The sequence below is a fragment of the Dyadobacter sp. OTU695 genome (genome assembly GCF_038440355.1).
In the GTDB taxonomy this organism is placed as follows: Bacteria; Bacteroidota; Bacteroidia; order Cytophagales; family Spirosomataceae; genus Dyadobacter.
In genome coordinates, this window is record NZ_JASATN010000013.1 from 57672 (window position 1) to 234596 (window position 176925).

The window sequence follows — 176925 nt, forward strand, 5'->3', positions numbered from 1 at the left end:
TTTGGTCGCTACCTGCAATTTTCCCTGCGCATAGGCGGGCAGGTTCCCCCACGCAAGGAGCGCGACCAGGAGAGGTTTTCGGATGATACTAAAAAGTATTTTCATTATTAGGTGCTTAAATCATCTTGGCCATTGCATTCAGAATGTCCGTCTTTTGTCTTTCTATTTCATTATACTGCCTCAGCAGCTCCGGTTCCGTATTGTAGTGGCCGATCGCCTGAACCAGCAGCTCCGAAGCCGAACTGAGCCGCTCGTATTCCTGCCGCAGCGATTGGTATTCACTGCTGTTGCACACCACGGTTTCTGTTTCACAATAGGTTTTCAATAGCTGGTACTGCTGGTCGGTCTTTACATCGGCCTCCATTTGCAGCCGCCCGTCTACCGGCTCCTGCGTATAGGCAACGGGTGGCAGACCCGCCGGCCGCATTAGCCAGGCTATTCCGGCAGCCATCAGGATCATTGCCGCTGCAAAACCCCATTTCCACCGTTGCCGCTGCACGCTTTTCCGGTCGATCAGGTCCCAAAGCTTGTCATCAGGCTCATAGGAAGGCATTTCCGAAAGTGCCTGCCGGAGCGGTTGGGCCAGAACATGATCATTTATGGCGCCCCACACCTCGTCTCCCGGCTCGTAGAGAGGGAAGCGCCGTACAGCATTTTGAAGGGTTATATGGTTTTTTTCCATTACAGTCATTGTGAATTGGCCGAAAGCATCGCGCGGAGCTTTCTTTTGGCATGAAATAATTGCGACTTTGAAGTGCCTTCCGAAATGTTGAGGATCACGGCTATTTCGCGATGCGTGTAACCTTCTACTTCGGCAAGCACGAAAATGGTCCGGAAACCATCGGGAAGTGATAAAACCGCCGTTTCAAGATGCGCCGCATTGATTTCCGACTCGCCCCAGTCAATTCCTTCTCCCGCATAATCGTCTACATTCTGCCAGATCACGAGCCGTTTCTTCTTTGTCGATTTCCGCACGACGATCTGTTTCACCCACGCACCGAGCGTCGACTCCCCGCGGAACTGGTTCAGGTGCTTGAATACCTCCAGAAACGCGTCCTGCAAAACGTCGTTGGCATCGTCGAAATCACCGGTAATGCGGTAGGCTAGCGTGTACATCGCTTTCTTATAGCGGTCGTACAGCTGGCGCTGGGCAATGCGGTCATTTAAAAGGCAACCAGTGATTAAATCGGCTTCCGAAGTCATGCAGTGATTTTTAACGTATTCGTGTCAAAGAGGCCGCAAGTTCAGAAAATGGTTGTATGGATTGAAAAAAATGTAACCGGTGGGGTTTAATTGGGAAAATAGGAGGAAGGGGAGGAAAGGGAGGAGAGGGAGGAAGGGTGGGAGATTGGGTTGTTGAGATTTTGCTGCGCGTTTTTTAGTCTGTATATGTACCAGTGGCGTGCTGCGTGTCCATTGCGTCGCTGGGTGATTGTTCCGGCTTTTTCGAACCGTTCGAACTGACCGGCGAATTGTACGGCGGGGTCGGTGAAGTTGTTGGACGGGGTAATGTACCAGGCGTCCGAACCGGCCGCGACCTGCCCGTAGATCGCGTTCAGCCATGCGAATTGATGCAGGTCTTCCAACTTCCCGACGCCCACCGTGCGCATTCCGAGCGGGTAGGCGACGTGGTAGTAAATATGTGAGCCTGGAAACCATTTATGTACGACCATAGGGGCATTGCGTTGCATTCTGCCGTTGGCCACATCGTCGTTGCGAAGCTTTTCGAATGCAGGCAACAACTGCTCCCAACCCGTGATGTCCAAAGTGGCGTCGCCCGCTCCTGTGCGTGGGAAAGGTGCAGAACTCATTGTGCCTGGATAGCAGCGGATAAGGATGGGGCCAACGGTGAAGACAAACAGGATCAGTCCAACTGAACCGATAAGTAGTTTTCGCGGCAGATTACTGATGGTTGGCAAAATCACGCCGTCAGCCCAGGCCGCGCCGATGAGCATCAGCCCGATAAAACCAGGCCCGCTCCAATGGGGCAGCGTATCGCGGAAGAGCGAAACGAGCATCGTGCACCCTATGATGGGCAGGCTGCACCAGAGCAGCAATGCTACCGAAGCGGCGTCGGCAAAAACCTTTTTTCGTACAAGTTCCCTGCCCGCCAGTATAAAAATCGCAACCTGGAAGGGGTTGGCGTACAGGATCTGACCTATGGTTGTTCCGAAAAATGATTTGAGGTTAATGCCGGCCCCGGTTACGGTGACACGCTCGCTGTGAAACCGCCAGGTAATAAAGTCGTTGCCGATGTTCCAAAAGAGAATGGGGGAGACCAGCAAAGCCGTGATGGCGAGCGATACATACAAATAGGGACTTTTGAAAAGCCCGCGGTGATCGACCGCGATAAAGCCAAGAAATCCAGCCCAAAGAAACACGCCGTGTACTTTGCTCATCGTAGCAAGCCCAATCAGCAGTCCCGTGAGTAACAAATAGCGACGAATACCGGCCAGGCCGGTGGCCTTGATACAGCGCAGCATCGCATACAATGCGGCCAGCCAGAAGGTAAGCTGCACAGAATCGGGAAGAATGAAAATCCCGGAAAGAATGCTGGTGTAAACCGAGCTATTGTAAAGTACGGCAGCAATGATGCCGGTATTGCGGTTCTTGACCAGGCTGCCGCAATATGCTATCAGCCAGGTGTTAACGGCTGCCGCGACAATGCCGGGCATTCTGACAAACACTTCCGAGTTGCTATGGAGATTAAAGGTAAATAGGCGAATGAAGATCCCCACGAGCGGCGGATGGTCGAAGTGGTTCCAGTCGGGCAGGACGGCGTAGGTGAAATAGTAGACTTCGTCGTTGCCGAGGTTGATAAGGCTGGCGATCAGCAGGCGGATGATCGTGAATACGACCACCAGCGCAGCGATGGGATATTTTACGGTATCTTGTTCTAGCGCCATGAGAGCCTGCGTCCATAATGTTGCGGGGGCTGCCCGGTCAGGAGCCATACGAATAGCAGCAGCCAGACTCCCAGAATACAGGTACCTATGCTTCGGAAGAACATCGTTTCATTGAAATTCTCGTAAACCGGTACGGCCCGGTAACCGTTCCGCGGTGTAAAAAATACCGGGTTCAGCAAAATCTCCGTCCCGTTCGCATACCTGAACGTCGCCCGCGCGTAACGGTCTTCGGGAGCAATGCGGTGGCTGATGCGGTCGGTATTGCCGGCCACAGTAAGTACTTTCCCGTTCTGGCCTGTGATAGTCACGTGGCTGGCACGTTGCGTCATCACGGCAACCATTGTGTGATTCCTGACGGTGAGGCTTTTCAGCTGTGGAATGGAATCATGGCGCTGGTTTTTCCCGATAATTACGCCATAACTCTGCCCGGTTTTAAGCGCACCGATCACCTCGCGGGCCGAATTGTACCTGACATTCACAAAAGTACACCGTGCACCGAGCCGTTTTTGGGACACTACATCGTGGATATCGTCGTCGCCCACGATAAATACCCGCTTGCCTGCCGACAATGCCGCGTCCCATTGTGCAGTGGATGTTACCGAAGGGTTTAATACCTCCATACAGTCGTAATGCGTGAGTTGGGCGAGATCTTCTGCCGTGTAGCCGTTTCGGAGCGCCGGATGGTTCAGGATCACAACATGGTCGGGGCCGGCCAGATGGCTCAGCACATGCTGTTTATTGTGGGTGGTTTGCGGGAAAAGATAATCCAGCCACTGGACTTCGTTACTACCCAGTACGAGCTGATGCGTTTTGAGGATATTATAGCCATGCTCGTACGCCGGGAGATAATTGACGGAGGTAGAAAACGTCGTATCTATATGATGGTAGTTCGATACGCAATGCACCCCATAATGTAATGCGGTATAGGCCCTGTGAATGTCATATGCGGTGCCGTGGCCGTTCGTTACGCCCTCCCACGCCCGGCTATGGGCGTGAAAGTTGCATTTCACCCATTGCGCCGGAAGCGCCGACTCGTAGGGATTGTACAGGACAGGTCCTTCGAACGGAATGGGATCATTGAGCTGGTAGCGGGGGCAAAAGAAGAACTGGGACACCAGTAGCCAGATTACCCAAGAGGAAAAAGCGAGCAGTGCTATGCGGAGTATCTTCATAAGTGCAGCAAAGATGCCCGCCGGGTGTTAAGTCATTATTAGGGGAATGATAAGTTTCATTTGTTCTCAAATACTTAACACTCCACTGGCGAGGTGAAGGGTAGTCTGTAACCATTGGGCGAAGAGGGCTCAAAGTTTTAAAAGTTAAATATTAATTAACATTGAGATAAATAGTTTATAAAAAAGGTCTGATACCTTTGTCTCGCAAGATCAGAATATCGAGTATTTGTAAACTTCCTTGAATGTGGTCGAGCACAATGCGCCAAATTTTGACATAAATATTGCGAAATGCTTTTAGATTGTTTAATTATACTTTACTTTTAGGTTCCGGCCGTAGAATATTCCGAAGTAGTGCTAATCCAAGATTGTTTAGTATTTGTTCACAAGCCTGATCTTACATGAAATAATCGCAACTCTTTGTTTTCGAAGCAACCGGCCGTCGTGCCGGTGATTGAACGATCCGGTGGTCTGGCGACTGGCGTCGCTGTCCTATGTCATGGCCCGTGCGGTTGCGCGGATGCTTGCTAGAAGGCTCCTGGCCTTTGATGAATCCCTTTTGACTTTGAATTACCAGCTAATTTTCAACCACTTATGAAAAGAAAGACTACATTTTTAGAACGAATGTGCCCTGGCGGATACTGGCCCGTCCGGACCGTGCTTTGCCTGGGGCTTTCGATGGCGCTTCCAGGCGCAGTGCAAGCAGGCGAGACTGTGCCGATGGCGGGAAGCGAGCTTTCCAAAGTAGCTACGTATAAACTTGTGCGTTCGACAATTAATGCGATTGTGAATGAAAGGACCGTCAGCGGAAAGGTGACCGAGGGGACGGGCAAAGAAGGGCTCGTGGGAGTGAATATCCTCATCAAAGGAACTTCTCGGGGAACCGTTACCGATGCAACCGGTAATTATGTGCTGAGGGTTGACACTGAGAAAGATACCCTGGTCTTTTCATTTCTCGGCTTCCTTTCGCAGGAAATGGCCGTGGGAAACAGGACGGTGATCGACATCGCAATGACTGCCGACCAGCGGCAACTCAACGAGGTGGTAGTGACGGCATTAGGTATCAAAAAAGAGAAAAAAGCTGTTGGCTATTCCGTTTCAGAAGTGAAGGGCGCCAGCATGGTGAAAGCGCGCGAGCCGAATGCGATCAGTTCGCTGACTGGTAAGGTGGCCGGCCTTACCATTGCACAGAGTCCGGATCTCCTTTCCAGCCCGCAGGTGTCGTTGCGCGGTCGCGACAGGGTGCTGTATGTGGTTGATGGTGTGCCTGTTAATACCGATTCGTGGAACCTGAGCCCGGACGATATCGAAACCTATTCGGTATTGAAAGGTGCCAGCGCGGCTGCATTATATGGTAACCGCGGCCAGAACGGGGCAATCATTATCACTACCAAAAAAGGCAGCGGGGCGAAAAAGGGCTTTACGGTCGATTTCAATTCCAGTACCCAGTTACAGACCGGTTTTAACGCCATCCCGAAATACCAGACCGAATACGGCCCGGGCAGCGATTACGAATATGCATTCAAGGACGGCCGGGGCGGCGGGATTAACGACAACGATTACAACATCTGGGGACCGCGTTTCGAAGGGCAGCTCATCACCCAGTACAACAGTCCGAAAGACCCGAAAACCGGCGAGCTGGTGCCCATTCCCTGGCTTGCCAGAGGGAAAAATAACCTCAAAAACTTTCTTCGGAACGGCTTGCTGAGCACCAATAACCTGGCGATTTCCAGCAAAAGCGAGTTCGGCGATTTTCGTCTCTCGCTTTCGCAGACATTCCAGCGCGGCCAGATGCCCAATACAAAGCTGGGCGGAACGAACGTAAATATTTCCGGGGGGATCAATGCAGGTAAAAAAGTGCGTTTTGACGCGAGTATCAACTATAATCGCCAGTACTCGCCCAACTACCCGACGCTGGATTACGGCCCTGCAAGCCCCATTTACATTTTTACCGTTTGGGGCGGTGTGGATTACGACGTGAACGACCTGCGCAACTACTGGCAGCCCGGTAAGGAGAATGCGCAGCAGTTCAACCGGGAATATACCATTTACGATAACCCCTGGCTGACGGCCTATGAGGCATTGAAAACCTACTATAAAAATGACGTGTACGGCTTTGCGCAGATGAATTACAAGATCAACGACAAGCTGACTTTTAACGCGCGCACCAATGTGAGCACCTGGAACCGCACCCGGAGCACACGCGCCCCGATTTCGTCGAACCTTTACAACTTCGGCTTCCCGAACCAGGCAGGCGGCTATTCCGAAACCTACGATACTTTCTGGGAAAACAATACAGAAACTTCGTTGAAATACCAGGATCGTTTCGGCCCGGATTTCGGTTTGAATGCGTCGCTTTACGGTAACCTCCGTTCTGTCAAAGTGACGTCGCTCACCGGCAAAACGACAAAAGGCCTGCTGGTGCCCGGTGTTTACGATCTTTCCAATTCGGTACAGCCCGCAACCTCGGCCAACGACTTTGCAAAGCGCTGGGTAGGAAGTGTTTATGGTTTTGTGGATATGGATTACAAAGATTTCCTATTCCTGAGCCTTACAGGCCGCGTAGACCGTTCGAGTACGATGCCGAAGAAGAACAATACCTATTTTTATCCGTCGGCTTCGTTGAGCGCTGTGCTTTCGGAGGTCATCGACCTGCCCGAAGCGATCTCATTTGCCAAACTCCGCGGTGCCTATGCCAACGTGGCGAGCGATTTCGTGGATGAGAACTCCCAATACGATATTTATAAACTCCTCCCGACCTACACGAGCTCGGCACCCTGGAACAACTCCTACACCGGCGTGAGCTACACCGGCACGCTTTACAGCGATAACCTGGAAGCGGCACGCGTGAAAACGCTGGAACTCGGGCTTGAAATGCGCTTTTTTCATAATAGGCTGGGTTTTGATGCATCGGTGTTCCGCAACATCGAAGGGCCGGGCATCGTGAGCGTGCCGACATCGGTCACTTCGGGCGTGTCGGGTGTGCAGCGCAATGCATTCACATACGTACGCAAGGGAATCGAGTTGGGTATCGATGGAACAGTTGTGAAGAACGAGCAGCTAACCTGGAATGTCTCCGCCAACTGGTCGACGAACCACAAATGGCTCGACAAGATCGACGGCGTGCAGCAGCGCGATGGTAATATCCACGTCGGCGAACGTGCGGATGCCTATTATATCAAGGATTTCCAGCGCGACGAGACCGGCGGCATCATCGTTGGCTCGAATGGTATGCCTGCGTACAATCCTTACAACTCGAAAATCGGGTACTACGACAACAATTTCACGGCGGGAATCAACAACACATTCACGCACAAGTCGTTCACGCTGAGCTTCCAGGTGGATGGTCGATTTGGCGGGAAGGTTAATAACTACATGTATACCAAGCAGTTCGGTAGCGGAACGGCGCCGGAATCTGCGAATGAATTCCGTTTGAAAGACTGGCAGAACCGCGACAATCCGGATTATAAAGGCTCCGTCATGACCGACGGTAAGCGGATCGTGAAAGGCCAGTTGAGTACGGATCAGGACGGGAACGTGATTGCCGATACCCGTGAATTTACGACGAACAACGTGCCCGTGCTGTGGCAGGCCTGGGCGACGAATTACTATCAGTCTAATTACATCGCAGCCAAGAACCGTACTTATGTAAAGCTCCGGGAAGTTGTTCTGACGTATAATTTTTCCGCGAAACTGCTTTCAAAAACCCGCTTCGCATCCGCGGCCAGCCTCTCGCTCGTGGGGCGTAACCTGCTGTATTTTACAGGAAAATATACGAAAAACATCGATCTTGATCAGTTTACGGGCAATATCACGAGTTTCCAGACGCCATCTGTCAAAAGTTTTGGAGCAAACCTGAATGTGACTTTCTAACCGGAATTAACGATGAAAAAAATCAAATACATGCTGTTGGCGCTGGCGCTCGGTTTCGGAAGCTGCCAGGATATCGACACCCTGCAAAAGGATCCCGGGGCGATTACCAATCCGTCGGCGGACCTTATCCTTACAGGCATTCTCACCAATACCTGGGACTCGCCCTGGAGTACCGATCATCGCCATAACCAGTTTATGACGCAGAATGAAGCCTACTACGATGGCCAGGCTTACGGCTGGACCACCGGCTCGTACGACATTTTCTACAACTCGCTCCGGAATGTGAGCCGTATGGAAATCGAGGCGACCAAAACCGGGGACGTGGGCGCGCATTACCTCACGCTAGCGAAGTTTTTCAAAGCGTATTTTTACAGCCGGGCCACTGAAATGTTTGGCGATGTGCCGATGTCGGAGGCAATCAAAGGAGTGAGCGACGAGAATTTCAAACCCAAATACGACAGTCAGAAGGATATTTATATCCAGGTTTTGAAATGGCTGGAAGAAGCCAATGCGGAAATGCCGGCGCTGATCGCGAAGAAACCGGCGATTTCAGGGGATTATCTGTACGGCGGGGACCTTACCAAATGGCAGAAACTGATCAATTCGTACCGTCTGCGCGTGCTGATCAGCCTTAGCAAACGTGCCGATGATACGCCTGACCTCTCCGTAAAGCAGCAGTTCGCAGCGATTGTGAATGACCCCGTCAAATACCCGCTCATTACAACCAATGCGGATAATTTTCAGGTCGTTTACAACACGATCAACACCTATCCGCTCTGGCCGAGCAATGGGGTAGTGGTGAAAAATGATAAGCGAAATACCCTGGGAGCCACTTTTGTGGATATCGCTAAGACCACCCGCGATCCACGCCTGCTCGTGGTGGCATTGCCTGCCGAGGCTCTCAAAGGTAACCAGGACCCGTACCAGCGCTATGGCGGCGGGAAAACCGGCGCCCTGCAATCGACATTGCTCGAAGAAGCCGGGAAAGGACTGCTCTCGATGATCAATTTCGATTATTGGGAAGCTTCGGCCGCAGGCGTACCTGCAATCCAGCTCGGGGCGCATGAGGTAAATTTCAGTATCGCTGAGGCTATCAACCGTGGTTGGCTCGCGGGCAATGCAGCCGATTACTATAACAAAGGCATTACCGAATCGATGAAGTTTTACAACATTGCACAAACGGAAATCGATAAATTCCTGACGGCGAATCCCTATCCGGGCAATACTGACAAAGGTTTGCAGAAAATACTCGAACAGAAGTATATGGCATTCTTCGAAAATTCGGGACGGCAGGCCTATTACAACTACCGTCGCACGGGCGTTCCCGTGTTCGACATCGGGCAATCCAATGCGAACAACAACCAGATCCCGGTCCGCTGGGCATATCCGACTTCCGAATACACGACGAATGAAGTGAATGTAAAGACCTCGCTAAAAACGCAGTTTAACGGCGCCGATACGCAGAATGGCCTGATTTGGCTGATCAAATAAATCTTTTCTTTCCCCTGGGCCATGTGTCCGGGGGAAGTTTTTACTTTTCCGGACTCTTAACCTTAACATTATGAAAACCACCCTGCTAACCTGGCTACTGACCGCCCTGAGCATAGCGGCCATCGCCCAAACCAAGACCAAAAATGTTGTTATGATTTCCGTCGACGGCTGTCGCTGGCAGGAGATCTTTCGTGGAGCGGACTCTGTTTTGTTTTATACCAAAAAATACCGCCAGCAGGATTCGGCAGCGCTGAGTGAGAAGTACTGGGGCAAAACCATCGCCGAACGGCGCAACAAGCTGATGCCTTTCTTTTGGAATACCATTTCGAAACAAGGCCAGCTTTATGGTAACCGTGATTTGGGCAATCTGGTGAATGTGCGTAACAAATATTGGTTCTCCTATCCGGGCCGGAGCGAAACGCTTTGCGGTTATTATGATGAGAAGGTCAACAGCAACGATTACCCGAACAATCCGAACGAGAACGTGCTGGAATTCTTTCATAAACAAAAAGGAATGGAGGGTAAAGTGGTCACATTTGCTTCCTGGGATGCGCTTTCCCGCATTCTCAACCGTGATCGCAATGGCATGCTTGTCAACATTCCCGGTGAAAAGGTGAAAGGCAACAACCTCACCGAAGCCCAGAAATTGGCCAACGAGCTGCAAAACTACCTGCCCGAGTATTTCGGAAAATCGGTCAGGTTCGACGCGCATACCTACGCGCTCACCCGCTCGTACATAGAAGCGAACCACCCGCGCGTGGTGCATATCGATTTCGCGGATATGGATGAGTTCGGCCACCACGGCCAATACGATTCATTCCTGGACAGTGCACATTACGTCGACGCCATGGTAGCGAGTCTGTGGAATTACATGCAGGCCGACCCGTTTTACAAAGACAAAACGACCATCATCGTCTATCCTGACCACGGCCGCGGTACCGGTGACCGCTGGACCAGTCATGGTACCTCAGCACCCGGCTCCAATGAAACCTGGATGGCGATCATCGGCCCGGACACCCCGGGTAGCGGCGAAATGAAAAGCCGGTCACAGGTTTATCAGGATCAGTTCGCACAGACTGTCGCTCAATTAATGGGTTTCAAATTTACAGCCAATCATCCTGTCGGCGAGCCGGTCAAAACTGTTTTTAAATAATGCAGCGGAGAGATTTTCTTAGAAATATGGGCATAGCGGCGGGGAGCGTCGGTATTTACCAGAACTCGTATTCGATTCCGGCTTTTAGCGGTGGTCGTGCGCAGAAACTCCGCTTTGGCATGATCTCCGACCTGCACCATTTGCAGTTCGGGCGGGAAGAGGTGCAGCGGCTGAGCGGGTTTATGGACGACGTGGCAGAGACAAAGCCGGATTTTATCATTCAATGTGGTGACTTTTGCCGACATACGCGCTCCGAAGGCATCATGGAGCAATGGAATCGTTTTACGGGGCCGAAATACCACGTGCTCGGTAATCATGATATGGATTATTGCAGCAAGGAAACCATCATGCAGTTTTGGGGAATGCCCAGGCGCTATTACTCGTTCGATCAGGGCGGTTTTCATTTCGTGGTCATGGACCGTAACTTCCTGAAAGAAGACGACGGGCGCCTCACGCATTACGAATCCTCCAACTGGGGGAAGCTTCCCTCCCCGAAACGCAGCTTTACCGACCAGGAGCAGCTCGATTGGCTTCGTAGCGATCTTGCCGGGGCCAAATTTCCGGTAATCGTATTCATGCACCAGCCCGTATACCTGAGCGACTTCCACGACGAACTCGGCAATGCCGACGAAATATTGAAGATTTTCGACGATGTAAATTTCAGGGCTGTGAAAAGCAATAGTCCGGTAAAGGTAGCCGCTGTTTTCATGGGCCACGATCACGACGACCGTTATGGCCAACGCAACGGCGTCCATTACTTTATCGTCAACAGCGCCACGTACGTATACACCAAAAACGGCGCCTACTATTACAAGGATCCGCTTTACGCGTTTGTGACCCTGGAAACCACCGGCAAGATGACCATCGAAGGCCGCAGCACCATTTACGCCCCCGCCGCCCCCGACCCGGTAACATCACAATTCCCAACGCGGATCAGTAATCATCAAATCAAGTTCTGATTGTGGTATTCCAAGTTTTGGTTTTATTGAGGCGGATAATCTGATCTGGTGGTATTCTTAAACCAAAATTAATGCTAAGTTTACAATGTCCGGCGGCGTTTTTGCTAGCTTGTGCTAAACAAAAGCGCCCGCCATGGACATAGTGAGTACCGAAAAGGCTGACCACCAGCAGCCAGTTACAATGAAATCCAGTTACCCGCAGAAATTCTCCAAACCCGTTTTTAAAAGAGACGTTCCCGACGATAGCTTCAAGTACCAGCCTGCACCGAAACCGTCCGGAAAATTCCCTTATCATTTAGACCTCGAATCCATTGATCCGGTACCGGACCAGAACAAGCTGGCGTTTCATATGGTGGGCGATACGGGCAGTATCCGCACACCTGATTTTCAGAAATTGGTCGTGGGCGAGATGGTGAAGCAGTTTGAAGCAGCCGAGAAAACCGGTTACGAGCCGCAATTTTTGTTTCACCTCGGGGATGTAGTGTACAACTTTGGCGAAGCGAGTCAATACCAGCGGCAGTTTTTTGAGCCTTACCAGAAATATCCCGGCCCCATTTTTGCGATTCCGGGCAATCACGACAGCGACATTAACCCCGACAGCCGCGTCAACTACCATAGCCTGGATGCGTTTACGGCAGTATTTTGCGATACCGGACGAAGAACCGTGCCGTTTAGCGGTAATGCGGAGCGCAAAAGTATGGTGCAACCCAACGTGTACTGGACGCTCATTACGCCACTCGCGAATATCATCGGGATGTACAGCAACGTGCCGAAATTCGGTGTAGTAACCGACGAACAGCGCCAATGGCTGATTCACGAGCTCAAAAGGGCCGACAGCGAACGTCCCGGCAAAGCCGTGATCCTTTGTCTGCACCATTCGCCGTATTCGGCAGATATCAACCACGGTTCGAGTATGCCGATGATCGAATTGCTGGAAGGCGTTTTTGAAGAAACCGGCATTTATCCCGATATCGTTTTCAGCGGGCACGTGCATAATTACCAACGTTTCAGCCGGCATTACCGCCACGACGGTCGTATTTTGCCGTTTATCGTAGCAGGTAGCGGCGGGTACGACGAGCTGCACCCGGTGGCCTACACGAGCGATTACCGTTTCAACAGCGATCTGCCCGAATTCGATGGCGTCAATCTTGAAGCCAGTTGCGATACGAAACATGGCTTTCTGAAAGTACTGTTGGAAAGAACTGTGGACGGCATTACGCTTACGGTGGAATTCTACACGCTCCCGCACGAGCGACGTGTGGAAGCAGGTGAGAATGCGGTGCTGGAAGACAGGTTGGTGCTCAAAGTTTGAGTGCTACTGGTAAAAGTACTCTTGTTCGAGCAGTTTCTTGTTGTTGGCCAACAGCTGATATTTCCTGACGGGCCACGGGCCTTCATAATCGTAAGCGTACCGGATTTCGGAATTGACCGATTCGCCGTTCCGAAAGAGCGTCCTCATCACGGTCACATTGCGTTGTGAACGAAACATGGGAAGACCAGCCTTACCGGTTAATGCGAAGTAGGGATTGGGACGTTCGTCGTACTCGAATTCGGTTTCTTCTTTGACCCGATCGGTAAACGGGTCGAGTATTTTTGTCCTGACAACATTGCCATTTTCTGTATAAAGGTAGATGTGCTGCTCATTTTTTGTAAGCATGTCTTTTTCCACTATTCGTACGACATGATCACCGGGATATGAAAAGGTCCGTGTGAAATGTTGAGGTTTCGCCGCAAAATCCCTGTATTCTGCAAAAATCAGTGTATCTCCCCGGTATTGATAGTTGAATCCGGCGATTTCAGGATCGACACCCATTTGCTGTTCTACAAGCCGGTAATTGTCGTATTTGTAGGTCGTTGCCGTCAGCGGTTCGCCGTTTTCTTTAAGGTGGATTTCCTTTTCAAGCAAGTCGGCGCTATTGTACTTGTATTCCACCCTGTAATGCGACTGGTCGATGAAGTAAAAGTGGGCAGCTTTAATCAGCGGTTCTTCTGCCGGGTCGATAATGATGATCGGATCCTCGGATTTGTCAGAACACGCAGTGCAGTATATTGCCAGCAATAATAACAGATAGATCTTTTTCATTTTTCATTAACTGGTTTCCTTCCTGATGTCACCTGTGGCTTAAAGGTTGTAACCGATCGATATATTATTCAAAATAGCGGTTTCGTTCACGCTATTTGCCCATCCATGTCTTAAAATCACCTACTTTTTCCCGGCTTACAAGCACTTCCTTGTTATGTGCGGGGCGCAATGTAAGCGCGAGGCGGTTTCCGAAATAAGGGTCGATCTTGTCGACAGAGCGGTGGGTAACCATCATTCCGCGGTTAATCCTGAAAAAACGGGCAGGGTCGAGCGACTCGGCCAGTTCGTCGAGGGTGTAGTCGACGAGCATTTTCTGGCTGGAATCGGTCATGAAGAAACTATAACGGTCGTCGGTAAAGAAGTACGCGATCTCGCCGACTTCGATCGAAAGCATTTTTTGCCCCTGTTTCACGAGAAAACGCTGGCGGTACTCTACCGACGACGCTTTTTTAAAATCTTCCAACAGTTTCCGAATGCCTGCCAGCGAATGGTCGGCTGCCGGCTGCCCCTTCATTTTGTCGAACTTCTGCAAAGCCCGCTGGAGATCGTCGCGATGCACCGGTTTCAGAAGGTAATCGATGCTGTTGTGTTTGAATGCCTGTAATGCGTATTCATCGTAAGAAGTAGTGAAGATAATCGCACTCGAAACCTCGATCCGGTTGAAAATCTCGAAGCTCTGGCCGTCGGAAAGCTCTATATCCAGGAAGATCAGGTCCGGGTCGGCTTGCCCGGATGCGCGGTTCTCGTGTACCCATTCCACGGTCTGCTCGATGCTGTCGGTAACCCCCGCGACAACCAGCGACGGCGCTACTTCGCCGATCATTTTTTTCAGGCGGCGGACCGACAAATCTTCATCTTCAACGATTAGCGCATTCATACTTTCAGGAAATCAGTGGTAAAGTTACAGTAAAAAACTCGTGGTTACTTTCGATCAAGGGCTGGGGTAGCCCGGGCCGGTATTCGCTTAATAGCTTGTATTTGGTGATGATATTGGCCAGCCCGACGTGGGTAGATTCAATGTTTTCCGCGCCGGCGGTCAGGTTTTTCTTTTGCAGGTTGTTGCGCACCATTAGTTGGCCTTCCACCGTGCTCAAAATAAAAATAGTAAGCGGCCTGCTCGCGCGGATCACATTGTGCTTAACCGCGTTTTCAACCAGTAATTGCAATGTCAATGGCGGAATGCGTCTGTCCAGAAAGCACTCTTCCACGTGAATGTACAATTTCATGCCTTCTCCGTAACGGGTTTTCAAAAGGTGCCCGTAGGATTCTATAAACGATAGTTCTTTTTTTAACGATGTTAGCTGCCCCGAATCGCCCTGATCGACGGACGAATGGTTGGTCTGCAAAAGATAGCGGTAAACGCGCGCCATCTCGTCGACAAACTGCTCGGCTTTCTCCTGATCTTCGCCGATCAGCGCGGAAAGTGAATTTAATGTATTGAAAAGAAAATGCGGGCTGATCTGCGCTTTGAGGCTTTCGAGCTGGCCATTAACATTTTCCTTCATGAGCCGCTCGGTATTGATTTCATGCTGCCGCCACCGGCCGAGGGCACTGAAAGTTTCCCACATTCCGGTAATCAGCACGATAGCTGTCAGATTTACCGCATATAAAACGACCAGCGTGTGGACGGTCAGGGTGGAGCCGAAGAGCTTTTTGTCGGTATACAACCAGGCGATCAGCAGCACGAAACCGCCGGATGCCACGGCGTGGGCAGAAATCGAGAGTGCCACGCGTACGAGCGTTTGTTGCAAATCGCAGTAATGTATGGCAATGTACCCTGCCAACCGCGATTGTACCCAATATCCGGCTCCCAGAATTCCCGCATTCACCAGCGTGGCTTTCAGAAACAGGAGCGGATCGCCGAATACGTGTGCGCCGACGGTGATATAATTGAAAAACAATAGCAACGCAACCGCAGCCAGGACATAAACCAAAGGGCTTCCCGACGGCGCTTTTTCCGGAAGTTTTTCAAACAATGCTTTCTTCTTCATGGTTAGGCAGCCGCCGGCCTGGCATATGGCTTCACGGCTGGCTCAAAAATAGGGTAATGCTTGAAAACGCAAGCGGATAAGTTGCATCAATTGCACTTTTATAGGCATGAATTGTCATTGCGCGGGAGCTGTTACTGCGTCGGGCAGCAGAGGGATCGTAACCGAGAAAGTGTTGTTGGTTTCCTCAATCTCCAATTGGCGCGGCGTAAATGTGAGGAGTTTTGCTGACAGCCCGCGCAGGCCGGTTCCTGTCACGCCGAGAGTTCTGTGGCGCATTTGAACATTATTACTAACCCGGATAGCCCGATCGCCTGTGAGGCTGATCGTCACCCTGAGCGGGCGGCTGGTCGATAGCACATTGTATTGAACAGCATTATCGAGCAGTATTTGCAATACAAGCGGCGGGATTGTCAGATCGGGCGGGCAGCGCTCGGGAAGCTGCACGAGGAGTGCATCGTGGTACCGTACTTTTAATAAACGGACATATACTTCCAGAAAAGCAAGCTCCGACTGGAGCGGCACCAGCTCGGTCCGGCCGCCTTGGAGCATATAGCGGTAAATGCGTGCGAGATCTTCCACAAAATCCTCCGCTTGCGTGGGGTCGGCATTGATGAGCGAGGACAGGGTATTGAGGCTGTTGAAAAGAAAATGCGGGTTAACCTGGCCTTTCAGTGCGTCAAATTCTACTTCCAATGACTGCCGGGCCAGTTTTTCGTCATCGGCCTTGTCATTTTTCCACTGTTGCAATGCATAGAACAGGCCAAGTAAAGCACAAATGAAGGCATCGCACAGCAGCCCAACCAGTGCCGCGGGCCAGATTTCCGACCAGGTGAAATCTACTTCAAGGCCGGGTACCAGGCTGTAAATCCAGATATCGAAAAGCATCAGGAGGATCGTGACCGCTGCCAGCTTCCAGAACATTTTCAGCATTTGTTCGAGGATCTGACCCTCCGCCGAACTGCCGGCCGTCCTGCGAATGACGATCGTTAGTATCACCACTGAAAACCAGTAAAGCACCCATGCGAGCGCTGTTGCACTAACGAAAGTGGACGGATCGACGAAATACCTTTCGCCCACCAGATAATAGTTGCCCAGCGCAAAGCAGACCGGCATCATCGCGAGATGATATCCCCATTCGTACTTCGAAAAAAAGGCGGGTTTCATGGTTTGGCGTTTGGTAACTGGCTGAACAGGCGGTAAAAGTAAAACAATTCCCGAAGCGGTTGGTAATACCGGTATTGCCTGCTACTTTCCGGCAAACATTTTTATGGTCTGACAAATGGCAGCACGTAGCGCGGGAATTTTGATGTTTCGGAAAATAGAAAGGTTGGAAGTGTTGCTGGTGCATCCGGGAGGGCCGTTTTTTGCACGTAAGGATCTCGGCGCGTGGTCGATCCCGAAAGGGGAATACGGCGATTCCGAAGATCCTCTCTTGGCGGCCCGACGTGAATTTTCGGAGGAAACCGGGGTGACTGTCGAAGGAACATTCCTTCCGCTCACCGCCATTAAGCAGAAGGGTGGCAAGGAAGTACTGGCCTGGGCGGTCGAAGGGAATATCGATGCGTCGAAGGTCTCAAGCAACACATTCGAACTGGAATGGCCGCCGCATTCGGGCCGGATACAGGCGTTTCCAGAAGTAGACCGGGCGGAATGGTTTGATATCGTCACGGCCCACGCCAAAATCAATGAACGGCAGCAAAGCCTGCTCGACGAACTGGAGACATTAGTGCGCTGAGATTCCTCTATTTTTATTTTGAATGAAAATAATCAGCATTGCCCGGTTTAATAATTTGTAATTAAACTAAATAGGGCATTTCTTTGCTGCAAAAGCGTCCGGATACGTTTTTGAGCTATCAGGCGCCGTTTCCTGCCGCTATCAACGCAAATACATTCATGTCTCAGAAAAAGACAGCCCTTGGCAAGCTTATCGGAACACTACACCTCTGGCTGGGGCTGGCGTCGGGGATTGTGATCATCGTGCTGGGACTTACCGGTGCCATATATGTTTTTACCGACGAGATCAAGCCGTTGGTTTACAAAGACCGCCTTTTTATACAACCTGAAAACAAACCGAAATTGCCCTTGAGCGAGCTGCTGGCCGTCGCGCAGAAAGCGGTAGGAGAGAAGCGGCCCGTGACGAGGGTCGAAATATCTTCCCAGCCCGACAGGACTTATATTTTCAGGGCATTGAAGGTCGATAAGGAGGGCTTTTCGCATTGGGATTACTACAAATATTATACACGGGCCTATGTGAACCCGTACAATGGCAAGGTTGTAAAACTCGAAGATTCGAAAAACGAGTTTTTTACCATTGTGCTTGGCCTGCATATGCGGATGCTTTTCGGCGAAAAGATCGGGCATACGGTAGTGAGCTATTCAGTACTGGCCTTTGTGCTGATCCTCATTTCCGGGCTGGTGCTGTGGTGGCCCGTCAAATGGAACAGGTCGAATACGGATAAGAGTTTTAAAATCAAATGGAATGCCAAATGGAAGCGCGTCAATTACGACCTGCACAATGTGCTGGGTTTCTATGCCTGCGTGATCCTGTTCGTGTGCGCGATCACCGGCTTGGTATGGGCGTTCGACTGGTTTGAGAAAGGGGTGAAAACCATTGCCGACGGCGGAAAGCTGGCAGACGTACCCGCTGTTTTTTCCGATACCACACAAAGCAAGGACGGCAAGGCAGTGGACAGGGTGTTTGCAGCATTGCAGCACGACCAGCCCAGGGCATACGGATACCTCATTAATTTTCCTGCAACAGGTAAATTGCCCATCAATGCATCCACTTATTTGACTGCCGGCAATCGCTATGACCGCATTCAGGGCCAGTATGATCAGTTCACGGGGGCACGATTGCGTTCACGATCATTTGGCGAGTTAACCAACGGCGAGAAAGCCTATGCTATGAATTTCGACCTGCACGTGGGTGCGTGGGCAGGATTGCCGAGCAAGATCCTTACCTTTTTTGCCGGCTTAATTTGCGCCAGCCTGCCGGTGACCGGCTTCGTGATCTGGTGGGGACGCCGTAAAAAGGCAGAGAAATCCAGAAGTGCCCATCACCGCAAAACAACCCGGCCGATTGGTGCAGCACGGCCAATTACCCCAAAACTATCCCGCTTGTCCGAGGAAGAAAAATAGGCCGATCACCGCCGAAGAAAACACAAGCCAACCCCAGAATAACCTTGCAGGCGGCATGCTACCATGGGCCAGTACGCGCACACCCAGCGGTACCAAAGCGATGCACAGGCAGGCCGTCGCGATCACGGACATGACCGTTCCGCCCTTCAACACTCCGATCATCAGTGCCGACATCATGGCCAGCGCCACTACGCCGACCGGTCTTAACGTGCCTGAAAGCCAGGCGCCCAATGCAAGTACGGCCCAGCCAAAGAGAATGGCACCCGAGAGGGTTGAGACAATGTGAAATGCACTGTACGATTGCGCCACTGCTTCCGTTGCTTTTGGTAAACTCAGGATATTAACCAGCTGGAACGCCAGATGATTGATCCCGGAATGGAAGGTCCTCGCAAAAAGCCCGAACAGCACCAGGCTACCGCCCCAAACAGCCCACAATGGCTTTGTACGGCCAATCAGGTTTGCCAGGGTGATAATGGCCGGCCATAGCAGGATGTTACCGGCAAGAAACAGGCTGTAAGCCGTAAACATCAGCGTCGGATGATCCTGATATGCCCGCAATTGTTCCGGGAAAAAGAAATCGAACCTGAGTTTCAGGATTTCGCCCGTTAGCAAAAGGATAGGCGCCAGCACGAGCGAAATCCCGCCCAGCCAGCGCCCGGGGAACGGCAAATGATCGAATTTTTCTTCAAAAGTTTTCATGGCTAATAGTTTCCACAAAGCTATGTAATGATAGGTACTATGCATTACATACTACATGATTGGCAGAATAAATGTTTGTACGGCTGGACGCTTGCCGGCGGTGGTACATCCGGTGAGACAAAACAATGCGATCAGGTCATTGTTACCAAATATGGTAGATCAGCGGCATAAATAGTAGACAACCGCTCACAGCCGGCGTAACCGCACTACATAACCGCCGCCCGGTGCCATACTGATCTTTAACTTGTCGCCCGGCGTCAACGTCGCTTCGGAAAGCCGGTAGTCGGCCGGATAGCGGTCGGCATTGATGCCGTCCTCGCAAATGGTGGCGTGGTAATTTCCGGGCGGGAGAAAATCGAGCGGAACATTGAGTCCCCGGGCCGTCGAATCGTTCAGGGCGCCGATATACCAGTCGGAGCCCTTTTTTCTTGAGGTGACGACGTAGTCGCCCAGGCGCGCGTCGAGGATGCGGGTGGTATCCCAAACGGTCGGGATGCCGCCGAGCAGTTCCATAAACGCGGGTTCCTTCATGCCCTGTGAAGGGTTCCCGGCGAAAAACTGGATAGGGCTTTCGTAGACTACGAACATGGCCAGCTGCTGGGTCCGGGTGGTGAGCGACATCACATTTTCGGGCATCGCATGAAAACCCTTTGGCGTCGCGTTGTTAAGCATGCCGGGCTCGTAATCGAGCGGGCCGCCGAGCATCCGGATGAACGCCAGCAGCACATTGTGCTCGGGTGTCGCTTTGGCGCTCCACATATTGTATTCCGACCCCAGCACTGCCTCGCGGGCGACCGCGTGCGGGAAGGTGCGATTAAACCCGGCCGGTTTGAAGGCCCCGTGAAACATCAGCATGATCTTATGCCTTGCGCACGCCTCTGCCACTTTATAAAAGAACTGCACGGCCTTCTGATCGTCGCGATTGATGAAATCCGTCATAATGAAATCGACTCCCCATTTACTGAACTGTTCCAGGGCTGGTTCAAGCTGTTTGTCGAGCGTAAGGGCGAGCGTCCACATGCTGATCCCGACGCCCCTGCTCTTCGCATAGGCGACAATCTCCTCCATATTGATATCGGGATTGATTTTGAACAAATCGTTATTGTCGCTCCAACCCGCATCCATCATAATGCGTTCGAAGCCAAATCGTTTGGCAAAATCAATATAGTATTTGTAGGTAGCGGTATTAATGCCGCTTTTGAAAGGCACATTGAAAACATTGGAAGTGATAATCCATTCGTCCGTCGCCTTTCCGGGTTTTATCCACGATACGTCCTGCACGCGCGATGGGCTGGCAAGCCTGTAAACCAGATCATTACCGGGCAAGTCCCTGTCTTCCGGAGCGATGATCAGCACCCTCCAGGGAAACACCCGCGTTCCTTTTGTTTTTGCCAGGAAATCGGCCCGTTTGGAAACATATCGGGTGGAATACAGCTCCTTCGTTTCGGTTTCTTCGGCAGGGTAGGGCGCAAAATGGCCCATTAATGCCTTTTGGGCAGTTCCACTCAGGAACATGCCGGGGTAATCTTCCAGGTCGGATTCGGTGATGCCTATCTTGGGTGAATCGGCCGGCGCGACCAGGACGGGCGAGAAAAAAAGGCTTTTAGACGAAATATTTTCAAGCGGTTTGATCGTATAAGGTTCTTCGAAACCGGTATGGTAAATATCCATATTCGACGGCGGGGCTACTTCCGGAAAGTACACCGGATGATTGGCCGGAAAACGGAATGCGGCAGTTTCCGAACGAACCGTGATTTCACCGGGGAAGAAAGTCGCGATGCGGTACGCGACGCCATCGTCGTACACCCTGAAAGTGACAGCAAACGCATTGCGCAGGGTTATTTTAAGCTCTTTGTAGCGATCAGGAATGCGGATGCGTTTTTCTGGCACCGGCGAAATGATTGTCTCGCTGACGGTCCTTTCAGCGAACTGGGGCTTGGCCAGACCGCCCGAAAGTTTCTTGCCGTCCGCGAGGACCATGTCGATCTCCGATGGCGAAACGATCAGCCGATTTTTGAAATACACGCTGTACCGCAGTTGGTCGTGCACATAAGTTACCAGCCGTATGGAGCCGTTCGGGGAAGTGATTTCCCGCGTCGCTTGTGCGCGCGCCTGTGTGAGGAAGAGTAGCAGAAGGTTGAGGAGTAGCAGTTTTTTCATAGGGGCCGGGGTTGTTTCCTTACCAATGCAATGTACGCGATTAATGCGCTCTGGAAAAAGTTTACAAAGGCTGAAAATGGTTGGCACGACATTTATGCTGTGATAGATATTACTACAAGTAACTGTCGGAATACTCGATGGTGGGTTTGAATAAAATTTAAAAAGCGGGAAACAGGTTCGCTATTTCAGTCGTCTTTAGTCACTGATTGAGAGTTAGTTTTAATTTTTAAGTGGCAAAGCGAGTAAGAGTTTCGTGCGAAACGCATTTAATATAACTTAAATCTTAGGTGAGATTTGGTTTGCCTAACTACTTCTACGGTCCAAATTCCGATTTCCGGGAATTTTACTTCCGGTTATTACCGGTTCCAAAAAATAGTTTCAGGTTCGAACAACAAAGCCGGGTTTAAACGCGATGAAGACCGGGCCGTATTTCTAAAATACCGAATTGAAATTTTGTAACCGTATGAGACATATTTGTTCGCAAAGTATTGCTGTCTTTACAATGAGCAAAAGGATAACTCTTCATGCCGGAAGCGACGGTCCGATCCGAAGCACACGCCAGGAGTTTTGGACCTGTAATGGAAATCGGCTGCATTTAGACGGATGATAATAAGCGTTGTTCCGGCGGTTCTATTTAAAAACGATTTAGAAAACGGGAGCGAAAAAACGTTTAATAAAAATGCGGGCAGGGGCGTTAACCGACTAATTTTTTTCGCCAGTTTTGGAATATTATTTATTACAAAAAGTATTTTTAATAAAATGTTAACTTCATTACTTTTGCGAAAGTAATAATCCACCAGCAACCCGTAATTTATTTATGAAAGCAAGAGCAATTAAATTCTTTTCTCCCGAGGATAATGTTTCGGTAACGAAAAAACCCCAGGAGAAACCAAAGCCTACCGGCTATGTTTCCTCCTCCGGCAAGCTTGTTCTTCCTCCTAAAACTTTGGAAGAATTAGGTATCGAACCAGAAACGGCTCGCTTTAAAATCGGAGCACAGCAGGGTAAAAGAACCTTGAAACACCTGTACCTGATTCCGAGCTCAGACGAAAACGGAACATTTGTCCTTACCAGAAGCGGCCGCGGATATTCGATCCCGCTGGAACTGATTCTCCGTAAAGGCGGTGTGGATTTTGAAAGTACCAAGTATATTTTTGAGGTAACCCTTTTTAATTATGAAGAAGGCGTTGTCGGTTATGAACTCACCCTGGGAACGGAAGAACCCAAGCCGGCATACACCGGTAAACCACGAGGTCGTAAGCCAAAGAATGCGGTGGTTGCTTAATAGATATGAAAAAAGGGTCCGGAAACGGACCCTTTTTTGTTAAGTGCTGGTAAACAGGAATCCTGCCTCAGTTGCCTAGCCCATTCCTGACAAGCTCGGGTATCCCAAAAAGATTTTTGCGGCTGTCGGTCGCGAAACGCCGCTCCGCAAACCCTGCACTTACCAGCCAGTTGAGCGATTCATAAACGGTGGCCGGACTGATTTTAATACCGCGGCTGCGCATGTCGCGCCATAATGTATCACCATCCATAAATTCGTTGGCTACCAGCAATTGATCGGCCACAACGACCCGTTTTTCAGCGAGTCTTATTTTGTGCCGGACGCAATAGGCACTGATTTGTTCGTACAGGGACATGCGGATGAATAAGTTTTGAAAAATTATTTTCCAACTTCTACCAGCAAAGTGGCACTGCGCCAAAATGCTTTGTATTCCTTTCCATTAAGGTTGCCGGTTTCTTTCCAGCTTTTGGATGCTTCGATGAAATAAGTGCCCGGCCAAAGCGGAATAAATTCGGCCAAACCCTTTTCATCGGTACTGATCTGTTTGCTCCAACCGGATGGCGATGCCACCGTCACGGAAAGCTTTTCATTTCCGTTATTCTTGAAAAGTCCATGCAAGTTCAGCGGGCTATTTACTTTATACGCTTTCGCAGGATCGGCAAAAACATTCAACTCGTTGGCATTCGCACCCGGATTGTTCCCCGCATCGGCTTTTCCAACGACCACTAATGCGCTGGCATTGAACTGATAAACAGTCGTTCCACCCAGGTCTTTCGAAGTGTGGCCCACCGATAACGTGTATACGCCCTGCTGGTCGGGGGTGAACTCCGCAGTGAAATGATCATCCGCTGCAACGGTCGCCAGTTTGGTGCGTTTCTGATCGGGCGCAGTGAGCCAAAGCTCGAAGTCTTTCACATCCGAATACCATTCACCCAGTTTTTCAGGTTTGTCTCCCGGCTCCGCGTAGATGATTTTAACGGATTGTTTCTGACCTGATTTCCCTTTCGGGGCCGTCTGGATCCATAGGGCATGCGCCAGCAATTGTGCCGAGCAGCAAAGCATGAGAACGGCAGTTAGAAGTTGTTTTTTGAACATGATTTTGAGAAAAATGAGTAGTAAAAAGCGAAGGGATAACCAGGCATCCACTTCGACTGTGGAGCCGCAAATATAGTTTATTTGTAATAAGTCCAAATAATAATTTCTCTTTAATTACATAAAAAAGCCCCCGGATGATTCCGGAGGCTGTGCTTTGCCAGGTTAGTCGCGGTCAATATACAATTCCGAGGCGTAATGCACGCAGGCCGCTGAGGCCCTGTAAATCTTCGAGTTCGAGCTCTTCGGTGGCAGGATCCAGCGCATGGGTTTCCTGCAGATAATGGATAAAAGGAAGATAATCCTCGATATCCCGCTGGTGCAGATAAATAAGGGCAATTTTGTCGGGCTGGGTAAGGCGCTCCTGCGAATGCTTGACCCGGACCTTGTCGATACGCTTCTTGATCATCTGGTAACGGATGTTATAAGCGCCTTCGACGTCGAATTTCCGTTCGTCGGTGCGGAAACTGATGTCGATCATGTGGTTATGGACAAAAATCAGCTGGGTAGTGTGCAACTCCTTCGGCATTTCGCTCAGTAACCCGCGCGTGAGCTTCGCCACTTCGATCATGGAAGAGAGTTGCCACAACCGCAGGTTTTTGAGATGGAAATGGTTGAAAGGCCGATCGGGTGAAATCGACTGGCCGATGTAAATGTCATATTCGATGCCGTCTGTCCTGAATTTCTCGAAATAGCAAGGGTACGACTCTTGCAGGGCTTCTTTCTGATCTTCGAAATACCGGTTCACGGCTGTGTTGATCAGCTCCATCGACTGGTCGAGCTCCTGCCGGTGCCGGTGCACTTCACCCTGCGCCGGATGTGTAATCCCCAGGTATTCGTCGATGAGCTGCGTCGTGCGGGAGTCCTGCTGCGACAAATGGATGAGGTAGTTCCTGGCCTCTTCATTCAGAAAGGTATTCAGATTGTTCTCTGAGGTGCCGGTCAGTTCGCCCTGGGAAATGGCTTGTTGCCACCTGGTACAATGAAAACGCAGTTCTTGCATCAATGAAGACCGGTCGAGTCCCGCCAGTGCATTCAGCAGTTCATGGAGTAGATCGAGGTAATGTCCCAGGTCCGCGCGGATAGCGGTATTGCGTTCGTTGGTTGAATTGCGAATATCGATCGCCCCATACAAAGGGTAAACGTCGAAGAAAGCGATGTTTTCATTGACCTCGGGCAGGCCTTTCTTCCGGCGATGGAGGTAATGCCAGGCCGATTCGTTGAATTTCCATTGCACCGCGGGCTGAATCGACGTAAACTTTTCCTTGATAATGCTTTCCAGTTCTGTATTGAACTCTTCTATATAGGTATTCAGCAACTGCGCCACCGGGGCGAACGCCATTTCCAGCGACGCCAGCTTCTTCTCGTCGAAGCGTTCGTCCTCCCAGGTGTGCATGCAAAGGACGCCCACCAGTTTCTGTTCTACAAAAAGCGGTACCAATGCGAGTGAACGCACATTCAGATCACGGAAAGGCGCCAACCAGCCGATCTGGCGCTCGTCTTCCCCTTGAATATCGGGCGAAAAGAACGAATTGGGCTTGGCGGCGTAGCCCTCAGCCTGCCGCCGGAACTCTTCGGGTGTCAGCCGGTTTTCACCCCAGATCTGAAAAAGTACGCCCGTGCCCGCCTGCCCGTACCCGTACACGGCCTGCCCGTTCACGCGCACGAAGGGGAAGAGGTCGAACTCGATGCGGTTATTCTGCACCAGGGTTTTCAACGACTGGATAATACGGAGGTAACGGTTCGGGCTATCGCCGGGTATCCGGTTGAACTGAACTTTTTTGATATTCTCAACGGCCATTTTGGCAGTGACGTCGGAGACGGTAACCACCGCAAAACCCCGGAAACGGAACATGTCCAGCGGCAAAACCTTTTGTAATTGCAAATGCCCGTCCTTTTCGCTGAAATGTGCGTATATCTCAACGAAATTGAGCTCCGGCAACTCTTGTTTGGCAGTCACTTCCACAAACTCGGGGCTTACGAGTACTTCGTAGTACCGGTAGAGGCCGGTTTGGGTGTCCGTCCAGGCGTGGTATTGCTGTATTTTCACGGGAACCTGGAAATTGTAAAGCCTTTGGAGGATCAGCGTATAAATCAGGTGCAGGCGCTCGCGCTGGTAGTCTTCCGGGCTCTTCTGAAGTTCAAACTGCGTTTCGAGTGGCTTCATGTTCAGCATTTCGAAAAGCAGGTTAGTACCGTAAAAAATATGCGGGTACAGCGGCATACACATTCCCCAGGCGAGCTTGTGTTCCGACACGAGCGGCGCCGAGAGGCTACTGTAAACGTATTCGAAGAAATCGCTGTACCGGTGTGCTTCGTCGAGCTCCACGTCACCTTCGGGCAGCTGGTTTTCGCGGAAATAGGTTAGTATGTTCTTATAAAACGCAGATTTCAGCGTTTTTTCTTCCGCGACGCGTTGTTCGAGGAAACGGATGTAAGGCATGAAGGAAATGGCTGAGTCGAGGTCGAGCGGGAGCGCCCTCTTTCCGGAAACGTCGAATACTTCGTTTTTCATGGTGTTATGGCTGGCAATGCGAGCCTAAATATACGATACACCACTCGAAAAAAACGCGCTCCGGCGTTCCGGCGCTCCGGCGTTCCGGCGCTCCGGCGTTCCGGCGTTCCGGCGTTCCGGCGTTCCGGCATTGTGGCCGAAGCGCGTCTGTACGGTATGCTTCCTCAGGCCTTTCAGGATTATGCGTGGTCTTCGCGGAAGATACCCGGCTCCATTTTGATATTCAGCCTTTTCAGGAATTCCGCGCGGTCGAAACCTTGTCTGTCGTTTTCTGTCTGCACCAGCTCTCTCGCGTTGTTCAAAGCCTCGTCATTCGTCCAGGTGGCGACGGTGATATATTCGGTATCCCCGTTTTCGGTAATGCGTTCGTAGGCGTAGTCGCGTATGAAGCCTGCGAGGGTGTGGATGTAGGCGCGGGCGATATTCTGCCGTTCGAGAAATTTTTCTTTGGAAGTTGCCGGGATCAGATATTTACCAATGTATACGACTTCCCTGTTTGCTTGTGATTCCATGATTTTTAATTTGAATAGCCTTTTTGCTTGTTTTTTCTCATACAAAATTCCAAAGCGGCAGGCTGTCATTCTTGTAAAAAATCATTGATTTACCAGAATATGGGAGATTTGAAAAACTCGGTAGGCGTGAGGCCGGTGAAGAGTTTGAAATCCTTATTGAAATGCGGCTGGTCGAAATAGCCGGCATCGAGCGCTATCTGTGCCAGTGTCTGGCCCGAGCGGCCCTTTTCCACCACCGACTTCATTTTAACAATGTAGGCGAATTGTTTCGCGGAAAGTCCGGCTACCCGCCTGAAACGTTTCTCGAACACATCCTGGCTGACATTCAACGACACTGCCAGGTCACGCATTCGCAACTGACCGCCTGCGAATTGAATTTCTCTTATCGCTGCAATGACCATATTGTCAGGCTTTTTATCGAGGATCCTGCCGAGCAAAAAACGTTCGATGAGCTCAATACGCGCCTCGTGTGATGGCTGTTCTGCAAGTTGTTCCTGCATTTGGGCAATGTCGTTGAAGCCGTCAAGGTAATTCATGGAAATGCTTGCGTCGCTGAGCTCATGCAGCGGCTCGCGGATAAAGGAAGCCATGGCGGCTTCCCGGAAATTGACGAGTATGTTGATGGTACCGGACCCATACTGCATGGCCCGTCCTGATTTTCGCAAACCTGAAACCACAATCGGTTCCAGTGCATTCGAGCTGCCGTTATGATTGACGATAACCTGGCCGCTCAGCCTGAACACCATTACCGGTGAAGTTTCGGGCAGCACCTGGTTGACCACGTGCACCGGTGTTTCTATCACCTTGTAGGTCTTGATAAACGGACTAAGCTCCGGCGTCGGGAAATAGGTCTGGATGTTCATTAATCCCGGAACCGCAATGAGGCTTCAACGGTTCCCGCAGTCTGCAAAACCGCGTAAGCGGCCGTAGGTAAAACCGCTCTTTCGCTAAACCCGGGTTTCGTAAAACTGTATCGCATTTCCGGATTTTTGTATAAGCCGCCGCCGGAAGCGACCCGGTAAATTTGTATCAACAAAACACCAAAACAATTGTCAATCATGTCAAAAACAATTTTTATCACCGGCGCTTCCAAGGGATTCGGCCGTATATGGGCAGAGGCTTTTTTGAAAAGAGGGGACAAAGTAGCGGCTACCGCCCGCAATACCGAAACGCTGAAAGACCTCGCGGCGCAATATCCTGATACATTGTTAACCATTCAGCTGGACGTGAACGACCGGGCGGCAGCGTTTGCCGCCATCGAACAGACCAGCAAACATTTCGGCAGTGTCGATGTCGTGATCAACAATGCGGGTTACGGCTTGTTCGGTGCCATCGAGGAAACGAGCGAAAAAGAAGCCCGCGACCAGATCGAAACCAATGTTTTCGGCCTTCTGTGGGTTACGCAAGCTGCCATTCCGGTAATGCGCGCACAAGGCGGCGGCCACATCATCCAGGTTTCCAGCGTGCTTGGGGTTGCCACGCTACCGGTACTTGGTCTTTACAATGCTTCCAAATGGGCAGTCGAAGGGCTTAGCGAAACGCTGGCTTCGGAAGTGAAAGACTTCGGCATTAAAGTGACGATCGTCGAGCCAAATGGCTTCTCTACCGACTGGGGCGGCGCTTCGGCTTTCCACAGCGAGCCTATTGCATTGTACGACGGTATTAAGGAAGCACTCTACGCCGGATTAACGCCCGACACGATCGGCGATCCGCAGGCTACGCCTGACGCCATCCTGAAAGTAGTCGACGAAGAAAATCCGCCATTGAGAATTTTCCTCGGTAAAGTTGGGTTCCCCTGGTTAAGCCAGGTATACGCCGACCGCCTTGCAACCTGGGAAGAATGGAAAGAAGTGGCAGATGCTGCACACGGTGAGACCGTCGAGGCCAGGTAACTGCCTGATTTTATATAAATTTGATTAAAATCTTCAAATCTGCACCTTTTACGGGTGCAGATTTAACCGTTTCAAAACCATGGACCATTACAAAAGCATCAGCGAACTCCACCGCGCCAGCAATATGTCGGCCCCGGAGCACCCTATGATCAGCATGTTCACCTGCGACGAGCTGAGAAACTGTACGCTGGGCCGCCGGGAATTCACGACGGATTTTTACCTGATCGCATTCAAAAAGATTAAGGCCGGACATATCCTTTACGGACGTACGAAATACGACCATGAAAATGGTTCGATGCTTTTCGCGAAGCCCCGGCAAGTCATTGAAATCAATAATGTAGAACTGGAAGAAAAGGGGTTTATGCTTTATGTCCACGAAGATTTTCTGAATGGCCATGCATTGCATTCCGAAATCCGCAAGTATGGTTTTTTCGACTATGAAGCCAATGAGGCATTGCATTTGTCGGAGCGAGAGGAACAGATCATCTGGGATCTTTTTTCACGTATTCAAAACGAATATCTCAACAATACCGACGAATACAGCCGCGACATCATGCTCACGCACCTGGATTCGATGCTGAAATATTCGCAGCGTTTTTACAAGCGGCAGTTCATCAACCGCACGCAGCTTTCGGGTACTACCGTTTCACGTTTCAACGAAAGCCTCGCTACCTATTTTGAAAATGGTAATTTCCAGGAAAAAGGGCTTCCGTCCGTCAAACTGATGGCCGACCTGCTCAATACCTCTCCGCGCTACCTGAGCGATCTGCTCAAACAGGAAACCGGCAAAACCGCGATCGAACTAATCCACATTTTCCTCATTTCGGAAGCGAAGAATATGCTGGTCGGTACGGACAAAACGGTTGCCGAAACGGCCTACCTGCTGGGATTTGAGAACCCTCCTTATTTTTCAAGGCTATTCAAAAAAGAAACCGGTTTCAGTCCGAACGAATATAAAAAGCGGGTTGAATTTCCCGGGCAGGCCGGCGTAGCGTAGTTATTTGGGAATGTGGATATTGATTTGCTTGCCGTTGGCGTCGTAGTCCCATGATTTGGTGGGATTGCCTTCGGGGTCGTATTCCTGGTAGTGGCCGGTGGGCGTGGTGTAGTCTTTAAAGTGGTTTACGGTATGGACCTGCCCGTTATCATGGTAAAAAACGGAAGTGTATATGCTATCCTGGAAATGGTATATGTTTTCCCGCTGGATGACACCCCACCTCGAATATTCTTTCGAAGCGACGATTTGTCCATTGTAATCATAAAGTGCTTCCAGCCAAACTTGAACGCGGCTGTATGTTTTACGTAGCGAATCCTCGGTTTTGTAAAAATCTCTGATCAGGAATTTCTTCATCCGATCGGTAACCGTGGTATCGTAGTACACTCTTGATACATTAATTAAAACGTCTTTCCGGTAAAATTTTTGGTCATATAGCTGGCCGGACGGGAAAAACCATTCCGATTTTCCTTGCAGCGAGTCGTCCATAAACATTTGTTTTCCCAAAACCTTTCCATTTCGGTGGTAGATTGTCCGCAGACCGTTTTTGAGGCCGTGGGAATAGCTTGTTTCGACTTCCAGTTTGCCATCGGAGTAATATTGCTTGTCGACACCGTCGCGATTCCGCTTTTCGGCGTAACCATACAATTTTCGTAAATCTTCAAGTTCCCGGATGCCTCTTTGAAAGTGCCAATCCCTCACGCCGTCCTTGTCGCGGTAGCGGACGTTCCTGCTGCACGCGCCTATCGAAAGTTTGCCGTTGCGTTCTGTCGCAAACAGCATCCATTCGTCACCGACTTCAATACCCATGTCGCAGGACGATTGAATGTCATATTCGATCAACTCACGGATATCTTTCCCTTTAAATTTTTCGATGATTTTAAAACCCAGCATCGCATCGCGGAAGGGCGACGAATCCGAAGGTGGATTGGTAGTCTCGGAAGTGATTTTCACCAACGCGACGAACGGGTAGTCCTTCACATCCTCAATTGATTTAATGCGTTGGAAATCAGTCATACAGCTACACGCCAACAGGTTGGTCGTGGCAGCCAGGACGAGCGTTACAACGCAGGCACACATTGATTTCAAGTTTTGGCTCATAGCTTTTCAGAAGAAGCGAGGTTCTTTTCAGATTTGGCCGAAAGTAACACTTTCTATTAGTTTGGTATACTTTAATTTACTTAAATATTTTACCGGAAAAGTAGCAAATACCTCCTCAACGACGTTCTAATAGCTGATTTGTAAATCAAATTCACTTATTTGGTCGGTTTATTGGACGTTACTCTGAAAAATACATGATTCAATTGAAACCCGGGAAATACCGGCGTCACATTCTCTATTTATGGCGTGCATTCGGCATAGGCCTGGCCCTGATGATACTTTACATTGCAGCCGTCAACTACAATTTTTTCTGGCTGTTCGGTGGGATGCCCGATTTGAAAGCGTTAGAAAATCCAAAGAGCGAGATTGCTTCCGAGCTGATTTCGCAGGACGGCAAGTCGATAGGTAAGTACCTGATCGAGAACCGTTCGCCGGCCGAAATATCCGAAATTTCGCCCAACCTGATCAACGCATTGCTGGCGACGGAAGATACTCGCTTCATCAGCCATTCGGGTATCGACCCGCGCAGTCTCTTGCGTGTTGCCAAGGGTATCCTGACGGGCAATTCGAGTTCGGGTGGCGGCAGTACGCTTACCCAGCAGGTCGCGAAAAACCTTTTCAATACGCGTTCGGAAGAGTTTGAAGGGACATTAAGTAAAATCCCGGGCGTGCGGATCGTGATCGCTAAAACGAAGGAGTGGATCCTTTCCGTCATTCTCGAAAGGAAATACACCAAGCAGGAAATCATGCAAATGTACCTGAATACGGTATCGTTCGGGAATAATGCGTATGGTATCAAGGTCGCTTCCAAAACGTATTTCGATACCGACGTTCGTGACCTGGATATCCTGCAATCGGCATTGCTGGTGGGGATGCTGCAAAACCCGACCATTTATAATCCGATGCGGTTTCCTCAAAATGCGCTTAACCGCCGGAATACCGTACTCGCGCAAATGCGGAAGTACGACGATATCACCGAAGACGATTTCAACCAGTTGAAGGAAAAGCCGTTGGGGCTCCAATTTGCCATGGAAACCCATGCCAACGGTCCCGCGCCGTATTTCCAGGAATCGATGCGCGGGTACCTGAAAGCCTGGGTGAAAATGTATAACGAGGAAAACGGCACGGACCTGAACCTCTATACGAGCGGCCTGCGCATTTACACGACAATCGACTCGCGCATGCAGGAGTACATGGAAGAAGCACTTACCCGTCACATGAAGGAGCAGCAAAAGACTTTCAACGATCACTGGAAGGGCCGTAATCCGTGGATCGACGAGAATGGTAAGGAAATACCCGGTTTCATTAATACGGCCGTGCGCCGCCTGCCTTATTTCAATGTGTTGAAAAACAAACTGGGCGAAGAAGAGGCCTGGAAAGTAATGCGTAAGCCTTATAAAATGAAGGTATTCTCGTGGGACGGCGAAAAAGAAGTGACCATGAGCCCGATCGACTCGATCAAATACTACAAACGATTCCTGCGCGCAGGTATGATGGCCATGGACCCGCGCAACGGGCACGTGAAGGCCTGGGTAGGAGGGATCAATTTCAAATATTTCCAGTACGACCACGTGAAGCAAGGCAAAAGGCAGCCGGGCTCGACTTTCAAGCCATTTGTGTACACGGCTGGATTGGACAAGAATTTTATCAGCCCTTGCGAGAAAATCATGGATTCTCCCGTAACATTCCAGGCAGGGATCGACGATGTTTCAGAAGATTACACACCGAAAAACTCCAATGGCGTGTATTCCGAGCAGCCGCTTTCGCTCCGGCAGGCATTGGGGAAATCGGTGAACTCGGTGACGGCGAACATTATGAAAATGGTGAAAGCCAATACCGTGGTGGATTATGCGCATAAGCTGGGTATTACCAGCGACCTGCCAGCGACGCCCGCGCTTTGCCTCGGAACCGGCGACGTGTCGGTTTACGAAATGGTGTCGGCCTACTCGTCTTTTGCCAATGGCGGATATAAGGTGATGCCGATGACGATCCTGCGCATCGAGGACCGCCACGGCAAGCTGCTGGCCGAATTCCATGAGCAGCAAAGCCAGGAACTGAGTGAGAATATGGCCTATAACATGTTGTACCTCATGCGCGGCGCCGTGGAAGATCCGGGCGGTACCGCGGGCCGGCTGCGGCAATACGGGGTGACCGACGGCAATGAAATCGCCGCCAAAACCGGTACATCCCAAAACCATTCCGACGGGTGGTTTATGGGCATGACGCACAACCTCGTGGCTGGCGTGTGGGTTGGGGGCGAGGACCGCAGCATTCACTACCGCTCTCTCGCCCTTGGGCAGGGCGGACGCGTGGCTATGCCTGCGTGGGGCGCATTCATGCAAAAGGTCTACAACGACCAGACGCTCGTTCAATACCGCAAAGGCCCGTTCCCGCGGCCGGAAGGTTACACAGGCGAATGCGCGACGGACACGACCCAGGTATCGGAGGACGTGTACACGCCGCCGGCCAAATCGGACGACGAGGGCGTATTATTTTAAAAAATCAGGCAGGTCTGTGAAGGCCTGCCTGATTTTTTATGATGGCTTGATATTCTGGTTGACCCGGAACAAATTATCGGGATCGTATTTGGCCTTTACCCTGGTTAGTTTCTCATAATTGCTTCCATAGGTTGCCTTCACGCGGTCGGTGCCTTCATCCATCATAAAATTGATATAAGCGCCGCCTGCGCCGAAAGGATGCAGTTCCTGCCAGTAATCGCGGGCAAAATTGGTTACGAGCTCTTTTTCGGACGGATCGGGGGAAATGCCTACGATCACCATCGACCAGGTTGCATCGCGGTAGTTCCATGCCGTATCTTCATTCTTCACTCTGCTGGCAGCTCCATTGACGGGGTAGAGGTGCATTCCCGAGAAGAAATTAGGGATCTTATGGGCGTGTTTGATATGCACGTCCATTACTTCGGGGCTGAGGTGCTTCACAAAATCGCCTTTCCAGTACCATTGCATTCCCGGCGCAAATAAATCGTCGAACATAGTTTGCAGCGCCGGTACGGGCAGCGGGCCCACGGCATCGATCAGCGGTGTGCGGAATTTGCGTACCATTTCGAAAACTTCTGCGGCCTCTTCCTCATCGATGCAGCACCATACGATGCCGCACATCGTTTCGAGATGGTATTGTTCGGGAAACATTGGGGCCGGCGGTATTTTATGGAATGCGAAAAATCCATTGACGCTGTCGGGTGCCTGTTTGATGAAATCCTGGTACCATGCCATCATATCCTTCGCGTCGTCCATATGCCAGAACATGGGCCCGCCATAAACCGTGTGTACGTTGTGTGCCCGGAAAAGGAAAGATGTGACTACGCCGAAATTGCCGCCGCCGCCACGTATTGCCCAAAACAGATCCGCATTCTCGGTAGGTGATGCCTTTACAATTCGTCCATCGGCCAGTACCACCTCCGCTTCTAACAGGTTGTCGATCGTCAACCCGCCGAAACGCGTCAAATGTCCCAGGCCTCCCCCGAGGGTAAGTCCACCGATACCGGTTGTGGCATTAATGCCCGTCGGGACGGCCAGTCCGTGGGGGTGGGCGGCCGTGTCCAGGTCACCCAGTAGGCAACCGCCCTGCGCCCGTATAGTCATCGCGACAGGGTCGACGGTTACATTACGCATAGCCGACAAATCAATGACTAACCCTTGGTCACATACGCCGAGACCGGCACCGTTATGGCCGCCGCCCCGAATGGCAACGAGCAGGTCGTTTTCGCGGGCGAACTGAATGGCTCTTACGACGTCTGTCTCATCCGCGCAACGGGCAATGAAGCCAGGACATTTGTCAACCATGCCATTGTGGACTTTCCTGGCGGTCTCATAATCGGCATCGCCGGGAGTGATAACCCTGCCCCTGAACTGGGGAATTGACTTGGAGGTACTGGTTGTTTCCATCTGAGAAGGGGTTTAAATAAAAAACAAAGAATCTTTGCCGGCCCGGGAAGACCGAATTTCAGATGATTGTGGTGTAGCAAAGCGAATGAATGCAGTGGGCCGGAACTTCTTTTGGGGAGTGGCGAACGCACAGCCATTATAAATATAGCAATTATTTGATTTTACCTGTAAAAAACTAGACTTTTTCGACAAGTAAAATCTCTAATAATTAGTTTGACAAATCGGTCCGGTAGATTTAGTTTTATGTTTGGAATGTAAATCCCGTTCTGAACCCTAATCTACCGGTATCAATTGAAAAATCCTTCGCAATGGAGATGGTTCCGCCCGCTTGTGATTCTCGTCTGGGTATTGCTGCTGAACCTTTTTCTTGTACAGAAATTCACGGAAAGTAACTGGAAAAGCTCCACCATCACATTGGCGTGGCTGGGTTGCACGCTCGTTACCTGGCAGCTTATGGCGCTGTGGAGCGAGAAGTGGCGTGCACGGTATCCCGATATGTCGCAAACCCGGATGCGGATCGTCGGGACGTTCTCGGGATACGTGGTAATTGAGGTGCTGGGCCAGGTTATTTTTATCTTGCTCATGTATGCCGCTCACTGGGGTTGGGAGCTGTTCACATTGAAGGAGTACAGTATTTACATTACCGTCTGCGTGGTGACGCTTTTCTGCGTTGGCGCCATTTATGAGCTGATCTACTCGCTGAACCAATACGGAATAGCTTTACAGGAAGAGGAAGCGATTAAGAAAAAGGCCCTGCAAAATCAGTTCGATAATCTCAAAAATCAGGTTAATCCGCATTTTCTGTTTAATAGTCTCAACTCTCTTTCCGCCCTCGTGGAAGAAGACAGCGCACAGGCGGGGGTATTTCTGGATGAACTTTCCAGCGTTTACCGTTATCTGCTCCATACCAGCGAGAATGGGTTGGCATCGCTCAAAAACGAAAGCGGGTTTATCAGTTCCTATCTCTTCCTGACCAGCGCCCGGTACGGCTCTGCGATTGAAGCGGAGGTGGATATCGACCACAGTTGCGCCCATTGCATGGTGCCGGTACTTACCCTGCAAACGCTTGTCGACCATGCGATACGGAACAACGTAGTAATGAAACAAAAGCCGCTGAAACTGTCGATTGTGACGAGGGACGGCCGGTTGGAAGTTAGCAATACGATCCAGCCCAAGCACACGGGGCGGGAAGGCCTCGAATCGCTGATAACGCGGTTTCGCGATCTGAACATGGATGAGCCAATGCTTTTTGACGACGGGAACACTTTCACCGTCCGGATACCAGTAGGAACACCCCGTAACCAATTCGAAACGACGTGAAGCTGCTGGTCACTTATACCAAACAGGACATCTGGATCGCCCTGACCATGTTGCCGGCATACATCGTGCTGATGAACTACCTGCTGGTAGGTAATATTTATTTCTCGGACATTTCAGTATTTGCAAAAGCGACGGTGGTGTCGGCTATCGTTTTTAGCCTTGCTTACCAATTTATCCATGCGCGGCTTGGCTTCTGGTTCAGGAAGCAGTTCTCACACTTCAAAGAAACGCCCAAAAGGATGCTGCTAATGATTCCGGCGCATATCGTATTTAATATGGCGATCATCAGCGGGTTGTTTTTCGGCTATGAGGCGGCCCGTTTTCCGGGTTATGTCTACGACCACACGAGCTACGAATGGGCGCTCGCGTTGGGTGCGCTGATGAACGTCGTGGTCACGTGCATACACGAGGGCGTGTACGCATTCGAGCTCTGGCAACATAAACTGCTTGAAACGGAGAAGCTGCGGAAAGCCAATCTGCAAAGCCAGTTTGAGAGTTTGAAACAGCAGATCAATCCGCATTTTCTCTTCAACTGCCTCAATTCACTCTCATCCCTGATCGAAGAGGACACTGTGCTTGCTACGCAGTTTATCGATGAAATGAGTAATGTGTACCGGTACCTCCTACGGAGCAACGAGTCGGAACTCACCACGTTGGAATCCGAACTGAATTTTGCGAGCTCCTATTTTCACCTGCTCAGCACGCGTTACGGAAGCAATTTACGGCTGGAAGAAGAAATTGACCCCGCTTACCGCTCCCATATGCTTCCGCCGCTCACACTGCAGTTGCTGATGGAAAACGTCGTGAAGCATAATGTGATCATGCCGCAGCAACCGCTTTACATTCGCATTAATACGACGCTCGAGGGGCGGCTTGTGGTATCGAATAACCTGCAAAAGCGTTCAGTAATAATCCCGTCCAGTCGCATCGGTCTGGCCAATATTGCTACCAAATACAACCTGCTGGGCCATGGAGAGATCAATATCGATGAAAATCCGCAGAGCTTCTCCGTCAGTCTGCCGCTGTTGGTTTTGGATTAGGTTTGCAATGGCCTGAAATGTCCTTTTCAGCCCGTTATTTTCCCGGTCCAACCGGGCCGGTGACGTTTCATGGCTGGTAAATACCGTTTCATAGGACGTTTGTGTGTTTCCGTTTCCCGCGGGTTTCGGGAACTGGTTATCTTGACTTAAATTTTCGACCTTAAACATGAATAACAAAACCGATTTATGAAGGTATTATTGATTGAAGACGAGGATCTGGCGGTGAGAAAACTCTCCAAACTACTGACTGAAATTGACAGTGAAATAGAAATTGTAGGTAAAGCGGCAAGTGTGCAGGAATCGGTGGATTTTCTGAAAGATAATGAGGCGCCAGATCTGATTCTGATGGACATCGAGCTTGCCGACGGACAGAGCTTCGAGATCTTCGACCAGGTGAAAGTAGAGTCGCCTGTGATATTCACGACGTCCTATGATGAATACGCGCTCCGCGCATTTAAAGTCAATAGTATCGATTACCTCCTGAAACCGATCAAACGCCAGGAGCTGGAAGCGAGTCTGGCAAAGTATAACCGGCTCACCAAAGGTGCGGGGAGCGACTCAGAGAAACACGCCGCCAACGTCGACCGCGATGCGATCGATTCGCTGGTCAAGCAGCTGCGTCAACAAATGCAGCCGTTGGAATATCGCAAACGCTTTCTGGTGAAGCATTTGCAGCAATGGGTGCCCGTGGAAGTGACCGACATCGCTTACTTTTACTCGGAGGAAGGAACAAGTCTTTTCAAGTCAAAAAACAACCAGAAATACCCGATCGATTATACCCTCGACGAGCTCGAAAAAATGCTTGATCCGGATTGCTTTTTCCGGGCCAACCGCCAGTTTATCATCAGCGTGCATTGCGTCCAGCAGATCAACCCGTATTTCAACAACAAGATCAAACTTGCCCTTACGCCCGCGCCTGAAAGCGAGGTCATCATCAGTCGCGAAAAGGCGATGGATTTTAAAAAGTGGCTTGGTAAGTAGCATTTGACAATTCATGCAGGCATTATGACGCTTCGAGGCATTTGACGATGGAAATGGCTGGCCGACAGAACATTTTTGCAACGTCGGCCTGCCGCCGGCAGTTTTTCCAAACTGTTATTGTCAAAAGCCATGTTAAAGAAAATCCTGAAATGGACCGGCCGCACGCTGCTGGTCATCACACTGCTTGCCATCGGTTATTATACCAAAGCCTACATTACGGTAGGGAGCCGCAAGAGCAAAGTTTATGCTGTAAAACCCATCCGGCTCGACATTCCGACCGACTCCGCTACGGTTGCCCGTGGCAAACGTCTCGTGACCACCAAAGGTTGCAACGACTGCCACGGCAGCGACCTGGGTGGCCGGGTACTTTTTGAACAAAAAGGAGTAGGCCGGCTGGTAGCGAGGAACCTCACCAAAGGAAAAGGAGGCCTGCCTCAGGATTTCGATACCGACGATTGGGTAAGGGCGATCCGTCATGGCCTGCAGCGAGACGGCACGCCACTCATTTACATGCCATCGGCTGGTTTCAATAAGCTGAGTGAAGCCGATTTGAAAGCGGTGATCGCCTATTGCGCGCAAGTGCCGCCGGTCGATCGTCAGAACCCGCCGAGCGAAATAGGCGTTGGCGCCACGATCCTGGCCGATCTCGGCGAACTGGAACTGTTTGAAGCCGAAAAGATCGATCACAATGCGGCACTTCCGATGGCGATCCGGGAAGGCGTCACGGCCGATTTCGGTAAATACGTCTCGCAGATATGCACGGGTTGCCACAAGCCGGACATGAAAGGCACGCCGGGCGAAGGCGGTACACCCGATATTTCGTCTACCGGCCAAAGCGCCGGATGGACCGACGAGCAGTTTTTCCAGACCCTCAGAACCGGCAAACGGCCCGACGGGACTGAGCTGAAAGCGCCGATGCCCTGGCAAATGACCGCCGCGTTTTCGGATACGGAAATGCGGGCATTGCGGATGTACCTGAAAAGTATCTGATCTAATTTGATATACACCCGAAGGATGGCGTTGGAGTTTTCCCGAATTATTTGGAAATTGGACGCCATCCTGCTCAATTCGTTTCTTCTCATTACTTAACCGGTCAATCTGCCGGGACAGCCTATTGTTCGGCATATCCTGCCCCTATGGGTTAGTCTTTGTATTATAGTCATTTCACCGGATTACTTCTATGAGCAGAATCAAATGTTTGATCATCGACGATGAACCGTACACGGCGAGCGTTCTCGAATCTTATATCAGCGAACTGGATTGGCTCGAACACGTAGGGACATTCTACCACGCGATCGACGCGCTTATGTACCTTCAGCAGAACAAGATCGATCTCCTTTTCCTGGATGTTATGCTTCCCAAAGTTACCGGCGATGCATTTCTGCGGATGTTACCTTGCCGGCCGAGGGTCGTTTTTCTGTCGAACAAAAAGAGACGGTGGGTGCCGGGCGAGGATGACTACATTATGGGCTGCCTGGTGAAGCCGATCGCTTTTGAAGATTTCCTCGAAAGTATAGACCGCTGTTACGCCGCGATACCACCGGTAGTAAAGCGTAGTTTCCGGTCGAAGCCCGGTAAGGTAATGCCGGACCCGGGACCTTTCGTATACCTGTTTTCGGGGAAATCAGTGGTGAAAGTCTTTCTTCAGGAGGTGCTGTATATTGAAGGTGTAAAGAACTACGCGAAGATTAAAACGACTGAGAGGGAAATTATTATTTATCAGGGACTGGCAGCGATCGAGGAACGGCTTGCGGGAAAGGGATTCATGCGAATACACCGCTCATTGATCGTGGCTATCAGCAAAATAACGGCGTTCAACGAACAAATGATCGAGATCGGCACGCATATTCTGCCTGTTAGCGCGCCCTATCGGGGGAAGGTCGCGCGCCGCATCCGGGCGGGTATCAGGAACGTATAGCGTTTTTTCAATAACGTATAGTATTGCATTGAGAAAAGATAATCGTACTTTAAAAGCCTAATCCAATCTTTTCAAAACATGGGAAAATTTGTAATAACAAAAAGGGCCAACGGAGAATTTCAATTTAACCTGAAAGCCGGCAACGGTCAGGTAATCCTCGCCAGCGAAGGTTATACTACAAAAGCTGCTTGCGAGAATGGTGTTGAGTCGGTCAAGAAAAACTCGCAGGATGACGCACGCTTCGAGCGCCTTACTTCCAAAAATGACAAGTACTATTTCCTTTTGAAGGCCACCAACGGTCAGGCGATCGGAAGCAGCGAAATGTATGAAAGCGTTGCAAGCCGCGACAACGGGATCGAATCCGTTAAGAAAAATGCGCCGGATGCAGAGCTGGATGATCAATCGGCGGCGTAGCTATCCCCACATACCGAAAAGCGCAGGACAGTCCGTTCTGCGCTTTTCTTTTGCCCTTTACCGTAGCCGCTGGTACAATAATTGCACTGCGTATATTGATTAAAATCAAATATTCATGGTCTCAGACTTTAACAACAGGATCCGACAGATAGCGTTTTTGCTGATTGTCACTGCATTGGCAATAATCGTTTTCAAGCAGCTTTATATTTTCTTCCCCGGTTTCCTGGGCGCGCTTACGCTCTATATCCTTTGCCGGAGATACTACTTTTATCTCACCGAGCAGCGAAAGTGGAAGAAAGGCCTCACCGCGATCCTTTTTATGGTATTGTTCATGGCCTGTATCGTAGCGCCGGTATATTTCGCTATCCAGATGATTTTTCAAAAGATTAACATGATCGTAGAGAATCCCGAACAGGTAAATAACGCAATCGATGCGATTTCTGCCCAACTTCGCGAATGGACCGGTCAGGATTTGCTCACGAAGGAGGCGACGACGGATATCCGCAAAAAAGCGACAAGTTTTATCCCCGGTATACTCAACAGCTCGGCCACCATGCTCGGTAACCTGCTGATGATCCTTTTCCTGGCTTTTTTTATGTTCAAAAACGGCAGGCTTATGGAAGATACCCTGGAACATTATATTCCCCTTAAACACAAGAATATACAATCGCTGGCGGACGAAACCTGCGGAATGGTACGCGCCAATGCATTGGGAATTCCGCTTATCTCGCTGATCCAGGGGCTGGTAGCATTGCTGGGTTACTGGATTGTCGGGATCGAGGATTTTGTGTTGCTCGGACTGATCACTGGACTATGCGCATTCTTTCCAGTGATCGGCACGGCGATGATCTGGCTTCCACTTGTGATATTCCTGTTTTCAAAAGGGGAGAGCGGAAAAGCGATCGGATTGGCAGCATACAGCGTAACTATCATCGGAAACATCGATTACGTGGCACGTATCAGCTTTTTGCAGAAAGTCGGGGATGTGCATCCGGTGATCACCATTCTCGGCCTGATCGCCGGGTTGAAACTTTTCGGATTCTGGGGATTCATTTTCGGGCCGCTGCTGATCAGCTACCTGCTGCTGCTTGTCAGGATTTACAGGAATGAGTTCGGCGCAACTGCAAAGGCTACATAGCCGACCGTGGGCCATTCTTCGCTATGGTCTCTGATCCACGGTCGGTAACCCCGGCGACACGATTCCGTATCACCATGATCAAATCTCCGTATCGCTTTTGGACCTGATCTCATAGTTGTGCCGTCCGTCCGGCGCGTCCGACCATTTGTAGACGACTTTTTTGAACCGCAGGTCGTTTACAATCCCGTAAATGTTCTTCATGAAATCTTCCTGAACCTGCTTGGGCTCGAACATTTTGCCTTCGAACGTCAGCACTTCCTGGTGATCGCCGGCCAGGCCGATGGTTACATGCTGCTCATTGAGCGCCTCCCTTTTGGATTCGACATAAGCTGTGCGTAACTGGGGGAAGTCGCGTTGCTGGACTTGCATCATTTTCTTTTTCATCGTTTCCGTTTGCTCCCCGATGTTCTTGTCGGTGTTGGCTTTTGCTTCGTCGTACAGCGCGGCGTTGGATTTGTGCCACGAAAGCCGCGTGGCCAGGTCCGTGTCGCTATCGCCGTTTTTAAGTTTCAGATCGATATCGCTGATCTTATTTTGAAGAAAGAGCGACATATTCTTGTTCGCTGCCTTGTCGACCGGCTTCGGTGCATAAAAGTAAATGCTGATACCCACAGCGATTGCCGCCATGATCACGTAAACGATATACCGGCCCACCCTGGCGTGCCCAAGCCTTGACTTGCCGATGATAGTTCCGTTCGATCTGGCTTGTTGTTGATGATGGATTTCCATGTCTGTTGGTTTTTTTTTCCTTAACTAATTGCGAGAGGACGATCAAAAAATATACCAACAGCCGATGGAACGGATTTTTTTCGCGAGGCGGATATTTAATTCAATACACTCAAATCATGAAAATTCAGCAATTTTATAATAAAGTTTACGCGTGGATATTGGAAACCGGTCCATCTGTTCTTGTAGGCATAGCCGTGCTGATCGCGGGCTTCTGGCTTATCCGTCTGATGTCGCGCTGGCTTACCACACACATGCACAAGCGCGACATCGATCCGTCGCTGGCACCCTTCCTTCTGAGCTTGGCCGTAACCACGTTACGGGTGTTGCTCATAATCTCCGTCATGCAAATTATAGGCATTCAGATGACGGTTTTTGCCGCTCTGATCGGTGCAATCGGCGTTGCGGCTGGTTTGGCATTGTCCGGGACCCTGCAGAATTTCACAAGCGGTGTGCTGATACTTATCCTCAAGCCGTTTCATGTTGGTGACAACATTGTCGCGCAAGGGCAGGAGGGGACTGTCGAGGCTATCAAGATATTTTACACCGTGGTGAAAACATACGATAACCGGAAGGTGGTGATTCCCAATAGCAAGCTCTCAAATGAAGTGATTATAAACGTCAGCGGCTCCGGCAACAGGCGGCTCGACGTAGAGTTGAAATTCACCAACAGTATCGATTTCAAGGAGGTTAAAAATATTGTCAACAATGTCCTCGATCATGCCCAAAGTGCCCTTAAAGTCCCCGCAAGACGGATCGGTATCTCGTCCATCGAGCCCGATGGCTATAAAGTGATGGTTAACGTCTGGCTCGACGCGCATGGTTTTGTGGACACCAAAATGGAAATCCAGGAAAAACTGATGGAGGCATTGAAGGGCTCAGGCCTCAAACTGCCTGGAATGGGTTAAAGTTTTTTTTTCGTCCCGTGCAGCGGTTTTTCCAAAGAACGTGTCTTCCTGCATGTTCCGCCCGTGGGGTGGACCTGCGGGGGAGTTTTTACAATCAGACTATTAGCCATGGAAAGAATAGTCGTACAACGGTCAGGTACAAAAGAATTTGGAAAAAGCCCGACCGTTAGGGCCGCTAAAATGAATTTGCGAATGGTATTGAAGCATGGAAAATCCGGGCGCGATCGCTGGATCGCAGTTGGCATGATAAACGGCCTTCTGCTGGCAACATTGTCATTGCTATCCTGCGATACAAAGACGAAGGTTGGGCCGAAACCGGGCCAGGGGCTTACCAAAGCAGAATTCCTGGGCAGGATGATCGTGCAGGAGAGGTACTGGCGCATCGAGGAGATATCCCGCCAGGAAAAACAGCAGATCGCGACGGTGAATGTGAGGGAGGCCTCTCCCTTGCTGAACAGCCATTACCTGAACGAGGTAATTCCGGTAGTAGCCGTGCAGTTTGGACGTGGTTATTTTGGGAAGGGCGTCGTCAGCGAAACAAAGATGACGGGCGCTTACGGGAAAATCCCCTTTGGTGAATTTAAATGCGTGCTGATGCCCCGGACCGTAAAAGAAAGTGGAGAATGGGTATGGGACAACGAGCGTAGGGGGATGAAATTCCCTTTACCGGAAAGTATCCGGTCGCTCGCCGGGGCATTGTCGGGGAAGGACTGGCTGCCCGATACCGGGTACGTTGCCAGCGAGCCAGCGCCACTGTACAGGGGCGTTGAGGAAGCAAGGAGAGCCGCCAGCGCGGAGCGTATACGGATTGTCGTGGAAGAGCAATCGGAGACAGGGAAAATAACCTATGTTTTTACAATGCGGGCAGCCTGGATGACGGACGTCGAATACCGGGATGCAGAGCACAAATTTGGAGTATCATTATATTAAATACACAATTGGCACCCCGGCGATCAACTTATTTGATGCTATGAATGAAAGAAAGTTTACCCAACAATTGTTTCTTTTAATTGCTTTAATCTTCGCTCTGGAAGGATGCAGTAATTATAAAGATCAACAGGATATCCCGCCGGAAACATTGCCGGAATCGATTATCAAGGTGATGTCCGATGCCTATCCGGACGCTACGGATGCAACTTTTCAGGCGATAGAAAAGGATAAGCTTTATGAAGTATATTACAAATTAAAAGGGGACTCTTTTTACGCAGCCTTAAATACCAAAAAGATATTGAGCGTATACCGCATGTATGGCGCACTGCCCGATTCGATGCGGCAGTCTTTACCAGAAAAAAGTGTAAGCGGAGGCGCGGCGGAAGGTTATAAAGAGCCTGTACCTCAGATAAATGACGGCAATATATACTATGCCCGATATACCTGGGACAGCCGCGACTATCTGCTGACATGGATCCGGCAGGATACGGCTAAGCCTACGAAATATATGATCCGGTTAGAGCCCTATGTCAAGTTTTCGTATGTGATTGGCAAAGGTGAATTAAGTACTTTACCTGCACCGACGGTAAGCTTTTTGGAACGGGAAAAACTGAGATTTGCCTCTGCGACGGTTTCGATTAACGACAAAAATAAAAAAGAATATAAAGTAAATGCTTCCACTGCATCGGGTACCAATTATGATTTTAGTTTCGATGCTGAGGGAAAGTTGACCAATACCATTTACCGGGCCGAAGCATTTTATTATAATATTGATGAATACCCTGAAAAAATACAGAACTTTGTGAAAAGCACATCGGTGTTTACTTCCATGAAAATACTGGAAGGCTATAAGTTTTCGGATCCCAGCGGGACAGGCTATGGGATCACATTGCAGGGTACCGACGAAAGTTGCCGACTCGTTTTCGACCAGGACGGAAACTTTGTGAATATGACATACGAGAGCGTAGCAGGCCAATGAGCGAAAAATAGTTTATTTCAACGATACACTTCATAATCCCTCTGAATGACCTTTTTCCGCAGTAAGAGATACAGTTCGCTTGCCGATCTGGTACGGGCCTGCCAGGCCGGCGATACCAGGGCGCAGACTGCATTTTATGAACGGTACAAATCCAGACTATTGGGGATTTGCCTGCGTTATGCGAAAACAAAAGCGGAGGCGGAGGATATTTATCAGGAAGGGTTTATTAAAGTTTTTAAGAACATTACTGAATTAAGGAATGTGGAGGTGATTGATGCCTGGGTGAAATCGGTGGTGATCCGGACGGCTATCAATTACTATCACCGGACCACGAAGGAGCAGCAGCTGCATTCAAACTTCGACGATTTCCAGCGGGAGCTCGATTCGGGAGATTATGGAAAGATTATCGCTCAGATAGACATGAATGTACTGCTGAATGTGATCAACACGTTGCCGGACGGATACCGGATGATTATCAACCTGCATTTAATTGATGGTTATACCCACGGCGAGATCGGTGAAATGCTTACTATTTCGGATAGCACTTCCCGGTCGCAATTTTTAAGAGGAAGGAATTTGTTAATGAAAAGGTTACAGGAAAAAGGGATTACGCAATATGAAATCTTCTGACGAGCGTATCGACGAGGAGTTGCGTAAAGCTCTCCGGGAACGATTCGATAATTTTGAAAGACTGCCTGATCCGACCCTGAGGGAAAAGATATTCAAAGGGCTGGGCGGTGGAACGAGCATAGTACAGACGGGTCTGGTGGCTTCATTGCTTCTCCTGATCACGTTGACGGCAACGGTGTATCTGGTATCGCTCTCCGTCGAAAAGAAAAATGAAATGGCGGCCGGCGTAAAGCAGGTTGCGCAGGAGTTTTCCAGGGCGCTGGCGGCAACTAATGACTCTGAGGTGCAAAAAGACCGGCAGGACGCTGATAGGCTTGTCGGTAAACTGGAAAACGGTGACGACAATGCGAACCCGGCCCAGCAAGAAGCATCGCCAAAATCGGCCCCGACCGATGATAACGGGGACGTCGTGCGCACACGAGGCGAGCAGATACGCGGCGCGCGGGTTACACGTGTAGCGGTGAAGCCGTACAAGGTTAAGCGGGCCGACGTAATAAAGATTGTTGACATGGTAAAGGCGAATCCGGCATTCGGGTCCGTGTGGATTCGGGATGAAGACATATCGCCGACGGACAGGGCGTTCCTGGAATCGGAATTGGAGAAAATATTCTCTGCGGGACCGTCGGCTAATAGTGATTCGATCAACCAAAACAATAGTAAGGAACTGGAAGGGCCCACATTGGCCGATCAAGACATCGGGGTGCTGGATCACAGGCCAATGGCCCTTCCACAATACAACTGGCAACCCGACAGCCTGGTAACGCCCGCGCAGCCGCAAAAGCGTTATGAATACCTCTTCAAAGAGCACTGGGGCATTATTGTCGGGCTGACGCCCCTCCGCACTTTCCAGATCCTGACTGTGAGACCGGGAAATGGCGTTGTGTACCAGAACTTCGTTTTACCAGCCAAAATTTCCGCGGAAACCGTTGGCTACAAGTTCTCGGCCGGCGTAGAGCGTAAAGGCTTTCAGTTGCTGCTCAACTATGGGCAATTCAAACAGTCGTACCGCTACGAAATCGCTACCAGCGAATTTGTTGTTGGGCCGGGCCTTTCAGGCAATTACGAGGTGGTGCGCAAAGGCATTCCGCAGCAGGAGAACAGCACCGTGCGGCTGGTAGGTATGGCCGTGAAAAAACATGTGGTACGCCGGTCGTATTTTCTACGCGACTATTTCGGCGACGTCGGAGCGGAATTCAGCCGCGACCTCACCTCAAAAAAGAATTTGGTTTGGGTTAATGCGGGTTTTGGCAAGGAGCTCTTCGCCGGCAATAACGTGGTGATGACCGTCGGCCCTTATTTCGAATACAGCCTGTCGAAGCTGCGCAACCCGGACAATCCTTTTAAAATCCAGCCTTATCAGATCGGGCTTTCTGTGGGGCTGCGGTACATCAAAAAATAAGCCGGGCAGCCTCGCCGGCCCGAGTTGACTGTTACAGGGTGGGCTCGTCGCGGATGTAGAGCAGGTAGCGAGGTTCTACGACGGCGCTACGCTTCTTTTCATCCAGAAAGCCGTATTTCAGTCGTGTCACATGGAAATGCTTCGGGGAAGCCTGAACTTCCGCGTCGACTCCGGAGCGGATCAGGCTGTCGGCTACGGCAGCCGTGGTGTATAGGTAACAGGGCGCGGCGTCAATGAAGTCGTCCAGGTACTCCCCGTTTCTGATCAGTTTAACCTCCCCCGGTGAATAGAACTCGAAGCTATAAGAAAATGAGCCGTAAGCGGCAACGGGCAAATGGCTGTCTTTTTCAGGGATAACCCTCGCCGCCTGCATACCCGATTGGTATTGTAATAGAAAAGGGTAAAAGAATTGGAACAGAAAAATATATAGCATCGCGGCCATTGCATACCCTTTGAAAAGCAGCTGCTGCATGGGATTGCGGTAACGAATAATGTTGGCCGTAAAAACGATCCCAAGTGCCACCGCTACGGCAGCAATGCCGTTTTCGATGCGGGTAATGTAGAGCAAGCCGGAAATGAAAACGAGCGTTATCACGAGCAACACCGTCTGGATCGTTACCAGGTAGTTCAGTTTCGACCGCCTGGCCAACTCGGTGAAGAAATAGGCCGTGATGATCGAGAAATAGGGGAACTCAATGACCAGATAATGCGGTAGCTGGAATTTGGATAAAGAAAATAATAGGAAAGTTACCAGCGTGCTGCCGTAAATCACCCAGCGGATCGAGTCCCGGTTCTTCTCATACCGGAGCAGGTACCCGATAGCTCCCACAAGGCCCACCGACCAGGGCAGGAAGGCCCATAATGTAGTATGCAGGAAGAATGTGACATTGCCGCTGCCCTTAATCGGGCCCGTGTTGAAGAACCTGCCGAACTGGCTGTCCCAGAAGAAGAAGCGGAGCCCCGAGACATTAGTTCTTCCGAAAACTACTTTCTCGGGATGCAAATCAAACTGTACATAAAGGCTGTAAAGCTCCGGCAGTATGAAAACGAAACACAATGCCAGTACCAGCCACCACCGGTATTGGATGAATTCGCGAAACTGCTTCGTGATAATCCAGTAAATGACCCAGCCGCCAGCGAGGGTGATGAGCACAAAAACACCTTTGGTCATGATAGCGCAGGCAGCAAACAATGCCGCCCAAATGATATGCGACCAATGCCCCCGCGCATGCACACGCAGCATATGCCAGGCAGCGCCCGTAATGCACGCGGTGAGGTAGGGCTCCGCACGGACGTCGAAATTAGCCAGGGTGCTGTGCAGCGCCACTGTGTAGATCAGTACGGCAATTTTTGCGACGTCAACGTTATATAAATCCCTCGCAATGAGATAGGTATAGCACAAGCTGAGCAGCCAGAACAGGAATGCGGGCAGTTTATACGCAAAGCCTGTAATACCGAACACCTTGTAGCTGATAGCGGCCATCCAGAAAGGAAAATGCGGCTTGTCGAGCCAGTCGTGGCCGTCGCCGTAGAGGTTTACCCAGTCATTATGCAGCACAATATGCTTGGCGATGGTCGCATAAAGTGCGCCGTCGGGTTCGATGATATCGAGCCAGAGGCCGGGAATGTTGAGCAAAATACCGGCCAGCAACAGCCAGGGGAAATAACGGTGCAAGAATGGGTCACGGTTGTTCATAACGTTGCGTATTTCGGGGATGCGGCAATACGGTCAAAATTGTGCCTGCCAAAATCGATGTACGCACGAAGGTTTGAACTTGTGACGATTATACGCGGAAAATGCGTGTTATTTAATTGTTACAACAGCGCAGCGCGCCCGTTTCTTGTCAGAATCTGGCCGGTTTTCGGCACCCCAGTCGGTGAGTATGTTAATGACAGGTTCAAGGCTTTTACCGAGATCGGTGAGCTGATATTCCACGCGCGGAGGTACTTCGGGATATACTTTGCGGCTGATGAGACCGTCGCTTTCCATTTCGCGCAGTTGCAGGATCAGGATGCGTTCGGATACGGCCGGAAGGCTGCGGCGGAGATCGCTGTACCGCATGGCGCCATGGGCCAGCCGCCACAGGAGCGAAGGCTTCCAGCGACCGCCGATCAGGTCTAAAGTGTAAGCCATATCACAATTTCCATTGATCAGCAATTCGTTTTCAAGGTTCGTGGAGCTCTGTTTTCGCATAACTTACATTTATGTTAGTACTTGATAAATATGTTAGTACCTGTAAAATTACGAGTATCAGCATAGTTTTGCAATGAAATCAAAACCAATTCATCATCATGCAAAATTTGAAAGACAAAGTCGCATTTGTAACAGGAGGATCAAGGGGCATCGGGGCAGCAATTGTAAGAAGGCTCGCCGCCGAAGGGGCAAAAGTGACTTTTACATACGTTAACAGTAAAACCCAGGCCGAAGCGCTTGTGAGCGAACTTGCCGAAAAAGGCCTCACCGCCGCAGCCCTGCATGCCGACAATGCAAAAGAAGGATCCGTATCCGATGCGATCGGCCAGGCCATTGAGCACTACGGCAAGCTGGACATCCTCGTGAACAGCGCAGGCGTGTACGTAGGCAAGGCATTTGAAGAACACACCACGGAGGATTACGATTATGTAATGAATGTCAATGTTAAATCGGTATTTGAGGCGTGCCTGACGGCTTCGCGCAGAATGGAGCAGGGCGGACGTATCGTTACCATCGGCAGCTGTATGGCCGACCGTGCGGCGGTGCCTCAGGCCACTTTGTACGCGGCAAGCAAGTCGGCACTTTCCGGCTTCACAAGAGGGCTCTCGCGTGATCTGGGACCGAAAGGTATCACGGTAAACCTGATCCAACCCGGGCCCGTGGATACGGATATGAACCCGTCGACTTCCGAGTTCTCCGATTTTCAGCGCGGTATGATGGCGATTCCGGAATATGGCCGTCCCGAACACATTGCAGACGCCGTCGCATTCCTCGCGAGCCCGGCCAACAGTTACACAACAGGCTCGGTGATTACCATCGACGGCGGTACACTCAGCTAGGACTTTGGGCCGCGCAGGTCGCGCCGCGCAGGTCGGGCCGCGCAGGTCGGGCCGCGGAGGTCGCGCCGCGGAGGTCGCGCCGTGTGGCGGTTGGATCGGACAGATTAGTTTTCAATATTTGCGACCAACACCAGGTCAGCAAACCCATTGGAAAAAGAACCCGCATTGCAAAGGATGATCGTCGACCATGTCCTGCGCCGCATTGAGCTCACGGCCGCCGAACAGTCCCATTTTGTTTCTCTTTTGAAAGTCCGCAGGCTGCTTCCCCGACAGTATCTCGTCCAGCAGGGGGATGTATGCCAGCATGAGAGTTATGTCTGCAAAGGTTTTCTCCGTTCATTTTATGTGGACGAGAAGGGGAACGACCATACCCTGCATTTCGCAATGGAAGACTGGTGGATCTCAGACTCCACCAGTTTTCATTTACAAGTTCCGGCCACCCGGAACATCGTGGCGCTTGAAGCATCTGTTTTATTACAAATAGAAAAGAGCGACCTCGAACAGCTCTATAAGGACATTCCCGCATTCGAACGCTTCTGGCGTATCCTTGAACAAAAAGGCGGCATTGCACAGGACCAGCGCATCCTGAACGCCATTTCAATGACCGGTGCCGAACGGTACGAAGCACTCATTGCCAAATATCCCACCCTCGAACAGCGCATGCCGCAGCGGCATATTGCGTCCTACCTGGGCATTACGCCCGTATTCCTGAGCCAGATCCGCAAACAGCTTTCCCGGCCGGACATTCCCGGCAGCATTAAATAAGTTTAAGCTGTTTTATTAAAATAGTTATACGCGCGCCTGCTGACTGTGCCGGTACTTTTGTAAGCAAAAACAAAGTATGGAAACGATCAGCAAGACAATATTCGACCCTACTAAAATACGGGGCAGAAAACTGGCAAACCGCCTCGTAGTGGCGCCCATGACGCGTGTGAGCGCAACGGCCGCGGGCGTGCCTACACAGGAGATGGCGGATTATTATGAAGCATTTGCGGCAGGTGGCTTTGGTATGATCATTACCGAAGGCACCTATACCGACGAACTGTCCAGCAAAGCCAATCATAACCAGCCGGGAATCACGAATATGGAACAAATGAGCGGCTGGAAGCACGTGGTTACGGCCGCTCACCGCCATCATGCGTTAATTATAAATCAGTTGATGCACGGCGGCGCATTGTCCGAAGTAAGTGAGGAAACAATTGGCCCGTCGGCTGTTCGGCCGGCTGGCTTGCGCTCGACAGATTTTTCGGTCCCGCCGAGCCCGTTTCCCACGCCCCGTGCGATGGATCCGGCAGATTTTGAGAACGTAAAAGCGGGCTATGTCAATGCGGCATTGCTGGCACACCAGGCGGGTTTCGATGGGGTAGAGCTACACGCGGCCAATGGCTACCTGTTCGATCAGTTCATCACGCCGCATACGAACCTGCGCACCGACAGATACGGTGGCAGTGAACGCAACCGGCTGCGGTTTTTGATGGAAGTCTACGAGGCGGTAAAAGTCGCCTTGCCCGACGATTTCATTGTTGGTATCCGGGTTTCGGAAAGCAAGGTCAACGACCTCGCATACCGCTGGCCGGGCGGTTCGGAAACGGCACGGCGGATTTTTGAGATACTTGCCGAAATCGATCCGGACTATGTGCATATCGCAGCGGAAGGCGGTCGCTGGGAACGCGAATGTCTTTATCCCGACGGGTTCTCTTCAAACAGCATTGCCAAAAGCATCCTCCGGTCGCCCGTGATCGCCAATGGCGGCATGCATGATGTGGCGTTGGCTGAAAAATTGCTGAACAACAACGCAGCCGACCTGGTATCGATCGGCCGCGCTGCCATCGCCTCTCCCAATTGGCCCCGATTAACGGCTGCCGGAGAGCCGGTGGTGCCTTTTTTCAAGGAGTTGATCAAACCCAGCCTGACGCTCGCACATGCGCGACGCGTGCGGGAGCAAAGCAATGAGTCGGCCTTGTGCTGATTAGGCCGCAAACATTATTTGGAAGCGAAAGCCGGCCGTTCGAACACCTCGTTGACGGGCCGGGTTTCGATCCACCAGATCTCGTCGAGCGCCGGATCGTAATATTTGGCGAGCCGGCCTTTGAGCAGCATTACCCTTTTAATGTCCTGTTTGGCAGGCATCAGGTTGCTGCTCGCCCCGTAGACCTGCCGGAAGCCGTCGAGTAAGTAAGGCTCGTTTTTCAACCTGTCCGGATCGAAAGATTGGGCATCCTTGACCTGTACATTACCTTTGACCAGCGCGGCTGGTGGGGCGTCGCGGTAGAGTGGGAAGGTGAGGTAAGTTATTTCCGTACAGATGTCAAACCCGCAGTTTCGCCTTTCCTGATCTCCGCTCAGCATGTAAGGATAGTTCTTAAATGCCTCATTGATTTCACGTGGACTCGCTTTTTTACCGTCCAGGAAAAGCTTCATCTTGCTTTCGTAGCCGACGAGCTGCTTTTTGCGGTCGAAATAACCTCCTTTGTATAGGGTGATCACATCTTTCGACCACCGGTGGGTTTTGATGTAGTCCACTCTCAAAGCCATTTCGTCTTTGTGAGGTTTTACATTTTCAAGAAGGTACGCTTTGAGTTCGTCCCGGGTGTGCTGAGGGTCATACCGGTCGTAGAATGGCTTGGAAGAAATTCCATATCTCTGAAATCTCAGGTCGGGCAGGCCAGGTTTATTCAAAAAGTGACAAGTGAATATTTCTCCGAACTCGAAGTCTCCATGATAGGTCTCCCCTCCGCTGAAAGCCGGCTGACCATTACCATATGAAACGTCGTAATCGTACTCGTGAATTACACCTTTTTCAGGCCTAACAGGTAATTCGGCGAAGTAAAAGCCGTCCTTATCCGTTTTTATTGTTGCAACGTATACTTTATCGTGCGTGATTTTTATCTGCATATTGGCGACAGGATTGCGCGTTTCTCCATCCAGGAGCAGACCCGACAAATGCAGCAGGTTTTTAGGTTTTCTTTTACTAACCTCCGCGCTACTTTTCCAGAAATTCCGCACCTTTTTCTTCCCGGGCACGTCCCAGCGGAATGCGGCCAGCGTAACGGCCAGCAGCGGCAGAATGAACAGGAAACACGCCAGCAATACCCGCGGGCTCGCATTTTTGTTCATCATCACGAACCTTTGTTTCAAAGAATGGTAGCCAAACTGGTTCACCAACGAGAACTCGGGACCGACGGCCGCTTTCAGGAGTAAGTATTGATAAGCTTTCGTATCGGGATGGTTTTCAAGCACTTTCTGGTCGGCAATGTATTCCAGGTTCTGGCGGATAGCGCTGCGGATCAGCCAGGCGAAAGGGTTGAACCAGTTGATAATGCACAGAATTTCCGACCAGATCACATCCAGGGAATGCCACTGCTGCACGTGGATGTATTCATGAAGGATCATGTCCTGCAACTCGTCCGGCTTGTGGAGGTGCGGATTGTAAAAAATGGCTTTTCCGAAGGAGAATGGGCTCATTTCCAGGTCGAAATGGAAGATCTTTACGCCGTCGTTTGAAATCAGTCGAGATTGTGACCTGATACGAAGATAGGAGCGGATCTGCGCGCCTAAGCGCAATGTCATGAATGCCACGCCGACAAGCCATATGTAAAAAATCCAATCGGAAGCTGTAAGAGCCGGTGGTTCGGCCGCCGCCGTTAGCTCGGCCGGAAAGCCCGGAGGAAAGGTCGCGGTTTCAGTTGCGGCTATGCGGCTAAAAGTAGGTACGCTTTGCACGAACATACGCGCGGGGGTAGGCCCTGGAGAAACAAAATGGTTGATATTAATAAGCGGGATTATGAAGCAAAGCGCAGAATAGAACCGCAAAAAATGCCGGTTGTTATCGTAAAATGTGAGCTTGCGCAATACCAGGTGGTAAAAAAGGGCGATCACAGCGAGGCTGACCGACAGTTTGAGCAGGTAATCCGGAAGTGCCGACATAGCAGAAAAAGTTTGGATGAATTACTTTTTTCCTTCGATCAGGCCTATGATCTCTCTCAGTTCGTCAGCCGAAATCTTGTTCTTTTGAGCGAAAAAACTCACGAGCTCTTTGTATGAATTCTCGAAATAGTCTTTCACAACATTCCCCATGAACTTTTGCTTATAGGATTCCTCGCTGATGGCCGGCGCATACAGATACGCATTGCCGATCATCCGACTCGTGAGGTACCCTTTCTTTTCAAGGTTTTTGATGGTCGAGGCGACCGTCGTATAGGGTGGGACGGGAGGCGTCATGGCCTCCATAAATAATTTAACATTTCCTTCGCCGGTTTTCCAGACGGCCAGCATGGCGTCCTGTTCCTGAATCGTCAATTTCTCCATAGCTACGATTTTTTCGTAAGTCTACGAATCTTTCGTAAGTATATCAAATATTCGAACCAAAAAATAAATGAGATTTTGTAACTATTTACAAGCCAGGATTTTGACTTTTATAGAACTGGACTTTTTTGAACATTTCGATGAGTGTCGAAACTTTCAGCTTTTCGAAAATGCGGGCTTTATAAGTGCTTACGGAGCTCTCGGTAAGATTCAGTTTTATCGCGATTTCTTTGGTCCAGTAGCCTTCGATGAGCATATCCATCACTTCCAGCTCCCGTTGTGACAGGTTTTCCAGCGGGTTCTCGCCGTTAGGTTTGTTTTCGAGAGTGTTCCGAAGCAGCTGCTGCTGAACGGCCATACTAATGTAGTTGCCGACGTCGAGCATGGACAATATCGCTTTTTTTATCTCTTCCTGCGAAGCATTTTTAGACAGAAAACCGTTGGCGCCGGCTTTGATATAATGCAGCGCGTAAATTTCTTCTTCAAGGCTTGAAAAGATCATGATCAGAACTCTGGGCTGTATTTCCCGGATCCTCGGGATCATGTTGAAGCCCTCGCCATCGGGGATATTGATGTCGAGCATCACCAGGTCAATCTGGTTGCCGGCGAGTTGCGCCAGTGTCTCACTGAAAGAGCCAGCTTCGTGAACGACCACCGGGTTCAGTAAATCAAGAATCAAGAACCGGGTAGCGAGCCTGACGATCGCATGGTCTTCAACCAGTAAGATTTTTTTCATTTTGTTTAGGAGGACTTGAATTCAGTTTTGGACCGTCTATGACTTTTTGTGACTCAGTGGTTATCAAATAAATACAGTAAATATTGAGTAAAACTCCTATTATTTAATGTAAAACTTATTCAACGGTCTGTACAAGTTTACAGTTAATTACGCGGTTCGGCAAAAAAACTTTTTTGTATTGGTATAAAAATTCTTACCTCATAAGCGTCGTAGCAGGCATTTTTGAAGACTATTTTAGGTTTGGCTGTTTGTGCTGAGTTTGCAGGCCGGAAGATTTGACCGGGGGATATTTGAGTTATGTTCGAGAAATTTCTACATTTACATGTAGGTGTAAATATGTAATATTTATTCTTAAATTTACTTCCAATAAATACGAATTACTTCCGTACTTAGCACAAGCAGAATTATGACAGTCGCAACAGGGTGAAATGCCCGGGTTCTGTCTGCCAATCAGCCATTTTATGAATATACTCATTATCGAGGACGAACCGCTAACAGTACTGGGATTAAAACAAAAGATTCGTGAGATCAATCCTGTAACAGTGGTAGATGCTGCTTCGTCCGTCGACACGGCTTACGATCTTGCGGGTCGCAACATTTATGAGTTGATCATCCTCGACGTCGATATCAAAGGAAAGGCTGGCGCGGGGGTCGTGGAGCGCATGAAGACGTTGTACCCGGGCACGGCGATCCTGGTGATAACGGATCTCGAAGAAAGTACTTATGGTTTGCCGTACATGAAAGCAGGTGCCGACGGTTTTCTGTCCAAACTTGCATCTTCCTCCCAGTTCGACGAGGCGATCAGGGCCATGATGGTGATGGGAAAGTACGCCAGCACCGCCTTGCAGCAACAGATCATCCAGGAAAGCCAGATTAGCCGCTCACTGCGTTACGTGAACCCGCTGATGAGCATTTCGGATAGGGAACGACAGGTGATGAACCATCTCATCGCCGGCAAATCGACTGGCGAGATCGCGTCCATCCTCAATATCAACAAAACGACCGTCGGAACGCATAAAATGCGGATACTTAAAAAGATGCAGGTCAACAGCCTCATCAAGCTGATCGAGAAAGTGACCATGCTGAGCTGAGTCAGGTAGGCGATGTTGGTTGCTATGTGTAGATATATTTCTATATTAGCAAGAAACTCTTTCCTGTTAATATCTTTAATATTGTACGTAACACCAAACCCCGTCTATATCGGTCAGCACTTCTATGAAATTTTTATGTATTGAGGATCACCCGCTTATACTGCTGGGGCTAAGATTGGTATTTGCGGAATTTTACCCAACCGCCAGCATTAGTCACACCGAAACCTTTCAGGGCGCATTGTCGATACTGGAAGAGGAACGTTTCGATCTGGCAGTGCTGGATATCGACATTCCGGGGGGAGAAAACGTCAGAATGATCAAGCTCATGCGTGAAAAGCGCCCTGGTATCCCTATTCTGATCCATTCTGCGTTTGACGAAAAGGTTTATGCACTGCCATACATGCAAGCCGGAGCGGATGGCTTTATTTCCAAACAGGCGCCGCAGGAAGAATTCCTCACCGCCGTCCAGGCAATTCTCGACCACGGCCGTTACGTTAGCTATGATGTCCAGCAGATCTTCCTGTCCAGCTTTACGGATATAAGCGGCCGCACCACCGGCGGTAATCCGATTGTCACCCTCTCGCCCCGCGAAAGGCGCGTGATGCAGCTGATGACAGAAGGTAAATGGACAAAAGAGATCGCCGCTATCATGAACCTCAAGGAGAACACGATCAGCACCTACAAACGGCGCATTTATGACAAAATGGAAGTGAAAGACCCGATCGAATTGTCAAAAAAAATAGCGTTGTTCAGATGACAACGCTATTCTATATGGTACCGATTTGAAATTGGTGTGAGCCGTCGCTATTTCGTAGGCTTCTTGAATATCGCCGGATCGACAGGGGTATTCACAGTGATTTTATTCGTAATGAACGACATCGTGCCCATTTGCGGGTTGCTGATTTCCATCGTATTCGCAAACTTCACACCGTCCACTTCTTTGTAATCCGACAAGTCGATTTCACCCTCATTGCCGTTCATCGAAACTTTCACCTTGTTTACCAGATAGGTATTTGCGTCGACAAACTCATCGATAACCTGGCCGTCGCTCGTAGTGAGTTTCAGGTGGAAAACATCCTTTTTATCGATCGTCTCTTTGCCTACCAATTCGACTTTATTGCCTTTCTCCTTATAGTTTACAAGGCCGCCGAAAGGGTCGAGCGAACTCAGTTGCTGTTTCAACTGGTCGGCAGGCATGTCTTCCGGTTCGCCGGTACCGCCCATCATCGTCGGCCGGATCATCCAGCCCTGGCCGTTGTCCACCACCTGCACCATGGTATTGCCCATCACCGTCGATTCGTTGCGGACCGATTTGCCGACTACCAGTGTCGTTTTGTTTGGTATTTCCATACCTTGTACGGCAAGCGAACGGTCGGTGACCACGGTGTTTACTCCCTTGATTTTGTCGAGCCCACCCAGGGCGGCGACGTGTTTATCTACGATTTCATCCACTGTCTGCGCATAAGAAGCCGCGGAGACAAGTGCCACTGCCATTGTCCAAATTAGTTTGTTTGTGTTCATACCGAAGTTGTATTTGAGTTAAACAGGCTTGTGTAAGTTCATAATTTCTCGTTGTGCCTGGCCGGCCGCACCTAGCCGGCCGCGCCTAGCGGGGCGTGTTTCCGCCGCCGCCTTGTCCGCCGCCACCTTGCTGCTGTCCGCCTTCGCTCTTCACATCGTCATTATTGACCGATTTGGCCTTCCTCTTTGGCGCGTCCATGGTCATTTTGCCAATCTTGTAGGTAAATGTAAGGCGGAACCCGCGGTTGTAAAGATATACATCATTTACCTGGTTGAACTGCAAGGAAGTCAATTCGGTGTGCATTTTGAATCTTTTGCTCATAAAGTTCTCAGCCGCCAGACCCAGGCTGGCCTTTTTGTTGGCGAATTCCTTCTTCACACCGATCGTATAAAATCCGAAGCCGCCCTGCTTGCCCTGCAACTGGATCTGCTGCCCCTGCATAAACCCGAAAGCCTGCGCGCCCCAGCCGTTTCCGAAGGTAGCCTGCGAGAAAATACCGCCGCTTACGTTCACACCATCGTTGTAGATCTCCTGTGAAAGCCCGTTTTGTCCCAGTGTCTGTCCGGTCAGTTTGGTGTAAAATACGTTTGCAAAAACACCGAAATTGATCTTGGACGTTGCTGCGATATTGGCGAAAATGTTGGCGCCATAGGCATGCTGTTTACCGATGTTCTCATAGGTGGTCACGATCGCGCCCGGGAGGGTATCCGAAGGCTGGCGTACCTGCGAGATAGCATTGTTGGTAAAACGCCCGAAGAATGTTGCATTCACGTATGTTTTCTTGATATTCTTGCTCAGACCCAGTTCGTAGTTGTTGGTCAGCTCGGGGCGGAGTTCGGGGTTACCGATTGTGATATTCTGTGGGTTGGCCGAGTTAAAGTTCGGGTTCAGCTGTTGCAGTCCAGGACGCTGAATGCGGCGGTTGTAGCCCAGTTTTATGGTCGTTCCCTTGAATGTCTTCGAAGCATTGACGCTCGGTACCAGCACGCCGTAGTTGCCCACACCCACCATGCCTTCGTTGGTGCTCGCGTCTATGAACGTATGTTCGTACCGCAAACCTCCTTTTAATGTATAGCGCTTCTTGGTAGTATACGTGTAGGAAGAGTAGGCTGCCGCAATATTCTGATGGTAAGTCAGATCACCCGCAGGCTGGTCCGTTTCGGGACGGAAATCACCGGTTGGTTCGGCGATCAGGAAGCTGTATTTGCTTTTTACTTCGCGGAAAATGCCTTTTCCACCAAATTCGAGCATCTGGTTTTTCTTGATAGGTGTCTGGTAATCTGATTGAAACGTAAATTCCTGGTTGATACTCTTGTTCAGGTTGCGCTGGCGGGAGGTCAGTTCTTTTTCCCTGAAAATGTCGGCGTCGAAGTCGTTGGTAAGATCATTACGGCTGTACAGCGTCGATACGCTCCATTCCTGCTGCGGTTTGAAGGTATGCAGGTAGTCGACATTCACGTCCACCGTTCCCGATAGGTTGTCGGCTGCAACGTTACGGGCCGACAGGGCGTCAGTTGAGCCGGTCTTCATCAGGCGGGTTACAAGGTCCTGCTGATTGGAGAAGTTCCGTACACCATACTTTACACCGGCAGTAAGACTTTGGTTTTTAGCAATATCATAGTCGAAGCCCAGGTTATAGTTTCCGAAGAGCCCGTGACTCGACCCGTCGCCTGTCTGGCGTGTGGTGGTGGTTACGTTTTCCACTGTGCTGGTTTGTTCGAGCGAAGTTTTGGTAATCGTATTGTACATACCCCGTCCGAAACCGCCGATCGTGAAACCGGCCTTGCCTTTACGGTAGCCGCCATTCAATGCAAGCATCGAACCGCGGTTTCCTACACCTGCGTCGATATTCAGGTTAAGGCCTTGCAGCGAGTTCTTTTTAGTAATAATGTTGATGATCCCGCCTGAGCCTTCGGCATCATACTTTGCAGATGGACTGGTGATTACCTCCACCGATTTAATCTGATCGGCCGGGATTTGCTTCAAGGCGTCGGCTACGCTGTTGGCGATGATAGTACTGGGCTTATTGTTGATCAAAACGCGAATGTTCTGGCTGCCGCGAAGCGATACATTTCCGTCGAGGTCCACGGTAAGCAGGGGAACTTTCCGTAAAATATCGGTTGCGTCGCCGCCTTTGGCTGTAATGTCTTTTTCGGCATTGTAAACCAGCCTGTCCACCTTTTCCTCGATCAACGCAGCCTGGCCGGTAACGGTCACTTCGTTGAGGGTTTTGGTATTGGAACCAAGGGTGATCGTACCGAGGTCTACTTCCTGTCCTTTGGAGAGCTTGATGTTATCGATCGTTTTGTTGGTATAACCAATGAAGGAGATGAGCACTTTGTAGTCGCCAGCGGCGAGCTTGTTGAGTGTGAACTTTCCCTTTTCATCGGCTACCGTTCCGTCTATCGCCTTGTTGGCTTTATCGTACAATGCAATGCTGACAAATTCAATCGCTTTCGAGGAAGCTGAATCCACAATGGAGCCTGTAATCTTGGCTGAACCTTTGGGGCTTTGGTCGCCGGCTGTTCCCGGCAGGGCTTTGGGCTGGCTGCTTCCTGTGGCGGGGAATTGTGCGAATGCCGGTGACAGGAGTGAGCTGGCTAGGATGGAAAAAACGAGGAGAATTCTTAGCATTTTCATGGTTTTGGTAATTGACCCAACAAAAATGGGGGCATGCACGCACGCCTGAAAGGAAAATATGACAAATGCGGGATTATAGGGGATGGATGAATGGATAGGCGCGATGGGCGAAAATGTAACGGCTGCCCGAATCTTTCCTTTGACTAAGAAAACCGGCAACTTACTGAACGGTTTGATCATTGCTGTTTTAAATTGTAAAACTTGCGTCCTATCGAATTAACTTCTGTCCCGTTCGAATCAGGTGGATTTTGTGAAACGTCTCTGTGTAGTTCTCCTCATGCTGCTGTCGGTACAGTCCGGGTGCCGTGCGCAGCTGCCGGATTTCAATGTCCAGCTGCTCGACGATAAGAATGGCATCCAGACGGCCAATGCATCCAGGATCATGCGAGATCGTTATGGTTTCCTGTGGATTCTTTCGCCAAGGCATATCCAGCGTTTCGACGGCCAGGATGTGCGAAGGATCGAAACGGAAGGAGAGAACCTGCTCGATTTCGTTTCCGACAGCTCCGGCACGATCTGGATTACATGCGACAGCGGTATCCGCAGATATCGTATCGGCTATCGTGCACTTAGAAAGGTTCCGTTGGCAGGCCTTGAAACAGCGCCCCTCAACAAGCTGAACAAATTACAGGTTACCCCCGATAACCGGATATGGGCCAATGCAGGCCGTGGACTGTACCGCTACGACCCCCGCACCGATTCTTTTCGTTTCCAGGACCTGCCGGGTTTGCCCAACCATTACTACTACCGGCGCATTTTCAGTCGCAGGGGTTATCAATTGTATCTGGCAGATATCAGGACTGTGTTTTGTTTCGATACCCGGAGCAACCGTGTGCGCCAGGTCCCATTCGGTGACGTGCGCTCGATAGTGCCCGTAAGCGAGGACGTTGTATGGGCCAGCAACAATCTTTTCCAGACGTTCGAAATCAATTTTGCAACCGGCTCGGTCACACGCATTGCGCCCGCCGGTCCCGAGAACCGCAGGGGTATGCCGCTTGCCGAGCCTATCAGTATTACACCGCTCGGCGCCGGCAGGAAGCTGGTGAACACGACCAAAGGCTGCTATATTTATGACAATAGCAGGCGCACGTTTACCCGCGCAATCCTCTTCGATTCGGGTAAAGCGCTGCCCAATGATGAAAACTATGCCGATTTTCACGACCACGACGGCACGCAGTGGATACTCAGCCAGGAGGGCATCCTGTTTTTCAGGCCGCTGGCACATACGATCGGCTGGCTTAACGGCTTTCCGGGCGCCGATCCCAACCTTAGCAATAATGTCAAGGCTATCGCAGAGGACGGTCAGGGCAACATCTGGCTGGGCACGGCCCGGGGCGTTGCAGTACTCGATATTCAAAGCGGGAAGGTGATGCCTGTCCGGATCATGGGCGCAGAAATGGCGCATTTGGGAGACGTGAGGGCGCTGGTGTTCGACGGGAAAAACCTGCTCGTCGCCCCGAGTGGAGCCCTGCCTAAAAAACTGGATCCGGTGAGAAGGACATTTGCTGACCTGCGATACCCGGCGGGTAGAGCCGGTGAGGTCCTGCGGACGAAATTGATGAACGACGCGATCGCAATGCTGGTGCCGCTGCCGGGAGGTAATTTCCTGATCGTTGGAGAGCTAGGATGCTATCAGGTGGAGGCCCGTTCATACCGAATGACCGAAATGCCCGTCGAAGGGTTTGAGAAACTAATCCAGACCGTTGCGCCCGACACGCGGGGTAACTACTGGATGGGTACTTACCGGGGATTGCTGGTTGCCGATTCAGCCTTTCGCAGTATTGCTTCCGAAAGCGATTTTGCACCTGGCAAGCTCGTAGGTGCCGTTTTGATGCGGAATGATTCGACGGCCTGGTGCGGATCGGTAGGTCTTTACGAAGTGGTGAGAAGAGGTAATGTGCTGCAAAAGCGGAAAATTTTCCCGGAATTGGCCAACCAACGCATCTCAATGCTCCATCGCGACAAGGCCGGCCGAATCTGGATGGGTGGCGACGACGGCCTTTACCTTCTCAACCGCAATTCCAGTAAGCTCCAATGGTTCGATTTTAGGGATAATATCCAGAATAAACCCTTAAATATCAATGGGGTACTCGAAGCATCCGATGGCCGTATGTACATAGGCGGGCTGAATGGACTGAACTATTTTGACCCGGGGCTACTCAAATACCGCGAAGAAAAGTTGAACGTGATCATTGCGGCCGTGCGGGTAAACCAGGACGATTCGCTGCTTACGGAAAATCCCGGGACAATCACGCTGGACTGGACACAAAATTCCGTAGAAATCCAATACCTGACGCCCTATTTTCGTAACCCAGCCAAGCTCATGTACCGCTACCGGCTCACGGGGCTGGACGATAACTGGGTCGATAATGCACACAACAGTCGGGTGAGATTTTCTTCGCTTTCGCCGGGGCAATACACTTTTTCGGTGGCAGCAAGCCTGGATGGCCTGGCATGGTCGGAAACGGCGACCCCATTGACTTTCGTGATTTTAGAGCCCTGGTGGCGTGCCTGGTGGTTTGTTGGGGCCATTCTTTCATGCCTTATAGCGCTCGCTTATTGGCTTTTCCGGCGTCGTATCAAGGTTATCAGACGACAAACCGCATTGCGCGAGCACATGGCCGAGCTCGAAATGCGGGCGTTACGGGCGCAGATGAACCCGCATTTTATTTTCAACTGCCTCAACTCGATCAACCGGTACATTGTCAAAAGCGATAATGCAACCGCTTCCCTTTACCTGACCCGCTTCGCCAAACTGATCCGCCTGATACTCGATAATTCAAACAGCAAGAAGGTGCTGCTGTCGAACGAACTGGAAGCATTGAAACTGTACATCGAAATGGAGCGGATCCGCTTTGACAACAAATTCGACTACCGCATTATCGTCGACGAAGGGGTTCATACCGATTCGATCGGCGTCCCGTCCCTGATCATCCAGCCTTATGTTGAGAATGCGATCTGGCATGGTTTGCTGCACAAGGAAGGCAATGGCAGTCTTTGGATTAAAATCAGGATGCTGGACGAGAATACGCTGGAATGCGTGATAGAAGACAACGGGGTAGGCCGTGAAAAAGCCGCGGAATTCAGGAGCAAATCGACTACCGGTAAGAAATCGCTGGGCATGAAGCTTACCGAAGACAGGATCGCAGTGCTGAACCAATATGCACAAACCAATGCAAGCGTCGAGGTCGTAGATCTGGATGACGGTAACCGGGTAGCAACCGGAACCAGGGTGGTGGTCATCATTCCGGTGTGAAGATGTTAAATGAATGAAAATCTGACAAAGCAAGAGATATGGTCAAATGTGTTATCATCGACGACGAGAATAACTGTCTTGAAATGCTGGAATGGCTGCTGAAAACTTATGCGCCGTCGGTATTTGTTGCCGCTATGTGCAGCTCGGCCGAAAAGGGGATCGAGGCTATCCGCGAGCATCGGCCGGAACTGGTTTTCCTGGATATCGAAATGCCCCGGATGAACGGTTTCGATATGCTCGAAAAGTTCGACCGGTTGTATTTCGACGTTGTTTTCACGACGGCTTATGACCAGTTTGCGATCAAGGCGTTCAAATACAGTGCGCTGAACTATCTGTTAAAGCCGATCGATCCGGACGATTTGATAGAAACGGTCCGGCGGATCGATGAAAAACGCAACACGCCGTCCCGCGAGCAGATTGACCTGCTTTTTCAGAGTATGCGGCAGGTAAAGAACACGCCGCAGCGAATTGCCCTCACGACCGGCGATGGGATGATTTTTGTGCCGACCCAGGACATCCTGTACTGCGAAGCCGAGAGCAATTACACGAGCGTCATGCTCGCCAATGGCAAAAAAGTGGTGGTGTCCAAGGTATTAAAGGATATCGATGAGGCGCTGAGCGGTCCGGACTTTTACCGCGTCCACAATTCGTATCTCATCAATCTGAACCGAATTAAGAAATTTGTACGGGGCGAAGGTGGCTATATCGTGATGGACAACGATGTAGCGATCAGTATTTCCCGTTCGAGGAGGCAGGAGTTCATGGAAATGTTCGCCCGCTTTTGACCGGATACTCAGACGAATATTAGTTAACGGTTTTGATTATTCAATTAATAATCAATGAGTTGTGATTTTAATTTTGCTTGAAATGCCTTGCATTGTGCAGGGCATTTTTGGTTTCTGTCGATCTGCTCAATATAAACGCAGACTACTCAACGTCACGATGAAGCGGCGGCGGCCAAATATAATTTTGTCGTGCCAGTTCGGAAAAGGCAACTGGCAAACAAGCCAAATCAATAACAATTATTTATCATTATTAGCCATGAAAAATCACTTTAACAACACCCGTTTAGGCAGTTATGTTTTTGCAATGCTTTTGCTTCTTGTTTTCTCCTGTAAAGACGATAAGGAGCCGGTTCCGCAGGGAAATCTGATCTTCTACACCAACTACACACCGGAGAAATACGACCGGATCGATGTCATCATCGATGGTAAGGTAATGGGCTCTATCTCCGAAACGGCCGCACTACGGCCCGAATGCAATGCACCAGGAACGGCATCGGTGGTAAGCCTGATGTTGCCGGTCGGAACGTACGCCGTGTCGGGCAAACGCTACAAGGGGGGTGAGCAGGTAGGCAACTGGAAAGCCAGTTCCGCGACTGTTACCGTAGAGGAATGTAAACGCATCCGATTTGTAGAATAGATTAGTGCAAAGGGCAGGCGTAAGCCTTGTAGATAGTGTAAAACAGTTCCATAGCGCTGCTGCGGAACTGTTTTTTTTGCGTATTCCCTGCGTTTTGCCTGCCTTTATTTTTGTTTTAAGTGTTTTTGTAGAAATTATAGTAAATATTTTGAGTGTTTGTACCAATATTTACTACAAAAACGATTTCTTTGTATAACAATCAAGCACCCCTGCACACGATACGATCTCTTTGAACACCCGAAACTAATCCGGTAGTGGTTATGATCTTGCAATGGATCTGTTTCATGATTTTGGCCGCGGCATTGCTGCTGGCGGTTTTGGTATGGGTGCGAAACACCTGTTTCCGGCTTTACGTTGCCAAAACGGCACTCGAGAGGCAGGTCGATGACCTTTCACGGAGGCTCGAATACAGCAACGGCCTCAAACATAAGATAACGATGATGATCGCCCACGATCTGCAATCGCCTTTGCATTTCCTGAATGTCCTTTCCGATCACGTGTCGCGCTTTGCGGCCAATAATCAGCTTCTGGAAGTAAGGGCGGGTACGGAGGAGATTAAAAAGGCGACGGGCAATATTCACGCATTTGTAAAGGAGGTTAACCTGTGGGCACGCTCGCAGCACGAAAATTTCCAGCCTGCCCAGCACTCGTTTCCATTCAGCGAGCTGGCCGGAGAGTTGCGGCAATTTTTTGAAGATATGATACTGCTCAATCGCAACACACTGGTGATTGAGTGTAAGGAAGACATTTTCGTTTATACCAATCGTGACATTCTGAAGGCGATCCTGCGGAACCTGATCGATAATGCGAACAAGCACACGCGGGGCGGCGAGGTGAAAGTTATTTTTACGGACGATGAAAACGGTCCTTTGCTGACGGTCTCCGATAACGGCAGCGGGATGCAGCCCGGTGAGTTGCAGAAAATTCGGTGGCGGCTGTCAGACCCGGTCGCGAATGCGCCCGTTGAGCCCAACAGCCGGCTGGGTTACCAGCTTATCGCCGATTTCGCACATACGCTCGGGTATACGATGTCCCTCACAAGCACCCTGGGCGCGGGCACGTCCGTGAGCATAAGAGGTTTGGTGTGCCATAGCCCGTTCGTGGCTACGCTGCAGTCAACCGAGATTATAAGCATCTGCCAGCCTGACTAAGGCACCTTTGTTCTCAATATTGAGCTTCTTGAAAATCCTGCGCTTGAAGGTATTGACCGACGTGTATTGCACCTGCAGTATTTCGCTGATCTGCGTCACAGAATAGTCTTTGGCGAGGTAAATAGCCACCTGAAACTCCCTGGCTGTGAGCTGGTCGAACGGATTACCCGATTTGCCTGCCAGCGTATCGTTGATCAGGATAGTGGCCAGCCTGGGGCTCGCATATCGCTTGCCGTTCATGAGTGTCGTGACCGCTTTCGCCAGCTCTTCCGGAGGTGAATCCTTTTCAAGGTAGCCGTGCGCACCCTGTTGCAGCGACCGTTTCCCGAAAATACTCTCATCATTCATCGACACCACGAGGATTTTGGTTTCCGCATGAAATTCCCGGATCCATTGCAGAAGGATCGTTGAATCCGTTTCCGGCATATTGAGGTCTAGTAACAGCAGGTCGTAACGATGCAAAGCGAATTGCGCCTTCACCGACTCTCCATCCCAGGCTTCATTGATCTGGCTGTCCTTGAAGTAGTTGTGAAGTGCTAATTTAAGCCCGTACCGCACCAGCGAATGGTCGTCGGCTATCAAGATTTTCATCATTTTTGAACGTCGAGTGTCAAATCAAGAGCAATATCGCAACATTTCTGGCGGTTCTGCAAATAAACCTCAGCGCGAAAAAGGCGATTCCGCCCGCGCAGAGCTGTTTTCTGGCTATTCCTGCATTCGTGGCAGCTACTGTCATTGTCCGGGCGATCTCTCCGGAATGTCCGCAAATGAATAGACGGCCCTGATAAATCCGGTAAAAAGCCTTCGTACCGATTGATTTCCCTAAAATAAAGTCCCTGAGTAACTTGAAAGCTTTTCGGGCAAATCGGTATCGCCGAGCATTTCTTTAAGGTCTATTTCGATATTACGGATAATGGTACTGATCGGCGTGTCGTTTAGCAGCCCCTCGAACGGGTTTTCGCTGATATCGCCTACATACTCCATAAACATGAAAACCCATGAGACGATCACGTTGAAGGGAATCAGCAAAAACATATATTTCTCACCAAGATCGACAAACTGGGGCAGCAGGCCGAACGGTAGCAAAGTCATGAAAATGAATATAAAAAGCGTCGAAGTAGTGGCATACTGGCGTGGGAAAGGGGTGTTTTTGATCCTCTCGCTCTTGCCCTGCTCGTCGTAGAGTTTTGAAATGAGATCCTGCAAGGCTACGTGCTGGTAGGCATCGAGGGAGCCGGTGCGGCGCAGGTCGCGGATGTGCTGGGATTGCAGGTCGAGGATCTGCGTCGCCTGGTTCTTTTTGTCCTTGATCAAAGCCAGTTCCGCCTCCGGCAGATGCTTAGCAATTTCGACGTCACACGGTACCTGCGACCGCCTGAATGCCTTGCGCTGGCGTTCGCTCGCGCGGTCCTTATGCTCCCAGTTGGTGCGCTGAATCATTGTATTTTTCAACGCGTACAACCAGGCGATGTGCCTGTACACGATGATATGGTTCTCTTTGGCGGCGTAAATCTTGTCCGAATCGGGAGAGCAGGTAATAAAAGAGCGCACCGCGGCGCTGAACGAGCGGCTATGGTTCGTAATGGCGCCCCAGACCTTGCGCGCCTCCCAGCTCCGGTCGTACGACTGGTTGTTTTTAAAACCCACAAAAAATGCGGTAGCCGTACCGACGAGCGACACCGGAAGCCAGGGAATCGCCACCCATTTCCAGTCGAGATACTCGTAGACAAAAATGGCAATAGAACCTGTCGCGATTGAAAACAGGACCATCCGCCAGGAATAGTAGTAAACGATAATCGGGGAAAGGTAGCGGTTAATGTACATAAGGAGCTATTGAGTGATGGGAGTGAGTAGTTTTCGGCTCCTAAAATGCAAACAAATCGCTTCTGAGGCAATCCTTATCGCGATTCAGCTACATCTTTAAGCATATGCAGCGCTGTTTTCCAGTAAAATTCCATATGTTTAAAGATCTCGAATGTCGGAAGGTTTCCGGTTGAAATTGTCAAAAGCGTTTGACTGTCAGTTTCTTGCAGGTCGAAACGAACGGTTGAATAGTTCTTCTGAACATCGGGAATGATAGAAAGCGTGCTCCAATGCGTGTATTCCAAAGCTTTCGGCGGATCGAACCGTATTATTTTTCCCCTGTTTTCAAATGCTAACCCATGCAAATCGCCCCTTTCCAGCCGATAACCGCCCTCGCGCCATTCGGTCAGGATCTCAACGGGCGTATCGAGCATCCATTTTGCGATCAGTTCGGGTTGAGTAAGCGACGCCCAGATCTTTGTAGCGGGAGCATTGATCATGATTTTCAGTCGGAATGATTTGTTTTCGTGCATACTATAATTCAGAAGGATAATTAGAGGAATTACATCAGTCAGGGGTGACCGAAATATAAAATGTAACCATCTGAATCCTCAATTTCAAAACCGCGCAACCCGTCATCATTGTTGCCCAGCGGGGAAAAGAATGCAACATTCCGCGACGCAAACTCGGCCGCAAGCGCATCGGGATCAGGCACGTGCAGGTACGCGTCCCAGCGCGCAATACCTTGTTTAATGTCCCGGGTGTAATTAGGTACTGGCTCGACGCCTATGTCTTTCATCATGATCATTGCCCCGCCGCGTTCGACAATCCCGAAGAAAATATCGTCCTCGCTTGGGCCCTGGAAAGTAATTTCGAATCCGAGATAGTCGCGGTAGAATGCCAATGCAGCCGGTACATTTCTCACGATAAAGAACGGTGCAATGCAGGTAATTGCAGGTTTGTTCATGCCATTTGCGAGGATGATTGAATTAATTTTGATTATAAATAATTGCTACAATGGAATGGGTTTTAAGGTGAATCCCTGCTGTTTCAGCAATTGAATCAGGCCGGTTTCATATTGCAGATGCCCAAGTCCAACGGAGATGAAACAACTTCCGTCCCGTACTTTATTCTCAATTTTGGGAAGCCAGTGCGCATTTCGTTCCACGGTCCCGTGCGCGATATTTTCAGCAGGCTGTTCATTTAATTTCAGCGGGTTCCTCAATGTTTTTGAATAAGAAATCAAATCAAAAGCAAGCTCCGAATTGACGTTTTTTAGCGAGGTATTTTTGTTTACCAGGTAAACGAGGAATTTTGCCAGGCGTTGATAACCTAATGAATCAATCACATTTTTTATATCCTCCGGGGCATCTAAATGAAAAGTGGGTTTTTTAAGATCGCGCATTCTGGCAAAAAGAAGATCGTCGAATCGATCGTACTGTTCCTTGTTTTCGATCATTGTCAGTGCAACCTGGACCATCGTCAGAATGTCCGCGTCGTTGTTGTGCGGGCGCATGCTGCCGTGCGGCGATGCGGTGAAAAAGCTATCTACTTTCAGATATTCCGCTGGTGTAAATAGCGAATCCAGCGGCGGTTGACGTAACTCTATTTGTTCGGGGATATGGCCGATCGGAGATCCGCCGCTTTCAAAAACCGCAAAATCAGTGCTTTCCGAGATTCGTTTTAATAGCGGGAAGCTATCGAGCAGAGCAATGGGGGCAATATGCACGGTTCCAAACAGATATGAAGGTTTTTGAATGCCATTGCCACTGATTTCCCACAATACCGACTGGTTTTCCTGCCCAAATAGCGTAGCCCCGTTTACAAGCATGAGCGCGATGAAAAATAATGCTTTTTTCATACGATTGTTGGCTTTTTAGTTCAATTGACGTTTGTTTAACCACTATATTGGGATTCGGAAACCTTTATCATGCCCGACCAACTCTTCAACCGCCGTGATCTGATCGCCTATTTTGTCGTGGCCGCGACCGGCGCGCTCTCCAATTTGCTGGTCGCCACAATTTTACAGGAATGGTTTCCTATTTCCTATAAGTCGGCATTATTTGCGGGTTACTGGTTTTCATTTGTCGTCGGGTATTTTCTGACCAGGCTTTTTGCATTCAATGCGAAAAACACGACGCAGACCAGACGGCAGATTGTCAAGTTTACATTGGTTTCGATCTGGTCTTGCCTGATCACCGTTTATGGCTCCGCAATTCTGTATGACATTTCCGTTCAGTGGTTCAGGACATTTACTTTCCTGATACCATTTTCTGTGAAGGAAGTTAATTTGAATAAGTTGTTTTCACAAGTCGCCGCAATGGGCGCCAGTTTTTTGAGTAACTATATTTTGCACAAACAATTCACCTTCCGGGATACTGGGTTTTACGGCCGGTTGAAGCAATTGCTCGGTATTTGAACCCGGTACTGACGAGCTATCTTTTGGGCTATGGCTTTTGCTGGTAAGAACCCAAATTGTCACCTTCCGCCGTGTTTGCCTTCTTGGCATTCGGGCAGGTAAAAAACCGGCTATTGCTCCTTACTATGTTCGAAGGTTAGAGCCACGCCGGGTAATTCTCTTGCACGAGTGGCCGGGCAACGCTTATATTTATCCCTTCGAATAAACCTTTGAATGGAAAAAGAGAACGAATTGTTCGGCGTGAAGGAAATCGCCAGGCGTGCCAATGTCTCCACGGCTACGGTCGATCGCGTGCTGCATAACCGGACCGGCGTTTCGGAGAAAACCAAGGCGAAGATCAACGCGATCATCAAGGAAATGGACTACCAGCCCAATATCCTTGCGAGTCGGCTGGCCTCGAAAAAGATCATCAGTCTCGCGGCGCTGATTCCCGACGTGTCCGAAGAAACGGATTTCTGGTCGGCGCCATTGAACGGGATACGTCGTGCGGAAAGCGAATTGAAGCAATACGGCGTGCAGGTGCAGGTCTTTCTCTTTGATCTGAATGATAAAGATTCCTTCGCCGCACAGATCCGACACGTTTTCGAAGGTGGCTTTCACGGCATTCTCATCTCACCTTCCTTCATCGAGGAGACCAGGATGTTTGCAGCGGAATGTGTCCGCCGAAAAACCCCTTTCCTTTTTATCGATTCCGACATTCCCGGTCTGCACAGCCTCTCGTACATAGGCCCGCACCTGCGAAAGAGCGGGTATGTGGGGGCGAAACTGCTCACTTACCGTCTCGAACCGGAGAAAAAAGTACTGATCATCAACATTTCAAAAGAGATCGATAACTTCAATTACCTGGAAATAGAAGACGGTTTTAGGGCCTATTTCAATGACAATAATCAGCCGAACGAAATTGTGCGGATCGACATCCGGGAAACCGATTACCAGTCGGTTGCGCGGCATCTCACTTATGTGTTCCATTTAAATAAGGACATCGGCGCGGCATTCGTCACGAACTCGCGCGTGCACACGGTTGCTTCTTTCCTGAAAAACAGCCACCGTACCCATGTTTCGCTCATCGGCTACGATTTCGTGAAGGAGAATGTGAATTACCTCGAAGACAACGTCATCGATTTCCTGATCTGCCATCGTCCCGACGACCAAGGTTACCGCGGCATGATGGCGCTTTACCAGACGCTCGTGATGAATGCGCCTGTCGCGAGGCAGAACTATATGCCTATCGACATTGTGACGAAGGAGAACTACGAGTTTTACCAGAATTAATTTTCTTGAAAATGGAATATTCAAATTCTTTTCTACCTTTACGGGCACGTGCCCGTAGTCCATCAATCATTCATATATCACTCAAAGCCAAACCCTTTTACCTTGGAAAACTTGAAAGAGAATTTTCTTAAATGGCTCAGGTCGCTGGGGCCCGGTATGATTACCGCCGCGCTCGTGTTCGGACCGAGTAAAATGACCATTACCTCCAAAATGGGGGCCAATTACGGCTACTCGTTGCTTTGGCTGGTGGCGGTTGCGATTTTCTTTATGGCTATTTTTACGGGCATGGCCACCCGCATTGGCCTCGCCACCGAGCAATCGCTGCTGGCAACCGTGCGGCAGAAATGGGGGAAAACGGCTGCCGTGGCCATGGGTATCGGGGTGTTTCTGGTGGCATCATCGTTTCAGGCGGGAAACTCGGTTGGGGTAGGTATCGCCGCCGGCGAGTTGTTCCACACGTCGCCGGTGCCCTGGATACTGTTTTTCAATGTATTTGCGATTTGTCTGCTGTTTTTTCGAAGCTTTTACTCGGTGCTTGAAAAAACGATGATCTTTCTGATCGTCCTGATGCTACTATCATTTATTACCACACTGTTTTGGGCTAAACCCGACAGTCTCGAAATGGCCAGAGGGCTGGTAACGCCGCAAGTGCCGGAAGGTTCGCTGGGACTCATCATCGCATTCACGGCCTCGTGCTTTTCCATTGTCGGTGCATTATACCAGTCGTACCTGATCCAGGAGCGGATCCGGACCAACCCGGCAGCGCGGCACGGCCGGAATGACAGTAATACGGGCATTATCCTGCTGGGCGTGATGTGCCTGATCGTGATCGTCTGCGCCGCCGCGATACTGAAACCCAAAGGGATAGCCGTCAACTCCGCATCCGACATGGCGCGGGCGCTCGAACCGCTTTTCGGAAGCAATGCATCGGCATTCTTCCTGATCGGACTTTTTGGAGCGGCATTTTCGTCCGTGATTGGCAATGCATCAGTTGGCGGTACGCTACTGGGCGACGCGCTCGGGTTAGGGAGTAATTTCTCTTCTAAACAGGTGCGTTATCTTGTCGCGCTGGTGATGGTGATCGGAGCATTTGTGGCGATCCGCTTTGGTAAACTGCCGCTCGAACTCATCGTTTTTGCGCAGAGCGTAACCATTTTCGTGGTACCCTTTATCGGCACAGTGATGTACCTGGTGGCCAACGACGCGAGTATCATGGGAGATAAGGTCAATAAACCCTTCGTCAGGATTTTCGCGGGCCTCGGCCTGCTTATCATATTTGCCCTTGCGCTGATTAATGTGAAAGAATTATTTTTTAACAATCCGCTATTCAAATAAAAAATGAACGGAATCGAATCTTTTGAGGAACAATGGCTTAGTCCTTCCGAAGCGCTGATTGAAGATATGAAGCGTATCGATGGCGATATTATGATCCTGGGCGCGGGAGGGAAAATCGGCCCGAGTATTGCCAGGCTCACCATGCAGGCCATCGAAAGGGCCGGGCTCGACAAACGGGTGATTGCCGTATCACGTTTCAGCGAAGAAGGGCTGGTGGATCAGCTGAATGCCGAAGGTATCGAAACAATTGTTGCCAATATTCTGGACGACACACAGTTACAGGATCTTCCGGAAGTTGAAAACGTGCTATACCTGGCAGGGCAGAAGTTCGGGACTTCGAGCAACGAGCCTTATACCTGGGCGATGAACACCTACCTGCCAGGTCGGGTAGCGGAGAAATTCCGTAAATCGAGGATCGTCGTATATTCTACGGGTAATGTGTACCCGTTCACCCCCGTGGGCTCTGGCGGGGCTGCCGAGGAAACACGCACCGATCCGGTAGGGGAATACGGGCAATCCTGTCTCGGCCGCGAACGGATGTTCCAATACTTTTCGTCGGTTTACGGCACGCCGATATTGCTTTACCGGCTGAATTATGCCATTGATTTTAAATATGGCGTGCTACTCGAAGTGGCGAAATCAGTACTGAACGGCAAGCCGCTGGACATTACAATGGGCCATGTGAACGTGATATGGCAGGGCGATGCCAACGAAATGGCGATCCGCTCGCTACTGCATTGCGACTCGCCTTCCAAAATACTGAACATCACGGGTCCCGAGACGGTCTCCCTGCGCTGGCTGGCCAAGGAGTTTGGACGTATATTCCATATCGAACCACAGTTTACAGGAGAAGAACAGGCGACGGCCCTGCTGAGCAATGCCGCGGAATCCTTCCGATTGTTTGGTTATCCGAGAACAACTTTGAAGCAAATGATCGGTATAACAGCCCAATGGCTGCTGGAAGGTGGTAAAACGATTAACAAGCCCACGCATTTTCAGGAGCGGAAGGGGCAGTTTTAAAAGAGGAGGAAAGGGAGGAAAGGGAGGAGGGAGAGAGGTTCGGTTGTTTATTTTTTAATGATCTGATTTTCAAGTGATTATTTGGTATGTTGAAAGAGAATATAAAAAAGCTGCTGTTTGATGGGACGGTGATTCCGGCACATCCGCTGGCGCTGACGGGCGACTTGCAGCTCGACGAACGGAGGCAGCGCGGGCTGACGCGCTATTATATGGCCAGCAGGGCCGGTGGAGTGGCGGTTGGAGTGCATACAACGCAGTTCGAAATCCGTGACCCGGGGGTTGATCTATTTGAAAAGGTACTCGCCATTGCGGCTGATGAAATCGATCGCGCCGCATTGCAGCGGCCATTCATCAAAGTTGCCGGCATCTGCGGATTGACGGAGCAGGCAATTGCAGAAGCGCAAATCGCCGTGAAATATGGCTACGACCTTGGATTGGTCAGTATGGCGGCATTTAAGACACAACCCGAATCCGAGATCATTGAACATGTGAGGAAGGTGGCGGAAGTCATTCCCGTATTTGGGTTCTACTTGCAGGCCGCCATTGGCGGAAGGGTTTACAGCTATGATTTCTGGCAGCAATTCGCAGAAATTCCCAATGTATATGCGATTAAAGTGGCAGCATTCAACCGTTACCAGACATTGAACGTCGTGCGGGCCGTGGCATACTCGGGCCGACGGGACGAGATTGCGCTTTACACCGGAAACGACGACAATATTGTGGCCGATCTGCTGACGCCTTACCGCTTCGAAATCGACGGGAAAATGATTGAGAAGCGCTTTGTAGGCGGTTTGTTAGGGCATTGGGCGGTTTGGACAGAAAAAGCTGTCGAGCTGCTCGTAGCCGTGAAGCACACGGTGGCAACTGGCTATGCCGATGCGGCGTCCATGCTCGCCACAAACATCGCTGTGACCGATATGAATGCTGCCATTTTTGATCCGGCCCATGCATTCCACGGCTGCATTACCGGTGTGCACGAGGTACTCCGCCGCCAAGGCCTGTTGGAGGGTATCTGGACGCTGAACCCGAAAGAAACGCTTTCGCCCGGCCAGTCCGAGGAAATCACGCGCGTGATCCGCGCATACCCGAATCTGGTGGATGACGCATTCGTGGCACGTTTTCTGGAAAATGAAATGCATGTGACGTGAAAATTCGCATATCGGGTCAGGGTAGCAGCCCTTTATGGAGTCTGACTATTTGAAACAGATATCCTAGACCATGATTTCCGGAAAACCCGAACATTTCTCCCGTCGCGAATTCGCCCGTCGCGCGGGTATGCTGGCTGCCGCCGGTGTATTTGCGCCCGAAAATCCTCTCCCGAACCCAGTTCCCAAGCCTGCCGTGAAAAATATCACCATTAAAAACGTAAGCTCCAATTTTGAAAGGGAGCCGCTGAACCCGTACCGTTTCAAAGGCAGCGCCATTACCGATAGCTGGCAGGCCATTGCCATGCTGGAATCGGAATCGGGTATCCGTAAAGTGGGGCTGGGTACGCAAGGTGTTCTTTGGTCGGATTCGAAGGTCTTCGCAGCGCATTCGGAAAGTGCCGGCAATGCATTAATGTATGCTATGAGCGAACGAGCGTTGCAGATGATCAAAGGGACGTCGTTCACCGACCCGGTACAGCTGCTCGACGATATTTTACCGGAAGTACTGGCCTATGGCAAGAAAATTACGGGTAACCCGGATCTGAGAAAAACATTCGCATTGAACGCCCTTGTGTGCGTGGACAATGCCGCCTGGCTGCTGTACGCGCAGGAAAATGGTTTGAAGCAGTTCGATGAACTGGTGCCTGCCGCATACCGGCCCGGGCTTTCCTACCGGCACGAGAAAGTGGCCAGTATTCCGTCATTTGCCGTCGGAACCTCACCGGAACGCATCAAACAGGCCGCTGATGACGGTTATTTTATTTTAAAGCTGAAAACCGGCGCCGCAGGTACGCAGCAGGAAATGATCGAAAAGGACATTGCGTTCCTGACGGCTGTGCACAAGGCCATCGGGCATTACGAAACGCCTTATACCCAAAACGGGAAAATCCCCTATTACTTTGATGCCAACGGTCGTTATGAGAAGAAGGAGACGTTGCTGCGTTTTCTCGACCATGCCAAAAAGATCGGTGCATTCGAGCAGATCGCGGTGATCGAAGAGCCATTTGAGGAAAGTAACGAAACCTACGTGGGCGACCTGGGCGTGCGCGTGGCGTCGGACGAAAGTGCGCATACTGTGGAGGACGCTGCACACCGCATCGAGCTGGGATATTCGGCGATTGCCGTAAAAGCGATTGCCAAAACGCTGAGTATGACGATGAAGATCACCCAGCTGGCCTACGAAAAAAAGGTGCCTTGCTTCTGTGCCGATCTCACCGTAAACCCGATCCTGGTCGACTGGAACAAAAATGTGGCCGCCCGTTTGCAGCCCTTTCCCGGAATGTCGGTTGGGTTGCAGGAAACGAACGGCCATCAATATTATAAGAACTGGGACAAACTTATGACCTTTCACCCGATGGCGAATGGCAGTTGGACCCAAACCCGGAAGGGTGTTTATCTCACCGACAAGTCATTTTACGCGGAGAGTGGCGGTATTCTTGCCCCTTCGGCGCATTACGACGCCATGTTCACAAGTTAAGTAACAAGGCTGTTGCCGTCAGATTTGTTTCAGCGCCTTAAAGATTTCCGCGTGAGGTTGCTCACCTTCAAATGTCCTGACAAGGTTTCCCTTTTTGTCATAAATGGCAATGTAAGGAAATGAGCGGATCTGGTAATAGCGCTGAACAAGGTAGGATGTGCCTTCGGTACCAACTTTGAAGTTCGGGTAGGTGCCGAGACTGTACTGGCTCACGAAGGGTTTCAGCATGTCCATCGCCTGGAATGTGACCATCACCACCTGTTTGTTGGCAACCACACTGGAATTTTTCAGCAGGTCTTTGGTAAAACTCTGGCAATGCTCGCAATCAGGCGAAAAGTAGATGAGCACCACCGGCCCCGCACCAAGCTGCGAGGACGTGTATTGCTGGCCATTGACAAGCCTGATCTGGAACGGGGCTATTTTTTTACTGCTGGCAGCAACCTGGGCAAAGCCATCCGACATGCCGACTATCAATAATAACAGGAACGATAACTTACGGAACATAACACCTGGGTAATAAATGAGTCCGCAAGTTATTAATCTTTGCGCTACCAGCTGCCGGTGCGGCTGCTAACTTTTTCGGAAATATTGCGCAGCTGGCGGGTATGTCTTTTCGAATGGCAGAGTACAAATTGGAGCCATTCCCAGCGGGTAAGGTTGGCAACTTGCGGAAACTCAAAATCGGTACAGGTGAGCGTGAGATCTTCATTAGCAGCTATCTCGCGGATCGCCGCACGTTCCGCTTTGAACGCTTCGAGCAATTGCTGTTGGTCGTGAGGGCCGGCCGACGGGATGATGAAATCCGGGGCCTGGTATTTGGCCGTAAAATCAAGGAAAATCGATTCGATGACAGGTACATATTGCGCTATGGGACGATCGGTTTCTTCCGTCGTGCCGAGTACCGTTTCGGGTATGCCCGATTCGGCCATCAGAATGTGCTCAGCTACTTGCCCGGCCGTCCAGCTGCCCTCGAACGGGACCATATTGACCTGCTCCGGTTGAAGGGAAGCCAGAATCGTGTAAAAATCCTGCTCCGTTTGATCGAGGTCATGCAATAGTCGTTTCCTGTCCACAGCTTCCTCCGTTTTGGTTTCGATGATTGATTGATTGGTTGACATAGTTTTATAAGATTGAGTTGTTGATGAATCTGACGCGGTACACTAAACGGTGGCGAAGGTCTGCCGCTGCAATTTGTGGTAGTAGATATACGAAACGGCTATTAATACAAAACCGATGATAAATCCTGCCCACATATCGGGACCGTCGCCAAACGCAATGTGCGAGTAAAAAGCGCCGAGGAGGTCGTAGAATATGCCTGCATAAGCCCATTCCTTTATTCTGGGGTAGCCTGGAACGAGGATCGCAATAATACCCAGCATCTTGGCGACACCCAGGAAGGGGACAATGTAAGCGGGATAGCCTATGCGCGTCACATGCTCTATCGCTTCGGGTGCCGAAATGGCATCGTATACGGCACCAATGCCCAGCATGACGGCCAACAGACCCGTTACAACCCAGAAGATAATCTTTGTCTTTTTCATAGTTGATGTAGTTTAATGGTATATGGAATGAAACAGAATTTACCAATCTGGCATAGCGCTGGTTTCGTGTGCGAGACCAGCGGGATTTTTCAACCTAAAAATAATGATGGCATACCGTGATGCCGGAGCCGGCTTAATATTCAGCCAACTGTATGGCACCGGTGTGAATTTTTCCTGAAACGCTCTCTTCCAGGATGGCTGCTTCATAGCCAAAGTTTTTCAGCAGTCCGATTACACTCGTACCGCATATTGCCGCACCCTCGCAGCTGACCCGCAATACTTTATCACAATCTTCGAGGTCGAAACTGGCCTGGTAGCCGGTGAATGCAAGGCAAATCAGGTCGACCAACAATTTTGCCTGGCTTTGTTTCTCTACGTCTGTTTTGAATACTTCTACCATTGTTTCCGATCTGGTTTAAGGGCCATTTTGTAACAGCTTGCCTTACATTATTTCGATGTTACAAACTAAGCGGGTTCGGGTCACAAAAAGAGATGTGATTTGCGACATTATCAGGGGGGGATTGTGACAAAGGGTAGCTACGCCGATTGCTCATTCGCGCCATTCGCCTGCTCAATGGCCTGCCCTTGGTGCCGTTAGTTCTGATACCTTGGCTTTCTCACAGCTATTGATGGGCATCAGTTAACGACAAGCGCTATCCATGACAGACGACGACAGCCGAATGATCGACCAGGTTTTGCAAGCAACCCATTACAATGCATTAGCCGCCCGCACGGGAATGTCCTTTCGGGATATTTTGAAGGCCGTGCATCCCGATAAATGCAAAGATCCCCGAGCGCAGGACGCTACCAACCATTTACTCGAAATGTTCCGGCATTTCACCAGCGGGACAACTTTCACAGACGATTCCGGTAACTTCCTGACCAATGGCTACTGGATATTATACCAGGGCGACCCGCAGATAATCGCCCATGCGATGCGGAATCAGCAGGAAGTAGCGGCAAGTGCAACGGAACATTTCAAACGGTATATGCCCTATGGCTGGAACTCCGACTCCCGCCTTTTGTTCTTCCAGCGCGCGATACCACTCGTCAATCTGACATTGTCACAGGACCATGTAAACTGGGTGCTGTCGCGGCTGCTCGAATTCTGCATGCAGCTTCACAGGCATACAGGCCGTGCGCACCTGGGCCTTACACCTGCACACGTAATGCTCGTGCCCGAAACGCACGGGATCGCCGTCGCGGGATTCTATCACACGACCAAGCTGAATGCCCGCGTATCGACGATTTCGGCCGCTTACCGGCACTGGTATCCCAGCCAGTTACTGACCGACAAGAAAGCCACCGAAAATGTCGACCTGGAAATGGTCAAACGTATTGGCGCCTACCTCCTGGGCGACCGCTCCGGGCTGGGTACCTCGCTGCGGAAGACGCATCATGCCGAGTTTGTCGATTTCCTGTTAAGCTCTGACGACGATTCACTGACATGTTACGAAAAGTACCGTGAAATGCTCGACAGAAATTTTCCATCCCAATTCATCCACTTAAATATCTGAAACAATGGGCTATTCATCATGGAGCAGCGATGCTTATGACAGTGTCAGCCGGGTGCGCAAAACCCGGTCGATCGACGACAATTTTACACAAAACAAGCTGGGCGTGATACACCCCGATCTTTCGCCGGACGATGTCGATATCCGGGAATCGAGAGATTCGCAGTTGCACCCGGATTCGGTGCCGATCATCGTGGCGCTGGACGTTACGGGCTCGATGGGCTCGATTCCCGAAAATCTGATCAAAAATAAACTGGGCGCATTGATGAACACCCTGATCGATAATGGTATCCTCGATCCGCAAATCATGTTCATGGCCATAGGTGACCATATTTCGGACGACTATCCTTTGCAGGTGGGCCAGTTTGAATCGGGGACTATTGAACTGGACGACTGCCTGTCGAAAATCTTCATCGAGCGGGGTGGCGGTGGCCAGAACCGGGAAAGTTACCCATTGGCCTGGTACTTCGCGGCACGGCATACTTCAATCGATTCTTTTGAGAAAAGACAGGAGAAAGGGTTTCTCTTCACGATTGGCGATGAAGGTTTTCACGATCAAATGGCGGCCGATTTGTTGCAGGCCAAATGTGGTTACAAAGGCCGGGAAAACCTCACTGCATCGTCCGTACTGAATGAAGCTTGCCGGTCGTACTTCGTTTTTCACATCCACGCCAACGAAGCGAGCTATCACAACGACCCTTTCGTGTTTTCGCAATGGAAGGGATTATTGGGTGAACGTTTCCTGGTACTCGAAGATCAGAACAATATTGCGGAGCTCATCGCAACTACGGTGGCGCTGGTAAAAGGGGTAAATGCGGACGTCGCGATGAGCGGCTTCGATGCCAGAACACGGCAATCGGTCTCCAATGCGCTCGTCGCGGTCAAAGATTCACTAATCCGCCGCGACCACGGCACATCGGGTATTATCGCATTGTAGATGGGGGATGTTCATATCGTTTTGGGAATGGGTTATGGCGACGAAGGAAAGGGTGTTTTTACAGATTACCTGTCCTCTACGCTGGATCACCCGGTGGTGATCCGCTTCAACGGCGGGCACCAATGCGGGCACACCGTCATGCATGCCAGCGGCCGCCCCCACGTATTTTCAAATTTTGGAGCAGGCACTTTCCGAAACGTGCCGGGATTTTTCTCCCGGTTTTGCACGATCGATCCCATGGGTATAGCCAGCGAGTTCAGCGCATTGCAGCGACTGGGAGCTGATCCCGTACTGTTTGTGGACCCGCTGGCGATGGTCACGACACCTTTCGATAAATTTTATAATGTAAGCGACCGCGCTAACGTCGCTCACGGGACGGTAGGCGTAGGTTTTGGTGCGACGATCGAGCGTAATCTGGGGCCGTACAAACTTTACGCACAAGACCTGTTTTTTCCGGCCATTTTGGAACGGAAGCTGGCGGCGGTACGCGACTATTATCGTATTAAATTCAAAGCCCGCGGACTGGAAAGCTGTATTGAAGCACTGGAACTGGAAATTATGCGCTTGTACCAGTTTATGCGCCACGTAGGGGCCGTACGTGACATTATCAGGTTGTTGCCTGAACGCCAGTTATTTGAAATGGGATTTGAAAACCATATTTTCGAAGGTGGACAGGGCATATTGCTGGATATGGATTTCGGAATCTTCCCTCACGTTACGCGTTCGAATACGACCAGTAAAAACGCGTTCGAAATGCTCCGCCGCAATGGTATAAAAGCTTCCCCGACAGTTTACTATCTGACCAGGGCCTACCAGACCCGCCACGGCAACGGCTGGATGCCCGCGGAAAAGCATCCGGTAGCACCCATTAATAACCAGCACGAAACGAACGGTCCGGGAGGCTACCAGGGCGAATTCCGCACGGGCATTCTCGATACTGACATGCTCCGGTATGCTTTGCAGTGCGACGCTAATTTTTCAGCCGGCGCCGAAAAGCAAATGGTTGTATCCTGCATGGATCAGTTGATAGGCTATCAATACCTTTCGGGTGGAAATGTCCTCACTGCGCCGGATAGGGATTCGTTTTTAAAGCAAATAGCGCTGTGCGACAAGGTTTTGACAAATGACGGTCCCGGGGCGGAAACAATAAGGCAATGGCGGTGAGCGGCTAAGGTTAGTACTTATAATATGGCCAATACTTTTAATAATATTTGACCGGAAATAAACTCAGATACCCCAGGCAGTGATCATCAGGTTTCTCGGCTCGCCATAGTCGCGATGTTCGCAGAGGTAAATGCCCTGCCAGGTGCCGAGGGCCAGACGACCATTCCGTATCGGGACCATCACCGAACTTCCAAGTAGCGAGGCTTTCAAGTGGGCCGGCATATCGTCGGAGCCCTCGTAGTCGTGCCGGTAGTCGGGGTCATTTTCAGGGACGGCTTTATTGAAATACATTTCAAAATCGATCCGGACAGTCGGATCGGCGTTTTCATTGATCGTCAGCGAAGCCGAGGTGTGCTGGATAAACACCTGGCACATCCCGGCTTTGACTTCGCTGATCGATGGTAATGCGTGAATAATTTCTCCGGTAATGAGGTGGAAACCGCGGCTTCTGGCTTTGAGCTGAATGCCTTGCTGAAACATTTTCATAAAATGCCTGATCGATATTTGATCTGCAAGAAAGCACAATTCCACCTGTTTTTACATGTATCGCATGCCCGGATAGCCGAGTAACCGCCGCCACAGGGCGATCTGTCCGATGATATTCGCTTCGCGATAGATCGAGAACGTGATCAGTTCGTATAGCGACATGTTGAACTCAGGACCCATGTCAATTCGCCGTTCCAGCTCTTCGTCGCTGAGCTTGCTCAGTGATTCTTTCAGGATCGGCGTAATTTTGTCCCAATCCTGCTGATAAGAAGAAATCGCCGGATATTCCACGCCATCCTGAATTCCCTTGTACTCCTTGAACAGTTCGTTGGCCTGTTGATAGCCATCATAACCCAGGTTACGCGCGAGGTCGAAACGTTGCTCCACAAGCGCGCCGGCGAGCCAGCCGATGTGGTTGGCCTTGGTATCCAGGCGTTTTTGCGTGTCTTCGTGGGATATGTTCTCCGTTACAAACGCGAAAAAAGGGGATTGCAAATCATAGAGGGCGATGATGCCCTGCATTCTGGTGCTTTTTACATTGTCCATGTTTTCAGTTGAAGGTTAAGGATGATTATTTTTCAGTTTCGATGACCGACAGAATATTGCCGGCAGGGTCTTTAAACCAGGCGATGGTCGGGCCATTTCCCCGCATGATGTTATCAGCATCCGTCTTAAAGCCGGGCCAGTCGTAGCTTTCGAATTGCACGCCTTTGGATTTGAGTGCTTTAACTGTCTCCTCGATGTTCTTGACAGGGAAGTTAAGGACGGTGAACGTCGCGGGTTCGTGGTTTGGTTTCTCATACAGGATCACCTCGTAGCCCCCATGGATGTTCAAATGGAGTACCGGCATTTCCTGTTGCTGCGAAACCTCGATTCCGAGTGTTTCCCCGTAAAACTGTCGTGCTTTCTGCAAGTCATCCACCGAATACCCGCTGAATGCTTTGGTCTGTCCAAACATAGTTGTAGTGATTAGTGTTGATTGAAAATAAAAGGTCTGTCAGGCTTCCTCTCGCACCGGCACCTCGTCGGTATCGTATTCCGGCGCAGGTTTCTTGTAAACGAGCGATAATTTCCTGTAAGCAGCCGACTGCATGGCGATCAGCGTGACAATGAGGCCTACAATGCCTGTCACGACAAATAGAAGTGCGAGACCGCGGGCGGTGCCGGTACCGAACCAGGAACCGATCAGGCGAACGCCTGCCCCTGTGGTCATAAAGGGAATGAAAACAAATTTGGCAATCGGCCCGATCATGAATGCCGTAATGGGGGAAGCAGCCTGCTCAATGCTTTGCGCAAATCCGAATACACGTCCCTGTCTCTCCGGTGGGATTACTTTTTGCAGGATCGTTTGCTCCGTCGCTTCGACGACGGGAATGAGGCAGAGGTAGACAAACATGCCGATGCCCAGTAAAACAATGGACGATTGAATGGGGAAGATGATACAGATCACCCACATGACAATATTTGAAATAAATAATGTTTTCAAAGGCATTTTACCCAGGCCACGCTTTGCTACCACCAGCCCGCCGACGATAAAACCTAGGCTCAGTACGCCCCAGAGAATACCCCACGCCTGCACCGATACGAGTGAGAGCCCGTAAGCGTCCATCAGCGACATAAATACGCCACCGAGGAAGTTATTGAAAGTATTGAAGAAAATCAGTCCAAACAGTCCTGGTACCATACCCACGGCAGCAATGGTGCCGCGGATATCGATGTGCTGCGTATGAGATTCGGTGTGAACAACCTCCTTTTCGGGGATTGTGATCGTCAGCAAATGCAGGATTACCAGCACGCTCAGCCCCACGGCTAGCGCCATCATCCATAATACGCCCAGGTAACCGATCACCAGACCGCTGAAAATCGAAGCGATCAGAAATGATACCCCGTTGGCGGTACCGACCATTCCATTGGCTTTATCGCGGTTGTCTTCTTCGAACAGGATGGTAACCACCGTCGACAATGCGATTGTACGGATGTTTCCGGTAATCGCCCCGAAGAGACAAAGTGTGATAAAAAGCCAGAGGTTAATGCTCGAATCGTCTTTGAAGACCGCTTCCGGTGTGGAAATATAGATGATCAGGGCCAGGATGTAGAGTGCGAGGGTAATGCAGGCCGACAACAGCATGGAAGTCTTTTTGCGGTAGCGGTCCACGATAGATCCGAGAAAAAAGCCCGAAAATGCCACCGTAGCAAGGTAAACCCCTGCCATCACCGAAGTGGCCAGCACGGATTTGGTTTCGAGATACACCCAGAATGTGACGGCGAACCAGACAAACGTATTCGTCAGCGCAGCTGCCAACGAATTGGCAAGGACCGCATAAAAGGTTTTCATAACGATATGTGTTAATCACCGGGTTGTCACCGGTTTGTGAAGAAGTGTTGATACAAAAATACGGCCAGTCACCCACTTTTCCGGGGTGGGTATAGGACAATTTACGGGTGTGATTGTGCCAAACGAAGTTTTGGCAAAGAGGAGAAGCTTGTAGCAATGAAAGGCCCCGGTTCCCGGGGCCAAAAAGCTATTGAGGATCCACGCGCTGAGACGCGGCTTTCGGAGCGGTGGATGGTTGCGGTACTGTCGATTGCGTATTAATCTGCACTTGTTGTGGCACACTCCGGCCGGTCGTTGCGGGTGCGGTCGTCTGCGAAGCAGGAGCATAGGTTCCTGCGGCAGGCGATCCCGCGGCAGGCGCTGCTCCGGCAGGCGTCCCTGCGGGCGTACCCGTAACTGGGATCCCCGTTGAAGGGACTTGCTGCATCTGTACCTGCTGCACTTGCCCGGCGGCTGTCGCCGGTTGTTGCTGGATTACCTGGGGCTGGTAGCGTTCGGGCATCGTCCGCGGGTCCTGCGAGGTATTTACTTTCGGCACAGATCCCTGTTGGCTAGCCGGCCGCGAGTTCACTTCAAAACCCAGATCCTGCACGTCGGACACTTTTTGGACCGGAGCTACGGCGGGAGCGGGCTGCACGATGGTACCCAGTTGCCCCGGTGCTTCCGGTGCTATCTGGCCGGTTGGTTTTGGTTTAAATGTTGCGGCAGGAGCCGATTGTGCGCCCGTATAAGCTCGGGGAACTTGTCCCGTCGGGGCGGGTTGTCTTACCTGCGCATTCGCATGGTTCACTGCAAACAGCAGGCCCGCAGCTGCGGCTACTGTTAATACTTTGGATTTCATGTGCGGCATAGTTCTCTTTTTCAAATGATTCAACTACGCTAAGGTAGACACTAAAACCATTCCATGAAAATAGAAAACCCCATTTCCGTTTCGACCTATCCGTGCAAACGGGAGTTGCACAGGCAGGTCAAAACAGAAATGGGGCGAAGTTTATAACGAATTAATTGCGATCCCAGAAGAATGGCGGCTGCACGCCCAATGCACGCAGGTACACGAAGCCCTGTGCCCGGTGGTGGATCTCGTTATCGATCAGGTACAGGATCGTGTTGTAGATCGTGTTCTCGTACATTCCGAAGGCGGCTTCAACCTCATTGAACCGTTGGGCGGGAATCTGCGGCCAGAGCGTATTGATGTATTCGGTAACCAGGTCCCATAGGTGCAATACTTCCGCTTTGGTAGCCGGTGCGGGTGTCGAAGAATCGAGGACCGGGTCGCTGAACGTCCAGTCGCCGAATGCAATGCCGCGGATGCCCGGAGCTGCGAGGCCGATCATCTCCATAGTGAGCCCGGCGTAAGTACGCATGCCGCCGATCGAAAAAGTATAAAACTGATCCTCAGGAAATGCCTCAATAACCTTCCGGCTGAGCCTGCGGTGGCCTTGCCAATGGTCCAGAAGTGCCTCGGCAGTGATAACGGTTGTGGGAGCTGCCAGTTCTTGTGCGGTGTTGTTAGTGTCCATGTCAAAGGTTTTTAAAGTTTATTGTTTGATTACATGACAAACTAAACATCGCCAAGTGACAGCAGTATGTCAGCAGCATTTCTGCACTGCTGAAAAAAGTTGGATTTATTTCAAAACAGTCAGATCCGGCCCGAAACGGTAGGTTTTTCCCTTCGCCGTTGGTATCGAAACCACCTTGGCGCCGTAGCGGATCTTGCAGGTATTTCCGGCGTTCGAACGCACGGTCAGGCCGGTTAGCTTGCCTCTTTTCCATTCCATATCCATTTCAAAACCGCCCCGCGTCCGTAACCCGCTCACCCGGCCGTCGGGCAATGCTTTCGGCAGGGCCGGCAGGATGTGGATGTTTTCCAAATGGCTTTGCACCAAAGTTTCGAGAATGCCGGCAGCGCCTCCGAAGTTACCGTCGATCTGGAACGGAGGGTGTGCGTCGAAAAGGTTCGGGTAGGAACCGCCGCCGCTCATTTTCTGGCCCGCATCGTACACGGGGTTGAAAAGCTTGCGGATCATCGTGTAAGCGTGCTCTCCATCCAGGAAGCGTGCCCAGTAATTGATTTTCCAGGCCAGGCTCCATCCTGTACCATCATCGCCCCGGAACCGGAGTGATTTCATTGCGGCTTTTAGCAGATCCGGTGTACCGGCCGGGGTGATTTCCTCGCCTGGGTACACGCCCCACAAATGCGAGACGTGCCGGTGGTGGCTCGTAGTGTCGTCGATATCCGTCATCCATTCCTGTAACTGGCCGTAGCGGCCTATTTGGTTCGGGGCGATCTGCTTCGAGGTTTGTGCCAGTTTTTCGGCAAATGCCGCGTCCGTCCCGAGGATACCGGCGGTTTCAATGCAAGCCTTAAACAATGCGCGGATGATCTGGTGGTCCATGGTTGGACCAGCCACCAGGCCTCCGTTTTCCGGGGAGTTGGAGGGTGAGCTGATCAGCATTCCTGTTTTCGGATCCTTTACCAGGAAATCCAGAAAGAATAGAGCCGCGCCTTTCATGAGCGGATAGGCCATTTTTTGCAGGAATGCTTTATCCTGCGTAAACCTGTAATGTTCCCACAAATGCAGGCTCAGCCACGCGCCTCCGGTGACCCAAATACCGTGGTTGGATGCATTAATAGGCGCCGCCCCGCGCCATACGTCGGTATTATGGTGCAGCACCCAGCCCTTTGCATTGTAATGCTCCTGCGCCACTTCGGTCCCCGTTTCGGAAACTTCCTTTACCATTTGAAACAGCGGCTCATGACATTCGCTCAGGTTCGTCATTTCCACCGGCCAGTAATTCATTTCAGTATTGATGTTGACCGTGTATTTGCTGTCCCAGGAAGGATTGAGCTTGTGGTTCCATTTACCCTGTAAATTGGCCGGGTGGCTTCCCGGACGGCTACTGGCAATGAGCAAATAGCGCGCAAACTGTACATACAAGGCGAGCAATGCCGGGTCGTCCGGGTCCTTTTTGAACTGGCTAAGCCGTTCGTCGGTAGGCAGGCCGGAGGCGTTGCCGGCAGGCAGGGTCAATGTAAAGCGGCTGAAAAGCTGCTGGTAATCTGTTTTATGGTCGGCCAGCGCTTTATTAAATGCCGGGGCATTTTGAAGAACTTCCGTAGTTTTGGAAGCCGGATCGCCGGTGATGGTTTTGTAATCCAGGTAATTGGTAGCGGCCGTCAGGATTAATGTTGCCTTTGTAGCATTGGCAATTGTCAGTTTTCCTGCGGTTTGGGCCAATTTTCCGTCGGTGATAACTTTGACGCGGGCAATGCCATTCAATGCGCCCTTGTCGACATGGACTTCCAGTTCAATCTCGTTGCCTTTCACATTGATCTTCTTTTCTGAATGAATTGCGTCCATGCGAATGGAAAGATCCAGCTTACCCTTTTGTGAGCTGGTAACCTGATAGTAAATCGCTTTGGCGGGATGGCTCGCAAATGCTTCCCGCGTATAGCGGACGCCGCCAGCCTGGTAGCTGCTTTTGACAGTGGCGGTACGCAGGTCGAGTTCCCGCGCGTACTCGGTATGTTCCGCGTGTCCGGGAAAGTCTAAATAAACATCTCCGAAAGCCTGGTAGGCCATCTGGCGCATTGGCTGGCTCATAAATTGCTCATTGGCCAATGCTTCCGCTTCTTTTTGTTTTCCCTCGTTCAAAAGCCGGCGGATTTCGCCCAGATGCGAGGAAGCGCCCTTGTGAGCGTAACTTCTGGGCTCGCCTGTCCACAAGGTCTCTTCGTTAAATTGGATTTGCTCGGTCGTGACGCCGCCGAAAATCATCGCTGCGAGCGGCCCGTTCCCGATCGGCAATGCTTCTTCCCATTGTTTCGCAGGCTGTTTGTACCAAAGTTTCAAAGGGGTGGTGCCTTGCGCATGGCATTTCAAAATGACGAGCGTGAGCAAGATAATGGTCTGAATAAGAGGCCTCATGCCGGTTTAGGATTGGGTGAATAATGATGTCGGTCCGGTGAAATGCACCGCTGCTGCCTTGCTGACGTGTTTTTAGTGTCACTGCCCGTACAAAAAAGCGGCCGGAAGCATTGCATTTCCTGCAACGCGGCTAGTTTTTTTCGCACCATTATACTACCTTATTCGAAGATTCCTTCCACACTGTGCGAGCCACACTATGCGAATCAGTACTTCCAAAACCGGGCTGGACGAGATCAGGGATTTTCGCACGATGTTCCTGCATGAAAACCACTTCCAGTTCGTCTGCAACAAGTGCCACGACTATGGCTGGGCCGATACCTGGCTGTTCAGGGTAGATAATGTCCGTGTCGGTTATGGTTCCGTGTGGGGTACCGATCGCCGCCAGGACCGTGACACGATCTTCGAATTTTACCTGCTGCCTCCTTACCGCAAATACGCCAGTCTTGTTTTTGAGAAATTTCAAATGGCTTGCCGGGCAACCTGGATCGAGAGCCAGAGCAATGATGTTTTTCTGGCAACCATGCTGTACCGTTTCTGCGATACCTCATTCGCGGAAGCTATTTTGTTCGAAGATCATTTCACAACATCCTTTGAAATGCCGGTCGCAATCTTCCGCAAACGTTCGGAAAATGATCCGATGAATGGCGATGAAAGCGAGTACGTGATCGATGTCGGCGGTGAGATTGTGGCCAGCGGCGGGTTAATGCTCAACTACAACATGCCGTACGCGGACATTTACATGCAGACGCGCGAAGGATATCGCGAGCAGGGTTATGCTACTTACATCGTGCAGGAGCTGAAACGGACCGCATACAAAATGGGCCGCGTGCCCGCCGCCCGCTGCAATATCAGCAACCGTATTTCCCAGGCAACTTTGGAAAAGGCGGGTTTCCGTGTATGCGGTTTCAGGCTGAAAGGGGTGATTCGGGATTTGGAAGGTTGAGGACATTCCATGTCGGCAGTTCCACTGCGGCAGTTTCTCTACGGCAGTTCCATTGCGGCAATTCCACTGCGGCAATTCTATTGAGGCAGTTCCACCGCGGCAATTCCATTGAGGCAATTCCATTGCGGCACGCTTTTTGAAGTTGTTGGGTTTCAAATCAAACAACTGAAACCATGGCTACTACAACAAAGGGCAATACCAAGGAAGCCACTTCAAAAACGAAGCAGAATGCCACCACGGGGACTTCTGCCAAAAGTACGGCCGCCAAGGCAACGACCAAGAGCACTACAAATACAACAGCGTCAAAAACGACCGGTTCGAAACCAGCTGCTTCCAAAACGGCCGCGTCGAAAGCCACAGCAACCAAGACAACCGGTACTAAAAAATCGGCCGGCAGTTCCAAGTCCGACACCTCGACGCGCGATCACGATACGATCCGGGCCTGGGTGGAGAAGCGTGGCGGTGTGCCTTCGATGGTGAAGGGAACCGCCACGAAAAAAGATGGCGGCGGCATCCTGCGCATCGATTTTCCGGGGTACAGCGGTGAGGATTCTTTGCAGAAGATCAGCTGGGAAGAGTTTTTCCAAAAGTTCGACGAAAGCAAGCTGGAATTTCTTTATCAGGAAAAAACAGCCGATGGTAAGGAAAGCCGTTTCAATAAATTCGTATCGAGTAACTAGTGCCTTATGCTGTTAAATGAAGCGGCCGGGATATTCGTTGTCCCGGCCGCTTTTATAATGTCCAGAGGCTGTCGGTAAAATAGGCCTTGCAGTCCTGAAAATGTTCTACTACCCTGAAACCGTTGGTCCTGGCCACTTCTTCGATTTCGGCTAACGTATATTTCTTCGAAAGTTCAGTCCATATCAGCTCGTTCCGGTCGAAATCATAGCATTTGTCGGTGTATCGAACGTGTACTTTCTGCGGTACCAGGCTCACCAGGTAGCTCCGTACCTCGCCATTGACGGGATTATAATGCGAGTAAAAGTCGAACTGGTTGGTTTTGAAACTTCCGCCCAACTCCCGGTTAATCCGGTGCAGCAGGTTAATATTGAATGACTTCGTAATGCCCCTGGGATCGTCGTAGGCGCAACGGACGGTAGCCGGGTTCTTTTGCAGGTCGAAGCCGGTAAGCAGGTAGTCGCCCGGGTTCATACATTTGCGGAAATCGGCCAGCAGGCTGTTAACCTCGTGGGATTCGTAATTGCCGATATTGCCGCCCAGAAAAAGCAAGAGGCTGGGAACGCCCGATGCCGCCAGTTCCTCCATCATCGTGAAGTAGTTGCCGATCATCGGACTGATCTTCAAACCAGGTAAATGGCTGTGCATATTAGCCGTCAGCTCTTCGATGGCTTTGGACGAAATATCAATGGGCACATAAGTAAAATCAACCTGCCGGTCGATGAGCTTTCTCAGTAACTGCCGCGTTTTGATCCCATCTCCCGCACCGAATTCGACAATCTGGAACGGGCCCTTGAATTTCAGTTTTTGAATGATATTCTCTCCCTGCAACGATAAAATCTCAAATTCGCAGGGAGTAGGGTAGTATTCAGGCATTTTCATGATGTCCTGAAAAATACTGCTACCGATATCGTCGTAAAAGTATTTACTCGAAATGTGCTTCAGTGGTGCGGACAATCCCTTGTGAATGTCTCTGGCAAAAGTCTGTATGTCTGTCATAACGAATAATTTATCGTGCCAGCCGGATACCCGTATATTGCCAGCGCTCGTGTGTGTGAAAGAAATTACGATAGGTCTTCCGTGCATGTCCCGGCGAGGTTGCCACAGAAGCCCCGCGAAGTACCATCTGGTTAACCATAAATTTGCCATTGTACTCTCCAACAGCCCCGGGTGCCTTGGAAAAGCCAGGGTAGGGTAGGTAGGCGCTATTGGTCCATTCCCAGCGCTGACCCCAGTCAAGGTTTGCGGATGCGATTTCCCATTCAAATTCGGTAGGCAGCCGCATGCCTTTCCATTGTGCGTATGCCGCCGCCTCGAAAAAGCTGATATGGCTCAGAATGGCTTCCGGATCGACTTTTTGCAAACCATTTAAGGTGAAATAGTGCCATTCGCCATCGATCTGATGCCAGTACATGGGCGCTGATATGTGGTTTTCATTAACCCACGACCAGCCTTCATCAAGCCAGAGATTGAAGTCCTGATAACCGCCGGCGTCCATAAATTCAATGTACTCGCCGTTGGTAACAAGTGCTTTGGCAATCCCGAACTCGTGCAAAAACACCTTATGTCTGCCTAATTCATTATCAAAGCAAAAGCCTTCGCCCTGGTGTCCGATGTCGTAAATGCCTTCGGGGATAGTCAGAAAACCCGTTTCGGTATTTCGGCCGTTTACCATATTCTGTCCTTCACGGTACACCGGAAAGAGCGGATTATGGCCGAGAATGTATTTGATGTCCGTCATTAATAACTCCTGATGCTGCTGTTCATGATGCAGGCCGAGCTCAACCAGGGCCAGCACGTCCGGGTCAGTAAGTTCTTCGAGATAGATGTCCATTTGCTCGTCCACATATTTGCGGTAAGCGTAAACGGCCGTGGTGGTGGGCCGCGTCACATTTCCCCGGTCGGTGCGAAGTGTGCGTTCGCCTACGTTGTTATAATAGCTGTTGAACAAATAGTTGAAATCGGGGTCGTAAACGCGGTAGCCCGGTACATTGGGTTTGAGAATGAATGTTTCAAAAAACCAGGTCGAATGCGCGAGGTGCCACTTGGGCGGGCTCACGAATGCAACCGGTTGCGGCACATAATCTTCCGTTTCGAGCGGCTCGCAAATGTACTCCGAATGCTTTCTGACATTGTGAAATGCTTCCCTAATGCCGGTGGTTTCCATTAGTTGCATAGTTTTTTAGGTCGGTGATGGATTGGATGTTCAAGGATTGTGCCTGTTGGCGCCGCATCATCAGCGCATAGGCATTATTGAAGCCGATTGGCCGTAGCCATTGCAGCTTATACTGTTTTAAAAATTCATTTTTGACATAGTCATAAACCTTTTCGCGGTCGCCGGCGAGACTTTTAAGCTGCGCCCGACTTGGTTTGAGGATCGCCAGCAGGCCGGTGCCGGTGTACTCCGGATACATATCGATTTCTGCATTGTTCAATGCATCGAAACAAATTTTTGTGCCGCCCAAACCGGTTTTGGTAACGGCTTTAAGATCGGTATCACCTTCGATCAGCTCTTTATACATTTGAATCAGAATGTATTGTTCGGCAAAAATCTTGGAACCGAGGCGTATAACGCCCTTATTACCGTTTCGGGGCTGTCGATAAAGGTTTTTGGATACGAGAAAATCATGCGCGACGCGGTCGGGCGCTTGTTTGAGGTAATCGACCCGGTAGTTCAGTTCCGTCATGACCGAGTCATTGATATAACCCGAGAGTTTTTCAAGAACCGGTTGTAATTCAGGGTGTTGAATAAGCGCCTCACTCCGTACGACTGGTGCGGCATAGTAGGGTGGGAAAATGTTCTGATCATCTTCGAGGGTAACGAGGTCGAATGCTTTCAGCCTGCCGTCGGTGCTGTACCCGCTGATAACGTCAAGTTTTTTTTCAAATGCCGCTTTGTACATGACCGCGTCGCTGATCACTACGGTCTGAATATCAAGCTTGTATCTGGACTTTAAACCCAAGTAACCGTCTTCCCGGCCCATAAACTCGGGTGTGAAACCGGCCAATAAGTTGCCTTTTGTGTAAGGTATGAGGTAAAATGAAGAGAGTAAAAGCAGAAGGATGGGTAAGACGACCGAGATTTTGCGCATTCTTTTCAGACCTGTCTTTTGCAATAATGAAAGCAAAAAATCCAGCAGAACTGCCAGTAATGCTGCCGGAATGGCCCCGGCGAGGATCATTTGCGTGTTATTCAATGCAATTCCTCCGAAGATGAACTCGCCGAGGCCGCCCGCGGCAATATAGGCGGCCAAAGTGGCGACGCCCACATTAATGACCGTCGCAGTCCGGATCCCGGCAAGGATCACCGGCATTGCCAGCGGTAATTCGACGCCCGTCAATATCTGCCATGAGTTCATTCCCATGCCCAGCGCCGATTCCGTAATGGCCGGGTCGACGCCCGTAATGCCGGTAAAAGTGTTTCGGATAATGGGCAGCAGCGCATAGAGAAACAACGCCGTAATAGCAGGCAATGCTCCAATCCCGAGTAGCGGGATCATAAAACCGAGTAAGGCGATACTGGGAATGGTTTGAAGAACTCCGGCAATACCTAGTACCAGCCAGGCAGCTTTTTGACGCCGCGCGATCCAGATTCCAAGAGGTAATCCGATGGCGATGGCGATAAGCAGGGAAATGCAGGTCAGGCCGATATGGGCCACGGTCTGGCTCCACAGCTTATCTGATTGCTGCGCCATAAATGCCCATAATGACTGTTGTTCTTCCATTATGCCTGCTGTTTGACCTGGTTATAAATGCGATGGATGTCCGCCATGCTCAGCGATTTCATTTCATTATCGTCAGTCCGCACATTCACCCGATCGCGTTGATGGCGGGAAAGCATTTCGAGTGCGTCCCAAAGGTTGTGATCCGGGTTCAGATAATGTTGATACGTCGTTTCTGCATTTGGTAACACATTTATTATTTCCCGGAGCGAAACGGCTTTCAATTCCAGTAAAAATCGTTGTTCGTCGAAGAAAGCGCGCACAAAATCGCTGGCAGGTCTGAACAAGAGGTCGGCGGAAGTACCCGATTGCACAATTCGTCCTTTGTCCATCAGGCAAATATGGTCGCCCAATTCGAGCGCCTCCTGCACGTCGTGTGTTACGAGGACGATGGTTTTTTCGCGTAATGCAGGCAAATCGGTGAAGTCCTTGCGTACACTCGCGCGGGTGACGGGGTCGAGCGCGCCGAAAGGTTCGTCGAGCAGCAATACCGGTGGGTCGGCGATCAATGCCCGGGCAATGGCCACACGCTGCTGCTGGCCGCCGCTGAGCTCGCCGGGATATTTGCCTTTGAAATCCTGCGGAAGTTTGAGCTGTTCGAGTAGCCGCCTGGTTTGCTCAGCGATGTCGTTAGCAGACCAGTTCAGCAGTCTGGGGACGATCGCAATGTTTTCGGCAACGGTGTAATGCGGAAAAAGCCCGTTGTTTTGAGAGACATAGCCGATGGACCGCCGGAGTATTTCCGGTTTTTCTTCGGAGATATCTTTTCCAAGAATCTCGATGCGACCGGATGTTGCTTCGATCAAACGGTTGAGCATTTTAAGCGTAGTCGTCTTACCGCAGCCGCTCGTACCCAGCAATACCATTGTTTCCCCCTTGCCAACCCGGAAGGAAACATCTATAACTGCCTCAATACCATTAAAATATTTGCTGATGTGGTCGGCAATGATCATGATGCTTGCTAACGGGTACGTGGTTCAGGTCTGCAAAAAGGATTTGCCTATTCTTCTGTACGTAAATCAGCCGGAAAACGATCCATTTTCATGGAAAAAAGCGAACGTAGGCTATGATTCGAGCGTCATAAAAAGGTTGTTCAGCGACTCGGCATAGGTAGGATGCGCAAAAACGCCGTTCAGGATTTGTTGGTAGGTAACGCCACCCATCATAGCCATTTGAAGGATCGTTACAATCTCACCGCCTTGTTCGGCCAGCACTGCCGCTCCCAGGATTTTACCTGTTTTGGCATCCACGACGGCTTTCATCATTCCCCGCACGTCGCCGGTTTCGATGGACCGGGCTACGCTGTCGTTTTGCAGGACGGCTACTTTAATATCCATCCCTTTTTCCCGGGCTTCCTGTTCGGTAATGCCTACGCGGCCCAGCTGCGGGTCGATAAACATGCAATATGGAATGAGCCGGTCGGCAATGCTGATTTGTTTTTTCTCAACAACATGCTGGATGATCAGCCGGTAATCGTCATAGGAAACGTGTGTAAATGCCGGACCGCCTTTGATGTCGCCCAACGCGTAAATGCCTTCGGCAGAGGTTTCAAGTTGTGAATTGACCTTGATACGTCCCCTTTCATCGACGTCGATACCTGCCACTTCGAGGCCGAATTCGCCAAGTTGCGGCTCGCGCCCGGCTGCTACGAGCACGTGCGTACACGAGCGATGACTTTTAATATCCCCGCTTTCCAGTGTTGCGGCAATAATATGCCCGTTTTGAGAGAACCGGGTCGCCCTGGTGTTGGTAAGTATTTCAATATTTTCCAGCGCGAGTATTTTCACAATCGCTTCGGCAATATCCTTATCTTCTCTTTTCAGTAGCCGTTCCGATGGCTCTATCAGCGTTACCTTGCTGCCAAACCTTGCAAACATCTGCCCAAATTCCAACGCAATGTATCCGCTGCCCAGGATGAGCAGATGCTCAGGCACTTCCGACAGCTCCATAATGGTAGTGGAAGTGAGATAGGGGATAGCGCTAAGCCCCTCTATTTCAGGAATCTCTGGCTGTAAGCCGGTGTTGATGAAGAATTTATCTGATGTGATTGTTTCGGTCCCGCCTTCCTTTAATGATACCGTAATTTCCTTTCGGCCGCTGAACCGCGCGGTACCGTAAATCAGGTCCAGGCCGGCGGTGTCCAGGATACGTTTTTCCGAATTGCCCCGCATGCGGTGCACAATACTGTTTTTCCGTTCCAGAACTTCATCGAAATCGATGGTAATGCTGCCTACGCTCACGCCCAGGGTCTCATTATGGCGCGCCGACCATGCCGCTTTCGCGGAGGCGACCATCGCTTTGGTAGGGGAGCAACCGTCGTTGACGCACGTCCCTCCGACCCATCTTTTTTCAATTAATGCAGTTTTTAAACCTGATTCGGCCAGTTTGCGGCAAAGCGGCGTGCCTGCCTGGCCCGCACCGATTACAATTGCGTCGTAGTGTTTCATAAAGGAAAAGGATTGGCATTCGGGACCCTGCATAGAAAAGCAGGTTTAGTCCGGATTTTACGTATAGCCATAATAAAAGCGTGCCGGTAGGGCACGCTTTTCGCAAAAGCAAACTGTATGAGTAGGAAAAAGAGTTCGTGCAGGTCAGGCGAAATAGGCCAGGGTATTTTCCCGATCGATTCCGATCTGTTTAACGAGCATATCGAGCCCGTTGAATTTCTGTTCCGGACGAAGATAATGAAGCAATTCCAATTTAAGGTCTTCGCCGTAAATTTCTTTGTCAAAGCCGAATAGGTTCGCTTCTATCGTCCTGACGGTGCCGTCCACGGTAGGCCGCACACCGATATTGAGCATTCCCTGAAATACCTGGTCCTGGTAAACCGCATGGATGACATACACGCCGTTCATCGGGATCAGCTTGTAGGGTTCGTGCACGTACAGGTTGGCGGTAGGAAAGCCGATCGTACGTCCGAGTTGTTTCCCTTTTACCACAGTTCCCGAAAGCGTATAGGCGCGTCCCAGCAACTCATTGGCTTCATGAATATGCCCGGTAATCAGCGCTTTACGGATGCGTGTTGAGCTGATGGCCGTGTGCTCGATATCCTCTCTGGGAATTTCCTCCACTTCGAAGCCATATTCCGAGCAGTTTTTTTGCAAAAATTCAAAACTGCCTTCCCGGTTGCGGCCGAAGCGATGGTCGTAGCCGATCACAAGTTTTTTTGTCCCGATTCTCTCTACGAGAATCTGTTTGATGAACTCGTCGGAAGTGAGTTCGGAAAAAGAGCGCGTGAACGGGATGATCGCAAGATGCTGAATGCCCAGCTTCGAAAACAGTTCTATTTTCTCTTCAATCGTGGAAAGCAGTTGCAGATCCTGACTGTCTTCCGACACCACCGTACGCGGATGCGGCCAGAAAGTCAGGACCACCGATTCGCCGCCCGATTGTTCGGTGATTTCTTTAAGACGGGTTAATATTTTTTGATGTCCCAGATGTACCCCGTCGAAAGTACCGCTGGTTACGACGCCATATTCCAGTTTTTGAAAGGAATCCAGGCTATGATAAATGTTCATTCGTCAACCTCCAAATTCAAAGCCACTCGTTTCTGATGAATGAAAGCGGTCAGCTCCCACGCATCTTTCAGTTCGAAGTCGCCGATCCTGGTCCTGCACAGCTTGCTCATGTAAGCGCCGCTGCCCGCCAGCTCGCCGAAATCGCGAACCATACTGCGAATATAAGTACCTTTTGAACAAATGATCCTAAAATCGATGGAAGGAAAGTGGGTAGCGTCTATTTCAAACAGCTTGATCTCTACCGCGCGCTTCTTGATCTCGGCGTCCTCACCCCGTCGCGCAAGCTTGTACGCACGCACACCGTCGATTTTGATGGCCGAGTAAAGCGGCGGAATTTGTTCGATAGGGCCGGTAAGTTGCCTGCGTGCATTTTCGAGTACTTCCGGCGTAATATGGTCGATCGGATATTCTGCGTCGATATCGGTTTCCAGATCGATGGAAGGCGTCGTTTTACCCAGCACCATGGTGCCGGTGTACTCTTTTTCCTGTGCCTGGAAGAGGTCGATCTGTTTGGTTTTTTTACCGGTACAGAGGATCAGCAAGCCGGTAGCTAGCGGGTCCAGTGTACCGGCATGGCCTATTTTCTTGAATTTGCAAGCTCTTTTGAGCTTGTTGGCCACATCAAATGAAGTCCACGTCAAGGGCTTGTCGATCAGGATGACCTCGCCTTCGTCGGGTATGTTTTCTTCTTGTTTCAAATTGGGGGAAATAAAGGGGCTAAACAACGTCCAGCTGGTAGCCTGACGCCAGCAAACCAAGTAGAACAAGGCCCAGAATAATGCGGTAGTAACCGAAAACTTTGAAACCGTACTTGGTCAGAAAGCTGATAAAAAATTTGATCGCCAGCATGGCCACGACGAATGCGACGGCATTACCGATCAGCAGCGTTTGAATATCTTCCTTCTGAATGGTATCGTATGTTTTCAGCAGCTTGTAACCTCCCGCAGCAGCCATGGTAGGCACGGCGAGGAAGAACGAAAATTCGGCTGCCTGTTTTCTCGACAAACCATTGAGCATACCGCCGATAATGGTCGAAGCTGAACGAGAAACGCCTGGGATCATGGCGATGCATTGGAAAAAACCGATTTTCAATGCGGTAGGGAAAGTAATCACCTTTTCGCGGGTATCGTTTGCAATGCGGTCGATAAAGATCAGGATAAAGCCTCCCAGAAGCAGGGAAATGGCTACTACCCAAACATTTTCGAGCAACGCATCGATAAAATCGTTCAGCAGGAAGCCGATCACGGCTGCCGGCAAGAATGCCACAAAAAGTTTGAAATAGAAATCGGTGGTCTGGAAAAATCGCCTCCAGTAAAGCACGAGAACGGAAAGTATAGCCCCGAACTGGATATTGACCGTGAACATTTTGGTGAATTCCAGATGGCTGATCCCCATGAATGAGGAGGCTATGATCATGTGCCCGGTGGAAGAGATGGGCAAAAACTCGGTAATTCCTTCAACAATTGCTAAAATAATGGCCTGCCAGATGCTCATGAATGGGTTGGTTTACGGAGAATCGCCCAGAACTCGATGATAAAGCCCGAAATGGTAACAAGGGGGCCGAGGGTCAGGCCAAGAAAGCCGAAACCAAACTCTTCTCCGTCGAATGTCATAATCAGGAAGCCAGCGAGGATTACCGCGATACCTACCAGCATCATCACATAGTTGGATGACGAAAATGGAAGCTCATTTTTTGAAGTACTCATAACGTTTATTTATCGGTTACTGTTCTTGAATAGCTGAAAGAGGATGAGAAACGCGTTTGCCGAGGCAGTCGCCTGCCCGGTCAGTAAAGATCGTCCAGGGCCATGCGCAGGTAACGCGCCAGCGACTGGTACGTACTTGCCACGCCGATGGCAACACCCAGGGTGAGTACGCATGCAATGAGGATCACGATCTTGTCATATTCCTGCAACAATGCGAGGCCCTCCACATTTCTAACCGCCAGCTGTTGCAGGCCAATGAGCAGGATCGCTGCCACAATGCCGCCGACAAGGCCCTGAATGGCTCCGCGCAATACATATGGTTTTTGGATAAACCCATTCGTAGCGCCTACGAGCTGCATACTGCGGATCAGGAAGCGTTGGGAATAGATGGCCAGTTTGATCGTATTGTTGACCAGCAAAACGATGATAATCAGCATGATCAGCGCAAAGCTTGCCAGTACAATGTAAATTTTGGTGACGTTCCGGTTGATATTGTCGGCCAGGTCTTCCTGATAAACCACTTCATACACTCCCTTCACCTGATCGAGCTCCTTCTTGATCTGTTGCAGTTTCGCTTCCTCGAAATAATCTTCCTGGATTTTTACGCGGTAGCTGTCGCGTAAAGGGTTTTCGCCGAGAAAAGTGGCAAAATCTTCCTTGGTACCTTCAATGAACTCCTTGGCGGCTTCTTCTTTTGATACAAATGTAATGGCCTTTGCTTCCGCAGAATTCAATACAAAAGGTTTAGCCTGAATGATGCGGAGTATCGAATCCTGGCCGGCCTTGGAAACTTCTTTATTGATAAATACCCGCACCTCGATATTCTGGCGGATAATGGAAACCAGCTTTTTGGATTGGATCACGAGGAGCCCGCAAAAGCCGATCAGAAACAATGCAGCCGTGAGGCTCATGACGATCATTGCGTTGGGGTAACTCCCGATCTTCTTTTTTTTAGGCATAACAGCGTAGGATTTCGCTCGTCGTTGGTTCGGTTTTCTGGAATACGACTCGGGCAAAAATAAGGATTAAAATTTCAAAACAGCCCTTTTTAGGACAATCCTTAACTATTTTTAACTATAATGGCGGTTTCAGTTCCTTCTTCCCATCTCGTCGCGGATCTTCGCCGCTTTCTCGTAATCTTCTTTCGAAAGGGCGTCGTCGAGCATGCGTTGGAGCTCGTCGAAAGTAAGGTCACGGAGCGAGTCTTTGGAACCGGAGGGGCGGATCGTTTCACGAACGGCGTCCTCGTCCTCATCTTCTTCTTCGGTCACCGAGCTGGACACGATACCGGCTTCCGACAAAATGGTTTCGTAAGTATAAATAGGAATGTCGAAACGCAGGCCGATCGCGATGGCGTCGGATGGGCGGGCGTCGATCTCTACCTCACGAAGATTGTCCGTACACACAATTTTGGCGTAGAAAATGCCTTCTTTGAGGTCCGAAATGACGATTTCCTTCAATGTATAATTCATGCCGTCGGCGAACGACTTGAACAGGTCGTGCGTCATCGGGCGGTTGGGTACTATGTTTTCAATCTGGACGGCAATGGCCTGGGCTTCGAATACGCCGATAATGATGGGCAGCCTGCGGTTGCCGAGTTCTTCCCCCAGTACCAATGCAAACGAGCCGGCTTGGGATTGGCTTGGTGAAAGCCCCAGAATTTCTAACTTGATTTTTTTCACGTTTGAATTAAATGCGCAAATGGTTAACAGTCGTGGTGAATGGTCTTTTGGCTGACAGTTGATTTTCAACGAATTAACAACTAAACCTTTTAAAGTGTTCCTGTTTGAAAAGCGCCATTGGCGGATCAAAGGTGCAAAAATAAATAACCCTTACTGCATAAAAAAATGCTGTAAGGGTTAAGATTCTGCCGCTATTGCCGGGCCAAAAATTAAATTGGGTTAATCCACTGATTTTAAGCTTCTTTTTTAAATCTGGTCCTTTTAACTAATTTGAAAAAATAGGCCTGGCAACACTATTTGAGGCTTTTTGCAGCTTCGGTTAGTTTCGGTAATATTTCAAAAACATCGCCGATGATTCCGTAGTCGGCGGCTTTGAAAAACGGTGCTTCCGGATCTTTGTTGATCACCACGATGCATTTCGATCCGTTGACACCCGCCAGGTGCTGGATAGCGCCTGAAATTCCACAGGCGATGTATAAATTCGGGGCTACTTTGATACCCGTCTGGCCGATATGCTCGTGATGCGGGCGCCAGTCGAGGTCGGAAACCGGTTTCGAGCAGCCGGTCGCCGCGCCCAGGGCTTTGGCAAGGTCGATCAGCGGTTGCCAGTGTTCAGGTCCTTTCATGCCGCGACCACCCGAAACAATAATTTCGGCTTCTGTCAACGACAATTCTGAATCTGCTTTTTCAACACTTACGACACTGGCCGTAAAATCACTATCGCGTAATGTGGGTTGGAATGCTTCGACGGTCGCATTGCCGCCGGTCAGGCCCGCCTCGTCGATCTCCACGGCATTTTTGCGCACTACAAGCACTTTAATATCCGACTTAATCTCCGTCGTTGCGAACGCTTTGCCGGTGAAGATGCTTCGTGTCACTTTGAAACCGCCATCCGTTTCAGGCAATGCTGTGACACCCGACACGATCCCCGCTTTTAGTTTTGCTGCCGCACGTGCCGCCATTGCGTCGCCAAGGCCTGATTTGGAAAGGATAATGATCTTGCTGCCTGCCTGAGAGGCCGCCTGCACGAGCGCGTCGGCGTATGCGAGGCTATTTTCGTGTTCGAGCCTGGCATCGGCTGCGTGGAGTACTTTTGCCGCACCATATTGTCCGGCTTTTTCGAGTTCAGCGTTTTCCGCTTTGCCCAATGCGAGCACTACGGCCTGGCCGCCGGTCTGGGCTGCCACTTTCGCGCCGTAAGCCACGGCTTCCAGCGAAGTTTTTTTGATTGAACCGTTATCGAGTTCTACATATATAAGGACTGACATAATCGTGTTAATTTGAATGGGAAAAATGCGCAGGCATTACAGCACCTTTGCTTCGGTTTGCAGCAGTTTGATGAGCGTTTCTGCTTCGCTGGCCGGGATCATCCTGCAAGCGCCTTTCGGAGCGGGCAGCTTGTAAGTCTGCGGAACGGTCATATCGTCCACAGGAACCGGCTCCACCACATTCAAAGGTTTGGTACGTGCCGTCATAATGCCGCGCATGTTAGGAATTTTCCATTCAGCGATCGGCTCCTGGCAGCCCAGGACCAACGGAAGCGGCGCTTTTAAAACTTCCTTACCACCGTCGATCTCCCGTGTGATGGTAGCATTGTTGCCGTCAATATCCAATTTCATAACCGGCGAGTAGGAGGGAATGCCCAGCATTTCACCCACGAGCCCGTGCACGACGCCGCTGTTGTAATCAATAGATTCGCGGCCCATCAGGATCAGGTCATAGCTGCTCTGGGCAGCGATATGGGCAATTTGCGCCGCAACAAAATAGGAGTCTTGCGGATCGGCATTTACACGGATAGCGTCATCGGCACCGATGGCCAACGCTTTGCGGATCTGCGGTTCGGCATCGGCCTCGCCTACGTGAAGGACGGTCAGGCTGCCGCTATATTGTTCTTTCAACTCTACACCTCTGGCCAGCGCGTAGTCGTCGTATGGACCGATGATGAACTGTACACCGTTTTTGTTCAGTTTGGTGTCGTTGTCGGTGAAACTTATCCTGGCGGTTGTATCGGGGACATTAGTTATACAAACGAGTATTTTCATGATGGTATGGTTACTTATCTTTGCGTTTGATGAGAATAACTTTACCCGGGCAAATTAAGGGAAAAGTGAATAGTATGCAAGCATAATAATATCGATGAATAACTCCCTACTCGCCAATTTACTCGCTTTTTACGAAGAGGATCCGACCGATCCCTTCAATGCCTACGCGCTCGCGATCGAATATTCGAAATCCGACCCCGGAGCGGCCGCGCGTTTTTTCGAGCTTCTTCTCGAAAAACATCCGGATTACCTTCCGACATACTACCATGCTGGCGCATTTTTTGCTGCATTGGAAAAAACAGAAAGGGCTGAGGAAATTTATCGGAAGGGCGTGGAACTGGCACAGATTCAGAAGAATGGCAAGGCGCACCGCGAATTACTGGCGGCTTTCAACAATTTTAAGGATGAACTTGAAGATTGACCTCGCAGGCCGTTAATTTGGGGTTCTGCGGAAAATGGGCTACCTTTATTGAAAGATCCTGCACAACCGGGAATATCGCTCCTGTCGTATACCCTCTGCTCAGTCAAGATTTGTATTGTAGAAACTGCCGGAATAAAGCAGAAAATTATTCGTGATATTATGGAAAAGGAAGCATTTATCCCGCTTGTCGTTAAGTGGGCACAGTCGCACGGGTTCAAGGACATTCAGGCCAACATGGAAGGGTATGAGACACCCAAGTCCTACGAAAGGGCAGCCGACAACACCCGTTTTACGCCCGATGTAACCGGCGTAAATATGTTCAACCGCCACTACCTGGAAGTTTGCATGAAAACCGACCAGATGCGCGGCCATATCTCAAAATGGAAACTGCTGAGCGAATTGGCAGGAATGAAAGGCGCAAAGCTATATCTGATGGCCCCGCGCGGACACGTTCGCTTTGCAAGGGAAGCAGTGGATCAGTACAACATCCCTGCCGAAGTTATTAAGATTGACTAATGGTCAGAAGTGGTCATTTGTAGTCAGAAAAGGTCAGGTGTTGTCGTTGTGAAATTTTGCAGATAACAATCCCACAACACTTGACAATCCCTGACTGCAACTGACAATACTTGACAACACCCGACAATCCCTGACAATACTTGTCAACACCCAACAATCCCTGACTACACCTGACAATACCTGTCAACACCTGACCCCAGTATTACACCCGCGGATACTTCCACTCCCCCCGATAGTCCCGGCTTAGCAGTTTGTTTGCTTCCTCATCACCCGGAATGATTTCTTTCTCCCCATCCCATACGATGCTCCTTCCCAGTTTGTAGGAAAGCATCCCCAGCAATGCCACATTCGTGGAACGCTGTCCCACTTCTATTTCGCAGACCGGCGGTTTATTACTTTTGATCGATTCCAGAAAATTGGCCCAGAGTTGTTGAATATTCTGGTCGTCGGGCTTGTTGAGCTGTGCGTCCTGATGAATCACAGGTTTATTCGGATTGGTAGGATAAAACGTCCAGCCGTCGAGCCATCCCATGTGAAATGTGCCTTCGGTTCCGTAAAAATAGACCCCTACCGCCTGGTTAGGGTGCGTTTTTTCGGCGTTGTTCGCGGCGAAATTGCGGTGCTCCCATTCCAGGGTAAAACCATCAAAATCGTATACGGCAACCTGATGGTCAGGCGCGTCGGTGTTATCCTGCCGGATCGCCCGGCCGCCTGTGGAGTAGATTTTTTTCGGGTATTTCTGTTCCGACCACCATAATACCTGGTCGAGCCAGTGAATGCCCCAGTCGCCCAGGGTACCGTTCGCGAAATTGAGATAATTCCGGAAACCTTTCGGGTGAATTGTTTTATTATATGGAACCAGAGGCGCCGGGCCACAGTAGAAATCCCAATCGAGGTCCTGCGGTGGTTCGGCGTCCGGCGTTTTCTGGCCAGGACCGCCGCCATAATGCACGAATGCCCGGGCCATCCCTATTTTCCCGGCCTTCCCCGATTTCAGGAACTCCATGCCCGACACATTATGCGGCGACACGCGCCTGTGCGTACCCACCTGTACAATGCGCCCGTGCTTGCGCGTGGCATTCACCATCGCCCGGCCTTCCTTAATAGTATGAGAAATAGGTTTTTCGACATAAACATGGGCACCGGACTCGATCGCGGCGATGCAGCATAATGCATGCCAGTGGTCGGGCGTGGCTACGATCACGATTTCCGGCTTTTCCTTAGCCAGCATTTCGCGGTAGTCCTTGTACAGCTTCGGCTTGTCCGGTGTGAGTTGGGAGAAAACTTCGGAGCAGATTTTCAGCTGATTCTGATCTACATCGCATAATGCCACCAACTTGGACTCACCCGCCTGGACGGCGCACCGCAGGATATTGGTACCCCACCAGCCTGCACCTATCAGCGCAGTGCGGTAGGGCGAGGCGCGCTTCAATGCCGTCAGCAGTGGGAGCGACGAAAATGCAGCACCTGCAAGCGCCGACTTTTCAATAAATGATCTGCGATCCATAAAATAATGTTCCGGTTTTGTTAAGATTTACTTGCCTTTGAGTAGTTTATCGATCAGCCAGTTATTCATCGCGTCGCGCTCGTCGGAATACGTCCAGTGGCCGGTATCGAGGTAAAGTTTCAGTTCTTTCGGCGCGGTAGTGACGTTGTAGGCGGCGTACATGGAAGTGGGCGGGCAGGTCTCGTCATTGAAACCCCACATATAAAGCCCGGGCGCTTTCACCCTGCGTGCGAAATTGACCACATCATAATAGGGAACTGTGTTCAGTTTCTCTTTTGTATTATTTGTTTTGACGCCGTTTTTGTCAAAATAATGCGGCCATCCGCCCGCGCGTCCGTGCAGGTAACCCGTCACATCGCTCAACGCGGGATAGAATGCACCGAGCCATTTCACACGCGGATCGAGGCCGGCGGTGATGATGGATAGCGCGCCGCCCTGGCTTCCGCCGGTGACAGCCAGGTTCTTGCCGTCATATTGTGGCAGGCTTGTCAGGAAGTCGTTAGCGCGTACACAGCCGAGGTACACGCGTTTGTAGTAAAATTTGTCCTTATCATCCAGATTATAAGCCGGGTAGCCATTTAGCACACCCTGGCCCATATCGAGGTAAACGGATGGATCCATGATCACGGGAATGCCATGGATACCGATTTCGAGCGTAATAATTTCCTTATCGGCGGTGGCAACATCTCCATAATAAGCGCGTACGCCGGCACCGGGCACGCGCAGGAGCGCAGGGTATTTACCTTCCTTTTTTGGAATACTTAAAATGCCATACACACGCACGCCCTGGCGGTTATTCTGCAAATTCAGGTGGTAAACATTCGTTTTTTCCGTGCACCGGTCGGGGAGCAAAGTCATCTTTGCATCCATCGGCACAGCTGCCAGTTCTTTCTTTGCATTATCCCAGAATGTGTCAAAATCTTCCGGGTTGGCAACGGTCGGTTGTATTTTTAACGGATCGAAACCGGCGGTGGCCAGACCGCGGAATTCCACGCCGTCGACAGTCGCCCAGGCGATGCAGCGCAGAAAGCCGGGCGTTTTGAGCGTTCCGCCGTCGATGGTCAATGTGCCGTTGGCAGCGGTTTTGGTTTCCTTGATCGTGGGATCAAGCTTTTCCAGCCCTATTTCATAACGCACCTGTGCATTTTTGACCGGGTTTCCATTGCGCAGTACGCTAACAATAAATTGTACTTTGTCTCCGGGCTTGTAAGTCCAGTCGTCGCGGTCGGCGGTGACGATTACCTCCACGGGCCTCCGCGCAGGTTGGGCGTGCAGGGAAAGAATGGTTATCCAGAGAAAGATTTGACTTAGTAAAAAGCGATTTTTCATAGACCGGCAATTTGTTCTATTTTGTGATCTGATATAATGAGCATTGAAGAGGTAAAGGGCAAAAACACATGAATCTTTATATGTAACCCCATTTTTTTTGTGATTTGAACTAATTTGCCGCCCGATAAGCGAAATAGGGCATCGGAAAAAGTATAGAAAGCATTGGAGCCAGTCAGGATCAACAAGTTTATCAGTGAAACCGGGTTTTGTTCGCGCAGGGAAGCCGACAAGCTCGTGGAGGCGGGCCGCGTGACGCTCAATGGCCGGAAGGCGGTATTGGGTGACAAAGCGACGGAAGGCGACGACGTGCGCGTCGATGGGAAGCCGCTCAAAGTAAAAAAGGCGGGCGTTTACATCGCATTCAACAAGCCGGTAGGCATTACCTGCACGACCGAGCGGCATATCAAGGGAAATATCATCGATTATATCCGCCATAAAGAGCGCATTTTCCCGATCGGCCGGCTCGACAAGCCTTCGGAAGGGTTGATATTCCTTACCAGTGATGGCGACATTGTGAATAAAATACTCCGGGCTGGAAATAACCACGAAAAAGAGTATGTGGTAACGGTAAACAAGCCCATTACCCCCGATTTTATACAGAAAATGTCGTCGGGAGTACCTGTTTTGGGGGTTATTACCAAGAAATGCTTTGTACGAAAGGAGAGCAGTTTTGTATTCACTATTATTTTGACGCAGGGGCTCAATCGCCAAATCCGCCGGATGTGCGAATACCTGGGTTATAATGTAACGAAGCTGAAACGCGTCCGGATCATGAATGTGACGCTCGATGACCTGCCGGTAGGAAAATGGCGCGTCCTTACCGCCGCCGAGATGGACGAGATCAACGAAGCCGTGGCAAATTCGACGAAGACGGAGGAACGGTCGCAGGTTGAGGATTGGGATGAGTAAGAATTGGAAGAAAGGGAGGATGGAGGAAAGGGACGATTTAATTTTTGATGGATTGATATGTATAGGGCTCTAATTTTGATGCTTTTGATTGGTCTGACCGTTCGGGCTCAGAAACCTGATACGGTTTTGCTTGAAAAGCTGCTTCGGAGCCGGCCTGAGCAGTTTGGCAAAATCCTGAATCATCCGCAAAAAAACCAGGTTCAGGTTCTCTACACGCAAATAGACCGCGACGCAAACAATGTGCCGCACTTCAAAAGTTACAGCTATAACCTCGACGACCTGCATTACTTTTTCCCGGCAAGCACGGTGAAACTGCCCACTTTAATTTTCGCATTGGAAAAACTCAACGAGTTGAAAATTGCGGGTCTGAGCCGAACGAGTACGATAATCACCGGTGCTGATTTTGCGAAACAGACGCCGGTTAAGAAGGACACTTCCGCCGCCAACGGCCTGCCTTCCCTGGAACATTACATCAAGAAAATACTGCTCGTGAGTGACAACGACGCCTATAACCGGCTTTACGAATGGATCGGGCGGGCGGAAATTAATGAACGGTTGCGGAAACATGGCCTGAGTACTAGCCGCATTCTGAACCGTTATGCTGTGAAAGACACGGAGGAGACTTCGCGGCACACCAATCCGATCAGTTTTTACGATGGTACCAAGTTGCTTTACAGCCAGCCCGGGCAATTTGATCCGAAAGACTATCCGTTGAATCTCACGAACACCTCCATGGGCCGGGCTTACATGGATAGTTCCGACCGGCTGGTGGAGAAGCCATTCAATATGGCCAACAAAAATGCTTTCAGCCTTACCGATCAACAGAAGGTTATGAAAAAACTGCTTTTCCCGGAAGCCTTTCCGGCTAATGAGCGCTTTCATCTCACACACGATGATTATAGGTTGATCTACACCTACATGAGCAAGTTGCCGTCCGAAAGCGATTTTCCGCGATACAATCCATCGGAATTCTGGCCGCTCTATGCCAAATTTCTGTTTTACGGAGCTGATAAGGAGGCTCTGCCACAGCCCGGAATGAGGATTTTCAATAAATACGGCGACTCTTACGGGTTCATTATCGACAATGCGTACATCGTTGATTTTGAGCACAATGTCGAGTTTATGCTTAGCGCGGTCGTGCATTCAAACGAGGACGGCATTTACAATGACGACCATTACGAGTACAAGGAAGTGTGCTACCCATTTATGAAAAACCTCGGGCGGTTGGTCTACGAATATGAACTGGCAAGGACGAAGAAATACAAGCCCGATCTTTCCAAATTTCGGATGGATTACTAAGCATTGATGAATGCGTCTGCGAAACGCAAAATGAAGGTTGCTGTCGTCAGAAGGCGAAAAACATTTATATTAGGTTTTCCTAAACCAAACCTTCTGATGATGCCTCCTTATTCCCCCTCGCTCCGCCTGGATTCGATAGACGTATTCAGGGCGGTCACCATGTTTTTAATGATTTTTGTGAACGATCTGTGGTCGCTGGAAGATGTTCCTAAATGGCTCGAACACAGTAAAGCCGCCGAAGACGCGATGGGCCTTTCGGACGTTGTGTTCCCGGGCTTTCTGTTTATAGTAGGACTTTCGATCCCGTTCGCAATCGCCAACCGCCGGAAGAAGGGGGATTCGAATGCGCTGATTGTAAGGCACATTGCCGAGCGGACGTTTGCATTGTTGCTCATGGGAATATTCATTGTGAACTACGAGAATATCGCCGATGGAGCGATGGTGGTCAACAAATATGTCTGGGAAATCGGGATGGTGATCGCCTTTTTCCTGATCTGGAATGTCTACCCGTCCAACCCCGACAAGAAGGGATTCTACATCGCGTTGAAAATCGCGGGCTACCTGCTGCTTGCTGGGTTGGCTGTGATTTACAAAGGTGGGGATGCGGAAAATCCCTCCTGGATGGAAACGCATTGGTACGGCATTCTCGGCCTTATTGGCTGGTCGTACCTGCTCGGCGCGCTTACGTACCTGCTCACAGGCGACCGACTTGCGTGGGCGATCGCAGGTTGGTTGTTTTTTATTCTTTTCAATCTGGCAAGTTTCTCGGGCGTACTGGATTTTCTCGATCCTGTCAAAAAGTATGTCTGGATCGTAGGCAGCGGCTCGATGCCGGCTTTTGTAATGGGCGGGGTCGTTGCGTCGGTGATTTACCGGAATGGCCGGAACGCGGTTAACAACACTTTTCTTGTAACCCTGATCGTCCTGGGCGTTGTGTGCCTCGCTTACGGTTTTGGCACGCGGCCATTTTGGGGTATTTCAAAAATCAGGGCCACTCCGGCGTGGGTCGGGATCTGCACGGGAATCAGCCTTTTTGCCTTCGCATTTCTGTTCTGGCTGGTTGATTTGAAAAAACTCAAAAACTGGGCGAACGTGATCAGGCCCGCCGGTACCGCGACGCTGACCTGCTATCTCATTCCTTATATATGGTATGCCGTCATCACCCTGGCCGGTATCAGTTTGCCGGTGTATCTGCGCACGGGAATTATTGGTCTCGTAAAATCGGCCTGCTTTGCGTTGCTGGTCATCCTGCTTACGGGCGTGATCAACCGCATTGGTATTAAACTTAAGATTTGAGCCGATAGGTGGTAAATCCGCGACTCTTCGTCTTTTACGTATAGAGCAATTAATTTAATCTGAACAGAATGAATTCGAGAAGAACATTTGTCAAAAAAGGCTTAGCCGGGCTCGTGGCCGGCAGTATCATTTCGCTTCCGGAAAACAGCAATGCGGCCCCGGCCAAAAAGGAGGATACATTCAAGCTTGGCATGGCCGGTTACAGTTTTGTGCATTTCAAGCTCGACGAAGCGCTCGAAATGATGAAGAAGACAGATGTTCATTATTTGTGTATCAAGGATTTTCATTTGCCCTACAACAGTACCGCCGAGCAAATCACTGCATTTCACCAAAAGCTGAAAGACGCCGGAGTGACTGGGTATGCAGTCGGGCCAATTTATACGAAAACCCATCAGGAGATCGATAATGCATTCGACTATGCCAAGCGGGTGGGCGTGGACCTGATCGTTGGCATACCCAATCACGACGATCTGAAATATGTGGAGCAAAAAGTGAAGGAATACAATATCCGCTACGCGATCCATAACCACGGCCCGGAAGACAAACTGTATCCTAATGCAACCTCGGTGTACAACTATGTGAAAGATCTTGACCCGAGGGTAGGGCTTTGCTTCGATATGGGGCATAACAAGCGCGACAACCAGGACTCGGTGGCCGATCTGGGCAAGTACAGCAAGCGCATTTTTGACATTCACCTCAAAAACGTGACTGCGGCGACCAAGGATGGCAAAACCTGTGAATTGGGACGAGGAATTATTGATATTCCTGCATTTGTGAAAATGTTACGCAAAGTCAAATACCAGGGTTCGTGTAGCCTTGAATATGAGAAAGATATGAAAGAGCCGCTGGCTGGAATCGCCGAGTCGGTGGGCTATTTCCGGGGAGTTTGCCAGGCCAGTTAATCTGAAAAACGCGTATTAACTGCTGTAAAACCCTATTTTTGCATAACCAAGGTTTGATTTTTTACCATAACGCCAGAAACAATGCTTTCAAACGTCCCCTTTGATCAGTTGGCGGCTTATAAAAAGCTGAAAACGCATCACAAAACCATTTCACAAAAGCATTTAAAGACTCTTTTCGAGGAAGACACCGACCGCCATAAAAAGTTCTCCATCCGTTTCGGGGACATATTACTGGATTATTCCAAAAACCGCATTACCTCACGCACACGTTCGTACCTCGTACAACTGGCCGAAGAGGCTGGGCTGGCAGAGGCGATCGAGGCGATGTTCACAGGCGCGAAAATCAATGCGACCGAAGATCGTGCCGTTTTGCATACTGCATTGCGCAACCGGTCCAACGAGCCTGTACTCGTGGATGGCAAGGATGTAATGCCGGATGTGAACGAGGTACTGGCGAAAATGAAAGACTTTTCGACGCGCGTGCGATCGGGAGCATGGAAAGGTTATACCGGCAAGGAAATCACCGACATCGTGAACATCGGTATCGGCGGCAGCGACCTGGGCCCGGTGATGGTAACCGAGGCATTGAAAGCTTACGCGAAAAATGGATTGAACGTACATTTCGTTTCAAACGTCGACGGTACCCACATTGCGGAAACCGTGAAATCGCTTAATCCGGAGACGACATTGTTCATGATCGCTTCGAAAACTTTTACCACGCAGGAAACGATGGCAAATGCGCACAGCGCGCGGAGCTGGTTCCTGGAAAAGGCGTCGGATGAGGAGCATGTGAAAAAGCATTTCGTCGCAATCTCGACCAACCGTTCCGAAGTAGAGAAATTCGGTATCGATCCTGAAAACATGTTCGGTTTCTGGGATTGGGTAGGAGGGCGCTATTCCCTTTGGTCTGCGATCGGCTTGTCGATTGCCTGCTACGTAGGCTTCCAGAATTTCGAGCAGTTGCTCTCGGGCGCGCACGAAATGGATAAGCATTTCCGGACCACCAAGCTGGAACGTAACATTCCGGTGATCCTCGCATTGCTCGGGATCTGGTACAACGATTTCTTCGACGCGCAAACGCAGGCGATCCTTCCGTACGATCAGTACATGCACCGTTTCGCAGCTTACTTCCAGCAAGGTGATATGGAAAGTAACGGAAAAAGCACCGGTCGCGACGGCAAGCCGGTAGGTTACCAAACCGGTCCGGTGATCTGGGGTGAGCCGGGTACCAACGGTCAGCATGCATTTTACCAGCTGATCCACCAGGGTACCAAACTCATACCTTGCGATTTTATCGCTCCGGCTGTGAGCCACAACCCGCTGGGCGAGCACCATAAAATGCTGTTATCTAACTTCTTCGCGCAGACAGAAGCATTGATGAACGGCAAGACCGACGAGGAAGTGCGCGCGGAACTGAAAGCCGCCGGAAAGAGCGATGCCGAGATTGAGCAGATCGCGCCGTTCAAGGTTTTCTCTGGTAACCGCCCAACCAATTCGATCCTCGTGAAAAAGATTACGCCCAAAGTGCTGGGCAGTCTGATCGCGATGTACGAACATAAGATTTTCGTACAAGGAATCATCTGGAACATTTACAGCTTTGATCAATGGGGTGTTGAGCTGGGCAAGCAGCTTGCCAACAAAATTTACCCAGAATTACAAAACGACTGGCCGGTTACCAACCACGACAGTTCGACCAACGGTTTGATCAATCAGTACAAACGCTGGCGTTAGTTTTTCAGCACCAGTCTTGTAAAAAGATAGCCGATTAATACACCAGCAGCATCTGCCACAGCGTCCCACCAGTCAAAAGTGCGGTCGAATGGCAGAAGCTGCTGGTAAAATTCCAGCCCCAGCCCGTAAGCCATTCCCAATCCCACCACAAACCGGCTTTTTTCAGGGTAAATAATCAGCGCGAGAATCGCCCATACTGTAAAGAGTCCCGAGTGGACAATTTTATCAAAACCTAGGACGGGTGCCGCTGGCAGATCTTTGCCTGGCCAAGTGCACGCAACCAAGATCAAAAAACTCCATAGCCAGATAAGCCATTGATGTTGAGCAATAAATCGAATAGTGGATTGTGATATTTTTGAGATCATAGTTCTGAAATTGTACACCGAAAGTTACGCTTCATTTTTTGAATTCTGACCGCGCGAAACGTAAAAAAGGTGATTTGAGACAATTTTGAGGGCATTTTCTCTGAATGTTTAGTTAATTGAAAATCTGCATCACTATTATTAATATTTTTTATTAAGTTTAGTTTTTGTCTGACTACTAAACCTCTTTGAATGAAAAGGATTTTTGCTACACTCTCTTTACTATTTATCTTTTCCCAAAACCAGGCACAATCGGTTTACCATTTTGAAGAGGGACTGGCCGTAGGGCCGTGCCATCAATATGGCCGGGAAGCCCTGTATACTGACCAACTTGCTTACCAGCTTTATAAAGGTACGCTCAAACCGCAAGAGGGAGGAGTTTTATTGACTGACCCAAAAGCGGGGGAGGTGAAATGGAAAAAAGTGCAAGCCGACTCAACTCACCGTTTTCGGGGTGACGCATTTTCAAACGGCTATGTGTACCTGACTTATGAATCGAAAAAAGAGCAGAACGCGATTTTGACGATTACCGGGCAGGACATGATTTTCCTGAATGGTGTCCCGCACGGGGGCGACATGTACCGGTATGGCTGGATGCACTTACCCGTTGTTCTGAAAAAAGGGAAAAATGAAATTTATGCGCGTGTAGCACGTTTCGGTCGTTTCGGTGGCATTACCGCTAACCTGACATTTCCGGAAAAAGCGGTTTCCATTAATTCAGAGGATCTTACGATTTCCGACGTCGTTCCCGGTTTCAAAAATGATTCACTCTGGACAGGCGTTGTTATTTCAAACATGACCAAAAAACCATTGACTGGTCTGGAAATGAAGACAACTGTGGCTGGAAGAGACATGGTTACCAAACTGCCATCGGTACCGGCCATGGCATTGCGAAAAGTCGGTGTGCTCATTGACGGAAGCGGTGTGACTGGTGTTGAGAGAAATGAAGTTTTGCTCAACCTCTTGCAGAATGGCAAAGTGACCGATCAGACGAAAATAGCGATCCAGTCGGTGGAGGCTGGAAAGCAATACAGCCGGACATTTGTGAGCGAGCTGGATGGAAGCGTGCAATATTTTGCAGTTTCTCCCCAGGTTAATGGCGGACAAAACGGACAACCGGCTTTATTTTTCTCGGTACATGGCGCAGAGGTTCAGGCGATTAGCCAGGCTCGTGCTTATAAACCCAAAGATTGGGGGGTGTTGGTGGCACCTACAAACCGCCGCCCACGCGGGTTCAACTGGGAGGATTGGGGAAGGATGGATGCATTGGAAGTACTCGGCATTGCTAAGAAGCAATTTAACCCGGATCCTTCACGTATATATTTGACCGGTCATTCGATGGGCGGGCATGGCACCTGGTTTCTAGGCGCCATTTATCCGGAGAAATGGGCGGCAATCGCGCCCTCTGCCGGTTACCCGACGTTAGCATCTTACGGTTCGCACGATGGTGTGATCCCGGATAGCGCCGGTTCGCCCATCGAGGCTATGTTGCTGAGAGCCAGTAATCCAAGTAATGTATTAGCATTGACTTCAAACTATAAGAGCCTGGGCGTTTACATCGCTCATGGCGACGCGGACAGAACGGTACCGGTCACCTACGCGCGCCAGATGCGTGACATCCTCGGGAAATTCCACCGCGATTTCAGCTATTACGAGCACGTTGGCGGAGAGCACTGGTATGGCGACATCAGCGTAGACTGGCCGCCGATCTTCAATTTTTTCAGCTGGCATTCCATTCCCAGGGACACTACGGTGACGTCCATTGATTTCAAAACGGCCAACCCGGGTATCTCCTCACACATGCGCTGGGCGGGTGTGTACCAGCAGATCAATTCGCTGAAATACAGTCATATTCAGCTTACCAGTAGTAAAAAGGACTTGCGGATAGAAGGTACTACCGACAATGTTGCATTGCTTTCACTGGATCTCGGCGCATTCGCAGCCGGTTCGAAATTGAAGATTGTACTGGATGGAAAGGCGCCATTAGAATATATTGTGAAAGGTAATGAAACCATTTACCTGAAAAACGATGGGAGCTGGAAACTGGCAGGCGCTCCGGCCGCCACTGAAAAGAACCCGGAGCGTAGCGGCACTTTGAAAGATGCATTCAGAAATCGAATGGTATACGTTTACGCCACCGGCGGCAGTGCTGAGGAGAAGAACTGGGCATTCCAGAAAGCGACATTTGATGCTGAATCGTGGTACTATCGTGGTAATGGTGCGGTGGATATCGTTGCTGATAAAGACTTTGATCCACAGCAGTTTAAGGACAGGGGTGTAATTCTTTATGGCAATAAAAATACCAATCTCGCCTGGGAGAAAGTCCTGAAAAACTGTCCCGTAACGGTAACGACCGGAAGTATCAAGGTAGGGGAAAAACAGTTTGCAGGTAACGACCTCGCGGCCTATTTCATTTACCCGAGATCGGACAGCAAGGTGGCTTCGGTTACAGTCATTTCGGGGACAGGCAAGGCAGGTTTTCAGGCAGCGAATGCAAATCAGTATTTCAGTGGCGGCAGCGGCTTCCCCGATCTGATGATTTTCTCAGCCGATATGCTGAAAAACGGAATCAAGGAAGTGAAAATGTCGGGATTCTTCGGAAATGACTGGTCGGTTGAAAGGGGCGAGTTTGTAATGCAATAGGTAAGGTGCTGTAGGCTTTAAGCTTTAGGCTGTAAAGCAGTTGCTTAAAGTTAAATATAAAAGGCTGTATAGTAGGTGGTTATAGTGCCGCCAACATATACAGCCTTTTTTATTTGCTTATAGCATACAGCCTATTGCTTACAGCTTATAGCCCGATACTTACCCATTATCCGCAAACTCCGGATAAAGAGTCATTCCACCATCGATGTAGAGCGTTTCGCCATTTACATAGTCCGAATCGTCCGATGCCAGCCAGGCAACTGCCTTTGCGACATCCTGCGCGGTGCCGATCCTTTTGTAGGGGATCAGTTGGAGCAGGTCCTGATATTTGTTGGGATCTGACCAGACCTCTTTGTTGATCGGCGTCTTGATCGCTCCGGGGCTTACAGAGTTTACACGAATCTTATGTGGCGCAAGCTCCTGTGAAATGGATTTCATGAACATCATGATCCCACCTTTCGAAGCGGCATAGTTCACATGCCCCGCCCAGGGAATTACATCGTGAACGGAGCTCATTAAGACAATCTTTCCAATCGCCAGTTCGCTGTGGTTTGGTTCGGTAACTGCCTGTTGCTGAGCAATAAATTGCCGGGCTGCTTCCCGGCAGGCGAGAAACTGTCCCGTCAGGTTGACGTCGATCACTTTTTGCCATTGCTCCAAAGTCATTTCCAGAAACGACGAGTCTTTTTGCAGGCCCGCATTGCTGACGAGCACATCGAGCCTTCCAAACCGGTTGACCGTTTCAGCGAATAATGCCTTCACTTCATCTTCCTTGCTTACATCGGCTTTCACCAGAATCGCGCTGCCGCCGTTGGCCTGAATTTCGTCGACAACTTCCTGCCCGGCTGCTGCATTGGAACTATAATTCACAACAACATGCGCGCCGTTGTTTCCGAAATGTAACGCACAGGCCTTCCCGATTCCGGAGCTGGATCCCGTAACAATGACGACCTGACCTTTGAATTTCAGTTCGATCATATCATTTCTTTTTCAACAGATTTCAATTTTTTCCAAACGCTGCGGTTCACATTTTTTACCGCCCAATTTTTCGCAATCAGAATCGCTTTGGAAACGGCTTCGCGAGGAGAAATGTTGGTTGACCGGAGAAGTTCCTGCGCAACAGCCACCGCTTTTTCGCGGGTAGTAGGAGAAAGGTACATCAATTCTGGTAATGCGATTCTTGCGTCCATAGAAGATGATTTTTTAGGTGGTTAATGAGATTGATGAAGATTTTGTTGTTAATAAAAAAATCAGTGCCAGTACTTGGAAGCCCTGTTTTCTAATCTTATATACGCCTGGTCACCCCAAAATGTAACACTGCGTGTAAAAAAAATCCCCATCTGTTTAAAGGACGGGGATTTTTTCAATTTATCGTCTTATTTGACTTCTTCGAAATTAACGTCCGTCACGTCGTCGGTTGAACCGTTGCTGTCGGCGCCTGCACCGGGATTTCCGGTTGGGCCACCTGCACCTGGTTGGGCGTCACCACCTTGTGCATACATTTCCTGAGCCGAAGCTTGCCATGCAGCATTCAATTTCTCCGATGCAGCATCGATAGCTGCGAGATCCTGAGACTGGTGAGCTGTTTTCAGTTCCGCCAATGCACCTTCGATGTTTGACTTGTTGCCGGCAGAAAGTTTGTCACCATATTCTTTCAACTGTTTTTCAGTCGAGAAGATCAGACTATCAGCTCCGTTGATTTTTTCAATTTTTTCACGTTCTGCTTTGTCGGCAGCTTCGTTAGCTTTGGCTTCTTCACGCATTCTGTTGATTTCTGCGTCGGTCAAACCGCTGGAAGCCTCGATACGGATTTTTTGCTCTTTGCCGGTTCCTTTGTCTTTTGCCGAAACGTGCAGGATACCGTTCGCATCCACGTCGAATGTTACTTCGATCTGAGGTACACCGCGTTGTGCAGGTGGAATATCAGACAAGTGGAATCGGCCGAGTGTACGGTTGTTCGATGCTTGCGGACGCTCGCCTTGCAATACGTGGATTTCCACAGAAGGCTGATTGTCAGCGGCAGTCGAGAACGTTTCGGTTTTCTTAGACGGAATAGTAGTGTTCGCTTCGATCAGCTTGGTAAACACACCACCCAGTGTTTCGATACCGAGCGACAAAGGAATAACGTCCAAAAGAAGTACGTCTTTCACTTCACCGGTGAGTACACCACCCTGGATTGCAGCACCAACGGCCACAGCCTCGTCAGGGTTAACATTTTTCGAAGGTTTTCTGCCAAAGAACTTCTCTACTTCTTCCTGCACACGAGGGATACGCGTAGAACCACCTACCAGGATCACCTCATCGATGTCGCTGTTCGAATAGCCTGCGTTTTTCATCGCTCTTTTACAAGGTTCCATCATGCGTTGGAACAGAGAATCGGCAAGTTGCTCGAATTTAGCACGGGTCAGCGTGCGTACAAGGTGTTTTGGAATACCATCAACCGGGAAGATGTATGGCAGGTTGATTTCAGTCTGAGCGGAGCTCGACAATTCAACTTTCGCTTTTTCAGCAGCTTCTTTCAAACGCTGCAATGCCATTGGATCTCTTCTCAGGTCAACATTTTCATCCTTTTGGAATTCGTCTGCCAACCAGTTGATGATTACCTGGTCGAAGTCGTCACCACCCAGGTGGGTATCACCGTCGGTTGATTTTACTTCGAATACACCATCGCCCAGTTCAAGGATAGATACGTCGAAAGTACCACCACCCAAGTCGAACACGGCAATTTTCATATCCTTATGCTGTTTGTCGAGGCCGTAAGCCAGGGCAGCAGCAGTAGGTTCGTTGATGATACGTTTTACATCCAGACCGGCGATCTGACCAGCTTCTTTTGTTGCCTGACGTTCCGCATCGTTAAAGTACGCAGGAACGGTGATCACCGCCTCGGTAACTTCCTGACCCAGATAGTCTTCCGCAGTTTGTCTCATTTTTTGAAGAATGAAAGCGGAAACTTCCTGTGGGGTGTAAAGGCGGTCACCGATAGGAATGCGTGGGGTATTGTTAGGGCCTTTTTCTACGCTGTACGCAACCGTCTTCATTTCAGAGGTTGTGTCATCGTATTTTTTACCCATGAATCTCTTGATGGAGCTAATAGTATGCTTGGGATTGGTAATCGCCTGACGTTTGGCCGGTGCTCCGATTTTGCGCTCACCATTATCCATGAATGCAACCACGGAAGGGGTAGTGCGGGCACCTTCGCTGTTGGCTATTACAACCGGCTCGTTACCCTCCATGACAGCCACGCAGGAGTTCGTTGTTCCTAAGTCTATGCCAATAATTTTTCCCATTTTTCTATTTTATAAGTTAAGTATGATTTGATTCTGGACTTTCGGACTCACCGAACATCTTTTCGGCGGGTCACTGGGAGTTTTATTAAAAACCCCGTACCAGAATCTTTCCTACAAAATAAGAATGACAAAGTGTCAGGCCGGGTTTCGGCCTGACGTTGGGTAGGGACTTAGCTAATCATTTGTCCCATATATGGGTCGCTTTCGCTGACCGCGCCGGTTTCGACGTGGCCTGCAAACCGTGAGAAGGCGTTTTCAGTACCTTCCACTGCGACTGTGAAATCATACCAGTTGAAGCTTTTTGCAAGATTCAGTACGATGCTTTTCTTCGATTTGGCCCCGGCAGGAGCTTTTTCAAGTGTAAGAGTTTGAATAGGAGCGCCGTAAGCGTTGTCTGTGATCTTCAAAACTACGTTTTGACTTGGATGCAGATTACTGATTTTCAATTCAATATGTCCGGTCGGTTTTTTACTACGATCGAGCTGGTAGGCGCATTCTACCTTTAAAAGCCCGTGCTCTTTATCTCCGCTGTATTCCCTGAAGAATCCGTTTGGCCCGTAGACTTTTAAATGGTAATGCTGGTTCCCGAAATTGGACAGAGCCCAGGAACCGGTGAGCGCATCTCCTGGCTTCACAGCGTAGTTCCATACTTTCAGCTCTTCGTTTTTGTATTTTCCCGGGGCATATACGATAAAAGGCGAACCGGCAGATTTGTCGTGAAATATGCCATTTCTGGCTTCCAGCTTAATTTCGAATGCATTTTTGGCAGCACTGAATGCGCCGTCGGCATATAATTCGTACGGGATGGCGCAAGCCGGCCTTGTTCCTTTTTCCTGCTTAGGCAAAATAGGGGAGCCGAGCGGATTGTTGTTTACCTCTTCAATCTCATTTTTGGACAGCGCTTTATAGCCATTTGGAAGTTTTTTGAATTTCGCATTGAAAATGCTTTCCATAAACTCTTCTCTTTCCAGGAAGGTTGGCAACTTGATCTCCTGGCCGTCGTAAGGAGTAAATGTCGAAGTCAGGTCACCGCAAATAGTACGCCGCCATTCGGTGATATTCGTTTCTTTTACCTGCTTACCGGATTTCAGGCTCACGAATTTTTCGAGGAACTGCAAAATGGAAGTATGGTCGAACACCTCCGAGCACACATTTCCACCCCGGTTCCAGGGCGAAGCGACGATCAGTGGAACACGATAGCCCAGTCCGATCGGGCTCTCCCGGCATTCTTCCTTTTCCTTTTTCTTCATATCCTGCTCCAAGGTCACGAACTCCGTCTTGCAGTCGATGCCAGCAGAAACGGCACCGGTGTCTTCTTTATAAGGATCCGGAACGACAAATGGTGGCACGTGATCGAAATAACCATCATTTTCGTCGTAACAAAGAATGAAGATCGTCTTTTTCCAAACCTCCGGATCCGCTGTGAGGATATCGATCACCTCAGAAACATACCACGCGCCATACCACGGCGCGCCGGGGTGATCGGAGAAGTTTTCGGGTGCTACCAGCCAGGAAACGGTCGGTAACGCGCCGGTCTTTACATCCGAACGGAACTGATGCAACACATCGCCCATCGGCGCTTTGGCCTCATGTTCAATGTCTCCGTCATGGTATTTTACCGTGGTGATTTTCCTGTAATCCGGGTCATTCTTATTGACAGTGAATGCTTTCTGATGGATGTTCTTCCCGCGCTGTGACAGTTTTTCGAATCTTTCAGCGCTCCAACGGATCAGCTCTTCATTGGCCAGTTTGAGCAACGCGCGCTTCTCTTTTAATACTTTTTCAAGATCGGACGCGCCCTTGCCGGAAAGCGATTTTAATTTCGCTTGCGCCTCCTCGATCTCGCCTGGCAACATTTGCTGGCGTTCTTTCAAATACCGTTGGTAGCCGGTATGGTAACGGATATTGTACTGGGTAAACCATTCAATGGGGTTATCGGTGAAGTTGGCGAGCCATGCATCTTCCTCACCCGTGAAACCTGTGTTGATACTCAGTTCATTCTGGTATATTTTCCATGAAACGCCGTTGTCTTCGAGCCGTTCGGGGAATGTGGTCCATGACGCCTCGCGGTCGTCGGTCACGTTCTCGTTGCGGATGTTTGCGTAATGCTTGTTAGGGTCGGTATTTTCACGGACGCTCCCCGACCAGAGGTAGAGTCGGTTTGGCGTGGTACCGGTCAGCGAGGAGCAAAAATTCTGATCGCAGACGGTAAATGCATCCGCCATGGCATAGTAGAAAGGAATGTCCTCCCGGTTATAAAAACCTTGCGTTAAAGGCATTTTAGCATAATCCTTGTTACCCGGCTGCTTGGCAATGAGCCATTTGTCGTATTTACCTCCATTTCGCGCGTCCACCTGATTAGGCCATGAATGCGGGAGCGAGCCCATCCAGGTAGCTTTGGATTCTTTGATATTCAGACGGAAAGGCACGTAGGTTTCGCCGAATGCATTGGTTTGCAGCCAGACGAGGTTTTTATTCGGAAGGGTGATGGCCCTGGGATCGTTGAAACCGCGCACGCCCCGAAGCGTACCGTAAGAGTGATCGAACGACCGGTTTTCCTGCATCAGTATCACCACATGTTCCGCGTCTTTCCAGGTGGTGCCCTTCGGAGGGTTAATGGCCAAAGCTTTTTGAATAGAGGCGGGTAGGGTGCCGAATAATCCGGCTGCTCCGGTGAGCATGGTGGCTTTCCGGATAAATTCTCTTCTTGAGTCCATGGTTAGGTGAGTTAGGAAAAAGAAAAAGGGCTTTATGGTAGTACATCATTTTTTGCAAATGTACTACCGTTTTAAAGCCCGTGTTTTATCCTGCAATTATTCTTTGTTGTTACTTTCCGCCGAAAAGGCCTCCCAGCATTCCGCCCAGATCTATGCCGCCGGAGGCAGGCTTACCTTGCTGGTCGTTCCCGCCGCCGAAAAGGCCACCGCCCATTTGAATGAGCGAGCCGAGATCGAAGCCGCCACCGGAACCGTTGGCTCCGCCCTGTCCGTTCAACTGGCCGATTACGGCGCCCAGCACGCCTGGCAATACGGAGTTTACAATGCTGCCTGCCACCTGGCTGTTCAATCCGAATTTCTGGACGATAGCGCCAATGGCATTTGTCGCGATAGATGCTACAATGGGATTATTGAGAAGTGAAGCTCCGGAGGTACCGCTTTCACCGCCGAACAAACTCATGAGCCCGCTGATGTTACCGCTTTGAACCTGTTCCTGCAAGCCGCCGGTAATGGAGCTTGTCAATGTATTGATCACCTCCTCATTGTGCTCATTGGGCACTGCGGGGTTTTGGACAACAGCCTGTTGGGAATTTTGTTGTACGAGGTCGAAGAGTTGTTCCAGCATTTCTATTTGGTTTTGAGGTACAATAGTTGATTGTCGCCTGCAATATCCAAATTTTATGCAAAAAAAAAATCCCGCCGGAGAGGCGGGATGCTGTTTTATTTTACTTGATCAACGATCGCTTTGAATGCGTCAGGATGGTTCATCGCGAGATCCGCAAGTACTTTCCTGTTTAGCTCGATGCCTTTTGCACTAAGTTTGCCGATGAAAGCAGAATAAGAAAGTCCGTGCTGACGGGTTCCTGCGTTGATACGCTGGATCCACAATGCGCGGAAGTTACGCTTCTTCTGTTTACGGCCTTCGTATGCGTAAGCCAAACCGCGCTCTACGGCGTTTTTGGCAACGGTCCATACATTTTTGCGACGGCCGAAATAGCCTTTCGCGAGTTTTAAAACTTTTTTACGTCTTGCACGTGACGCAACGTGATTTACTGAACGTGGCATAATTTAACTGTTTTTGATAATCGGCGCCCTGCTGGGACTTTAATGCCTTCTATCGGGTTGAACAAAAAACCAGAGGTTAATTTCTGATTGGCTTTTTACGGATTATTTCCGAAGCATTGCCAATACTTGCTTCTCGTTAGACACATCGATCAAACCAGTCTTCACCAAACCACGCTTGCGCTTGTTTGATTTTTTGGTCAGGATGTGGCTGTGGAAAGCGTGCTTACGTTTGATTTTTCCAGTGCCTGTCAGCGCGAAACGCTTTTTAGCACCAGAGTTGGTTTTCATTTTAGGCATGATTCAAAAAAACTAATAGTTGATAAAATATAAAACAGCGCGCAAAATTAGCTATAATCTGTATTAAATAAAAATCGTGTTCCCGACATGGTGCCGAAAACACGATTTTCTATCAAATATGCTTTATAAATCAGCGTATTACTTGCTTTTTGCAGGCGCAGGGGCGAGGATGATCGTCATCCGTTTTCCTTCCAGCTTAGGCTCCATTTCCAGCTTACCGTAATCTGACAATGCTTCGGAAAACTTTTTCAAAAGGTTTACACCGCGTTCTTTGAAGACGATCGTACGTCCCACGAAATGCACGTATGCTTTTACTTTCGAACCTTCTTTCAGGAAGTTGGTCGCATGCTTCAATTTGAAATCGAAGTCGTGGTCGTCCGTGTTCGGGCCGAAACGGATTTCCTTGATAACCACTTTCTGAGCTTTCGCCTTGATTTCCTTTTGCTTCTTTTTCTGCTCGTATTTGAATTTCGAATAGTCAACTACTTTGCAGACTGGCGGAACTGCTGTTGGTGCAATTTCAACCAGGTCAAGTCCTTGTGCCTTTGCCATAGCGCGGGCGGTATTGATATCCACGATGCCCGGCTCAATGTTTTCGCCGACCAATCGTACTTCTTTTGCTGTAATTCGTTCGTTAATTTTGTAAGGTTCTTCGGGAATCCTCATCCGTCCACTAGGGGGTCTTAATGCCATATAATTTGTATTGGTGTTTTTTTGTTTTTGGTGGAAATCGAAAAAATTAACACTACGCCCACAAAAATAGTGCCTTATTGCTGGAATAATACTAAAATGTTACAAAAACATCAAGCAATAGCGGCTTCCTTCTTGAAAAAAGCGGTAAACTCGTCGATCGTCATACTTCCTAAATCACCTTCACCTTTGCGGCGCACGGAAAGTTTTCCTTCGGCTGCTTCCTTCTCGCCCACGATGAGCATGAACGGCACTTTGGTAACTTCCGCATCACGGATCTTGCGTCCTATCTTCTCGTCGCGGTGGTCTACAAACCCGCGGATGTCGTGATCCTGCAACTGGAAGAATACGTCTTCCGCATAATCCGCGAATTTCTCGGAAATGGGTAGGATCGCAATCTGGTCCGGCGATAGCCACAACGGAAACTGGCCCGCAGTATTTTCAATCAAAATCGCGGTAAAACGTTCCATTGAACCGAAAGGCGCGCGGTGGATCATTACCGGGCGGTGCTTCTGGTTGTCGGAACCGGTGTATTCAAGTTGGAAACGTTGCGGAAGCTGGTAATCCACCTGGATGGTGCCGAGCTGCCATTTCCGTCCCAATGCGTCACGCACCATAAAGTCGAGCTTCGGGCCGTAGAATGCCGCCTCGCCGAGCTCGGTTACCGTGCTCAGTCCGCGTTCCGCTGCCGCTTCGATGATCGCGCTTTCCGCTTTTTCCCAGTCTTCGTCGCGGCCGATGTACTTCTCCTTGTTATTAGGGTCACGCAGAGAAATCTGTGCGCTGTAATCGTCGAACCCAAGTGACTTGAACACATACAATACCAGATCGATCACGCGGATGAATTCTTCCTTCACCTGATCGGGGCGGCAGAAAATGTGCGCATCGTCCTGCGTGAACCCGCGTACGCGTGTAAGCCCGTGCAACTCACCGCTTTGCTCGTAACGGTATACCGTTCCAAACTCCGAGAACCGCAATGGCAGGTCTTTGTAGGAGCGAGGAGAGGTCTTATAGATTTCGCAGTGGTGCGGGCAGTTCATCGGTTTGAGCATGTACTCCTCATCGAGGTTCGGGGTCTTAATGGGTTGGAATGAGTCCTTGCCATATTTGTCCCAGTGGCCCGAAGTCACGTACAAATCCTTGCTGCCGATATGCGGCGTGATCACAGGTACGTACCCTGCTCGCGACTGCGCCTTGCTCAGGAACGCCTGCAGACGCTCGCGAAGCATCGCGCCCTTAGGTAACCACAGCGGCAAACCTTGTCCTACCTTTTCAGAGAATGCAAAAAGCTCCAACTCCTTGCCCAGGCGGCGGTGGTCACGCTTTTTGGCTTCTTCCATCAGGGTCACATATTCTTCCAGCTCTTTTTGCTTTGGAAAAGTGATCCCGTAAATGCGGGTAAGCATCTTGTTTTCCTGCTTGTTACGCCAATAGGCGCCCGCAATGTTAGTCAGTTTGGCGGCTTTGATAAAACCGGTATTCGGGATATGCGGCCCACGGCAAAGGTCGGTGAAACCACCTTGCTCGTACAATGTAATGGAGCCGTCTTCCAGCCCGTCGATCAGTTCCAGCTTGTATTCGTCGCCCTTTTTGGTAAAGTACTCGATTGCTTCGGCCTTGCTGATCGGCTTGCGGATATATTCGTTTTTCTGGCGGGCAAGTTCCAGCATTTTCGCTTCGATTTTAGGAAAATCTTCCTGCGAAATAGTCTGTCCTCCCAAGTCTACATCATAGTAAAAGCCCTTTTCGATGGAAGGTCCCGTACCGAACTTAATTCCCGGATAGAGCGCTTCCAATGCTTCGGCCAGCAAGTGGGCCGAGGAGTGCCAGAACGTCGCTTTACCATCCTCGTCGTTCCACGTCAGCAGTTTTACCAGGGAGTCCTCCGTGATCTGGCGCGTAGGGTCCCAGACTTCATTGTTGACTTTGGCTGCTATCACGTTCCGTGCAAGCCCTTCACTGATACTGAGCGCGATTTCGAGAGCGGTTACCCCTTTTGGGTAAAAACGTTCGCTACCATCGGGCAGGGTAATTTTTACTTGAGACTCGTCTTTCATTCAAAAAATAATTCTGTGACTATGGTTCAATGGCATTGCGGGAGGCCGCAAAACACAAAGCTATTCAATTTTAGCTTTGCGCGATGAGTCAACGCGGATATTTGTAGTACCACGCGGTTGGATAACTTTGATTTTAACCCGTGCCGTATCCAGCAATTTGTATCCTTCATTGGTATTTTCCTCTGGATAGTAGGAGGGGTAAAGTCCTTCCGATTCGATCTTCCTGATGCGGAACATGCCGTAACGCGCGTCCTGGTCGCCGGGGGCGATGGTCAATGCTGTCGTATAATAGGTTTTGGCAATATCGAGCTCGCCGCTTTTCTCATAGGCATAGCCGAGCATGTTGTTGATCTCTTTTGATTGGGGCTTTTTTCTCAGAAGCGTTTTCAATGCAGGGATTGCCTGCGGGTAGGCCCGGAGCTGCATAGCGACCGTTGCCAGCTGATTGAGCGCCTCTTCGTAGTCGGGCTGGATCGCGACCGCTTTTTGATAAAAGATCAGGGCAGTATCCGGTTGTGCCAGCGCATTCAGGATTTCGCCCCTTCCGAAAAACAGGCTTGCACGCTCAGGAAAGCGTTTGAGCGCCCTTTCGTTGATGGCAAGTGCTTCGGCCGTATTCTTCAATTTCAGATTGATCATCGTGCCCTGCTCATAAGCGCGGAGCAACCTCGGATTGACGTTCATCGCATAGTTCAGGCTCGACAAGCTTGCCAGGGAATCGCCCTGCCTTGCCTGCAGCATTCCCTTCACATAATAGGCTGAGCCATCGTAAGGGGCCATTTTCAAGGCCTGGTTCAGATAAGCGGCCGCCTCTCCGAAACGGTTTTTGGCCTGTAATATGTCCGCAAGCAACACATACAACTCAGGGCTGCTTTGCTGTAATGCCTCGGCGCGTTGTGCGTCTTCCAGCGCATTGTCGATCTTACCCAGCTCGCGGTTGATCTTCCCGCGCAAAAGGAAATATTCACTTACATTGTCCTGTTCGTAAATCGACTCATTAATGTCATCCAGGGCCTGCGAGTATTGTTCGCGTTCGAAGTAAATGCGCGCCCTTTTGAAATAATTCACATCCGAATCGATCCCCCGGTTGATCAGGTCGGTCAATGACAGCAATGCGTCGTTCTGCCACTGCGCCCTGCCTTTTTTGATCACGGGCGGAATGCGTGTGGACGTGCGCGCATCGCTCTGGCACGACTGTTCGAGTCCGCCCAAAGCAATGAGGAATGCAAATGATAGATATTTCAGGTTGTCAGACTTCATTCGCCACTAAACATTCTGGTCTGAAAAACGCGAAAACACGCCCAACGGAAGTTTCTTGCCAAACGAATCGGGGATGAACAGCTCACCAAACTCGTGCTTGATTTCGGTCCCGAAATGCGCCTTGATAAGGTTTTCAACGATCAGCGCCGAAAAGCCGAGCGAGTACAGGTTAATAATAAAAAAGAAGTTTTTTTCCTTTAATAACAGCGCACACAGCCTGAGTAGTTCATTCAAACTTTCTTCAAGGAGCCACTTTTCGCCGTCGGGCCCACGACCGTATGCGGGAGGGTCCAGGATGAGGCCGTTGTACTTGTTTCCCCGGCGCACCTCACGCTGGACGAACTTCAGCGCGTCTTCCACTACCCAGCGGATGTTGCTCAACCCACTCAAATCCATATTCTCCCGCGACCAGCTGATCACTTGCTTCACCGAATCCACATGCGTTACGTCCGCCCCGGTAGCCTTCGCAGCGAGTGAGGCGATACCTGTGTAGGCGAACAGGTTAAGTACCGACGGTTTTTCTTCGGGTATTTGTTTCAAAGTACGGGCGATAAAATCCCAGTTGGTAGCTTGCTCGGGGAATACACCCACGTGCTTAAACGACGACAATGCAAGCTTGCTCCGCAAATGCAGGTCTTTGGTGCGGTATTGGAAAACCCATTTATCGGGCATATCGCCCTTGGTGATCCATTGGCCCTTCTCCTGCGAGTTTTTGTCCTTTTTGAAAACCGCGTTCGAACGTTTGTCCCATTCGGCTTCTGAAAGCGATTTGTCCCAGATGGCCTGAGGCTCGGGCCGCGAAAGAATATACGGCCCGAATTTTTCGAGTTTCTCAAATCCGCCGCTATCGATGAGTTGGTAGTCGGTATGTTGGTCTGGTGAGAGTAGTATCAAAGTTTTACTTCGGCTTTCGGCTTTCGGCCGTCGGCCTTTTTTTAGTTGGAAATGTATGAGTTTTACTTCGGCTGTCGGCTGTCGGCTGTCGGCCTTTTTTATTTTGGGAATTATAAAATGGGCCGGAGGATAAAGCCGACAGCCGATAGCTGACGGCCGAAGTTCTAATAAGCAATCTTGTTCAAATAAAATACGTTCCGTCTGCCCCGCGTTTGCGGATCGCCGGCTGCGTTCACAATGCGCTGCTCCCCCCAGGCGAGGTAGAAGTTGTCGTACCAGTAGTCAATGTCATCGGTACTTGTTTTTCGCACCTTGTCGCCTTCCACATAGGTTTCGTTCGGGATTACGCGGTCGCTGTCGATCACCTGGTTGCCCTTGATGATTTTGCTGCGAATGGCGCCGTTATGGCTGTAAATCAGCTTCGAATTGCCGTTGGTGAAGGACTGGACCTTAATCTTTTCCTTCAATTCCATGCTTTTTACATTGTCGAAGTTAATGCTGTTGTCCCAAAGTAAATTACCGTTCTGATCCACGTCCGCGACGACCGCATGGGTGTACGTGAAACCGTCGAATACCTGCTGATTGTACCCCCGGCCTCCATACATCGGGTTCCAAAGGTAGGGGTTATAAAGCCCCATTCCGAGCGGGTATCCGTAGCCACCGTATCCATAGCCGAACCCGCCCATCATACTCGGGTTCTGATAACGGTATTCGGGATAAAAAACTTCTGCAACGAGCAGGAAGTTGGACGCTTTTGGAACAACATCATGTACCAACAGCCGGTAGTTCAGTTTAAGGTCGTCGCCGCTTTCTTTTTTCTTGCGGATACGCTTTTCCATTTTCTCCTGCTGGCGTTCACTCAGGAAATTGAAGAAGTTCTTGAAATCGGTAAAACTGTGGTATTTGGTGAAAACAGTTTCTTCACCCACAATCTTGCTGATATATAAACCCTGCGAGGCGGCTACGCTGCTGCTCTGCATGTTGCGGTAGCCATAGGTGCCGATTACAATGCGAACCGAATCGTTCAGCACCTGTAAACGGCCACTCAGCAGCGAGAAGTCGTCCTCGGGATCTACGCTCACCTGTGTATAAAGCTCGCCGGTTTCCTCGTAGGAACGCGCTACAATCTTCGTCTGACGCCCTTTTTTCACGGCAAAACAAACATTTACCAAATGCTGGGCCGTGTCCACTTCGACAGTCTGAATGGCGTTAGAACCTTTAATGGCCGAAGGTAACACCCTCGTTTGCTGCGTAGTAAGCTGGGTGTAGATCAGAACAGGTTCGTTGCGAACCATGCCGGCCATGAAAACCGAGTAGCCCAGCGTTTTGAAATCGGTGATCTCAAAACGATCGACTGTATTAATCGTAAAAGTCTCCACAAAACCGGGACCGACATTGACCTTCACAATCTGGTACAATGAGCTCCGGTATTTGCTGAAAAGCAGGAAAACGGCCTGCCCGTCGTAGGAGGAAGCGATATAATCGAGGTTTGATTCGATCGGGCCGTCGATGGACCAAACCCGTTCGAGGTTCGTATCGAATTTCTGGACATTGAACGTGCCTTTGTCGGGCTTGGAAATGAGCAGCACGCCCTGTTTGCCGAGCGGTACCGCCTGGTAGGCCGTGTTGCCGGGCAAAGGAAGTTCAATCCGCTTCACTCCCTGTGCGAAAAGCTGAGTGCTCAACACGCCCAGGAAGAGTAACGGTAAGGCCAGCCGTAAAACGGATCGCTTATTTTTTGTCATGTGCCAGGGCAACGATATGATCGAATTCTTCGCGCTTAACCGGTACTACCGACAGTCTTGATAAACGGACAAGGTCCATCTGTTTCAGGAGTTCGTCCTTCTTGATCTGCGCGAGCGTAACGGTGTTCGGAAATTTCTCAACGGGAACCAGGTTCACCACTACCCATCCGGGCTCGTCGGTTGTAGGGTCGGGATAATGCTCTTTTGAAACCTTGGCAAGTCCAACGACCTCCTTACCCTCATTGCTATGGTAAAACAGCACGGGATCGCCTACTTTCATCGCCATTAGGTTGTTGCGCGCGGCGTAGTTGCGGACGCCGTCCCACATGCCTTCACCTTCGGCAATAAGATGGTCCCAGGAGTATTTAAATGGTTCTGATTTTACAAGCCAATGATTCATTCGGTGGGTATTTGTAATGACAGGAGTTAAAATGTTAATCTTTCGGGATTAAATCAAGGGAATTTCGTGAATTTGGAAAAATCAGGCTTTCTTTTCTCCAAAAACGAACGCTGGCCCTCTTTCGCTTCCTCGCTGAGGTAATAAAGCAGCGTTGCATTGCCTGCAAGTTCCTGGATACCCGCCTGTCCGTCGAGTTCCGCATTGAATGCGCTTTTTAGCATCCGGATCGAAAGCGGGCTTTTTTCCTGGATTTTTTTCGCCCATTCCAACGTCACAGTTTCCAGTTGCTCCAAAGGAACGACCTTATTTACAAGCCCCATTTGCAATGCTTCGTCGGCATCGTACTGGTCGCACAGGAACCAGATTTCGCGCGCCTTTTTCTGGCCCACCACGCGGGCAAGGTAAGAAGCACCAAATCCCCCGTCGAAGCTGCCGACTTTCGGGCCGGTTTGGCCAAAACGTGCATTATCTGCAGCGATAGATAGGTCACAGATCACGTGCAGGACGTGGCCGCCGCCGATCGCCCAGCCTGCCACCATCGCGATAACCGCTTTCGGAATGGAACGGATCATTTTTTGCAGGTCGAGCACATTCAAACGCGGTACATGGTCGTCGCCGATATAGCCGCCGTGGCCGCGCACCGACTGGTCGCCGCCGGAGCAGAATGCCTTGCCGCCTTCGCCGGTCAGAATAATAACGTCGATCCGCGGATCTTCGCGGCAGATATGCATTGCGTCGATCATTTCAGTCACCGTAAGCGGGGTAAATGCATTATGCTTATGGGGGCGATTGATACTGATTTTGGCAATTCCTTCGTGAAGTGTAAAGAGAATTTCCTGGTATTCTTTAATGGTTTCCCATTGAACTGTACTGGACATAAAATCAGATAGGTAAAATTGAGATAAGCCTGAATGCGCGAAATTACTCATTGTTTGGGTTACCTTCAAAAACAAATGAATAACTTTCCACCGCATTAAAAACCGGTGTGAAGGCCGGTAATCGGGTGAATCCACAGAAACGGCAGCGATGATCTGGACAACAGGCAAAACGTATTGGCAGACGCAGAAAAGGCCTCGAAATCCCTATTTCGCACAGGCTTACGACTTTATGGGGAAGTGGTTGGAAGGCAATCAGGAATTTGTGCTCCATACCTCCGGCTCAACGGGTATGCCCAAGCCCATTACGGTCACACGCAGACAACTCCGGGCAAGTGCGGCCATGACCGGGAAAGCGCTTTCGCTCGGGGGCGGTGCGCGTGCGCTCGTGTGCCTGAACGTGGGCTACATCGCAGGGATGATGATGCTCGTTCGCGGGTTGGAGCTGGATTGGGAGCTGACGATAACCGAACCGGTTTCGAACCCCATTGCGGGTTTGGATTCTGTCGATTTCGACTTTGTGGCAATGGTACCGATGCAGTTGCAGGCGATTCTGGAAAATCCTGTAACTGGTAATCAGGTTAGTAATCTGGGTAAAATACTGCTCGGCGGAGCACCGGTTAGCCCGGCATTAGCAACCCGGATCAAAGCACTAAATGTACCGGTTTTTCAAAGCTACGGCATGACCGAAACGGTTTCGCATGTTGCATTGAAAGCATTGAACGGGGCAGAAGCCAGCGATTCCTATGTATTCCTGCCAGGTATTGAGTATGGTGCCGACGAACGTGGATGCCTGTTTGTCTCCGGTGCTGTTACTGATGACCAGCGGGTGCAGACCAATGACCTGGTGGAAATCAGCGGCAATGGCTTTCGATGGATAGGGCGGGCGGATAATGTCATCAATTCGGGTGGGGTGAAAATCGTGCTGGACCAGATCGACCAGCGAATTGCCGCCGTTTTTCAAGATCTGGCCATTCCGGACACATTTTTCTGCTGGTGGGAGCCGGATGAAAAGTTGGGGCAAAAACTGGTGCTGATCATCGAAAATGCCTCTCCGAACGAGAACGTAGAGAAGCTGTCGGCAGAAATTAGAAGTCGCGTTTCGGCGTATGAGAACCCGAAACATATTTACTTTGCAAAAGCGTTTGCCAAAACAGCCACGGATAAGGTCGACAAACACGCAACATTTCAACAGCTTTTAAAATCTCCGAATGGATAAAAATCTTCAAATACCCGGTCATTATATTGTTCGCTATCAGACAGCTCCGGTGGTTCCGGCACCGTTTGCCCACTTTTATACACTGAAACTGGACATTCAATCGGAAGAGGACCTGCGGGTGGATTTTGATATTGTGTATAACGACCGCCTGGAACTGACCGACGAGGAAATATATGACGAAGGCTTTTCCAAAGACGACGATTACAAATGGAAAGGCAATTTGCCAACGGTTTGGATTGATGAGTTCAGGGAGATTTTTGTCAGTTCCAAAATCATTCGCAAACGCGAGGAAAACGAATACGAAGATTTTATAGAGATCGAGCTCGATGAAAACGATAAGCGCGTGACCATCTACCCGGTCGATAAGGAACGCTGGTCGTACTTTTTGCAGGAAATGATGCAGGCGATCTTCGAAACAGCCGGTCGTGAAAAGCCTTTTGAACTGACCTACGTCGATATTGATAACGACAGTAAACTAACCATCGACCTGAAAGCGTCGTTCGGGAAAAAGGAATTTACATTAAGCAAGAATGCCGGCCCAGCCCGTAAACTGCATTGGGATCAGTTGCAAAAAATAATGGATACAGTTTACAAAGCTGAATTCGTGGCCGACAATGCATCTGAAACCCGCCCGACCAAGCGAGGTAAATATCTCACGGCGGGCGATGGCCTGTGGTACCAGATGGGTGTAGCAGTTTTGGAAACTACTTCCAAAAGCAAAGATCTCGCGAAAATAGAAGCATTATTTAATGCACTTTCGAAATAGTACTTACTGACGGTACTGGCTCAGCTCCATTTGTAATTCATCCACGAGCTGAGTCACCCGTTCCAGTGAAGGCTGAGGCACAGGCATTTGCACGCTTACAAAAGCCTTCACTTCCCACACTTCCAGTACGTCCTGCAACGGCACTTCCAGCTCTTCAACCGACGCGTTGTCGGAAGTAAGCAACAAAATACCTGAGGTTTTTACCTGGTTGAATACATTTCTGTAAATCAGCCCGTGGCTTCTCAGCAGGAATACGTATTGCATTCCGTCCTTGATTTCGTACCAGTTACGGATAAACGTGCCCACGAGAATGGAGCCTGGGTATACAAAATCGTCTCCGCTTTCGAATGCACGGTAGTAACCCGATGGCAAATTGGGCAACTGGAATAATGGCAAACTATTCAGATAAGCGGGATTCTGGAAATTGGCAATGTATTCCGCCTGCTTATTGCGAGCTACCCATTGAATGGTGGGGTAGTGCTGCGCGGGCTGCTCAACCGCCGCATTGAATTGCGGGGTCTGATATTGGTTATTAAATGTAGGTATGCCGGCGGTCGGCTGAGGTGCTGCCGGATGTTGGGGTACCGCCGGTTGCCGGAATGCCGGTTGCTGGAAAGCCTCTGGTTGTGGCACCGGCTGAGGCGTGGCCGACTGTGGTGCCCCCGGCTGAGGCGCCCCCGGCTGTGGCGGCTGGTTGTAATGCGTTGGCTGCGGATGCGTTTCGCCGCTAACCGGTTTCAAGCTGATCTGCCGGGATACCTGCCGGAGCGGTTGCTCGGGCTGCTGGTACGTTTCCATGATTTTGGACAACGGCTGCGGTTCCGTGTACCCGGGCGTGCGTGTAGGTGTAGGCTGGGGCATAGCGCCCGAGTGGGAAACGGTCATTTGGCGAGAGGCCGCCAGCGGCAGCGACATTTCAGGCGTTTCCCTTAGCCTTCGCAAGTCGTTTTTTAGCAAATTATCAACACTAACACCGAATGCGGCGGCCATGTTTTTGAGATTAGTAAGGTTGGGATTGGCCCGTGCTTCCTCATAAGCACCCAGTAACGATCTCTTGATCGCGATCTTACGGGCAAACTGTTCCTGCGTCAGGCCATTCAGCCTTCTTAGATACTTGATGTTGTTGCTGACGATGCTCATAGGGATAACCTTTCCGGTAAAACGCCTACTAATTGACAAATCTTTTAGTAAAAAAAGAAATTTTTGGCATAAAAAAGCCGGAACATCAGAGTAAGTAACCCTGGTGTTCCGGCTTTTTTTACTTCGGCGGTCGGCTATCGTACTTCGGCTTTTTATTATGCCATCTAAAAGCCGACAGCCGAACGCCGAAGTATTTACTTATAAATTTCCTTCTTGGCAGCCTTAAATGTGTTGGTCAGCAGACCGCAAATGGTCATTAAACCTACGCCTCCCGGAACCGGTGTAATGAAGCTCGCCTTTGGAGCTACGTCGTTGAAATCGACATCGCCTTTGATCGAGAAGCCGCTCTTTTTCGTAGCGTCGGCCACGCGGGTAATGCCCACATCGACTACTACCGCGCCTTCTTTTACGTAATCGGCTTTTACAAACTCCGGACGGCCTAATGCGACGATCAGAATGTCGGCCGACTGGCAAATCTCTTTCAGGTTTTGCGTTTTGCTGTGCGTGATCGTTACGGTAGCGTTGCCCGGGTAGGTGTTACGCTGCATGAGGATGCTCATCGGTAAGCCCACGATCTGGCTGCGGCCAATTACGACGCAATGCTTGCCGCTCGTTTCGATCCCTGCACGGATCAGCATTTCCAGTATTCCAAAAGGCGTTGCGGAAATGTAGGCGGGCAGGCCCTTGCACATTCTGCCGACGTTGATCGGATGAAAACCGTCCACATCTTTGGCCGGGTTGACGGCTTCCATTACGATGTTTTCAGAAATGTGCTTCGGCAGCGGCAACTGAACGATAAAACCGTCCACATCGGGATCGTTGTTCAATGACTCTACTGCTTCAAGAAGCTGCGCCTCGGTAATGTCTGCCTCGAAACGCAGCAGGGTGGAAGTGAAGCCGATTTCTTCGCAGCTACGGATTTTGGAAGCTACGTAAGTTTCGCTTGCACCATCCTGGCCCACGAGGATTGCTGCCAAATGTGGCTTTTTGCCGCCCCCGGCGACCCATTGTTCAACCTCGGCTTTGATTTCAGATTTTATTTGGGAGGAAATGGCCTTCCCGTCGAGTAGTTGCATTATGATTCAGGTAGTAAATATTTCTTAATCAGAGTTTGCATTCCGGTTGTGGCTTTTTCCTGAATGAAAATCATATTGGATTTCAATGTGATATCGGGTTTTGCCGGATCCACGATATAAATGCGCTTGCCGATGGGGACGTAATGTACCAGCCCGGCAGCGGGGTAAACAGCCAGCGAAGTTCCGATTACGAGAAACATATCCGCTTGCTCGGTAACATCCACCGCTACTTCCATCATAGGCACTTCCTCTCCGAACCAAACGATATGTGGCCTCAACTGGCTGCCCAGTTCGCACAAATCGCCTGTTTTCAGTTCCCAGCCTGTCATCTGATAAACCAGCCTGGGATCTTTTGTGCTCCGCGATTTGAAAAGCTCTCCATGCAAATGGATTACTTTCGTGGAACCTGCGATTTCATGCAGGTTATCAACATTCTGCGTCACGATCGTCACGTCGAAATGCTTTTCCAGCTCTGCCAGTGCATAATGTGCCGCATTAGGCTTCACATCGGTCGCCTGTTTCCGGCGCTGGTTATAAAAATCCAGCACCAGTTCCTGGTTGCGGATCCAGGCTTCCGGCGTCGCCACGTCCTCGATCCGGTAGTTATCCCAAAGCCCATTATTATCACGAAAAGTACTGATCCCGCTCTCAGCGCTGATCCCTGCTCCGGAAAGTACAACCAGTTTTTTCATGGGCTTCTTCGTTTATGTGTGTTTAACCTTTTTTTGTCGCTTTCTTGGCAGCGGGCTTCTTGGCTGCCGGAGCCTTCGCAGCGGCGGCAGGTTTACGAGCTCCGCGTCCCGCAGGCTTATCCGGGGTCTCTGCCGCCAGTTTCAATACCTGTTCGTAGGTAAGCGAAGCCGGCTCGGTGCCTTTTGGAATCTTCACATTCTTCTTTCCAAAAGCAATGTAAGGCCCGTAGCGTCCATTCAAAACCTTCGCCTCCGGGTCTTCGGCAAATTCTTTAATCGTGCGATTGCTGTCCTGCAAGCGCTTTTCTTCGATGATCTCGACCAGCCTGTCCTCCGTAACGGCCATAGGGTCGTCGGTCTTGGCCAGCGAGTAGTATTTGCCGTCATGCTTCACGTAAGGACCGAACTTGCCGACGTTTACGACCATATCTTTATCCTCGAAGAAACCAACCTGACGCGGCAGCTTGAATAGCTCGAATGCCTCGTCCAGCGTGATCGTTTCCATCAGCTGGCCCTTCGCCAGACTCGCAAACCGCGGCTTCTCTTCGTCCTCCACATCACCGATCTGCACGTAAGGCCCGTATTTTCCGATTCTTACAGATACTTTCTTACCCGTCGCAGGATCTTCGCCCAGGTCTCGGGAAGTAAGGCTCTTATCAATCGCTTCCTCACGCGCTTCGGCAACTTTCTTCTGGAACGGCGTATAAAAGTTCTTGATCATCTGCTGCCAGCCCAGTTGGCCTTCCGCAATGTGGTCAAAATCCTTTTCGACGCTCGCTGTAAACGAATAATCGACAATATCCTGAAAATGGCTTACCAGAAAGTCGTTCACCACCATTCCGGTGCTGGTAGGGAAGAGTTTAGCCTTCTCCGAACCATATACTTCTTTATTAACCTTGCTTTTGATCTGCTCATTAGCAAGCGTTATTTCTTTGAATTCCCTTTCAAAGCCCTGACGGTCCTCTTTGACAATATATTCCCGTTTCAGGATCGTCGAGATCGTCGGCGCGTAGGTAGACGGTCGCCCGATCCCCATTTCTTCCAGTTTTTTTACCAAACTGGCCTCCGTATAACGTGGCGGGTTACGGGTAAATCTTTCCGTTGCCTTCATATCCGCCAGCTTCAATATCTGACCGACGTTCAGCGGAGGAAGCATTCCTTTTTGCTCTTCGTCGGGGTTGCCGTCCACTTCGTCATCGCTCGATTCCAGGTAAACTTTCAGAAACCCTTCAAATTTGATCACTTCGCCCTGCGCCACAAGCTCTTCCGAGGTGGTTGAAATGCTAATCGTAGCAGTGGTACGCTCCAATTGGGCGTCCGACATCTGCGATGCGATGGCGCGCTTCCAGACCAGCTCGTACAAGCGCTGCTCGTTGCGGTCGCTGCTGCCTACCAGCGTCGAGAAATCGGTGGGGCGGATCGCTTCGTGCGCTTCCTGTGCCGACTCGGACTTGGTTTTGAATATACGGCGGTGGTGATACTCGTCCCCATATTCTTTCGTGATCTGCTGCTTTGACTTATCAAGCGCTTCTTCCGACAGGTTGGTGGAGTCGGTACGCATGTAGGAAATCTTACCGGCTTCGTACAAGCGCTGCGCGACGGTCATCGTCTGCGCCACCGAAAAGCTCAGCTTACGAGATGCTTCCTGTTGTAATGTAGAAGTTGTGAATGGCGGTGCTGGTGATTTTTTAGCTGGTTTTACTTCAAGATTGCGTATCGAGAACTGAGCCCCGATGCATTTTTCAAGAAACTGGTATGCTTCCTGTTCGGTAGGGAAGTTTTTTGCAAGCTCGGCATTGAGCACTTTGCCGTTACCCAGGTCGAAATGGGCTGTTACCTTAAAGCTGCTTTTGCTCTTAAATGCATCGATCTCCCGCTCGCGCTCTACTATTATACGTACAGCCACTGATTGCACGCGGCCGGCCGAAAGGTTCGATTTGCCGATCCGGATCTTTTTCCAAAGCACCGGGGAAAGTTCGTAACCCACCAGGCGGTCGAGGATACGCCGTGCCTGCTGGGCGTCTACCAGGTCTGCATCGATGGTCCGCGGCTTGGCGATGGCATTCTGAAGAGCGGTTTTGGTAATCTCACGAAATACGATCCGCTTGGTATCATCGGGAAGCCCAAGGGCCTCTTTCAAATGCCAGGAAATAGCCTCCCCCTCGCGGTCATCATCGGTCGCGAGCCATACCTCAGCATCTTTTGCCAGTTTTTTGAGCTCTGAAATGACTTTGACTTTATCGGAGGAGATTTCGTAAGAGGGCTGGAAATCATGCTCAACATCAACACCCATATCATGTTCCGGGAGGTCACGGACATGTCCGAAACTGGACTTGACAGTGAAATCCTGCCCTAGGTAACTTTCAATGGTTTTGGCCTTCGCCGGTGACTCTACGATCACCAGATTTTTTGACATAACTTTCTAATTAAGGGACCTGGTAGCACTTTGAATGTCCAAATATAGGGTACAATCCGAGAAAAAATCAAAGCGCAAATAAAAGGTGATGGAAAAACGGAACGCGTTGCAGCACCTCCCGAAGGGGGCGTTTCAAATTATATCACTTGTCAGAACAAAAAAAAATTGGCGGGGGTTATCTAAGTGGGCGACTAGAATATACTGGTTTTAAATAGTAGTGAAAATCCGCCGAAATGCCTCCGTATATTCTGTAATTTCGTACTTTCGCCCGTTTTATTGACAACAGATATTGCCTTTAACATTGAAAAGATTTCATCATGAATATCTATCAGGACTACATTAAAGAGATTGAAGAAAGAAAAACCCAGGGGCTTCATCCGAAGCCGATTGATGGTGCCGAATTGCTGGGAGAAATCATAGCGCAAATTAAAGATCCATCAAACGAGTATCGGGAAGACTCTCTTAAATTTTTTATTTACAACACTTTACCAGGCACGACGAGCGCTGCCGGTGCAAAAGCCAGGTTCTTAAAAGAGATCATCCTGGGGGAATCCGTAGTCGAAGAAATATCACCCGCTTATGCCTTCGAGTTGTTATCTCACATGAAAGGCGGCCCTTCCATTGGCGTGCTGCTGGACCTTGCCCTGGGTGAGGATGCTGATGTTGCAAAACAAGCTGCGGAGGTTCTTAAAACACAGGTTTTCCTTTACGATGCGGATACAGACCGTTTGAAAGAAGCATTCAAAAACGGTAACGAAATCGCGAGGGAGATTCTTGAAAGCTATGCAAAGGCTGAATTCTTCACGAAGCTGCCGGATGTACCCGAAGAAATTCATGTAGTCACCTATATCGCCGGCGAAGGCGACATTTCGACCGATTTGCTCTCCCCAGGTAACCAGGCTCACTCCCGGTCGGATCGTGAGCTACACGGTAAATGTATGATTACCCCCAAAGCTCAGGAGGAAATCAAGGCTTTGCAGGAACAACATCCCGGCAAGAGCGTAATGCTGATTGCAGAGAAAGGCACCATGGGAGTAGGCTCGTCAAGGATGTCAGGTGTAAACAACGTGGCTCTTTGGACTGGTAAACAAGCAAGCCCATATATTCCGTTTGTCAACATTGCTCCGATCGTTGGGGGTACAAACGGCATCTCTCCGATATTTCTCACCACAGTCGACGTTACCGGCGGTATCGGTATCGACCTGAAAAACTGGGTGAAAAAGGTTGACGCGGATGGTAATATCGTTCGCAATGAAAATGGCGATCCTGTTCTTGAGGAAGTTTACTCGGTTGCCACGGGTACGGTCCTGACCATTAACACGAAGACGAAGAAGCTTTATAATGGCGATCAGGAACTGATTGACATCTCGAAGGCCCTCACGCCGCAGAAAAAGGAATTTATCAAAGCCGGCGGATCGTATGCTATTGTATTTGGTAAAAAGATCCAGACGGTCGCAGCGAAGATCCTGGGCATAGAACCTACGCCTGTATTTGCTCCTTCAAAGGAGATTTCCAACGAGGGACAAGGTCTTACCGCAGTAGAAAAAATCTTTAACAGAAACGCTGTCGGCATTACGCCAGGCAAAGTTTTGCACGCCGGTTCAGATGTTCGTGTAGAAGTTAATATCGTCGGTTCGCAGGACACGACGGGCTTAATGACCGCTCAGGAGCTGGAATCCATGGCGGCCACGGTGATTTCGCCGATCGTTGACGGAGCTTATCAGTCGGGCTGTCACACGGCGTCGGTTTGGGATAAAAAAGCGCAGGCAAACATTCCGAAACTCATGAAGTTCATGAACGACTTCGGTCTTATTACCGCCCGTGACCCGAAAGGCGAATATCACTCGATGACCGACGTGATCCATAAGGTGCTTAACGACATTACTATCGACGAGTGGGCGATCATCATCGGTGGCGACTCGCATACAAGAATGTCGAAGGGCGTAGCTTTTGGTGCTGACTCAGGAACCGTTGCGCTTGCATTGGCTACGGGCGAAGCTTCTATGCCAATTCCCGAATCCGTGAAAGTAACGTTCAAGGGCGAGATGAAGGAGCACATGGATTTCCGTGACGTAGTCCACGCTACGCAGGCCCAGATGCTTCAGAAGTTTGGTGGAGAGAACGTATTCCAGGGAAGGATCATCGAAGTCCATCTTGGAACGCTCCCGGCCGATCAGGCATTCACTTTTACAGACTGGACTGCAGAGATGAAGGCAAAAGCCTCTATCTGTATTTCGGAGGACGACACCCTGATCGAATCACTGGAAATTGCGAAAGGCAGAATCCAGATCATGATCGACAAAGGAATGGACAACAGCAAGCAGGTTCTTCAGGGATTGATCAATAAAGCAGACAAGCGGATCGCGGAGATTAAATCGGGCGAAAAGCCGGCGCTGACCCCGGATGCGAACGCGAAGTATTACGCAGAAGTTGTTATCGACCTCGATGTGATCGTCGAGCCGATGATTGCGGATCCGGACGTGACCAATAAAGATGTCTCGAAGCGTTACACGCACGACACGATACGTCCTATCTCTTACTATGGAGACGATAAAAAAGTAGACCTTGGTTTTGTTGGTTCCTGCATGGTACACAAGGGCGATTTGAAAATTGTTTCTCAGATGCTCAAGAACCTGGAAGAGCAGCAAGGCAAGGTAGAGTTCCATGCACCGCTCGTGGTGGCGGCGCCTACCTATAACATCATCGAGGAGCTGAAAAATGAAGGCGACTGGGATGTGTTGCAAAAATACTCCGGTTTCGAATTCGACGATAATGCTCCGAAAGTAGCTGCGCGTACCGAATACGAGAATATGATGTATCTGGAACGTCCCGGCTGTAACCTTTGCATGGGTAACCAGGAAAAGGCTGCCAAAGGAGATACGGTTATGGCAACGTCGACGCGACTTTTCCAGGGAAGGGTTGTTGAAGATTCGGAGCGCAAAAAGGGAGAGTCATTACTCGCGTCAACGCCGGTTGTTGTGCTTTCTGCCATCCTTGGGCGAATTCCTAATATAGATGAGTATAAAGCCGCGGTGGTCGGCATTGACCTGACCAAGTTCGCACCTCCCGTGAAGCAGTTGAGCAGATAATCACAGGTGGTACAGTTGTTGATAAATGTGAATGTATAAGCATTAATTTAATTACTATGGCATTTGACTTAGATATGATCAAGGGCGTTTACGCCCGGATGGAAGGACGAGTAGAAGCTGCCCGTAAAATCGTAGGGCGGCCTTTGACCTTAGCAGAGAAGATTTTATACTCCCATTTATGGGAAGGAAATCCCACTCAGAGTTTTGAACGTGGTAAGTCGTACGTAGATTTTGCACCTGATCGCGTCGCGATGCAGGATGCAACCGCACAGATGGCGCTTCTGCAATTTATGCAGGCAGGCCGCCCGAAAGTAGCGGTCCCATCTACGGTTCACTGCGACCACCTTATCCAGGCCGAAGTGGGTGCTGCGCAGGATTTGAAGAATGCCGTAGATAAAAATAAAGAGGTATACGATTTCCTTTCGTCCGTTTCCAATAAATATGGTCTGGGATTCTGGAAGGCCGGTGCGGGTATCATCCACCAGGTTGTGCTGGAAAACTACGCATTTCCGGGCGGTATGATGATCGGTACCGACTCTCACACGCCCAATGCGGGTGGATTAGGTATGATCGCGATCGGGGTTGGAGGTGCAGATGCGAGCGATGTCATGTCGGGCCTTGCCTGGGAATTGAAAATGCCCCGTTTGATCGGCGTGAAACTGACCGGCAAACTAAGCGGATGGACTGCGGCGAAAGACGTGATCCTTTGGGTGGCAGGCCAGCTTACCGTGAAAGGCGGAACAGGTTATGTAGTGGAGTATTTTGGCGAAGGGGCTGAAAGCCTTTCTGCAACCGGCAAAGGTACCATCTGTAATATGGGTGCCGAAATCGGGGCGACCACTTCAATCTTCGCTTACGACGAGAAAAGCGCCGCTTACCTGAGAGGCACAGACCGTTCCGATATCGCCGATGCTGCCGACGCGATCAAACACAATCTCCGTTCGGATGACGAAGTTTACGCAGATCCTGCCGCATACTACGATCAACTGATCGAGCTCGATCTTTCGACACTCGAACCACATATCAACGGGCCTTTTACGCCGGATCTGGCCTGGCCATTGTCGAAGTTCGCTACGGCTGTGAAGGAAAACGGCTGGCCAGAAGTTCTTTCGGTAGGTCTGATCGGTTCCTGTACCAACTCTTCTTATGAAGATGTAAGCCGTGCGGCATCTATCGCGCAACAGGCCGTTGACAAAAAACTGAAGGTAACTTCCGAATATACAATCACTCCCGGTTCTGAGCTCGTCCGCTATACGGTGGATCGGGATGGTTACCTGGATACTTTCGCACAAATCGGCGGGGTAGTGCTGGCCAATGCCTGCGGACCGTGTATCGGCCAGTGGGCACGCCACGGTGCCGAGAAAGGGGAGAAAAATTCGATCATTACGTCATTCAACCGCAACTTCTCGAAACGTGCCGACGGTAACCCCAACACGCATTCATTCGTAGCTTCTCCCGAGATCGTAACGGCGATGGCCATTGCCGGACGCCTTACTTTCGACCCGCGTGTGGACAAGCTCGTTAATACCGACGGCGCGGAGGTTATGCTCGACGAGCCAAGCGGCCTCGAATTGCCTACCCGGGGATTTGCCGTAGAAGATGCAGGTTACCAGGCCCCAGCAGAAGATGGAAGCAAAGTGCAGGTGCTGGTAAGCCCCACTTCCGACCGTCTGCAGCTCCTTGAACCATTCCCGGAATGGGAAGGAGCGGACCTTACCGGTTTGAAGCTTCTGATTAAAGCAAAAGGCAAGTGTACCACCGACCATATTTCAATGGCTGGTCCATGGCTGAAATACCGCGGACACCTCGACAACATTTCTAACAACATGCTGATTGGTGCGGTTAACTTCTATAATGAGAAAACCAACGCCATCAAAAACCAGCTGAATAACCAGTACGCAGAGGTTCCGGCCGTTCAGCGCGATTACAAAGCGCACGGGATCGGTACCATCGTGGTAGGGGACGAAAACTACGGGGAAGGTTCATCACGCGAGCATGCTGCGATGGAGCCACGTTTCCTGGGTGTACGCGCGATTTTGACCAAATCATTCGCACGTATCCACGAAACCAACCTGAAAAAACAAGGTATGCTGGCGCTTACATTTGCTAACACAGCAGACTACGATAAGATCCAGGAGGATGATACGATCGACATTCTGGGTCTGGAAACATTTGCAGAAGGACAACCTCTGACGATCGTATTGCACCACAACGACGGTACGACCGAGGAATTCCCGGTAAACCATACCTACAATGCCCAGCAGATCGAATGGTTCAAAGCAGGTTCTGCCTTGAATATCATCCGCAAGTCGGTTGGCGCTGCGTAATCGGTATAGTATTCCAAATGCAAAAGGACTTCCGGTTACCGGAAGTCCTTTTTGTTTGCTCCGGAGGAGCGCCCTGTTTGTAACAACAATGTTAGCGGCAAGCAACGATGTTGAAAACACACCTGCATCCAAACGTTACCTCAAATACCCGGAAACCGCGACTTTTGCCGGCTGTACGACTGATACAGAAAAATAAACATTCCCGTCATGATGGACACGTCGGCCATGTTGAATATACCTGTTTGGAACAACCCAAAATTGATGTGCATGAAATCGGTTACTGAGCCGTGTACGAGGCGGTCGTAGATATTGCCGATACCGCCGCCAATCGCAAAGCTCAGGGCGAGGGCGCTGAGCCAGGTCAGGTTCTTTTTGGTGAGCAGATATATAATTCCGAAAAGCAGCGCGATGAGCGGGATGACCGACAACACAAAAATTTTCATTGTATCGGGCAAAGAGCTGCCTATGCTCAGAAATGCGCCGGTATTTTCGACATAAGTAATGGTAACGTAGTCTTTGATCACGTGAATAGTTTGATAAAACCCCACATTTTCCCTGACTACACTTTTAGAAATCTGGTCGCATCCGATGTTGGCGATCAATACCACTACGATGGCAATATTTCTGAACAGACGGTTTGATTTGAAATTCATTATTTAGACAATGCTTTAATCGGCGTCAGATTAACGTCTTTGAACTCAACCTCGGAGCCTTCCGACTGCAATGCGATCTGTCCTTTCGAAGCCGTCGCATCATAGCCATAGTTGACGAGCACGCCATTGAGCCATACTTTAATTGAATTCTTAACACATTCGATCACCATGGAATTCCATTCGCCGAGCGGCTTTTCGGTGCCGTCGGTCAGGTTGGGAATGCGGCGGAGCTTATCACCGTTCACTCCCCATTTCTCTTTCGGTCCGCGGCGTTTCTCCATATCCGGCACGGTAATGTCTTCCTGGATGCACCAGAAATCGCCGGCATTCTGGTTCATGAGCTGTATTTCGATGGATTTGGGAAACATTTCATACAAATCTCTCGGCTTCGAAACGAATACCAATGCGCCGCAATTGCCGGGCTTGCCCACAAAACGATATTGAAAGGTAAAGCGGAAATTTTCATGCTGCGCGTCCGTAATCAAGTGGCCGCCCGGTGTGCCCAAACTTACAAGCAACCCATTGCGGACCAGAAACGGGTTGACGGCGTTCGGGTTTTTGTCCATTTCGGGAACGTCGATATGCCAGCCTTTGAGATCCTTGCCATTAAAAAGTGCCTTCGTTTGGCTGAACGCGTACTGTGAGGAGACGGCGAGCGCCAGGGCAAGGGGTAGGAAGAGTTTCTTCATGGAAGATCGATACTATTTAATGTTTTAATGGGATTTGAACCGGAAAAATTAAGCAATAATCGGGTTAGTATGTCTATGACGGCGATAAATGTTGGCCGAATGGTTTAAATTGGGTGCTGTCAATTCAAATCACTTGATCAGTCCATGAAAAAACTGGCCGCTTTGCTCGCCGCTCCTATGCTTTGCTCGTACGCATTCGCACAAAAGATCCGCTACGATGTATCCTTTCCCAATATCGTCCACCATGAAGCCCGTATTGCCGTAAGCGTTTCCGATGCCCCGCAAAAGGAATTGCTTTTCAGGATGTCGCGCTCGTCCCCGGGCAGGTACGCTACGCACGAGTACGGGAAGAATGTCTACGATGTCGTGGCCTTCGACAAATCGGGTAAATCCGTGCCGGTGCAGCGGGTGGATGGTGATGTTTATAAAATTGCCGGGATCAATGGTTTTGTGAAGGTAGCATATACTTTGTATGCCAACCACGCCGACGGTACCTATGCCGGAATCGACGCCAGCAGCGTGCATTTGAATATGCCGGCTACATTTATGTGGGTGAAAGAACTGGAAAAAGCGCCTATCACGGTTGCGTTCAGCCTGCCGGAACCCAATACCTGGACTATTGCAACCCAGCTCAAAACCACCGGCCAGGCCAACGTATTCACCGCTCCCGATTTACAATATTTCATGGATTCGCCTACCAAAATCGGTAAACTGACTATCAAAGAATGGACGGTACCCAATGCCGATAACAAGCCTTCGCAATTCAGGCTCGCATTGGAAGCAAAAGGCAGTGACTCGTTGGCTACTGCATTTGCAGGCAAAATCAAGCGCATTACCCAGGAGGCCCGAATGGTTTTTGGAGAATTTCCTGTATTTGATAACGGCAGCTACACCTTTCTGGCAAGCATTAATCCTTATGTAAAAGGCGACGGCATGGAGCACCGCAACAGCACGATGATCGCCGTGCCGGTCGCATTTGACGGTTCCGACAACCTGCTGGGCGTATTCTCGCACGAGTTTTTCCATACCTGGAACGTCGAGCGCATTCGCCCGAAAACGCTCGAACCTTTCAATTTTGAAAAGAGCAATATGAGTTTCGAACTCTGGTTCGCCGAAGGTTTTACCCAATATTATGGTGATTTGCTGCTCGAAAGGGCAGGTTTCGATTCGCTGGAAGAGTATTGCAAGACCTTGACATCACTGGTCAATACCAAAGAGAACACCGCCGGGGCGAAGCGCATTTCGCCTGTGCAGGCAAGCAGCAACGCCGTATTCGTGGATGCGGGCGTGGCGATCGATAAGACGAATTATCCCAACATTTATACTTCCTATTATCCTTATGGCGCTTCCGTTGCGCTCGCATTGGATCTCCAATTGAGAAGCAAAGGGCTGAATCTCGATGATTTCATGAAAGCTGTCTGGGTCAAACGTGGAAAACCGGAAATCGCCTACAATGTGACCGACCTGCAAGCTGTTTTGGAGGATTATTCAAAAGATAAAAAGTTCGCACAGCAGTTTTTTGCTAAATATATCAATGGCCACGAATCGCTGGATTATGCCCCACTGCTCGCTAACGCCGGATTGCTGCTGAAAAAACAATTTGAAGGACAAGCGTGGATTGGCGATGTGCGCTACAAGGAGGGCGCAGGCCTGACTATCACGTCCAATACCGTAATCGGAAGCCCACTTTACAAAGCTGGGCTCGATATCGATGATGAAATATTGAAAGTGGATGGAAAGTCGGTCACTAAAAATGACGATTTGACGTCTATTCTCAAATCCCACAAACCCGGCGACCAGCTTGCCGTGGAATACAAGCACCGCGACGAACCAAAAACCGCGATGCTGGAACTGATCGAAAATCCACGCTTGCAGGTGGTAACCTACGAAGCGGCAGGGAAGACGGTCTCGGAAGCTATGCAGACATTCCGAAAGGCCTGGTTGGGAAGTAAATGGAAATAGCGAGAAAGCGGTTGCCTGGCCCAGGCAACCGCTTTTTGCATTTAACGTGTGAGTAAAATCTTTTTCGTTTCCACCGAGTCGGGCTTCTTTACTTGCAGCAGGTAAATGCCGGCCGGCGCATTGCCGAGGTCGATCCGCTCCTCGTGTGCGCCCCTGCCTGTCACGTGACGTGTATGCCAGATTTTACCTTGCACGTCTGTCACACTGATGGTGGCTGGTCTGCCGGTTGGTAAATTGAAAACCGCTTTGAATTCCCCAGAGGCCGGGTTGGGGTAGGCTTGGAGTAGGGACGCATCGTTCGGCTTTTGTAGGAATTCGGATACTGCCATTCTTGCATTATTCGGGCTATTTCCAACACAAATCCTGTCCTGGCGGGTGGCTGCACCCGGCAAGCCCTGAATGCGGATCGTATTCTGGCCCGCAGCCAATGTAACGTAAAATGTCTCCTCCCGTGCGACGATGTTCCAGCTGTGAGTAGGGGGCAGCTGCAAGGCTGCAATGGCAATATTACCATTTACCGACACGCTCACCTGTGCACCGGCCTCGGCGTAGTAGCGAAGCCTTACCGCATACGTCCCGGCGGCAAAGTCGTCCAACTGGTAATCAACGTAGTAATCATAATTGTTTTGTGAACCTCGCGTTTGCCCGTTCGACGCGTTGGGATCGCTGGTACCGGCACCGTTGCTGGCCATGTTCTCGGCTTCTACGCAAGCGGAAGTTACCCCGCTCGGAGGAGCACAGTCGTTCACTGTAAACGAAACTGGAATGTGTCGGCTGGCGCACCCCTCCTTACCCGCCACGAGGGTGTAGTAATACGTTCCGTTGGCCGATGGCACTGGCACATCAATCGTTTTTGTATACCGGGCATAACCGTCGGGTCCGTACCAGTTGTAGAACACCGGGCCGCAATCCGCGCCGGAACAATTGGAGGAGAGGGTGATCTGGGAGCCGCATTGCGGCGTAAAAGTAGATAGATGAGGCACCACCACGAAATCACAGGCAGGAGGTGTGCCGGGCATTTGCTCGATGCATATCCTATCGTGGCGTACCGGGCTGTAACCGGGCAGGCCTTTCACCTCGATGAAGTTCAGCCCTTTTTGTAATGCAAAAACAATAGTCTGCTCGGTCCAGACGATATTCCAGGAGTTTGACGCCGGGAGCTCTATTTTGTATGGGAAAATTTCATTGTTGATAGTCACTTCAATGGCCGTATTGGCTTCCGCGTAATATCGGAAAGTGATAGCGTGAGCGCCCTCTGCCTGGACATCGGGAACCTGATAAAATACTGTATAATCCTGCCGGTCCTGTCCACCTTTTGTTTTGCCGCCCGATGCGTTAGGATCCTCGGTTATCGGTCCGGAACCGAGCGCATTCTCGGCTTCAAGACAAATGCTGTATGGACCGTCGCCGCAGGAGGTGATGACGAGCTGGAAATCACTGGTCTGATCGGGACAGCCGGGCTTGGAGCTGGTCCTGGTGTATGTGTAAGTACCGTTTTGGGTAGGGGCATAGAAATGAACCGTGCTTCCGGTGGCATCCAGGCCCGGACCGTTCCATTTGTAAGTCAGGCCCGGACAACCGGTACCAAAGCAATCGGCGCTGACGGACATACCCTGGCCGCATGTGGGTGTGTAGTCGCTTACGATAGATCCCACAATGTAGTCGCATTCGGCCGGTGTGGTCTGTACGCGGATCATCACATTTACGCTCGTGTCAGAGGTACAGCCGGTCTTGGACGCGAATAATGTGTAGGTATAGTCGCCCGGGATTGTTGGAGCGCTGAATGAAGTGGTCGCTTCTGCGACGTTAATGCCATTGCCGATCCACGCCAGCGAAGTGGTACCGCAGTCGGCCCCCGTGCACCTGGCTTCGAGTGTTACAGTCTGTCCGGGCTGATAAATGGGCCAGTTACCCACTGCGCGGGGATTTACCTTAAAGTCGCAGGTGAGTGGCTCGCCGGTACCGGGGATTTCCGTCCAGCAGGTCTTATCGTGCCTGACGTCGTACCCGGGAAGTTCTTTGAGACGGATCCGGTTATTGCCGGCCGTGAAATACACCTCGACAGTATGCTCCGTCCACGCGATATTCCAGGAATGCGAAGCGGGAAGTTCAATCTGCGTGGGAGCGGTGCCATTTACAGACATATTTACCAGCGAATTTTGTTCGGCATAGTACCGGAAAGTGATGCTGTACTTTCCGGAAACGGGTACGTCTGTCACATACTCAACAAAGTAATCCGAAGCGTTCCGGGCACCGCGCGTCAAGCCGTTGGACGCATTCGGGTCGGCGGAAACAGGGGCATCGCTGTTGGCGTTTTCCGCTTCGAGACAAATGGTAAACGGGGCGGCATTCGCGGGGGCGCAATGCTCGGGAGCCTTGGCAAAGCCCGCAATAGCTGAGAGCAGGAAGTAAATAACGAACGTACAAGTTTTCATAGCATACAGGAAAAGGTGGATGAATGGATATTCCGGCAGATCGCCGGAAAAGACAATCAGAAATTGGATTATCTACATTTTCGAGACACCATCAGTTATGTAAACCGTGGCGACATGCTCTGAAAAATTATTGAATATCAGCGGAATCTATCCCTGCTTCTCAGAAAGGTACTTCCAATAGCGTCGCGGCACGTGCCTGATGTGCAGCCGCATGTTTTTGCGTGCCTGAATGTTGGTACTTTTAAAATAGTCCTGCCATAATAAGGTGTACAATTCCTCTTTCGGATCCAGCAAATCGGACGGAAGTGCATTGACGATCGACATTTGAGGTGCTTCGCTCAGCGCTATTTCTTCTGTTTTTTCAAGGTCGTAATAGAGGCCATATTTTCTTTTCAAATCATAAATAACCCAGCGCTGGTCGGCATAGCGGTTTTGAAAATGCTCGGGCAGGAGCGGCAGTACATCAAAATCAGGCTCGATATGGGCATAGTAAATGCCGTCGCCCGTTTTCTGAAACCGCACGAATGCTTCCATCCGGTGTTTTTCACGATGCACTTTCCGGGCGGTTTGGGAAATGGCGAGCACGTCGGGATGGGCGAAGTTTTCGGATGCGCCGGCGGGCTGGTCGATGATATAGCGGGCAAAATGGAGCAAATGCTGAAACACTTCCGGCTGTTCGGAAAGGAATGCCTTGTAGAAACGCAGCTGCCACTCTTTTCCCAGTTTTTTACAAAGCCCTTTCCAAACCCGTTTCCCCTTTTCGCGGTCGGATACTACCCGAAAACCTGAATCGAAAACGTCAGGGACATAATGCAGTTCCGTTACCAGCTTCACCACTGCCGATTTCCGGTGGTAACATTCGAAAATGGCCGTCAGCAAGCCTTCCAGCGAACCGTCGAAAATATACAGCTCCATTAGAAAAGCGACAATTGATTATTCGGGTTGGCCAGGTATTTACTTTTGCCTTCGGACAAAATAAGGCCCTTAATGTGCCCTGCCTCGTACTCTTTCAGCTGCACTGGGCTATCGGCATACCGGATGAAATGGCGGGCTTTGCGAAAAGCTATACCGAGTTTTCGTAAGTGGTTTTCATACAGCCTGTTAAACTTCCTGGCCTGAACGATTTTCAACGCCGAACCGACGCCTATACCCGGCACGCGGAGAATCATATAGTAATCGGCCGTATTAATGTCCACCGGAAACTGGTCGAGGTTACGTAATGCCCAGCTGAGCTTGGGATCGACATCCGCTTCGAGGTTCGGATGAATGTCGTTGAGTATTTCCTGCACTTTAAAACCGTAGAAACGCATCAGCCAATCGGCCTGATACAGCCTGTTCTCGCGGATTAAAGGTGGTTGAGAGCCAATAATCGGTAGTCGGGAATCGTTGCTGATCGGAATGTATCCCGAGTAATAAACCCGTTTCAGGGCGAAATTCTCGTAAAAAGCATTCGCGGTATGCAAAATTTCCTTATCGGACTCCGGCGTAGCGCCCACGACAATCTGTGTGCTTTGCCCGGCCGGCACGAATTTCGGTACACTTTTGATCAGCGCCTTTTCGCTTTCAAACTGGGTAATATTGTTTTGGATGTATTTCAAAGGCTTTTTCACTTCTGCATGCGACTTCTCGGGCGCTAGCAGTTTCAGTCCTGTTTCGGTAGGCATTTCAAGGTTAATACTCATGCGATCCGCATACAAGCCCGCCTCATGAAGCAACTCGTCGCTGGCCCCCGGGATCGTTTTCAAATGGATATAACCATTGAAACGTTCCTCTTGCCGGAGCTTTTTCACAATGCGTACGAGCCTTTCCATCGTATAATCGGCATCCTTGAAAATGCCGGAACTCAGGAATAGCCCTTCGATGTAGTTACGCCGGTAAAAATTCATCGTGAGCTCCACCACCTCGTCCACGGTGAATGCAGCCCGCTTGATATCGTTGCTGCGCCGCGAAACACAGAATGCGCAGTCGAAAATGCAGTGGTTGGTGAGCAGGATTTTCAGTAACGATACACACCGGCCGTCTTCGGTGTAGGTGTGGCAGATCCCCGTTCCTTCCGCATCTCCAATCCCCTTGTTCTCATTCTTCCGGTTACTGCCGCTCGACGAACATGAAACGTCGTATTTCGCAGCATCAGCCAGAATCCCCAACTTCTCACGGATCGGCTCGTACATACTAAAATTTGCAATTAGTTAGATTTGTCTAAAATATCAGGCGGTGATTACCAGTTATTAGGAGGTTGCACTGAATGATTAATTGTGCATGAAAATATCAAATATTTGATACTGATACAATCTTTTGTGGGAGAATGTTTGAGAGCCGTTTGAGTAAATTTTCTATTTGTTTGCTGGCAGTTGTCGGATCTGTCAGATTTTCAGCGTTTTGTCAGTCGGAGGAGCCGAAAGTGGTAAGGTACAATGGCAAGGTTAGCCAGCAAATCGTGATGACGCGCGATTCCCCGATCATCGATCATGCCACCGGAAAACGGATCAGCTACGAGACGTACGACAATATGCTCCGGCGTAACCCGGGACTTTACAAGACCCAGCCGATATTCGATAAATACGGAAAGGCATCCTCTTTCGAAATCATCAAAAAGAGCCAGTTGTATGTTCAGGAAGACGGTTCGGTGATGAATAATCCCGACCTGATGCCGGAAATAGGCGAGCCCATTGCCCCGTTCGTCATGCGTGGTCTGGACGGGCGGGAATATGACTCGGAGAAATTGCGGGGAAAATACATTCTGCTGGGCTTCTGGGTACGTTATGAAAAGCCATTATACACATTCGCCAGCACCAAGGTGATTTCGAGTTTTGTGGATGAAAACAAAAAGAAGGGTATTGAAATAATCTCCCTTGGTACCACGCTTAACACCGAAGAAGAATGCCTGGAAGCGATCCCGAAACGGAACTGCGGTTTTATTCCCGTTCCGGAATCGTATGGTTTCAACCACCGGTACAAGATCAGCGAGACGCCCTATTTCATTTTAGTAGACCGCAAAGGCATCGTCAGAGCTATGGCCCCGCACACCGAATTCTCGAAAATCAGCGAACTGGTATTGCGCTGATCAGCCCAATGCGCCGCTGATGCGATTGTAAAGACGCTCGGGGTGCCAGATCCTGCGGGGGCCGAGGATCATGCGGCGGGAGGTCTTGTACATACTGTATCCATGCTCATGAAGATAATTCAAACCTTCCGTGTTGGCGAGTGGAAGGATCGCCGCGGGCCGTGCCAACGTGCGGACCTGCATTAAAGCGAACCCCGCGACATCCGTTGAGGCGATAATAGGGCCATCGCTCCACGTGGGCAGGTAGACGCCCTGCAAATCCCCATTTGAACCGATAAAAACGAAGGCATCCGCCAGAAACTCGCCCATCACACTGCGCCTGTCTTCGCCGGATACCATGCGGTCGAGCGCATAAGCGGTTTCACGGAGGTGTTCGTTAAATGGCTGAATATGTGTAGAATGCGGAAACGGTGGAATCTCCCGCTCGCGTTTTAAATGCGCATATTGTCCCTCTACTTCAAAACCCTGTTTCAAATAAACCGGGTACCCAAATTCCGTGGCGTCTAAGTAAATGGTAGTATAGCGGGTCCGGTCGATGCGCTCGATCAGGCTGCGGGTAATGGCGCTTCCAAGGCCCTTGTTCCGGTGCTCTCCATGCGTGATGATGCACGCAAGCCACGCAGTATCGCCATGGAAAATGGCGGCACCAACGGCAACCGGCCGGCCATCTTCTTCGATCTTGATCGGCTTGCAGCAATCGGATTTTAAAAAGTAGGCGAACCGGGGGCGGATATCGCCCCAGCCTTCGGGTTCCAGGGCCGGGAGGTAAGCAATGTCTTCTTCTGTGAATTCCTGACTAATCATGGCATGGATCGTTAATCCTGCTAAAATGTCAAAAATCTGCTTCTAATCGCCTGAAATGGGCAATTTTTCTTTTCCAGCTAATCCACGAGTAGTAAAACAGAAGCAAAAATGCAATGATTAATGCGCTCAAAATGATGTATTTGCGCTGGTTAAACACGATTTGATAAGTGAGGAACAATAACAGCGTGGCTGAGTAGGCGATCGAAGATAGTAAAGAAAGCACCGCCAGTTTTTTCAATGTCTGCGCTTCCTTCACCAAAGCCTCCCTGATGTTACCGCTTACCGACGGGTTTTGTAAATGATAATAACCCACTGCATTGTTTAAAATGTAAAGGATAATGCTGCTTATGAGCATCATATTGACAATCAGCGGCTTTTCCGCTCCATCCAGGCCATCATAAAAAAGAAACAGGAGAGCCGTAAGCGCTGCAATTTCGATCATGAATTTGATCCGAAGCCTGCGCAGCGACGGGTGGTTACGGACGCGGGTCATCATGGCGAGCTCCTGCTCGGAATGGGATTCTTTACCGGCCCGGTGCCAGTCGGATTTCAAATCGTCGATATTCATAGATTGCTGGAAGTTGAAAGTGTTTTGAGTTTTTCCCTGATGCGGTTGAGCTTCACGCCCACATAATTTTCGGAAATGCCTGTTAACGAGGCGATTTCAGTATAGGAATAGTCTTCGAGATAAAGAGAAATAAGGGCCCTTTCGGATTCGCTCAAAGTCCGCAACGCCCGGAAGAGCCATTCTTCGCGTTCAGAAACGGCTTGTATGGGCTCGGCGAGGTCGGGCGGGTGTTCGGTGATGGAAACAGGGGATTTTTGCTTTCGGTAGGAGGCCATCGCCGTATTCAGCGCGATGCGGTAAATCCAGGTCGTTATTTTGGATTCGTGCCGGAAGCCCGGAAAAGCGCGCCAGAGCTGGTAGACGATTTCTTGAAAAAGGTCCTGCTGGTCTTCCGGCGTGTTGCGGTACATCCGGCTGACCTTGTAAATGATCCGCTGATGCTCCCCGATGGTTTCAAGAAAAATTTTCTCCATAAAAATCAAATCTTTCCCAATAGGTTGCAGAGATTGGGAAAAACTTACATTCGTCGCGACTTTTTTGGATTAATGCGAATCTATAACGACAGGCAACTTACGGACATGCGCAATTTCGCCGCGGGTTATTGGGCGGATCTGATTGGAAAGGAGCGTTTCGATGGCTATTGTCTCACCATCCAGCGTGCTGAATTCTACTTCGAAGGCAGTACTGTCTCCATGAGTCATCACAATTGTACCGATGTCGCCCGCTTGCAGTTCCAGCTCGGGCAGGTCTTGGGTCAGGACTACTATATCGAGTTCTTTCATTTTGCTGTTGCAGGAATTACGGTGATTAATCGCGGCATGTTTTCTGGATCATTTATATCGAAAAACCATCCGATAAGCACTCTTGGATTTCTAGTATCGGGCGTTCGCAGCGAGCCTTCGGTGGTTATTCTGGTCCCAAATGGAGGTCGTTTCTCAATCTGTACTACCAAACTTTCGCATGCCGACAGCCGAAGTGCTTCCAGGAACTCGGCGCTATTCGCAAGGGAATAACCAAATTTACTAAAAAACATGGCTTTTGATTTCCCTTCACGATGGTCAAAGTTCAGTAGATAATTTTCAATTTTGTTTCTTGAAATAATTGCCTTGGAGCAATTGTGTAACCTTGTCATCATTATAGCGTGTGAAAACAGTCCGACATTGACTATTTAGACGCCAGTTTCATGAAAAGTAACGTTATTTACCAAAGTTTTTTCAAAAGATCAGGACATGAATATCATTACAACAGACCAGCTCAAAACCATTCTGGAAACGGAAGACCCTATTTTGATCGATGCGAGGGGAGGAACGGATGCTCTGGAACGGTACAACCGGGCGCACCTCGCGAATGCCCAGTTTGTGGACCTTGAAACCGATTTGTCGGAGAAATCCGGTGATCCGTCGGACGGTGGGCGGCATCCGCTGCCGAAACCGGACGATTTCGGAAGATTTTTAGGCATACTCGGTATCAGCCCGTCGTCGACTGTTGTGGTGTATGACGATAAAAAAGGGGCTAATGCAGCAGCACGATTTTGGTGGATGCTGAAAGCCGCAGGTCATGAAAAAGTGTATGTCGTAAGCGGCGGACTGGACGCAATCGTGGAGGCCGGCATCGATTTGACTCAAAAAGCGGCCTCATTGCACAATTTGGAAGAATACCCCATTAAAGGATGGCAGATGCCGTTGGTCGATGCAGAAGATGTAGCGCTTGCTGCGGCCGATCCCGATTCGATGGTGATCGATGTGCGTGAGCATTACCGGTACGTGGGAGAGAGCGAGCCAATCGACCTGGTAGCAGGCCATATTCCAGGGGCCGTTAATATACCATATACTTCCAATCTCGATGGAAAAGGCGAGTTCATGCCGCCTGCGGAACTTGCTGCAAAATACAAGGATGTACTGGCTGACAAAGACCCCCGCAAGGTAATCGTGCATTGCGGATCGGGCGTTACAGCCTGCCACACGCTCCTTGCGCTGGCAGAGGCGGGCATGCATGGCGCGAGCCTGTATGTAGGCTCGTGGAGCGAATGGTCGCGCACGGAAAGGCCCATTGCAACAGGGGAAGAATGACACATGAGCCGGGGCGGGATTTTTGAAATCCCGCCCCGGTCGTTTACTGAATAGACTGCAGGTAATCGTAAAGCGAAGAAAGCTCGCTGCGCGTGTACTGCGCAGTCATTTTCCAGGGCATATCTTCGTTTTTGAGAATATGACCTTCCGGGGTTTTTCCTGAGGTAAGTGTTGTAATAAACTCTGCTTTCGTCCACTTTCCTACATGACCCGCCCGGGTAATGTCCGGCACCGGCGGAAATCCGGGAGCAAGCGGCTCTCCACCTTTGAAGTTTTCGCGATGGCATCCGGAACATGATACGGCCAGGTATTTACCCTGAGCCACGCCCTCCGTCGAGTCGGCCCGGGCGATCATCGGTCTGTTGTGGTCGATCTTTTCCACCGATAAAAGGGGCATTTTGCCAAGATAGCTCATGATAATGGCAACCGGACCAAGATCATTTCCCGGAAGTTCATTGTCTACATCCGGAATCTGGCGGCAATAGGCGATCAGCGCGGCCATATCCTGCTGAGAAAGCAACGCAGTTTCATGTGAAGGCATAAAAAGAAGTGGCTTTCCATTTTGGTGAACGCCATGCCGGAGCGCAGCGAGCCAGTCGGAAACCTCGTACCCGGCTGGTAATCCTCCTTTTCCCCGGGTAAGATTGCCCGCAACAAGCCGGCCAATGGCACCGTCGTCGTTCATGACTTTACCTTCCAGATCGGTCCCGTGACAATCCTGACAGCCCTTAATGGCCACCAGGTGCCTGCCACGCGCGAGGGCTGCGCTGTCGGTCGGGACCTCCATGGTGGCTTTTTCAAACGCGTAGACTTTCGTCATACGGCTTTTCATGGAGACCGACATGTACGTGTAGGTGCTGACGGCGACGAGCGTAATTCCGGCCAGGATAACGCCGGTCCACTTTAAAATTTTTCTGATCATGGCTTTGAAGTTTTTCGCAAAAATGCTGGATGCCATGCCGCATTGACCTACGCAAAACGGATAAAAATCTACGACAAACGGATTTTGTCGATTAATTGGGCCGTTCACTCAGTAGGAAGCAGGTACGAGGCAGGCGGGCGCGTATTTTCGTGTTGTGTTAAACCGATACTGTCCTATGGCCGCTACATTTATCCATTCAGCCGACATTCTCGATTTCAATCCTTTACCTAATCCGCAATCGGTCACTCCCGGGGCGCGTGCCGGACAGGCAGGTGAGTTTCTGACCCGCTATCATCCCGCGGTAGGCGAGTTGAAGTTCAAGAGCCTGATGTTTCCACATGTACACCTGATGAACCTGCATTGGAACTCGCAGGCCGACGTCGTTCTCTACGACAGTACGCCGGTAGACACGGTCAATATCAATTTCCACATGGCAGGAAGGCTCGACACGACTTTCGCCGGGCTGTCGCACGATCTTCATATGAGTTCCGGTAAACATAACCTCGTGTTTTCGCCGGAAGGAGGTGATACCAACCGTGTTTCGGCCAACGAATCGCTCGAAATGTTTCATATCAGCCTGGATAAGGCATTTTTCTCGGAGATTATAGGCTGCGATGACCGTTGGAGTGAACGCATTCAGGATAATTTACGCTGCAACAGGCCGTTTTCGGGCATTAAAGGCACCGCGAACACGACGCCGTTCATGCAGAAACTGATACGGGAAGTGAAGCAATGCGAGGAGGTTGGGGCAGTTCGTAATCTGATGATCCAATCGAAGATTTTGGAGCTGCTGGCATTGCAAATCGAGCAGTTTCGCGGGCCCGGCCAAACGGAAAGCATTTCCGCGGCCGATGCAGAGAAACTTCACCAGTTGAAATATTTCCTCGACACCCACTTTCTCGAAGAGCATTCGCTTGCCGGGTTATCGCGGATTTGTCTGTTGAATGAATTTAAGGTAAAAAGAGGTTTCAAGGAACTGTTCGGCACTACCGTTTTTGGGTATCTGCGTAAAATGCGGATGGACTACGCCGAACAGCAACTACTCGACTCCTCGCGATCGGTAGCGGAAGTTTCTGATCTGCTCGGTTATGAGCACGCACAGCACTTCTCAACCGCATTCAAGAAGTACAGGGGAATTAATCCGTCCAGGCTCAAAAGTGGGCGCATACCGGCCCGAATACATTAGAATGACGATGAAAAAGTATTTAACAGTGGTCAGTTTGTTGATATTGAACGCATATGTGTTTGCCGCGATCAGGGATTGGCGCATTGCGGAAGGCTATCAGATACGGTTCGACGGCAAATATGCGCACGGATCATTCCATAAAATGGAGGGTAAGATCCGCTTCGACCCTTCCCAACCCGAGCAATCCCGCTTTGAAGTTTCGGTCGATGTAGCGTCGATCGACACGGGCATTGAACTTAAAAACAAACATGCGAGAAGCGATAAGTGGTTCGATGCAGAAAAGTACCCGCGCATTCGTTTCCTGTCCACGTCGGTCAGCCGGACAGACACCGGTTTTGTCGTACACGGCGAGCTGGAATTGAAGGGGATAAAAAGAGAGATCGCGATCCCGTTTGCATTCAGGAGCGAGGGCGACAGGCACCTTTTTTATGGTAAATTTAAAGTGAACCGCGGCGATTTCGGGATTGGGAAAGTAAATGGCAAGGAGTCCGATTCGACGGCTGTGGAAGTATCGGTTCCGGTTCTCACGCTTGAATAATCAGTTACTTGTTCCGCAGCGCTTCAAGCTGCCGCAACAGTTCTTTAAGTTCTCCTTCGGCGGCTCTTAGCGACCGCATTTCCCCGCTTTCCACTACACTTTGAGCAGGGTCATTGAAATTTTTGGCTTCCTCCATCACCTCCGGATTTTCGCGGTTTTCGGGTGAAAAAGCGATCGTCTCTTCCAGGTTTGTCCGTTCAAACTCGATCTGCTGCCTTTTAGCGAGTATTTTGTCTTCAAGTTGTTGTTGTTGTTCGGTGCTATTCATGGTTGCTATTGTTTTTAAATTTACCTTGCAATAATTGAGCCTGGCATTTTGCACATCGCAGAAGGGTAATTTTCACCTTTGAATTACTTTGCTGATCTTTGAACGAACTAAATTTTCTTGAATCGACAACTCACACAGGATTATGGATTATGTAAATGCTTCATCCGATTATCTGAACGCCAATCCCAGCTGGCATATCGAAGATTCCCCCTGGAAGGCCACTCAGATCATCAAAATGCTGAAAAAGAATAACCTGCATCCCAAATCGATTGTGGAAATTGGTTGCGGCGCCGGGGAGATCCTCAATCAGATCCATGATCGCTGGGAGGATAAGACGGTAAAACTCTACGGTTACGATATTTCACCCGATGCCTATGAGTTCTGCAAGCCACGGGAAAAAGACCGGTTAAAATTCTTTAACAACGACCTGTTACAAACGGATGAAAAATTCGATCTGTTGCTTATGATCGATGTTTTCGAGCATGTCGAGGACTATTTCGACTTTATCCGTAAAAGTGCCCGGCACGCGGAATACAAAATTTTCCACATCCCGCTCGATTTTTCCGCATTGGCGGCATTCACAGGTCATCTGATGAAATTGCGGCATTCGGTGGGGCATATTCATCATTTCACCCGTGAAATGGCGATCAACACCCTCAAAGACTGCGGCCTCGAGGTGGTCGATTGGTTTTATACGCTCTCGGAGCTGGAATTGAACTACGGCCGGCACAACTTCAACGGGAAAATGGTCAATTCATTCAGAAAAGTATTGTACACCGTCAATCCGGAACTTGCCGTGAAAGCGGTAGGAGGATTTTCATTGCTCGTATTGGCTAAATAAGAAACCACACATTCAGACTTTTGCGCATGTGTAGCCCGCTCGTTCGGGCTGCGCTTTTTTTGTTTATTAAGCAAACTACTTCATATTCAAAGCCCTTTTCAAAAAGCCTCCCAGGAAACTCGCGGCAAAAGTAAGGATCATGGAGCCGTAAAGACTGAAATTTTCGAGCTCCTGACGGGCCCGGTCATCGGGAAGTGTGGTGAAGAGAAAGTAGCCCGCCAGCAGAAGTATACATTGCATGATCGCCAGCAACCAACCTTTGTAAGGTTCGGCAAACCCAATGGAAATGGCCGAGAAAACCGCTACCAGATAAGGGAGATGAATGCTTTCCGCATTTTTGATCACATACACGAGCAATGCGCTGGTCATAATAATCATCGCCATGTTGATTACTAGCCGCCGGTCGAAAAAGGGTGACCGGTTCGCTGCGGGTTTTGCCGGATTCGTTTTCAATAACTCCCGCAATTCATGTTCATGTTGCATATCCTGCATTGCTTCTGCTTCGCGGCCCAACTGCGTGAGCGCCTTTGCGCGCCAGTGATAAGGATTTGCACTGTTTTCTTCGCCGAGCGTTACGGCTTTGTTGAGCGCTGCCAACGCTTCTTCGGGTTGGCTCTTTTCCAGATACAATTTCCCCAGTTCAAGGTGGAGCGCAAAAACCTGGTCGTCGTAACTCAGGCCTGCCTTTATATCGGATATGGCAGCTTCGGGGTTTCCAAGTTCTCTTTGGCATAAGCCCCGGTAGAGGTAAGCAATGCAGGATTTGGGTTTTTGACCGATCCTGGAATTAAAATAAGCATACGCTTTGTCGGTTTGTCCACTCTCAAAAAGTGCTATTCCTCCAGTGAGGGTGGCCGCCTCTTTTTCGCTGGGTGTGCGGAGGTCGGCATAATTGCGCAGGTAATAGATATAGCCGAAAAAGGCGATAACGACGAGAAATTCCATATGATTTGCAAATCAGCATTCGATGACGCCAAAATTCGGTACGGAAGCCCGCATATCAAAGGGAATCGGATGTTTTGAGCTAGGAATCGCGCGAACGGTCCGCAGCGTCAGACCAGGATAACCATATTGGGTTCGCCGCTGTTTTCGATACCAAGCGCGGAATAGGCCAGTGCAATCCGTTTGCCGGTATTTTCAGCCAACTCAAGCAATTGGAAAACCCTTTCTTCCCCTTCGATTTGCAGCGCCTGGTATAGAATGTTCCCGTAATTGAACTCGTGAGAGCCTAGTCCATTCTTCAGGGCCGCCAACTGATACCGGTCGAATATTTCCTTTCCTGACATGAAGTGCAACATTTGGGTGTGATATTGCAGGTGAATTTGCCCGAAAGATGCTCAAACCGGTATCAAAGTTGCATGCGGTTAACTTAAATGTTGAGGAAGTGGAATCTGTTGGCTTGTCTCGTCGGCGATCGGCTTGCCGCGTAAGGTTTGTAAAGGGATCAGCCCCGACCAAATGGGCAATTTCAGGTCTTCTGGTTCGTCTTTCGGCATTCCCTCACGCATCTTAGCGGAAGCTTCATCAAAAGAGAATGCAAGCGCGGTGGTTTTTCGGACTTCGCTGTCGGTCATCGGGCGGAGATAATCCCAGCTGTCGGGTACTATCTTATTGGTAAGCCATTCAAATGCTGCTCTTTTCGTTGCGGTATCTTCCACTTTTTCAGCGCTGGAAAAAATGATGACCGAACGGTAATTGACCGAATGACTGAATGCCGATTTCGCTACGACGAGCGAATCGGTGAGCATTACCGAAATGCAGACCGGTATGCCCTTTTCGATTTCCCGTATAAAATGGCTCCCGACAGAGCCGTGAATGTAAATTTTATCTTCATAGCGGACAAAAGCCGTCGGGATAGAGAACGGCTTATTGTCCACTGCATAGCTAATAGTGCAAAACAATGCTTCATCGAGAATAGCGCAGATGGCTTCGTGCTCGTAGTGCGTGCGCTTGGCTAGCCGGCTGGGTACGAGATAGGGTGGTGGCGTGTTCATTATACTTTGTTTTTCTCCAAAATTATGGGTTAATTGGCCCATTGTTTTAATCCAATATTTTAAATGACGGTAGTCCAATTATGATGAACGTGCTGTCGACACTGATTACCCCTGAAAAAGGAGGGAAGCAACCGGTATATCTTCAGATTGCCAATCAGTTGATGTCGCTGATCAAGAACGGTACTTTGCAGCCTGGGTACCGGCTATTGAGTACCAGGCAGTTGTCGACCATTTTAAAAGTGCACCGGCGTACCGTCGTGCAAGCGTACGATGAGCTGCTGGCACAGGGCTGGCTTGAAAGTCAGACCGGGAACGGCACGTTTGTGGCCCGAAACCTGCCCGATTTGCGGCCGCTTCCCCTGTCCATAGAAATAGCGGCAGACAGGGATCCACTCAAAAAAGCGGGTTTTCAGTTCGAACGGCCTGCTCACCTGGATAGGGCCGTTCTGAAAGCCGGTTGGCGGCTTCACCTCGATGATGGCTTTCCGGATCCGAGGCTTGCGCCATTGGAAGACCTGTCGCGGGCGTACAGGAGCCAATTGCTGCATGGAAATTCCTATGCGAGGCTGGGCTACGGCGAGACCACCGGCACAACCTGGCTGAGGCAGGAGCTGTCCGCCCATTTGAACGAAACACGCGGTCTCAAAACTTCTCCGGCCAACATCCTGATTGTAAGGGGAATGATTATGGGGATGTACCTGACTGTCACGAGCCTCGTGAAGCCGGGTGACTATGTTATTACTGACTCGCCCGGGTGGTTCGGGGCATCGATGAACTTCGTGCAGGCGGGTGCTAAAATCTGTCATGTCCCAGTGGATGAGTATGGTATGGATATCGATGCGGTTGAGGAAATATGTCTGAAACAAACCGTGAGAATGGTCTATGTGACTTCTCATCATCAATATCCTACCACCGTCACGTTACGGCCCGATCGTCGGATTAAGCTGCTGAAACTCGCTGAAAAATATGGTTTTGTGATTTTTGAGGATGATTATGACTACGATTTTCACTATCTGAGCAAGCCGCTACTTCCGCTTTTTGGCGCCGATCAGGCCGGAATGGTACTGTATTGCGGTTCATTCACGAAAACCATCTCGCCCGCGTTCCGGATCGGATATCTGGTAGGACCGGAAGATGTGATTTCGCACCTCGCCTCGCTCCGGCGCATTATCGACCGGCAAGGGGACACAATGCTCGAAAATGCGATTGCCGAATTGCTTCAAACCGGCGTCATTCAACGGCATTTACGGAAATCGGTGAGGGTTTATAAACAGCGCCGCGACCTTTTTTGCGAGTTGCTGAAAACCGAGCTGTCTGATCACATCAGCTTCGATATTCCCGACGGCGGAATGGCAGTTTGGGCTCGTTTTGATCCGGCGATTGACATTCCCAGGCTTGCGGAAAAGGCTGCACAACGGGATTTGTATTTCTCAAATGGGAAAGTCGCAGGATATCCCGCACAGTTCAGGAACTATATACGTCTTGGATTCGCTTCTTCCAATGCAGGAGAACTGGAAGAAAGCGTAAAGATTATTAAGGATTTAATATGATCAGAAAAGTTATTAGTGCTTACAGGACGTCTTTCAGTGGGCTTAGCAGGGAAACCTGGTTGCTCAGTCTCGTGATTTTGGTGAACCGCTGCGGGTACATGGCGGTGCCTTTTATGAGTATGTATATCACGCAAAGCCTGCACCGGAGCATCGAAGACGCCGGGTTAATCATCACGCTGTTCGGCGTGGGCTCTGTGTTGGGCGCCATGGCAGGTGGCTATCTCACCGATAAGCTGGGTTTTCAGCCCGTGCAGATCGGCAGTTTGATACTGAGTGGCGTGTTCTTTGTCCTTTTTAGCCTGATAACCGACTTTGCGCTGTTATGTGTTTTGATCGTGGTCCTCAGCTTTTTTGTGGAAGCATTCAAACCTGCCAACCAGACGGCTATTGCGGCATATTCCACGCCCGAAAACCTCATACGCTCATATGCGCTGAACCGGCTTGCCACCAATATCGGGTTCGGGTTCGGTACCGGGGTGGGAGGATTGCTGGCCGCCATTAATTACCATCTCCTGTTCTGGGTTGACGGTGTAGTATATGTGCTGGCCGGAATGCTCATTGTTATGCTATTGCCTAAAAGAAAGCACATTACGAGAAATGACTTTCCGGAAAAGGATGACATCAGTACCGCTTCTCCCTGGAAAGACGCGTTTTTTGTCCGTTTCCTCGTGATGGTTACATTATATATGCTGTGTTTCGTCGTGCTGTTCAGGCTGGTGCCGGTTTACTGGAAGGAGGAAATGGGTATCGGGGAATCGACAATCGGTGTTATGCTCGGCATGAACGGATTGATTATCGCCTTGTTCGAGATGGTACTCGTGCAAAACCTCGCCAACCGGAAGCCCGATTACTTTTACATGATCTCCGGGCCGCTTTTTAGTGCAATGGCATTCCTGGCGCTCGTAGTACCGCACGTGCTGCCGGTAGTGCTCGCCGTTGCGACGGTCGTGCTATTTACGACGGGCGAAATGCTGGCATTTCCTTATCTGAGCACATTTGTCATGAACCGGGCCAGCGATTTGAACCGGGGCAAATATTCGGCGGCGTACTCGGTATCGCAGTCCGTCGCACAAATCATCGGCCCGGTGATGGGGGCCTACGTGGCAGGACATTGGGGGTACAGTGCATTATGGATTTTGCTGATCGTGATCAGTTGTGCCTGCGCGCTGGGTTTCCGCTCGTTGTTCCGGCGTAACCTGGCATTACTCCTGGTCATCCTCGGTCCGTTCATTTCTTTCGGCTAATCTCAGCTGCCCTTTGAGGCTATTGATTCGATCCGCTTCCAATTCCAGTGCTTTGCGTTGAAGGTCAATGAGCTCGTCTTTTTTGATCATGATATATTGCTCCCGCGGTTCTTCGAGCATAGGTACCTCGCCGACGAGCTGGGCGACTGTGGTGTCGAAGAGTTCAGCCATTAACCGGAGCTCGGCGAGCGAAGGGTCGTTTCTTCCGGTTTCCCAATTCGAGATCACTGCCTTGCCCGACTTCTTCAGTGTTTTGGCCAGTTTATGCTGGTTCCAACCTTTCAATTCGCGGTATTTCTTAATGCGTTCGCCAACAATTGACATTAGTTAGAAGTTTAATATAAAAATACTTGACTAAGTGGTAACAATTCTGTACTTTTGAAGTATCAGTGATTATCGTTATTGATAAAGCGCAAATTACAATTTTTTATAATACACCACTATTGTATATGCACCAGCTCCAAGCAAGAGTCTCCGAATATGGAGGCTTATCCATCAAAGAACGCCTGTTGGTCAGGTTTATCAAATCCAGGAATATTGTGGGTAAAGGCTGGCGGGGCGTACTCGCCGAGAGCGACCCCTTTTTCAACACCAAACTTGGTGGGGATTACTTAACCTCAGTAGCACAGGCAGTTTCGGACAGTAGTCGCGGTAACGTTGACCGCATCGAGAGGGTTACCATCGCCCTGGAAAAGGTGGCAGGCATTACTCCCGTTCCAATCGTTTGATCAATTATTTTTCGGTAGGTTTCACTTATTAATCGGAGACCTTTAACGGTCCCCGGAAATGGTGTACTATTGGGAAAACGTACCGTTTTTTTCGCATTCGACTACTCGTTTGCGTTCAAAAACCTGTGTTGCGGTACGCGGCAGGTTCAGTTCTACTGAACTTGCCGCGTATTTATTCGCTTTCAATTTTCTTTCCCTGAATGCGGTAGGCATTCAAAATCGCCAGCAATGCGACGCCCACATCAGCAAAAACGGCTTCCCAAAGCGTGGCAACGCCGCCGGCTCCCAGCGCCATTACGGCGACTTTAACTCCCATAGCCAGAGAGATGTTCTGGTAAACGACTGACTTTGTGATTTTTCCGATCCGTACTGCCGATGCAATGCGTGAGGGCTGGTCGTTCTGGATCACAATATCGGCCGTTTCAATGGTAGCGTCCGAACCGAGCGCGCCCATAGCGATGCCCGCGTCCGCGAGGGCGATCACCGGCGCGTCGTTTACGCCATCGCCGACGAATGCAATGCGTTTGCCCTGATCTTTAAGTTCCTGCACAATCCTTACTTTGTCTTCGGGCAACAGTCCGCCGTAACTTTCGGTAATGCCCAGATCTCCCGCCACTTTTTTTACAACCGCCTCTTTATCGCCGGATAGCATGATCGTTGTAATTCCGAGACTTTTCAGATCTGAAATAGCGGCTGCGGCGTCTTCCTTAATTTCGTCGGCGATCAGGAAATAGCCTGCGTATTGATTGTCAACCGCAATGATGACGATCGTTTCCACCAGGGAAGCAAGTTCCGCGGGATAACCTACCGAATGCTTTTCCAGCAATTTGATATTACCTGCCAGCACAGGAAGTCCTTCGACTTTCCCGGTCAGGCCGTGTCCGGTAATTTCCTCCACATCGGTCGGCTTGGCTAATGTTATCTCGCCCGCCGATTCGACTACGGCTTTGGCTACCGGGTGGGTAGAGTAACTTTCGAGCGAAGCGGTGAGGCGGATGAGGTCCGTTTTTTCAATAACACTTTCCACTTTCTGGACCTTAAAAACCCCCTTGGTAAGCGTGCCCGTTTTGTCGGAAACCACCGTATCGATCTTCGTGATGATATCGAGAAAATTAGCCCCTTTAACCAAAATTCCGTTACGCGAAGCAAGCCCGATCCCACCAAAATAGCCGAGCGGAATGGAGATCGTCAGGGCACAGGGACAGGCTATTACCAGGAAAACCATACCGCGGTACAGCCATTGGTCAAAATTGTAGTCGGCGACAAAAAGCGCCGGAATTGCGATGATAAGCAAGGCCAGCAAAAAGACTACGGGTGTGTATATGCGCGCGAGGCGGCTGATCAATAGTTGGGTAGGGGCTTTCCGGGCGCTTGCCTCCTGCACCATTTCCAGTATACGTGAGAGCTTGGAATCCTTGAATAAGGCTTTCACCTCAATTTCAACCGATTTTTCGATTGCTATCATACCGGCAAGCACTTTCTCGCCTTTTTCAATGAGCTGCGGTTTCGGTTCGCCGGTGAGTGCCGCGGTATTGAATATGCCTGATGGCGAGCACATTTCCCCATCCAATGCCACTTTTTCGCCGACTTTCACCAGTATTTTTTCGCCTGGCCGTACTGCTTCGGGCGCGATCTGCAATGGCTTGCCTTCACGCAAAACGGTAACAACATCGGGACGGATGTCGAGCAGGGCCTTGATAGACCGTTTGGACCGGCTGACAGCAATATCCTGGAACAGCTCGCCTATTTCATAGAAAATCATCACCGCCACACCTTCGCTAAACTCCCCGATATAGAAGGCACCGAAAGTGGCGATCGTCATCAGTGTAAATTCATTGAAAAAGTCGCCGCGGGTTGCTTTCCGGAATGCAAGCGCCACGGTTTTGTTGCCCGCCAGCACGTAGGCGACCAGCATCATCGCGATTTCGGCCGGACGCGGAATTCCGACTTTCGCGATGTAGGTTAAAACGAGAAACACAGACAGGATCACCAGGCTGAGCCATAGCATCCAGCGGCTTTTGAGGATCCCCGAGTCTCCATCTGACCCGTGACTGTGGTCTCCGTGGTCGTGATCATGGTCATGACTATGGTTATGATGTTTGACAGGTACATCAGCTTTCGCCGAGCAGCAGTCGTCGTGCGTGTGGGTGGAGGTATTCTCGTCGAGTTTCATAATGCAATCATTCAGATTCAAAGCACCTGGCTTATGCGCCGCAGGATCATTACAAAGGTAGGTTACAAAGCCGTGCAACAGGGTTACAGGTGCTGAAAATCAAGTAATTGCAATATTGTTGCGATTGTTTTAAACTATTGTTCAGCCACTTGCACATTGGAACGGGTTGAAATTTGAGTTTGTTATAACAAATTATAACTTTGTGTTATGCTCACCAAAATCCGTCGGATTGGAAATTCCCAGGGAATTTTACTTTCCAAAACCATGCTGGATCAAGTCGATATTGAGGAATATGTCAATGTCGAAGTTCAGGATAACGCGATCGTGATTTTTCGCGCGAGCAGGAACCCGCGCGAAGGGTGGGCCGAACAGTTCCGCGTCGCAATTCAAAACGAATCTCCCGAGGAAGCCGCAAATCTGATGGGCGACATTCCGAATTCATTCGATGATTCGGAATGGACATGGTAGTCAAGCGGTTTGAAATCTATTTTGTATCGCTGGATCCCACATTAGGCAGCGAAATAAGGAAGACAAGGCCCTGTCTCGTCATTTCGCCCGACGAATTGAATGAACACCTTAATACGGTGATCGTTGCCCCTTTAACTTCAACGATACGCAATTATCCGACGCGGATTAATTGCCACGTGGACGGGAAAGATGGTCAGATAGCTTTGGATCAGTTGCGTACCATTGACAAAATACGTTTGAACAAAAAAATAGGGAAACTTGATGCCGTAACCGCGCAACAGGTGTTGGTGATATTAAAAAAGCTCTTCACCTGAAATTTCTTATTGGCATTGCCCCATAATCAATTCTCCCAGTTTCCTCAGACCCGCGTCGATAGCCGCATTGTATGGGGCACCGAAGCTGATGCGGATGTAATTGCTGAAACGCGCGTCGGTGCTGAAAATCTGGCCGGGGGCGATGCTGATACTTTCCTGAATAGCACTTTCGAAAAGCTCGAATGCATTGACTTTTTTGTTTAGTTCAATCCATAAAACATAGCCACCCTGTGGCCGCACGAGCCTTGTGTCGGGAGGGAAATAGTCGCTGATCGCCTGGATGTAGCGCAGGCATTGCGTATGAAGCGCTTTGCGTAAATGCCTCATATGCAAATCGTAACGGCCGGTTTCAAAGAAATTGGCTACGGCAGCCTGGGTAGGCGTGGCCGAAGAAACGGTATGCATGAGCTTGTTGCTCAATACCTTATCTTTGAACTTTCCCGGAAGGCACCAACCCACACGGTAGCCCGGTGCGAGCGTCTTGGAAACTGATCCGCATAGCATTACGATGCCATTTTTATCATAACTTTTGCAGGTACTGGGCCTGGTTTTACCAAAATACATTTCCCCGTAAATATCATCTTCAATGAGCGGGATTTGCCGCAGGGCAAGCATTTCCACCAGTCTTTTCTTCCGGTAGTCAGGCATCAACGCGCCGGTAGGGTTGGAGAAGTTGGGCACGAACAGCACCGCCTTGACAGGAACGGTTTCAAGTGCCTTTCCCAGGTATTCCAGGTCGGCACCTTCGTCGGGATGGCAGGGAATTTCGAGGATTTTCAGTCCCAGGCTTTTCATAATGTTGAAAATCCCAAAGTAGATCGGGTTTTCTATCGCAACGGTGTCGCCGGGTTCGGTAACGGCTTTCAGGCAGAATATCAGGGCTTCCATGCAGCCTTGCGTGGTGATGACCTCGTCCTCGCTGATGTTTCCTTTCCAGTTGAATGCATATTTGGCGATCTGTTTCCGCAATGCAAGGTTGCCTTGTACTTCTTCATACTGGGTACAACTGTGCGGACTTTTCCTGAGCGCCTCGATCATCGCCTTATTCAGTTTGGCTTCCGGGATCAGCTCGGCGGAGGGCGCGGCGACGGACAGCCGGATAATCCGCTCGTGCGTCATGGTTTTGTACACCGTGCGGATCATTTCATCCACATTTGCCTTCTCGATAAGCGGGCCTGGCGATAGGTTATCGAGTCTTTCAGGTGCATTAAGCGGAGAAAAACGCACAAAATAGCCTGACTTGGGCCGCGCTTCGATAATGCCCTTGTTTTCCAATTCCACATAAGCCTTGAAAGCGGTGCTGAGGCTTATACCTTGTTCCTTACTCAACGCACGCAGCGAAATCAGTTTGTCGCCGGCTTTCAGAATGCCTTTTTCGATCTGCGCTGCAAACCGGTCGGCGATCTGTGAATAAAGAAAATCCTCCCGGATAGGCTCTTCGACCATTTTATTAAAATTTAAATCTGTTATGCTACAAAATAACAAAAGTGGATCTGTTTTATTAAATTCGAGTGCAGGAATTTTGTGGCGTTCAATCTAAAACAGCTATGAAAAGCAATCTGACGGCATATTTCGCATTATTGATGGTGTGTTTTTTCTGGGGTACCACTTATCTGGCAGCGCGCATTGGCGTGTCAGGTTTCCCGGCCCTGTTCTTTATGGGTTTCAGGAATGTGGTGGCGGGAGCATTGCTGCTGGGGTTTCTGATTTTGAAAAACAGATCGTTCCCCTGGACTTTGGCGGATATCGGTTTGCAACTCGTTCCCGGCTGGTGTATGATCACATTCGGCACGGGTCTGGTCGGTTGGTGTGTTCAGTTTATCCCGAGTGGCCTCGCGGCGTTGCTCTATGCGACGGTGCCTCTTTTTACCATTATGATCAACGTTCTGGCGCGAAAAGAAGAGCGTATCAACGCCCATGTGGCAGTGGGTATGATGCTAGGCCTGGCCGGCGTGATGCTCGTTTTCAGGGATAATCTCGAATATTTGGCCGACCGGAACTCGTTTGTGGGTATTTGTGTGACCTTGGCTTCCTGCGTGTCGTGGTGCCTGGGGGGCTTGTACACCAAAAGCTACTCGGGCAGGACCGATTCGTTTTTCAACGCCGCGATCCAGATGATGGCCGGTGGAGTGGGGCTTTTCGTATTGAGCGCCTTCAATGAGGATTGGACGAACCTGCCTGTAATGCAGCCGAAGTCTGTTTTCGCATTACTGTATCTGATCTTCTTCGGCTCTATCCTTGCCTATGCTTCGTATCTGTTTGCCATGTCCAGGTTGCCGGCAGGATTGGTGTCGATTTATGCATACATTAATCCACTGGTAGCTTTGGTATTGGGTTTTTTGATATTGGATGAAAAAATAACCTGGCTTACGGCCGCCGCATTTGCCGTCACGCTGGGTGGGGTTTTTCTCGTAAACCGGGGGTATCAGCTTGAAAAGAGAAGAAACACGTTCAACTTAGTAAACAGCCATGAGTAGCGACATTTTCATCACATTATTCAGCCGCGATCTTAAAAAGCTCCGTAAGGAAATCGAGCAGTACCCTTCTGAAAATACATTGTGGGTACAACTGCCTGGTACCATTAATCCGGGTGGTAATCTGTGTCAGCATCTGATCGGAAACCTGCGCACCTACGTGGGACTCACGCTGGGCAGGCATGCATACGTGCGCGACCGTGATGCAGAGTTCAACCAGAAAACTTTTACACAAGTCCAAATGCTGACGGAGATCGATGCCCTGCATGAGATCGTAATCAGCACGCTGGGAACGCTGGACGAGGCGAAGATGGAGGAGGAATATCCCCGTCACGTGTTGGACTTGTTTCCAGAACAGTCTGTACGACTGACCCTTACGCATTTGCTGGCGCATCTTTCCTGGCATTTGGGACACATTAACTACCATCGCCGCTGGGCTACACAAATACAAACCGGAAAACAATAACCAATATGCATTTGACAGATGAATTGGCGAAATCCTTTGCAGAACAATGGATCGGCGCCTGGAACCGCCATGACCTTACCGCGATCATGGGATTATATTCCGAAGAAATCCGGTTCTATTCCCCCTACATTATCAAGCTGGAAATGAATGCGGAAGGGGTGATTAGCGAGAAGGGAGAGCTTGAAAAATATTTTGGGAAAGCCCTTGGCATTTACACGGATTTGCATTTCGAACTGCACGAGGTGCTCACGGGTGCGGGTTCTGTGATTTTATATTACAAAAGCGTCGGTAACCGGATGGCTGCCGAAATGATGGAACTCGACGAATCCGGCAAAATCAGTTTGGTAAAGGCGCATTATAATTGATATTTTATGTTTGAATTGTTTGAAAATGAATTGAATAGCCTGGGATTGCTGCTTGATCAGGCTAAAAATGCAGGGCTGGATTTTTTGGAAAATATCGGTGAAAAGCCGACCTATATAGCGGACCAGTCTGTCGTTGCCGCGTATCTTGCGGATGCCGGGATCGGTGCTGCCGATACCCTGGAAGTTTTCAGGAAACATTACGAAAAATTGATGGTAGCCAGTCCGGGGCCCCGCTACTGGGGTTTTGTGACGGGTGGAGCGACCCCAGCGGCGATTGCCGGTGATTGGCTCACGGCTGTTTATGATCAGAATACGCAAAGCACGCAAGGCGCGGGAGATGTTTCGGCGATCGTCGAAAAGGAAACGATCCGGTTGCTGTGCCAGCTGCTGCATCTGCCGGACGATTTTAACGGCGGTTTTGTGACCGGTGCAACGATGTCGAATTTTACCGGACTTGCCGTAGCGAGGCAATGGGCGGGTGAGCGATCGGGCCGTGATGTCTCGCGGGAAGGAATGGCTGGGGATCTGGTGGTAATGGCCGCAACACCGCATTCGTCTGTCATCAAATCGCTGGCTATGATGGGGATCGGCAGTAATAAGGTGGTACGCATTCAAACCCTGGAAGGCCGTGAGGCAATGGATCTGGCCGATTTTGAGCGGAAGCTTATCGAGCACCAGAACGAGCCGGTTATTGTCAATTGCAGTGCGGGAACGGTCAATACCGTCGATTTTGATGACATCCAGGCAATCGTCGCTCTGAAACAGAAGTACCATTTCTGGTTGCATATCGATGCCGCATTCGGGGGATTTGCCGCCTGTCTTCCGTCGCAGCGGCATTTGCTCGAAGGTTGGGAACAAGCCGACAGCATTACCATCGACTGCCACAAATGGATGAATGTTCCGTACGATAGTGCCGTCTCGCTGGTCAGAAAGGAGCATAGCAGGTTGCAGCTAAGCACTTTCCAGAATTCTAATGCGCCTTACCTGGGCGATCCGCTGGAGAATTTTTCCTACCTCAATTTTCTTCCCGAAAATTCACGGCGGTTCAGGGCGTTGCCTGCGTGGTTCAGCCTTACAGCTTATGGCCGGAATGGCTTCGAATGGATCGTGCAGAACAGCATTGCCCGCGCAGAGGAGCTGGGCAGCCACATCGAAGCCAGCGAGTTTTTTGAATTGGCAGCGCCTGTCCGGCTGAATGTTGTCTGTTTCCGTTTGAAATCCGGAATCGAAAGAATGGCTGCTTTTCTGGACCAACTGAACCGTAGAGGGAAAGTTTTTATGACACCAACTTTGTTATCGGGCGAATCGGCGATACGAGCTGCGTTTGTGAATTACCGAACGGAAAAAGAAGATGTTTTAATAGCCATTCGTGAAATGGAGGAAGTAATGCATGCACTGTGAAATTCGTTAATAAAGCTGTAAATTGAATTTTGTACCGCTGTTTCGATTCACACATGCTACGTCTTTTTTCCACGGTCGCCATTGCGCTCGCCGGCTTGCTGATGCTTGGTTGCAGATCGGGGCGCTCGGTGCTGACAATCAGTGAGCTACCTAACTACGATACCCTGTCGTCCGATCACATTCTTTTCCTTAATTTCCTTATCACCGGCAAGCCCGGTGGCCATGAAAGCGTCCAGCTTGCAAGTGCGAATGTCGCCCATGGAAAGATGAAAGATCTCAATCGGCCCGTACATTTCCCGACCTACATCAAGGCCGTGCCCCAATATACTACCGGTACTTCAGAGCGTGAAATGGTTTTCGAGCACCCGCTTTACCATGCGGCCGAAGTGAGTGATCCGTCGGGCCATTTGAGGCGCGAAGAAATACGGGCCAAAGAGGGCACGTTGCTGATCCGCATGCCGATGCGCTCCGGACTCAACCGTTTGGAGCTTTTTAGCGTCACTCCGGATAAGGGTACCGTGAAAATTTATACGCTCAGTTTTAATTAGCCATGAAAAGAATTTTTACCACATTATATGCTGTCTGCCTTGCCGGGTTTGCTTTTGGCCAGCAATACCAGGTCGACACACTTTATAAAACAGGCCCGCTCGATAACCGTATAAATGTCGTAATCCTCGGCGACGGCTTTACGCAGCAAGAGCTTCCCAAATTCGCGGCGGAAGCAAAAAAGTTTGCCGATTTCTTTCTGGGATATGATCCTTACGTCCACTACCGTAATCACTTTAACTTTTTTGCGATCCGTACGCCTTCCGCAGAAAGCGGTGTGACAAATCCGGGAACCGCCCCCGATGCGTACAAGGATCAGCCGGTTGAAACAAAAAACACCTTTTTCGGCTGCTCTTTCGGAACGGCCATCCATCGCCTGGTGGAAGTCAAGAAAGATGATGTGCTCCAAAATCTGCTTGCGACGCAGTTTCCGATGTACGACCTTGTTGTGGTACTCGTCAATACGACCTTTTATGGCGGGTCCGGGGGGAGTATATCCGTACATACGCTTCATAACCAGGCCAATACGATCGGCGTGCATGAGATTGGTCACACGTTTTCACATTTGAATGATGAATATTGGGCTGGTCCCGGCTACGGTCGGGAAGCCCCCAATATGACGCAGGAAAGCAGTGCTGTCCGTGTGCGGTGGAAGAACTGGCTGAATGAATCCAATATTGGCATTTATAAGCATGGAGATACCGGTGACGCGGCACTTTGGCATAAGCCGGCCAATGGAACCTGTTTAATGGAGTATTTAAATCAGGAATTCTGTGCAGTTTGCCGGGAAGCTACGGTGGAGACGCTTTTGAAACAGGTCAACCCGATAGAACAGGCAGAGCCCGCTGCGGGCAGCGTTGTCACAGTTAACGATCCGCAAACGTTTAAAATCAGCCTGCTTGCACCTAATCCCAATACTTTGCAGGTACAATGGACTGTGAATGATGAACCGCTCGCGCGAACCGGTGCACAAGTAACCCTCACGCCCGACCAGGCGCCCGACGGTGCCATCCTTGCGGCTTCGGTTTTCGACTCGACAGCCATAAGCCGCTATGACGGCGCGAGGGCAGACAGGACCCGAAAAGTGGAATGGATACTCAAATCCAGTACCCCTGATGTATTTCGGATAAAAGTTTCGTCGGATACAATATGCGCCGGAGAGGAGGTAACACTCTCGGCGTACGGATGTCGGGGCACATTAAGTTGGCCGGATGGCGTTTCCGGAAATTCGATCAAAGTAAAACCGGGTCAGACAACCAAGTATGCTGCTTTTTGCAAAGTCGAAGGGGTACCGACGCAAACGATTGAGACGACCGTCCATGTAGCGGCATTGCCGAATGCAACAGCGATTAATGGAGGGCCTTATGAGGTCGGTGGTACCATAGAACTTACCGCCACGGGCGGGGCCAGCTACTTGTGGAGCGGACCCAGGTCTTTCGGCTCCACGCTCGCGCATGTATTTCTGCACGACGCAAGATTGGATCAGGCGGGTATTTACGAAGTTATAGTTACAGATGTAAATGGATGTTCCGATACAGCCCAAACGGAAGTAAAGATCGACCCAATTCTGTCCACGCCAGGCGTGCCGGAAGAACTGGTGACCGTTTCACCCAACCCGGCAAGGGACTATCTTTCGGTACAAACCAAATTGGCAGGCAAATCAAATATCACGCTATACGACCAGGCGGGCCGTGAAATGCGCTCAAAATCATTCGAAAAGCGGGCTGATATAAGGCTGAACCTGCCATCTGGGATCTATTTGTACCACTTTGTTAATGGGGACAAGCAAGTGTCGGGAAAAATAGCGGTCCAGTAAAGCTGTATCTTTCATACTTATTGCAACAAAAAAGTCTCCTTTCGGGAGACTTTTTCTTTTACACCAATGCCGATTTCGGTTTGCGGCCAACTTTGGTGCGGTTACGTATCTTGTCGGGGCGGGGACGGATTTCTTTGTCCTGAAAATACAGCTTTAAGGATTCGATGATGATGTCCTTTTGCGTGAGGCCTTCCCAGTAGCCATAATCCTTCATATTCTCCATCAGCACGAAATCGCAGTCGAAGGTGACTTTGGTGGGAGCGCCGTCGACGACTTCGGCGGGCCCCTTCGCTACTTCGGGCTCGTCTTCCTGTAAATCAGGAACCAGGGGTAGGGGTGCAAAATCAAACTTCCTTTCCTTTGCCATAAGTGTCAGTTATTTATTCGTTCCAGTATTTCTTTGGTTAACTTATAATAGTCTTCTGCTCCGTTGCTATGTGGTGCGTAATCGAAGATCGTTGTTCCGTTAGCCTGCGCTTCCGACAATGCGATATTATCGCGGATGTAGGCTTCCATAAAAACCTCGCCCAGCTGCTCCCGCGTCGCCATGATCAGTTCGTGGCTGATCTTCTTCCGGATCTTCGGGTTGTAACGTGTTGCGAACACGCCGCCGAGGTTGGTGCTTGGACTGATCTTCTTGATCTCCGCCGAGTACACCAGGAAGTTCCGCAAACCCTCGTAGCTCAAAAACTCGGCCTGCAACGGTACATAATACTGGTGGCATGAAACCAGGGCCAGCCTCGTGTTACCGTAGAGGGCGGGAGGGCAGTCGATGATCACAAAGTCGTAACGGTCCTTTACTTTTTCCAATGCAATTTTCAGGTTGAAAGGAAAAACAGGCGCCGACTTGATCGTGTCTTCCCGGTGGATCATTTCGGCTGATCCGGGCAAAACATCAATGTCTCCAACTCGCTTGACGATCTCATCAAATTCGTATTCGCCGGTGATGAACGAGCCGCTGTCTTTTTTTAGCCCGGCATGGTGTATGCCGAAACTTTTGGTAAGACTAGCTTGCGCATCCAGGTCGATAACCAGCACACGTGCATTGGCAAATTTGCTGAGACCGGCAGCAATACTTTGGGCAGATGTAGTCTTTCCTACACCGCCTTTGTTGTTGACAATACTGATGATTTTCATTTAAAAGTATTATAAGTATAAAAAGTTAATAGTTTATTTCATGTCGGATTTGTAAATAAACATAAAATAATTTTAACCCTAATCCTTATAAATAGAAAGTCGTAAAAGTTTTTGTCGTGGTAAATGTATCAATCATTTTAAATGAATAAAAAGTATTAAAAGAATTTTTTTACAAATATTTTACAATGACTTTAT

At 50.1% G+C, this 176925-nt stretch carries 168 protein-coding genes (1 of these 168 cut by a window edge); 72 read left to right on the forward strand and 96 right to left on the reverse strand.

Annotation, left to right across the window (positions count from 1 at the left end):
* From AAHB90_RS22040 to AAHB90_RS22060, 5 genes are all read right to left on the reverse strand, one after another.
* A protein-coding gene (locus AAHB90_RS22040) for a hypothetical protein (protein WP_342087388.1) crosses the window boundary here: on the reverse strand, nt 1-105 show its 5' portion. 789 nt of this gene lie to the left of the window's left edge; 105 of the gene's 894 nt are visible here — the first part of the coding sequence; its start codon is at nt 103-105; its stop codon lies beyond the left edge, outside the window.
* 10 nt (nt 106-115) lie between these two features.
* Entirely contained in the window at nt 116-682 is a 567-nt protein-coding gene (locus tag AAHB90_RS22045; RefSeq protein ID WP_342087390.1) for a hypothetical protein, read from the reverse strand.
* Nucleotides 683-687: 5 nt separating this feature from the next.
* Nucleotides 688-1203 (reverse strand): RNA polymerase sigma factor, encoded by a 516-nt coding sequence (locus AAHB90_RS22050; protein WP_342087391.1) that lies wholly within the window; start codon nt 1201-1203, stop codon nt 688-690.
* Between the two features lie 86 nt (nt 1204-1289).
* On the reverse strand, nt 1290-2906 hold the full coding sequence (locus AAHB90_RS22055) for an ArnT family glycosyltransferase (RefSeq protein ID WP_342087392.1): 1617 nt from the start codon (nt 2904-2906) through the stop codon (nt 1290-1292).
* Complete coding sequence (locus tag AAHB90_RS22060) at nt 2897-4078, reverse strand: hypothetical protein (RefSeq protein ID WP_342087394.1); 1182 nt, start codon at nt 4076-4078, stop codon at nt 2897-2899. Before AAHB90_RS22060 ends, AAHB90_RS22055 begins: the two co-directional genes overlap by 10 nt.
* 591 nt (nt 4079-4669) lie before the next feature.
* Between AAHB90_RS22060 and AAHB90_RS22065 the strand changes: the two genes are divergently transcribed.
* From AAHB90_RS22065 to AAHB90_RS22085, 5 genes are all read left to right on the forward strand, one after another.
* A complete protein-coding gene (locus AAHB90_RS22065; RefSeq protein WP_342087395.1) occupies nt 4670-7948 on the forward strand; it encodes a SusC/RagA family TonB-linked outer membrane protein in 3279 nt (1092 codons plus the stop codon).
* Between the two features lie 12 nt (nt 7949-7960).
* Nucleotides 7961-9439 carry a SusD/RagB family nutrient-binding outer membrane lipoprotein gene (locus AAHB90_RS22070; protein WP_342087396.1) on the forward strand — a complete coding sequence of 493 codons (1479 nt, stop codon included), beginning with the start codon at nt 7961-7963 and terminating at the stop codon, nt 9437-9439.
* A 70-nt stretch (nt 9440-9509) separates the two neighbouring features.
* Nucleotides 9510-10592 carry an alkaline phosphatase family protein gene (locus tag AAHB90_RS22075; protein ID WP_342087397.1) on the forward strand — a complete coding sequence of 361 codons (1083 nt, stop codon included), beginning with the start codon at nt 9510-9512 and terminating at the stop codon, nt 10590-10592.
* A complete protein-coding gene (locus AAHB90_RS22080; RefSeq protein WP_342087398.1) occupies nt 10592-11551 on the forward strand; it encodes a metallophosphoesterase family protein in 960 nt (319 codons plus the stop codon). Before AAHB90_RS22075 ends, AAHB90_RS22080 begins: the two co-directional genes overlap by 1 nt.
* A gap of 133 nt (nt 11552-11684) precedes the next feature.
* Nucleotides 11685-12863, forward strand: a complete 1179-nt coding sequence (locus AAHB90_RS22085; protein ID WP_342087399.1) for a metallophosphoesterase family protein — start codon at nt 11685-11687, stop codon at nt 12861-12863.
* Between the two features lie 3 nt (nt 12864-12866).
* Here the strand turns inward: AAHB90_RS22085 and AAHB90_RS22090 are convergent, their stop codons facing one another.
* The 4 genes from AAHB90_RS22090 to AAHB90_RS22105 form a co-directional block, all read right to left on the reverse strand.
* Nucleotides 12867-13634 carry a hypothetical protein gene (locus AAHB90_RS22090; protein WP_342087400.1) on the reverse strand — a complete coding sequence of 256 codons (768 nt, stop codon included), beginning with the start codon at nt 13632-13634 and terminating at the stop codon, nt 12867-12869.
* Nucleotides 13635-13725: 91 nt separating this feature from the next.
* Nucleotides 13726-14511: a LytR/AlgR family response regulator transcription factor gene (locus AAHB90_RS22095; protein ID WP_342087401.1), complete on the reverse strand. Its 786-nt coding sequence runs from the start codon at nt 14509-14511 to the stop codon at nt 13726-13728.
* Nucleotides 14512-14515: 4 nt separating this feature from the next.
* On the reverse strand, nt 14516-15625 hold the full coding sequence (locus AAHB90_RS22100) for a sensor histidine kinase (protein WP_342087402.1): 1110 nt from the start codon (nt 15623-15625) through the stop codon (nt 14516-14518).
* 114 nt (nt 15626-15739) lie between these two features.
* Entirely contained in the window at nt 15740-16789 is a 1050-nt protein-coding gene (locus tag AAHB90_RS22105) for a sensor histidine kinase (protein ID WP_342087403.1), read from the reverse strand.
* Nucleotides 16790-16904: 115 nt separating this feature from the next.
* Between AAHB90_RS22105 and AAHB90_RS22110 the strand changes: the two genes are divergently transcribed.
* Together AAHB90_RS22110 and AAHB90_RS22115 are read left to right on the forward strand one after the other, a co-directional pair.
* Nucleotides 16905-17360, forward strand: coding sequence for an NUDIX domain-containing protein (locus tag AAHB90_RS22110; protein WP_342087404.1), 456 nt, complete (start codon nt 16905-16907; stop codon nt 17358-17360).
* A gap of 158 nt (nt 17361-17518) precedes the next feature.
* Nucleotides 17519-18763: a PepSY-associated TM helix domain-containing protein gene (locus AAHB90_RS22115; protein ID WP_342087405.1), complete on the forward strand. Its 1245-nt coding sequence runs from the start codon at nt 17519-17521 to the stop codon at nt 18761-18763.
* Here the strand turns inward: AAHB90_RS22115 and AAHB90_RS22120 are convergent.
* On the reverse strand, nt 18734-19462 hold the full coding sequence (locus tag AAHB90_RS22120; RefSeq protein WP_342087407.1) for a hypothetical protein: 729 nt from the start codon (nt 19460-19462) through the stop codon (nt 18734-18736). The genes AAHB90_RS22115 and AAHB90_RS22120 overlap by 30 nt on opposite strands.
* A 186-nt stretch (nt 19463-19648) precedes the next feature.
* Complete coding sequence (locus tag AAHB90_RS22125; RefSeq protein ID WP_342087409.1) at nt 19649-21622, reverse strand: glycoside hydrolase family 97 protein; 1974 nt, start codon at nt 21620-21622, stop codon at nt 19649-19651.
* Nucleotides 21623-22439: 817 nt separating this feature from the next.
* On the opposite strand from AAHB90_RS22125, the gene AAHB90_RS22130 reads away from it, so the two are divergent.
* A complete protein-coding gene (locus AAHB90_RS22130) occupies nt 22440-22907 on the forward strand; it encodes a hypothetical protein (RefSeq protein ID WP_342087411.1) in 468 nt (155 codons plus the stop codon).
* Between the two features lie 67 nt (nt 22908-22974).
* On the opposite strand, the gene AAHB90_RS22135 is transcribed toward AAHB90_RS22130, so the two are convergent.
* From AAHB90_RS22135 to AAHB90_RS22155, 5 genes are all read right to left on the reverse strand, one after another.
* Complete coding sequence (locus AAHB90_RS22135; protein WP_342087413.1) at nt 22975-23262, reverse strand: transcriptional repressor; 288 nt, start codon at nt 23260-23262, stop codon at nt 22975-22977.
* Nucleotides 23263-23285: 23 nt separating this feature from the next.
* The gene (locus AAHB90_RS22140) at nt 23286-24002 is read right to left on the reverse strand and encodes a DUF4198 domain-containing protein (protein ID WP_342087414.1); all 717 of its coding nucleotides are present in this window, start codon (nt 24000-24002) and stop codon (nt 23286-23288) included.
* A gap of 172 nt (nt 24003-24174) precedes the next feature.
* The gene (locus tag AAHB90_RS22145) at nt 24175-26514 is read right to left on the reverse strand and encodes a GAF domain-containing protein (protein WP_342087415.1); all 2340 of its coding nucleotides are present in this window, start codon (nt 26512-26514) and stop codon (nt 24175-24177) included.
* 179 nt (nt 26515-26693) lie between these two features.
* Nucleotides 26694-27026 (reverse strand): hypothetical protein, encoded by a 333-nt coding sequence (locus AAHB90_RS22150; protein WP_342087416.1) that lies wholly within the window; start codon nt 27024-27026, stop codon nt 26694-26696.
* Between the two features lie 89 nt (nt 27027-27115).
* A complete protein-coding gene (locus AAHB90_RS22155) occupies nt 27116-27889 on the reverse strand; it encodes a helix-turn-helix domain-containing protein (protein ID WP_342087417.1) in 774 nt (257 codons plus the stop codon).
* A gap of 195 nt (nt 27890-28084) precedes the next feature.
* Here AAHB90_RS22155 and AAHB90_RS22160 point away from each other — a divergent pair, with 195 nt between their 5' ends.
* The gene (locus AAHB90_RS22160) at nt 28085-28918 is read left to right on the forward strand and encodes an SDR family oxidoreductase (protein WP_342087418.1); all 834 of its coding nucleotides are present in this window, start codon (nt 28085-28087) and stop codon (nt 28916-28918) included.
* 79 nt (nt 28919-28997) lie between these two features.
* Nucleotides 28998-29915 (forward strand): helix-turn-helix domain-containing protein, encoded by a 918-nt coding sequence (locus AAHB90_RS22165; RefSeq protein WP_342087419.1) that lies wholly within the window; start codon nt 28998-29000, stop codon nt 29913-29915.
* Here the strand turns inward: AAHB90_RS22165 and AAHB90_RS22170 are convergent, their stop codons facing one another.
* A complete protein-coding gene (locus AAHB90_RS22170; protein ID WP_342087420.1) occupies nt 29916-30992 on the reverse strand; it encodes a toxin-antitoxin system YwqK family antitoxin in 1077 nt (358 codons plus the stop codon).
* Nucleotides 30993-31207: 215 nt separating this feature from the next.
* On the opposite strand from AAHB90_RS22170, the gene AAHB90_RS22175 reads away from it, so the two are divergent.
* Nucleotides 31208-33511 (forward strand): penicillin-binding protein 1A, encoded by a 2304-nt coding sequence (locus AAHB90_RS22175; protein ID WP_342087422.1) that lies wholly within the window; start codon nt 31208-31210, stop codon nt 33509-33511.
* Between the two features lie 36 nt (nt 33512-33547).
* Here AAHB90_RS22175 and AAHB90_RS22180 read toward each other — a convergent pair whose 3' ends face one another.
* Nucleotides 33548-34918: an FAD-binding oxidoreductase gene (locus tag AAHB90_RS22180; protein WP_342087423.1), complete on the reverse strand. Its 1371-nt coding sequence runs from the start codon at nt 34916-34918 to the stop codon at nt 33548-33550.
* A gap of 291 nt (nt 34919-35209) precedes the next feature.
* Here AAHB90_RS22180 and AAHB90_RS22185 point away from each other — a divergent pair, with 291 nt between their 5' ends.
* The 7 genes from AAHB90_RS22185 to AAHB90_RS22215 all read left to right on the forward strand — a co-directional run bounded on the left by AAHB90_RS22185 (nt 35210) and on the right by AAHB90_RS22215 (nt 41729).
* The gene (locus AAHB90_RS22185; RefSeq protein WP_342087425.1) at nt 35210-36238 is read left to right on the forward strand and encodes a sensor histidine kinase; all 1029 of its coding nucleotides are present in this window, start codon (nt 35210-35212) and stop codon (nt 36236-36238) included.
* Nucleotides 36235-37278 (forward strand): sensor histidine kinase, encoded by a 1044-nt coding sequence (locus AAHB90_RS22190; protein ID WP_342087426.1) that lies wholly within the window; start codon nt 36235-36237, stop codon nt 37276-37278. The genes AAHB90_RS22185 and AAHB90_RS22190 overlap by 4 nt, the downstream gene beginning before the upstream one ends.
* Before the next feature lie 186 nt (nt 37279-37464).
* Nucleotides 37465-38259, forward strand: coding sequence for a LytR/AlgR family response regulator transcription factor (locus AAHB90_RS22195; RefSeq protein WP_342087428.1), 795 nt, complete (start codon nt 37465-37467; stop codon nt 38257-38259).
* 129 nt (nt 38260-38388) lie between these two features.
* Entirely contained in the window at nt 38389-39249 is an 861-nt protein-coding gene (locus AAHB90_RS22200; protein ID WP_342087429.1) for a c-type cytochrome, read from the forward strand.
* A gap of 190 nt (nt 39250-39439) precedes the next feature.
* The gene (locus tag AAHB90_RS22205) at nt 39440-40177 is read left to right on the forward strand and encodes a LytR/AlgR family response regulator transcription factor (protein ID WP_342087430.1); all 738 of its coding nucleotides are present in this window, start codon (nt 39440-39442) and stop codon (nt 40175-40177) included.
* 78 nt (nt 40178-40255) lie between these two features.
* Nucleotides 40256-40591, forward strand: coding sequence for a YegP family protein (locus AAHB90_RS22210; protein ID WP_342087431.1), 336 nt, complete (start codon nt 40256-40258; stop codon nt 40589-40591).
* Nucleotides 40592-40706: 115 nt separating this feature from the next.
* Nucleotides 40707-41729: an AI-2E family transporter gene (locus AAHB90_RS22215; protein ID WP_342087433.1), complete on the forward strand. Its 1023-nt coding sequence runs from the start codon at nt 40707-40709 to the stop codon at nt 41727-41729.
* 78 nt (nt 41730-41807) lie between these two features.
* Here AAHB90_RS22215 and AAHB90_RS22220 read toward each other — a convergent pair whose 3' ends face one another.
* Entirely contained in the window at nt 41808-42458 is a 651-nt protein-coding gene (locus AAHB90_RS22220; RefSeq protein ID WP_342087434.1) for a hypothetical protein, read from the reverse strand.
* A 116-nt stretch (nt 42459-42574) separates the two neighbouring features.
* On the opposite strand from AAHB90_RS22220, the gene AAHB90_RS22225 reads away from it, so the two are divergent.
* From AAHB90_RS22225 to AAHB90_RS22245, 5 genes are all read left to right on the forward strand, one after another.
* Complete coding sequence (locus AAHB90_RS22225) at nt 42575-43363, forward strand: mechanosensitive ion channel family protein (protein WP_342087435.1); 789 nt, start codon at nt 42575-42577, stop codon at nt 43361-43363.
* 108 nt (nt 43364-43471) lie between these two features.
* The gene (locus AAHB90_RS22230; protein WP_342087437.1) at nt 43472-44293 is read left to right on the forward strand and encodes a hypothetical protein; all 822 of its coding nucleotides are present in this window, start codon (nt 43472-43474) and stop codon (nt 44291-44293) included.
* A gap of 40 nt (nt 44294-44333) precedes the next feature.
* Complete coding sequence (locus tag AAHB90_RS22235; protein ID WP_342087438.1) at nt 44334-45272, forward strand: PepSY-like domain-containing protein; 939 nt, start codon at nt 44334-44336, stop codon at nt 45270-45272.
* 45 nt (nt 45273-45317) lie between these two features.
* Nucleotides 45318-45902: an RNA polymerase sigma factor gene (locus tag AAHB90_RS22240; RefSeq protein WP_342087439.1), complete on the forward strand. Its 585-nt coding sequence runs from the start codon at nt 45318-45320 to the stop codon at nt 45900-45902.
* Entirely contained in the window at nt 45889-47301 is a 1413-nt protein-coding gene (locus AAHB90_RS22245; RefSeq protein ID WP_342087440.1) for a hypothetical protein, read from the forward strand. The genes AAHB90_RS22240 and AAHB90_RS22245 overlap by 14 nt, the downstream gene beginning before the upstream one ends.
* A gap of 31 nt (nt 47302-47332) precedes the next feature.
* Here AAHB90_RS22245 and AAHB90_RS22250 read toward each other — a convergent pair whose 3' ends face one another.
* Together AAHB90_RS22250 and AAHB90_RS22255 are read right to left on the reverse strand one after the other, a co-directional pair.
* On the reverse strand, nt 47333-48997 hold the full coding sequence (locus AAHB90_RS22250) for an ArnT family glycosyltransferase (protein ID WP_342087442.1): 1665 nt from the start codon (nt 48995-48997) through the stop codon (nt 47333-47335).
* Nucleotides 48998-49105: 108 nt separating this feature from the next.
* On the reverse strand, nt 49106-49495 hold the full coding sequence (locus AAHB90_RS22255; protein ID WP_342087443.1) for a winged helix-turn-helix transcriptional regulator: 390 nt from the start codon (nt 49493-49495) through the stop codon (nt 49106-49108).
* Between the two features lie 98 nt (nt 49496-49593).
* On the opposite strand from AAHB90_RS22255, the gene AAHB90_RS22260 reads away from it, so the two are divergent.
* The 3 genes from AAHB90_RS22260 (at nt 49594) to AAHB90_RS22270 (ending at nt 52303) form a co-directional block, all read left to right on the forward strand.
* Complete coding sequence (locus AAHB90_RS22260) at nt 49594-50334, forward strand: SDR family NAD(P)-dependent oxidoreductase (RefSeq protein WP_342087444.1); 741 nt, start codon at nt 49594-49596, stop codon at nt 50332-50334.
* Nucleotides 50335-50481: 147 nt separating this feature from the next.
* A complete protein-coding gene (locus AAHB90_RS22265; RefSeq protein ID WP_342087445.1) occupies nt 50482-51099 on the forward strand; it encodes a Crp/Fnr family transcriptional regulator in 618 nt (205 codons plus the stop codon).
* A 76-nt stretch (nt 51100-51175) separates the two neighbouring features.
* Nucleotides 51176-52303, forward strand: coding sequence for an NADH:flavin oxidoreductase (locus tag AAHB90_RS22270; protein WP_342087446.1), 1128 nt, complete (start codon nt 51176-51178; stop codon nt 52301-52303).
* Nucleotides 52304-52317: 14 nt separating this feature from the next.
* Here the strand turns inward: AAHB90_RS22270 and AAHB90_RS22275 are convergent, their stop codons facing one another.
* The 3 genes from AAHB90_RS22275 to AAHB90_RS22285 all read right to left on the reverse strand — a co-directional run bounded on the left by AAHB90_RS22275 (nt 52318) and on the right by AAHB90_RS22285 (nt 55375).
* On the reverse strand, nt 52318-54261 hold the full coding sequence (locus AAHB90_RS22275) for a M56 family metallopeptidase (protein ID WP_342087447.1): 1944 nt from the start codon (nt 54259-54261) through the stop codon (nt 52318-52320).
* Between the two features lie 21 nt (nt 54262-54282).
* A complete protein-coding gene (locus tag AAHB90_RS22280; protein WP_342087448.1) occupies nt 54283-54642 on the reverse strand; it encodes a BlaI/MecI/CopY family transcriptional regulator in 360 nt (119 codons plus the stop codon).
* An 85-nt stretch (nt 54643-54727) separates the two neighbouring features.
* Nucleotides 54728-55375, reverse strand: coding sequence for a response regulator transcription factor (locus AAHB90_RS22285; RefSeq protein ID WP_342087449.1), 648 nt, complete (start codon nt 55373-55375; stop codon nt 54728-54730).
* Nucleotides 55376-55836: 461 nt separating this feature from the next.
* Between AAHB90_RS22285 and AAHB90_RS22290 the strand changes: the two genes are divergently transcribed.
* Both AAHB90_RS22290 and AAHB90_RS22295 read left to right on the forward strand, forming a co-directional pair.
* Nucleotides 55837-56466, forward strand: a complete 630-nt coding sequence (locus tag AAHB90_RS22290; protein WP_342087450.1) for a response regulator transcription factor — start codon at nt 55837-55839, stop codon at nt 56464-56466.
* Nucleotides 56467-56590: 124 nt separating this feature from the next.
* A complete protein-coding gene (locus AAHB90_RS22295; RefSeq protein WP_342087451.1) occupies nt 56591-57223 on the forward strand; it encodes a response regulator transcription factor in 633 nt (210 codons plus the stop codon).
* A gap of 47 nt (nt 57224-57270) precedes the next feature.
* On the opposite strand, the gene AAHB90_RS22300 is transcribed toward AAHB90_RS22295, so the two are convergent.
* Together AAHB90_RS22300 and AAHB90_RS22305 are read right to left on the reverse strand one after the other, a co-directional pair.
* A complete protein-coding gene (locus AAHB90_RS22300; protein WP_342087452.1) occupies nt 57271-57960 on the reverse strand; it encodes an outer membrane lipoprotein-sorting protein in 690 nt (229 codons plus the stop codon).
* A 112-nt stretch (nt 57961-58072) separates the two neighbouring features.
* The gene (locus AAHB90_RS22305; RefSeq protein ID WP_342087453.1) at nt 58073-60628 is read right to left on the reverse strand and encodes a TonB-dependent receptor domain-containing protein; all 2556 of its coding nucleotides are present in this window, start codon (nt 60626-60628) and stop codon (nt 58073-58075) included.
* A gap of 250 nt (nt 60629-60878) precedes the next feature.
* Between AAHB90_RS22305 and AAHB90_RS22310 the strand changes: the two genes are divergently transcribed.
* From AAHB90_RS22310 to AAHB90_RS22325, 4 genes are all read left to right on the forward strand, one after another.
* The gene (locus AAHB90_RS22310) at nt 60879-63884 is read left to right on the forward strand and encodes a sensor histidine kinase (RefSeq protein WP_342087454.1); all 3006 of its coding nucleotides are present in this window, start codon (nt 60879-60881) and stop codon (nt 63882-63884) included.
* Nucleotides 63885-63922: 38 nt separating this feature from the next.
* Nucleotides 63923-64669, forward strand: coding sequence for a LytR/AlgR family response regulator transcription factor (locus AAHB90_RS22315; protein WP_342087455.1), 747 nt, complete (start codon nt 63923-63925; stop codon nt 64667-64669).
* 256 nt (nt 64670-64925) lie between these two features.
* Nucleotides 64926-65306: a hypothetical protein gene (locus tag AAHB90_RS22320; RefSeq protein ID WP_342087456.1), complete on the forward strand. Its 381-nt coding sequence runs from the start codon at nt 64926-64928 to the stop codon at nt 65304-65306.
* A 260-nt stretch (nt 65307-65566) separates the two neighbouring features.
* Nucleotides 65567-66457, forward strand: a complete 891-nt coding sequence (locus tag AAHB90_RS22325) for a sensor histidine kinase (protein ID WP_342087457.1) — start codon at nt 65567-65569, stop codon at nt 66455-66457.
* Here AAHB90_RS22325 and AAHB90_RS22330 read toward each other — a convergent pair.
* The 5 genes from AAHB90_RS22330 to AAHB90_RS22350 form a co-directional block, all read right to left on the reverse strand.
* Nucleotides 66422-67051: a response regulator transcription factor gene (locus AAHB90_RS22330; RefSeq protein ID WP_342087458.1), complete on the reverse strand. Its 630-nt coding sequence runs from the start codon at nt 67049-67051 to the stop codon at nt 66422-66424. The genes AAHB90_RS22325 and AAHB90_RS22330 overlap by 36 nt on opposite strands.
* Before the next feature lie 228 nt (nt 67052-67279).
* Nucleotides 67280-68281: a bestrophin family protein gene (locus tag AAHB90_RS22335; RefSeq protein ID WP_342087459.1), complete on the reverse strand. Its 1002-nt coding sequence runs from the start codon at nt 68279-68281 to the stop codon at nt 67280-67282.
* A 74-nt stretch (nt 68282-68355) separates the two neighbouring features.
* A complete protein-coding gene (locus tag AAHB90_RS22340) occupies nt 68356-68793 on the reverse strand; it encodes an SRPBCC family protein (RefSeq protein WP_342087460.1) in 438 nt (145 codons plus the stop codon).
* A 38-nt stretch (nt 68794-68831) separates the two neighbouring features.
* On the reverse strand, nt 68832-69227 hold the full coding sequence (locus AAHB90_RS22345) for a VOC family protein (protein WP_342087461.1): 396 nt from the start codon (nt 69225-69227) through the stop codon (nt 68832-68834).
* Nucleotides 69228-69272: 45 nt separating this feature from the next.
* Complete coding sequence (locus AAHB90_RS22350) at nt 69273-70121, reverse strand: TraB/GumN family protein (RefSeq protein ID WP_342087462.1); 849 nt, start codon at nt 70119-70121, stop codon at nt 69273-69275.
* Nucleotides 70122-70190: 69 nt separating this feature from the next.
* Here AAHB90_RS22350 and AAHB90_RS22355 point away from each other — a divergent pair, with 69 nt between their 5' ends.
* The 6 genes from AAHB90_RS22355 to AAHB90_RS22380 all read left to right on the forward strand — a co-directional run bounded on the left by AAHB90_RS22355 (nt 70191) and on the right by AAHB90_RS22380 (nt 76931).
* Nucleotides 70191-70679, forward strand: coding sequence for a GtrA family protein (locus AAHB90_RS22355; RefSeq protein ID WP_342087463.1), 489 nt, complete (start codon nt 70191-70193; stop codon nt 70677-70679).
* A gap of 213 nt (nt 70680-70892) precedes the next feature.
* Nucleotides 70893-71951, forward strand: coding sequence for a LacI family DNA-binding transcriptional regulator (locus tag AAHB90_RS22360; protein ID WP_342087464.1), 1059 nt, complete (start codon nt 70893-70895; stop codon nt 71949-71951).
* A gap of 102 nt (nt 71952-72053) precedes the next feature.
* The gene (locus AAHB90_RS22365) at nt 72054-73286 is read left to right on the forward strand and encodes an Nramp family divalent metal transporter (protein ID WP_342087465.1); all 1233 of its coding nucleotides are present in this window, start codon (nt 72054-72056) and stop codon (nt 73284-73286) included.
* Nucleotides 73287-73289: 3 nt separating this feature from the next.
* Nucleotides 73290-74306, forward strand: coding sequence for an NAD-dependent epimerase/dehydratase family protein (locus tag AAHB90_RS22370; protein WP_342087466.1), 1017 nt, complete (start codon nt 73290-73292; stop codon nt 74304-74306).
* An 86-nt stretch (nt 74307-74392) separates the two neighbouring features.
* Nucleotides 74393-75454: a dihydrodipicolinate synthase family protein gene (locus AAHB90_RS22375; RefSeq protein ID WP_342087467.1), complete on the forward strand. Its 1062-nt coding sequence runs from the start codon at nt 74393-74395 to the stop codon at nt 75452-75454.
* A 70-nt stretch (nt 75455-75524) separates the two neighbouring features.
* Nucleotides 75525-76931, forward strand: a complete 1407-nt coding sequence (locus AAHB90_RS22380; RefSeq protein ID WP_342087468.1) for a mandelate racemase/muconate lactonizing enzyme family protein — start codon at nt 75525-75527, stop codon at nt 76929-76931.
* Between the two features lie 18 nt (nt 76932-76949).
* On the opposite strand, the gene AAHB90_RS22385 is transcribed toward AAHB90_RS22380, so the two are convergent.
* The 4 genes from AAHB90_RS22385 to AAHB90_RS22400 form a co-directional block, all read right to left on the reverse strand.
* On the reverse strand, nt 76950-77435 hold the full coding sequence (locus AAHB90_RS22385) for a TlpA family protein disulfide reductase (RefSeq protein WP_342087469.1): 486 nt from the start codon (nt 77433-77435) through the stop codon (nt 76950-76952).
* A 44-nt stretch (nt 77436-77479) separates the two neighbouring features.
* On the reverse strand, nt 77480-78049 hold the full coding sequence (locus tag AAHB90_RS22390) for a DinB family protein (protein ID WP_342087470.1): 570 nt from the start codon (nt 78047-78049) through the stop codon (nt 77480-77482).
* A 42-nt stretch (nt 78050-78091) separates the two neighbouring features.
* Entirely contained in the window at nt 78092-78472 is a 381-nt protein-coding gene (locus AAHB90_RS22395; protein ID WP_342087471.1) for a DoxX family protein, read from the reverse strand.
* Between the two features lie 133 nt (nt 78473-78605).
* A complete protein-coding gene (locus AAHB90_RS22400) occupies nt 78606-78872 on the reverse strand; it encodes a hypothetical protein (protein WP_342087472.1) in 267 nt (88 codons plus the stop codon).
* Nucleotides 78873-79131: 259 nt separating this feature from the next.
* Here AAHB90_RS22400 and AAHB90_RS22405 point away from each other — a divergent pair, with 259 nt between their 5' ends.
* From AAHB90_RS22405 to AAHB90_RS22415, 3 genes are read left to right on the forward strand one after another with little or no spacing between them, the layout of a single operon-like run.
* Nucleotides 79132-79989 carry a hypothetical protein gene (locus tag AAHB90_RS22405; protein ID WP_342087473.1) on the forward strand — a complete coding sequence of 286 codons (858 nt, stop codon included), beginning with the start codon at nt 79132-79134 and terminating at the stop codon, nt 79987-79989.
* 4 nt (nt 79990-79993) lie between these two features.
* Nucleotides 79994-80923 carry a hypothetical protein gene (locus tag AAHB90_RS22410; RefSeq protein ID WP_342087474.1) on the forward strand — a complete coding sequence of 310 codons (930 nt, stop codon included), beginning with the start codon at nt 79994-79996 and terminating at the stop codon, nt 80921-80923.
* Nucleotides 80924-82087 (forward strand): adenylosuccinate synthetase, encoded by a 1164-nt coding sequence (locus tag AAHB90_RS22415; protein ID WP_342087475.1) that lies wholly within the window; start codon nt 80924-80926, stop codon nt 82085-82087. It abuts the gene before it with no gap.
* A 63-nt stretch (nt 82088-82150) separates the two neighbouring features.
* Here the strand turns inward: AAHB90_RS22415 and AAHB90_RS22420 are convergent, their stop codons facing one another.
* The 7 genes from AAHB90_RS22420 to AAHB90_RS22450 all read right to left on the reverse strand — a co-directional run bounded on the left by AAHB90_RS22420 (nt 82151) and on the right by AAHB90_RS22450 (nt 88837).
* Complete coding sequence (locus AAHB90_RS22420) at nt 82151-82573, reverse strand: secondary thiamine-phosphate synthase enzyme YjbQ (protein ID WP_342087476.1); 423 nt, start codon at nt 82571-82573, stop codon at nt 82151-82153.
* Between the two features lie 51 nt (nt 82574-82624).
* A complete protein-coding gene (locus tag AAHB90_RS22425; RefSeq protein WP_342087477.1) occupies nt 82625-83119 on the reverse strand; it encodes a DinB family protein in 495 nt (164 codons plus the stop codon).
* A 25-nt stretch (nt 83120-83144) separates the two neighbouring features.
* Nucleotides 83145-83531, reverse strand: a complete 387-nt coding sequence (locus AAHB90_RS22430) for a VOC family protein (protein WP_342087478.1) — start codon at nt 83529-83531, stop codon at nt 83145-83147.
* A 39-nt stretch (nt 83532-83570) separates the two neighbouring features.
* Nucleotides 83571-84908: an MFS transporter gene (locus AAHB90_RS22435; RefSeq protein WP_342087479.1), complete on the reverse strand. Its 1338-nt coding sequence runs from the start codon at nt 84906-84908 to the stop codon at nt 83571-83573.
* A gap of 187 nt (nt 84909-85095) precedes the next feature.
* The gene (locus tag AAHB90_RS22440) at nt 85096-85749 is read right to left on the reverse strand and encodes a hypothetical protein (RefSeq protein ID WP_342087480.1); all 654 of its coding nucleotides are present in this window, start codon (nt 85747-85749) and stop codon (nt 85096-85098) included.
* Between the two features lie 160 nt (nt 85750-85909).
* Nucleotides 85910-86428, reverse strand: coding sequence for a DinB family protein (locus AAHB90_RS22445; protein ID WP_342087481.1), 519 nt, complete (start codon nt 86426-86428; stop codon nt 85910-85912).
* 105 nt (nt 86429-86533) lie between these two features.
* Complete coding sequence (locus tag AAHB90_RS22450) at nt 86534-88837, reverse strand: glycoside hydrolase family 95 protein (protein WP_342087482.1); 2304 nt, start codon at nt 88835-88837, stop codon at nt 86534-86536.
* A 196-nt stretch (nt 88838-89033) separates the two neighbouring features.
* Between AAHB90_RS22450 and AAHB90_RS22455 the strand changes: the two genes are divergently transcribed.
* Both AAHB90_RS22455 and AAHB90_RS22460 read left to right on the forward strand, forming a co-directional pair.
* On the forward strand, nt 89034-89780 hold the full coding sequence (locus AAHB90_RS22455; protein ID WP_342087483.1) for a GNAT family N-acetyltransferase: 747 nt from the start codon (nt 89034-89036) through the stop codon (nt 89778-89780).
* A gap of 173 nt (nt 89781-89953) precedes the next feature.
* A complete protein-coding gene (locus tag AAHB90_RS22460) occupies nt 89954-90460 on the forward strand; it encodes a hypothetical protein (protein WP_342087484.1) in 507 nt (168 codons plus the stop codon).
* Between the two features lie 52 nt (nt 90461-90512).
* Here AAHB90_RS22460 and AAHB90_RS22465 read toward each other — a convergent pair whose 3' ends face one another.
* The 13 genes from AAHB90_RS22465 to AAHB90_RS22525 all read right to left on the reverse strand — a co-directional run bounded on the left by AAHB90_RS22465 (nt 90513) and on the right by AAHB90_RS22525 (nt 103128).
* Entirely contained in the window at nt 90513-91457 is a 945-nt protein-coding gene (locus AAHB90_RS22465) for an L-histidine N(alpha)-methyltransferase (protein WP_342087485.1), read from the reverse strand.
* 10 nt (nt 91458-91467) lie between these two features.
* Nucleotides 91468-92625, reverse strand: a complete 1158-nt coding sequence (gene egtB, locus AAHB90_RS22470) for an ergothioneine biosynthesis protein EgtB (protein WP_342087486.1) — start codon at nt 92623-92625, stop codon at nt 91468-91470.
* On the reverse strand, nt 92606-94183 hold the full coding sequence (locus tag AAHB90_RS22475) for an ABC transporter permease/substrate-binding protein (protein WP_342087487.1): 1578 nt from the start codon (nt 94181-94183) through the stop codon (nt 92606-92608). The genes egtB and AAHB90_RS22475 overlap by 20 nt, the downstream gene beginning before the upstream one ends.
* Nucleotides 94183-95133 (reverse strand): ABC transporter ATP-binding protein, encoded by a 951-nt coding sequence (locus AAHB90_RS22480; RefSeq protein WP_342087488.1) that lies wholly within the window; start codon nt 95131-95133, stop codon nt 94183-94185. Before AAHB90_RS22480 ends, AAHB90_RS22475 begins: the two co-directional genes overlap by 1 nt.
* Before the next feature lie 111 nt (nt 95134-95244).
* Nucleotides 95245-96627: a mercuric reductase gene (locus tag AAHB90_RS22485; protein WP_342087489.1), complete on the reverse strand. Its 1383-nt coding sequence runs from the start codon at nt 96625-96627 to the stop codon at nt 95245-95247.
* 144 nt (nt 96628-96771) lie between these two features.
* The gene (locus AAHB90_RS22490; RefSeq protein ID WP_342087490.1) at nt 96772-97698 is read right to left on the reverse strand and encodes a bifunctional riboflavin kinase/FAD synthetase; all 927 of its coding nucleotides are present in this window, start codon (nt 97696-97698) and stop codon (nt 96772-96774) included.
* On the reverse strand, nt 97695-98396 hold the full coding sequence (gene truB, locus AAHB90_RS22495; RefSeq protein WP_342087491.1) for a tRNA pseudouridine(55) synthase TruB: 702 nt from the start codon (nt 98394-98396) through the stop codon (nt 97695-97697). The genes AAHB90_RS22490 and truB overlap by 4 nt, the downstream gene beginning before the upstream one ends.
* A gap of 19 nt (nt 98397-98415) precedes the next feature.
* Nucleotides 98416-99192 (reverse strand): undecaprenyl-diphosphate phosphatase, encoded by a 777-nt coding sequence (locus tag AAHB90_RS22500; protein WP_342087492.1) that lies wholly within the window; start codon nt 99190-99192, stop codon nt 98416-98418.
* The gene (locus AAHB90_RS22505; RefSeq protein WP_342087493.1) at nt 99189-99404 is read right to left on the reverse strand and encodes a DUF3098 domain-containing protein; all 216 of its coding nucleotides are present in this window, start codon (nt 99402-99404) and stop codon (nt 99189-99191) included. Before AAHB90_RS22505 ends, AAHB90_RS22500 begins: the two co-directional genes overlap by 4 nt.
* 80 nt (nt 99405-99484) lie before the next feature.
* Complete coding sequence (locus AAHB90_RS22510) at nt 99485-100363, reverse strand: cell division protein FtsX (protein ID WP_342087494.1); 879 nt, start codon at nt 100361-100363, stop codon at nt 99485-99487.
* Nucleotides 100364-100492: 129 nt separating this feature from the next.
* Complete coding sequence (locus tag AAHB90_RS22515; RefSeq protein ID WP_090376679.1) at nt 100493-101086, reverse strand: bifunctional nuclease family protein; 594 nt, start codon at nt 101084-101086, stop codon at nt 100493-100495.
* A gap of 293 nt (nt 101087-101379) precedes the next feature.
* The gene (locus tag AAHB90_RS22520) at nt 101380-102354 is read right to left on the reverse strand and encodes an electron transfer flavoprotein subunit alpha/FixB family protein (protein ID WP_342087495.1); all 975 of its coding nucleotides are present in this window, start codon (nt 102352-102354) and stop codon (nt 101380-101382) included.
* 36 nt (nt 102355-102390) lie between these two features.
* On the reverse strand, nt 102391-103128 hold the full coding sequence (locus AAHB90_RS22525) for an electron transfer flavoprotein subunit beta/FixA family protein (protein ID WP_342087496.1): 738 nt from the start codon (nt 103126-103128) through the stop codon (nt 102391-102393).
* Nucleotides 103129-103222: 94 nt separating this feature from the next.
* Here AAHB90_RS22525 and AAHB90_RS22530 point away from each other — a divergent pair, with 94 nt between their 5' ends.
* Together AAHB90_RS22530 and AAHB90_RS22535 are read left to right on the forward strand one after the other, a co-directional pair.
* Nucleotides 103223-103549 carry a tetratricopeptide repeat protein gene (locus tag AAHB90_RS22530; protein WP_342087497.1) on the forward strand — a complete coding sequence of 109 codons (327 nt, stop codon included), beginning with the start codon at nt 103223-103225 and terminating at the stop codon, nt 103547-103549.
* Between the two features lie 159 nt (nt 103550-103708).
* Nucleotides 103709-104065: a hypothetical protein gene (locus tag AAHB90_RS22535; RefSeq protein ID WP_342087498.1), complete on the forward strand. Its 357-nt coding sequence runs from the start codon at nt 103709-103711 to the stop codon at nt 104063-104065.
* A gap of 202 nt (nt 104066-104267) precedes the next feature.
* On the opposite strand, the gene AAHB90_RS22540 is transcribed toward AAHB90_RS22535, so the two are convergent.
* Complete coding sequence (locus tag AAHB90_RS22540) at nt 104268-105572, reverse strand: Gfo/Idh/MocA family protein (RefSeq protein WP_342087499.1); 1305 nt, start codon at nt 105570-105572, stop codon at nt 104268-104270.
* Between the two features lie 27 nt (nt 105573-105599).
* Nucleotides 105600-106901: an acetylxylan esterase gene (locus AAHB90_RS22545; RefSeq protein ID WP_342087500.1), complete on the reverse strand. Its 1302-nt coding sequence runs from the start codon at nt 106899-106901 to the stop codon at nt 105600-105602.
* A 162-nt stretch (nt 106902-107063) separates the two neighbouring features.
* On the opposite strand from AAHB90_RS22545, the gene rluF reads away from it, so the two are divergent.
* From rluF to pgi, 5 genes are all read left to right on the forward strand, one after another.
* Entirely contained in the window at nt 107064-107810 is a 747-nt protein-coding gene (gene rluF / locus AAHB90_RS22550; protein ID WP_342087501.1) for a 23S rRNA pseudouridine(2604) synthase RluF, read from the forward strand.
* Between the two features lie 57 nt (nt 107811-107867).
* The gene (locus AAHB90_RS22555; RefSeq protein WP_342087502.1) at nt 107868-109109 is read left to right on the forward strand and encodes a serine hydrolase; all 1242 of its coding nucleotides are present in this window, start codon (nt 107868-107870) and stop codon (nt 109107-109109) included.
* 96 nt (nt 109110-109205) lie between these two features.
* Nucleotides 109206-110405: a heparan-alpha-glucosaminide N-acetyltransferase domain-containing protein gene (locus AAHB90_RS22560; protein WP_342087503.1), complete on the forward strand. Its 1200-nt coding sequence runs from the start codon at nt 109206-109208 to the stop codon at nt 110403-110405.
* 68 nt (nt 110406-110473) lie between these two features.
* Complete coding sequence (locus AAHB90_RS22565) at nt 110474-111307, forward strand: sugar phosphate isomerase/epimerase family protein (RefSeq protein ID WP_342087504.1); 834 nt, start codon at nt 110474-110476, stop codon at nt 111305-111307.
* Between the two features lie 81 nt (nt 111308-111388).
* Entirely contained in the window at nt 111389-113038 is a 1650-nt protein-coding gene (gene pgi / locus AAHB90_RS22570) for a glucose-6-phosphate isomerase (protein ID WP_342087505.1), read from the forward strand.
* Here pgi and AAHB90_RS22575 read toward each other — a convergent pair.
* Nucleotides 113035-113403, reverse strand: coding sequence for a VanZ family protein (locus AAHB90_RS22575; protein ID WP_342087506.1), 369 nt, complete (start codon nt 113401-113403; stop codon nt 113035-113037). The genes pgi and AAHB90_RS22575 overlap by 4 nt on opposite strands.
* A gap of 189 nt (nt 113404-113592) precedes the next feature.
* On the opposite strand from AAHB90_RS22575, the gene AAHB90_RS22580 reads away from it, so the two are divergent.
* A complete protein-coding gene (locus tag AAHB90_RS22580) occupies nt 113593-116043 on the forward strand; it encodes an alpha/beta hydrolase-fold protein (protein WP_342087507.1) in 2451 nt (816 codons plus the stop codon).
* 159 nt (nt 116044-116202) lie between these two features.
* Here the strand turns inward: AAHB90_RS22580 and AAHB90_RS22585 are convergent, their stop codons facing one another.
* From AAHB90_RS22585 to menB, 14 genes are all read right to left on the reverse strand, one after another.
* Entirely contained in the window at nt 116203-117021 is an 819-nt protein-coding gene (locus AAHB90_RS22585; protein WP_342087508.1) for an SDR family oxidoreductase, read from the reverse strand.
* Entirely contained in the window at nt 117018-117233 is a 216-nt protein-coding gene (locus tag AAHB90_RS22590; protein WP_342087509.1) for a hypothetical protein, read from the reverse strand. The genes AAHB90_RS22585 and AAHB90_RS22590 overlap by 4 nt, the downstream gene beginning before the upstream one ends.
* 186 nt (nt 117234-117419) lie before the next feature.
* Nucleotides 117420-119330: a molecular chaperone DnaK gene (gene dnaK / locus AAHB90_RS22595; RefSeq protein WP_342087510.1), complete on the reverse strand. Its 1911-nt coding sequence runs from the start codon at nt 119328-119330 to the stop codon at nt 117420-117422.
* 170 nt (nt 119331-119500) lie between these two features.
* On the reverse strand, nt 119501-122047 hold the full coding sequence (locus tag AAHB90_RS22600) for a phosphocholine-specific phospholipase C (protein ID WP_342087511.1): 2547 nt from the start codon (nt 122045-122047) through the stop codon (nt 119501-119503).
* A gap of 109 nt (nt 122048-122156) precedes the next feature.
* Nucleotides 122157-122672 (reverse strand): hypothetical protein, encoded by a 516-nt coding sequence (locus tag AAHB90_RS22605; protein WP_342087512.1) that lies wholly within the window; start codon nt 122670-122672, stop codon nt 122157-122159.
* Between the two features lie 95 nt (nt 122673-122767).
* Entirely contained in the window at nt 122768-123112 is a 345-nt protein-coding gene (gene rplT, locus AAHB90_RS22610; protein WP_342087513.1) for a 50S ribosomal protein L20, read from the reverse strand.
* A gap of 102 nt (nt 123113-123214) precedes the next feature.
* Nucleotides 123215-123409, reverse strand: a complete 195-nt coding sequence (gene rpmI, locus AAHB90_RS22615; RefSeq protein ID WP_090376615.1) for a 50S ribosomal protein L35 — start codon at nt 123407-123409, stop codon at nt 123215-123217.
* Between the two features lie 138 nt (nt 123410-123547).
* On the reverse strand, nt 123548-124102 hold the full coding sequence (gene infC / locus AAHB90_RS22620; RefSeq protein WP_342087514.1) for a translation initiation factor IF-3: 555 nt from the start codon (nt 124100-124102) through the stop codon (nt 123548-123550).
* A 110-nt stretch (nt 124103-124212) separates the two neighbouring features.
* The gene (thrS, locus tag AAHB90_RS22625; RefSeq protein ID WP_342087515.1) at nt 124213-126156 is read right to left on the reverse strand and encodes a threonine--tRNA ligase; all 1944 of its coding nucleotides are present in this window, start codon (nt 126154-126156) and stop codon (nt 124213-124215) included.
* A gap of 60 nt (nt 126157-126216) precedes the next feature.
* Nucleotides 126217-127416 (reverse strand): tetratricopeptide repeat protein, encoded by a 1200-nt coding sequence (locus AAHB90_RS22630; protein ID WP_342087516.1) that lies wholly within the window; start codon nt 127414-127416, stop codon nt 126217-126219.
* 6 nt (nt 127417-127422) lie between these two features.
* Nucleotides 127423-128310, reverse strand: a complete 888-nt coding sequence (locus AAHB90_RS22635; RefSeq protein ID WP_342087517.1) for a class I SAM-dependent methyltransferase — start codon at nt 128308-128310, stop codon at nt 127423-127425.
* A 164-nt stretch (nt 128311-128474) separates the two neighbouring features.
* Nucleotides 128475-130055 carry a hypothetical protein gene (locus AAHB90_RS22640; RefSeq protein ID WP_342087518.1) on the reverse strand — a complete coding sequence of 527 codons (1581 nt, stop codon included), beginning with the start codon at nt 130053-130055 and terminating at the stop codon, nt 128475-128477.
* Entirely contained in the window at nt 130042-130455 is a 414-nt protein-coding gene (locus tag AAHB90_RS22645) for an EVE domain-containing protein (RefSeq protein WP_342087519.1), read from the reverse strand. The genes AAHB90_RS22640 and AAHB90_RS22645 overlap by 14 nt, the downstream gene beginning before the upstream one ends.
* 53 nt (nt 130456-130508) lie before the next feature.
* Nucleotides 130509-131333: a 1,4-dihydroxy-2-naphthoyl-CoA synthase gene (gene menB / locus AAHB90_RS22650; protein WP_342087520.1), complete on the reverse strand. Its 825-nt coding sequence runs from the start codon at nt 131331-131333 to the stop codon at nt 130509-130511.
* Between the two features lie 148 nt (nt 131334-131481).
* On the opposite strand from menB, the gene AAHB90_RS22655 reads away from it, so the two are divergent.
* A complete protein-coding gene (locus AAHB90_RS22655; protein ID WP_342087521.1) occupies nt 131482-132549 on the forward strand; it encodes an AMP-binding protein in 1068 nt (355 codons plus the stop codon).
* Nucleotides 132542-133315, forward strand: coding sequence for a hypothetical protein (locus AAHB90_RS22660; RefSeq protein ID WP_342087522.1), 774 nt, complete (start codon nt 132542-132544; stop codon nt 133313-133315). The genes AAHB90_RS22655 and AAHB90_RS22660 overlap by 8 nt, the downstream gene beginning before the upstream one ends.
* Before the next feature lie 3 nt (nt 133316-133318).
* Here AAHB90_RS22660 and AAHB90_RS22665 read toward each other — a convergent pair whose 3' ends face one another.
* From AAHB90_RS22665 to topA, 4 genes are all read right to left on the reverse strand, one after another.
* Nucleotides 133319-134455, reverse strand: coding sequence for a helix-turn-helix domain-containing protein (locus AAHB90_RS22665; protein WP_342087523.1), 1137 nt, complete (start codon nt 134453-134455; stop codon nt 133319-133321).
* 194 nt (nt 134456-134649) lie between these two features.
* On the reverse strand, nt 134650-135531 hold the full coding sequence (locus AAHB90_RS22670) for a bifunctional 5,10-methylenetetrahydrofolate dehydrogenase/5,10-methenyltetrahydrofolate cyclohydrolase (protein ID WP_342087524.1): 882 nt from the start codon (nt 135529-135531) through the stop codon (nt 134650-134652).
* Entirely contained in the window at nt 135531-136223 is a 693-nt protein-coding gene (locus AAHB90_RS22675; RefSeq protein ID WP_342087525.1) for an SIR2 family NAD-dependent protein deacylase, read from the reverse strand. Before AAHB90_RS22675 ends, AAHB90_RS22670 begins: the two co-directional genes overlap by 1 nt.
* 22 nt (nt 136224-136245) lie before the next feature.
* Nucleotides 136246-138639, reverse strand: coding sequence for a type I DNA topoisomerase (gene topA / locus AAHB90_RS22680; protein ID WP_342087526.1), 2394 nt, complete (start codon nt 138637-138639; stop codon nt 136246-136248).
* 317 nt (nt 138640-138956) lie between these two features.
* Between topA and AAHB90_RS22685 the strand changes: the two genes are divergently transcribed.
* Together AAHB90_RS22685 and AAHB90_RS22690 are read left to right on the forward strand one after the other, a co-directional pair.
* A complete protein-coding gene (locus tag AAHB90_RS22685; protein ID WP_342087527.1) occupies nt 138957-141728 on the forward strand; it encodes a bifunctional aconitate hydratase 2/2-methylisocitrate dehydratase in 2772 nt (923 codons plus the stop codon).
* Between the two features lie 56 nt (nt 141729-141784).
* Nucleotides 141785-144055: an aconitate hydratase gene (locus AAHB90_RS22690; protein WP_342087528.1), complete on the forward strand. Its 2271-nt coding sequence runs from the start codon at nt 141785-141787 to the stop codon at nt 144053-144055.
* Between the two features lie 140 nt (nt 144056-144195).
* Here the strand turns inward: AAHB90_RS22690 and lspA are convergent, their stop codons facing one another.
* Together lspA and AAHB90_RS22700 are read right to left on the reverse strand one after the other, a co-directional pair.
* The gene (lspA, locus tag AAHB90_RS22695; protein ID WP_342087529.1) at nt 144196-144708 is read right to left on the reverse strand and encodes a signal peptidase II; all 513 of its coding nucleotides are present in this window, start codon (nt 144706-144708) and stop codon (nt 144196-144198) included.
* On the reverse strand, nt 144708-145397 hold the full coding sequence (locus tag AAHB90_RS22700) for a 3-keto-disaccharide hydrolase (protein ID WP_342087530.1): 690 nt from the start codon (nt 145395-145397) through the stop codon (nt 144708-144710). Before AAHB90_RS22700 ends, lspA begins: the two co-directional genes overlap by 1 nt.
* Nucleotides 145398-145541: 144 nt before the next feature.
* Between AAHB90_RS22700 and AAHB90_RS22705 the strand changes: the two genes are divergently transcribed.
* Nucleotides 145542-147359, forward strand: coding sequence for a M61 family metallopeptidase (locus AAHB90_RS22705; protein ID WP_342087531.1), 1818 nt, complete (start codon nt 145542-145544; stop codon nt 147357-147359).
* Nucleotides 147360-147400: 41 nt separating this feature from the next.
* On the opposite strand, the gene AAHB90_RS22710 is transcribed toward AAHB90_RS22705, so the two are convergent.
* The 3 genes from AAHB90_RS22710 to AAHB90_RS22720 all read right to left on the reverse strand — a co-directional run bounded on the left by AAHB90_RS22710 (nt 147401) and on the right by AAHB90_RS22720 (nt 151965).
* The gene (locus tag AAHB90_RS22710) at nt 147401-149794 is read right to left on the reverse strand and encodes a T9SS type A sorting domain-containing protein (protein WP_342087532.1); all 2394 of its coding nucleotides are present in this window, start codon (nt 149792-149794) and stop codon (nt 147401-147403) included.
* A gap of 147 nt (nt 149795-149941) precedes the next feature.
* Complete coding sequence (locus AAHB90_RS22715) at nt 149942-150709, reverse strand: TIGR03915 family putative DNA repair protein (protein WP_342087533.1); 768 nt, start codon at nt 150707-150709, stop codon at nt 149942-149944.
* On the reverse strand, nt 150709-151965 hold the full coding sequence (locus tag AAHB90_RS22720; protein WP_342087534.1) for a putative DNA modification/repair radical SAM protein: 1257 nt from the start codon (nt 151963-151965) through the stop codon (nt 150709-150711). The genes AAHB90_RS22715 and AAHB90_RS22720 overlap by 1 nt, the downstream gene beginning before the upstream one ends.
* A 170-nt stretch (nt 151966-152135) precedes the next feature.
* On the opposite strand from AAHB90_RS22720, the gene AAHB90_RS22725 reads away from it, so the two are divergent.
* Nucleotides 152136-152858 (forward strand): thioredoxin family protein, encoded by a 723-nt coding sequence (locus tag AAHB90_RS22725; RefSeq protein WP_342087535.1) that lies wholly within the window; start codon nt 152136-152138, stop codon nt 152856-152858.
* On the opposite strand, the gene AAHB90_RS22730 is transcribed toward AAHB90_RS22725, so the two are convergent.
* The 5 genes from AAHB90_RS22730 to AAHB90_RS32840 all read right to left on the reverse strand — a co-directional run bounded on the left by AAHB90_RS22730 (nt 152859) and on the right by AAHB90_RS32840 (nt 155365).
* On the reverse strand, nt 152859-153662 hold the full coding sequence (locus AAHB90_RS22730; RefSeq protein ID WP_342087536.1) for a GNAT family N-acetyltransferase: 804 nt from the start codon (nt 153660-153662) through the stop codon (nt 152859-152861). It abuts the gene before it with no gap.
* 28 nt (nt 153663-153690) lie between these two features.
* A complete protein-coding gene (locus tag AAHB90_RS22735) occupies nt 153691-154230 on the reverse strand; it encodes a hypothetical protein (protein ID WP_342087537.1) in 540 nt (179 codons plus the stop codon).
* Nucleotides 154227-154703, reverse strand: coding sequence for an RNA polymerase sigma factor (locus AAHB90_RS22740; protein WP_342087538.1), 477 nt, complete (start codon nt 154701-154703; stop codon nt 154227-154229). The genes AAHB90_RS22735 and AAHB90_RS22740 overlap by 4 nt, the downstream gene beginning before the upstream one ends.
* A gap of 69 nt (nt 154704-154772) precedes the next feature.
* Complete coding sequence (locus tag AAHB90_RS22745) at nt 154773-155012, reverse strand: DUF4926 domain-containing protein (RefSeq protein WP_342087539.1); 240 nt, start codon at nt 155010-155012, stop codon at nt 154773-154775.
* Nucleotides 155009-155365 (reverse strand): DUF6883 domain-containing protein, encoded by a 357-nt coding sequence (locus AAHB90_RS32840; protein WP_446717919.1) that lies wholly within the window; start codon nt 155363-155365, stop codon nt 155009-155011. The genes AAHB90_RS22745 and AAHB90_RS32840 overlap by 4 nt, the downstream gene beginning before the upstream one ends.
* 94 nt (nt 155366-155459) lie before the next feature.
* Here AAHB90_RS32840 and AAHB90_RS22750 point away from each other — a divergent pair, with 94 nt between their 5' ends.
* Complete coding sequence (locus tag AAHB90_RS22750) at nt 155460-156299, forward strand: sulfurtransferase (RefSeq protein ID WP_342087540.1); 840 nt, start codon at nt 155460-155462, stop codon at nt 156297-156299.
* 43 nt (nt 156300-156342) lie between these two features.
* Here AAHB90_RS22750 and AAHB90_RS22755 read toward each other — a convergent pair whose 3' ends face one another.
* Entirely contained in the window at nt 156343-157221 is an 879-nt protein-coding gene (locus AAHB90_RS22755; RefSeq protein WP_342087541.1) for a c-type cytochrome, read from the reverse strand.
* 175 nt (nt 157222-157396) lie between these two features.
* Here AAHB90_RS22755 and AAHB90_RS22760 point away from each other — a divergent pair, with 175 nt between their 5' ends.
* Nucleotides 157397-158407 (forward strand): helix-turn-helix transcriptional regulator, encoded by a 1011-nt coding sequence (locus AAHB90_RS22760; protein WP_342087542.1) that lies wholly within the window; start codon nt 157397-157399, stop codon nt 158405-158407.
* A gap of 7 nt (nt 158408-158414) precedes the next feature.
* A complete protein-coding gene (locus AAHB90_RS22765) occupies nt 158415-158945 on the forward strand; it encodes a YceI family protein (protein WP_342087543.1) in 531 nt (176 codons plus the stop codon).
* 4 nt (nt 158946-158949) lie between these two features.
* Here the strand turns inward: AAHB90_RS22765 and AAHB90_RS22770 are convergent, their stop codons facing one another.
* Nucleotides 158950-159213, reverse strand: a complete 264-nt coding sequence (locus AAHB90_RS22770) for a hypothetical protein (RefSeq protein ID WP_342087544.1) — start codon at nt 159211-159213, stop codon at nt 158950-158952.
* A gap of 142 nt (nt 159214-159355) precedes the next feature.
* Between AAHB90_RS22770 and AAHB90_RS22775 the strand changes: the two genes are divergently transcribed.
* A complete protein-coding gene (locus AAHB90_RS22775) occupies nt 159356-160054 on the forward strand; it encodes a class I SAM-dependent methyltransferase (protein ID WP_342087545.1) in 699 nt (232 codons plus the stop codon).
* A 75-nt stretch (nt 160055-160129) separates the two neighbouring features.
* Here the strand turns inward: AAHB90_RS22775 and AAHB90_RS22780 are convergent, their stop codons facing one another.
* The 3 genes from AAHB90_RS22780 to AAHB90_RS22790 all read right to left on the reverse strand — a co-directional run bounded on the left by AAHB90_RS22780 (nt 160130) and on the right by AAHB90_RS22790 (nt 162048).
* Nucleotides 160130-160999 carry a tetratricopeptide repeat protein gene (locus AAHB90_RS22780; RefSeq protein ID WP_342087546.1) on the reverse strand — a complete coding sequence of 290 codons (870 nt, stop codon included), beginning with the start codon at nt 160997-160999 and terminating at the stop codon, nt 160130-160132.
* Between the two features lie 107 nt (nt 161000-161106).
* On the reverse strand, nt 161107-161340 hold the full coding sequence (locus AAHB90_RS22785) for a hypothetical protein (RefSeq protein WP_342087547.1): 234 nt from the start codon (nt 161338-161340) through the stop codon (nt 161107-161109).
* A gap of 78 nt (nt 161341-161418) precedes the next feature.
* Nucleotides 161419-162048, reverse strand: a complete 630-nt coding sequence (locus AAHB90_RS22790; RefSeq protein ID WP_342087548.1) for a pyridoxamine 5'-phosphate oxidase family protein — start codon at nt 162046-162048, stop codon at nt 161419-161421.
* A gap of 80 nt (nt 162049-162128) precedes the next feature.
* On the opposite strand from AAHB90_RS22790, the gene AAHB90_RS22795 reads away from it, so the two are divergent.
* Together AAHB90_RS22795 and AAHB90_RS22800 are read left to right on the forward strand one after the other, a co-directional pair.
* On the forward strand, nt 162129-163598 hold the full coding sequence (locus AAHB90_RS22795; RefSeq protein WP_342087549.1) for an aminotransferase-like domain-containing protein: 1470 nt from the start codon (nt 162129-162131) through the stop codon (nt 163596-163598).
* The gene (locus AAHB90_RS22800; RefSeq protein ID WP_342087550.1) at nt 163595-164842 is read left to right on the forward strand and encodes an MFS transporter; all 1248 of its coding nucleotides are present in this window, start codon (nt 163595-163597) and stop codon (nt 164840-164842) included. The genes AAHB90_RS22795 and AAHB90_RS22800 overlap by 4 nt, the downstream gene beginning before the upstream one ends.
* Here the strand turns inward: AAHB90_RS22800 and AAHB90_RS22805 are convergent.
* A complete protein-coding gene (locus AAHB90_RS22805; protein WP_342087551.1) occupies nt 164801-165166 on the reverse strand; it encodes a helix-turn-helix domain-containing protein in 366 nt (121 codons plus the stop codon). The genes AAHB90_RS22800 and AAHB90_RS22805 overlap by 42 nt on opposite strands.
* Nucleotides 165167-165291: 125 nt before the next feature.
* Here AAHB90_RS22805 and AAHB90_RS22810 point away from each other — a divergent pair, with 125 nt between their 5' ends.
* A complete protein-coding gene (locus AAHB90_RS22810; RefSeq protein ID WP_342087552.1) occupies nt 165292-165570 on the forward strand; it encodes a hypothetical protein in 279 nt (92 codons plus the stop codon).
* Nucleotides 165571-165742: 172 nt separating this feature from the next.
* On the opposite strand, the gene AAHB90_RS22815 is transcribed toward AAHB90_RS22810, so the two are convergent.
* The gene (locus AAHB90_RS22815) at nt 165743-167743 is read right to left on the reverse strand and encodes a heavy metal translocating P-type ATPase (RefSeq protein WP_342087553.1); all 2001 of its coding nucleotides are present in this window, start codon (nt 167741-167743) and stop codon (nt 165743-165745) included.
* Between the two features lie 264 nt (nt 167744-168007).
* Between AAHB90_RS22815 and AAHB90_RS22820 the strand changes: the two genes are divergently transcribed.
* Together AAHB90_RS22820 and AAHB90_RS22825 are read left to right on the forward strand one after the other, a co-directional pair.
* Complete coding sequence (locus AAHB90_RS22820; RefSeq protein ID WP_342087554.1) at nt 168008-168211, forward strand: hypothetical protein; 204 nt, start codon at nt 168008-168010, stop codon at nt 168209-168211.
* The gene (locus AAHB90_RS22825) at nt 168199-168525 is read left to right on the forward strand and encodes a type II toxin-antitoxin system PemK/MazF family toxin (protein ID WP_342087555.1); all 327 of its coding nucleotides are present in this window, start codon (nt 168199-168201) and stop codon (nt 168523-168525) included. The genes AAHB90_RS22820 and AAHB90_RS22825 overlap by 13 nt, the downstream gene beginning before the upstream one ends.
* Nucleotides 168526-168531: 6 nt before the next feature.
* On the opposite strand, the gene AAHB90_RS22830 is transcribed toward AAHB90_RS22825, so the two are convergent.
* A complete protein-coding gene (locus AAHB90_RS22830) occupies nt 168532-169971 on the reverse strand; it encodes an aminotransferase-like domain-containing protein (RefSeq protein ID WP_342087556.1) in 1440 nt (479 codons plus the stop codon).
* A 101-nt stretch (nt 169972-170072) separates the two neighbouring features.
* Here AAHB90_RS22830 and AAHB90_RS22835 point away from each other — a divergent pair, with 101 nt between their 5' ends.
* From AAHB90_RS22835 to AAHB90_RS22860, 6 genes are read left to right on the forward strand one after another with little or no spacing between them, the layout of a single operon-like run.
* On the forward strand, nt 170073-171002 hold the full coding sequence (locus tag AAHB90_RS22835) for a DMT family transporter (protein WP_342087557.1): 930 nt from the start codon (nt 170073-170075) through the stop codon (nt 171000-171002).
* The gene (locus AAHB90_RS22840; protein WP_342087558.1) at nt 170995-171465 is read left to right on the forward strand and encodes a DUF1572 family protein; all 471 of its coding nucleotides are present in this window, start codon (nt 170995-170997) and stop codon (nt 171463-171465) included. Before AAHB90_RS22835 ends, AAHB90_RS22840 begins: the two co-directional genes overlap by 8 nt.
* A gap of 5 nt (nt 171466-171470) precedes the next feature.
* Nucleotides 171471-171830: a nuclear transport factor 2 family protein gene (locus AAHB90_RS22845; protein ID WP_342087559.1), complete on the forward strand. Its 360-nt coding sequence runs from the start codon at nt 171471-171473 to the stop codon at nt 171828-171830.
* 6 nt (nt 171831-171836) lie between these two features.
* Nucleotides 171837-173231 (forward strand): pyridoxal phosphate-dependent decarboxylase family protein, encoded by a 1395-nt coding sequence (locus AAHB90_RS22850; protein WP_342087560.1) that lies wholly within the window; start codon nt 171837-171839, stop codon nt 173229-173231.
* A 53-nt stretch (nt 173232-173284) separates the two neighbouring features.
* Entirely contained in the window at nt 173285-173779 is a 495-nt protein-coding gene (locus tag AAHB90_RS22855; RefSeq protein WP_342087561.1) for a hypothetical protein, read from the forward strand.
* A gap of 2 nt (nt 173780-173781) precedes the next feature.
* The gene (locus AAHB90_RS22860) at nt 173782-175593 is read left to right on the forward strand and encodes a M64 family metallopeptidase (RefSeq protein WP_342087562.1); all 1812 of its coding nucleotides are present in this window, start codon (nt 173782-173784) and stop codon (nt 175591-175593) included.
* Nucleotides 175594-175651: 58 nt separating this feature from the next.
* On the opposite strand, the gene AAHB90_RS22865 is transcribed toward AAHB90_RS22860, so the two are convergent.
* Together AAHB90_RS22865 and AAHB90_RS22870 are read right to left on the reverse strand one after the other, a co-directional pair.
* Complete coding sequence (locus AAHB90_RS22865; protein ID WP_342087563.1) at nt 175652-175960, reverse strand: hypothetical protein; 309 nt, start codon at nt 175958-175960, stop codon at nt 175652-175654.
* A 5-nt stretch (nt 175961-175965) separates the two neighbouring features.
* On the reverse strand, nt 175966-176730 hold the full coding sequence (locus AAHB90_RS22870) for a ParA family protein (protein WP_342087564.1): 765 nt from the start codon (nt 176728-176730) through the stop codon (nt 175966-175968).
* Nucleotides 176731-176925: the final 195 nt, after the last annotated feature.

Excerpts from the sequence above, each read along its gene's own strand:
- AAHB90_RS22045 (WP_342087390.1), bottom strand. The coding sequence starts at position 682 with ATGGAAAAAAACCATATAACCCTTCAAAATGCTGTACGGCGCTTCCCT.
- AAHB90_RS22050 (WP_342087391.1), bottom strand. The coding sequence starts at position 1,203 with ATGACTTCGGAAGCCGATTTAATCACTGGTTGCCTTTTAAATGACCGC.
- AAHB90_RS22055 (WP_342087392.1), bottom strand. The coding sequence starts at position 2,906 with ATGGCGCTAGAACAAGATACCGTAAAATATCCCATCGCTGCGCTGGTG.
- AAHB90_RS22060 (WP_342087394.1), bottom strand. The coding sequence starts at position 4,078 with ATGAAGATACTCCGCATAGCACTGCTCGCTTTTTCCTCTTGGGTAATC.
- AAHB90_RS22065 (WP_342087395.1), top strand. The coding sequence starts at position 4,670 with ATGAAAAGAAAGACTACATTTTTAGAACGAATGTGCCCTGGCGGATAC.
- AAHB90_RS22070 (WP_342087396.1), top strand. The coding sequence starts at position 7,961 with ATGAAAAAAATCAAATACATGCTGTTGGCGCTGGCGCTCGGTTTCGGA.
- AAHB90_RS22075 (WP_342087397.1), top strand. The coding sequence starts at position 9,510 with ATGAAAACCACCCTGCTAACCTGGCTACTGACCGCCCTGAGCATAGCG.
- AAHB90_RS22080 (WP_342087398.1), top strand. The coding sequence starts at position 10,592 with ATGCAGCGGAGAGATTTTCTTAGAAATATGGGCATAGCGGCGGGGAGC.
- AAHB90_RS22085 (WP_342087399.1), top strand. The coding sequence starts at position 11,685 with ATGGACATAGTGAGTACCGAAAAGGCTGACCACCAGCAGCCAGTTACA.
- AAHB90_RS22090 (WP_342087400.1), bottom strand. The coding sequence starts at position 13,634 with ATGAAAAAGATCTATCTGTTATTATTGCTGGCAATATACTGCACTGCG.
- AAHB90_RS22095 (WP_342087401.1), bottom strand. The coding sequence starts at position 14,511 with ATGAATGCGCTAATCGTTGAAGATGAAGATTTGTCGGTCCGCCGCCTG.
- AAHB90_RS22100 (WP_342087402.1), bottom strand. The coding sequence starts at position 15,625 with ATGAAGAAGAAAGCATTGTTTGAAAAACTTCCGGAAAAAGCGCCGTCG.
- AAHB90_RS22105 (WP_342087403.1), bottom strand. The coding sequence starts at position 16,789 with ATGAAACCCGCCTTTTTTTCGAAGTACGAATGGGGATATCATCTCGCG.
- AAHB90_RS22110 (WP_342087404.1), top strand. The coding sequence starts at position 16,905 with ATGGCAGCACGTAGCGCGGGAATTTTGATGTTTCGGAAAATAGAAAGG.
- AAHB90_RS22115 (WP_342087405.1), top strand. The coding sequence starts at position 17,519 with ATGTCTCAGAAAAAGACAGCCCTTGGCAAGCTTATCGGAACACTACAC.
- AAHB90_RS22120 (WP_342087407.1), bottom strand. The coding sequence starts at position 19,462 with ATGAAAACTTTTGAAGAAAAATTCGATCATTTGCCGTTCCCCGGGCGC.
- AAHB90_RS22125 (WP_342087409.1), bottom strand. The coding sequence starts at position 21,622 with ATGAAAAAACTGCTACTCCTCAACCTTCTGCTACTCTTCCTCACACAG.
- AAHB90_RS22130 (WP_342087411.1), top strand. The coding sequence starts at position 22,440 with ATGAAAGCAAGAGCAATTAAATTCTTTTCTCCCGAGGATAATGTTTCG.
- AAHB90_RS22135 (WP_342087413.1), bottom strand. The coding sequence starts at position 23,262 with ATGTCCCTGTACGAACAAATCAGTGCCTATTGCGTCCGGCACAAAATA.
- AAHB90_RS22140 (WP_342087414.1), bottom strand. The coding sequence starts at position 24,002 with ATGTTCAAAAAACAACTTCTAACTGCCGTTCTCATGCTTTGCTGCTCG.
- AAHB90_RS22145 (WP_342087415.1), bottom strand. The coding sequence starts at position 26,514 with ATGAAAAACGAAGTATTCGACGTTTCCGGAAAGAGGGCGCTCCCGCTC.
- AAHB90_RS22150 (WP_342087416.1), bottom strand. The coding sequence starts at position 27,026 with ATGGAATCACAAGCAAACAGGGAAGTCGTATACATTGGTAAATATCTG.
- AAHB90_RS22155 (WP_342087417.1), bottom strand. The coding sequence starts at position 27,889 with ATGAACATCCAGACCTATTTCCCGACGCCGGAGCTTAGTCCGTTTATC.
- AAHB90_RS22160 (WP_342087418.1), top strand. The coding sequence starts at position 28,085 with ATGTCAAAAACAATTTTTATCACCGGCGCTTCCAAGGGATTCGGCCGT.
- AAHB90_RS22165 (WP_342087419.1), top strand. The coding sequence starts at position 28,998 with ATGGACCATTACAAAAGCATCAGCGAACTCCACCGCGCCAGCAATATG.
- AAHB90_RS22170 (WP_342087420.1), bottom strand. The coding sequence starts at position 30,992 with ATGTGTGCCTGCGTTGTAACGCTCGTCCTGGCTGCCACGACCAACCTG.
- AAHB90_RS22175 (WP_342087422.1), top strand. The coding sequence starts at position 31,208 with ATGATTCAATTGAAACCCGGGAAATACCGGCGTCACATTCTCTATTTA.
- AAHB90_RS22180 (WP_342087423.1), bottom strand. The coding sequence starts at position 34,918 with ATGGAAACAACCAGTACCTCCAAGTCAATTCCCCAGTTCAGGGGCAGG.
- AAHB90_RS22195 (WP_342087428.1), top strand. The coding sequence starts at position 37,465 with ATGAAGGTATTATTGATTGAAGACGAGGATCTGGCGGTGAGAAAACTC.
- AAHB90_RS22200 (WP_342087429.1), top strand. The coding sequence starts at position 38,389 with ATGTTAAAGAAAATCCTGAAATGGACCGGCCGCACGCTGCTGGTCATC.
- AAHB90_RS22205 (WP_342087430.1), top strand. The coding sequence starts at position 39,440 with ATGAGCAGAATCAAATGTTTGATCATCGACGATGAACCGTACACGGCG.
- AAHB90_RS22210 (WP_342087431.1), top strand. The coding sequence starts at position 40,256 with ATGGGAAAATTTGTAATAACAAAAAGGGCCAACGGAGAATTTCAATTT.
- AAHB90_RS22215 (WP_342087433.1), top strand. The coding sequence starts at position 40,707 with ATGGTCTCAGACTTTAACAACAGGATCCGACAGATAGCGTTTTTGCTG.
- AAHB90_RS22220 (WP_342087434.1), bottom strand. The coding sequence starts at position 42,458 with ATGGAAATCCATCATCAACAACAAGCCAGATCGAACGGAACTATCATC.
- AAHB90_RS22225 (WP_342087435.1), top strand. The coding sequence starts at position 42,575 with ATGAAAATTCAGCAATTTTATAATAAAGTTTACGCGTGGATATTGGAA.
- AAHB90_RS22230 (WP_342087437.1), top strand. The coding sequence starts at position 43,472 with ATGGAAAGAATAGTCGTACAACGGTCAGGTACAAAAGAATTTGGAAAA.
- AAHB90_RS22235 (WP_342087438.1), top strand. The coding sequence starts at position 44,334 with ATGAATGAAAGAAAGTTTACCCAACAATTGTTTCTTTTAATTGCTTTA.
- AAHB90_RS22240 (WP_342087439.1), top strand. The coding sequence starts at position 45,318 with ATGACCTTTTTCCGCAGTAAGAGATACAGTTCGCTTGCCGATCTGGTA.
- AAHB90_RS22245 (WP_342087440.1), top strand. The coding sequence starts at position 45,889 with ATGAAATCTTCTGACGAGCGTATCGACGAGGAGTTGCGTAAAGCTCTC.
- AAHB90_RS22250 (WP_342087442.1), bottom strand. The coding sequence starts at position 48,997 with ATGAACAACCGTGACCCATTCTTGCACCGTTATTTCCCCTGGCTGTTG.
- AAHB90_RS22255 (WP_342087443.1), bottom strand. The coding sequence starts at position 49,495 with ATGCGAAAACAGAGCTCCACGAACCTTGAAAACGAATTGCTGATCAAT.
- AAHB90_RS22260 (WP_342087444.1), top strand. The coding sequence starts at position 49,594 with ATGCAAAATTTGAAAGACAAAGTCGCATTTGTAACAGGAGGATCAAGG.
- AAHB90_RS22270 (WP_342087446.1), top strand. The coding sequence starts at position 51,176 with ATGGAAACGATCAGCAAGACAATATTCGACCCTACTAAAATACGGGGC.
- AAHB90_RS22275 (WP_342087447.1), bottom strand. The coding sequence starts at position 54,261 with ATGTCGGCACTTCCGGATTACCTGCTCAAACTGTCGGTCAGCCTCGCT.
- AAHB90_RS22280 (WP_342087448.1), bottom strand. The coding sequence starts at position 54,642 with ATGGAGAAATTGACGATTCAGGAACAGGACGCCATGCTGGCCGTCTGG.
- AAHB90_RS22285 (WP_342087449.1), bottom strand. The coding sequence starts at position 55,375 with ATGAAAAAAATCTTACTGGTTGAAGACCATGCGATCGTCAGGCTCGCT.
- AAHB90_RS22290 (WP_342087450.1), top strand. The coding sequence starts at position 55,837 with ATGAATATACTCATTATCGAGGACGAACCGCTAACAGTACTGGGATTA.
- AAHB90_RS22295 (WP_342087451.1), top strand. The coding sequence starts at position 56,591 with ATGAAATTTTTATGTATTGAGGATCACCCGCTTATACTGCTGGGGCTA.
- AAHB90_RS22300 (WP_342087452.1), bottom strand. The coding sequence starts at position 57,960 with ATGGCAGTGGCACTTGTCTCCGCGGCTTCTTATGCGCAGACAGTGGAT.
- AAHB90_RS22305 (WP_342087453.1), bottom strand. The coding sequence starts at position 60,628 with ATGAAAATGCTAAGAATTCTCCTCGTTTTTTCCATCCTAGCCAGCTCA.
- AAHB90_RS22315 (WP_342087455.1), top strand. The coding sequence starts at position 63,923 with ATGGTCAAATGTGTTATCATCGACGACGAGAATAACTGTCTTGAAATG.
- AAHB90_RS22320 (WP_342087456.1), top strand. The coding sequence starts at position 64,926 with ATGAAAAATCACTTTAACAACACCCGTTTAGGCAGTTATGTTTTTGCA.
- AAHB90_RS22325 (WP_342087457.1), top strand. The coding sequence starts at position 65,567 with ATGATCTTGCAATGGATCTGTTTCATGATTTTGGCCGCGGCATTGCTG.
- AAHB90_RS22330 (WP_342087458.1), bottom strand. The coding sequence starts at position 67,051 with ATGATGAAAATCTTGATAGCCGACGACCATTCGCTGGTGCGGTACGGG.
- AAHB90_RS22335 (WP_342087459.1), bottom strand. The coding sequence starts at position 68,281 with ATGTACATTAACCGCTACCTTTCCCCGATTATCGTTTACTACTATTCC.
- AAHB90_RS22340 (WP_342087460.1), bottom strand. The coding sequence starts at position 68,793 with ATGCACGAAAACAAATCATTCCGACTGAAAATCATGATCAATGCTCCC.
- AAHB90_RS22345 (WP_342087461.1), bottom strand. The coding sequence starts at position 69,227 with ATGAACAAACCTGCAATTACCTGCATTGCACCGTTCTTTATCGTGAGA.
- AAHB90_RS22350 (WP_342087462.1), bottom strand. The coding sequence starts at position 70,121 with ATGAAAAAAGCATTATTTTTCATCGCGCTCATGCTTGTAAACGGGGCT.
- AAHB90_RS22355 (WP_342087463.1), top strand. The coding sequence starts at position 70,191 with ATGCCCGACCAACTCTTCAACCGCCGTGATCTGATCGCCTATTTTGTC.
- AAHB90_RS22360 (WP_342087464.1), top strand. The coding sequence starts at position 70,893 with ATGGAAAAAGAGAACGAATTGTTCGGCGTGAAGGAAATCGCCAGGCGT.
- AAHB90_RS22370 (WP_342087466.1), top strand. The coding sequence starts at position 73,290 with ATGAACGGAATCGAATCTTTTGAGGAACAATGGCTTAGTCCTTCCGAA.
- AAHB90_RS22375 (WP_342087467.1), top strand. The coding sequence starts at position 74,393 with ATGTTGAAAGAGAATATAAAAAAGCTGCTGTTTGATGGGACGGTGATT.
- AAHB90_RS22380 (WP_342087468.1), top strand. The coding sequence starts at position 75,525 with ATGATTTCCGGAAAACCCGAACATTTCTCCCGTCGCGAATTCGCCCGT.
- AAHB90_RS22385 (WP_342087469.1), bottom strand. The coding sequence starts at position 77,435 with ATGTTCCGTAAGTTATCGTTCCTGTTATTATTGATAGTCGGCATGTCG.
- AAHB90_RS22390 (WP_342087470.1), bottom strand. The coding sequence starts at position 78,049 with ATGTCAACCAATCAATCAATCATCGAAACCAAAACGGAGGAAGCTGTG.
- AAHB90_RS22395 (WP_342087471.1), bottom strand. The coding sequence starts at position 78,472 with ATGAAAAAGACAAAGATTATCTTCTGGGTTGTAACGGGTCTGTTGGCC.
- AAHB90_RS22400 (WP_342087472.1), bottom strand. The coding sequence starts at position 78,872 with ATGGTAGAAGTATTCAAAACAGACGTAGAGAAACAAAGCCAGGCAAAA.
- AAHB90_RS22405 (WP_342087473.1), top strand. The coding sequence starts at position 79,132 with ATGACAGACGACGACAGCCGAATGATCGACCAGGTTTTGCAAGCAACC.
- AAHB90_RS22410 (WP_342087474.1), top strand. The coding sequence starts at position 79,994 with ATGGGCTATTCATCATGGAGCAGCGATGCTTATGACAGTGTCAGCCGG.
- AAHB90_RS22415 (WP_342087475.1), top strand. The coding sequence starts at position 80,924 with ATGGGGGATGTTCATATCGTTTTGGGAATGGGTTATGGCGACGAAGGA.
- AAHB90_RS22420 (WP_342087476.1), bottom strand. The coding sequence starts at position 82,573 with ATGAAAATGTTTCAGCAAGGCATTCAGCTCAAAGCCAGAAGCCGCGGT.
- AAHB90_RS22425 (WP_342087477.1), bottom strand. The coding sequence starts at position 83,119 with ATGGACAATGTAAAAAGCACCAGAATGCAGGGCATCATCGCCCTCTAT.
- AAHB90_RS22430 (WP_342087478.1), bottom strand. The coding sequence starts at position 83,531 with ATGTTTGGACAGACCAAAGCATTCAGCGGGTATTCGGTGGATGACTTG.
- AAHB90_RS22435 (WP_342087479.1), bottom strand. The coding sequence starts at position 84,908 with ATGAAAACCTTTTATGCGGTCCTTGCCAATTCGTTGGCAGCTGCGCTG.
- AAHB90_RS22440 (WP_342087480.1), bottom strand. The coding sequence starts at position 85,749 with ATGAAATCCAAAGTATTAACAGTAGCCGCAGCTGCGGGCCTGCTGTTT.
- AAHB90_RS22445 (WP_342087481.1), bottom strand. The coding sequence starts at position 86,428 with ATGGACACTAACAACACCGCACAAGAACTGGCAGCTCCCACAACCGTT.
- AAHB90_RS22450 (WP_342087482.1), bottom strand. The coding sequence starts at position 88,837 with ATGAGGCCTCTTATTCAGACCATTATCTTGCTCACGCTCGTCATTTTG.
- AAHB90_RS22455 (WP_342087483.1), top strand. The coding sequence starts at position 89,034 with ATGCGAATCAGTACTTCCAAAACCGGGCTGGACGAGATCAGGGATTTT.
- AAHB90_RS22460 (WP_342087484.1), top strand. The coding sequence starts at position 89,954 with ATGGCTACTACAACAAAGGGCAATACCAAGGAAGCCACTTCAAAAACG.
- AAHB90_RS22465 (WP_342087485.1), bottom strand. The coding sequence starts at position 91,457 with ATGACAGACATACAGACTTTTGCCAGAGACATTCACAAGGGATTGTCC.
- egtB (WP_342087486.1), bottom strand. The coding sequence starts at position 92,625 with ATGGAAACCACCGGCATTAGGGAAGCATTTCACAATGTCAGAAAGCAT.
- AAHB90_RS22475 (WP_342087487.1), bottom strand. The coding sequence starts at position 94,183 with ATGGAAGAACAACAGTCATTATGGGCATTTATGGCGCAGCAATCAGAT.
- AAHB90_RS22480 (WP_342087488.1), bottom strand. The coding sequence starts at position 95,133 with ATGATCATTGCCGACCACATCAGCAAATATTTTAATGGTATTGAGGCA.
- AAHB90_RS22485 (WP_342087489.1), bottom strand. The coding sequence starts at position 96,627 with ATGAAACACTACGACGCAATTGTAATCGGTGCGGGCCAGGCAGGCACG.
- AAHB90_RS22490 (WP_342087490.1), bottom strand. The coding sequence starts at position 97,698 with ATGAACATTTATCATAGCCTGGATTCCTTTCAAAAACTGGAATATGGC.
- AAHB90_RS22500 (WP_342087492.1), bottom strand. The coding sequence starts at position 99,192 with ATGAGCATCTGGCAGGCCATTATTTTAGCAATTGTTGAAGGAATTACC.
- AAHB90_RS22505 (WP_342087493.1), bottom strand. The coding sequence starts at position 99,404 with ATGAGTACTTCAAAAAATGAGCTTCCATTTTCGTCATCCAACTATGTG.
- AAHB90_RS22510 (WP_342087494.1), bottom strand. The coding sequence starts at position 100,363 with ATGCCTAAAAAAAAGAAGATCGGGAGTTACCCCAACGCAATGATCGTC.
- AAHB90_RS22520 (WP_342087495.1), bottom strand. The coding sequence starts at position 102,354 with ATGTCAGTCCTTATATATGTAGAACTCGATAACGGTTCAATCAAAAAA.
- AAHB90_RS22525 (WP_342087496.1), bottom strand. The coding sequence starts at position 103,128 with ATGAAAATACTCGTTTGTATAACTAATGTCCCCGATACAACCGCCAGG.
- AAHB90_RS22530 (WP_342087497.1), top strand. The coding sequence starts at position 103,223 with ATGAATAACTCCCTACTCGCCAATTTACTCGCTTTTTACGAAGAGGAT.
- AAHB90_RS22535 (WP_342087498.1), top strand. The coding sequence starts at position 103,709 with ATGGAAAAGGAAGCATTTATCCCGCTTGTCGTTAAGTGGGCACAGTCG.
- AAHB90_RS22540 (WP_342087499.1), bottom strand. The coding sequence starts at position 105,572 with ATGGATCGCAGATCATTTATTGAAAAGTCGGCGCTTGCAGGTGCTGCA.
- AAHB90_RS22545 (WP_342087500.1), bottom strand. The coding sequence starts at position 106,901 with ATGAAAAATCGCTTTTTACTAAGTCAAATCTTTCTCTGGATAACCATT.
- AAHB90_RS22555 (WP_342087502.1), top strand. The coding sequence starts at position 107,868 with ATGTATAGGGCTCTAATTTTGATGCTTTTGATTGGTCTGACCGTTCGG.
- AAHB90_RS22560 (WP_342087503.1), top strand. The coding sequence starts at position 109,206 with ATGATGCCTCCTTATTCCCCCTCGCTCCGCCTGGATTCGATAGACGTA.
- AAHB90_RS22565 (WP_342087504.1), top strand. The coding sequence starts at position 110,474 with ATGAATTCGAGAAGAACATTTGTCAAAAAAGGCTTAGCCGGGCTCGTG.
- pgi (WP_342087505.1), top strand. The coding sequence starts at position 111,389 with ATGCTTTCAAACGTCCCCTTTGATCAGTTGGCGGCTTATAAAAAGCTG.
- AAHB90_RS22575 (WP_342087506.1), bottom strand. The coding sequence starts at position 113,403 with ATGATCTCAAAAATATCACAATCCACTATTCGATTTATTGCTCAACAT.
- AAHB90_RS22580 (WP_342087507.1), top strand. The coding sequence starts at position 113,593 with ATGAAAAGGATTTTTGCTACACTCTCTTTACTATTTATCTTTTCCCAA.
- AAHB90_RS22585 (WP_342087508.1), bottom strand. The coding sequence starts at position 117,021 with ATGATCGAACTGAAATTCAAAGGTCAGGTCGTCATTGTTACGGGATCC.
- AAHB90_RS22590 (WP_342087509.1), bottom strand. The coding sequence starts at position 117,233 with ATGGACGCAAGAATCGCATTACCAGAATTGATGTACCTTTCTCCTACT.
- dnaK (WP_342087510.1), bottom strand. The coding sequence starts at position 119,330 with ATGGGAAAAATTATTGGCATAGACTTAGGAACAACGAACTCCTGCGTG.
- AAHB90_RS22600 (WP_342087511.1), bottom strand. The coding sequence starts at position 122,047 with ATGGACTCAAGAAGAGAATTTATCCGGAAAGCCACCATGCTCACCGGA.
- AAHB90_RS22605 (WP_342087512.1), bottom strand. The coding sequence starts at position 122,672 with ATGCTGGAACAACTCTTCGACCTCGTACAACAAAATTCCCAACAGGCT.
- rplT (WP_342087513.1), bottom strand. The coding sequence starts at position 123,112 with ATGCCACGTTCAGTAAATCACGTTGCGTCACGTGCAAGACGTAAAAAA.
- rpmI (WP_090376615.1), bottom strand. The coding sequence starts at position 123,409 with ATGCCTAAAATGAAAACCAACTCTGGTGCTAAAAAGCGTTTCGCGCTG.
- infC (WP_342087514.1), bottom strand. The coding sequence starts at position 124,102 with ATGGCATTAAGACCCCCTAGTGGACGGATGAGGATTCCCGAAGAACCT.
- thrS (WP_342087515.1), bottom strand. The coding sequence starts at position 126,156 with ATGAAAGACGAGTCTCAAGTAAAAATTACCCTGCCCGATGGTAGCGAA.
- AAHB90_RS22630 (WP_342087516.1), bottom strand. The coding sequence starts at position 127,416 with ATGAAGTCTGACAACCTGAAATATCTATCATTTGCATTCCTCATTGCT.
- AAHB90_RS22640 (WP_342087518.1), bottom strand. The coding sequence starts at position 130,055 with ATGACAAAAAATAAGCGATCCGTTTTACGGCTGGCCTTACCGTTACTC.
- AAHB90_RS22645 (WP_342087519.1), bottom strand. The coding sequence starts at position 130,455 with ATGAATCATTGGCTTGTAAAATCAGAACCATTTAAATACTCCTGGGAC.
- menB (WP_342087520.1), bottom strand. The coding sequence starts at position 131,333 with ATGTCCAGTACAGTTCAATGGGAAACCATTAAAGAATACCAGGAAATT.
- AAHB90_RS22655 (WP_342087521.1), top strand. The coding sequence starts at position 131,482 with ATGATCTGGACAACAGGCAAAACGTATTGGCAGACGCAGAAAAGGCCT.
- AAHB90_RS22660 (WP_342087522.1), top strand. The coding sequence starts at position 132,542 with ATGGATAAAAATCTTCAAATACCCGGTCATTATATTGTTCGCTATCAG.
- AAHB90_RS22665 (WP_342087523.1), bottom strand. The coding sequence starts at position 134,455 with ATGAGCATCGTCAGCAACAACATCAAGTATCTAAGAAGGCTGAATGGC.
- AAHB90_RS22670 (WP_342087524.1), bottom strand. The coding sequence starts at position 135,531 with ATGCAACTACTCGACGGGAAGGCCATTTCCTCCCAAATAAAATCTGAA.
- AAHB90_RS22675 (WP_342087525.1), bottom strand. The coding sequence starts at position 136,223 with ATGAAAAAACTGGTTGTACTTTCCGGAGCAGGGATCAGCGCTGAGAGC.
- topA (WP_342087526.1), bottom strand. The coding sequence starts at position 138,639 with ATGTCAAAAAATCTGGTGATCGTAGAGTCACCGGCGAAGGCCAAAACC.
- AAHB90_RS22685 (WP_342087527.1), top strand. The coding sequence starts at position 138,957 with ATGAATATCTATCAGGACTACATTAAAGAGATTGAAGAAAGAAAAACC.
- AAHB90_RS22690 (WP_342087528.1), top strand. The coding sequence starts at position 141,785 with ATGGCATTTGACTTAGATATGATCAAGGGCGTTTACGCCCGGATGGAA.
- lspA (WP_342087529.1), bottom strand. The coding sequence starts at position 144,708 with ATGAATTTCAAATCAAACCGTCTGTTCAGAAATATTGCCATCGTAGTG.
- AAHB90_RS22700 (WP_342087530.1), bottom strand. The coding sequence starts at position 145,397 with ATGAAGAAACTCTTCCTACCCCTTGCCCTGGCGCTCGCCGTCTCCTCA.
- AAHB90_RS22705 (WP_342087531.1), top strand. The coding sequence starts at position 145,542 with ATGAAAAAACTGGCCGCTTTGCTCGCCGCTCCTATGCTTTGCTCGTAC.
- AAHB90_RS22710 (WP_342087532.1), bottom strand. The coding sequence starts at position 149,794 with ATGAAAACTTGTACGTTCGTTATTTACTTCCTGCTCTCAGCTATTGCG.
- AAHB90_RS22715 (WP_342087533.1), bottom strand. The coding sequence starts at position 150,709 with ATGGAGCTGTATATTTTCGACGGTTCGCTGGAAGGCTTGCTGACGGCC.
- AAHB90_RS22720 (WP_342087534.1), bottom strand. The coding sequence starts at position 151,965 with ATGTACGAGCCGATCCGTGAGAAGTTGGGGATTCTGGCTGATGCTGCG.
- AAHB90_RS22730 (WP_342087536.1), bottom strand. The coding sequence starts at position 153,662 with ATGATTAGTCAGGAATTCACAGAAGAAGACATTGCTTACCTCCCGGCC.
- AAHB90_RS22735 (WP_342087537.1), bottom strand. The coding sequence starts at position 154,230 with ATGAATATCGACGATTTGAAATCCGACTGGCACCGGGCCGGTAAAGAA.
- AAHB90_RS22740 (WP_342087538.1), bottom strand. The coding sequence starts at position 154,703 with ATGGAGAAAATTTTTCTTGAAACCATCGGGGAGCATCAGCGGATCATT.
- AAHB90_RS22745 (WP_342087539.1), bottom strand. The coding sequence starts at position 155,012 with ATGAAAGAACTCGATATAGTAGTCCTGACCCAAGACCTGCCCGAGCTG.
- AAHB90_RS32840 (WP_446717919.1), bottom strand. The coding sequence starts at position 155,365 with ATGATGACAAGGTTACACAATTGCTCCAAGGCAATTATTTCAAGAAAC.
- AAHB90_RS22750 (WP_342087540.1), top strand. The coding sequence starts at position 155,460 with ATGAATATCATTACAACAGACCAGCTCAAAACCATTCTGGAAACGGAA.
- AAHB90_RS22755 (WP_342087541.1), bottom strand. The coding sequence starts at position 157,221 with ATGATCAGAAAAATTTTAAAGTGGACCGGCGTTATCCTGGCCGGAATT.
- AAHB90_RS22760 (WP_342087542.1), top strand. The coding sequence starts at position 157,397 with ATGGCCGCTACATTTATCCATTCAGCCGACATTCTCGATTTCAATCCT.
- AAHB90_RS22765 (WP_342087543.1), top strand. The coding sequence starts at position 158,415 with ATGAAAAAGTATTTAACAGTGGTCAGTTTGTTGATATTGAACGCATAT.
- AAHB90_RS22770 (WP_342087544.1), bottom strand. The coding sequence starts at position 159,213 with ATGAATAGCACCGAACAACAACAACAACTTGAAGACAAAATACTCGCT.
- AAHB90_RS22775 (WP_342087545.1), top strand. The coding sequence starts at position 159,356 with ATGGATTATGTAAATGCTTCATCCGATTATCTGAACGCCAATCCCAGC.
- AAHB90_RS22780 (WP_342087546.1), bottom strand. The coding sequence starts at position 160,999 with ATGGAATTTCTCGTCGTTATCGCCTTTTTCGGCTATATCTATTACCTG.
- AAHB90_RS22785 (WP_342087547.1), bottom strand. The coding sequence starts at position 161,340 with ATGTCAGGAAAGGAAATATTCGACCGGTATCAGTTGGCGGCCCTGAAG.
- AAHB90_RS22790 (WP_342087548.1), bottom strand. The coding sequence starts at position 162,048 with ATGAACACGCCACCACCCTATCTCGTACCCAGCCGGCTAGCCAAGCGC.
- AAHB90_RS22795 (WP_342087549.1), top strand. The coding sequence starts at position 162,129 with ATGATGAACGTGCTGTCGACACTGATTACCCCTGAAAAAGGAGGGAAG.
- AAHB90_RS22800 (WP_342087550.1), top strand. The coding sequence starts at position 163,595 with ATGATCAGAAAAGTTATTAGTGCTTACAGGACGTCTTTCAGTGGGCTT.
- AAHB90_RS22805 (WP_342087551.1), bottom strand. The coding sequence starts at position 165,166 with ATGTCAATTGTTGGCGAACGCATTAAGAAATACCGCGAATTGAAAGGT.
- AAHB90_RS22810 (WP_342087552.1), top strand. The coding sequence starts at position 165,292 with ATGCACCAGCTCCAAGCAAGAGTCTCCGAATATGGAGGCTTATCCATC.
- AAHB90_RS22815 (WP_342087553.1), bottom strand. The coding sequence starts at position 167,743 with ATGAAACTCGACGAGAATACCTCCACCCACACGCACGACGACTGCTGC.
- AAHB90_RS22820 (WP_342087554.1), top strand. The coding sequence starts at position 168,008 with ATGCTGGATCAAGTCGATATTGAGGAATATGTCAATGTCGAAGTTCAG.
- AAHB90_RS22825 (WP_342087555.1), top strand. The coding sequence starts at position 168,199 with ATGGACATGGTAGTCAAGCGGTTTGAAATCTATTTTGTATCGCTGGAT.
- AAHB90_RS22830 (WP_342087556.1), bottom strand. The coding sequence starts at position 169,971 with ATGGTCGAAGAGCCTATCCGGGAGGATTTTCTTTATTCACAGATCGCC.
- AAHB90_RS22835 (WP_342087557.1), top strand. The coding sequence starts at position 170,073 with ATGAAAAGCAATCTGACGGCATATTTCGCATTATTGATGGTGTGTTTT.
- AAHB90_RS22840 (WP_342087558.1), top strand. The coding sequence starts at position 170,995 with ATGAGTAGCGACATTTTCATCACATTATTCAGCCGCGATCTTAAAAAG.
- AAHB90_RS22845 (WP_342087559.1), top strand. The coding sequence starts at position 171,471 with ATGCATTTGACAGATGAATTGGCGAAATCCTTTGCAGAACAATGGATC.
- AAHB90_RS22850 (WP_342087560.1), top strand. The coding sequence starts at position 171,837 with ATGTTTGAATTGTTTGAAAATGAATTGAATAGCCTGGGATTGCTGCTT.
- AAHB90_RS22855 (WP_342087561.1), top strand. The coding sequence starts at position 173,285 with ATGCTACGTCTTTTTTCCACGGTCGCCATTGCGCTCGCCGGCTTGCTG.
- AAHB90_RS22860 (WP_342087562.1), top strand. The coding sequence starts at position 173,782 with ATGAAAAGAATTTTTACCACATTATATGCTGTCTGCCTTGCCGGGTTT.
- AAHB90_RS22865 (WP_342087563.1), bottom strand. The coding sequence starts at position 175,960 with ATGGCAAAGGAAAGGAAGTTTGATTTTGCACCCCTACCCCTGGTTCCT.
- AAHB90_RS22870 (WP_342087564.1), bottom strand. The coding sequence starts at position 176,730 with ATGAAAATCATCAGTATTGTCAACAACAAAGGCGGTGTAGGAAAGACT.